Genomic DNA, 230,686 nt, shown 5'->3' on the forward strand with positions numbered 1-230,686 from the left:
GTCTGCGGTTGAACTCGAACGTCGACCGCAAGCCATCGAGCACCGCGGAGAAGGACACGGTGATCGAGCAGAACCCATCGCCGGGTTCGAAGGTCGATGTCGATTGGGAAGTGGTCGTTACCGTCGGCACAGGCCCCGAGGCGGTCCGCGTTCCCTACGTCGTCGGACAGCAAATCGATGTCGCCGAACCGAACATCGAGGGCAACGGCTTCAAAGTGCTCGTCCAAGAGGTGCAGTCGTCGAAGCCGAAGGGCGAAGTGATCGCGTCCAGCCCTTCGGGCGGCAGCACGGCGGACAAGGGATCCACGGTTACCGTGCAGGTGTCCGCGGGCGATCTGAGGATGCCTTCGTTGATCGGTCTCACGGTCTCGCAGGCGGTGGACAAGCTCCGCGCGGAGGGCTGGACCGGCAGCACGAGCCAGATCAGTCAGTCCCCACAGGGCACATTCGACGCGGGCAACGTGGGCCGAGTCCTCAGCCAGCAACCGTCCGCCGGAAGTTCGGTCCAGAAGAATGGGTCCATTGTGATCGGCGTAGGAGTTCTCGGGCCGCCGTGAGTGGTCTCGTCGTTTCCGTGGGGTCGTCGTCCCCCGCGGAAACGTCTGGTATCGAGAAAAACGAGACCACTCGGTGTGAAAATGCGGGAGAATGAGCGTGCTTCATCCCAATCAGCGCAGCTGAGCACGAGGAGGTAGCTCATGACCACCGCCAGGGACATCATGAAACCCGGCGCACAGTGGATCTCCAAGGACGAGACCGTCGAGAAGGCCGCCAGCATCATGGCCGAGCTCGGCGTCGGGTCCCTGGTCATCTCGGATGAGAACGAGCGGATGTGCGGCATCGTCACCGACCGCGACATCGTTGTGAAATGTATCGCCCAGGGTCGGTCCCCGGGCACCACTCGGGTCGCCGAGCTGTGCGAGGCGACGCCGCGCTGGGTCGACGCCAACGCCGACATCGAGGTTGTGCTCGACGAGATGGAAAGTCACCGGGTCAAGCGCATCCCGGTGATCGAGAACAAGCGACTCGTCGGCATGATCAGCGAGGCGGACCTGGCCAGACATCTGGACGACAATCAGCTCGGCGAGTTCGTGACCGCGGTCTACGGACGGCCGTAGGTTCTAGGACAGGTCCAGGTGGCGGTTCATCGACTCGCCGCCTGGGCCGGTTCGACCGGCTCGCCAGAATGAGGTAGCTCCGAGCGGGCTGTAGCTCGTCGTCACGGACAGGCATCGGCCGGGAAATACGCGACTAGTCGCGTCGCGGTGTTCGAGCACCTGAAGCGGCACTGTACGACGCACTCCGATCAACCGATCCGCCGATCGGCATTGTTAGCTTTCGGCAGGTAGCGCAGTACAGCGACATCGCCCACTCGGGTAACGTCCGCGAGCCGCATTCTGCGGTGCGGCGCGCCCGGATAGTCGGCGGCGGCGAGGAAGCGCGGGGCCGCGACGTCACCGACCAGGATCGGGGCGACGGCCAAGTGCAGCTCGTCTGCCAGATCGGCGGCGAGGAAGGTGGTGTGGACGCGGGTGCCACCCTCCACCATGAGACGGGCGATGCCACGACGACCCAGGTCGTCCAGCAACATACCGAAGTCGAGGTCGGCGCCCAGGCTCATCACCTCGGCCAGGCCGGCCAACCGATCGGTGAGCCGCGCTGCGCCCGCGTCGGTGGTATAGGCGAGTTTGCCGCCGCCGTGGTGCCAGAACCGCAAGTCGGGGTCCAGGTCGCCGCTCGCCGAGACCGTCACCTTGAGCGGATACTCCGGTTTGCCCGACGCGAGACGCGCGGCCCTGCGGTCGGCGCTGTCCACAAGCAGCCGTGGATTGTCGCTGCGCAGGGTCTGCGCGCCGACGAGGATCGCGTCGGAGTCCGCGCGCACCTGGTCCACGCGATCGAAGTCCGCCGAGTCCGAGAGCCGCAGCCGCTCAGGGCTCGCGTCGTCGATGTACCCGTCGACGCTCACCGCGACCGACAGCAGCACATGCGGACGGGTCACTGCAGCACCAGAGCGGCGACCTCCGCCTCCAGCCTCTCCACCAGCCCCTCGGTCGGACGCTCGCCGCACACGCCGAGCCAGTTGGCGAGCATGCGGTGCCCGCCCTGAGTCAGCACCGATTCGGGATGAAACTGCACGCCATGGATCGGCAGAGTGCGGTGGCGCATGGCCATCACGATCCCACTCTCGGTGCGTCCGAGCACCTCGATCTCCTCCGGCAGGGTGTCCTCGACAACCGTGAGCGAGTGATACCGAGTGGCGGTGAACGGGTCGGGTAAACCTGCCAGCACGCCGGCGCCGATGTGGAACACCGAACTCGTCTTGCCGTGCAACAGTTCCGGGGCTCTCGTGACGGTTGCGCCGAACGCCGCGCCGAACGCTTGATGGCCCAGGCACACGCCGAGCAGCGGAATGTTGTGCTCGGCGCAGGCGCGCACCAGAGCGATGCTGGCCCCAGCGCGGTCCGGGGTGCCCGGCCCCGGGCTGATCAGGATGCCGTCGAAATCGCGCACCACCGCGTCGACGTCGGACAGGTTCGGATCGTCGTTGCGCCAGACGACGGCGTCGACACCGAGCTGTCCCAGGTACTGCACCAGATTGAAGACGAAGCTGTCGTAATTGTCGACGACCAGAACACGCATGGCATCGAGATTACGTCCCCGCCCGGCACCACGTCGCATCCATTAGCAGTTGGGATAGCCTAGAGGCACACCGGAGGGCGCCGGAGCCTCGTCCCCAGCGGCGAGTGGGCTCGGCAGACCATCGAACTGAATCCGCCCTGCTGGTACCGACCTGTACGCCGATCACGAGGGACGTCATGCCCAAGTCGAAGGTCCGTAAGAAGACCGACTATACGATCAACCCCGCCAGCCGGACCCCGGTGAAGGTGAAGGTAGGGCCGTCGCCGGTCTGGTACGTCGCCATCATGCTCGGGTTCATGCTGGCCGGGCTTGTCTGGCTGCTCGTCTACTACTTGGCCGCCGAGCACATCAGCTGGATGAACGACCTCAATGCGTGGAACTTCCTGATCGGATTCGGCCTGATGGTCGTCGGGCTGATCATGACGATGCGATGGCGCTGATCCCGGATTACAGACGTGTCATTCATGCACACCTGTGGATGAGCCTGTGGACAACTCGAGGAGCGATTGAGGAGCGGCCTTGACTCCTGAGCCCGGGGGCCCTGTACCACGGGATGCCGAGACCCGCATCGCCTGGACTACCCCCACCCCGGCACTCGTCGCTGTCACGGTCGGCGGCGTCATCCTGGCTGGTGCCGCGATCCTCGGCACCGACGCCGCCAGCCGCCTGCTCGTCGGGCTCGCGGCGGTCGGCCTGCTCGCCCTTGCCGGGCTCGGATTCCGGCAAAGGCCACGACTGTCCGTGTTGCCCGGCGCGGAGCCGCGCCTGGTGGTCCGCACCCTGACCGGGCCCGACGAGTACGCCCCCGATCAGATCCTCCGCGCGAGGGTGATCAGCTACCGCCGCCTCGGACGCAAGGTGCCGATGCTGGAACTCGACGTCCAGCATGCGGACGCCGAGCGACTGCTGATCTTCGGCCGCTGGGATCTGGGCGTCAATCCCGAATTCGTGTACCGCGACTTGGTCGCGGCCCTGCGCCTGTCCGAGGACAAGACCCGCTGAATCCGCAGCCGCGGATCGACGACGAACCGCGGCGTAGTGCACATGCGGATGTTTCACGTGAAGCACGAATTCCCGGTCAGGAAGTCAGTGCCACCGCGGTCGCGCCTACCACCGATAACGCCACGATCGCCACGACAGCCACTGCCACCCAACCGATTATCCGGGCGGTTTCCTGGGATTTCGCCCGCAACCAGCTCGGCAGAAACAGGATGCCGAGCGTCGCGAAAGTGCCTGCGGCCAGACCGCCGAGGTGTCCCCAGAGCGAGATTCCGGGCAGCGAGAAACTGATGAAGACGTTGATGCCGATGATGATCAACATCTGGTTCGGATTCTGCCGCAAACGGATCAGGATGACTGTGATCGCGCCGAACAGGCCGTACACCGCACCGGACGCGCCTGCCGTCACAGTGTTCTGCGCCAACGCCATGACAGCGGCCGAGCCACCGAGCAGCGAGACCAAATACACCGAGAGATAGCGCAGCCGCCCGAGCACCAGCTCAGCGTCTCGGCCGACCACATACAGCGCAAACATGTTGAGCAGCAGATGGATCGGACCGTAGTGCAGGAATCCGGAACCGAGTACCCGCCACCACTCACCGTCCGCGACGGCAGGCGCGAAGAGCACCCAATCGAGGAACAGCGATGAGCCGCGCTGGTTGTCCATCAGGCTCTCCGACTGCGCCGCCGTGATCGCGAAGACCACTACGTTGATCGCGATCAAGGCATAGGTCACATACGGCATCGACGCCCTTGCCGTCGTCTGAGCGCCGGCGACTGTGCGCACCGGTGGCGCGCTGCGCTGGTCTTGGCGCAGGCAATCCACGCAATGCTGACCGACCGCCGCGGGACGCAGGCACTCCGCACAGGACGGCCGTCCGCACCGCGTGCAGGCCAGGCCGGTCGGGCGATTCGGGTGGCGGACACACGTCGGTGCAGGCGGCTGGGGGTTCATACTCTCATTCGATCGTGATATTGGTGATAACGACAGGGTCGAGCGGACGGTCGTTGCGATCGGTTTTGGTGGTCGCGATCGCGTCGACAACTTTGCGCGAATCCTCGTCGACCACTTCGCCGAAGATCGTGTGCTTGCGGTTCAGGTGTCGCTGTGGTCCGACCGTGATGAAGAACTGCGAGCCATTGGTGCCCGGTCCGGCGTTGGCCATCGCCAGCAGATAGCCGCGGTCGAAGCGCAGTTCCGGGTGGAATTCGTCACCGAACTCGTAGCCCGGACCGCCACGGCCGGTGCCGGTGGGATCGCCGCCCTGAATCATGAAGCCGTCCATAACCCGGTGAAACAGGGCGCCGTCGTAGAAGGGGCCGGTGCGCCCCCCGCTGGCGTTCGCGGTGGTGTACGTTGCCGAACCATCGGCGAGCCCGATGAAATTGCGAACCGTCTTGGGGGCGTGGTTACCGAAGAGCGCGATCTTGATATCGCCGTGATTCGTGTGCAGCGTTGCCACGGAAGTCTGATTCGGTGAGGTCACGCCGCCCATCGTGCCACGATCGTCGGCGAAGGCGGGAAACTGGATGGGACCGCGCTGTGAGCTGGGCCTCCTGCGCGAATCGCCGGGCTGTGCCAAAGTGGTCCAATGACCTCGGGGCGCCTACATGTCTCTGCACGTTCGCGTAATCGGCTCATCGTCACGGCAGCCGTCGCGCTGGCGGGTGCTGTGGCCTGGTTGGTACGCAACCGGCGGCCCCAGCCGCCGGAACCCGCCCCCGCGCCGCCGCGGATCGGCTATTCCCGCAATGGCTCCGCGCCGACGCCCTTGACGGGAGCCGGCGCGGAGAACGGCCGCTGATGCCAGAGCCGCAGGTCAGCGGCTAACAGTCTTTTTGTACTGACGCAGGGCGAGCGGCACGAAGGCCACCAGGATCACTACCACCCAGATCAGCGAGGTGGCCACCGGGTGCTGCATCGACCAGGCATCCGACTTGGGCGCCAGCGGGCTGGTGTTGCCGAACAGGTCCCGCGTCGCCTGGGTGAGCGCGGATACTGGGTTCCATTCCGCGACCACCCGCAACATGGTGGGCAGCTTGTCACTGGGCACGAACGTGTTGGCAATGAAGGTGAGCGGGAAGACCACCATGAAGCTCGCGTTGTTGAATACTTCCGGCGCCCGCACCAGTAGCCCGACCACGGCCATGATCCAAGACACCGCGTACGCGAACAGCAACAACAGCACGTACGCCACCACCGCGTCCAGGAACGAGCCGCGAATCCGCCAGCCGACGACCAGGCCGGTCAGCGACATCACCGTCAGGCTGACCACGTTGATCACCACGTCGCTGAGGGTGCGGCCGACCAGCACCGCCGAGGAGGCCATCGGCAGCGAGCGGAAGCGGTCGATAATGCCCTTCTGCATATCCTCGGCCAGGCCGGCACCGGTGAAGGTGGCGCCGAACACCACGGTCTGGGCGAAAATGCCGGCAATGAGGAACTCGCGATAACCGCCGGAGAGGCCGGGCACGTCGATGGCCGCGCCGAAGATGTACGCGAACAGCAGCACGAACATGATCGGCGAGAGTGTCGAGAAGATCAGTACGTCGGGTACCCGCTTGATCTTGATGACGTTGCGCTTCGCGATGGTCAGGCTGTCGCTGACCACGATCGACAGTCGTTCTCCCATCGAGAGTCGTTCCAGGACAGGGGCCGCCGCGGTCATCGGGTCGTTCCTTCCGTAGCTTCCAGCTTGTCGTTCGCGGTTCGGCCGTCACCGTTGGTCAGCGCCTCGGCCTCGTGGCCGGTGAGGGTGAGGAAGACGTCGTCGAGCGAAGGACGCCGCAGACCGACGTCGTGGATCTGCACGTTGTGCTCCGCCAGCTTGCCGACCGCCTCGACCAGCGCCTGCGATCCGTCGGAGACCGGAATGGTAATCCGGCGCAGTCCCGGCTCGAGGTGGATCTCACCGTCGGCCAGGCTCTTCAGCGCGGCCTCGGCTGTCGCGAGATTGTCGGCGTGGTCGACGGTGAGTTCGATGCGGTCACCACCGACCATGGTCTTGAGTTCGTCCGCGGTGCCCTTGGCGATCACCTTGCCGTGATCGATCACCGCGATGGAGTCGGCGAGCCGGTCAGCCTCCTCCATGTACTGCGTAGTGAGCAGCAGTGTGGTGCCGCCCGCGACCAATTCCTCGATGACATCCCAGAGATCGAGGCGTGCACGAGGATCGAGCCCGGTGGTCGGCTCGTCGAGAAACAGTACCGGCGGGTTCGCGACCAGCGCGCCCGCGAGGTCCAGGCGACGTCGCATACCGCCGGAATAGCCCTTGACCGGCCGGTCCGCGGCGTCGGTCAGCCGGAATCGCTCGAGCAGCTCGCGTGCGCGTTCTTTACTCCGCTGCACGCCCATGTGATACAAACGTCCCACCATTTCCAAATTCTCGAAACCGGTGAGGTATTCGTCGACGGCGGCGTATTGACCCGACGCGCCGATCTGTGAGCGCAGTGCCTGGGGCTCGCGCAACACATCGATTCCCGCGACAGTCGCGCGACCCGCGTCCGGCACCAGCAATGTGGTGAGCACTCGGACGGTAGTGGTCTTACCTGCACCGTTGGGTCCGAGCAGCGCGGTAACGGTCCCCTCCGGAACCGTGAGGTCTAGGCCGTCGAGGGCGACCAGCTGGCCGTATCGTTTGACCAGACCCTCGGCGACTATTGCGTCGGGCATGATTCTCCTGAGGTTTGTGAGTTTTCGATGTCGGGGACAGGCGGCGCCAGGAGCTTCCAGCGCCGACCAATTCGCTGGATCGGTTGACCGGCCGATACCCGAGTCAGTATTGCTGCGTCCACCGACAAATTCATCCGATTTGTTCGACTCGTTGGGCATGGCTCAACGCCTGAGTGGCGAGAAAGGCCGCATTCCGATCCAGGCCGTGCTCGGAGGTACCGGATCGGAATGCGACCGTTTCCATGATCCGATGTGCCCGCGTGCCGGGTCGTCGGTACTGGACTACCCGATTCGGCATCGACCGATGCTCGCGTCGGGTGCGCTCGGGCAAAACATGACAGGCCGAGCGGGTGGGCTCAGTCGATGTGGTCGATTCGGTGAACACGAACACATGTTCGCATCGGGGTACGACAGGTTTCGCCCTCGCGACATGCAGTGACTATGCGACACGCGGTGCCGATCGGCCCGATTTACCCGCAGACAGCGTATTTTCGGCCGCGCCACCCACCACACGAGGCGCCTGGTCGGCGTGTTTTCACGTTGGTCTCAGCACCGAGATCACACGAAGCAATACCGAACAGCCTGCTCGTGAATGCTTTTGGCAAACAACAAGCCACCCGATGCGAGCAGCGGGAACGGTTGGTTGGTCAGCCGTTCCTGCTACCAGTCGTTCAGAGATAGTCCGACCCGAAAAACTTGAAAAAGTGGCAAGCCCCACGCACGCGCAATCGCAGATCATCGAGTAGCATCATTCACGTCGGCCCCTCCCCCCCGGGCCGACCCTACGCGGGCCTCGGCTAACTCCCCCCCTTCGCCGAGGCCCGCTCCCCATTTCTGAACCAGGTCAAGCGTATTCCGGCCGGTTGGCCTCCGGCAGCACGGACCGCGCGTATCCATGGGCGGCGATATCGTCGAGCGGGGCGGTCGCCATGGGCTCGGTCAGCAGGCACTCGAGCAGAGAATCCACCTCAGCACGGTAGCCCGAGTGCGCGTCGCTGCTGCCGGATCGCCTACCACGGCGGGGCCTGCCGGATTCGGCTGCGCAGGTCCATGCCTCGGATAGATCCGGCATTCGGTCGCTGGTAACCCGATGGCGATCCCGGCGCTGCGCAGGCGAAATTCCCGAGCAAGCCTGTATCACTGAGTGGTCCACCACGGCGGAAGGAGCCTGACCCGTGCCGAAGCCGGACGAAAGCCGCAGAAAGGAACTCTTCGACACCGAAGCCAGGCTGGCCTGGGTACTCGCTGCGCTCGCCGGCCTCATCGGTGCGGCGGCGTTCATGCACACTGCTGGCTATTTCGTCACGTTCATGACGGGCAACACCGAACGCGCCGTGCTCGGATACTTCCACGACGAGCCCGACCTGGCGGCCGCGGCAGCGGGACTGCTGATGTCATTCCTGGCCGGTGTCGTGGTCGCGTCGTGGTGCCGCAGGCGCTACTGGTCCGGGCATCCGCATGGCCCCACCCTGCTCACCACCCTCTGTCTGGCGATCGCCTCAGCCGTGGACGCCATCCAGTACCAGGCGGGCACCGATCGGATCGACCTGGTGCCGATCATGTTCGTCGCGTTCGGTGTGGGGGCGCTCAACACCTCGTTCGTGCAGGACGGTGAGGTGTCGGTGCCATTGAGTTACGTCACCGGGGCGCTGGTCAAGATGGGCCAGGGCATCGAGCGCCACGTCAGCGGCGGCGACTACGCCGACTGGCTCGGATACTTCCTGCTCTACGCGAGCTTCGCACTCGGCGCCCTGCTCGGTGGACTGCTGAGCATGCTGGTGGCGGGCTGGGCCATGCTGATCACCGCCACCGTCGTCTGCCTGATCGTCACCGCCTACACCTATGCGCACCTGGACCGGCACGGACCACTTACCCAGTGAAGTCGTCGGGCTGCGCTTGTCGGTGTCCGCGGCTACGGTGGCCCGCGTGGAAAATATCGAGGACGAAGCCACCGCGTTCGCCGCGCTCGTCGTGCAACACCTGTCCGAGCTCGGCGAGAACGACGTCGAGTACCACCAGGACGAGTTCGCGCTACATAGCGGTGACGTAATCTTCAACTTGCACAATATTTTTCACGAGACCCGCGAGCTCGACCCGGTGGAGCGCGACGCCCGCATCGCCCGGTACGTCGATGCCATGCGGAATGCGTTCGGTCCGGATCAGGACTGGGCATCCGCGAGGTCGGCACTGCGACCTGTGTTGCGGCCCAGCAGCTTCGGCATGGACGTACCCGAACCCGATATGCGGCCGGTCGCGCGGCCCGCCTTCCCATTCGTCGACGAGATGGTCGCCGTCGACATGCCCGACGCCCGCACGATCGTCTCCTACGCAACGCTGGAGCGATGGGGGATCACCGCTGATGAAGTGTTCGCGGCCGCGCGCGAAAACCTCGGAGCCATGGCTGGTTTCACCGGAATCAAGGAGCCGGGCATCCTGCATTTCGTCGACGACGGTGACGGCTACTGTGCATCCTGGCCGCTCGTACCCGGCTGGCTCGCGGGCTCCGGCGACGGCGTCGAGCCGGCTGTCGCCTTCATGCCCGACGTCGACACCTTGATCATCGCTCCCAGCGGTACCGAACTAGAGCACATCTTCGAGATGGTCGAGGAGCAGTACCGCGACGCCGTCCGCCCGATCTCACCGCAGGGCTATACCGTCGACGTCGGCGGAGCGGTGATTCCGCTCGACCAATCACCAGCGCATCGCCACCTGCCCGCGGTACAGCGCGCTCGATGCGGTTTGGCAGTCACCGAATACGACGCCCAGGCCCAGCTGCTCAACGAGATCGTCGAGCGCGATTTCGAGTTCACCCCCTACGGCATCGAGCCCGCCTATGTCGCTTCGGTCATGTACGTCCATGGCGACAACGGCCCCTACACGATGACCGTCTGGGGCGAGGGCGTCGACTATCTGCTCCCCGAAGCCGACTACGTCGCGTTTTGCCGAAACGACGAAAACGGCGAGCTGGAGCGGCTTTTCGAGGTCCCATTTCCCGCCGTTGCCGATTTCGCGGGGCTGACACCGATCCCGGATCTGTTGCCCCGCCGGTACGAGATCCGCGAATGGCCCGACGCCGAAACGTTGGCACAGCTGCGGGCTGCAGCCGTCTCCCCCTGAGCTCCCGCGATGACAAAGGCGCAGTTCAGAGCGACTCCGCCGCAGTGGCAAAGGCCCCGTGTCAGCGAGTGGTGACCTCGTGCCACATGTCGTCGCTGCGCCGGCGCAGCTTGGAGATTCCGACAAGGACCAGAACCACGACACCGACTGTGAGGAGAAGTTTCATAGTTCCCACCCTACTGTGATGGCGCGTGTCGACCCAGGAGGATTTGGCCGTATAACATGAGTGATTGGATAGTCACTCACTGTGATGATGCGGCTATCGCCGAGTTCGCTCGGTCGGGTTTTCACGGAACGCCGATCAATACCGTGGCAATGCGGGCGGGGATCTCGCCGGCATATGTGTTCAAGCTGTTTCCCAGCAAGGTAGAGCTGTTCGTGGCCGCGCTGGATCGCTGCTATGAGCTGGTCCAGCAAGCTATGGCCGCGGGAGCCACACAGGCGGGTGATGGCGGCCCGGAGAAGATTCTCCACGAAACGGGCGGCGCTTACGCCCAGTTGATCGTCGACAAGAGCTTGCTGATGTTGCAAGTGCACGCCCAGTCGGCGGCCGACATTCCGGAGATCGCCGAGGCGGGGCGCCGGGGGCTCCGGCGGGTAACCGAGTACGCCAAAACCCGTTCGAAGGCCGAAGACGACCAGGTGCAGCGGTTCATTGCGTATGGCCAACTGTGCCATCTGATCACAACCCTCGAGTTGGACGGGCACGACGCAGAGTGGGCAGGAATCCTCACCGCAGGCATCCGCGATCTGAAAGCACCAGAGACGCCCGAGAGAACGTGAATGCGATGAGGAGGCCTCTCTCGGCCACAGACCTGGCGAGATCCTCGGCCCCGATCTGATCTCTCCGCCACACCGGTTCGGGGCCTTTCGCTGACCAAGATCGGCGGCTGGAGCAGTCATGTCGTGCTGGAGGCCGCCGAGCTGGTGGACGTCCCGGAGGGCCTCGAGGCCGCCGAAGTGGAGACCTTCGTCGTCAATGGGATCACGGCCTGGCAGATGCCGCACCGGATCGCCAAGGTAGGTACTGGACAGACGATCCTGGTGCACGGAGCGAGCGCGGGGTCGGTTCGACGCTGGTCCAACTGGCCCGTCTCCGGAATTCGGGTGATCGGCACCGCGTCGGCGCACAATGCCGCGGTCGTGGACGCGCTCGGCGCGATCCCGGTCGACTACCGCGGCGATGTGCCGCAGCAGGTTCGCGCCATCGCGCCGAAGGGAGTGGACGCAGTGTTCGATCACGTGGGCGGTCCCGGGATCGTGGATTCATTCCGGCTACTAGCACCGGGCGGCATGTTGGTCGCCTACGGCAGCGCCTCGACGAAGGACCATGCGGGTAACTCCCGGCTGCCGGTGCTTAAGCTGTACACGCGACTGCTGTGGTGGAACTTGCTGCCCACAGCCGATCCGCGCACTTCTACAACATCTGGGCCGGCAAACGCCGCCTCACCCGGTTCCGCCGACGGGTCGCGAAGGACCTGGGCTCCGTATTCGTTCTGGCTGCTCAGGGCAGATTGCATGCCCAGGTGGCCGCCCGCATCCCGCTCTCGGAGGCAGCTCGAGCCTTGGAGCTGGCCGAATCCCGCACTGTAACCGGCAAGGTCGTCATCGTCCCCGACATCGAGCGCTGACCCGAGCCCCGCATACTCACGAATTCGAGGGCAGCCATGGTAGCCGTAGCTGGATGCATCGATGCGCCACGCCGCGCAGGGACTCGTCGCCGTATGGCTCGGTTCGCGGACTACGGAAGGGTCAGGGGATGGGAACCCCAAAAGCTTGAGAAACAGCTCTGACCTGCGGTTAAGCAGGTCAGAATTGTGGAGCCTAGGGGAATCGAACCCCTAACCCCTGCCTTGCAAAGGCAGTGCTCTGCCAATTGAGCTAAGGCCCCGTACCGCGCGCAAGACGCGGAATCCAGACCATCTGAATGGTCGATGACCAGGAGTTTGGGTGTGGGCCTAGGAGGACTTGAACCTCCGACCTCTTCGTTATCAGCGAAGCGCTCTAACCGCCTGAGCTATAGGCCCGTACTGGTGTTGTGTCATGTGCACATTATTTCTTACACACAACTCATCGACCGAGAACAGAGATTACCCGACGCCCCCGAGAACGGCCAAAACGGCTGGTAGCAGCCTTCGGGGCGGTTAGCAGACTACCTGGAACGGCCGGTACCGGTCCTCTGTGCGCGGGGGCACCGGCCGTTCGGGAAGCCGAACTAGTCGGGGTCGGCCAGGGTCACCTGGATCCCACCGACGAGGTCGCAGCACTGGTTGTAGATGAATGTGCCGACGGTGCCGAGCGCAGTGAACAGCACGACGTTGATCAGACCGATCACGCCGGCGTAGCCGAACACGGTGCCCGCGTCGATCAGACCCACCGACCCGCTGTCCTGCGACACCATGTCGGTGAAAGTGTTGTTCAGCCGCTCCCACACGCCCATACCTTCGAGCACGATGTAGAGCAGTCCGACCGCCAGCATCCACACGAAGAACATCGCCACGCTGATCACCAGCGAGATCTTCAGCGTCGACCACGGGTCGATGCGACGGATCTGCACCGTGGCCCGTAGCGGCTCTCCGGAGGCAACGGCCGCGGCGACCGCGACCGGAACCGCGGGCGACAGCGGCGTAAGCGGCGACGACTGCGAACCGGCACTCTCGGTGGGCGGCAGCGGGTGTCGGATGTCGGACAGATCCGGCATGTCCTTGATCAGTTCCGGGCGGGCGATGCTGCGGGTGGGTCCGTCGATGCCGACCGACTTCACCATCGCCGCTTCCTTGCGCGCCGCCTTTGCCGCCAAATCGGCGGTGGTGCGCGCGTTGCCGGCGCCGCCGCCGAGGCCGACCGGAGCGGTCGAGTTCGGGCGCCCGGTGACCGGCGCCTGACCCGGACGGTACAGATTGGACTGGGGTTCCCGCTGTGGGAGCTGCGCCCACCCGTCCTGGTACGTCGACTGGCCACCGTTGGATGCGGACCTGTCCCCGCCCTCGGGCGCGGACTGCTCGGCCGGGTTGTTGATCCGCAACGGCTGGTCGAACTGTTCCTGGCCGTTGCCGCCGGGCGCCTGGTCCGACGTTCCCTGCTGGGGTGCGAAATCGCCCTGCTGGTTACGGATCTCGTGCGGCTGGGCGTTGGGTTGACCACCCGGCTGAGTGCCGCCTGGTTGACCGCCGCCCTGATGCCCAACCGGCTGGCCGCCACCCTGGCCGCTGCCTTGCTGGCCGCTGCCTTGCTGGCCGCCACCCTGGTGACCGCCGCCTTGCTGGCCGCCACCCTGGTGACCGCCGCCTTGCTGGCCGCCACCTTGCTGACCGCCGCCTTGCTCGCCGCCACCTTGCTGACCGCCACCTTGCTGGCCGCCACCTTGCTGACCGCCACCTTGCTGACCGCCGGGCTGACCGTTCCCGGCCGAGGCGACGGGCCGTGGGATCGGCCGCGGCGGGATCGGTGACGGTGCGATCCTCTCGGTCACACCGTTCGTCTGGTGCCGCTCGTCATTCGGCTGATTCGGAGTGGTCAATGGGAATCCTTAGATCCGTTCGTTGCCGCCGCTGTTGGGTTACTGCTCAGAAGAACCGGTGTCGCCGCTGCTCGGGACCTGATCGGGATCGGGCTCGTCGGCATTGCGTGCGATCGCAAGCAAAGTATCGCCAACCGCGAGGTTCATCAATCGCACACCCTTGGTCTGTCGTCCAGCCTTACGAACCTGCTTTGCCGCCGTCCGGATAACACCGCCTCCGGAGGTGATCGCGTACAACTCATCTTCGTCATCGACGATGAGCGCCCCGACCAGGGTGCCACGTTTCGCGTCGAACTGGATGGTCAATACGCCTTTACCGCCGCGACCCTGCGCCGTGTACTCCTCGATCGCGGTCCGTTTGGCATAGCCGCCGGACGTCGCGACCAGCAGATAGGTGCCGTCACGGACCACATTGAGCGACAACAGTTCATCACTGGTATTGAACCGCATGCCCTGCACGCCCGAGGTGGCGCGTCCCATCGGGCGCAGCGCCTCGTCGGTGGCCGAGAAGCGGATCGACTGGCCGAGCGCGGACACCAGAAGCAGGTCGTCGTCGGACGAACAGAGCACGACACCGACCAGTTCGTCCTCGTCGCGCAGGTTCACCGCGACGATCCCACCGCTGCGATTCGAGTCGAAGTCCGACAGCTTCGACTTCTTCACCAGGCCGTTCTTGGTGGCAAGCACCAAATACGGGGCATCATCATACGACTGGATCTGGATGATCTGGGCGATCTTCTCGTCCGGCTGGAAGGCCAGCAGATTCGCCACATGCTGTCCGCGCGCGGTCCGGTTGGCCTCGGGCAGCTCGTAGGCCTTGGCGCGGTAGACCCGGCCCTTGTTCGTGAAGAACAGCAGCCAGTCGTGCGTCGAAGTGACGAAGAAGTGTTTGACGATGTCGTCCTGCTTGAGGCCCGCGCCCTGCACACCCTTTCCGCCGCGCTTCTGGCTGCGGTAGAGGTCGGTCTTGGTGCGCTTGGCGTAGCCGGTCTCGGTAATGGTGACGACCACGTCCTCGCGGGCGATCAGGTCCTCGTCGGCCACATCGCCGTCGGCCGCGATGATGCGGGTCCGCCGATCATCGCCGTGCTTCTCGACGATCTCGGCCAGCTCGTCGTGGACGATGGCGCGCTGACGCTCGGGCTTCTCGAGGATGTCCTTCAAATCGGCGATCTCGGCCTCTATCTTGACCAATTCGTCGATGATCTTCTGCCGCTCCAAGGCGGAGAGGCGACGCAACTGCATGTCGAGGATCGCGGTGGCCTGGATCTCATCGATATCCAGCAGGTCCATCAGTCCGGTCCGGGCGGTGTCGGTATTAGCCGAGCGCCGGATCAATGCGATGACCTCATCGAGCGCGTCGAGCGCCTTGACCAGGCCGCGCAGGATGTGGGCCCGCTCCTCCGCCTTGCGCAACAGGTAGCGGGTCCGCCGGACGATGACGTTCAACTGGTGCTCGACGTAGAAGCGGATCATCTGATCCAGGCGCAGCGTCCGCGGTACCCCGTCGACGATCGATAGCATGTTCGCGCCGAAGCTGGTCTGCAGCTGGGTGTGCTTGTAGAGGTTGTTCAGCACCACCTTGGCGACGGCGTCGCGCTTGACCGTCACGACGATCCGCATACCAGCGCGGTCCGAGGACTCGTCGTGAATGTCGGAGATGCCGGCGATCTTGCCGTCCTTCACCTGCTCGGCGATCGAGTTGATGAAGTTATCGGTGTTGACTTGGTACGGAAGCTCGGTGATGACGATGGTCGTGCGACCCCGGTTGTCCTCTTCGATCTCGACGACGCCGCGCATCCTGATCGAGCCGCGCCCGGTGGTGTAGGCGTCGTGGATGCCCTGGTTGCCGACGATCAGGCCGTGCGTCGGGAAGTCCGGTCCCTTGACGCGCTCCATGCACGCCGCCAGCGTTGCTTCCTCGTCGGCGTCGTGGTTGTCCAGCGCCCAATAGATCGCCTCGGCGAGTTCGTTCAGGTTGTGCGGCGGGATGTTCGTCGCCATACCGACCGCGATGCCGTTGCTGCCGTTCATCAGCAGGTTCGGCACCCTGCTGGGGAGCACCGTCGGCTCCTGGGAACGACCGTCGTAGTTCGGCGTGAAATCGACGGTCTCATGGTCGATCTCGCGCAGCAGTTCCATAGCGAGCGGGGTAAGACGGCACTCTGTGTACCGCATCGCGGCAGCGCCGTCATTGCCGCGGGAACCGAAGTTGCCCTGACCGTCGACCAGCGGATACCGCAGCGACCATGGCTGGGCCATGCGGACCAAGGTGTCGTAGATCGACGCGTCACCGTGCGGGTGATAGTTACCCATGGTCTCAGCGACCGGGCGGGCAGATTTCACGTAGCCGCGGTCCGGGCGATAGCCGTTGTCGTACATTGCGTAGAGCACGCGACGGTGCACCGGCTTGAGGCCGTCGCGCACGTCCGGCAGCGCGCGGCCCACGATCACGCTCATCGCGTAATCGATGTAACTGCTCTGCATTTCGTTCTGAATATCGACCGGTTCGATACGGTCGCCTGCACCGCCGTTCGGGGGCAGCGTGGTCTCGGTCATGCGGTCTCCTTACAGGGCCTGGCGTGGAGGGGCTGTGCAGCAGCTGAACTCACGCCGGCTATACATCGAGGAAGCGAACGTCCTTGGCATTGCGGGTGATGAAACTGCGACGCGCCTCGACGTCCTCGCCCATCAGAACAGAGAACAACTCGTCGGCCGCGGCCGCGTCATCGAGCGTCACCTGCCGAAGCACCCGCACCGCGGGGTCCATGGTGGTCTCCCACAACTCTTTGGCGTTCATCTCGCCGAGACCCTTGTAGCGCTGCACACCATCGTCTTTGTTGATCTTCTTGCCCGCCGCGAGACCCGCCTCCAACAGACCGTCGCGCTCACGGTCGGAGTAAGCGAACTCCGGTTCGCTGCGCTGCCACTTGAGCTTGTACAGCGGCGGCTGCGCCAGGTATACGTGCCCGTGCTCGACCAGTGGGCGCATGAACCGGAACAGCAGCGTGAGCAGCAGCGTCGAGATGTGCTGGCCGTCGACGTCGGCATCGGCCATCAGCACGATCTTGTGGTAGCGCAGTTTGGCGATGTCGAACTCGTCATGGATGCCGGTGCCGAACGCGGTGATGATCGACTGGACCTCGTTGTTCTTGAGCACCCGGTCGATACGGGCCTTCTCGACATTGATGATCTTGCCGCGTAGCGGCAGTATCGCCTGGTACATCGAGTCGCGGCCGGACTTGGCGGAGCCACCGGCGGAGTCACCCTCGACGATGTAGATCTCGGACTTGCTCGGGTCCTTCGATCGGCAGTCGGCCAGCTTGCCGGGCAGACCACCCAGGTCGGTGGCGGACTTGCGGCGCACCAACTCGCGTGCCTTACGCGCGGCGACACGGGCCTGCGCCGAGGACACCGCCTTGTTCACGATGGTCTTCGCGTCGGCCGGGTTGGCTTCGAACCAGTGCGTGAGGTGCTCGTTGCAGGTCCGCTGCACGAACGACTTCACTTCGGTGTTGCCGAGCTTGGTCTTGGTCTGCCCCTCGAACTGCGGCTCGCCGACCTTGACGCTCACGATGGCGGCCAAGCCCTCTCGGATATCGTCACCGGTGAGGTTGCCGTCCTTCTCCTTGATGAGCCTCTTGTCTTTCGCGTACTTGTTGACCACCGTGGTCAGCGCCGCGCGGAAGCCTTCCTCGTGGGTGCCACCCTCATGGGTGTTGATCGTGTTGGCGAAGGTGTGCACCGACTCGGAGTAGCCCGAGTTCCACTGCATAGCGACCTCGAGCTCGTGGCCGGTGCCCTTGCCGGTGAAGCCGACGACCGAGTTGTGGATCGGCTGCTTGGTCCGGTTGATGTGGCGGACGAAGTCCTCCAGACCGCCCGGGTAGTGATAGGTCCGCGTCTTCACCTTGTGCTCGACGGGCGCGGCGTTCTCGTCCGCGTGCTTGGGCGCTTCGGCGGTCTCGCTGACCACTTCCTCGGTGACGTCGTTGTCGCTGACACGTTCGTCGGTGAGCTTGATGGTCAGGCCCTTGTTCAGGAAAGCCATCTCCTGGAGCCTGCGGGCCACGGTTTCGAAGTTGTACGTGGTGGTCTCGAAGATCTCCGGGTCCGCCCAGAAGCGAATGGTGGTACCGGTCTTCTTGGTCGGCTCCCCCTGGGTCAGCTTGCCCGGGGTGGAGTCCTTGTAGGTTTGGCTCCAGTGGTAGCCGTCGCGGTCGATCTCCGCCTCGAGGCGGCTCGACAGCGCATTGACCACGGAGATACCGACGCCGTGCAAACCACCGGACACCGCGTAGGAGTCCGAGTCGAACTTGCCGCCCGCGTGGAGCTGGGTCATGACGACCTCGATGGTGGGGACGCCCTGAGCGTGCATCGCCACCGGGATGCCTCGGCCGTCGTCGACCACCTCGACACCACCGTCGGCCAGCAGGGTGACCTCGACCTTCGTTGCGTACCCGGCCATCGCCTCGTCGACGGAGTTGTCGACGACCTCCCAGATCAGGTGATGCAGGCCGCGCTCACCGGTGGAGCCGATGTACATGCCCGGACGTTTGCGGACCGCCTCGAGCCCCTCGAGAACCGTGATGGAGGAGGCACCGTAGTCCTGCTTCCCGGTCGCCCTGGTCGAACCCGATGCGTTGGAGTCGTTGGCAGCCACTGGTCGGTAGCTCTCCTTACTTGCTGATCCTCGGTGTGCAACGCTTGACAGCACACGTGGGGCCCCAGTCATGTCTGCTCGAGATTCACGGGTCCACGCGGGCTGTGTCGAACGCGCCGAAGGTATCGCCGCTAGTTACGTCACCATCCTACTGGTACACCCAACTTACAACGCACCTCCGACACCCCTGACAGCTCCGTGGATGCGAGAAATCGGATTACCACGACTCGGTTCCGCCTTCCGGCGGTTTTGATCCATCAGACGTCGGCTGAGAGAGGCGTTGCGCATTGGCCACTTCGGACCGGCGGTTCAGCGGTCGGCGCTGAACCGGTCGACGAAGGCAGCGGTGCGGTGCGCCAGGTCGGCCGGATGTGAGATCGGCGACCAGTGCTGCGCCGGAATTTCGGACCTGGTCAGGTTCGTTACCCATCGGTCGGCCTCGGCGTTCACCACCGGCCGCACCGCGCGGTCGCCGGTCGAAACGATCACCTGCACAGGCACGTCGATCCGGCGCGGCCGCGGATGGCGCAAGTGGGTCCGGATGTTCGCACGATAGAGCTTCAGGTTGTTGATCATGTCGGCGCGCAGCGTAGGGGCCGTCTCCACCAGTTCGGGGTTCAGGCCGTCGAAGAAGGCGAGGAAGCGCGGCCAGCGGTTGGACAGCACTCGCAGCACCGGATTCGGCAGGCCGGGAATCTGGAAGGCGACGGTGTAAGCCGAGGCGATGGCTTGTGACAGTGCGCCGCGCAGCCGTGCCAGGGAGCAGGGGCCGCGCAGGTAGGCGCCGAGGAAGTCGAGGTTGGGACCGGACACCGAGGTGAACGACGCGATAGCGGACGCGGCGCCCGGGGCGGAGACCAACTCCCAGCCGATCACCGAACCCCAGTCGTGGCCGAGGACGTGCACCCGCTCGCCCGGCGCGACAGCGTCGATCACCGCGCGGACGTCGGCCGCGAGCTCTTCGATGCGGTAGGCGGCGACATCCGCGGGTACCGAACTATCGCCCGCGCCGCGGTTGTCGAAGGCGATCACACGATGACGGCCCGCGAGCAGCGCGGCGACACGGTTCCACAGCAAGTGGGTGTCGGGCCAGCCGTGGACGAGCAGCACCGGCGCCCCCTCGGGATCGCCGCATTCGTAGACAGCGAGCTCGACCTCGCCGCGGCGAACGGTGCGCCTCGCGGACGCGGGAAACGGACCGATGGTGCTGGTTGTCATCGAAACCCCTTCTGCCCGGATGCTTTCGATCCGACACCGGAGGCCCTGGGCGCGACATCGGGCCGAGGCGTTCCACGTGAAACGCCCGTGTCGCGTAAATGTAACACTGGGTATCAGATATTTGCCAGCGTGCTCACCCGTAGGTGTCGCGCGGCCCGCGGCCTTTGATGTGCCGGTCACCCTTACGCCAGCTCGGCGCCGCCGGACCCGAGATCTTCAGCGAAGTCACCACACCCTGACCGATGGCGACATTGATCTTCGCCAGGATCTGGCCTTGGAGCATGCGAAGCTGGGTAGCCCACGCGGTCGACTCGGCGGCGATGCTCAGCACGCCGTCCTTCAGGGTGACCGGTGTGGCGTGCGCGGCGATGTCCTCCCCGACGACGCCCGACCAGCGGCCGAACACCATGCCCTCGGCGACCTTGTTCGACCAGCCACGGCTTTTCGCGATGGATCCCGTCAGCTTGGACAACAGCTGGGGATCGCGCTCGTCCGGCCGTGCGCCGGACCACCCGGTGCGCCTGCGGGCGCCGGCACGGAGCCTGCGCTGCGGAGAGGAACGACCCTGCCCGACAGCCTTGCCGCTCGCGCGCGCCGCGGCGCGCGCTTCCTCCAGCGCGCGCCGCGCCAGATCGATGCCGCGCAACTCAGGTTCCTTGCCTTCGGATTCGGCGGCTCCGGGCTGGTCGGGCTGATCGCTCATCGCCCCTCTCCCTTCCCGGACAACTCGTTTGTCCCCAGTTTCGGCCGAGTTGTCCCCAACTGTTGCCGTATGTTGCCAGCTGAGAGAATTCGCATGTTGCCCAGTGCTGGACAAGTGGTAAAACGACCTGCTCGACGCCCACATTGAGGATTTGCGGATGAGCAGAGTCGCTCGCTCAGCCGTTGCTGAACCAGATTTCACCGGGTAAGCGGAGACGGCCGAGCTGAGTTCTCCACAGGCATTGGTTGAGCGAGCTCAGCTGTTCCCATGTGCAGGCGGTGGTCCCGACGAATGGTCACTGTAGTGGACCACCCCGGTCGCTGCAGGCCGCGGCATGGCCGCATGAGTCGCGTACGGACGAAGCGGCCCCGGGCACCACCATCGGCTCCGGTGTCGGGCAGCGTCGGCCCGAGACACTGTGGATAGCCACGGGCACCGACCTATGAATCAGGCTCGGTGCCGACCGCGGAATCCGCCGGCAGTTCCGTGCTCGGGGGCGAGTCGGTGATACGCGAGACCCGGCCGTCAGGCCCTCCGGTGGTCTCGACCCGCAGCGGCGCCGCGGCGAGTTCCACGGGCACGTCTTTCGGCACCGCAGCGGTGATCAGCACCTGCTCCGCCCCGGCGGCCACGGCGGCGAGTGCGGTGCGGCGCCGGTGGTCGAGTTCGGCGAACACGTCATCGAGCAGCAGCACCGGTTCAGCTCCTGTGGCGCGCAGTAATTCGAACGACCCGAGTCGCAGGGCCAGCGCGAATGACCATGATTCGCCGTGACTTGCGAAACCCTTCGCGGGCGAATCCCCGAGCGTCAGCTCCAGTTCGTCGCGATGTGGGCCGACCAGGCACACGCCACGCTCGAGTTCCTTGGCCCTGGCCGCGGCGAGTTGACGCACCATGATCGCCTCCAGAGCCTCGGTGTCCTCCGGCTGCGGTTCCCTGTCCGGATCAAGGAACTCCGGCGGCACCGCGGCACTGCGGTAGGCGATCGAGGCGGGACGCGAGTCAGGAGCGATCGAGGCGTAGGACTGCGCCAGATACGGAGCGAGGTCGTGCACCAAGCGCAACCGCTGTGCAAGCAGCACCGACGCGTGGACGGCCAAATGTCCATCCCACACGTCGAGCGTGCTCAAATCCGCCTTCGACCGGGCTTGCCGTCCAGCGGATTTCAACAACGCGGAGCGCTGGCGCAGCACACGGTCGTAATCGCTACGTACCGCAGCCAACCTGGGCAGCCGGGCTGTGCACAACTCGTCCATGAAGCGACGGCGCTCCCCGGGATCGCCCCGCACCAGTGCGAGGTCCTCCGGCGCGAACAGCACCATCTGGAGGATGCCGAGTATTTCGCGGGTCCGGCGGACCGGTGAGCGATTGATCTGTGCGCGATTGGCGCCGACCTGGTTCAGTTCGATATCGATTCGCAGCTCGCGACCGGTGTTGACTACCGTCGCGCCGACCCTGGCGCGTTCAGTGCCCAGCCGAATCAACGGTGCATCGGCGGACACCCGGTGCGAGCCGAGCGTGGCTAGATAGCCGACCGCCTCCAGCAGGTTGGTCTTGCCGTTGCCGTTCGATCCCAAGAAAACCGTGCGACCTGGGGATAATTCGAGTTCCACATGCTCCCATGAGCGGAAGTCACGCAGCGACAGGGACCGGATGAACATCTGCTACCGTGCCCCTACCTGGGGCGAAGCGATAATTTCTGCTTGTTTGGACACCATCGGCACCGGTGTCGACCCCATTTCCGCATGCCGACTCCCTGTGGAATACCTGTGGATAGATTCCACGTTCAGCTGCGGTGCGACCGAATTCCAGGAGGTCGCTGGGGGGATCGAAGCGGGGCGACCGATTGTCCGCACCGGATCACACGATGCGGATCCGCACGATACGCGATCACGCACAGGCGATCAGCCCGGGAGCCGGACCGGCATCAGCAGATAGATGTACGGACTGGCCAGCGCCACGAACGCGCCGGAGCCGAGCACCTCGGGCTCCTCCTCGGAGGCGGGCAGCAGTACCGCGGGCCTGCTCGGCGTGGTGAAGCCGAAGGTGACCCGGTCCGCGTGCAGCGCGGAGAGCCCGTCGATGAGATAGCCAGGATTGAACGCGATGGTCAGAGATTCGCCGCGGAAATCGGCTTCCAGCCACTCCTCTGCGCGTCCCGCGTCATCACCGCCGGCGGACAACAGCAGGCCCTCGGCGGAGAACTCCAGTCGTACTTGGGCGCCGCGCTCGGCAACCAGCGCTACCCGCTTGATGGCTTCGGTCAGCGTGGCCACCGTGAGGGTGGCGATCGAGGTGTGCTCCTTCGGAAGCAGCTGGCGGAACTTGGGGAATTCCGCGTCGAGCAAGCGGGTGGTGGTTCTGCGGCCCGCGTTCACGATGCCGAGCAGACCGTCCGATCCGGCTCCGGTGCCCAGGGACAGTTGCACAGGGGCGTCGGACGGCCCGAGGGTCTTGGCTGCCTCGGACAGCGTCTTGGCCGGGATGAGTACCGCGGTCTCGATATCTGCGCGGGCAGGCTGCCATTCGATGTGCCGGACGGCGAGGCGGAACCGGTCAGTGGCCGCGAGGACGACCTGCTGACCTTCGATCTCGACCCGGATACCCGTGAGCATCGGGAGGGTGTCGTCACGGCCCGCGGCGACGGCAACCTGGCCGACGGCCTCGGCGAAGACATCCACACTCAGTTCACCGGTCTGCTGCGGGACTTCGGGAAGCTGGGGATAATCCTCGACCGGCATCGTGGGCAGGGAGAACTTCGCGCTGCCACAGGTGATCAGCACACGAGTGCCGTCCAATGAGACGTCGACGGGCTTGTTGGACAGCGCCTTGGTGATGTCGGCCAGCAGGCGACCGGAAACGAGCACTTCGCCGGGACCCGCGACCTCGGCTGCCACCCGCATCTGCGCGGAGACCTCGTAGTCGAAGCCGGAGACGGTCAGACCCTCCTCGCTCGCGACCAGCAGCACACCACCGAGCACCGGGACGGGAGGCCGGGACGGGAGGCTGCGCGCCACCCAGGCGACGGACTCGGCGAAATCCTCTCGGGCGACCCGAAACTTCATGCTCGCAAGGTCCATCGCCCGATCTGTCCTCTCCCGGTTCCGTGATCTGTTGTCGGCTCGTCAGTGTCGGTCTCGAAAGGGTTGTGCCGATCGGCCGCCTTCGAAGTCTGGCACAGGCGACCGACATCAAACCGTACCCGCGTGTGAGACGTGCACCTAGCCCGACCCTCCGGCAGTTCCGGCTTGTCGCGTCGTCAGCACTGACACGTGTGCGGGGATGAGGGCGTTCGAGTCGCGCGCCGCGCCGGAGCGTGCGTCGGATCGGTCCGGCTTCTCTCCTCGTTCTGTCGGACCAGTCGGTCGATCGGGTCGGAGGACGAAGTGATGTGTGGAGGGATCGGTCTGCGTTCTTCTCCGTGCCGAAAACCGGAGTGGCTCCGAAGAGGCGTTGCCGGATCAACTTTCCACACACCCTGTTTTGAAGAGAGATCTCTAATGAGAAGAACTGAAGTAGTAATAGGTGCTGTGGATTCTGTGGACTGCGGCCGAATCCGCTGGTCAGCGGGCGTGGTGCCGTGGGGATGACCGTGGGGTGTCTCGAGGATGAACTCAAGGCGTCTGTGGACGCTCTCCGGTTGTCCCCCGTTCATCCTCGAGCGCTCCTCGAGTTGTTCCACCAGATTCGCCTGGTTGTTCCACGTGTGCACGAAATCGTGGACAGCTCGAGGATTCCTCGAGGACTCCACAAGGATTCCTCGAGGAATCCACAAGGCTCGATCCGGACACCGTGCTGGTCATCGGGTGTGGACAACCATCGATGTGGAAGCTGTTGAATTCGACCTGTGCGTCGCCGGTTGTGGACGCTTTTCCCGCCTGTGAGCGAATCGGTGGACAAACCAGTGGATTCCTCGAGGACTCCACAGGGATTCCTCGAGGAATCCACAACCCACAAAAAAGCACCGCCCCAGGTCAGGAGCGGTGCTCAGCTGTGCATAAGGTCAGCGCGAGCGCTGTTTGATCCGGGCTGTGAGTTCTTGCACCTGGTCGTAGACCCGGCGCCGCTCGGTCATCTCCTTGCGCACTTTCTTCTCCGCGTACATCACGGTCGTGTGGTCGCGGCCGAACGCCTGACCGATCTTCGGCAGCGACAGATCAGTCAGCTCACGACACAGGTACATGGCGATCTGCCGGGCCTGAGCCAGTGGCCGCGCCTTGCCGGGGCCGGTGAGCTCCTCCAGAGTGGTGTTGAAGTACTCGGCGGTGACGGCCATGATCGTCGCCGCATTGATCTCCAGCGCCGCGGTGTCAGGCATCAGATCGCGCAGCACCACCTCGGCCAGCGGTAGATCCAGTGGCTGACCATTCAACGAGGCGAACGCGGTCACGCGAATCAGTGCGCCCTCCAGCTCGCGGATGTTGCGCTCGACTCGGCTGGCGATCAGCTCCAGCACATCGTGCGGCACATCGAGCCGGTCCATCCGTGCTTTCTTGCGCAGGATGGCGATCCGGGTTTCCAGCTCGGGTGGCTGCACGTCGGTGATCAGTCCCCACTCGAACCGGGTCCGCAGCCGCTCCTCGAGGGTGGCCAGCTGCTTCGGTGGACGGTCCGAGGAGACGACGATCTGTTTGTTCGCGTTGTGCAAAGTGTTGAAGGTGTGGAAGAACTCCTCCTGGATACCTTCCTTGCCCTCGATGAACTGGATGTCGTCGACCAGCAGGATGTCGGTCTCCCGGTACCGGCGCTTGAATGCGACCTTGCGGTCGTCGCGCAGGCTGTTGATGAAGTCGTTGGTGAACTCTTCGGTAGAGACGTACTTCACTCGCATTCCGGGAAACAGGCGCTGGGCATAATGGCCTGCCGCGTGCAGCAGATGCGTCTTGCCCAGCCCCGACGCGCCCCAGACGAACAGAGGATTGTAGGCGCGCGCGGGGGCCTCGGCGATCGCGACGGCCGCGGCATGCGCGAAGCGGTTGGACGCACCGATGACGAAGGTCTCGAACGTGTATTTCGCATTCAAGCTGGCCGATGAGGTCGCGGGGGCCGAGGTCTCCTGTGACTTGGTGAAGTAGGTCGGCCAGGAATTGCGGACGTTCACCACGGGTTCGTCGTCACGTTCACCGCGGGGGTTGTCGCCCACCGGCTCGCGTACTGGATCGTGCGCCAGTCCCGTGCCGTCGGCCTCCGCCGCTTCACGCACCGGGGCACGGACCGGACCGCGCATCGTGCCGGGACCAGGGTCGGGATTGAACAACGACTCCTGCCCGGGCGGGATGGCCTGGTCACGGCGCGGAGGAAGTCCTGGTTCGCGCCGTGGGGCTGGGTCCTGGGCCGATGGCAGCTCGGCTGGCGCCGAGTAATCGCCACGTGGCCGGTAGTCCGCACGGGAGTACTCCGGCTGGGGGTACTCCTCTTGCGGCATGTACTCCTGCCTGTACTCGGGGCCGGGATAGTCGGAGCCATCGCTGTAGGACGCAGCGGATGCGAAGTCCGTGGGCTGTGCATAACGGGGTGCCGGGTACTCGTCGCGGCCAGAGAAGTCGGACCTCGGATATCCGGCGGGGCTGCGGCCGGTGTCACGTGCGCGTTCAGGTCTGCTCGTCATCCTGGCGTGCCGGGGATTGCTGCTCTGCTGGTCGGCGGCAGGCGCAGTCGGCGCGGCGATCCGGACACCGAGCCCCTCGACCTGGGGACCGAGCCGGCGGGCGAGAGAGCGCAGAATAGGCTCGCGCAGATCGCGTTCGATGGCCTCTTGGGCCAGCGACGAAGGGACCGAGAGCAGGGCGAACCCCTGCGCGACCGTCAGCGGCTTGACCAGCTTCAGCCAGGCCTGCTGCGCTCTTGTCACCGGCGGGACCGCACCGTCCGGTGAGCCGGTGGTCAGCTCGGTCACAACCTCGGGCCACACCGTGGCCAACACGTTCTGCTCGTCGTCCATGCAGTTTCCTCCCCGGAAGTAGGTCGATAGGAGCAGACGGCCGGGGCACGCGGGGAGGGTGTGGTGCGACCGTGCTCGAGGTCGGTCCCGTGATCCTGCGTACGTCCGTAACCGGTTCGGACACTGCCCGGGTCCCCCATCCGGGCGGCGGCGTGGCACCGTCGGCCCTACGAATATGCCACTCCGGGGGTCTTTCCACACAATTATCCACAGATGTGGAGAACCTTGGGGAATGGGAAAGCGCGCACACGCGTGCTGACCGCAACGCCACGAGCTGCGGTTCTGTAGCAATCGCCTGGCTAAGTACGGTGGTGGTCGAAGTAAGCTGTAACCAGGGGCGTGGACGAACTCACGGTTACCGCCAGGACACCGAACTCTTCGGCTCCGGATTCTGCCTGGTAGGGGGGCCCGATCCGGTCGGGTGGGGCGAGTTTGACCTGCCACGGGCCGATCAGTACCCTCGTACAGTCACCCCTTGGTGCGGTGACGGTCTTGTGCTGACCGCGTTTAGGTCGTGATCGACCGACTGCGCGCCAGGACCGACGCGCACCGATGATGACCAGACCTACGATTCATTCGCGCACTACATGTATCACCAACAAGCTTCGGGCACTAGCTGGTGCCCGCCTACCTCGAGGAGTGTTGACCGTGGCCAAGGGCAAGCGGACGTTCCAGCCGAACAACCGTCGTCGGGCGCGGGTTCACGGCTTCCGCCTCCGGATGCGCACCCGTGCGGGCCGCGCCATCGTGTCGGCGCGTCGCCGCAAGGGCCGCGCTGAACTCACAGCCTGATCCTCGCTCTCGGACGCTCGGGTGTTGCCTGAGCCGTATCGGTTGCATCATCGTGCCGACTTCTCCCGGACGGTGCGCCGCGGCCAGCGAATCGGGAGGCGGGATCTGGTCGTGCATACGTTCGTTCACGGGTATGACAGAGTCGTGGGCGTTGATGAACGACACGATCCGATCCCCGATGATGCGTTGGTCCGTGTAGGCGGGCCGCGATTCGGGTTGATCGTCAGCAAGGCGGTGGGCAACGCGGTGATTCGACACCGCGTTGCCCGCCGCCTGCGTCATATGTGCGCCCAGGTGAGCGCCGAGCTGCCTGCTGGGACGGACGTCGTAATCCGGGCACTGCCGGGCGCCGCGACGGCATCCTCGGATGAGCTTTTCCGCCAGCTTCACAGCGCACTCCGCAAGCTCGGCGTCGGCCCCACGATCTCGGGCGGTCCGGCATGAACCTGTCGGCAAAAATCGCCCGCCTGCCCGTGAACGCACTGACCTTTCTGATCGAGCTGTATCGGACCTACATCTCCCCCACTCGCATGCCGGTGTGTCGATTCACCCCGACCTGCAGCGAGTACGCGGTCACCGCACTACGCACCCGCGGGCTGTTCATCGGGCTCGGATTGACGGTCGTGCGCTTGGCCAAATGCGCGCCCTGGCACTCTGGTGGGTGGGACCCCGTTCCGGAGCGGAAGCGAAGCTCCCTTCGCACCGAGCCGACAGACGAGGCAGCTACCGACGCGGCGCCGCAGGAACCGAGCCTGCCTGCCGAGCCTCCGTCGGGGCCGAACGCTTGTAAAGGATCGCCGCGTGCGGCGATCGGCGACACGAACGACGGGAGTGCATAGAGCCGTGCTCGACTTCATTTATTACCCGGTGTCCTGGATCCTCTGGTTCTGGCATCGGGTCTTCGGGTTCGCGTTCGGCGCGGACAACGGTCTCACTTGGGCGCTGGCCGTGGTGTTCCTGGTGTTCACATTGCGCCTGGTGCTTTACAAGCCGTTTGTGAAGCAGGTGCGCACCACAAAACAGATGCAGGAGCTGCAGCCGCAGATCAAGGAGCTGCAGAAGAAGTACAAGAACGATCGCCAGAAGATGGCGGTCGAGATGCAGAAGCTGCAGAAGGACAACGGCTTCAACCCCCTGATGGGCTGCCTGCCGATCCTCGCCCAGGTGCCGGTGTTTCTCGGGCTGTTCCATGTCCTGCGCTCGTTCAACCGGACCGGTCACGCCTTCGGCCAGCTCGGCCTGACGCCTGAGCAGAACGCGAATACCGCGAACTACGTCTTCAGCGCCACTGACGTCCAGTCCTTCCTCAGCGCCCGTATCTTCGGGGCGCCGATCTCGGCGTTCATCACCACGCCGGTCAACGAACTGCAGGCGTTCGCCGACTACGGTGGTGTCCCGAGCAAGCTGAGCATCGCGCTGGTCGCCATCCCGCTGATGGTCATCGCCGGTCTGGCGACCCACTTCAACGCGCGCGCATCGGTCGCACGGCAGACCCCTGAGGCCGCGGCCAACCCCCAGGCCGCGATGATGAACAAGCTCGCACTGTGGGTGTTTCCGCTCGGCGTGCTAGTCGGTGGTCCCTTCCTGCCGATCGCGATCCTGCTGTACTGGGTCTCCAACAACATCTGGACCTATGGGCAGCAGCACCTCGTCTTCGGCCGCATGGCGAAGGAAGAGGAAGCCAAGAAGCAGGAGAAGCTGGAGCAGCGCGCGCAGAACGCTCCGAAGCCGGGCGCCAAGCCGGTCAACGTGAAAAAGAAGCCGGCGTCCGCTACGGATGCCGAGTCGTCGGAAGCGGCCGACGCCGCTCCGTCCACGAACGGTACCGCCAAGCCGGAGAAACAGGCCACGGGTCAACGCCGCTCGAGCAGTCAGAAGCGGTCGGGCAACCGGGGCAGGCCGAATCAGAAGCGCAGACGCTGACGACACGATCGGCGGGCTGGTCGGTCCGCCGCGATCGCTGAGCAAACCTTGATCGCGAATACCGCCCGGCGGCGAGTGCCCGGCGCGCGCGATGAGCAGATGAAGGAAACCAAATGAGTATTGAGACTGACGGAGGGGACGCCACAGTGGCGACGACGATGGTGAACGCCGAGTCGGACACCGGCGATGTCGTAAACGATGCAGAGGAAGCACTCATCGAAGAAGGCGAGATCGCGGGCGACTACCTCGAGCAGTTGCTCGATGTACTCGACTTCGACGGCGACATCGATCTCGACGTGGAAGGCGATCGCGCCATCGTGAGCATTGACGGCGGCCGGGACCTGGCGAAGCTCGTCGGACACAACGGCGAGGTACTCGATGCCCTGCAGGAGCTGACTCGCCTGGCCGTGCAGCAGGCGACGGGCGTGCGCAGTCGGTTGATGCTGGACGTGGCGGGGTGGCGTGCCAAGCGGCGGTCCGAGCTGAGCGCGCTCGGCGCGGCCGCAGCGCAGCGCGTGTTGGAGTCGGGTGCGCCGGAGCCGCTGGCGCCGATGACGCCGTTCGAGCGCAAGATCGTGCACGACGCGGTGGCCGCGGTAGATGGTGTCAGCAGCGAGAGCGAAGGGGTCGAGCCGAACCGTCACGTGGTGGTCGTTCCCTCCTGAACATCGGACTTTCCCGAGGGCGTCATGTTTCACGGCGGGGACGGGTAGTGGTTGGATAGGGCCTCTGGTCTTCGGACCGGGGGCCTTATCCGTGCCCGGCGCCCGACTGCTCGCTCGCTGATCGACTCGAGTTCGGAAGGATGTTTCACGTGGAACGAGATCTCGGTGGAACCACCGCGGTGCCTACAGAGTTGGAGCCACCCACGTCGGCGGCAACCGTCTTCGGCGCCCGACTCGATCTCGCGCGGCGATACTGCGCGGCGCTCGCCACCGTCGGTGTGGAGCGCGGGTTGATCGGTCCCCGTGAGGTGCCGCGTCTCTGGGATCGGCATATCCTCAACTGTGCGGTGCTCGGCGAGTTGATCGCCGAGGGCGCGTCCGTGGTTGACATCGGGAGTGGCGCCGGGCTGCCTGGCATCCCGCTCGCGATCGCACGACCGGACCTCCGGATCACCCTGGTTGAGCCGCTGCTGCGCCGCACAATCTTCCTGAGCGAGTTCATCGAGTCGGCCGGGTTGGATATGACCGTGGTGCGCGGCCGTGCTGAACAATCGGGCGTGATGAAGGAGGCAGGAGGGGCCGACGTCGTCACGTCGCGCGCGGTCGCTCCCCTTGGAAAGCTGGCCCAGTGGTCGGTCCCTCTCCTCCGCGACCACGGACACATGCTCGCGCTCAAGGGAGCCAGCGCGGCGGAGGAACTCGAACGCGACGGAGAAGCGCTAGGTCGAGCCGGTGCCGGCAACGCGATTGTGCTCCAGTGCGGAGCGGGACTGGTGACCACGCCGACGATGGTGATCAGCGCCGAGCGGCTCCCCCGAGCCGAACGGAGCTCGCGGCGGCGGGCACAGCGAACGGTCGAGCGCCGAGCGAAGGGTGCAGGTCGCAGTGGGACGGACAAGCCTGGACGAGCGGCTCGGAAGTCAAAGTAAGAGAAGTCGGTTCGACCAACGGGTGCGTGTGAGGCCCGATTTATCGGGCGCCTTATGCTGGCCTGCTCGGTGCAGTCGAACCCGCGTATCCGCCGGATGCCCCTGATGTGTGGCGTATTTCGTCACACTGACGGAAGGCGGCGTACCGCGGAATCAAAAGGGTGGTATCCGAAACAGTTCCTCATCACTGCCCGAAGCGGAAGCGTTGCGCGTCCGCCGCTATTTCGACGCTGAAAGCGATCCCAGTGGCCATCGACACCTCTGGACGCGTCCATGTTGCCCCCGCAGAATTGATTCAGCGGTCTATTCGCCGCAACAGCGTTCGCGATTGATGTGGCTGGTGATTTTCCAGTTCCTGCCCCGATCGCATGGGAAGGGGCAGTGGACGAGGTTCGGAGCTGCTTGACGAACTGTTCTGTAGTCGGCTCGTCGATGTTTCACGTGAAGCAACGTCGGGCCTCTTCGGTACCGGGCCGTCGCATTGTGTGGCAGCAGGGTTGACGAGGCCGGCTTCCAGTTGCAAACGGTGAGACGGTTTCCGGGGCGCGCCAGGCTGAAAATTCCGATCCGAGTGGCGGTGTCGGTTAGCTCACTGTCGAAGCCTTCTAGTCGCCCGAATGGATTCACGTGAAACAATTGCCCGAGGTGATCTTCTATCGGGAAAATGCCGGTCTGCGTCGCGGGCGTAACTCGTTCCCGCGATCAATCGGAATTGGGCCCGCCGAGCCGCGTTCGGTAGCATCGCGCACTGGTCTGCGCCGTATCGACTTCATATGGCGGCCTGCGATTCAAGCTTTGGACGGTAGCGGTGTTGCTGGTCGCCCGCGTGTTCCGACGGCCCGACTCGCAGCGCCGCCATGCCGAGCATGCCCCGGCCGACTCCCCTCGTATCATGCGGCGCCAACGCCACATACTCGCACCGTGATTCGATCCCACTTGTAGCACCGCTTTCGCCAGGCAAAGGCCGTTGGTTGCGGGTCTCCGATGTCCATCTGTTGTGGGCACATCGAGGTCCCGTCTAGACAGCCCCTGATCAGTCGTAGCGGCAAATCGGTGGCGCACGGATGCGCGTTGGGGCGGAAGGCCAATGGGGGTCTAAGCGCCGGACGCCTCTTGTGGCGTCAATGTTTCATGTGAAACAGCGAACATCGAGTCTCGAGTCCTGCTGTTTTGCGTGTCCCTTTGCGCGTCGCCGCGATTCAGCTTTCTTATCGCGCTCAGTGCTGGCAAGCTAGTGGGCGTTGGGCGTGAGCGTAGGTGCCACGGAGGAATCTGGTTGCCACATCGGCAAGGGCTCCGCTCGGTCGATCGGGCGGCGCGAACCCGGTTGAGCATCATGTTCGATCCGACAAAGGCTGTTGCAGACACGGCGCCGTCCCCGCCTGGCGCGTGCACGTCGTCTGAAGTTCTCGGGTAAGGAGCTGTCTATGTCGAGCGGTCCGGCGAATGTTTCACGGGAAACGACGTCGCGCGTGCCGGGGATGCTGGACTCCAGCAATTTCGACACGGAAGCATTCGGAAGTACACCGTTCGGGCACATCTCCCCCAGTGAGACCCCGATAGCTGCCGAAGCTCAGCGTGCAAGTCAGGTCCTCCATCCTGGAAAGGTGACTGTGCCGAAACCGCACGAGCAACGCATCATCACGATCGCCAATCAGAAAGGCGGCGTCGGGAAGACGACCACCGCGGTGAATCTGGCGGCGGCCCTGGCTCATCAGGGGATGACGGTGCTCGTGATCGATCTTGATCCACAGGGCAACGCAAGTACCGCCCTCGGTATCGAGCATCACTCGGGCGTTCCCTCCAGCTACGAGCTCCTGATCGGCGAGGTTTCCATCAAGGATGCGATCCAGCAGAGTCCGCACAGCGAACGACTCCTGTGCGTTCCCGCGACCATCGATCTGGCGGGCGCCGAGATCGAACTCGTGTCGATGGTGGCCAGGGAGGGACGACTGAAGGCCGCTATCCAAGAGGCGAACATCGCCGGGTACGACATCGACTACGTGATGATCGACTGCCCGCCCTCACTCGGACTGCTCACCGTCAACGCGATGGTCGCGGCTAAAGAGGTACTGATTCCGATCCAGTGCGAGTACTACGCGCTGGAAGGCGTCGGTCAGCTCCTCCGCAATATCGGTCTGGTGCAGGCACACCTCAACCCGGAACTCCATGTGTCGACCGTGATCCTGACGATGTACGACGGCCGGACCAAGTTGGCGGACCAAGTCGCCGAGGAGGTTCGTGGGCACTTCGGCGATGTGGTGCTGCGCTCGGTGATTCCGCGCAGCGTGAAGGTATCGGAGGCGCCGGGGTACGGCATGACGGTGCTCGATTATGATCCAGGCTCTCGGGGCGCGATGAGCTACCTGGATGCCGGTCGCGAGATCGCGGCCCGCGCGATAGTGCTTGGTACCGCGACGAAGTCGGTGGAGTGACTCGGTGTGCCGATCTGATGCTCGGCAAGTCCGGTTTGGTGGCGGAACGAGGAAGGGGTCGATAGACCGATGAGTCAGGCGAAGAAAGGTGGGCTAGGGCGCGGTCTGGCCGCGCTGATCCCGACGGCACCGGCGGCCACGCCGGGTCTCAGCAGCGCTGCTGCAAGCGTCATCGGCCTCGATCCGATCGGACCGCAGCCCGCGTCGACATACCTGCACCGCGTTCCCGACCCCACCGATGACAGCGCCGAACTAGCGGCTGGCGGAGCGATCTACCGAGAGATTCCGCCGGATCAGATCGAGCCGAACCCCAGGCAGCCTCGTACGGTCTTCGAAGAAGACGCGTTGTCCGAGCTGGTGCATTCGATCCGCGAGTTCGGTCTGATGCAGCCGATCGTAGTGCGCAGGGTCGCACCAGGCGCCGACCGCTATCAGCTCGTCATGGGCGAGCGACGCTGGAGGGCCTGCCAGGAGGCCGGTCTGGCGACCATCCCCGCGATCGTCCGGGAGACCGCGGACGAGTCGATGCTCCGCGACGCCCTGCTGGAGAATATTCACAGGGTCCAGTTGAATCCGCTCGAAGAGGCTGCGGCCTACCAGCAGCTGCTGGAGGAATTCGACGTTACGCACGAGGAATTGGCGACGCGGCTCGGTCGTTCCCGCCCCGTGGTGACAAATATGATCCGCCTGCTGAAGCTGCCGATCCCGGTGCAGCGCCGGGTCGCAGCGGGCGTGCTGTCCGCTGGGCACGCGCGGGCACTGCTCGGTCTCGAGGCGGGCGCGGATGCTCAAGAGGTGCTCGCCGCCCGCATCGTCGCCGAGGGCCTCTCGGTTCGAGCCACAGAGGAAGCCGTCACGCTGGCGAACCGGGACCCGGACGCCGCAGCGCCCTCCCCCGCTCCTCAGCGGAAACCGATTCACATGCCCGGTCTGCAAGACGTGGCGGAACGGTTGTCCGGTTCTTTCGACACCCGGGTCACCGTGAGCCTGGGCAAGCGGAAGGGCAAGATCGTCGTAGAATTCGGATCGGTCGAAGACCTCGAGCGCATCGTCGCCCTGATGGAGCAGAACACTCCCACCGTGTGACAGAAGTGACAAAAAACAGCTTGTGATTCCGATAGGTGCGTGCCCGTGGTCGAAACGTCACTGTGACGGCACGGGTTCGCGCGGATAAGCGGGGCGTTGCACGGTCTCCCCGGCAGAACACCACAAGTTCTCCGACCAACAGCACAGCGATATGGAATGAGGCGGGTTCTCTTTGATCGCTTATTCTTGCTGGCGAGCAACCATTGATGCGGTATGAGCGTGGATGAATCGGACAGCTGGAGGCTGAGCAGAGCGGTGTCGACCAGCGTCACAGCACTAACCCTCGGCGGACTGGATAAGCTCCCCGCGCATGCGCGGCGCTGTGTGTTTTGGGAGATAGATCCTGCCGTTGCCGAGGACTCCCGCAACTTCAGCGATCCGGTCTTCGAGAAGGAAGCCTGGCTGTCGACGGTGATGCTGGAATGGGGCTCGTGCGGGCAGGTGGCGGATGTCGATGGCAACATCGCCGGCTGTGCCTTGTACGCACCGCCGAGTGCGGTGCCGCGGGCCACCCTCTTCCCCACATCTCCGGTGAGCCCGGACGCGGTCCTGCTCACCACGCTGCGGGCCGAATTCCCCTATAAGGATGCCGACATCGCCCACCGGCTGATCCAGGCCGTAGTGGCCGATCTGGTGCGCCGCGGTGTCCGCGCGCTGGAGGCGTTCGGCATTCGCACCGACCCACCGGCGCGGGCGCTGTCAGAGCGATTCGGTTCGATGACGCTGATGGAGCGGATCATCGCGCCGATCAAGGGCGCAGGCGTGCCGGGCGCAATGACCGAATGCTCGCCTGAGGCGTGCATGGTCGACGCCGACTTCTTGGAGGACGTCGGCTTCGAGGTGATTGCCCCCCACCACAGGTTCCCGCGGCTGCGGTTGGAACTCAATTCCGATCACGGCTGGAAGGAAGACGTGGAACGGGCGTTGGACCAGCTGCTTGCCGCCGCCTCGATGGCGGCTCCGACCCGCGTCGGAGCACCCTGAACCGAGCCGACATCCGAAGCGCCCCTTACTGATTCGAATATGGCAAGGGGCGCTTCGTGATTCAGCTGGAGATTTACTACATACGATCCGCTGCGGCAAGCTCCTCGGCTAGCAGCTCCGCGAAAGTGTAAGTGCCGGTGGGCTGGTCGTCCTGACCGAGCAGGTACAGCCGCTTCACCGAAATCAGGATGGCTTCGGCGATCACGTCGCGCATACGCGGATTGGTGAGCACCGAGGCGTCGTATGGGTTTGTCAGGTAACCGATGTCGACCTGGACGGTCGGCATCTTGGTGAGTCGCAGCAGATCCCAAGTTCGCGCATGGGTTCGGCAGTCCTGCAACGAGGTTCGCGCCACCACTTCCCGCTGGATGAATCCGGCCAGCACCTGGCCGATCATCGACACCGAGCCGTGCGAGTTGCCGAAGTAGAATCCGGCAACGCCGTTGGCCAGTGGGCTCGGGTTGACGGCGCAGCGCAGCGAAATCATGAGATCGGCGTCGAAGGCATTCGAGGTGTCGGCGCGTTCCGCGTCAGTCGGGTTGGCGCCCCACGGCCGGGACAGGAAGGTCTCCATGCCAGTCGCCGCCATCCGGCCCTCCAAGCGACTTGCCAAGTCCCACAAGACTTCCGACTCGTAGACGTCGCCGTACTCGGTGGGCACCGCGAAACCCTTGTCCGCTCCACCGAGGCCCGGATCGATGACGATCCGTTTACCGGTGAGCTGCGGACCCGCGCGGTGTACCACCTCTTCCTCCGCGATCCGGTGTGGGTTGCCGCCGGTGACCCTCGCACCGAGCAGATCGAGCGAGCGCAGCGTATCGGGACCGCAGATCCCGTCGGCGGCAAGCCCGATCTCCCGTTGGAAGGCCGTGAGCGCGTCATGGGTGTGCGGACCGAAGTATCCGTCCACGCGATGGACGTAGAAGCCGAGGTCCTGCAACCTGCGCTGCAGCGTGGCCACGTCATCACCGTACAGCGGCGCGGAGAGTTGGTAGATCAGTGTCCGCGCGCCGAGCCGGTAGGACGCTTCCTTCAGTGCACGGTAGGTCGCGGGGCCGACTACGCCGTCGACCAAAAGCCCGCGGTGCTGCTGGAACGCGCGTACCGCGGAGTCGAGGTGGTGGTCGAAAATGGCGTCGGTGTCCATCCAGTACTCGCGCGCGCCTGCGCGACCGGTACCGACATGAGCGTGTAAGAACCCCAGGCTTGCCAGTGTGCTCCGAACCTCTGCTACGGCTGGACCGGTATCGCCGTGACGAAGTCGGTGCATGCGTGAGAGCCCTTTCCTTCCGTCAACCTGCGGGTACCCACTCATGCGATGGCATACACCTTCGCACGACCGGAGCGTCGGTCGATTGTCTCAAACCTGGACCGGATTTCGGCAATCCCGGATTCAGGCATCCTACGGCGCGTCGTCGGACCGTGTGGTCAGATGACGCCTTCGAGTTCCCGCAGAAGGGCGGCTTTGCCCTTCGCTCCGACGATCTGCTTGACCGGCTTACCGCCGCGGAACAGCATCATAGTCGGCAGCGAAAGGATCTGGTAATCGCGGGCGGTGCCGGGGTTGGCATCCACGTCCAGTTTCGCGATGGTCAGCTTGTCCGCATGTGTACCGGCGATCTCCTCCAGGACAGGGGCGACCATCTTGCACGGTCCGCACCAGTCGGCCCAGAAGTCGACGAGCACGGGTTTCTCGCTGAGCAGCACATCGTCGGTGAAGGACGCGTCGGTGACGGTGACCGTCTTGGCGGACTCGGCCATTGATTTTCTCTCCTTGCGGTGAAACGAGACGGAAGCTCAGTTGGCGGGGACGGAAACCGAGTCGCCCACGTTCTCGAGGCGATTCGAGGTGATGTCACCCTGTTCGGCGAGCCAGCGCTCGGCATCGATGGCCGCGCGGCAGCCGGTCCCCGCGGCCGTGATCGCCTGGCGGTAGGTGTGGTCGACGAGGTCGCCCGCGGCAAACACGCCGGGGACATCGGTGGCGGTCGACGGGTGCAGCACCTGTACGTAGCCTTCGTCGTCCAACTCGACCTGGCTCTCGACCAACTCGCTACGCGGATCGTGGCCGATCGCGACGAACAGACCGGTCGCGGCCAGTCCGGAGGTCTCGCCGGTGCGGGTGTCGCGCAGGGTCAGGTGGGAGACGCTGTTCTCGCCGTGCACCTCTATCACCTCGGCGTTCAGCACGAACTTGATCTTCTCGTTCGCCTTCGCCCGCTCCAGCATGATGCGGGAGGCGCGGAACTCCTCACGGCGGTGCACGATGGTGACCTTGGAAGCGAACTTGGTCAGGAAGATGGCCTCCTCCATCGCCGAGTCGCCGCCACCGACTACGACGATGTCCTGGCCTTTGAAGAAGAAGCCGTCGCAGGTGGCGCAAGCGCTGACACCGCGGCCGAGCAGCCGCTGCTCACCCGGCACATTCAGGTAGCGGGCGGCCGAACCCATGGCGAGGATCACGGCGTGCGCCTGGTAGGTCTGATCGCCGACGGTGATCTTCTTGATCGGGCCGTTGAGATCGATAGCATCTACGTCCTCGGTGCGGATGTCGGCACCGAATCGCTTGGCCTGCTCGCGCATCTCCTCCATAAGATCCGGACCCATGATGCCGTCGCGAAACCCTGGGAAGTTCTCCACTTCGGTGGTGGTCATCAGTGCGCCGCCGAACTGGGTTCCCTCGAACAGCAGCGGCTGGAGCTCCGCGCGGGCCGCGTACACGGCAGCCGTGTAGCCGGCGGGACCGGAGCCGACGATGATCAGGTCGGAAACTGGCGTGCTCATGGGGCCTTCCGGGGAGAATCGGTGGACGTAGCGGTCAACAACAGGGTAATGGCTGTTGTTCCCACGTTGACTGGGTCACACCACGAGCGTGGCCGATATCGCAATGTCAGCCGATATCCTGCAGCGCCCTCCGCTGAGGATCGTCTGTGCGGCAACCGGTCCCGACGACCAGAGCAGTGATCTTGGGCGGACGCGGGCCGGTGAGCAGGATGAGAACCGCGTCGCGGCCCTGGAATCTGATGTCGGTCGAGCCGAGCACCGCACGATCGAGTCCGTTCGCGTGGACGCAGCGGTCGAGCGCTCCCGGCCTCGCGAGCGAGCCGGAGATGTCATGGCGGCCCAGTGCGCCGAGCGTGGCGGTGGCGGTGAGGTCGTCGCCCAGTTCGTCATTGTTGCTTGCGATCGGTGGGGCGGTCGGCTGAGCGGTGGGCGCGACGTCGTCGCCGCGCAGCGTCGTCACGGCAACTCCCGCGCACGCCACCGTCGCGATCGCGGCCGCCGCGGCGAGCCAGCGGAGGCTGCCGCGGCGTCGCTGGTCGAGTGAGACCAGCGATGCGGGAACGGTTTGGGAAACCATGGGTTCGCCATCGGATTCGGCCTGGGGATCGGACGACAGCCGGTGGATCGCGGTCCCTGGCTCGGCAGGCGGCTCGGACAGGTCCAACTCGTCGACGACCCGCGCGAGTCGTGCGGCCACATCCGCGGGCATGACGTGGATGATGTGCTCGTCGCGGCCGAAAGCGCGCAGTTCGGCGGTCACGTCGTCGAGCGAGCGCAGGAAGCGCAGTGCCTCCGGATCGCGCGACACCACCGGCCACAACTGCTCGCGTTGCTCCGGCGTCACATTGCCGGCGTGCAGGTCGGCAAGCAGGTCGGCGGTGAATGGAGGCTGCGGCACCGACCGGGTCGCCATCGCACCTCCGTTATTTGGATCTGACATCGCGGGCATCCCTCGACGACGGGGACTACATGGACATCGTTCAGTGGTTCGTCACTATTAATGACGCATCTCAGCTACCTCCGGTTCCCCGGATCACGCAGAAATTCCAACCGCTCCTTCAAACGCTGCCGCGCCCTGGCACACCGGCTTTTGATCGTCCCCTCGGGCACACCGAGCATCGCGGCCGCCTCGGACACGCTATACCCCTCCAGATCGATCGCCACCAGCGCGGTGCGCTGATCCGGCGGCAACGAGAACAGCGCGTGATCGACGATCATGGACATCTCCAGCTCGGCCATCTCGTCCCGGTCATCGCCGGGCTCGGGCATGGTCTCGGGCGAGTGCGAGAACGCGCGCCTGGTCTTGTTGCGCCGGATCCGGTCCAGGCAGGCGTTCACCACGATCGCGTGCAGCCAGCTGCGCACCTCCGCCTCGGCGCGGAACGAGGCGGCCCTACGGTGGGCGGACAGCAGAGCGTCCTGTAGCGAGTCGGCCGCGTCCTCCCGGGTATAGGACGTGCGCAGGGCGGTCTGCCAGAGATGGTCGTTGTGCCTGCGCAACAGCTCCGCGAACGCGTGTCGCTGGCCGCGCACATGCGCCTGCAGCAGTTCGATATCAGAGTATTCGTCGGGTGCGAACGAGCGTTCGCGGCGCGCGACCGGCCGCGACGTCCCCCCGCGAAGCTCCTCGTTCAATTCGGACGACAATGCCAACCCCTTGGACAGCGCTCACGGCAGCGACGGGCACGGTAGACCATCGCCGAAATTTCGCAGCATCCAGGAACGAGACACCAGAACCCGGGAAGCTCCCCTGCTGAGAGCGCGACAAGATCATATCGTCCGTAACGATTCGGCAGCAACCAAACCGATCGGGCTGATGATGATGGAGTGCGCGACACGCGTCGCGCGAGCGAATGGCCTGCACAAACGATACGTGCGGCAAGAGTCGTGCCTGGGCCGGGCTAAAGCGCGGCGTCGAAACGAATATCGGTGATAGCGGTTTGGAACTGACCGCCGGACTTCCCCAGTCCGGTGATCCAGACGAGCACGTAGCGGGCGGCTTGGTCGGCGTGCACCGGGATGTCGGTGACGCCGTCGCCCAGTCGGGCAGAACCGATCAGCTGAGTCTGATCAAGGGTCGGTGAGCCGGTAGGCGAGGTGCGGATCTCCACCGAGGTGCCGGAGCTGGGCGAGTTGATCGAGACGTTCGTCAGTTTGGTAGGGCTGGGTAGCGTCGCCAGCAGGCCGACCCCCTTCTTGAGGGCCGGGAACTGCTGGAAGTACTGATCCGTGCGCCACTCGGTCCCCGGGTCGTTGTCCAGCACCGCCTGGACGTGGCCGACGCCATCGGGAGTGCCCTCGGGGGAGAACACAGATACGCCGGTCACCGGCACCGGGACGCCGCTCGACGCGATGTTCGGGCCCGCGGCTGCCGGTGTCGGTGAAGGCTGGCTGTTCGTCGTGAGACCGATATTGCGCTGTTCGTTCAGCGGTGCATCCGACGCACCAGGCGCGAACACGCTGACCATCCACCAGATGACGATGCCGACAACCAGTGCGGCGAGGATGCCGAGCCCGACCATGATCCACATCATGCGTTGAGACCGTTCCCGCTCCGCCGCAAGCAGTTCCGGATCGGCGAGCGAGTCGTCGGTGCGCGCGGGTGCGCGCTGGCCCAGTCGCAGCACCGGGATGAAATCGGTCTTCTGGTCGACCACCGACGCCTGCTCGAGCACATGCTGCACGGTGGCGGCGGTGCGCACCCCCTTGTTCGACTCCAGCGACCGCACCGCGACCGCGGAGATCTCGAACGGCACTTCGGGACGGATCTGCCTCGGCTCGACCGGGGTGCCGTCCGGGCCGAGATCCGCGAGGTGTAATCCGCCGATCGTCGCTGCGGTGCCGGAGACCCCGCCGAAGCGGATCGGCCAACGCGCAGTGATCAGCGCGTAGAGCATCGCGCCGAGACCGCGCACATCGGACTGGGCATCCGAGTCGGACAGCGTGCCGGGGAAGGCGAGCACCGCGTCGCCGGACGCGCTGATGCGTATCCGATCCGGGTGGTCGATGGACAGTGATCCGCCGCCTCGGTGCGCCAGCTCGGCGGCGGAGGCGAGAGCGCGGATTGCACGCGCCGCACCGATCGGCGAGGGCACCGTCTCCGCCATCTCGCGCAGCGAACGGCCCGGCGTCCACTCGGCCACCACGATGCCGCCGGAGCTGCCGCGCACGACATCGAGCACACGGGCGAGGCCGGGCGAGTTGATCCGGCCGAGGCGGAGCGTGCGTGACAGGATCGCCTGCGGACCGTCGTGGCCGGAGTTGTCGGTGGCCTTCTGGTCGGCGTCCACGAACGTCAGAGCCACCTCACGGTCGAGCTTGATGTCCAGCGCCTGCCAGAATCTCAGGCCGCGTGCGCCGCCGTGGCCGGCCAGCAACCGGTAACGGCCACCGGCAACCGAAGCGCCGGGAATCAGCTTGGGGCCGCGCGGAACTCGCCGTGCGCCCAAGTTCTCACCGCCCATCGGCGGCATTTCCGGCGACCCGATCGGGATCATCCCGGTGTCGTACATCGGATCGCGCGGCGGCATATGGCCGTCCTGGGGTCTCGCCGCATCCTGATTCGGTGGAGCCGTCCCGGACGCCTTGTTCGCGTACGCGGGATCCAACGGCTCCCCCGCGGTCGGCGGAACATCGGTATACAGTCCGCCGGCCGTGGTCGCAGAAGAATCGGCGGCTGGGACGCCGCCCACCGCGTCGTCGCTCACCCTCGGTCCTCCTTCGCCCTGATATGTCGCGGTTTCGGCGAATTCGCCACTTGTGCTTCTCTGCCGAACAGGGTACGGGAACTCGCCCACACCGGTGATGTCAACGGCGTCGGCTCTGATCACCGGCAGCACCATGGTCTGGGCGTCCATGTACGCGTCGAAGCGCGGGTACGCCAGATACGGGTCGGGCCTGCGGAGCACCTGTGTGACATAAGGATCTTCTACCGGGCTCTCCAGATCGAGATCCGGTGCGGGCGGGGTCCAGCCGAGGCGCCGCGAGATGGCCACGGTGATGGCGATGATTTCCGGAATACCGGCGAGTCGCATCAGGCCGAAGGCCACCGCCAACATGACGATCGCGGTGATCGCCACCCGAACCAGCGAACCGGGCCCACCGAAGGACGCAGTCAGCCGATCCAGGCCGAGTACCCGGTCCACTATCCACATCACCGCCCCGCCCGCGAGTGACGCGAGGACGACACGTGTCACCGTGCGGCCGACGTTGGCCATCCTGAGATCGCCGAGACTGCGGTGCAACAGATAGCCGCCGACTACGGCGCCGACCGCGAAGCCGAGGCCGTTCGCGACGCCCAGGGCGATCACCACATGATCGGCATCGGTGACGACCGGGGCAAGCGCGGAGAAGACGATCTTCGCGGCGGTGATGCCAAGGATGATCCAGGTCGGAATCCACGCCTGCTCCCTGGCATAGAACACGCGCAGATGGATGAGCACGAGCGAATACGGAATCAACGCGAACGCCGACCAACTGACCGCGAGGCCCAGACGCTCGGCATCGGAGCCGCCGAAGTTGCCGTACCCGTACAGTGCCTGGCCGACCTGCGGCCCTGCCAGCGTAAGGAACGTGACCACCGGGACCAGCGCGATCATGGTCAATCGGGTCGCGGCAGAGAGATCGTCGACCACCGCGGGCGTGTCATCGGCCGCGGCGTTGCGGCTCAGTCGCGGCATGATCGCCGTGAGTACCGTGACACCGAGCACACCGTAGGGCAGTTGCAGCAGCAGCCATGCGTTGTTGTAGATCGCCGGACCCGCCGCGTCGGCATGCGAGGAGATGCGGGTGGCGAAGATGAAACCCGACTGGCTGATCAGGACATACAGGATGATGGCAGCGCCCATGCCGCCGAACTGCTTGAGCCGCGCATCGATACCCCACAACGGGCGCAGGTCGATGCCCGCCCTGCGGACCGCCGGCACCAGGCTGACCGCCTGCACCACCACACCGACCGTGACGCCGACGCCGAGCACCAGCAGCTTCGGGTCGCTCATCCGGACCGGGTCCAGCGTGATCTCTCCGGGCATCAGCACGTACACACCGAGCACGGTCAGGACGACCAGATTGTTCAGCACCGGAGCCCACGCGCCGGGCTTGAACATCTGCCGTGTGTTGAGGATGGCCGTAAGCAGCGCCGACATTCCGTAGAACAGGATCGCGGGCAGCAGCAGGAAAGCCAGCGCCGTGGTGAGGCCGGTGTTCACCTTGCCGTCGTCGGAGAGGAAGACGTGCGTAGTCAGCAGCGGTGCCGCCGCGGTTGCCAACAGTGCTGCCGTGGCAAGGACCACAAAGGCGGCGGTCACCAGGCGCCGGACGAAGGCCGCGCCGTGATCGGGGTCCTCCTGCTCGGCCCGCACCAGGGTCGGCACGACGATCGCGGTGAGCACCGCCCCGAGCACCAACTCCGCGATCATGTTCGGGATCTGGCTGGCAACGGTGAACGCACTCGCGATGGCTGGGCCGAGCACGGTCAGCAGCAGCAGCTGCTTACCGAACCCGGTGATGCGGCTGATCAGCGTCGCGAAGGCGATCGAGCCGGAGTCGCTGAGCAGCCGGGAGCTAGAAGTCTGCTTCGGCTCGGCGGGCTTCTCCACGGTCTCGGTGGCAGCGGGCCACTCCGGGGTCCGGGGGCGGTGCGGCGAGGCGGGCTCGCGTCGGACGGGAGTGGGGGGACGCTGCGGAGGGGGGTACGGCTGCGGAGGGGCGTATCGCGGTGGTGGCACGCGGCCGGACTCCGGCGTGGCAGCCGGAATCGGACCCGACTGCGGTGGCCGTGGGGCAGCCGGAATCGGACCCGACTGCGGTGGCCGTGGGGCAGCCGGAATCGGACCCGACTGCGGTGGACGCGGCGGGGGCGCCGGGGATGGGCCTGACTGCGGCCGCGGCACGGCGGCGGGGGGCAGGCCGGATTGCGTGGGCCTAGGTCCCATGGGTAGGGCGCCAGACTGTCCCGGCCCCGGACGGGGCGGCACCGAGCGCGGCTGTGCGGGGCCCGGGTGGCCGGGCGGGTACTGCCGCTGGCCAGGGTGCGGTACGGCACCGGGACGTTGGGGCGGCATCGGTGGCCGCTGGGGTCTCGGTTGCTGCTGTGGTGGCGGCGGTGGCGGGATGCGCTGGCCGGGCCTGGGTTGCTGTGGTGGGGCGGGGGGATGACTGATCTGCGGCACCCGCGGCATCGCGCCGCTGTAGGGGCCGCCGTTCACGTCCGGCTCTTCGGCATCGGCCTGAGGCAGCGGCGGGCGGCGTTCCCATGGCGCGACGGGCGCCCGGCGGGGCGGGGGCCCGTCACGCCGATCGCCTGGTACAGGCCGATGAGCCGATATGTCATCGTCGCTCATCATGCCTCCTGTACCCGCCGGGACATCCGCATCCCCGTCGGTGTGGTGAGCCGCGTCTCGCCGACGCCGTAACCGGTGAACGCTTTGCCCATCGCCGCCCTCCGGTCCGTGTCGGCACGGGAACACTGTGATTGTCCCCCACCGTGCCATACGACACTGCGGCAGACCACATCAACGCAGGTGAAAGCGGTTTGCGAGGGCCCGTCCGTGCGGGTTCGCTCACCGTGCCTCCTGGTGCTGCTCCTGCTCTCGCAGAACCCGTCTCCGTGCGCGCCGATAGCGGTTGACCCGCCGCCGGGTATCGGGGTCGAAGCCCTCGTCTGCCGGATCGGGCTGCCCGCGGAACCGGCGCCACAAACGGCGGCCGGCCAGGAACAACAGCAGGAGTCCTGCGCATGCGGTAATTATCGCCAAAGCCTGGCCATAGGCGTTCGAACGCACCGAGACCTGCGTGGGATTACCGAGCGGGATCCCCTCGGGCGAGGTGAGCGAGATGGGAATGACCAGGTTGCGGCTGTCACTGACCTCGGTCGGAACCTGGAACGAGCGCGTCCCTTTCGCCGGGAGCTGCTGCTCGCCGGGATCCGTGATCTGCGTCTCGGAAGGGGCCTCGATCCGGAACCGGACCCGGATGGCAACCGGCAGGTCATTGCGCGCGACCAGCAGCAAAGGGCTCTGTTCGGACGCCAGCGTATACACCCCGCCCGGCGGAAGTACGGTGACCGAACGGTAGAGGCTGTTCATCGTCCGGGTGGTCTGATCCAGCCTTCGCTGGGCGAAGGTGTCCGGTTGGGCGGCATCGCCCGTGCGCCGATCCGACAAGCTCAGCACGCGGATCAGGTCGTCTCGCAGCGGGGTCAGGAAGTCGTGCGACGTGGGCTCGGCCTCCGGCACGTCGACCAGCGCACGCATCATCTCGGTGATTCGGCGGCCCTGGTCGCGCACCGGAAGCACGAACCGGCCCGGCACCGCGTCCTGCGCGGCCTGCGCAAGATAGTTCAGCTCGTAGGGCTGCGGATCCGGCGGCAGCGTCACCAGGTCGGGGAACGGTCGAGCGGTGGCGAGGTCGGCGCGCAGCAGCAGGTCGACCTGGCGCAGCAGAGCGGTCGCCTCGTCCCGGTTCGCACCCCACTGCTGCGGCGGGACGAGCAACAGGGAGCGCGGGCCGTTCGCCTCCGGGTTCAGTGCGCTCCAGGACACCGCACCCAGCGCGTCCTGCAGCCGCGCGGCACGCGAATCGTTGGTGACGTCGTAGCGGACTCCGGAGGGGGTGAATGACGGCGTCGGCGGATTCGAGCCGACCGCGGCGAGCGCCGTCGCGGACCAGATATCGAAGGTCGCGGTGTGCAGCGCAGGATCGGCCGCCGGGCTGGGCGAAGTCGTCGCAGTGTCGTTGACCGGCGGCACGGCCTCCTGGGGGGTGGACGGCTGGATCGCGGTGATCGCGGGCATCCTGACGACTTCCGGGCCCGCGGGGTCCGTGGTCTGGGGAAGTGAATTCGCGTTGCCGGTGGACTGGCTGCTTTCGCTCAACCGTGCCGAGTCCACCGTGCCCTCCGGAACGGTCGCGGTGTCGGCGAGCACAGCGGTCCCGAAACCATGGCTTCGCAACAGGAGTCCGGCGCCGTCATCGATACTGCCGGAATCCGGCAGGCTGACCCCGCGCACCGAGCGGGTGGTCAGAATCGAGTCGACGATGTCGGCAGGTTCGTTGATCGCGCGCGCGGACAGTGCCGGATCGTTCACCGCGGCCAGCGCCGCCAGATCGACCTGCGCGAACGGCAGCGCCACCGTGCACATCGACCCGGCCAGCGCGCGCAGCCGATCAAGCCAGGACTGTGCCTGCTCGGCGCCTGCGCCCGCCCTGGTCGCGCCGTCGGGGTCGGACGGACTGGCCAGCACGCGATAGCCCCTGGTCATCGCGCGTACCGTGAGGAGCAGGTCGGGGTCTACGGCGAGGCACACCGCCGAGGCCAGGTTGCGGTCCCGTCCGCCGTTGGCGCTGAGCATCCCCTCCAGCGCGGCAAGCAGCTGATCGAGGCGGCCGCCTTTGCCGAGCGAGGCGGCCAGTTCGTCGTCGGTGAGTTCGACCTTGCCGTCGACACTGCCCGGATGGCCCGCGACCTGCCTGGGGCGGTCAGCCAGCGGCCACAGCAACGTCGTCGCGACCGGGGCGCCGGTAGGCGCGGACACCGGCTCGGTGGCCGTACCCGACGAGTCGTCGCTCGCCGCGGGCGGCACGCCGAGCACCGGAAGCAGGAACCTGGCGTCGTCGAGCCTGGCCTGGGTGCCGTACGCGGGTTCGCCGTTCACATTCAGCAACAGCGGGTAGACGCCGGGGGTATTGATGTTCAGCGACGGCAAGCCGCTCTCGGAGCGCAACGGAATGCTCAGCGTGAACTGCTTGCGCTGGCCCGGATTCAGCCGCTGCTCGACATCTTCGAATTGGCCGGTTACCTCATAGTTGATCTGGTCGAGGCGCAGCGTCGCCCGTAGCCCGCTCGGCGCGGTGATCGCCGCCGCTCGTTGGATACGGATACTGATGTCGTCCACCACGCGGTCGCCGATATTCGTGACCGTGCCCGATACGGTGAGCAGCGGATCGCTGGTGGTGGTCACCGCGGTCGGCGACACCGAATCCAGGGAAAGCTTGAGGAATTTCGGGTTCGAGGAGGATCCGGACCCAGTGGGCTGCGCCTCGGCTGCCGGCGAAATCAGCAGCGGCAGCGTGGTCGGGCCGAGGATGGTCAGGACCGCCACGAAGATCCGGAACAGTCCACGCGTCATCGCTTGCCGGTCTCCATCCGGTCGATCAATTTATTCGCCATCTCGGCCAGTCGCCGTTCGTCGGCGTAGGCCAGTCGAGAATCCAACTCACTCAACGGGACCCACGCGACCTGCGTGACCTCCACGTCGGCGTCGGACAGTTCACCACCGACCGATCGCAGCAGATAATGATGCACCGTTTTGTGTACCCGCCGACCGTCGGTAACGAACCAGTAATCGATGTTGCCGAGTTCGGCGACAACGACACCGTTGATGCCGGTCTCCTCGGCGACCTCGCGGATCGCGGTTTGCTCGGCGGTCTCGCCTTCTTCGATATGTCCCTTGGGCAGCGACCACAATAACCGCCCGCGGCGGTCGGTGCGCCCGATGAGGGCCGCGCTGCGCTTTTCCCGGGGACCGTCCAAGCCGTCGACGACGAGTCCACCCGCCGAGGTCTCGCGGACTGTTCGCATCCGCGGCTTCGCGGCATTGGCGGCCGAACCGCGGCGCCGAGGCTGGCGGCGTCGACTGTTCGCACGATCGGCCGGAGACACCTGGCAATCCTACTGTGTTGTTTTGCCGCGCCTGTGGCTGTGTTGCTCTGTGGCGGGCGGTGCGCGGTGATCGGGCGCGAGTGGTGCTTGTCGCATTGCACAGGACGCGACCGCCGCTGGCTCGGTTGATGCAGATGGCCTTATATATCTGGGGCTGCTGCGCGGGCTGCGCCGCGATATTCGTCGCCGCGGCTCGGTAAGCTGCTCATTCGTGGTTTCGCCCAAGTCTGAGGACGCTGCGCTGGATAGACGTACCCGATTGCTGGCCGCGGCGGCGGTGACCCTCGGGAGGCTGTCCGATGTGCTGACGCCTCTGGGCGAGTTGTTCGCCGCGCGGGGGCACGAGCTGTATCTCGTCGGCGGCAGCGTGCGGGACGCGGTGCTCGGCAGGTTGGGGACCGATCTGGATTTCACCACCGACGCCCGTCCGGAGGTAGTGCAGGAGATGCTGCGCGGGTGGGCCGATCATCTGTGGGACACGGGTGGCCTCGCGTTCGGCACCGTCAGTGCGGCCAAGGACGACCAGCAGCTGGAGATCACCACCTTCCGCGCGGACAGCTACGACCGGGTGTCCCGCAACCCCCAGGTGACCTTCGGCGACTCTCTCGAAGATGACCTGGTGCGCAGGGATTTCACCGTGAACGCGATGGCTGTCGAGATCGGCGCGGATGGCTCTTTGTCGTTCGTCGATCCGCTCGACGGGATGAACGCGCTGCTCGAGGGCATGCTCGATACGCCTGCCGCGCCGGAGGATTCGTTCAACGACGACCCGCTGCGGATGTTGCGCGCCGCGCGATTCGTATCCCAGCTCGGATTCGAGCTGCCTGCGCGGGTGCGGGCGGCGATCAGCGCGATGGCCGATCAGATCGATCGGATCTCCGCCGAGCGGGTGCGCGTCGAACTGGACAAGCTGATCGCGGGCGCGCATCCGATCGACGGCATCAACGTGATGTGCGAGACCGGGCTGGCCCAGCGAGTGCTGCCCGAAGTGCCCGCGATGAAGCTGGAAATCGACGAACACCACCAGCACAAGGACGTCTACTGGCATTCACTGACCGTGCTGGAGCAGGCCATCGACCAGGAGGATGGCGACCCCGACCTGGTGCTGCGCTGGGCCGCGCTGCTGCACGACATCGGCAAACCCGACACCAAGCGCAACGAGCCGGGCGGTGGTGTCAGCTTCCACCACCATGAGGTGGTGGGCGCGAAGATGGTGCGCAAGCGTATGCGGGCGCTGAAGTATCCGAAGCAGTTCACCGAGGACGTTGCCCGGTTGGTTTTCCTGCATCTGCGCTTCCACGGCTACGGCAAGGGGCAATGGACCGATTCGGCGGTGCGCCGCTATGTCACCGACGCCGACGACCTGCTTCCCCGCCTGCACAAACTCGTCCGCGCCGACTGCACTACCCGCAACAAGCGCAGGGCCGCCGCGCTGCGCGCCACCTATGACGAGCTGGAGGGGCGGATCGAGCGGCTGCGCCAGCAGGAGGACCTGGCGCAGGTTCGCCCGGACCTGGACGGCAACGCGATCATGGAGCTGCTCGGCCTGACGCCGGGCCCCGAGGTCGGCCGGGCCTGGAACTATCTGAAGGAGCTGCGGCTCGATCGCGGTCCGCTCACCCGGGACGAGGCCGAATCGGCGCTGCTGGAGTGGTGGAAGACGCAGAACTGACCGGATCAGAACACGATCAGAGTGCTGCCCGCGAGGATTGCGGAGCGGATCTGGGCCAGATCGAACGAACCGGTGATCTCCGGTAGCTCGATTCGGAACCGGATCAGATCGTCCTCGCGGATGGTGGAGACGATCCGCGCGTCGTTGGGCAGCCGGTTGAGCGGCATCGTGGGAATGCCGACCATCCTGCGTGGTATCCGGATGCCGAACCAGGCTGCCTTGCGGACTTCGATGCCCAGGCGGTTGTTCGTCACGGACGCATCGACCAGGGCGGTCATTCGCTTTCGGCGGTGCCGGGCCCGGATCAATCCGGTCTCGTGCAGGTCAAGCGCCCAGCCCAGCGGTTGGGTGTTGAGCCAGCCGACCACTGCGGCGGTGGTGACGGTGCCGTCGATGTCGAGCTGTGCTGCGCGCAACTTGGTCGGTACGCCGGGGATCAAACGGACTCCGTGGGCGATGACCGTCACGGCCTCGATCCGGTGGTCGTCCCAGCGCAGCCGCGACAACACTGTCTTGGTTTGGAAGTGCGCGCCGCGCCGGCGCACCTTCAGCACCTGCAGGGTGGCATCGACGTCGTGGCCGAGTAGTGTCGCGCTGACCTCTTGCCCGCCGAACCGGCTCAGGATGCCTTCGCTGAGCATCGTCATCAGGATGTCCGGGAGCAGCGCCGTGGCGGTCCCGGCACCGAGATCGGCCACCGGGTCCATCCATGCGGTCCCGAAGGAGATCCACTGCTCCAGCCGGGAACGATCGAACAGGCGTTTCCCGAGATCGACGGCGCGCCACGGCGACCAGGACTTCGGATCGAAATACATGGCCATGATTGCTCGAGCGTACTTGGCGGCGCCGAGCGGAACTATCGCGTCGTGATCCACGTGCGCTGCCGGGCCTCCTTGCCCGACGAACACCTCCGCACCAGAATCAGAGGTCCGTCCGCAATACAATGCCGGTGGGAGGACGCACATGCCGCTGGACCTCAACAGTGATCTCGGCGAGGGTTTCGGGCCGTGGACGATGGGTGACGATGCCGCGATGCTCGATATCGTCACCAGCGCCAACATCGCCTGTGGTTTCCATGCGGGCGACCCGACGATCATGCGCAGGACTTGCCTGCTCGCAGTAGAGAAGGGGGTGCGGGTCGGCGCACATGTCGGCTATCGCGACCTGGCCGGTTTCGGCAGACGCGAGATCGCCGTCGCGCCCGCCGAAATCCGAGACGAGGTGCTGTACCAGATCGGAGGTCTCGACGCCTTCGTGAAGGCCGCGGGCGACCGGGTGCGATATGTGAAGCCGCATGGGGCGCTTTATCATTCGGCCGCGCGCGACCCGGAGCTCGCGGACTCGGTGCTGGCCGCGATCACCGAGTACGACCCGCGGCTCACGCTGCTCGGGCCTGCCGGTACCCAGCTGGAGCGGGCGGCACGCGAAGCCGCGGTGCGATTCGTCGGCGAGGGCTTCGCCGACCGCGCCTACCTGGCGAACGGCATGCTCGCCGCACGCAGTGTGCCCGGCTCGGTGCTGCAACCGAACGAGGCGGTGACCCAAGCGGTTTCGATCGCCATGTCGGGCACCGCGCGTACGGTCGACGGGTCCGGCGTGGTGTCGGTGAGCGCCGCGAGTATTTGCGTGCACGGTGATTCGCCCGCGGCGGTGGAGATGGCCCGCCTGATCCGTAGTGCGCTGGACGACGTCGGTGTGCCGGTGGAGCCGTTCGGCTGAGGCCGCGAGATGACGAAGGACACGGCGTGGCAGGCGGCCGAGCGGGCGATCCGCGCGGCTGGAGATCGGGCATTGCTGGTAACGCCGGACCGCCGCGATATGGTGGCGAACCTGGCCGCGGCGCTACGTGACCGACCCGTGGCCGGTGTGCAGGACGTGCTGCCTGCCGCGGAGACCGTTTTGCTGACCCTGCATTCACCGCGCGACGGTGCGGCCGTGCGTCGTGTGGTGACCACGTTGCTCGCCGCGCTGCGGGACGAGCACCTGGATAGTGTTTCCCGTGGAACACTGCCGGACAGCTCATCTCCTACGGATCCAGTGTTGATTCCGGTCCGCTATGACGGCGACGATCTGGACGAGGTGGCCCGGCTGCTGGAGCTCAGCGTCGCGGAGGTGATCGCCGCACACACCGGGACGGTCTGGCGGTGTGCCTTCGTCGGATTCGCCCCCGGCTTCGGCTATCTGGAATCGCCCGACGGTCGGCTGACCGTGCCACGCCGAGCCCAGGCCCGCACCGTGATTCCGGCGGGCGCCGTCGCGCTCGCCGGTGGCTACAGTGCGGTATACCCGCGCAGCACGCCCGGCGGGTGGCAGCTCATCGGAAGTACCGGCCAGAGGATGTGGGACGTCGAACGTGACCCGCCCGCGTTGATCCGGGTGGGCCACACGGTTCGATTCGTCGAGGCGGCCGGATGATCGTCGTCGAGCAGGTCGGTCCGCTGGCGACCATCCAGGATCTCGGCAGGCCGGGCTGGTTCGATTCCGGTGTCGGGCCCTCCGGTGCCGCGGACCGTTCGTCGCTGCGGCTGGCCAATCGGCTGGTCGGCAATCCGGAGGGGCACGCGGCGATCGAGGTGCTGCTCGGCGGGCTCGCGCTGCGCGCCGAAGAGCACGCCACGTTCGCCGTCACCGGTGCGCCCGCGCCCGCGGCCGTCGACGGCACGCCGGTCGGGCACGCCAGCGTGCTGGAACTCGAGGCGGGGCAGGTGCTTCGGCTCGGCTACGCGTCGGTCGGATTGCGCAGCTACGTCGCGGTGCGCGGTGGCGTCGATGTGCCGCCGGTGCTGGGTTCGCGCAGCCGTGACACCATGTCCGGGCTCGGCCCGGAGCCGTTGGCCAAGCGCGATAGGCTGCCGATCGGACCCTCGCCGCGCACTCTTCCGACCGTGGAGTTCGCTCCGGTGGCCGAACCACCGGCAGGCCTCGTCGCGGTGCACGCCCTGCTCGGGCCACGCGACGACTGGTTCACCGATGCCGCGGCGTTGTTCGACGGCGTCTGGGAAATCTCCACCGATACCGACCGGATCGGTGCCCGGTTGGAGCGCCGTACCGGTCCGCCGCTGACCCGAAAAGACAAGGCCGAGTTGCCGACCGAAGGCGTGACGCTCGGTTCGATCCAGGCGCCGCCGAGCGGGCAGCCGGTGGTGTTCCTTGCCGATCATCCGATCACGGGTGGCTACCCGGTGGTCGCGGTAATCATCGATGCGGACGTCGACGCTGTCGCGCAGGCGCGGCCCGGTCAGCCCGTCCGGTTCGTCCGCGCGGTCAGCGGCCAGGATCCAACCGGGCATGCATGAGATACACGTTGTAGCTGTCCCACGCCGAGAGTGTGAAGTACAGATCCTTGCCGGTCGACCACGGATGAATGAACCCGCCGTAGGACTTCGGGTAGTCATTCGTGGGCACCAGCGGGATCGCGTCTGTCCATGCGCCCTGCGGGCTCCCGGCGGTGCGCAGCACGATCGCGCCCCGCGCCGAATCGAGGTAGACCATCTGCCACCGCGCGGTTTCCCGGTCATAGCGCACCGACAGCTCGCTGGCCATGCCGAGCACCAGCGGAGTAGCCAGATTTTCGGCTGCGGGCGCCCAGGTGCCGCCGACCCAATACTGGTAGGCGGACTTGTTCAGCACCTCGTCCTTCCGTACCCTGGCCAGCCCGATCACGCCTATACGACCGTTGGGCGTGCCGAACATATAAACGTAGTCACCCTGCGGCACCATCGCCGCCACCTGGAACCGGCCGACACCGAAGAGGTTGTCCCACTTGGCATTCTGGTCCTTCTTCCAGGTGCGCCCTTTGTCGTCGGAGTAGGCCAGGCCGCCGTAGTTGGTCCACCACAGGCCGGGGATGCGGCTCCACCGATTCACCGACATATAGCTCAGATACTGCCGGTGTCCGATGGCGAACCCGGAGGTGGGGATGGTGGTGGTCTCCCAGTTCTTGACCTTGCGGCTGCCCAGGATCTCCGCGGCGTGGCAGCGGGTGTCCTGCGCGAAGGTGTCCAAGGTCAGACCGTCGGCAAGATCGCGGTCGGAGCTGAAGCCGATCACGTTGCTGCGCCAGTCCTGGTCGTCGTGGCCCGCGCCACCGCCGCCCCAGCCCTTGCCGAAGGTGTCGCCGAAGACCACGGCGACCTCGCCGGGCCCGGTCTCCCACATGAGACCGAGGTCGGTGCCGTCTACCTGCCAGCGCATGTCGGTCCGATTCTCCGAGCCGTGCCCGGTCACCTGCCCGATCAGTCGTACCGACTCGACGCGTGGCGCGTCGATCGGCGCCGCGAGCGGACCCGGTGCATTCGGGCGCACCACCTGCGGAGGGGCCGGTTGCGATTCCTCGCCGGGGCCGCCGGGCACCGGGATCGGAATCGGTTCGGCCTCCGGGTGAAACTCGATGCGCGGCAGTTTGATCGGCTCGCCGGAACCGCTGCCGGAGCCCGAACCAGAACCAGAACCGCTGCCGGAGCCCGAACCGGAACCGGAGCCGGAGCCGGAGCCGGAGCCGGAACCCGAACTCGAGCCGGTCCCGTTATCGATGCCGTTGTTCGGCGTCGGGCTGGGGTCGGGATTCGATTCCGGAGGCTTCGGGGTATCCCGGATGTCGGGGCAGGGATTCTCACACGGATCGGTCGGCAGCGGGGCAGGCACGATTCGCGTGTTGTCCTGCGGTGGGTCGGGCACCGGAACCGGTGTGAGCTCCGGAATCGGCACCGGGATATCGATCTGTGGCGGCAGTGGCGGCGGAGGCGGCTGTGCGGGATCGGGCTCGCGATTGAGTGGGTCGAATCCGGTCTCGCCGCAGCTGTTCACTGGTGGTGGCGCCCACGGAAACGGTGCGGCCTGCGCCGCGGGCATCGGCAGGGTGAGGACTCCGGCGAGCAGGGCGCCGAACATTGCGGGCGTACTCGAGGAGGTGATTCGGGATCCGCGCATCACGTCGGTTCGGTCGATCGACTATCCGGCATCCCGGACGGATAGGACAGATCGGGTTTTCCACGCGCCCAGCAGTTCTCGCACCGCGTCGGGATTATTCGGAGAAAAACCCATCTCGTGTTGACTCCTGTCGAATCGGGCCGCAGAAAGAGCAACTTACCCGAATAACGTCTGCAAATGTGGGACGACGGAATCGGAGAATTACTCACGAAATGGAACCGGTGCCACGGTCTGCGCGTCAAAACACATATGAACGAGATCGAGTACGTGTTCGGTACCGGTGACGGAAGGGTGCACCTCTGGACCAGCGAGGCGGATCTGGAGCTCACCGGCGCAGGCGTGGCCGACGCGGTAGGGCTGGACTTCGACGGTGACGGCTTCGCCGACGACGCGCTGTGGGACTCCCGCGGCTCCGGCATCGCGGACATCGCGGCGCTGGATCTCGACGATGACGGCGTGCTCGACCATTTCTTCACCGACCCCACCGGCCTCGGCACCTGGGATCACCAGATCACGGGACTATCGGCCGATGCCGCGAGCGAGCCGTTCGACTGGATCCTGCGCAGCGCCGCGGATGAGCCCGATCGTCCGGTGACCGATGCGCCGCAACCGGATTCGGCGTCCCCGCGTCCGGACTGCGATCAACCGGCGGCGTTGCCCGATCGTGCCCCCTACTCGGCCGATACGCTCCCCGAACACTTGGCGCGCTGGTTGAGCCGCGATGGTCGAAGCCTCGGCGACGAGCCGATCATCGCGTAAGCGTGCCGCGGCGCGTGTTCAGCGCGATTGCCGCGATTCCCGCGCAGTAGATCGCGGCGCCGGCCAGCACCACGGCGTGCGATAACCCATCCTCCGGCATCACCAGCGCCGCAAGGGCGATGGCCAGCACGAAGGCGATGTTGAAGACGGTGTCCTGCAGCGCGAATACTTGGCCGCGCCGAGCGTCATCGATGTCGATCTGCATGGTGGCGTCACCGGTCAGCTTGATCGTCTGTCCGGCCAGTCCCAGCAGGAACGCACCGACCAGCAGCAGCTGATGCGCACGCTGCACCGTGGTTGTCGAATCAGCGACCGCGATCGGCGTGACGAGTACGAGCTGCACCAGCGTCGCGACGAGGAGACTGGTGACCACGGTGCGCGGCCGCCCGAAGCGGGGTATGAGCAGCGGCGTGACGACGGCGGCGACCAGCATGCCCGCCGCGGTGGCCGCGATGGCGACGCCGAATCCGACCAGACCGCCACTGAGCCCGGAGCTGTCCAGCGGAGCCTGGCGCAATACCAGCACCATGATCAACGTGTTCACGCCGAACACGATCCGGTGTGTGCCGATGCCCAGCATCGCCGTGGTGACCTGCACCGACTCCCAGACGGCCGCGGCGCCTGTGCGCAGGCCCGTAGCGATGGCGTGCACGGTGTTCTCCCCAGGCTTCGCCTCGGTTTCGGGACCGAGAACCCGAGGGCGGAACCCGGCCGCCAGCACCGCGCCGAGCACCGACCCGGCACCGCTGAGCGCCACCGCGACCGCCGATGCGAAATCCCCCGCCCCGATCAGACCGATCACCGCCACCGAGGTAGCCGCGCCGAGCCCGGCACACCCGGAGGCCACCGTCGTGAACACCGAGTTCATCGGCACCAGCCACGCTTGCGGCAGCACTCGGGGCAGTGCCGCAGAAACACCGGCCAGCACGAACCTGCTGATTCCGACTACGGCAAGTGCCAGCAACAGCAGCGGCGTCTCCCCCATCCCCGCGAGCAGCCCCGCGCTCACCACGCCGATCAAAGCCGCACGGAACACGTTGGCCGCCAGCAGCACGGCGCGCCGGTCCCATCGATCCAGCAGCGCACCCGCGTACGGCCCGATCAGGGAATAGGGCAACAGCAGCACCGCGAAGCCTGCCGCGACGGCCAGTGGATCGGTCTGCCGTTCGGGGTTGAACAGGATCGCACCCGACAGCGCCGCTTGGAACATCCCGTCGCCGAACTGTCCAGCGAACCGGACCACGGCCAGCCGCGACACGCCCGGGCTTTCACGCAGCGCGGTGCGCAGCGGAACGGGCCGCTCCTCCTCGGGGCTCAGACCTGCGGTGCGACCAGTCGACACGTTCGCGAGGGTACTGCGTTCGCTCGATAACGCGCGAACAATGGCCGACCGGCTCAAACCCGATCGAGGAGCGTGCTCACCGTCGCTCGCATATCCGGGGCCATCGGCAGCTCGGCGAGCGCGCCCGCATCGATCCAGGCGAACGCGTCGTGCTCCTGTGGCGTGAGGGCGACATCGCCGGGTTCCGCCTCCACGACGACGTTGTATTTGCGCACGTTCGCCTTGGTCCGGGTCGCGTAGTCGAATCCGGCCAGGAAGCCGGTGATGGCGCGTAACCGCAGCCCCGTTTCCTCCAGCAATTCCCGCGCCACGCATTCGGCGAATGTCTCTCCAGATTCCACACCGCCGCCGGGGAGTTCGTACATACCGCCGTGATAGTCGTCGGGCACCCGGCGCACCACTAGAAGTCTGCGCTCGCGGAACACCGCGATACCGATCACGAAATGCGCGATGCCGTCGCGGTGTGCTTCGCTGCGGAGTTGCCGCTCTATCCGGGCGAGTTCATCGGATCCCAGCACGTCGTCACCTCCGGTTCCATTGTGGCAGTTGGCGATCGACGCCGGTCGCGCTATCCGGCGAGATGGCCCGGCGTTTCGACGTACCCGTCGGTTCTGCTCGCCTGCCGTTCACCCAGTGGTCGCTCGCGTAAAATGCCGAGTGCAGGACAATTTACTAGGATGTGGAGTACCGCGATGGACGTGCTCCAACCCTGGACAGCGATCGGTGCACGGTCCCGAGAGGAGGACCTGATGTCCACACTCACGACGCCACACATCGATGTTCATCGCGGCGGCGACCGTATGAAGACGCGGATCTCGTGGCTGGATTCGAAGCACTCGTTCTCGTTCGGCGAGCATTACGATCCCGACAACACGCATCACGGCCTGCTGCTTGTCAACAACGAAGACATCGTTTCTCCCGGTCAGGGCTTCGATACCCACCCGCATCGCGACATGGAAATCGTCACCTGGGTGCTCGGCGGCAGCCTGGTGCACCAGGATTCTCTCGGCCACCGCGGCATCATCTACCCCGGGCTTGCCCAGCGGATGAGCGCGGGCACCGGCATCCTGCACTCGGAGAAGAACGACTCCTGGCGGCTGGATGGCCGTGGCTCCGAGCACGAGGAACCGGTGCACTTTGTCCAGATGTGGGTGGTGCCCGACGAACCAGGCCTCACCCCGGGCTACGAACAGCTCGAGATCGATGACGAGCTGGCGGGCGGTGGCCTGGTAACGGTCGCCTCGGGCCTGCCGCGCTACCGCGATCGCACCGCCATCGCGATCAACAGCAGCCATTCGGCGCTGCACGCGGCGCGTATGGCAAGTGCGGAGCCGAGCGTCGAATCGGTCGTCAACCTGCCCGACGCGCCGTACCTGCATCTGTTCGTCGCGCGCGGGGAGGTGGAAATGGAGGGGGTCGGCCCGCTCTATGAGGGCGACGCGGTGCGTCTGACCAGGGCCGGAGGGCAGCGCGTAGTGGCGAGGCAGCCTTCGGAGATCCTGGTGTGGGAGATGCACGCGCGGTTGGGCGCCCAATAGTCGTTTCGATCGGCGTCCGTCCGTCGGGAACGCGATCAGTAGGCGACCGCCGCGGACCACCTCGTCCGGACCGAGCATCGCGAGGCACTGACGGAGAGGAATTCATGTCGCAATATCCCCCGCCCGGCCAGTATCCGCCGCCCCCGGGGCAGTACCCGCCGCCGAGCCAGCCCGCCTATTGGCAGGAGTCGCCCAAAGGCAGGGGCCTCGCGATCACCGCGCTGGTGCTCGGCATCCTCGGATTGCTGAGCTGCTGGACGGTCGTCGGCGGCTACTTGTTCGGCATCTTCGCTCTGATCTTCGGCGTGGTGGCGCTGGTCAAGGCCCGCTCGGGCACCGCAGGTGGTACCGGCATGGCGATCGCGGGTCTGATCCTCGGCGTGCTGGGCCTCATCGGCGCCATCGTGATCACTGTCGTGGGCTACAGCTTCTTCGTCGACTCCGGCGGCAAGGACTTCATCGACTGCATCAGTAAGGCGGGCAACGACCAGTCCGAGATCGATCAGTGCGAACGTGAGTGGAACCAGAAGCTACAGGACAAATACAGCGTCACACTGACTCCGCCGCCCGCCCCTACACCCCGCTGACCGCGGCGCACGCCCGGGTATCGGTGATCACCTCGGTGAGCTCGCGGCGGAAGTCCTCCTCGGGCGCTGCGACCCAGATCCGATAGCCGCCGCGTTCGTCGGTGGGTGAGGGCAGCACGATGTGGCTGCCCGGCAGCGCGATCGACGCGCAGACCCGGAACAGATCGGCGAACAGCGCGGTATCGAGATATGAGTTATCGGTCGGGCCGGTGAGGAAGGTCCAGCGGTCCGAGCGCGGATGCGCGATGATCGGCCCTGGCCGATGTTCGGGTCCGGAAGTGAGCCGGTCGCGCACCTGCCTGCCGAACGCGGCGGGCATCACGACCGCGCCCACGGAGCCGACTTCCAGCATGATCCGCCCCAGGGCCGGGTCCACGATGCCGTACAGCCCGTGCTCCGTGCCGTACCGGCGGCAGCGATCGAACGCGTCCTGGATCTCCGTGAAATCCAGGGGCCCGGTATGGCCGCCTGTTTCGGTGCGGGATGTAGTCATGACGAGCAACCTCGCCTCGATGCGGGTGGATCGTGCGCTGGGAGACCGACCGCTGCTACCGACCCTAGTCGGGTGCAATCGGGTTGACAATAGTCACACTTGGGCGAGTCGGAGGGCGCGTAGCATCGCCAGGCATGGCACCCGTGTCGCCGACCGTCGCCCGCTGGGAACTGGTGCTTCGGCTACGTGAGCTGCGGGAACAGCGCGGCTTCGACTCTACGGGCTTCGCCGAGCGAGTGGGGTTCACCCCGGCCAACTGGTCGCACGTGGAGAAGGGCAGGCGCGTGCTTACGACCAGCACCATCGGACCGGTGCTCGAGCTGCTCGAGGTGGAGACCGAGGAGCGCGAAGAGCTTGTTGCCCTGCTGGAGGTGAGCAAGCAGCGCGGGTGGTGGGCGAAGTCGTCGGCGCTGATCGGACCGGAGCTCCAGCGGCTGTACGGGATGGAGTTCGGTGCGCAGAGTATCCGTAGTTACGACAGCCTGGTCGTGCCTGGCCTGCTGCAGACTGAGGACTACGCCCGCGCGCTGATCAGCGCTGACGTGATGATCCGCCCAGTGTAGGTCGAGCAGCTGGTGGCGATTCGGATGCGCAGGCAGGAGCGGCTGCGCGGCCCGGACCCGGTCGAACTGACCGCGGTATTCGGCGAGGGCACCCTGCTACAGCAGACCGGCGGGCCGGATGTGCTTCGCGGGCAACTGAACTATCTGGCGGATCTGATCGACGAACTAGAGACAGTGGAGGTGCGGGTGATCCCGTTCGCCGCCACGGCGGGCGCGGTGCTCGGCGGCTCCAGCTTCCATTTCATCGACTTCGCGGGCGAGCAGCTGCCAACCTTCGGCTGGGCGGAGAGCGCGGTGTTCGGCGGGGCGGTCGACGACCCGGATCTGGTGCGCAATCTCGGCTTTGCGTACGTGCGGGCGCTCGAGCAATCACTTGAACGTACGAAGTCATCAGCCCTGATCAGACACTATTCCCGCGTGTAAAATCCTGCCCATGGCCACCACCGTAAGCCCCATGCCGGTATCCACCGGCTGGTTCACATCGACTCGATCGAACAACGGCAATCAATGCGTCGAAGTTCGATTCGATGGTGATGCGGTGCTCATCCGTGACAGCAAGTATCGCCGCAACCCGGCACATCGCACCGCCGAAGAGCCCGTCATCATTGTCACCGCCGCCGAATGGTCCGCCTTCCTCGATCTCCTGCGCACCCACGGGCGACCGGAGGGCAAACTGAGTACGCACACTGCCGCCAATGGTCACACCACACTCCGCCATGGCAAGACCACCCTCACCTACACCCCTGAGGAGTGGGAAGCCTTCCTGCTCGGCGCCCGCGACGGCGAATTCGACCACATCGACTTGCCTGCCTGATTCAGCTGCTCTCGGCCCCCGGCCGCAAGCGGCTGGGGGCCGACCCGCGCGCGTATCGGCATACTGGATGCCGTGACTTCCGAACTGACTCGTCCTTCCGGTATCGATCTGTCCCATCTCGACCAGGGCGTGCGCGTGCAGGACGACTTGTTCGCGCATGTCAACGGCAAATGGCTGGCAGAGCATGAGATACCGGCGGACCGCGCGGTGGACGGCGCGTTCCGAACGTTGTACGACCAAGCCGAGCTGGACGTTCAGGCAATCATCCAGAATGCCGCGGCCGCCGACGCCGAGCCGGGTAGCGACGCCCGCAAGATCGGCGATCTGTACTCCAGCTTCATGGACACCGATACGATCGCCGCCGCCGGTCTCGAGCCGATCTCCGCCGAGTTGGCCGCCATCCATGACGTCGCCGACAAGGGGTCGTTTGCCGCGCTGCTCGGCCGGTTGCAGCGCACCGGCGTCGGCGGTGCCGTCAGCGTCTACGTCGACACCGACGGCAAGAACTCCAACCGCTACCTCGCGCACGCTACTCAATCCGGCATCGGCCTTCCCGACGAGTCCTACTACCGACAGGACGAGTTCGCCGAGATTCGCACCAAATACATCGCGCATATCGGCCGCATGTTCGCCCTCGCCGCAGTCGACCCTCGCATCGCGGCGCTGCTGCCCGCGGACCTGGACACCGTCGGGCAGCGGGTATTCGAGCTGGAGCAGAAGCTGGCCGCCGGGCACTGGGACGTCGTGCGCCGCCGCGACGCCGAACTGCGCTACAACCTGACCACGTTTCAGGCGCTGACCGAGGAAAATCCCGAGTTCGACTGGGTCGCGTGGGCTTGCGCGCTGGCCGAGGGCGCGGACCGCACCGGACCCGAGCTGTTCGCGGAAGTGGTCGTGGGCCAGCCCGACTACCTGCGCACCTTTGCCCAGGTGTGGGCCGCCGAATCGCCGGCCGACTGGCGTGCCTGGGCAGCCTGGCGGGTGCTTCGTTCGCGCGCGCCGTACCTGACCGACGCGCTGGTCGAGGAAAACTTCGACTTCTACGGCCGCACCCTCACCGGCGCCGAAGAGAACCGGGAGCGCTGGAAGCGCGGCGTCTCGCTGGTGCAGGACCTGCTCGGTGAGGCAGTCGGCAAACTGTATGTCGCCGAACACTTCCCCCCCGCGGCCAAGGCCCGGATGGTCGAGCTGGTGGCCAACCTGCAGGAGGCCTACCGTCGCAACATCGCTCAGCTGGACTGGATGGGTCAGGACACCAGGGCCGCCGCGCTGGCCAAGCTGGAGAAGTTCACCCCGAAGATCGGCTACCCGGACAAGTGGCGCGACTACTCGGCCGTCGTGATCGACCCAGCTGACCTGGTCGGCAACTATCGTAACGGCTACGCCGCCGACCACGATCGGGACCTGAACAAGCTCGGCGGCCCGGTCGACCGCGGCGAATGGTTCATGACCCCGCAGACGGTCAACGCCTACTACAACCCGGGTATGAACGAGATCGTATTTCCCGCCGCCATCCTGCGGCCGCCGTTCTTCGATATGAACGCCGACGATGCCGCCAATTACGGCGGTATCGGAGCGGTGATCGGGCACGAGATCGGCCACGGTTTCGATGACCAGGGCGCGAAGTACGACGGCGACGGCAACTTGGTCGACTGGTGGACCGACGAGGATCGCGCCGAATTCGGCAAGCGGACAAAGACTTTGATCGACCAGTACAACGCCCTTTCGCCCAAGGCGCTCCCGGATGAGCACACCGTCAACGGCGAGTTCACCATCGGCGAGAACATCGGCGACCTCGGTGGACTGTCCATCGCGCTGCAGGCATACAAGATTTCGCTGGACGGTAACGAGGCGCCGGAGATCGACGGTCTGACCGGTCTGCAGCGGGTGTTTTTCGGCTGGGCGCAGGTATGGCGCACCAAAGCGAGGACGGAGGAGGCTATCCGCCGTCTTGCCGTCGACCCGCACTCCCCTCCCGAGTTCCGCTGCAACGCAGTGGTGCGCAACATCGACAGCTTCCATACGGCGTTCGACGTCGAACCCGGGGATGCCCTGTATCTGGACCCGTCGGAGCGTGTGAAGATCTGGTAGCCCGACGGCCGAAGCGGTACGGTCGGCCGACTCTCAGCACACGCGGTCCTCGGTTTCGGCGTCGAAGAAGAAGACGTCGTCCGCCTTGGGCCGCAGGCGAAGTCGGTCGCCCAGCGCTACCTGAAAGCGACGATCGACGCGCGCGACCACCTTCTCGGAACGGCTGGTCCACCCCTCGGCGACACCATGGCTGTAGACGAACGACTCCGCGCCGAGTTCCTCGAGCAACTCCGCGTCAACGGCCAGGCTGTTGTCGGTGTCGGTAGTGATCTCCCACGACTCCGGCCGGATGCCGAGGACCACGCGGTCGCCGATTTCAGCGCTGCGCGGCAGGGGAATTCGCAGATCGCCGAGCACGGCGGTACCGCCGTGCACTGGCGCCTCCAGCAGGTTCATGCCCGGCGAACCGATGAATCCCGCGACGAAGGTGTTCACCGGGTTGTCGTAGAGTTCGCGGGGCGCGGCGATCTGCTGCAACTTGCCCTCGCGCAGCACCGCGACACGGTCGCCCATCGTCATCGCCTCGACCTGGTCGTGGGTGACGTACACCGTGGTCGTGGCGAGCCGCTTCTGCAGCGCGGCGATCTGGGAACGGGTGCTCACCCGCAATTTCGCGTCCAAGTTGGACAGGGGCTCGTCCATGCAGAACACCTGTGGACGGCGAACGATGGCGCGTCCCATGGCAACTCGCTGCCGCTGGCCGCCGGACAGCTTCGCGGGTTTGCGATCGAGTAGCTGCTCCAGCTCCAGCATCCGCGCCGCCTCCCGCACCCGGAGCTGGGTGTCGGCTTTGTTCATGCCCGCGTTGCGCAGCGCGAAACCCATATTCTGCGCGACGGTCATATTCGGATACAACGCATAGCTCTGGAACACCATCGCCACGTCGCGAGCACGGGGAGGCAGGCCGGTGACGTCCTTGTCGCCGATCAGAATGCGGCCGGCCGCAACGGATTCCAGCCCGGCGAGCATGCGCAGGCTGGTCGACTTGCCGCAGCCGGAAGGGCCGACGAGCACGATGAACTCGCCGTCGGCGATATCGAGTTCGAGCTGGTCGACGGCGGGTGCCTGCGCACCGGGGTACCGGTGCGTTACACCCTGGAACTGCACGGTGGCCATGCTGTCGGTCTCCTCGCGTCGGACAATGGGTACTACTCGGGCAGTTTCGGGGTGATCTGCCGGTCGATGATCGCCTGAAGCTGGCTGGTCACATTCGCGAAGGTGGCTGCCACGTCGGCGTTCCGCAGGCCGATCCGCTCCAGGCCGGCGCCGATGATCTGGTCGCCGCCCGGTACGAATACCCGTGCGTAGTCCTGCGACTTGGTCAGCGACAGCTGCTCGATGGCGACCTTGGTGTTGGGGTTCTTTGTGAGGAAGTCCTGTTCGCTGGGGTCGTGCACGGCCGATTTGCGTACCGGCATGTAGCCGGTGCCCTGCGAGAAGTACGCCGTGTTCTGTGCGTTGGTGACGAACTCGATGAACGCGAGCGCGCTAGCCTTCCGCTCGTCGGAGATGCGCGCCGGGATGGCCAGCCCCGCACCGCCGGTGGTGACGCCGGGCCCGTTCGGGTGCGGAAGGAACGCGGTGCCGAAGGTCAACTTGCCCTCGGCGTTTTTCTGGATTCCCTGCATGTCGCCGGTCGAGGCGATGGTGGAGGCGATCACGCCGGTGCCGAAGTCGACCGCGATCTGCGGCTTGATGCCCGCGTACTTCTTGGTGTTGATCATGTTGCGGAGGAACGCTCCCGCCGCGAGGGTGCCGGGGTCGTTGAACTTCAACGTCCAATTGTCCGAGTACGCGCCGCCGAAGGTCCAGTTCGGTCCCTGGAAGGTCCAGGCAAGGTAGTTTTTGGCGTCACCCCAGCCATGTGCGAGCTTGCCCGCGCCGACGACCTCCTGCAGCTTCGGTCCCCACTCGTCGAATTCCTGCCAACTCTCCGGGCCGCGGTCGGGCAGACCAGCGCGGTTCCACACATCCTTGTTGTAGTAGAACAGCGGAGTCGAGCGGGCGTAGGGCAGTGCGTAATGCTTACCGTTGAACTGGTAGTCGGCGACCAGAGAGTCGACATAGTCGTCCAGTTGCACGCCCGTGTCGGCAAAGTGGCTGTCCAGCGGTTCGATGGTGCCGTTGAGCGCGTAGTTGAACCACCAAACATCAGACAGCACGACGATATCCGGCAGGTCGCCGCCGGACAGTGCCGCGTTGAACTTTTGCGACACCTCCTCGTAGTTCTTGCCCGCGTCGACCAGGTTCACCTTCCGGTCGGGATATTTCGCCTGAAACCGATTGATCAGCTCGGTCTCGAGTCCCTTCGAGGTGCCGGGGTGGTTGGACCAGAAGGTGAGGGTCTTGCCGTCGCCGGGCTGCTTTGATCCACCTCCGGTGCCCGCGCACGCTGTCAGGGCCGCGCCCGCGGCGACCGTCCCGGTCAGCCCGAGGAATCCGCGCCGGGTCAGTACTGATTCCCTTGTCGCTGCGCTCCTGCCCGCCGGCAGGGGGAACTGTGAAGTGGACACGTGGATCTCCTGTACCGGTTATCCCTTGACCGCACCGGAGGTGAGGCCCTTGATCATGTGGCGTTGCAGAATCAGGAAGACGAGGAGAATCGGCAGCATCGTCAACAGCGTGCCCGCCATCACCGGACCCCAGTTCGTGACGCTCGGATTCTCGGTGTTCTGCAGCAGGGTCAGGCCGACCGGCAGCGTGGCGACGGTCGTGTCGTCGGCCATGAGAAACGGCCAGAGGTATTCGTTCCATTCGTTCACCAGCGTGACCACTGCGAACGCGACCATGGTCGGCCCGGACATCGGTAGTACCACCCTGGTGAGCAGCCGCCACCAGTTCGCTCCGTCCATCCGCGCCGCCTCGATCACCTCCGAGGGCAGCGAAAGAAAGTGATTGCGCATCAGGAACGTTCCGAAGGCGACACCGCAGAGGGGAACGATGATGCCTTGGAAGGTATTTCGCCAGCCGAGCTGAGCGATCAGCGCGTAATTGGAGATCACAGTGATCTGGTTGGGCACCATCAACGCGGCGATAATGACCAGGAAGATGGCCGTCTTGCCGGGAAACCGCAGGAATACCAGGCCGTACGCGCTGAACACGCCGAGCACGAACTTCACAGCGGAGACGATCCCGGTGACGATCAGCGAATTGCGCAGGAATGTCCAGAACGGCAGCGTCGTGGTGGCTTCCTCGTAGTTCGCCGGATGCCAGCTGCGCGGCCAGTACACAGCGGGCTGCACGTAGATATCGGGCCGCGCCTTGAACGAGGTGATGAAGATCCAGAACAGCGGGACGCCGACGATGATCAGCACGCACACCATCGCGGCGTAGCCGAGCAGGGTCACGGCGCGCTGCCTGCGTCGGTAGGAAAGCGTTTCCACGCCAGGGTGTTTCACTGCTCGCCCCGATCCATAATGCGAACCTGCACCAGCGTGACGACCAGCAGCACCAGGAACATGATGGTGGCCACGGTCGCGCCGTATCCGGCGCGGAAGTTGCGGAAGGACTCTTGGTAGACCTGATAGACCATGGTGGTGGTGCCGGTGCCCAGCGGGCCGCCGCGGGTCATCACGTTGATGATGTCGAACACCTGCAACGAATTCAGCAGCACCGTGATGGACAGGAAGAATGTGGTCGGCCGCAACTGCGGCAACAACACTTTGGTGAAGGTGGTCCAGCTACTCGCGCCGTCGATCTCGGCGGCTTCCATCAGTTCGGCCCGAACCCCTTGCAAGGCAGCCAGATAGATGACGAAGGTGTAGCCGAGGTTCTTCCAAATGTAGGTCGCCGTCACCATGAACAGCGCCCAGTGCGGGTCCTGGTAGAAGTCCGGTACGTCGTTCACGCCCGCGCGGTGCAGCACGTCCTGGATCAGGCCGAAGCTCGGATCGAAGACGAACTGGAATGCGACGCCGATGGCGGCGCCGGAGATGACGAACGGCGCGAAGATCGCCGAGCGGACCACGTTGCGGCCGAACAGCTTCCGATCCAGTAGCAGGGCCAACGCCAGCCCGAGCACCATGCTGCCGACCACGGCTGCCAGGGTGAACACCACGGTGTTGGTGACGATATCCCAGGAGTCCGATCGGCCCCACCATTCGCGGTAGTTGTCGAACCCGGTGAAGGTGGCGATCGGATCGGAGATATTCCAGTCGAAGAACGACAGCCGGATATTGTCGATCAGCGGTCGATAGACAAACATCGCGAGCAGGGCGAGATTCGGCAGCAGCAGCACCAGGAACAGCGCGTAGTCCTGCCACGGCCGATTTTTCAAGCTACGTCCGCGTGGCGGCGGCAGTACTCGCTCCGGCCTGGTACGCACGGTGGAGACTCTACGGACCGGAGCAAACAGCCGGTGACGATCGCTCGCCGATGGGCTGAACTTCTCGCGCACCGGCCAAGTGAAGCAAACACCGGATATGCCGGTGATCGACTTCGCATTATTTGTTCGTCAGCGCCCCCGAGGGGCGCGACACGACACGACAACTGATCTCGCGAGCACATGGGTAACTCATCGGGCACGCCCAAAACTCAGCCAGGCACTTACGCAGGACCTGCGCCTGTCCTACCACGCATCAAACTGGTACGGCCTGAATACCCGGAGAGGCGGCTCAGAGAGGCGGCTCAGCTCAGTTCCAGTCGCCCAAGCCGTCGCCGGCGCTGAGCGTGCCGCCCTGAGTGTTCGCCACGATGACCGGGTCGCCCTTGCGCGAGTTCTCCATGAACCATTTGGCGTTTTCGGTGCTGACGTTCAGGCAACCGTGGCTGGCGTTGGACACACCCTGCTGAGCGACGGACCACGGCGCGGCATGCACGAAGATGCCGCTGTTGGAGATGCGGGTCGCGTACTCGACCTCGAGTTTGTAGCCCTCGGGGTCGGTGACCGGCACACCGTAGGTGGAGGAATCCATGGTCATCTTGCGCAGCTGCTCACCGACGATGTAGGTGCCGTTCGGGGTCTCGTGCTTGGGCTTGCCCATCGAGGTCGGCATCTCCTGCACCACCTCGCCGTTGCGGGTAATCGTGATGGTGTGGGTGTTGTCGTCGGCGGTCGTGACGAACGCGTCGCCGATCTTGAACGAGCTGGTTGTGCCACCGGCCTGCACCTGAACGTCGGTGTTGTCCGGCCAGAACTCGTCCGGTCGCCAGCGCACCTGCTTGTCGCCACGCCAGTAGAAGTGACCGGGGGCGGGCTTCGACGAGGTCACCTTGATGAACTGCTCGGCGGCGGCGTGATCGGTCACCGGGTCCTTGAAGGTGAGGATGATGGGCTGCGCCACGCCGACGATCTCACCGTCGGCGATGTTGATCGCCGGCGGGGCGAAGTTCGCCTGCGGATCGGTGGCCGCCGCGGCCGAGCCTGTGTCGATGCCAGGAATCGGTTCCGCCTGCGCAGGGGCGACGAGCATGACACCGGCCGCGGCGATCGCGGCGGACAACAGGGCGCCTTCGCGCATCCGGCGGGTCAGTCGGCCTCCGTGACGGCGAGCAGGCAGCGACCCGGTGTGCAAAGCGGCATGCATAGATTTCTCGTCCATTCCATTTCTCGCACGCGCGCGTTGCGAGATCTCATTCGTGAGCGGAGCCGGCAGAGCGCTCCACGGGTATTGACGGCCCGACCCCTGTCACCCTTCCTACCGTCCCGGCGCGGCCCGAAGCCAGTGGTGTTTCACAATGATTCGGTCGTTCGTTAGTTTGTGGCAGCCATCACATATGTGGTAAGTGGGCATGAATTGATTGAACATCCGGGTCACGCGGGTGAGGGCGGTGCGAGGCCGGCTGTCGATGGGCGGACGGAAGGTGGGTCAACCAAACGTGTTAGTGAGATAAATCACTCAAAACGTCGAATGGTATCGAGCGGTGCGGACCGGTCGCGATGTTGTGCGGCACCGAAACCGGCGCGGGTCCGTGCGCGTAGCGCGGCCCGAGCCGCAGGCGCACCCGGCCGAGGATGGTGGCCAGCGCGATCCGCAGTTCGTAGTCCGCGAGCGCCGCGCCGACACAGCGGCGGTGGCCGCCGCCGAACGGAGCGAACTCGAACGGCCGATACTTGCGCTCGACGAACCGGTCCGGATCGAACCGTGCCGCGTCGGACCAGACATCCGGGTCCGAATGCAGCAACGGCACCGCGACCCCCATCGTGTCTCCTGGTGCGAGCGCTACGCCACGCAGCGTGCACGGCCCGGTCAGGCGGCGCAGGATGATCGGTACCGGCGGGTGCAGACGCAGTGTCTCCTGACACACGGCGTCCAGGTATGGCAATCCGGCGAGCTCGATCGGCCTCATACCCGGGCCGGCCTCGCGCAGCTCCATCCGCAGCCGTTCCAGCGCTTCTGGCGCACGGTGCAAGTGGAACAGCCCCCACACCAGGGTGGTCGCCGTGGTCTCGTGACCGGCGACCAGCAGGGTGCGCAACTGCTCGCAGAGTTCGTCGTCGGTGGGTGCGGTGCCGTCGTCGTACCGGGTGGACAGCAGCATGCCGAGGATGTCGCTGGACGGGGCGTCGACGCCCTGCCGCCTGCGCGCGATGTCGGCGCGGATCAGGCGGTCCAGCCGGTCGCGCGCCACGATGAACCGGTCCCACGGTGCGTGCCCGAGCAGGCCATGTCGCAGCGCCGGCACCAGCATCAGCGGCCCGGAGAATGACGCGAGTAACTCCGCGACGCCGGCGGTGTACTCCACCCGCCGCTCATGGCTGTCCACTCCGAACACTGCCGCCAGGATCACCCGTAGCGTGATCGCCCGCGCGGCCGCCCGCGAATCGATGCGCGCGCCCGGCTGCCACGTCGGGCCGGTCTCGCCGGACATCTCCCGCAGAGTGGAGTCCCGGATGATCTCGCCGTATTCGCGAATCCGCGCGCCATGGAACGCGGGCGCGAGCAGCGCCCGGTCCTGTCGGTGCCGCTCGCCCGACGTAAGGATCAGCGACGCGGCACCGACCAGCGGTTCGATCGGATTCGGTCGCGGTGGCTCCAGGAACTCGACCGGTGCTTGGAACATTTCGCGTGCGCCCTCGGCTGTCCCCGTGAACAGCGCCGCGCCGAACCCCGGGAATCGGACGTAGAACGGATCGCCCTCATGCGCCCTGCGCCACCGGAAGTACCGCTCGAAATCGATGCTCGCCGCCAGTGCGTGCAGCGCGATCAGCCGCGGCACGCGCGGCTGTGCGCCTTCCTCGCTGGCGTCGGTCCGCGGCATACGCACATCCATACCGATAGATACGAACTCGGCCCCGGCTGGGTTCGGCCAGCCGGACTACCGCGCGGGGACCAGCGCTATCGTTCCGTCCCGGCAAGCTTGTGCCTTCGCACCGTGGTCTGTGCCGTCGCCGCAAGCCGCGCGAGCCTGGCGTCACCGAGCGCGGTCACCGCGCCGCCGAGCCGGTTGGTCACGAACGCGATCGACATGCCGAGCTCCGGATCGGCGTAGGCGCCGGACCCGCCCATGCCGTAATGGCCGAACGCTTTTCGCGGTTGCTGCTTGGCCATCAGCACCGGGCGGTGATAGCCGAGGGTGAAGCGAATCGGCACGCCAAGCACGTAGTCGCGGCTCTCCGTCGGCTGCACCCGCCCGATCGTCTCGATCGTCTCCGGGCGCAGGAGGCGCACGACGCGCTCCTGCCCGGCCGTGCCGATGCCGCGAACGCCTTCGGGCTGGTCGATGTAGACCACGCCGCCGTTGGCCAGCGCGCCGTACATCCGCGCCAGCGCACGAGCCGAGAACACGCCGTTCCATCCGGGCATCACCGCGTCGTGCACGCGCGGGTCGCGGACCAGTTCGTCGAAGCTCTCCGGCATGCCCGCCTCGGCGAGCCCGCGCACGGGCCGCACCCAGGACAACACCGACGAGGCAGTGTTCCAGCGGATCCCTGGAGGACTCAATGGCCGGAAGATCCGGGCGATCCGGTGTCGCTCGGATTCCGGCACCCGGAACCAGAACTCGTCGAATCCCAGCGGGTCGGCGATCTCATCGCGTACCACCTCGATGAACGCCGTGTCGGTTACCCGTTGCACGATCTCGGCGACCAGCCAGCCGAAGGTGATCGCGTGGTAGCCCGAGGTTCGGATGCGGCGCGGGTCGGGCGGGCTCTCGGCCAGCGCGCGCACCACCTTGTCGTAGTTCAGGATGCCTTCGCGCCCTGGGACGAGGCCGCGCACCCGGTGCAGGCCCGCCCGGTGCGAGAGCACGTCACGCACCGTGATGTCGTCCTTGCCGTGCGCGGCGAATTCCGGCCAGTACTCGGCGACTGGAACGTCGTAGCCGATCAGGCCGCGTTCGGCGAGTCGGTGTACGACAGTCGACGCCACGCCCTTGCCGGTGGAGAAGGTGAGTGCGATGGTCTCCCCGTTCCAGCGGCGGCCCTTGTCCGCCCAGCCGGCCCAGATGTCGACCACGGGCCTGCCGTCGAGATAGACCGTGAGTGCACCGCCGCCGCGCGCGGGTTGGGAGAACATGCCGAAGAACTGATCGGCCAGCCGGATGAATCGCGGGTCGACCAGCATTTCGCGCGGCGCGGTCGGTTTTCTGTCCGCCGAGTCGTCGGGCTCGAACTCATCCGCAGCCATTGCCGAAACCATGGGGTCACCTCCTGACCGCCGTTCGTCGGGCCGGTCCATCAGGGTAACCGGTTTTACACCCTCTGCCAGCTACTCGAGGATCTGACGAGGAACGTCGCGGTGATGTCGGACGCGTTCGCGGAGTCACTGTGCACGTCGGCAGCCGAGGTCGTCTCGGTTGTGCAGCGCGTGCGGCGCTGCGTGTCTCCGGCCCACCTATGGCTGACGTCCGAGCAGGCGAGGCTCGTTCCCGCGGCGCATGTGCTTCGCCCACTCGGCCGCGAACAGTGCTCGGAAGACTCGCACCTCGACAGGGCTGGACGTGCGTGGATCGCGGGAAGCACGAGGAAGGTGCGGACAGCTGCGGTCGAGCAGACGATGGCGCTGATCAGCTTCACGGAGAACTCCTCTCGCACCGGAATTCCACCATACCCAGATCGGTTGCCGACGGTCCGTTTCCAGCCTTCGGCTCGACGTGTGCTCGGTCCATGGTGTATTCATGGCGTGGTATTTCAAGCTCAGCCATGTCAACTTCGGATTCTTGCGGGGGTGTGAGTTCGGAGCGTTACAGCTCGGGAGGACTGTACGTGTCTCGTCAACCGACCTGGGGTCGTCTCGTGTTCGCCGGACTCGCCGTCGCGGCGGGGCTGGTGGTCGTCGGGTGCAGCTCGACCATCAACGGCACCGCCCAGCCGGCTGTGAACAACGGCACGATCGACGCCGTTTCGGTCACCAGCACGCCCAAACCGTCCTCGGGCAAACCCACTCCGAGCACCAGCAAGCCGGCGCCGACCACCAAGGGCGGCAACACCGACTTCGAAGCCAACGTCGGCGACTGTGTGACGCTCGGCGGCACTACCACCAACGCCACCATCGCCAAGTCGTCGTGTGGAAGCCGCGCGGCGAACTACAAGGTGGTCGAGAAGAAGCCGAAGAGCTCGCAGTGCGTGAGCGACGCCGACAACTACTACGCCGAGACCGTGAACGGCATCGAGCAAGGCGCGTTCTGCCTGGACATCGACTGGGTGGTCGGGGGATGCATGGACGTCGGCGGCGACGATCCCAAGCGCATCGATTGCACGGGTTCGGCCCCCGCGAAGGGCGTGAAGGTGGTCAAGATCCAGCAGAACGCCGACGACGTCAGCGTCTGCGGCAGCGGTACCGGGTACGTCTACGACAAGCGCCGCTTCGTCGTCTGCGTCCAGGAGCTCTGACCGTGTCTCCGGCCTGCCTCTAGGTTGGTTTCGATGAGTGCCACCAAGCTTCCCCGACTGCAATCGGGCACCGGGCGCTGGATTCTGCTGGCCACCATTCTCGGGTCGTCGGTGGCCTCCCTCGATGCGACAGTTGTGAACATCGCGCTGCCGCGCATCGGGGAGTCGCTGGACACCGACGTTGCCGGGTTGCAGTGGACGCTGAACGGCTACACGCTGACCCTCGCCTCGTTCATCCTGCTCGGTGGCTCGCTCGGCGATCGACTCGGGCGACGCAAGGTCTTCATCTGGGGCACCATCGGTTTCGCGATCGCCTCGGTGCTGTGTGGGGCTGCGACGAACATCGAGATGCTGGTGGCGGCCCGCATACTGCAGGGCGTGGCGGGCGCGATGCTCACGCCGGGCAGCCTCGCGCTGATCTCCTCATCGATCGATCAGCGCGACCAGGGTGCGGCGATCGGCCTGTGGTCCGGCTTCGGCGGCGTGGCAGGCGCGCTGGGTCCGTTCCTCGGCGGCTGGCTGATCGAGCTGGCGGGCTGGCGGTCGATCTTCTTTCTCAATGTGCCGCTGACGCTGGTCGTCGTGCTGGTCGCACTGAAGCATGTGCCGGAGAGTCGTGATCCGAATGCGGTGACCAGGCTCGACGTGCCGGGCGCCTGCCTCGTCGCCGGGGCGCTGGGCGCGCTGACCTTCGGGTTGATCGACTCCATGCCGCTGCTCGTTGGCGTGGGCGTCGTGCTGCTGGCCGCGTTCGTCGCGATCGAGGTGCGCAGCGACCACCCGCTGGTGCCGCCGTCGCTGTTCGGCTCGCGGGTGTTCACCACGGCCAACCTCGTGACATTCGCGGTCTACGCGGCCCTTGGCGGCGTGTTTTTCCTACTGGTGTTGGAATTGCAGCTGGTCGCGGGCTATTCGCCGTTGCTGTCCGGCGTCGCGACCGTGCCGATTACGCTGATCATGCTGGTGCTCTCGGCGCCCGCCGGACGCTGGGCGCAGCGGCATGGCCCGCGCCTCCCGATGTCCGCGGGCCCGCTGCTGGCCGCGGCAGGTTTGGTTCTACTGCTGCGCATCGGCCCCGACACCGCCTACCTGACCGACGTCTTGCCCGGCGTGCTCGTCTTCGGCCTCGGGCTCTCGGTGCTCGTGGCGCCGTTGACCGGGGCCGTGCTCGGTGCGGTGCCTTCCAGCGAGGCAGGCATCGCCTCCGGTGTGAACAACGCCGTCGCTCGCACCGCGCAGCTGCTCGCAGTCGCCGCGCTGCCCGGCCTCGCCGGTATCTCCGGTGAGTTCAGCGATCCGGCCGCGTTCGATGACGGCTTCGTCTCCGCGATGTGGATCTGTGTCGGCCTTCTGGTGGCGGGTGCGGTACTCGCCGCGGTCCTGCTCCGGCCAGCCCGGCACGCGCCCGTCCTGGACAACATCGACTGCCTGCCGCAGTGCGCGGTGGCAGGACCGGCGCTCGCACCGGCTCACAACGAAGAATGAGCGGCCCGAACGGATCGGTATCCGTTCGGGCCGCTCATCGGGGTATGTCGGGCGTCGATCAGATCGGGACGTAACCCGCGCCGACGCCGCCGCGCGCGTTGATGTCACCCATGATGGCGCTCATGTTGGTGCCTACCTCCGGGCCGAAGCAGGCGACGGCCAGGTAGGCGTTCACCATGCCGACCAGCGTCGTGCCGGCGACCACCGGCGCGCCGGAGTCGCCTTCCACGACGCACATCTGACTCCAGGTCTCGACGTTGGTTTGGAACACATCACCCCAGGCGATGCCACAGGTGTTGCCAGTGGTGCGTCCTTCTTTACAGACGATCTGCGGGAAGGTGGCCGGCGCGCCGATCCCCGTGATGGTGACGTTCCCGACCCGGTTCACCGGGATGATCTTGCCCGGATCGAACTGGATGACGGCGTAGTCCAAGTCGTGGTTGGAGTACGCGAACCGGCCGATCAGGCCAGCGCCCCGGTCGGATTCGGAGTACACCTGCGCGCCGGGATCGCCACAGTGTCCAGCGGTCAGGCCGACCAGACGCCCTGCATTGTCGTGGCCGACGGTGGTGACGGTGCACTCGAATTGGTTGTCGATGATGATCCCGGATCCACCTCCCACGACCGGCGGGCCCGGTTGGGCGTTGGCGGCCCCTGCGCCCGTACCGAGCAGCGCCGCGCCAAGGGCGACGGCGAAGGCGGCATTTGCCACCTTGGCGAGTTTGCTGAACATGTCCCTCCAGACGTCGGAAGCCGGCACGATATCAATCTTGTCCGCACCCATCGTGTCAGTAATCTGCTCCGGGCGCGTCACCTAACACGGGTTGTCCGCCAGCGACCTGCTTCAACCCTATTTTGTACATGTTAGTTCGAAAGTATCTTATGCGCTGGCAATAGCGAGTGGCTATCGAAATTGCGAAAGCGCGAGTTCGATTTGTCTCACCAGGGTAGAAGTACTCGACCTGTTCGCCCTCGGAATCGAATGCGAATTTAAATGAATATTATCCGTAGTAATTCGGTGTACCGCGTGGTGCAGTGCGGGATTCGCGCAAGTGGGCTGTAGCTTGTTCTGGAAGTCCGACCGGCGGCGTTGGGATAAATCCCAAGGTCGCCGCCCCAATCTCTTTTGCTTTTCATGAAGGGTGACAGACATCTATGACTGCGATCACTAGTCATTGGTGTGTTCTGCGCTACTCCGTAGTAAGGTGCCTCAAGCAAGCGAGTCGTCGGGGCATCCAACCGGCGTCGAGAGGGGTTTAGCCAGTGCAGTCGACCGACAGTCCGCCTACAGGGTCACGGTTCGGTGACGCGGTCGATTGGACGAAGTCGTACTGGGAAAATCATCCGAAACGCTCGCTGGAGACCTTCGGTCGGCAGATCACGATGGGCATCGCGGCCGTAGCCGAACTGTTCGTCGCGATTTTCCGCAGGCGCTTTCCCTTCGCTGAGTTCGTCCGGCAGTGTGCCTTCATGGCCAGCGTCTCCGCCGCGCCGACGCTGCTGGTCGCCATTCCGATCGGCGTGATCGTCTCCATCCAGGTCGGTTCGGTCGCCGGTCAGGTCGGCGCCACCTCGTTCATCGGCGCGGCCAACGGCCTCGGCATCATCCAGCAGGGTGCGCCGCTGGTCACCTCGCTGATGATCGCGGGTGCCGTGGGGTCCGCGGTCTGCGCCGACCTCGGCTCGCGCACCATCCGTGAGGAGATCGACGCCATGAAGGTGATGGGCGTCGACCCGCTGCGACGGCTGGTCGCGCCCCGGCTCGGCGCGGCGATGCTCGTCAGCGTGCTGCTGTGCGGCTTCGTCGTCTTCGTCGGCTTTCTGACCGGCTACATCTTCAATATTTTCGCGCAGAACGGTACACCGGGCTCGTATGTCGGCACCTTCTCGTCGTTCGCGGTGACCACCGACCTACTTGTCGCACTGGTGAAATCACTGATCTTCGGTCTGCTGGCGGCGATCATCGCCTGCGATACCGGATTGAACACCCGTGGTGGTCCGGGCGGTGTCGCGAACTCGGTGAATTCCGCGGTGGTGAGTTCCGCCATCATGCTGTTCGGGGTGAACCTCATCATCACCCAGGTTTACAACGCACTGTTCCCGTCACAGGTGGTCTGAACCAGTGTCATCAACCTATGTACCTCCGCTGCTGAGGCCCTTCCAAACGATCCGGAAATCCGCTCAGGCGCCGGTTGATCTGCTCGCCAGGCTCGGCCACCAGGTGTTCTTCCTGCTGCGCTCGATCGGCTCGATTCCCCTGGCGCTCAAGCACTATCCCAAGGAAGTGTGGCGCCTGCTCTCCGACGTCACCTGGGGCAACGGCAACCTCGTCGTCGGCGGCGGCACCATCGGCGTAGTGGTCATCCTCAGCGCCTTCGGCGGTATGACCGTCGGCATCCAGGGCTACAACTCACTGAACCTGCTCGGCCTGAGCCCGATCACCGGTGCCATTTCGGCCTTCGCGACGACCCGCGAACTCGGCCCGCTGCTCGCAACGCTCGCCTTCGCGGCGCAAGCGGGCTGCCGGTTCACCGCGCAGCTGGGCGCCATGCGCATCTCCGAGGAGATCGACGCGCTGGAGTCCATCGCCATTCGGCCGCTGCCCTACCTGATCAGCACCAGAATGTTCGCGGCGATGGTTGCCATCATCCCGCTGTACTGCCTCGGCCTGGCCATGGCCTACATCTCCTGCGCGCTCACCGTTCAGCTGATCGGTGGCACCGCCACCGGCACCTACCAGCACTACTTCTATCAGTTCCTGATCCCGACGGACGTAATCTATTCGCTGATCAAGGCGATCCTGTTCGTCGCGATCACCACCTTCATCCAGTGCTACTACGGCTTCTTCGCCTCCGGCGGTCCGGAGGGTGTCGGCGTGGCCGCCGGCCGGGCGATCAAGATGTGCATCATCGCGGTCGTCTTCGCGAATCTGTTCATGACATTGGCGATCTGGGGCATCACCCCCGGCATCCGGATCTCGGGGTAATCACCAGATGATCATCGATCCCAGTGGGCGTGGACCCACCATGCGGCAGCTGCTCATCGCGGGCGTGTGCGGTCTGGTCGTCTTCGCGCTGGTGCTGAGCTTCCTGATGCTGCGCTACAAGGGCTTCTTCCAGGAGAAGGTGAACGTCACCGCGAACCTGACCACGACCGGTGACGGCCTGCCCGAGCAGGCCGACGTCAAGTTCCGCGGCGTGCTCGTCGGCGCGGTGAAGAACGTCGACATCGCGGCCAAGGGTGAGCTGCAGAAGGTCCGGATCGAGATGAAGCCGGAATTCGCGGGCGACATCCCGGCCAACGTGACCGCCCGCGTAGTGCCGAGCAATCTGTTCGCCGTCACCTCCGTCGAGCTGGTCTTCAACGGCCCCGCCGATCAGTACCTGCACGAGGGCTCCACCATCGACGAGGACCGCAGCCAGGGCACCATCGCGTTGCAGGACACGCTCACCACGGTGCGCAACATCCTCGACGAGATCGACCCGGTGCAGTTCGGCCGGGTGCTCGGCACCCTGTCGCAGGCGCTGGACGGCAGCGGCCGGATGCCAGGTTCGACCATCGAGCGGTTCGACCGCTGGCTGCAGGCCGTCGATGACTCGATCCCCGATCTCGGCATACTGCTGGGTGATTTCTCCGCGTCGTTCCATGCGCTCAACCAGTCCGCGCCGGAACTGGTCGACGTGCTCGGCACCTCGGTGCAGACCGCGCGCACGATCGCCGATCGCCGCAGCGAGCTGGTCGCGCTGATCACCGGGGCAAGCGGCACCGTGGACACGGTGAACGATCTGTTCGCCCGCAACCCGAATGTCGGCAAGGAGGTCACCGCGGGGACCAGCGACATGTTCGGTGCGATCACCGCCGACCCGAACGCGATCACCCAGAGCCTGCTCAACCTGAGCGAGACCATGCGCCGGATGGACACCACATTCACCTGGGGTCCGCAGAAGCAGCAGGTCTGGAACGCGGGCGTCACGCTGACGCCGTATCGCCCGTACACCGTGGCCGACTGCCCACGTTACGGTGAAATGGCGGGCCCGAGCTGCTTGACGGCCCCCGCGGTCGCAGACGTCGGTGAACTCCCAGAGCAGCTGAAGCCGCGCGCGCTGGCCTCGGCCGCCGGGCTTCCTCCGGTGGTACCGATGCCGGGTCTGCCGCTGATACCGGGTGTCACCACCCCGGACCCGAACCGTGCCACCACGGCCGCTCCGACCGGCGGCGCACTCGCCCCATTCGCGGGCACTCCGCTGGAGGGTTTGTTCCCGATGCTGCCGCCGGGCCTGCTCCCGCCTGCCGCGGCGGTGCCGGCGCCCGCCGCTCCGGCCGTGGCGCCAGAGGGGACCCCGTCGGCCCGGCCGATCTCCTACCAGGGGGATTCCGCGATCATCGCGCTGCTCGGCCGCAAGCCGACCACCACCGAATATCTGCTGCTGAGCTCGATTCTGAAGGGCGGAACCATGCAGGTGTCCGACAATGGTGCCGGACGATGAGCATTCGCAAGCCGCTGATCGGATTCGGCATCTTCGCGATCGTGTCCATTCTGGTGACGGTGGTCGTGTGGAACACGTTGGCGCGCATCGTCAGCGGTGACACCAACACCTACACCGCGACGTTCTCCGACGTGCTCGGTCTGCACGAGGGCGACGACGTGCGGATGGCGGGCGTGCGGGTGGGCAAAGTCGAGAAGATCGAGCTGGGTCGCGACACCAACCTGAAGAAGTCGGTCGCGAAGGTGACCTTCGTGGTGCAGCGCGACCAGACGCTCTTCGACGACACCAAAGCGCTTGTCCGCTACCAGAATCTGATCGGTCAGCGGTATGTGGCGCTGGCTCCCGGTAAGGAGTCGAGCCCGGCGGCGCTGAAGAACAAGGGCTCGATTCCGATCGAGCGGACCGAGCCGTCGTTCGATGTATCGGGTCTGCTCAACGGATTCCAGCCGCTGTTCCAGGTGCTGCAGCCCGAGCAGGTCAACCGGCTGTCGGAGACCTTCATCCAGGCGTTGCAGGGTGATGGTGTCTCGTTGAGCGCGTTCATCGTTCAGGCTGCGCAGCTGGCGACCGACTTCCAGCGCAGGGACGCGATCCTGTCCGACGTGATCTCCAACCTGTCCGGTGTGATGTCGGGGTTGGCCAAGCGAGGTGATGAATTGGAGACCCTGGTGACCCAGACCCGGGCCTTGATCGGCGGGTTGTACGAGCAGGGGCAGTCCTTGCAGGCCTCTACGGTGCAGATCGCGAACGCGACCACGTCACTGGTCGACATGATGGGCCAGATTCAGCCGAAGCTGCAGACCGCGCAGAACTCCACCAGTGCGGCGCTGACCCTGCTGCTGGACAACGGCGCCAAGCTCGACCAGGCGGCGATCGACCTGCCGAACGTCCTCGCTGCCGCGGGTAGGCATGCCTCCGAGGGCGCCTACGCCAACGCGTATCTCTGCGGACTGGACGTCTCGCTGTACGGCGTCCTCTTCCCCCGCGGTCTGTTCTCGCAGATCGGTGGCACTTCGCACTCGGCGGTGTGCCGCCCATGATGACGAAGCTCAGGTCCAGGTTCGACAACAACCGGTACTTCTGGCTCGGCATCCTCGGTGGCGTCCTCATCGTGGTGCTGCTGCTGGTGTCCAGCGTCTACAAGCTCGTCGGGGTGGGCGAGCAGACCGTCGAGGCCGAGTTCGTGCAGGCCGCCGGCATCAAGGTCGGCGACAAGGTGAACGTCGCGGGCGTCGGCTCCGGCCGGGTCGCCGGTGCGAAGCTCGAGGGTGACCACGTGCTGCTGACGTTGAACGTGAGCGATGACGTGAAGCTCGGCCCGGACGCACGCGCCTCGATCAAGATGGCGACGCTGCTCGGAGCACGGTTCGTCGACCTCGATCCCGGCGACGGCTCCGGCTTGAAGGGCGGGCGAATCCTGGTGTCCAACACCTCGGTTCCCTACAACCTGTCCGATGTGGTCCAAGTCGGCACCCCGAAGTTCGAGGCGCTCGACACCGCGAAGCTGGCGGCGGCGCTGAACCTGATCAACAAGCAGATAGGCGACTCGCCCGAGCTGATGGTGCAGGCGCTCGACAGCGTCGGCGCACTGGCCAAGGTGATAGATGCCCGCAAGGGCGAGGTGGACGGTCTGCTCAAGGACCTGGACCGGGTCACCCAGATCCTCGGGGACAATCGCAACAGCGTGCTGCTGGTGATCACCCAGGGCGAGGCCATCGCGAACCGGGTGATGGAGCGCCAAGGCCTGCTGCGTCAGCTGCTGGACAACATCGCGGCGCTGACCAAGCAGCTGCAGGCAATCGGCGCCGAGAACAACGATCAGCTCGGCCCGACCATCCAGCAGCTGAACACCATGGCCGAGGGCCTGCAGAAAAACAAGGACAACCTGGATCGCATGCTGTCGCTGATGCCGCCGACCCTGCGTTACCTGGCGAACTCGTACGGCGGCAGCGGTCCGTACGGTGACGTCGGCCTGCCGTGGCTGTTCCCGGACAACTGGCTGTGCTTCGCCCAAGTTATCGAGGGGTGCCAGGGATGAAACTCCGCAGCGCTTTCCAGCTGAAGACAGTCGCGAAGACACTGATGATCAGCGCCGCCGCCTTGGCGGTCGGCAGTTGTTCGCTGCTGCCGAGTTCGGTGAACGACGCACTGGGTACGACGATGCGGATCACCGCGGACTTCGAGAACATCGCGGGCATCTACGAGGGCAACCCGGTCACGGTGCTCGGACTCGACGTCGGCAAGGTCGACAAGATCGTGCCGAAGGGCACCCTCATCGAGGTGCACATCTCCATCGACAAGGACGTCAAGATCCCGAAAGACGCGATGGCAGCGATCATTTCGCCATCCATCGTGACCGACCGGCACATCGAACTCACTCCGGTCTACACCGCCGGTGACACCATGTCCGACGGCGCGCATCTGCCGAAGGGCCGCACCAAGACGCCGGTCGAGCTGGACACAATGATCAAGACGATTGATCAGTTCGCGGCCGCGCTGAAGCCCGAGCCCGGTCAGGAAGGCCTCGGCCCGCTGTCCGGCCGGGTGCTCTACCCGATGATGAACGGCAATGGCGCGAAAATGCGCGACACCCTCAACGCGCTGTCCGGCGCGCTGAAGGTCGGTGTGGACAACAAGGATGCGGTGTCCAACATTATCGTCAAGCTGAACGATCTCACCACGATGCTGGCCGAGAACGACCAATCGGTGCGCGATTTCAGCAACCGGATGACCCAGATGAGCGGCCTACTCGCCGAGCAATCCCCTGGCCTGCAGGCGACATTGGATCAGCTCAACGCCTTCCTGGCGAATACCAGCACCACGTTGTCGCAGTATCGGGATCAGCTGTCGGGGTCTATGACAGGCCTGACCAACGTCACCCAGCAGCTGCGTGACAACGCCTACGGCATCACCGAGGTCGTCGACCTTACGCCGATGGTGATGCAGAACATCGATGGCATGGTGAACCGCGAGCACAGCTATGTCCGGCTGCACGGGGTGATCGGCACCGCGCTCTCAGGTGAGATCGTCAGCTTGTTCTGCGAACGGATCCAGATGAAGGCGGATGGCTGCCGTACCGGAAACATGCAGGACTTCGGACCCGACTACGGGCTCACCGCGGCGCTGCTCGGACTGACGAAATGACGTATCGCATGACGATCAAGGCACGCAGGGCGCTGGTCGCCGCCGCAGCGGTGGCCGCTGTCGGCGTCACCTCAGGCTGCGGGCTCACGGTGGAGAAATTGCCACTGCCCAAGCCGGGCATGTCCGGGGACACCTACACCGTGCACGCGGTGTTCGAGAACGCACTGAACCTGCCCGACCAGGCGAAGGTGAAGATCGGCGGCTCGGACGTCGGCGTGGTCTCCAACATCAAGACCAAGAACTTCCAGGCGGTTGTCGATCTGACCATCAGCAAGGACATCGAGCTGCCCAAGGGCAGCACGGCGGAACTGCGCCAGGCCACCCCGCTCGGTGACGTGTTCGTCGCGGTGTCCAAGCCCAAGACCGAGCCCGGCACGCAGACGCTGCACGACGGCGACACGCTCACTCTGGAGAGCACGTCCGCGGGCGCGACCGTCGAGCAGTTGCTGATCTCGGTCTCCCTACTGTTCAATGGCGGCGGCATCGCCAGCTTGTCGAAGCTGGGTGCGGAGCTGGACTCGATCGTCGGCGGGCGTGGCGGGCAGCTGTCCCACCTGATCACCGAGATGACCGGTGTGGTCGGCAGTTTGAACGACAACACCGCCCGGGTCGACAGCGTGCTCAACGAGTTCAGCACACTGGCGACGACCATCGAGTCGCGTCGTGCCGAGCTGGGCGAGGTTGCCGACACGCTTCCGCAGATGATCGGTGCCATCGCCGAGAACAACAGGGCCATCGGTGAACTGCTGACCAAGGTGTCCACCACGAGCGCCGCCCTCGGCGACTACGCCGACACCACCACCCAGCAGTTGAGCAGCCTGCTGGACAACACCCGCCAGCTGATGGACGCACTGGCCAGAACTGGCGACGGCTTCGGGGTGCTGCTCGAGCGGATGAGGGTGTTGCGGCCGAAGCTGGACGCGACGTTCCGAGGCAACAGCTTCGCGGTGTACGCGACCGCCACCAATCTCGACCTCAGCGCGCTCACCGATCCGCAGCACGGCAGGCTTCCGGACCTCAACGACCTGCAGGACTTCGCGGGCAGCCTGATCCAGGTGCTGCAACTGGTGTACGGCCGGGTGACGGGAGGGCACCGATGACCTTCTTGTCCAAGCTGTTCGGGCGCAAGCTGCTGCTGTCGAATCTCGGCCTGATTCTCGTGTTGCTGGTCGGGGCCGCGTACCTGATGGTGAATGTTATGCGGATCAATCCGCTGCGCTCGAACTACACCGTCACCGTGAACTTGGACCGTTCCGGCGGCCTGCAACCGGGTAACGACGTGACCCTGCGCGGATGGCGGATCGGAAAGGTCACCTCGATCAAGTTGACCGACCGCGGCCAGGCCATCTCCGCAACCGCGGAGATCGAGTCGAAGTACAAGATCCCGGTGGACACCGCGATCGCGGTGCAGGCGCTCTCCGGCGCCGGTGAGCAGTACATCGACTTCCGGCCGAACGCGGAACAGGGCCCGTACCTGGCCAACGGCGCGGTGATCCAATTCGATCCGGAGAAGATCCACACGCCGACGCCGGTGTGGTCGGTGCTGGACAACTCCAGTGCGCTGATCGCACAGATCGAGCCGGGCAAGTTCAAGGTCATCCTGAACGAGCTGGACATCGCGCTCAGCGGTGGACCGGATCAACTGCGCGGCATGGTCAACGGGATCAGCCTGGCCGCGGCGGGCCTGGACTCGCTGCTGCCACAGACCACGAACCTGATCACCAACCTGCGCACCATCTCCGAGACCACATCGCACGCGCAGCCGGATCTCGCCACCCTGACGCGCAACTCCGGAACGTTGTTCGAGCAGTTCAACGACGCGAACGCGGAGCTGCAGCGCGTACTCGAGCAGGCGCCAGGCCAGCTCACCAGCCTCGGTGCGGTGCTGGACAAGACGGCCGACCCGATCACCAGCCTGGCGACCAACTTTCAGGCGATCACCAAGGCGGCGCAGCTGCGGCTACCCGCGCTGCGTGCGCTGTTCCCCTCGCTCGCACTCGGCGGCGAGGCGCTCGGAATCCCGGCGCACGACGGTGAGTTCCACGCGATCGTCGACATTTGGCCGCGGCCGTTCTGCACCTACAACACTCCGAAGATCCGCAACGAGGTCGTGCAGGACGGCACGATTCCGAAGTGGAACTACTGCGAGAACCCGCCGCCGGGTCAACTGATCCGTGGCGCGGCCAACGCGCCGCGTCCCGATGTGCCGAACAACGGCGCGCACATGCCGCCGGGTGTGGATCCGAACGAGCGGACCCTTCCTCCGGTGCGGTGAGTTCGTACCCGGCCCGGTGGCCATCCCGCCGGCCGGGCATACTCGCCGGTTGAACGCCTACGGTTCGCCTCTGTTGCGGGCCGGTCAGCCAATCGGCGCGCCGACGCGCGTCGGGAAAGTGCAGGTTGTATCGATGTCTAGCGACGACGCCGAGACCGACAAGGACGCCGAGACCAAGGCCGCCGACAACGAGGAGGCCACCGACGAGGTGACCGCCGAATCGGAGGATGCCGCCGCCGCGAAGGCCGAGGAGTCCAAGGCGGAGAAGGCGGACAAGGAGAAGACGGACAAGAAGAGCGAACCCGAGGGGGGCGCTCGTCCCGCCACGCCGCAGAGATCCACTTCGCTGCCCTTGGTGGCTGCCTTCGTGGCCGGTGTGCTCGCGGTGGCGGCGATCACGGCGGTCGTCGTGTTCTTCCTGCAGGGCAAGGACCGCGGTGACAAGCTCGACGCGATCCGCGATTCGACCAGTGCCGCGTGCAAGTTCGGCAAGGACGTCTCCGTCTACGACTACTCGAAGAACCTCGACGACTACTTCACGACGGTGAAGGCCGGCGCGACCGGGGAGTTCCTGAAGGAGTTCGACGACGCGACCAAGGCGCTCAGGGATGCCATGGTCCAGGCGCAGGTCAAGTCCTGGGCCGACGACGTGCAGTGCGGCTACCAGTCCGGGGACCAGACCTCGGCCAAGGTGCTGGTGACCTTGACGCAGTACCGAACGAATTTCACCCAGCCCAACCCGGAGCGGCAGTTTGTGGTGGTGATCGCCCAGCTGCAGAAGTCGGGTGACAAGTGGCTGGTCGAGAAACTCGACTCGCCTATGTTGAAGGGGGCGGGAAACGGCCTGCCTGGTGCGCCCGCGCCGGGCAACGGCCAGCAGCCCGCGCCGTCGGGCCAGCCCGCGCCGCAGCCGGGCAACTAGCCGAGTGCCTCCGGCGGTGGGCCGAGCCACCACCGCCGGAGGCTATTCGGGCAGTCTTCGCGATCCGCGCGAGCGGATCAGAACAGCGTCAATGTCTGCGGCGCCGACGGCGCGGCCGCCTTCCCCGCGGCCTTGTCCTTCGGCGCTTCCGGCGCCGCCGACGCTTCTTCCACAGTCACCGCGGGGATCTCCACGGTGTTCACCTCGGCGACGGCCGCGGTGGCCGCAGCCCGTCGAGCCGCTTCGCCGGCCAGCGCGTCGGCCTGCTCGTTGAAGTAGTTGCCGACATGCCCACGGACCCAGCGGAACCGGACCGGACCCGGCCTGCTCGCGATGGCCCGGTCGATCTGCCGGACGAGTTCGACGTTCTTCACGGCACCCCCGGCGGATGTGCGCCAGCCGTTGACCCGCCAGCCCGACACCCACTCCGAGGCGCACTTGATCGCGTACAGCGAATCGCTTTCGATGAAAAGGGGTTCGGACCCGGAATGGGCGACAATCGCTTCCAGTACCGCACGTAATTCCGCGACCTGGTTGGTTCCGGACGCGGCTCCTCCGCTCGCCGAGGAGCCCTGATGATTGACCCAAGCCCAGCCGATGGCGCCGCCGGGATTGCGGAGGCAGGATCCGTCGGTGCTCACGATGATCATAGGTGGCACCCTACGCAATCCGACCGACAAGATCGGTACCGTGGAATTCCTCTATCTCCCTTCGCAATTGGGTTTCAGTGCGGCGGAGTGCCGACTTCACGGCGGCATCCACCGGACCGGCGCACAGGCGCCCGGTGATGAATCCGCGGGGTGGACTGTACTCCGCCTCGGACGTCAGCACCGACCGCCCATAGCCGAGCGGGTCGAAGCGCAGCGTCAACGTCCAGGTCAAACGCCCACGGAGCGTATACCCGATCACCGCGTTGCGGCGGTATTCGGTGATCTCGCATGTCACGGCCTGTCGCCAGAGCCCGAGACGGGCGGCGAAGGCTGCGCCGAGGCCGCGGTCGAGTTCGCCGGTCGGCTCGAAGTTCGCGATGCCGAACATCCAGTTCGGTACGAAGAGATGGTTGTCCGTGTAAGTGAATGCCACTTCTACCGGCGCTCCGACGTCACTCGCGTACTTGATGTGGCCCATAGGCCCTCCCTGTCCCACGACTGGCGTTAAAAGTACTACAGCTCTCCTCTTTATTCGAGAGGATGACCGGAATTTGGTACGACGTATTGCCAGATATGGACTGGACGGTTGCTCGAGAGCTCGGGTGCGAGCCGCCGCCTTCGAAGCTGGTCGACGAGGTGTCCGCGATCGGGTTACACCGCGACTGCGTGGTCGGCGCCGCCCGGGAGCGCAACCGTGGTCTCGAGGCCGGCAGGCTCGGAACTCATGCCTGTGGGGCGTGTCTTCTCCGGAGTTGCCGCGGGCTCAGGGCAACGGCTCAGACGCAGATCGTGCTCGCCGAGGGTCGGGTCGGAGAACGCCAATCGCACCTCACCGTGGTGGATGTCGAGATCGGTGCGCACCGTGGTCACGGCCGACGGCGCGGCGCCGAGCTGTTCCGGCACTGGAGTCGGCAGGTAGCCGGTGAGCAAAGCGAACGCGTTGGTGCCCACGGTGACCGAGACGGTGTCCGTCTCGGCCTCGGCGATCCGCGCTTCGACAAAGGCGTTGCCCAACCTGACCTTGCCGCCCCGACTCGTCGGCGTGCGCTGGGTCGAATCGCTATGCGGCTCCGCGTGTGTCGGTTCGGTTGCCAGCTGTCGCGTGTACGCCGCGGGCAGCGCGAAGCTGCGGCTGGTCAGCCTCGGATCGGAGCCGACCGGACCGCCGCGGTGGGTATCCTTCGCCCCGGTCGGAGCGACCGGTGCGGCGAGCTCCCTGTCGGGGCGCTGCGCATCGGCCATCTGGTGCACGATGTACCCACCCGCGACGGCGGTCAGGCTGAGACTGGTGGCCGCAGCGAGCACGATGGTGGCGTGCCGTGCGAACTGGGCAGGTCTGTGTGCTGTCACGATGCGTCCTTTGTCTGCGTTGCTGCTCCTCGACAGAACGACCCGCATCATCGGAAGTCGCACGCTTATCCAGGTTACCGGCGTGGCCGGTGGCTACAGTGCGTGAGGGAGATCGGCATCACAATGTGCCGCCAGGGCTACCGCGCCGGACGGTCGAGAACCGATGCCAGGGCCTATGAATGTTTCCGACGGCACACCAGCGGGTAAACAATCGCGTAGCTGGCGAGCGTCATTCTCGACTGCCACATTGAGACACCCGGCCAATGGCGTCCGGCCGTCGACACGAACGGCGCACCCAAGTGTGGCGCTCGCCCGCTCCCGGATCTTCGGACCGGGTCGGGTGTCAGCGGGTCAGGCGAACTGGCCCGCTGTCCTGCCTTTTCCCGTCGGGCCCGCGAAAGCCTGTGCAATGCTGAGCCATTCGGCGGCGTCCTCGCCATGTACCTCGATCGCGAGGTCGTCGAGATGGCGGCGCTGCGTCACCAGCAGGCAGAAGTCCACTGCGGGTCCGATTACTCGCTGCACGGCCTTCTCTGGACCCCAAGACCAGATCGCACCATCGGGCGCCGTCAGCTCAACCAGGAATTCTTCGGTGGGCGGGGTCTTTTCGCGCACCGTGTACGCGAAGTTCCTGGTCCGCACGCCGATGTGCGCCACGGTGCGCAGGCGCGTGGTGGGAGTCCTTGCGACTCCGAGGGTATCGGCCACGTCCTGCCCGTGCGCCCAAGTCTCCATGATGCGGGCGGTGACCATCGAAGCCGCGCTCATCGGCGGACCGAACCAGGGCAGCTTGACGCCTACGGGCACTGCGCGCAGCGCGTCGGTGAAGGTTGTGCGTCCGTGCCGCCACCGGTCGAGCAGTTCGGCGGGTGGTGCGGCCGCGGCTTCCTCGGCCGCTTCATCGACGAAGGTGAGCGCACGTGGCCCCGCATCGGCTATCAGTTTCTGGAAGCCGTCGGCGTCCGCGGCGGCGATGGTCGCGACCTCGTCGGTCCAGGCCAGGTGGCCGATCTGGTGCGCGATGGTCCAGCCGGCCGCCGGGGTCGGCTGCGCCCAGTCCGCCGGTGCCAACGGGGCGACGAGCCGTTCCAAATCCGCGCATTCGGCGGCGAAATCGCCGAGTAGCACTTCGAGGTCAGCCATCCGTTCCCCTCCCGATCGGGGCACACCGCCTCGGGTGCCTTCCGGTTCAGCTTCGCAGCGGGCCGAGAAAAATGCAAGCGTGCGTGCTTGTATTTTCCCCGTCCTTGCGGCCGCGCGGTGCGCGGACCGGCTACCAGCCGAAAATGACCAGATGCGCGGTGCCGACGACCAAACCGAGGGCCGCGCCGTGCAGGTAGAGCAGCCAGGCATCCTGTTCGACCGACGCGTAGAACATCTCCATGAACTCCCCCGGCGTCAGCCGCCGGAGCTTGCGCGTGGCGAATTCGTCAATGGTCTTCGCCTGCTCGAGCGTGAATTCCTCGTCCTCGACCAGGCTCGGCGCCAGGCCGACTGCCGCACCCGCAGCGCCAACCTTGAGATTGTCGAACTGGCGGCGGCCGAGCGCAGCCCGCACGAACGAGGTGGTGAGCCCGAGCTGGCGGTTGATCTCGTCGGCGATGAGGTGCTCCAGCAGTTGCCTGGTCTTGTCCCCGTTCGGGCCGTCCAGGAGCTCCTTCGACAGATTCGGCAGGGTCAACACCTGGTAGGCCAGGATGTGTGCGAGGTCGGTAGCCGCCTGCGGCTGCCGCTTCGCGAGAAGTGCCTGTTTCCACGGATACTTGTACCTCGGCCGTGGGTCGCCCGGCTCGAACACCATCTTCACGGCGATGACGTTCACGATCACGCCGATCGCCGCTGAGGCGAGCAGTACGATCACCCAGCCCGGCACCGAACCGATCACCGGAATGTGCTGGTGCACATGCATATAGAGGGCCAGTAGGAGACCGAACGGCGCACCGAGGAACCCGATTCGCACCATGAACCGCAGCTCTGGTGCCGCGATCGTGGTGGTCAGATCCTTCAGGATGGACGGGTTCTCCCGCAGGTAGCGGATGACGAAGCTCTTGATGTCGATCAGCTGGTCGACGTTGTCGCCGAGCGATTCGAACGCCCGGCGCGACAGTGCGGGCAATTCGCGATCCACCCGCTGGTAGATCAGCTGCTTGGCGGCGCGCGGCACGGTGCGCCACAGGTCCGGATTCTCCCGGTACATCAGCTCGTCGACCAGCGACTGCACCTGTTCGCGCGCGAGAATCGCGATGTAGTCGGCGATGCCGTCCAGGTCGAGTTCGTGGATGAAGTCCTTGGGGCTGCCGATCCGCATCAGCGCCTTGTCCACACAGATACTGGCCATCTTCTCCGCGCGGGCCGGGATGAATCCCTGGAATCCGAGGCGACGCCCGTCACCGGAGAAGGTCGGCAGCACCTGGACCCGGCGCGGGAAGTAGGGATAGAGCACGGGCAGGCCGGGAACGCGGACGCCGCGGAACCGCACCGGCCAGAACAGCATCAGCACGCCGGTCCAGTTGGTCAGCCAGCCCGCCAGCGAGCTGAAGATCGGGAACGTGATCAGGTCGACGACGAACTTCGACCGTCCGGTCAACCCTTCCCAGTCGATAAACACGCCGGCGGCGAGCGACGACATCGATGGGACTCCCTGGGGCGAGCCGACGGAACCGCCGGAATGACATATCGAGGCCCCCACACTCTCATTGCGTTGGAGGGGTGTCAACGTGGCGCGGGCACCCATGTCGGCAGTTCTCGAGCGGCACGTCCGGGGACGTGAACGCGCGAGCGGCAGGATCAACTGGGCGACTCGGCGATCCGCAGGATGGCACGGCGGCCGACGGCTCGCACGGCAGGAAAATAGCGGGCGAAACCTCGCATCAGCTCGAGCGCCCCTTCGATGGCTTGGCCGTCCGTGACCTCGTCGATCGTCCGATACAGCCGTTCTTCGATCTCCGCGACTTTCGACGACAGTTGTTCTCCCTCCGCCGTAAGTGTGAGCGTGATCCGGCGCCGATCGTCGAGCGCGGCCTCTCTCTTGATGAGGCCCGAGGTGACCAGCCGATCGACAAGCCTGCTCGGGCTACCACCGGTCTCGCAGACCAGCAGTTCACCGAGCCCGGCGAGCGTCAGTGGTTGATGATCGGTCAGCACCCTGAGAACTTCGGCCTGGGACGGGGTCAAACCCAATGGCCGCAGATCCGCGGAGAGTATTCGATTTCCCTCACGCTGAATGGCCAAGGTGAGATAGCGCAGTTCCTCAGCGGGTCGCATGCCGATCCTCCTCCTTTAAATGTTGTGTAATCAGATCACACGACATTTAGCTGCTCGACAGATCCCCGGCGCCCGCGACTCTGGCCGAGCAGGATCGTGCCAACGACCGCCTGGCGGCAGGTGCGGGGGGCTTGGCTCCTACCGGGAAAGTCGAGTGTCGCTCTGCGACAACCGGGCTCAGGAATGCAGCAACTGCCGCACCCGGGCTGCCTCGCGGGTGAGGTGATGGCACTCAGGCACATTGGTGGCTGCGCGGGCTGCCTCGGCGTACAGGGCGGCGGCCTGCTCGAGATCGCCGGCGCCTTCGAGGAGGTAGGCCCGGACTGCGGTGTGGCGGGGCAGCGCTGGGTCCAGTTCGGCCAGTTCGGCCAGTCCGGCTCGGGGTCCGTCGGCCTCACCGACCGCCACTGCGCGGTTCAGCCGCACTACCGGGCTGGCGGTGAGGAGTAGCAGTTCGTCGTACCACTCCACGATCTGTACCCAGTCCGTCTCGGAGGTGCTCGGGGCATCTGCGTGCAAGGCGGCGATCGCGGCCTGGGCCTGGTATTCGCCCAGCTGGTCGCGGGCCAACGCGGTTTGCAGAATCGCCACCCCCTCGGTGATAAGGCCGGTGTCCCAACGGGATCGGTCCTGCTCCGCGAGCGGCACCAGGCGACCGCCCGGGCCGGTGCGAGACGCACAGCGAGCATGATGCAGCAGCATCAGTGCGAGGAGCCCCGAGACCTCGGGCGCGTCGGTCGAGGTGGCGAGCTGGCGGGTGAGGCGGATGGCTTCGGCCGCCAGGTCGATGTCCCCGTTGTAGCCCTCGTTGAAGGCGAGGTAGAGCACACGCAGCACTGTCGCGAGGTCACCGGGCTGGTCGAGCGGCAGCCCTGTGATTCGCCGTTTGGCCCGGCTTATCCGTTGCGCCATAGTCGCTTCGGGGACGAGATAGGCCATGGCTATCTGCCGGGTCGTCAGGCCGCCGACAGCGCGCAAGGTCAATGCGACGGCCGACCCAGGGGACAGGGAAGGGTGCGCGCACAGGAAATACAGCCACAGCGTGTCGTCCATGGCGGGCACCGGACCGGCCGGCGGCTCGACCTCCACGGCGAGTTCTCTTCCCCGCCGGGATGTTTCGGCCCGGGAGGCATCGAGGAACTTGCGCCATGCGGCCGCGACGAGCCATCCCTTGGCATCGCGCGGTGGATTGTCCGGCCACGTTTCCAGTGCCCGGATCAGCGCCTCCTGCACCGCATCCTCGGCCGCGGCGAAGTCGGCGCCGCGGCGGACGAGGACTCCGATCACCGAGGGTACGAGTTCGCGCAGCAGCGACTCGTTCACTCGGTCACCGTGGGCAACTCGGTGAGGAACGGTCGTACCTCGAGCCACTCCTGGACCGGCTTCCCGCCCGCGCCCGGAGCCGCGGAAAGCTCGCCGGCCAGCTCGAGCGCCCGCTCGTAGGTCTCGACGTCGATGATCATCCACCCGGCGATCAGATCCTTGGTCTCCGCGAACGGGCCGTCGGTGACAGGAGGGCGTCCGTCGCCGTCGGAGCGGACGAACGTGCCCTGCGGGGACAGCGCTCGACTGTCGACGAACTCGCCGGTGGCCTCGAGTCGCGCGGCGAAATCCCCCATGTACTGCACGTGGGCCGTCACCTCCTCTGGCGTCCACCGGTCCATCGGCACGTCGTTGACCGGCGCCGGCGCGCCCCGGTAGTGCTTGAGCAGCAGATATTTGGCCATGATGGTCTCCTCGGTTCGTTACGGCCCATTCTGGCCGGGATTGATCGGTTCAGGCGCGCTGACGTTCGGCCCGCTGCTGGATCAGCTCCTCGACCGCGGTGGGAAGGATGGTTTAGGCATCTCGCTTGTTGCGTACGGCCCTATCGATCGTCGCGTCGGCCGGTGCTCGCATCTCGGTGGGGCCCTGCGCCACACCGGCGTCGGATTTCGCTCGAAGCGAACGAGCTGAACAGGGCGGAACAAACCCGGGAACGCCGGGGTTGAGTAGGCATCGCTCAACTTTTTGGAAGGTCGAACACGTGACTACACCACAGAACCTGCCGGTGCTGTTCTTGACCGATCCGATCGTGCTGCCGGGCATGGTCGTGCCCATCGAACTGGACGAATCCGCTCAGGCCGCGATCGACGCCGCACGCGCCGCCAAGACCGAGGCCGTGCTGCTCGCGCCGCGGCTGACCGAGGGCTACGCCGCCTACGGCGTGGTCGCCACCATCGAACAGGTCGGCCGGATGCGCGGTGGAGCACCGGCGGCCGTCCTGAAAGCTGAACGGCGCGCCAAGATCGGACATGGGGTCACCGGGCCCGGCGCCGCCCTGTGGGTAGAGGCCGAGCCGGTCGACACTCCCGCACCGGATGGCCGGACCAAGGAACTGGCCGCCGAGTACAAGAAGCTGGTCGTCTCGGTGCTGCAGCGCCGCGAGGCTTGGCAGATCATCGACGCGGTCAATCAGCTGACCGACCCGTCGGCAATCGCCGACACCGCCGGTTATGCGCCGTACCTGACCGCCGAGCAGAAGCGGGAACTGCTCGAAACCCCCGACGTGGCCACGCGGCTCGCCACCCTGGTCGAGTGGACCAAGGAGTACATCGCCGAGGCCGAGATCACCGAGAAAATCAGCGAAGACGTCCGCGAGGGTATGGAGAAGAGCCAGCGGGAGTTCCTGCTGCGCCAGCAGCTCAACGCCATTCGCAAGGAACTCGGCGAGGACGAGCCCGACGGTGCCGACGACTACCGCACCCGCGTGGAGCAGGCCGACCTCCCCGACGACGTCCGCGAGGCAGCGCTGCGCGAGGTGGGCAGGCTGGAGCGGGCCAGCGATCAGAGCCCGGAATCCGGCTGGATCCGGACCTGGCTGGACACCGTGCTGGAGCTGCCGTGGACGGTGAAAACCACGGACAGCACCGATGTTCCGGCCGCCCGCGCGGTCCTGGACGCCGACCACCACGGCCTGGACGAGGTCAAAGACCGCATGGTCGAATACCTGGCCGTCCGGTCCCGTCGGGCCGCCCGCGGCCTGGAAGTCGTCGGCGGACGCGGCTCCGGCGCGGTGCTGGTGCTGGTCGGCCCGCCCGGCGTCGGCAAGACCTCGCTCGGGGAGTCCGTGGCAAGGGCGCTGGGCCGCAAGTTCGTTCGCGTCGCCCTCGGCGGCGTGCGTGACGAAGCCGAGATCCGTGGTCACCGGCGGACCTACGTCGGGGCTCTGCCGGGTCGCATCGTGCGCGCCATGAAGGAGGCCGGCTCGATGAACCCCGTCGTCCTGCTCGACGAGATCGACAAGGTCGGCTCAGACTTCCGCGGCGACCCGGCCGCCGCCCTGCTCGAGGTGCTGGACCCAGCGCAGAACCACACGTTCCGCGACCACTACCTCGACCTCGACCTGGACCTGTCCGACGTGCTGTTCATCGCCACAGCGAACGTGATGGAGACCATCCCCGGCCCGCTGCTGGACCGGATGGAGCTGATCACCGTCGACGGCTACACCGAGGACGACAAGGTGGCCATCGCCCGCGACTTCCTGGTGCCCAGGCAGCTGGAGCGCAACGCGCTGACCGCCGACGAGGTGACCATCACCGAGGAGGCGCTTCGCGAGATCGCGGCGAACTACACCAGGGAAGCCGGTGTCCGGCAGATGGAGCGGCTGATCGCGAAGGCACTGCGTAAGGCGGCGACCCGGCTGTCCGAGGACGGAATCGTCCCCGCCGGATCGGGGTACGACCCCGAACTCGGCTACGACGCGCTGGTGAAGTCCGAGGACGGAACTACTCCGGGCGGTTCGGGTGACGACTCCGAACTGGGCTATGAGGCGCTGGTGAAGTCCGAGCACGGTGGCGCTTCCGCGCAATCCGTGACGATCGGTCTCGGCGACCTGAAGGACTACCTGGGTCGTCCGCGCTTCACCCCCGATTCGGTGGAACGCACCGCCGTGCCGGGTGTGGCGACCGGTCTCGCCGTGACCGGCGCGGGCGGCGACGTCCTCTACATCGAGGCCAACGCCGCCGAGGGCGAGCGCTCGCTGACCCTGACCGGCCAGCTCGGCGACGTCATGAAGGAATCCGCGCAGATCGCGCTGACCTACGTGCGCTCGCACCTGGAGGAGATCGGCATCGAGCCGTCGGTACTGGATCGCAATATCCACATCCATTTCCCGGCCGGTGCGGTGCCTAAGGACGGGCCATCCGCGGGCGTCACCATGGTCACCGCTCTGGTGTCGCTGGCGCTGGATCGTCAGGTGCGTTCGGATGTCGGCATGACCGGCGAGGTCACGCTGAATGGACGGGTGCTGCCGATCGGCGGCGTAAAGCAGAAGCTGCTCGCCGCCCAACGGGCAGGGCTGAAGACGGTGTTCATCCCGGCCCGCAATGAGCCGGACCTGGACGACGTCCCCGCGGAAGTGCTTGCCGCGGTGGAGGTCCGCCCCGTCGCCGACGTGGCCGACATCCTGGCCTACGCCATCGAGCCGGTCGCCGAACCGGCCGTGGAACGCCCGGCGTTCGCGGCCACCGCCTGACAAGCCGAACCAGGCCGGGCACGGAACGTTTCCGCGCCCGGCCCGTTCGTGTGCCGTGTGCCGCCGTGGGGAATACTGGTCGATCCCGCCGGAAATCCGACGGCTTGTCGGACCACTGCGGTAAGAACGGCATGTGGCCAGGTGGCTGTTGCACGTCGATCTCGACCAGTTCCAGGCGGCGGTGGAGTTCCGCCGCCATCCGGAACTGCGCGGCCTGCCGGTCATCGTCGGCGGGCACGGCGACCCCACCGAGCCCCGCAAGGTGGTGACATGCGCGTCCTATCCGGCGCGTGCGTTCGGCGTGCGGGCCGGGATGGCGCTGCGCAGCGCGCAGCGCAAGTGCCCGGACGGTGTGTTCCTTCCGCTGGACATGGCCGCATACGAGGAGGCATCCGACGAGGTGATGTCCCTGTTGCGGACTTTCCCGGGCCGGGTCGAGGTGTGGGGCTGGGACGAGGCGTTCCTCGCCGCCGACACCGACGATCCGGAGGCTCTCGCACACGAGATTCGCGCCGCCATCGCCCGTTTGCACCTGACCTGCTCGATCGGCATCGGCGACAACAAGCTCACCGCCAAACTCGCCACCGGCTTCGCCAAGTCGTCGGGAAAGTCGTCGGCCGAACCGGCCACCGGCGCCGGCGCCGCCGCGGGCGTCTTCCGGCTGACCGCCGGAAACTGGGGTGAGGTGATGGCCCACCGTCCGACGAACGCACTGTGGGGCATCGGCAATCGAATCGCCGCCCGCTTGGCCGACCTCGGCATCGACACCGTCGGTGATCTGATGTCAGCGGACCGGCATCGCCTCGCCGCCGAGTTCGGGCCCAATACCGGCCCGTATCTCTGGGTGCTCGGCCACGGCAAGGGCGACACCGATATCACCACTGAGCCGCGAGTTCCCGTGGGCCGCAGCAAATCCGAGACTTTCCCGCATGATCTCACCGATCCTGGCGAGATCCGTGCCCAGGTGGCGCGGCTGGCCACCGAGGTCGCCGAGGAGATGGCCGCCGCGGGCCGGGTCGCCACCCGCGTGTCTGTGACGGTGCGCACGAACACCTTCTACACCCGCAGCAAGCAGGAGAAGCTGCCCGAACCGACCATCGACGTCGCGCGAATCGCGCAGACCGCGCTGCACATCATCGATCGGTTCGAGCTCGACCGCCCGGTTCGACTGCTCGGCGTCCGGCTCGAACTCGTCCCCGAGTAGTCGTGGCGCCCCTGGCACGGGGCCCCGCACTCGTATGCTCGTCGGCATGGAGTTCTGGGCGATGGTGGCACACGAATCGGACAGCGGGATCGTCCTGACCCGGCAGCAGGTCGACGAGGAATTCCTCGGGCCGGGCGAAGTGACGATCAAAGTGCACTACTCGAGCGCGAACTACAAGGACAGCCTGGCGATCACCAAGGGTGGTGGCGTGGTCCGCGACTACCCGATCGTGCCCGGCATCGACATGACCGGCGAGGTGGTCTCGTCCTCGGACGACGACTTCGCTCCCGGCGACCTGGTGGTCGCGCACGGCTACGAGATCGGAGTCTCACACCACGGTGGTTTCGCGGAATACGCCAGAGTACCCGGGGATTGGGTGGTCAAGCTGGGGGCGCTGAGCCCGCGCGATGCCGCCGCACTCGGCACCGCGGGCTTCACCGCGGCACTGAGCGTGCAGTCCCTGCTCGACCGTGGCCTCACCCCGGACGACGGCGCGGTGCTGGTCACCGGCGCGACCGGCGGTGTAGGCAGCGTGAGCGTGGACATTCTCTCCGGCCTGGGGTTCGAGGTCATCGCCTCCACCGGCAAGTCCGATGCGGGCGATTTCCTCAGCGAGATCGGCGCCAACGAGGTGATCGGTCGCTTGCCGGAAGACCCGAACGCCAAGCTTCGGCCGCTGACCAAGGCGCGATGGGCGGCGGCGGTGGACAGTGTCGGCGGCACCTCGCTCTCCTACATCCTCAGCGCCATCGGCTACGGCGGCGCGGTCGCGGTCAGCGGGCTCACCGGCGGATCCGACCTGCCCACCACGGTGATGCCGTTCATCCTCCGTGGGGTCGCGCTGCTCGGCATAGATTCGGTCAACGTCCCGATCGAGAAGCGCCGCGCGCTGTGGACCAGGCTCGGTAACGAGCTGCGCCCGCAACATCTTTCGGCCCTGGAGCGGTATGCGCCGATCACCGATGTGGAGCGCGTGCTGCACTCGATCAAGGACGGAACCCACTCGGGCCGAACCGTTCTCGGAGTAGCGGGCGAATTCTGATCGTAAGGGCCGTCGTTCTCGCACGCTATCGGCCTGTCGCACGGCAATTTTCGGACCGAACGCATTGCGAAAGCCAGCTCGAGTGAACGAGCCGGCTTCGTGAGGGTGTCTGCTACTCGGCCAGTGCGGCCGCCTGGGCGGATTTCTCGGCCTGGTCCGCACGGGCGGGCTTGGTATTGCGCATGAGGAACAGGGCGACGATCGCGGCGGCGAGGATGCCGACGCCGCCCGCGAGGAAGCTGGTCGACATGGCGGAGGTGAAGGCATCGCGGGCGGTGGTGACGAGTTCGGTGTTGTCGGTCCGGGCGGCGAGGGCGAGCGCGTCCGTGATCGAGTGCTTGGCGAGTTCCGGCGCGGACTCGGGCATGCTGCGGGTGAAGGTGCTCGACAGGACGCTCCCCAGAGCGGCGATACCGAGCGCGGCGCCCGCCTGCTGAATGGTGTCGTTCAAAGCGGACCCGACACCGGCCTGCTCTTGCGGCACCGCACCCATCAGCGCGGCGATGGCCGCGGGCTGTGCGAGGCCGGCGCCCGCGCCGAGCACCGCCAGCGCGACAGCCGGCATTCCGAAGCCGCTGTCGGCCGACATGCCGGCCAATAGACCGAGTCCGACCGCGGAGATCAGCATGCCGGTGACGGCGAGCGTTCGGTTGCCGACCTGGCTGCCGACTCCCGCGCCCAGCCCGTTGAACACGATGGACGCGACCATCATCGGGATGAATGCCAGGCCCGTCTCGGTCGGCGAGTAGCCGAGTACGAATTGCAGATACTGGGTCAGCACCAGCAGCAGACCGCCGTTGGCCACCTGGACCAGGGTCAGCGACAGGCTGCCGCCGCTGAAATCGCGGTTGCGGAACAGGCTCAGCGGAACCATCGGGTGGGCCACCCGCTTCTCCCGGATCACGAAGGCGGTCAGTGCCACGACGGCGGTGGCGAGCGTGGTCAGGGTACTTGCGTGATCGAAACCACCCTTGGGAAATTCGATGATTGTCCACACCAGTGCGGTCATGCCGACCATGGAAAGCGCAGCGCCGGGCAGGTCGGGCTCGGTCCACGGCCCCTTGGACTCCGGCATCAACACTAGCGCGGCGACGATGGCGAGGACCGCGACCGGGATGTTGAGCAAGAATGCCGCGCCCCACCAGAAGTGGGCGATGAGCACGCCGCCGAGCACTGGTCCGCCGACCAGTCCGAGCACCGACGCGGCGCTCCAGAAGCTCATCGCCTTGCGCCGCTCCTCGTCGTCGAACACCGTGATCAGGATCGACAGTGTGCTCGGAAGCACGAGCGCACCGCCGACGCCCATCACGGTGCGGGCCACGATCATCTCGATCGGGCTCGTGGCCAGTGTCGCCCCCAGTGAGGCGAGCCCGAACAGGGCGAGCCCGATGACCATCACCCGCCGTCGGCCGAATCGGTCGGCCAGACTGCCCGCGGTGAGCAGCAGTCCCGCGAAGACCAGGATGTAGGAGTCCAGGATCCACTGGATGTCCTGCGCGGTCGCGTTGAGGTCCTCGGCAAGCGGCGGCACCGCCACAGCCAGGACGAAATTGTCGATGACCAGAACCAGCGTGCTGAGGCACAGCACGATCAGGATCCACCAGCGCTTCGGGTCGCGGGTCGGTGTCGCGTCCATCGGAAAACCTCTTCCAGCAGTATTGCGTACAATGTTCTCGTTATGCGAACACTGTACGCACGAGATTCTTACGTTCGCAAGTGCGAACATCGTGCGCTAAGCTCCACGCAACGGAAGGAATCACATGCCCGTGGAGAAACAGCAAGTGGGTTCGGTGTGGACGCGCCCGCGACGCGGCAGGGAACAGCCGGCCCTGACCAGGGAACAGATCGTGGTCGAAGCGGTCGCACTGCTCGACGCGGAGGGAATGGAGGCGCTGAGCATGCGCCAGCTCGGTGCGCGTCTGAACGCGGGCGCCACCTCGCTCTACCGACACGTGGCCAATCGCGACGAGCTCGTCGAGTTGGTGGTCGACGAGGTGTACGGCGAGATCAGCGTTCCAGAGATCGACGATCCGACGCACTGGCGCACGGCGACACAGGAGTGTGCGCGAAGCCTGCGCGCGATGATCCTGCGGCACCCGTGGATGGCCTCGACGCTAGGCCAGGTCGGCCTGTCCTACCTGGGCCCGAACGTGATGCGGCTCAACGATCGGATGGTGGGGTTGTTCCAGGCGGGCGGATTCCCCGGCGACGAGGCGAGCGGCGGCATCGGCACGGTGATCAGCTACGTGGTGGGCATGGGCATCACCGAGGCGGCATGGCTGAGCATGTTGGCGCGCAGCGGACAGTCCGAGAAAGAGCTCATCGCCGATCTCCGGCCCGCCGCAGAGCAAGCGGCGCTGGAGTTCCCGAGAGTTCAGCCGACCGATTGGGACGGAGACCCGGCGGAGATGCGCGAACGGAAGTTCCGCTATGGGTTGGACCGCGTGCTGGACGGACTCGATGCGCGTCGAAATGCTTGACTCACCCTGAGTGGGTGTGGGTTACCACAACCGAACCGCCGCATCGGCTACGGTTCACGTCGCACCAACCTGCGTGAGCGCTCATGTCGAGAGGCGAAGTCTGTTGTCGGTGAACCTGTTCTGGCGTTCGATGTCTGTAGTGGCAGTGTCGCTGCTGATGGTTGTGCCGGCGTACAGCCAGGCCGACCCGGCGGACGACTCGCACCCGATCGGGTTGGACAGGTTCTATCACCAGCGGCTCGAGTGGAAGCCTTGCGGCGTCGAGAATGTAGACAAGGCCGGTGGCGAGTGCGCGGATGTACTGGTGCCGCTCGACTACGGGAAAATCGACGATCGCACGATGACCGTGGCGATTTCGCGGGTGAAGGCCGGCGATCCGGCGCGACGGCGGGGAATTCTGCTGTCCAATCCAGGCGGTCCCGGTGCGGAGGGTCTGGACAGCATGGATCTGCTCGGCGATGTGCTGTCGCCGGAGGTCTTGGCGAGTTACGACCTGATCGGCATGGATCCACGCGGGGTCGGCGAATCCGGTCGGAGCCCGCGGTGCGGGTGGCCGGTAGGCGAGATGATCCGGTCGGCCGGTCTGGAGCTGCTCGGATTCGTGCACGACACCGTTCAGTCCGCGGGGATGGCAGCGACCTGCCTGATTCGTGATCCGAACAAGCTGCGGCAGTTCACCACTCGCAACACCGCACGCGACATCGACATTGTGCGAAGCGTCCTGGGTGAGGAGAAAGTCAACTTCTACGGCTTGTCGTACGGCACGTACCTCGGGGCTGTGTTCACGCAGATGTTCCCCGAGCGCAGTGACCGGGTAGTGCTCGACAGTGCGATCGATCCTGACCGGTATTGGGAGGGCTTGGTCCAGGATTGGGGTCCGGCGGAAGAGATCGCGCTGGACGACTGGGCAGGGTGGGTCGCCGTTCGGGATGGCGAATTTCATTTCGGTGCGACGCCGCGGCAGGTGCGGGCAAAGATCGAGGAACTCGTTCGGGTCGCCGCACGTCAACCGATTGTCGTCGATGGCTTCGCGATCGACGATCACTGGTTTCCGTTCATCCTGCACTCCCTGCTGACGAGCTTCCGGCTGAACGAAGCGTTGGCGACCACTGTGCGGGAGATCGCCGATGCCGCAGGCGGTCCGCCCACGACTTCGCGGACGCCTCGGCTTCGTGCCATCGTGCAGGCGCTGCGCGACAACGAGAACTCGGTGCTGGCGCAGATCGCCTGCGGCGATGTCGGAGCACCGGTCGACCCGACCTGGTATTGGCGCAACATCGAGGAGACTCGTGCCACGCAACCGGTCTTCGGCGCGCTGGCGGGCAACATACAGCCGTGCGCCTTCTGGCCTCGGCCGGTCGAACCTCCGACTGTGGTACGGAATTCGGTGCCCGCGCTCATCGTGCAGGCGACCGGAGATGCCCGAACTCCTTATGCCCATGGCGTCCGACTGCATCAGGACTTGTCGGAGTCGCGGATGGTGACGCTGCAGGATGTCCGTATCCACATGACATTCCGGCCCGAACTGAGCAGTTGTGTGAACAACGCGATCAACACGTACTTCGGCGTGGGAAGTCTGCCGGATACCGACATCACCTGCTACGCGGATCAGCCGGCCCTGTAGGCGGGCACCGCTGACCCAGGATGGTCGGTCTCATCCGGGCCGGTGGATCGGTCAAGCGGCGACCGTGACGGTCTCGTCGGCGAACTGGGTGCGGTACAACTCCGCATAACGCCCGTCGGCGGCCAACAGCTGAGTATGGGTACCGCGCTCCACGATTCGGCCGTCCTCCAGCACCAAGATCTGGTCGGCCGCGCGGATCGTCGACAAGCGGTGTGCGATCACCAGGGCGGTCCGGCCGTCCAGCGCTTCCGCGAGCGCCTCCTGCACGGCGGCTTCCGAAGTCGAGTCCAGCGACGCCGTCGCCTCGTCCAGGATCACCACTCGCGGCTGTTTGAGCAGCAGCCGGGCGATCGTCAGGCGCTGGCGCTCACCGCCGGAGAGCCGGTAGCCGCGCTCGCCGACCACCGTTTCCAGGCCGTCCGACAGTGACGAGACCAGATCCCGCAGCCGTGCGCGCTCCAACGCGTCCCACAGTTCGTCCTCGGTCGCCTCCGGCCGGGCGAGCAGCAGGTTGGCCCGGATGGTGTCGTGGAACAGGTGCCCGTCCTGGGTGACGAGTCCGACCGTCTCCCGGATCGACCTGGTAGTCAGTTCGCGCACATCGGTGCCGTTCAACCGCACCGCGCCGCCGTCGACGTCGTAGAGTCGGGAAACCAGCTGGGCGACAGTGGATTTTCCTGCGCCCGACGACCCGACCAGTGCGATCAGCTGGCCCGGCTCGGCACGCAGCGACACCTTGTGCAGCACCTCCACCCCGCCGCGAGTGTCCAGAGTGGCCACGTCCTCGAGCGAGGCCAGCGACACTTTGTCGGCCGACGGGTAGCCGAAGCTCACCTCGTCCAACTCCACCGCGACCGGTCCCTCCGGCACCGGCTTCGCGCCGGGCGCGTCCTCGATCAGCGGCTTCAGATCGAGCACCTCGAACACCCGCTCGAAGCTCACCAGCGCGGCCATGATCTCCATCCGCGCGCTTGCCAGCGCGGTAAGTGGGGTGTAAAGCCTGGTCAGCAGTAGCGACAGCGACACGACCGCGCCCGCGTCCAACTGTCCGCGCAGGGCGTACCAGCCGCCGAGCCCATACACCAAGGCGATCGCCAGTGCCGACACCAGTGTGAGCGAGGTGACGAACACGGTCTGCAGCATCGCGGTGCGCACGCCGATGTCTCGTACCCGGCGCGCCCGCATCGCGAACTCGTCGGATTCCTGCTCCGGACGGCCGAACAGCTTCACCAGCGTCGCGCCGGGCGCGGAGAACCGCTCGGTCATCTGGGTGCTCATCGCCGCGTTCAACCCGGCCGCCTCGCGCTGCATGCCCGCGAGGCGATTGCCCATCCTGCGCGCGGGGACCACGAACACCGGAAGCAACACCAGCGCGAGCAGTGTGATCTGCCACGAGATGCTGACCATAACGCCGAGCGTGAGCGCGAGAGTCACCAGATTGGCCACCACTCCGGAGAGGGTGTCGCTGAACGCGCGTTGCGCGCCGATCACATCGTTGTTCAAGCGGCTGACCAGCGCACCGGTCCTGGTCCGCGTAAAGAAGGCGACCGGCATCCGTTGCACGTGGTCGAATACGGCGGTGCGCAGGTCGAGGATCAGTCCCTCGCCGATCCGGGACGACAGCCAGCGGATCACCAGCCCGAGCCCGGCGTCGAACACCGCGAGCATGCCGATCACCAGCGCGAGGGTGACCACTACGCGCGGCGCCGCCCCGCCGACGATGCCGTCGACCACGTGACCCGCCAGTACCGGCGTCGCTACCGCGAGCACCGCCGACAACACACTGAACAGTAGGAACGCGCCGATTCGTCGCCGATGCGGCACGGCGAACCGGATGATCCGCTCGGCGGTGGCCAGACGGAACGGCCGCTGCTCCTGTGGCGCGTTGGCCCGCCGGTACATCTGGCTCCACGCCACGGATTCGATACTCACGTCGTTTCTCCTTCTCGCTCCCCACCCATCAAAGCCATGGCCACCGACACTAAGACCTCAACAGCGGTTGAGTTCAAGTCGATTCCGGGCGCGACCCCCATTCCGCCGACAGCGAAACCGGTCGCCGCCTCCGCTCGGGCGCAGCCGGATTCTGTCCGTCATCGGCCCGCGCCTGGCTGAGCGAAGGCGAGGCAGCCGCTTGCGTCCAAGTGTCCGCCGCGTCCGCGACGAGTCACCAGTGGCAGTCACCCCAGCTGCGAGCCATCCGAGCGTGGCACACCCCAGTGCCGCCGATACCGCCCCCACGCAACCACATCGGCTCAGCTTCCACTTCCGAGCGCAGCGAGACCGAGCATTCCCCGTTAGCCACCAGGGGGCCGCGAACACGCCGCGCCCGCGCGGCCAACAAACACAGCTTCTAGGCTGGCTAGGTGACCGAGAACCGGATGGCGGCACTGCGCGGCAGGATCGCGGGTGAGGTCGACACCTCCGCGCGCCGCCGTGCGGAGTACTCCTCGGACGCCTCGAACTACCGTGTTCTGCCAGCAGCGGTCGTTTTCCCCCGCACCGACGCGGACGTCGCGTCCACGCTCGAGTTCGCCTGCGACCACGGTCTGTCGGTAACCGCGCGTGGTGGAGGAACCTCGGTGGCGGGCAACGCGATCGGTCCCGGGCTCGTGCTCGATTTCAGCAGGCACATGAACCGGATCTTGGCGCTGGATCCTGCGGCGCGCGTCGCCACGGTGCAACCAGGTGTGGTGCTTTCGCAGTTGCAGGCCGCGGCCCGGCCGCTCGGGTTGCGCTTCGGACCGGATCCGTCGACGCAGAATCGCTGCACGTTCGGCGGCATGATCGGCAACAACGCCTGCGGGCCCCGGGCCGTCGCCTGGGGGCGCACCTCCGACACCGTACGTGAACTGCGGATTCTGGACGGCACCCACACGGAGCGCAGGCTGGCCGCCGACCTGTCGGCGGTGCCGGGGCTCGCGGAGTTCACCAAGGCGCATCTCGCGGTGCTGCGCACCGATCTCGGCCGTTTCGGCCGCCAGGCCTCCGGCTACGGTATCGAACATCTTCTGCCCGAGCGGGGCGCATCGGCGGCGAAGGCGTTCGTCGGCAGCGAAGGCACCTGTGGCCTGCTACTGGACGCGACGGTCGAGTTGGTCGCGCTGCCCGCGGCGACCGTGCTCACCGTGCTCGGATACCCCGACATCGCCACCGCGGCCGACGATGTCGCCGCCGTCATGGCTTGCGCGCCGATCGCGGTCGAAGGCATCGACGCGCGGTTGGTCGACGTGGTCCGCGCCCATCGGGGCCGGGTCCCCGAACTGCCCTCCGGCGGAGGATGGTTGTTCGTCGAGACCGCGGGTGCGACGCAGATCGAGGCGGTGGCGGTCGCACAGCGGCTGTGCCGGACCGCGGGTGCACTCGACGCCAGGATCGTCACCGATCCTGTTGCCGCCGCGGCCCTCTGGCAGATTCGGGCCGATGGCGCCGGATTCGCCGGTCGCACGCGGGACGGCCGCCCGGCCTGGCCGGGGTGGGAGGACGCGGCCGTTCCGTCCGAACGGCTCGGTGCCTACTTGCGCGATTTCGCCGCGCTGACCCGGGATCACGATGTGGACGGTCTGCTCTACGGGCATATCGGCGACGGCTGCATCCATGTTCGCCTCGACCTGCCGATCGCCGACGCGCCGCAGCGTTTTCGCGCCTTCCTCTTCGACGCGGCCGAGCTGGTCGTGCGGCATGGCGGCTCGCTCTCCGGCGAGCACGGCGACGGTCGTGCCCGCTCGGAACTGCTCTCGGTGATGTACTCCCGCGCAGTGCTCGATGTCTTCGCCGGGTACAAGGCGCTGTTCGATCCTCGTGATGTGCTGAACCCGGGTGTCCTGGTCGCGCCGCGTCCGATCGATGTCGATCTGCGGCTCGCCGGGCTGCCGGTTGTCGGGTCGTCGAACGGATACGCGTTCCCACACGACGACGGCGATCTGAGCACAGCCGTCCATCGCTGTGTCGGCGTGGGCAAGTGCCGCGCCGACGGCGGTTTCATGTGCCCGTCCTACCTGGCCACCAGGGACGAGAAGGACAGCACGCGAGGGCGGGCGAGGGTGCTGCAGGAAGTGGTGCGGGGTGCGCTGCCGTGGTCGTCGCAGGCCGTCGCCGAATCGCTCGATCTGTGCCTGTCCTGCCGGGCGTGCCGCTCGGACTGTCCGGCGGGCGTCGATCTGGCCACCTATAAATCGGAGGCGCTGCACCGCCGCTACCGCCATCGGCCGCGCCCGGCCGATCACTATTCGCTCGGTTGGCTGCCGTGGTGGCTCGCCGTCGCGAGCCGGCTGCCTCGGGTCGTCAACGCGCTGGCCGATCGTGCCGTGCTGCGCCGACTCGGACTGCGGGCGGCGGGAATCGATCCACGCCGCGCTGTGCCGCGCCTCGCCGAACGAAGTTTCCGCCGCATATGGCGTGACCTGGACGACGGCGCTCGGCTCGCCGAGTTGGGAGACCCACCCGACCTGCTCGGGGACCGCTCTGCCCCTCGGCTCGAGGACAGCACTACCCGTGGCCGATCCGACGACCGCTCGGGCGAGGTGATGTTGTGGATCGACACCTTCACCAATGCCTTCGACCCGGAGATCGGACTGGCCGCGGCCCGGTTGGTGACCGCGCTCGGCTACCGCGTCCGGATTCCCGATCACCGTGTCTGCTGTGGCCTCACCTGGATCAGTACGGGGCAGCTCGACGGCGCCCGTGCCCGGCTGCGTGACACCATGGCCGCGCTGGAGGCGCACGTGCGCGCTGGAGGCCTCGTGGTCGGACTTGAACCGTCCTGCACCGCGGTCCTGCGCGCGGACCTTCCAGAGCTGCTTCCGGACGACCCGCGGTCGGCCACTATCGCGGCGGCGGTGCGCACGCTTGCCGAGTTCCTCGCCGAGCAACCGAACTGGCGCCCGCCATTGCGGACCGGGCAGTCGGTGGTGGTTCAACCGCATTGTCACCAGCACGCGATTCTCGGCTTCGATGCCGATCGCCAGTTATTAACCAGTATGGACATCAATGTGACTGAAATCACCGGATGCTGCGGCATGGCGGGAAACTTCGGAATGCAAACCGGCCATTACGACATTTCGGTCGCGGTGGCCGAGAATGGCATGCTGCCCGTCTTGCGTACTTCGGGAGACGACGCGATCCTCCTCGCCGACGGATTCTCCTGTCGCACGCAGGCCGTTGCCCTGGCCGGGCGAAGAAGTCGGCATCTCGCCCAGTTCCTCTTGGGGCAATGAGGCTTTCGCGCACCCGCCGCAACTGGCCGCGGCGAGTGCGCCACGCCGCTCAGCTGCCGAAAGGCAGGGTCCCGGGCGAAATCTGGTAGCCCGAGCTGCCCGCGGAAACGCCGCCCCAGGCGTTGAGCAACCAGTTGAGCACATTGGTGATCATCAGAAACCTCCGTAATGGCGACTGCCAGCTGTTTGCCGATCGAAATCAGTATCGGCATGCAATTTCTTCGCGTTACAAAATACCTACGTTCAGGCACTATGCGGAATCGCTATTGAATGGTGCGGCATCGCCTGGGGAAGCGATTCTCGGCCGATTGTGGCGGACGATGTCCCGAGCCCGCACCGGGGCAGAATGATCCAGGTGCGCAACTCGATGGTCGAGCCGGGAGCGGGCCGGGCCGGTTCGTCCAGGACCCTGACAGCGGATCGGCCGATCGATCTCGCGTGCACCCTCGCCCCGCTCGGCCGTGGCAACGGCGACCCCTGCCATCGGGTCTCCAGCGACGGCGCGCACTGGCACGCTTGCCGCCTCCCCACCGGCCCGGTCACCTACCGGTTGACCCAGTCCGGGCAGTGCGCTGTCGAGGCCCGCGCCTGGGGCCCCGGCGCGGCCGAATTTTTAGACGGCCTCGAGCACATGCTGTGCCTGGACGAGGACCTCTCGACGTTCGCTCCCGATCACCCGAAGCTCGTCGACGCCCACCGCCGTTATCCAGGTCTGCGCATGCTGCGGACCGGACTGGTCTTCGAGGCGCTGGTACCTGCCGTGCTGGAACAAAAAGTGCACACCGTCTCGGCTCGCGCCTCGTGGCGAACACTGGTGCGGCGGTTCGGGGAGCCCGCGCCCGGGCCCGGGCCGGCGGAGATGCGACTGCCGCCGGACGCCGACACCTGGCGGCGGATTCCGTCCTGGACCTACCATCGCGCCAACGTCGGCCCGCAGCGCGCTCAGACCATCGTGCGCGCGGCCCGGGTGGCGAGCTCGCTGGAGCGGGCGGCACAGGCCGATCCGGCCGAGGCCGCGCGCATGCTGCGGGCCATCCCTGGCATCGGGGTGTGGACCGCCGCGGAGGTAGCACAGCGGGCGTTCGGTGACGCCGACGCGTTGTCGGTCGGCGACTACCATCTCGCCGCGACGGTCGGCTGGACCCTGCTCGGTCACCCACTCGATGATGAGGCGCTGGTCGACTACCTGGAACCGCTACGCCCGCATCGGTATCGGGCGATCCGGCTACTCGAGATCAGCGGACATTTCCACAAGCCGAAGTTCGGCCCGCGTACGCCGCTGACGGACCACACCTGGCACTGAGCGACCTGCGCCGGGGCGTGACCGGCCGAGGAGACCGCCAACTACTCAGCAGGGCAGCGCGCGCTCGTCGAGCACGCACTTGCCCGCCTCTACCAGCGTCGTGCGCGCGCGGCGGCGCACCTGGCACCGGTCCACGGTGCAGTCGATATGTAATTGCATTGCGGCATGGGCTTGCTCGATGCTCATCGCACCAGGATCGGCTCCGCAGGCGAGCAGTGCGGCGACCTGTATGTTCACCTCGGTCAGCGGCATCAGGCGACTCCCTTTCCGCGGGCGCCGACGATCCGGTGATGCCTGGTCGGGGCGGGACGGGGCCCCCGCGGCCGGCGCGCGGTCATTCCGACCTCGTCGGCCGGCTCGCCCACTGAGCCAAGCGGCGTGGGTAGGACTTCGGCCACACGCAGGGCGGCGATCGCCTGCGCGCAGGTCAGGCCCAGAGAGGGCGCCACCCAGCTCTCTTGCCCGATTCCACGTGCCCGATGCGGAGTGAGATCGCTGGTCATCAACGACGACGCTATGACGTGTGCTGCCATGACTCCTCGTTCTGTGTGCGACTCCTGTGCGTGCCCGTGCGTTTCGCAGTGGGCGACGAACGGGCCGGAGACCTTCCGGGCATACTTCCAGCACACCACCGCCTCGACTGTGGGACAACGATCATCGTGGATATCCAAAATTTTCGCGCGAATTCCCAGCACGAAATCCAGCTCGGAGGAGAGGATTCTCCATAGTGGACGAAAGAGCCCTCTGCCCAAGCGAAGCGACGGGGAACCGAGCTTGTGGGTCGACCCAGATCGCCCTCGGGCGGTAATCGGAACACAGAACGGAGCGTGCTGTGTCAGAGAGTTCGGTAAGAGCGTCAGCGAATTCCCAGGAAGCGTCCTGCGGGTCCGACAAACCAAGCGGTTCTGAAAATCCCTCCTCAACCCTACCCCGCAGGCAACTCGGCAGATACCTCCGGGATTGGCGCACTCAGGCGGGGCTCACCATCGCCGAGGCGTCGAAGCTGATGGAATGGGGCGCAAGTACTTTGCAGCGCATGGAGAAGGGGCAAGCCGACCGCATCCGCACCATCGACATCCAGGAACTTTGCCGAATCTACGGGATTCCGGACGACCTGGCCGACGGTCTCAAGGGTCTGGCCCAGCAGGCGGCGGTCAAGAGTTGGTGGCACGCCTACGGCGATCTGATACCCGAAAACTTCGATGTCTACGTCGGTCTCGAGGCATCAGCCCGCCACCTCACCTCCTACCAGTCCGAACTCGTCCTCGGGTTGTTGCAGACCGCCGACTACGCCATGGCGTTGAATCGTCTGGGCTATCCCAACGATTCGGAGGCGGAACTCCATCGGCGGGTCCAGCTGCGCTTACAGCGGCAGGCCCTGATCACGAGGAAGGCGTCGCCCGCCACCGTTGACGTGGTCTTGCACGAGTCCGTGCTGCGCAGAGTAGTTGGTGGCGTAAAAGTGATGGCGGCGCAGCTACGACATCTTGCCGATTTCAGTACTCGAAGCAATATCTCGCTGCGTATCCTGCCGTTCGCGGCTGGTGTCCCGCTCGGAGTATCCACCGGGCCGTTCACGGTTCTCGAGTTCGGAACCGATAGCAAAGGGCAGCTGGTCGAACCGTCAGTGGTGTACACGGAAGGTTTCACCGGAGATCTTTACTTGGAAAGACGTGCCGATGTGCGGCGGTACGATCGGGCCCACGAGTGCCTCCAGCGCTGTGCGCTGGATATTCAGTCGAGTAGACACCTGCTTCGGCAGGTAGCGAAGGAGTATGCGGCATGAGTTTCGATCTGGTTGGTGCGCAGTGGTTCAAGAGCACCCGCAGCGGAGCGGGCAAGGACTGTGTGGAGGTGGCTTTCCTCGACGGTAGCCACGTCGGCGTACGTGACAGCAAGAACCCCAGCGGACCAGCCCTCGTGTTCACACCGGTGGAATGGGATGCGTTCACCGCGGGTGTGACCGGTGGAGAGTTCGTCCGCTCATAAGGGCAGCAGAGAGAGCAAAGGAGTCCATGTCGTGAGCATCCAAGGCAACACGAACGTCGATCTGGCCGGCGCGACCTGGCGTAAGGCGGGCGAAGGCGCGAGCAATAGCGTGGAGGTAGCGCTGCTCGCCGATGGGCACGTAGGCCTACGCAACGGCAAGGATCCCGACGGACCCGTGCTGATCTTCACCCCGGGGGAATGGGCGGCCTTCACCGCGGGCGTCCACGACGGTGAGTTCGACCGGCCGGAATAGTGATGGCACGGCCCGGCGGCGGGTGACGAGCTGCCGGGCCGAGTTCGGGGGGAGACAATACCCCCGATAGGCGGGCACGATGTGACACACTCTGCACTTTCAGATCACGAAATGGCAGAGATTCGACAACGAAAAATGTTTGCCACCGGCTGCTGACGGGTAGACAACTTGTTGTGGACCGTGGGCTCAAGAGTTCCCATCCCCGCTACAAGAAACTGCGTCCGGGGGATTGGGTCGAATGGCTGATCGTCGCGCTGTTGTTCGCGGTGTCGGCAATCGGTGTCTTCATCCTCACCAGCTCGGTGCTGTCGGCGTTGTTCGTCGGCCTGCTGGTGTGGATCGTCGCCATCGGTGTGGTGGCGACGCTGTAAGCGTGCGCCCACCGGCCGGGTGTGCTCCCGGCCGGTTGCCACGGCGTGCTAGCGTCGGAAAAGCTTGTTGCCCAGCCAGACCAGTGGATCGTATTTCCGGTCGGCCACCCGCTCCTTGAGCGGAATCAACGCGTTGTCGGTGATCTTGATGTGCTCCGGGCAGACCTCGGTGCAGCACTTGGTGATATTGCAGAAGCCGAGTCCTTGCTCGTCCTGTGCCAGTTCCCTGCGGTCGGCCACATCCAGCGGATGCATCTCCAACTCGGCGATCCGCATCAGGTACCGCGGCCCCGCGAACGATGTCTTGTTCTCCTCATGGTCACGCACCACGTGGCAGGTGTCCTGACACAGGAAACACTCGATGCACTTGCGGAATTCCTGCGAACGCTGCACGTCGACCTGCTGCATCCGGTAGTCGCCCGGCTTCAGATCGTCAGGCGGCGTGAACGACGGGATTTCCCTGGCTTTCTCGTAGTTGAAGGAAACATCGGTCACCAGATCCTTGATCACCGGAAAGGTGCGCATCGGCGTCACCGTGATCACCTCGTCCTCGGTGAAGGTGGACATGCGCGTCATGCACAGCAGGCGCGGACGCCCGTTCACCTCGGCGGAACAGGAACCGCACTTGCCCGCCTTGCAGTTCCAGCGGACGGCCAGGTCGGGTGCCTGCGTGGCCTGCAGCCGGTGAATGATGTCGAGCACCACCTCGCCCTCGTTCACCAGCACGGTGAAGTCGTGCAGTGCACCGCCCTCGAGGTCGCCGCGCCACACGCGGAATTCGGCGTCGTAACCCATCGCTACGCCTCTCGCTCTGTGGAATTCCCGGCTGCCGCCGGATGCCCGGCGAGTTCGGCCGGGCTGTAGTACTTTTCGAGCTCGTCGAGATCGAACAGAGCAAGCAGCTCGCTCCGCATCGGAACCTGCTCCTTGGGCGTCACCGTGACGGCGGGGATCGGGTCGTCGGCCGTGTTCGGGTCCACCGCGCAGACCAGAAGCCTGTTACGCCAGTCGGGATCCATCGACGGGTGGTCGTCGCGGGTGTGCCCGCCGCGACTTTCGGTGCGCAGCAGCGCGGCCTGCGCGACGCACTCGCTCACCAGCAGCATGTTCTGCAGGTCGAGGGCGAGATGCCAGCCGGGGTTGAACTGGCGGTGTCCCTCCACGGTGACCTGTCGGAACCGGGCCCGCAGCGCGGCCAGCTTGCTGATCGCCTCGCGCACCTCGTGTTCCTTGCGGATGATGCCGACCAGGTCGTTCATCGACTGCTGCAGATCGGTGTGCAGCGTGTAGGGGTTCTCGCCGCTGTCCTCGGTAGGTGGATCGAACGGGGCCAGTGCGACTTTCGCGGCCTTTGCGATGTCGTCCTCGGAGATCGACGGGCGCTCGCCGAGTCCCTCGACATAGGCGGCAGCGCCGAGTCCGGCGCGGCGGCCGAACACCAGCAGGTCCGACAGCGAGTTCCCACCCAGCCGGTTCGACCCGTGCATGCCGCCGGAACACTCGCCCGCCGCGAACAGACCGGGCACGGTAGCCGCGCCGGTATCCGGATCGACCTCGACGCCCCCCATCACGTAGTGGCAAGTCGGGCCGACTTCCATCGGCTCCCTCGTGATGTCCACGTCCGCGAGCTCTTTGAACTGGTGATGCATCGAAGGCAGCCGCCGCACGATCTCCTCGGCGGGCATCCGGGAGGCGATATCGAGGTAGACACCGCCGTGCTCGGTGCCGCGGCCGGCCTTGACCTCCTCGTTGATCGCACGCGCGACCTCGTCACGCGGCAGGAGATCCGGGGTGCGGCGTGCGGAATCGTTGTCGCGCAACCATTGATCGGCCTCGGCCTCGGTCTCGGCGTACTGCCCCTTGAAGACCGGCGGAATATAGTCGAACATGAACCGCTTGCCCTCGGTGTTCTTCAGCACCCCACCGTCGCCGCGAACGCCCTCGGTGACCAAGATGCCTTTCACGCTGGGTGGCCAGACCATGCCGGTCGGATGAAACTGCAGGAACTCCATGTTGATCAGCGTCGCGCCCGCCCGCAGTGCGAGGGCATGCCCGTCGCCGGTGTACTCCCAGGAGTTCGAGGTCACCTTGTACGACTTGCCGATGCCGCCGGTCGCCAATACCACCGCCGGCGTCTCGAACAGGATGAAGCGGCCTGATTCGCGCCAGTACCCGAACGCGCCGGAAATCCGGTCGCCGTCCTTGAGTAGTTCGGTGATCGTACATTCGGCGAACACTTTGATCCGCGACTCGTAGTCGCCGGTCTCCGCGAAATCCTCCTGCTGCAGCGAGACGATCTTCTGCTGCATGGTGCGGATGATCTCCAGGCCGGTCCGGTCACCGACGTGCGCGAGCCGCGGATACGTGTGGCCACCGAAGTTACGCTGGCTGATGCGGCCGTCCGGGGTCCGATCGAACAGCGCCCCATAGGTTTCCAGTTCCCACACCCGATCGGGTGCCTCCTGGGCGTGCAATTCGGCCATGCGCCAGTTGTTCAGGAACTTGCCACCACGCATCGTGTCCCTGAAATGGGTTTGCCAGCTGTCCTTTTCATTGGCGTTGCCCATGGACGCGGCGCAGCCGCCTTCGGCCATCACGGTGTGTGCCTTGCCGAACAGCGATTTGCACACCACCGCGACGGACAGACCGTGTTCCCTTGCCTCGATCACCGCCCGCAATCCGGCGCCGCCCGCTCCGATCACGACGACGTCGTAGTTGTGCCGTTCCACTTCTGCCATGCAGAGAAACTCCTCAGTGAGGCGGTCAGTTGATGAACCGCAGGTCCGAAATCGTCTTACTGGCAACCAACATGACGTAGAAGTCGGTCAGCACGAGCGTGCCGAGGGTGGTCCAGGCCAGCGCCATGTGCCGGGTGTTGAGCGTGGAGACCTGGGTCCAGAACCAGTAGCGCACCGGATGAGCGGAGAAGTGCTTGAGCCGTCCGCCCGCGATATGCCTGCAGGAATGGCACGACAGCGTGTAGGCCCACAGCAGGATCACGTTGACCAACAACACGATATTGCCGAGGCCGAAACCGAAACCGCCGGTTTTGCCGTGGAACGCGACGATCGCGTCGTAGGTGTTGATCACCGAAACCACAACGGCCACATAGAAGAAGTAGCGGTGCACGTTCTGGATGATCAGCGGCAGCCTCGTCTCGCCGGTGTAGGTGGCGTGCGGCTCGGCTACGGCACAGGCGGGCGGGGAGAACCACACCGCCCGGTAGTAGGCCTTGCGGTAGTAATAGCAGGTCAGCCGGAAGCCGAGCAGGAAAGGCAGCACCACGAAGCCGAGCGGAAGGATCGCGGGCAGCTCGCCGAAAGGCGTCCCGAAATGGCTCGAACCCTCGACGCAAGAGGTGCTCAGGCACGGCGAGTAGAACGGTGTCAGGTAGTGGTATTCCGAAACCCAATATGCTGTGCGTACATACGATCTGATCGTCGCGTAAATAACAAACGCGGCTAGCCCGAGCACCGTGACAAGTGGGGGAACCCACCATCGGTCAGTGCGCAAACTACGTTCGGAGATTCGGGCCCTTGTTCTGCTGAAGACGCCGGTGCCCGTCTCCGAGGCGGCGGTCGGTGCGGCACTCACTGGGATGCCTCGCTGATCTGGTGTGCGGGTGGTCATCGTTACCTCCGCAATCGAATGTGATGCTGAGCACCATACGACACACGTGCTATCGGGAGAGCAGGGTCCCGGCAATACCCGCCCGCTCGTATGTCCGTGATTTGTGCCACATCCGGCGTCGCGTCGCCGAGCCGCCGAGGTCGGTGAACGCACCGCAAACCCTTCGAACTCGCCTGAACGGAGTTGGTCCGGCGGGCGGACGCGTCAAGGAAGCTCGAGGTCGAATATCATGCCGGCACGCGATGCCCGGGCAGCAAAAGTATCGTTACCTCTACCGGAGATGTGCCCTTTGACGTGCGCTGATGCGGCGTCGCGCGGGCTCGGCCGGAACGGGGCGGGCCGGAATCGCGCCTGAACCCCGCGATGGGTTGCGATCTGCTCGTAGAAATGCAAGTAAAAGCCCAGATTCGCCTTCGAATGTATGTTCGAATCGCTACCCCGGGCGTGAAACCCATGCTGCCGCAGGTGAATGGTTCTCAGTTGTTGTTTGCCGCCCGCCCTGGGCGGTGCCGTCGTCGGCGGTGAATCGGGGATCAGTACCGGGAGTGGCTCGGCCGCCAGTCATCGCGCCGGGGAGGACGTGGAGTCGACCAGAAGTCCCGCGCCCCGGGAAGGCAGTGGCGTGGAAGAAGCGTCTACCCCGCACGGCCCTCCGGTCGGTAGGGCGCGGACTGCCATTGCTGAGAAATGGCTGCCTGACTCGGGCAGTGGCTCACATACCAGGTATCGGCATCTGTTGTTCTGTCCCAGGCAAGCGCATCATGGGCCCGGCCGGTGACGGGGAGGGCCCGTGATGCGTCCGCGTTGCGGGGCTACTTGGTCCGCGGCCGGGAGTGGAAGCCGAGTCCCTCGTCTTGTGCGCCCATCCATGCGGCCTCGTCGGACTTGCTGTCCGGAACGTAGATCGTGTCCTGCGGTCGGCGCGGCACTTCCGGTGGTGGCGACTGCTCGAGTTCGTCGGCGTCTATGACGAGCCGTTCGAGATCGTTCTCCAGGCGGCGCACAGTATTGGCGTCGCCGTAGTGGCTGCGCAGTGCGCCGATGGATTGCCGGAGCTGGTCGACCGCGTAGCGGAGTTCCGCGAAATCGCTGCGTGTCATCGATGCCTCCTCTATTCCTTGGCGGACAGCCGAACTCGGCGGGTAATGCATGGTTTCCGTCTGTCTCGAACCAAGCTCCACCGAGTTGTGTGACCCACCACACAACGTGATCTACAACACAGTACCGAATGATTTCGATTCTTGCTCGTCGAAGTCGATCCCGCCGCTAGTGGCGTGTTTTCCGGGTGTGGGGCGATCAGCCCGCGGCCGCGAATTCGGATCCTCGGCCCGCCGCGCCGAAGGCTCTCTCGACGAGTCCGACGATGGACAGCGCGACCTCGTCGGCCCGCTCCAGCATCACGCTGTGCCCTGCCCCTTCCAGGCGCACCAGCTCCGAACTCGCCAGCTGGGAGGCCAGCACCACGGAGTGCGCGAACGGAATCACGATGTCCGCCGAGCCCGCAAGTACCAGCGCGGGGATTGTGCCGAGGCGGTGCAGCGTCGCTGACTCGTCGAAGGTGATCAACGAGTGCAGGAAGCTGGACATCGTCAGCAGTGAGGTGTCGTTGAGCATCGCGGTGGCGAGCGCGACGATGCGTGGATTCACCTTCCTGGTACCGAAGTTGGCCTCCCGGATGATCGGCTCGAACAACCGCCGCGACAGTCGTTTGGACGCCTGCATCGTCCGGGGCGCCCGGGTGACGGCGGCTTGCAGCGATATCACCGCGCGCCGGCTCAGGAAGCGGCCGAGCCCGACCTCGGTAACACCGTTGGCTGCTCCCGCGAGCAGTCCGACGCCGACGACGCGCGTGCCGATGGCCTCCGGAAACAGCCGAGAATAGGCGAGCACCACCATCGCGCCCATCGAGTGCCCGACCAGGATCAACCGACCGGTCGGCGCGACCGTCCGCAGCACGGTGTCCAAGTCGTGTCCGAGTTGGTCGATCGTGTAGGTCGACGGCTCCGCCATTCCCGACTCGCCGTGGCCTCGGTGGTCGTAGAACACCATCCTGGTGTCGCTACCCCACTGCCGGAGCAGTTGGTCACGCAGGAAGGACCAGGATTCGGTGCGTAAGCAGTAACCATGCACGAAGACGACGGTCGCGGGAGCGTCCTCGGCGCCGAAGAGACGGACCGCGAGAGGGACACCGTCATCGGCCGATACCGTGACATGCCGGCCGTCGTAATCGGTGGCGCGGCGGGCGATCGTCGTGGACATGACACTCTCCTGAGGGCGAGCACCTGACGGAGCTTCTTGCCTGGTTGTCGATCCGGATTTCCGTGCCGTTAACGACGCATACCCGCTGTTATGGACCCGTTGCCCAACGGGAGACGGCGAACGACACCTCGTCTCGCCGTCGCGCTCGCCGAGGGATCCGGGAAAGCGGGCCGGAAGTCGAATTCCGTGGCAAGTCAGGAAATTCGCGCTTGGCTCTCTATCGACCAATCGAGTGGTTCTCCTAGAGTCCATGAGATTTTGTCATCCAACGGGCCGTCGCTGATGGCCGGTAAATCTGCGCCTCTCTACAATTATTCCTATACAGCCGAATATCGTGCGAGCGTCGAACCCGCGGCGTCACGTTCGGGTGCCGCGCCCCCGAACGTGACGTTTGTCCACCCGCAGGGAGCGCCGGGCCGTGCAAAGGCTCGAGGCAGCCGCTGATGCGCCGGGCCGCGCGAGGGCTCGAGGCAGCCGCTGATGCGCCGGGCCGCGCGAGGGCTCGAGGCAGCCGCTGATGCGCCGGGCCGAGCGAAGGCGAGGCAGCCGCCTATGCGCCCGCGTGGCTGCGAGTCGAGGGCAGGAACGGGCGCAGCAGGTTCGCCTCGGTCGACGGACCCACCTGCCACTCGGCGATCCACGGCCCGGTCCCCTCGCTCGGATCGAGCACGCCCTCCTCCAGCCACTGGTAGCGACCGTCGAGTACGCCGCGGGTGAGGGTGCGATCATCGTCGTCGGTGTTGTCCCACAGCGCGTCGAACAGCGTGCGCACGCGAACCCGCGACTGCCTGCAGAAGACATCCGCCAACTCCTCGGCGGACTTGCCTTCCGGCGCGCCCGCGCTGCGCAGCGCCTGTGCACGTACGCAGGCTGCCGACATCGCGAACAACTCGGCGCCGATGTCGACGATCCGGCCGAGGAAGTTCTGCCGGTACTCGAGGCCGGCCTGCCAACGGCCCATCGCGTACATCAGCGATCTGGCCTGCTTGCGCGAACTGCGCTCGACGAACCGCAAATGACGTGCCAGCGGGCCGAATTCGGGATAGGCCGCCGGCACTGTTCCCGCTCCGACGGCCAGCTGCGGGAACCACTTGGCGTAGAACCCGGTCGCGCCGACGGCAGCCTTGGCTTTGTCCTTCAACTCGGCCTTGCGGTCGACCAGCGCGCCTGCGGCCGCCATGTGCGCGTCCGCCATCTCCCTGGCGATCAGCAGCCGCATGATCTCGCTGGAACCTTCGAAGATTCGGTTGATCCGCAGGTCGCGCACAAGTTGCTCGGCGCCGACGGCGCGCTCGCCACGTGCGGCGAGTGAGGCCGCTGTCTCGTATCCGCGACCGCCGCGGATCTGCACGAGCTCGTCGGCGATCCGGCAGCTCATCTCGCTGGCCCACAGCTTGGCCAGGGCCGCCTCGATCCGGATGTCGTTGCGCGCCTCGTCGCACATGGCCGCTGACAGGTCGAGCGTTGCCTCCAGCGCGAAGGCGGTGGCCGCGATGAACGAGATCTTCGCGCCGACGGCGGCGTGCTCGCCGACCGGCCTGCCCCACTGCACTCGCTGCGTGCTCCATTCCCGCGCGATCTTCAGCGACCACTTCGCTGCCGCGGTACACAAGGCGGGAATGGCGAGTCTGCCCGCGTTCAGGGTGGTGAGTGCGATCTTGAGGCCGTCGCCCTCGCGGCCGATCAGATTGCGCTTGGGCACCCGGACGTTGTGCATGCGGGTAAGGCCGTTCTCGATGCCGCGCAGGCCCATGAACGCGTTGCGCCGCTCCACCGTGATGCCCGGCGAATCGGCTTCGACCACGAACGCCGAGATCCCGCCGCGATGTCCCTCGCTCTTGGGTACGCGCGCCATCACGACGAGCAGTTCGGCGACTACGCCGTTCGTCGTCCACAGCTTGACGCCGTTGAGCTCGTAGAACTCGTCGTCCTCGATGGGCGTCGCGGTGCTGGCCATGCGGGCCGGGTCGGAGCCCACGTCGGGCTCGGTGAGCAGGAACGCGCTGACCGCGCCCGCCGCGCAGCGGGGCAGGAACTCGGCCTTCTGCTCGGGGGTGCCCGCCAGCTTCAGCGGTTCTGGTACTCCGATGGACTGATGCGCCGAGAGCAGCACGCCCAGGCTCGGGTGTGCGGAACCGATCAGCATCAGCGCCCTGTTGTACCCGAACTGGGAAAGACCCTGGCCGCCATAGGCTTCCGGGATTTTCAGGCCGAAGCAGCCGAGTTCGGCCAGGCCTTTCACATAGTCGTCCGGGATTCGGCCTTCGGATTCGATTACCGATCCGTCGAGTGTCTCGCAGTACTGCCGCAGCCGGGCCAGGTAGGCCTCGGTGCGTGCGGTGTCCTCCGAGCCGGGTTGCGGGTAGGGATGGATCAGATCGAGCCGAAATCGTCCCAGAAACATCTCCTTGGCGAACGATGGCTTGGCCCAGCTGGTTTCGCGGGACTCCTCGACTAGTGCGCGGGCCTGTTCTTCGGTCGCGTCGACTTTCGCGGCTGTCGCCATGATGCCCTCCTAGGACGTGATCGGGATCACACATCAGTGTAGGAGGGTTTGTTACCCGCTGGTAGGTCTTCGCGTCGAGAGAAATCTACGAATATCTACTGATTTTGCGAGAGAAGCAGATCTACGGCCGATCCACACGGTCATCGCGGTCATCGGCCGCGCCTTCGCCGTCAGACCGAGCGCAGGTAGCGGCCGAAGTGTGGCACGGTGAAACCGACCGTCCCGCGTTCGGCCGAGTAGATGAGGCCCTTCTTGATCAAGCCGTCGCGCGCCGGGGACAGCGAGGCGGGTTTGCGCCGGAGTTCGTTGGCCACCGCGGCGGTCGCCACCGGGCCGTCGTCACCGGCCAGGTCGGCCATGGCGCGCATATACTCACGCTCCGCGGGGGTTGCGCGCTCATAGCGGGAACCGAAAAAGCCGACCGCCAACTCCTCCTCCGCGGAGGGGGCGGCCACCTCGACGTCGTCGGCACCGATGGGACTTTCCGGCGCCTGGTCCCAGGCCGCTTTCCCATACGCCTGCACGAAATAGGGGTAGCCGTCGGCCTTGTCATAGAGCGCATCGAGCGCTTCGTCGGTGAACTTCACGTCTTCGCGCTGAGCGGGCGCGATCAGAGCCTGGTCCGCCGACTCTCGGTCGAGCCGGTCGATGCGGTGATAGCTGAATAGTCGCTCGGAGTAGCTCTTCGAGGCGGAGAGTACCGCGGGCAGGTGCGGGAGGCCTGCGCCGACCACGATAAGCGGCGCTGCGTCCTGGCTCAGCTCGTGGCAGGCGCCGCAGATCGCGGAGATGTCGGCGGCGCCGAGATCCTGCATCTCGTCGATGAAGAGCGCGATGCCGACGCCGATGTCACTGGCCAGCGCGGCGGCCTCGACCAGAAGTTCCACGAGATCGATCTCGATGTCGCCGGAATCGGCCCGACCGGTCACGGCGGGCACGTCGATGCCGGGTTGCCAGCGTTCCCGCATGCCCTTGTCGGCGGTGGCCCGCAACGCGAAAGCCTTGAGGATGCCGAGGAAGTCGTCGACCCGCTCCGGATCGCGGTGTGCCATGGCGATCGCACGCACGGCCATGTGCAGCGCCGAGGACAGCGGGCGGCGCAGTTCCTGGTCCGGCCGCGCTTCGATTTTGCCGGTGCCCCAGCCACGCGAGATCGCGGCGGAACGAAGTTGGTTGAGCAGCACGGTCTTACCGACACCGCGCAGGCCGGTGAGCATGACGCTCCGTTCCGGACGACTGCGCGCGACACGTTCCAGCACAATGTCGAACGCGGTGAGTTGCTTGTCGCGCCCGGCTAATTCGGGCGGGCGCTGTCCCGCCCCGGGTGCATACGGATTCCGCACGGGGTCCATGCCCCGACACCGTAGCCCGTCTTGTCCCCATAATCTGGGTCTGTCTACGGCGTGTCCTAGAGAGGCTTAGCGGACGGTATTGCACTATTGCTCGCGCCGTCGAGCTTCTAGGCTGATGGCGGTTCGGCCAGAATGGTCGCGCGCTACCGCGCGCGGGAACGGAGGGGCATGTCCGACGAACCCATCGCTGAAACCACCGCAGAGGTGGTCGAGTCGTGGAACGTGCCGGCGGGCGCCACGGTGGCGCAGCGCATCAGGTCCAACATTCTCGTCGCCATCGAACGCGGCTACGACGACCCCCAGCTCGTCGCGGACCTCGCGGTCGGCCCGCTAGTCATGGCGCTGGGCAGACTCGAGGTCGATCTGGCCGACGCGCGGCGCAGGATCGATGAGCTCGAGCGCGCGCTCAGGACGCGCCCCGAATCCTGATCGCATGACCGCGATTCACGGCAGATGTCCGTTCGGTGATCGAGCGTCGAAGGTCGAGATCGAGTCGTGACCATCGGGGTGTGCGGTTTTCGTCGGATCGTCCAGGCTTTTCGGTGTCGATGGAGAAACGCAGCTCTGTGCGCTGGACAACACCGCGTTCGCGTCGTAATCTCTTCGTGACTTAGTGGAGTCAGTCGCTTCGTAAGAGAAACGGCGCCACTAGTTACCGCCTAAACGGCTGTCGAGGCCAATCGGTCTCGGCTGTCGTGCCGGGGACCCACAGGTTCGTCTGGGGTGAATCCTTGCGGCCATTTCGGCTGCGAGGTAGGGCCGTTCTCCCGGCCCGAACCCGTCAGCTAACCCGGCCGGCGGGAGAGCAGCAAGATCGGAGAAGTAGCTCGGTGGGTAAACACAGCTTGCAGCGGGATTCTCGGGTTCCGAATTCCGTCAAGGGCGCCATTGTGATGGGTGCGGTTGCCGCGACTGGCGCGATGCCGGCGATTCCGGCGATGGCCGCGACTATCAACGTTCCCGGCCTCGGCAACTTCGACATCCCGCAGGAATACGAGCAGCCGGCCCAGCAGCTCAGCCAGCAGATCCAGCAGGCGCTCGCGGCCTCCCCCGCTGCCCCCGCCGCGCCGCAGGCGGCTCCTCAGCCGCCCGCTTTCGCGCCGCTGCTGCCGGATCTGTTCGCCCAGCCGAGCAACCCGGGTGACATCGCCCTCGACGCCGCCAAGAGCAAGGTCGGCGCCCAGTACTCCTGGGGCGCCGCGGGACCCAGGTCCTTCGACTGCTCCGGACTCGTCCAGTGGGCATTCCGCCAGGCGGGAGTCGAACTGCCCCGTACCAGCTTCGAGCAGTCGCACGTCGGCGCTCCGGTGGCGTTCCAGAACCTGGAGCCTGGCGATATCGTCGTCACCAACAACGGCAGCCATGTCGGTATCTACGCGGGCGATGGGAAGCTGCTGAACGCGGTGCAGTCGGGAACGCCTGTTTCCTACACCCCCCTGCGCCCCGACATGGTGGTCACCGCACGCCGTATCGTGTAACGAGTGGCTCGCGCCGAACACGGCACCAAGAACAACGCGACGCAGGCCCGAGTCGACTCGTGGACCTGGGCGGTGCGTCTGTTCAAGACCAGATCCGCTGCCGCGGAAGCCTGTCGTGGCGGACATGTTCGCGTGAACGGCTCGACGGCCAAGCCCGCGCAACCGGTGCGTCCCGGCGATGAGGTCCGGATCCGGATGGGCGGTTTCGAACGCATCGTCATCGTGGAACGGATCGTCACCAAGCGGGTCGGTGCTCCGATCGCGGCGCAGTGCCTGATCGACCGCAGCCCGCCCCCTCCCCCGCGGGAGATCGCGGTGATCATGCCCCGTCGAGATCGCGGGGCAGGACGGCCGACCAAGCGCGAGCGACGCGAGACCGATCGGCTCCTGGGCCGGGCCGAGCACTGAATTCGCTAGCGGCGCATTCACGTCACCGCTTGTCGATGGCACGCAGATGGCTTCCCGGCTCCGGCATGTGCGCTACGCGCTGACAACGATCGCCCCGGTCGGCATCGCGCCAGCGCCCCGGTCAGATCATCGCGATCGGCCGAAGACGGCCCGCGAGATAGTGGGCCCTGCACTCGCCGCGGCGTAGCTTTCCGCTGCTGGTCTTGGGAATCCGCCCCGGCTCGACGAGTATCACCGCGCCCGGCATCACCTCATGCGTAGCGGCGACGACGGTGCGGATGCGACGTGCGAGCACGAAGAACTCAGCGGGCTCGGTGTCGGCCGCGGTGGTGATTTCGGCGACCACCACCAGATCTTCGCGCCGACCGTCGTCATGTCCGAACACCGTCACATGGCCTGGCCGGATTGCTCGGGCGCAGGCCTCCACGGTCATCTCGATGTCGGCGGGATAGTGGTTGCGTCCGTCGACCACGATGACGTCCTTGCGGCGTCCCGCCAGATAGAGCTCGCCCTCGTGTTGGAAGCCGAGGTCGCCGGTGCGCAGCCAACGGCCGCCCTCGCAGGCGAGGGTGGCGCCGAAGGTTTCCTCGGTAGCGTCGGGCCTGCCGAAATAGCCGTCGCACACATTGCTGCCCGTCACCCAGATCTCGCCGACTCGTCCCGGCGGCAGCACCGTCCGTGCGACCGGGTCGACCACCCGCACCGCCTGCCCCGCGGGCGTGCCGCAGCCGACGAGCGGCACACCGTCCTGGATTTCGGCGGTGCCGCCGATGGGCATCGGAACAACACGCCCCTCGGCGAGTGCGCCGCGTTCGAAGTAGCGCCCCAACGGTTCGTCCCGCTGGTCGCAGAGGGTGACCGTCAGAGTGGCCTCGGCCAGGCCGAAGCCGGGGGTGTGCGCGTGATGGTGGAAGCCATACGGGCCGAAGATTCTGGTGAACTCGTTCAGCGCGTCGGCGCGGACCGGCTCGGCGCCGTTGAGCAGAATCGCCAGTCCGGACAGATCGAGGCCGGCCCGCTCCTCGGGCGTTGTGCCCGAAACCGCCAGTACCAGACCGAAATTGGGGCAACCGGTCAGTCCGGCGTGGTAGTCGCTGAGCGCACGCAGCCATCGGATGGGGCGCTTGACGAACTCCGCGGGCGCCAGGGTGACGCCGTGGACGCCGAGCGCGAGCGGCAGAGACAGGCCGAGGATCAGGCCCATGTCGTGGAAGAACGGCAGCCAGGTCACGATCGGCCGGTCCCTTGCCGTGGACAATGCCTGCCGCAGCTGTACGAGCGCCGTCGCCAGGTTCGCGTGCGTCACGCGGACCCCGACGGGGGATCTGGTCGAACCGGAGGTGTATTGCAGGTAGGCGAGGTCATCGCCTATCGGGTCGATGACCGGATAGGCCGCATCCGGCACCGAAACGGTCATATCCGGCGGCAACACCAGTACGCGCCCGGTTGCCTGCCCGAGTGTCGGCGCGCTGACCTCGTCGTGCGCCGACAGCAGCGTGAGCGCGGGCCGGGCATCGGCGAGCACCGCTTGCAACCGTTCTCGATGGCGTTCGGCCGCGGCCGGAAACAACGGGACCGCGACGCGATTGCTGTACAGACACGCCAGAAAGGCCACGGCGTAGTCGATTCCGTGCGCGCAGAGGATGGCCACCCGGTCACCGGGCACGCTTTCTTGTCGTAATCGTGCGGCGAGCACACCCGCGGCGGCATGCAGACTCGCGTAGGTCAGCGTGACCGGCAGGCGTTCCTGCATGCGGAAGCGCAGTTCGGTGAAGGCGTCTTCGTCTGGCCGGGCCGCGGCCCACTCGGCCACGCGGGTCGCAAGGATGTTGCCGAGGGGCCAGTCGGTCACGATGCCCCGCTGGTATTCGTGGCGAACCGATCCTGCAGGGCGGCGCCGAGACAGTTGATGGTGGGGTGCTTGAAGAGTTCGGCCGTGGAGATCCGAATGCGTAGCCGAGCTTCCAGGTTGCGCCGCATCTCGATCGCGAGCAGCGAGCTGAGCCCGAGGTCGTTGAAGTCCGCGGCGGGATCGATGTGCTCAGCGGGCAGATCCAGCGTGCTCGCGAGGACGCGGCGGATGGTGCTGGTCAGCGGTTCGGTGGTGTCCGGTGTTTTCCGCGGCCGATCGGAGTCGGGCCTGCCGTCCACACTCCGCGTCCGAATTGAATTCGTTTGCGGGGCAAGGAGATTCATCAGACGCAGCGCCACCGGTGACGGGTCGGCCGTCGGGGAGTAATCCAGTGCGAGCAGGTACGGGCCGTCATAGCGCAGGGCTTCGGACAGCACGGTCATCCCGCGGCGCACGTCGAACGCCGCGATGCCCGCTCGGCGCAGATAACTCGCACCGCCCGCCGCCGCGGCGAGACCGGAATCCCATACGCCCCAGCCGATGCTGAGAATCCGCCGGCCCGGAGCGGTCGGTGCCAACGAGTCCATGGCCGCGTTCGCGGCAGCGTAGGCGGCCTGACCAGGGGCGCCGAGCGCGCCGGTTGCCGAGGAGAACAGCAGAACGAAGTCGGTGGGGTCCGTCGCGGTGAGCTCGATCAGATTGCCCGCCGCGGTGGCCTTCGGCGAAAGCATCCTGGTCAGCTGTCCCGCCGTGACCGCATCGAACGCGGCATCCTCCAGCGCGCCCGCGGCGTGCACGACGCCACGGATGGTCGAGCCGCATTCGCGGATATCGTGCAGCGCGTTGGCCAGATCGCTCGGGTCGGCGGCATCGCAGCGAACGACGACGATGCGATCCTCCAGACCATCGAGCAGCGCGGGCACCGGACGAGGCGCGCGCGTCAGGACCACGACATCCCGCGCTCCCGCATCGAGCAGCCAGCGCACCGCCACCGAGCCGAGCAACCCCAGTCCGCCGATGACGACATAGGTTCCTCCGGCGTCGATGGTGGCAACGGGCAGCGCGCGAGGTCGTGCGGGCGTGAAGCGCCGAACGGCGATATCACCTGAGTACAGACGCAGTTCGTCGGGAATCGCCAAGTCTCCGGCAGTCGCCAGGCGGCACAGCAGCGGCAAATTTCTCGCGTCGGCGTCCGCCCAGACCAGGCGCACCGCCCGGCCCGTCTCGAGCTGCAGCGAACGCACAAGTCCCGCGATCGCCGCCGGTGCGACCGCTGCTCGCGAGCGGGGTTCGTCCGGCAGTGTGCGGGTGCCGCTGCGGTCCGGCAGCACGATCGTCACAGATGCTGTCCTGTCCTCGGCGTGGACGCGCTGTAGCAGCTCGAGTACCCGTCCGACCGACGTGGCGGCCCCTATCGGCTCGGCTGCTTCGGCGTCGGGCGGCCAGACCACCACCACCGCGGTGGGAGCTGTGCCGCCGCGACCGGTCAGCACGGCGGTGACGATCGCGATCGCTGTGTCGGGTTCACGTGCGATCCGCTCGGTCGGCATATCGGCGTCCAGCGCCTTGGCCAGCCGGACCGCGAGGTCGGAGGCGCCGATCACCAACGCACGCTGCGCGCACGCCTCGCGCGCTCCGCCGAGTCCGACGGACTCCGGATCGCGCGGCTCCCATGTTTCCTGCCGGAACGGCGCGGGCTGCTCGCCGCGCGGTGCCCACTGTGTGCCGACATCCTCCGTGGCACCGGGGTCTGTGTAACGGATGCGCACGCCGGAGAAGGCGAGGCAGGGAACGCCGTACTGGTCGGTGCCGATGACGTCGCCGACGAGTCCGGTTCCGGTCCGCTCCAGAATCAGCGCGTGCACCTCGAGCACGACGCGATTCGGCTCGCTCGACAGCCAGGCGGAGTCCACGCCGACCGGCAGCGGGACCGCCGCGGCGGGCAGGTCATCGAGCACCGCGGCGGCGAGCAGCTGCAGACAAGCGTCCAGGGTTGCGGTGTTGAGCAATTCGGCGGCGTCGAGCAGACCGATGGCCCGCTCGGTGCCCGCGGCGATGCCGCGCAGCGCCCGGAAACGCGGACCGTACTCCAGCTGTCTACGGCGCAGCTCTTCGTAGAAGGCGCCGGTGGCGATGACGCGCATCCGGTGTCGGGCGGCCCGATTTGCGTCCACCACCCGCATCCATGCGACGATGTCCGCGGGTGTGGGGTCACCGGCGGGCCGGGCCGAAGCCAGCGTTCCGGTGCCTGTGACCTCCGCCCGCACACTTGCGTCTGTTCCGTCGCCGCGATACGTGACTTCGGGCAGTGCGCTCGGCTCGCTCCGCTCGTGCACGATGAAGTCGACGAGCGTGGCCGCCGCGGCCGTGTCGCGGGCCAGGCGCAGCAGCCTGCGCAGCCAGAACACGGCGGGCACCGTGGCGAGGCCCTGCACCATGTGATCGGTGAGATCCTCCGCGGCGAAAACGGTTTCGGCCGTTTTCAGGTGCGGAGTCATCGAGACCAGCAAGGGAAACCGCCGCTTGCTCCACCGGCGCGGCGACGGCCCGCTGAAGGGGCCGAGCGCCGACCAATCGACCGGCCTCCCCTCCAGGTACAGCCGGCCCAGACAGGTGAGGAAACCGCCGGCCTCGTCTTCGCGGAGTGCCACGGGGTGCGCGGCGTCGCGAAAGTCCGGATACTCCCGCAGCGCGGAGATCAGCACCGGATGCGGAGCGACTTCGATCACGGTCGAGAACCCGTCCGCGGCCGCGTGTTCCATCGCGGCGGCGAGTTCCACCGTGCCCGCGACATTGTCGGCCCAGTAGTCGCGGTCCATGACCGCGCCGGTGATCTTCTCGCCACGCCGGGCGGTGGAGTACACCGGGACGCGCGGCGCCAACGGCGTGAGTTCGCTCAGTGCCGCGGTGAACGACGGGAGCACGGCGGCGACCTGCGGACTGTGTGCGGCGAAGTCGACCGCGATCGTGCGCGCGAACATATCGCGGCGTCTGGCCCGTCGCACCAGGATGTCGATATAGCGCCGCGTGCCGGAGACAACCACCGACCGGGGGCCGTTGACCGCCGCGATGCCCACTTCGGTGTGCATCGGCTCGACCAGTTTCGCCGCCTCCTCCGGGCCCACCTCCAGCACTGCCATCGCGCCGTGGCCGTCCAGGGGCGCCAGGGCCGCGCTTCGCAGCACCACGACGCGCGCCGCATCGGCGAGGGACAATGCGCCGCTGACGACCGCGCCCGCGATCTCGCCGAGACTGTGTCCGACGACCGCGTCCGGCCGAATCCCCCATGCCGCCAGCAGTTTCGCCAGCGCGACCTGGAAGGCGAAGAGAGCGGGGTGCACCAAATCGGTGGCATGTGCGCCGACAGCTCCCGAAGGCGCGAGCGCGAAGCCATACCGCGGAGTCCAGATTCGCGGTCCACCCGCCGCGACGATGGCGTCGGCAGCCTCGGCGAGTGCGCCGGCGAAAACCGGATACCTCGCCGCCAGCGACCGGCCCATTTTCGGATGCTGGCCGCCCTGCCCGGAGAACAAGAAGAGCACGCCGCCGCGGCGGTGGTTCGTCACGGGACCCAGCGCCGCATCGGCGTCGCCGCGGCCGACGGCGCGAAGCCGATCCACCGCATCGCAGCGGTCGCTCACCAGGACCGCGGCGCGGATCGTCTCTGGAAGTAATCGCGCTGTGGCCGAGACGAACTCGCGCAGTGTCGGGCCGCCGCCGTTGTCCGCGTCCAGCTCGTCGGCCAGCCGCAGAGCGCGCTCACGCAGCTCCGCGTCGTCCCGGGCGGTCAGCGGGATCAGCACCGGCGGCTGGTCGCCACGGTCGTGCCGCCCCGACTCGAACCCGCGCAGCACCACGTGCGCGTTCGTGCCGCCGAACCCGAACGAGCTGACGCCCGCGGCGCGCTCGGATGCGGGTACGTCGCTCCAGTCCACCGGTTCGGTCGGCACCCGCAGTCCACGCTCGGTCAGTTTCAGCAGCGGGTGCTCCGTCCGGAAGTGGATCGTCGGTGCGATCACCCCGTGGTAGATGGACAGCGCGGTCTTCACCATTCCGGTGACCCCGGCGGCGGCCTCGAGATGCCCTATGTTGGATTTCACCGAGCCGATCCAGACCGGATCTCCGGCATCGTCGCCGAGTACCTCGGCGAGCGCGCCGACCTCCACCGCATCACCCAAAGCCGTCCCGGTGCCGTGGCATTCGATGTAGTGGGCACTGCGCGGCGTGAGTCCGGCGCGTGACCAGGCGGCGCGCAGCGTCTCCTGCTGCGCGCGGCCGTTCGGCGCGTACAGGCCGTTCGAGCGTCCGTCCGATCCGACGGCGGTGCCGACGATCTCGGCGTAAACCCGGTTGTTCTCGCGCAGTGCGTCCACGGTGCGCTGCAGGATCACCACCGCGCAGCCGTCGCCGCGGGTGTAGCCGTCCGCAGCGGCGTCGAATGGTGCTGCTCGGCCGCCCGCCGCCAGAAAACCGCTTTCGGCCAGGTAGTTCGAGGTGTGCTCCAGCAGTATGAGATTGACGCCGCCGACGATCGCGAAGGGCACCGTGCTGTCGGCGAGCAGCCGGACCGCGAGGTCTACCGCGGCGAGCGAGGACGAGCAGGCAGTGTCGAGCACCAGGCTCGGCCCGCGTAGATCGAGCACATACGACAATCGGTTGGCGATGATGCTGAGCGCGGAACCGGTGACCGCATACGGTGCGTCGTGGCCCGGCCGGCCGAGCACAGCGATGCCGTGGTCGTAACCGGACGCCCCGAACACCACCGCTGCGCTGGAACCTCGTGCACGATAACCGATTCCGGCGTCGTCGAGCGCCTCGACCGTGACCTCCATCGCGAGCCGCTGCTGCGGATCCATGACGGCGCTCTCCCGATCGGAGATGGCGAACCAGTCATTGTCGAACGACTCGACATCATCGAGGTAGCCGCCGTGCCGGTGGCCACGCCGTCCGGCCGGCGGTGTGGCGGTGGCGTCGCGACCGTCGAGTAGCAGCCGCCAGAAGTCGGTGAGGCGCGCCGCTCCGGGTAGTCGGCAGCCGATGCCGACGATGGAGACGGGTGGATGCGGGCCGCCGGAGTCAGGGGGCGCGGTGCTCATCGCATCGCGAGATACTCGACAAGCTGTTCGATGTCCGGATGGTCGTAGATCGCGGTCAGTGGAACCTCCACTCCCATGGCGTCTTCGAGATGTGCGGTCAGCCTGGCCAACTGGGTGGAGCTCAGGCCGAGATCGGTGAAGGGCGAATCCGTCGACACCGACGTGGCGTCGACACCGAGTAGGTCGGCGACGGCCGAGACGGTGGTACAGGTCAGCGCGGTGCGTCGGCGACAGCCGAGCGAACCGTCATTTTCCTCCGCACCACTACGCCCGTCCGGCAGACTGGGTCGCATCGCGTCCTCCCTACCCGTCTCCCGGTTGCTGTTGTCCACAGAGAACGGTACCTACGCGATTATGCCGGAGAAATCCTTCGGGGCAAGGACGCATTTGCGCTGCCTGCCCGGTCCTTTCCCGAAGCGGGTGATCGCTTACGGTGGCACCGTGACCGAACCGGACAGCGGTGCCCGAGCCCGCGCCGAGCGCACCCCGACCCTGCCCACCGTATTGCGCTGCTGCGCCGCGCTGGCCGCCACGCCGGGCCGGTTGCTGCGTCCGCGCCGCCCAGATACCGCACTGCTGGCAAACCTCGAGGTGACGCCACTTCCCTCGGCGAGCGCAGCCGTACGGCTCACCGTGCTGACACAGGCCACCATGTCGGCGCCGACCACCATCGTGGCCGAGGGCGTGCGCAGCCTGCGTGAGATGCGGCTGTCGATGGCGGCGTTCCTGGTCGAGCATCCCGAGGCGCGCTTCCTGGTCGATCCGGCGTTGTGCGCGGGCGTGCACGAGCGGGTAATTCCCGAACTCCCGTTCCCGGTTCCGCTGCTCGTCGCACCGGACAAGCCGGTGCTCGGCCTGTCCGACGCGCTCGCCGCCCGCGATGTCGCGGGCTCCGACATCGACTTCGTGGTGCCGACCCATCTGCACTGGGATCATGTGTCGGGTCTACTGGAGTTGCCGCCGTCGGTCGACATTCGTTTGCCCGCAGTGGAATACGACTGGGCAATGGGTGGCTCGCACGCCCCGATCGGCGTGGCGCGCGGTCCGCTGCGGAATCGGTCCTTCGACCGCTTCGAATTGAATGGCCCGCCGGTGCTGAGTTTTCCCCGCAGCAAGGATCTGTTCGGCGACGGTTCTGTGCTGCTGGTGGATCTCGCGGGCCATACCCCGGGCAGCATCGGCGTGTTGCTCGCGGTGGACGACGGCAGCCGGGTGCTGTTGGCGGGTGACGCCGTCTGGAGCAAGTTGCAGGTCGATCTGCTGCGCGAGAAGGCGCCGATGCCCGGCCGCCTGTTCGACGCCGACCGGGATGCCGCCTTCGCCACGATCCACCGCCTGCACGCGCTGCCCGACGGCATCGAACTGATCGCTGGTCACGACTACGCGGCCGTCACCGCGCGCGCGTCCAGGTAAGCGGAGCCGTCAGCTGACGACGGTTTCCCCGAGGAGGGCGGTGATCAGCTCCTCGGCCGCGGCGACCATCCGGGTGATCAGCTCGCGATGTCGTGGATCAGGCCGACCAGATGCCCGCTTCGAGGTCGCCCTCCTCGAACACGCGGCGCCCGCGCGCACCCGAGACCGGATCCCGCACGGCGTCGAAGGTGCCTCCAGCCTTCTCGATCTCGACGACCTTGCGGCTGATCTCGTTGTCCGCGACGCGCGCTGTGTTGGTGTGGAAGACGAGTTGGGTGTCGCGCGCGGAGTTCGCGAGGATCCTTCCGCGGTATTGCGCTTCTCCTATGCCTTCGCGCCGGTCCGCGCGAAGGCCTCGATGGTGACACGCGGATCGCCGTGCACACACCTCATAAGTAAGCCCAGGTTCGCATATTTAGTGACCTGCACTGTGATTGTCTCTGCGTGAAAATAGCGCGGATACGCGATTAATACCAGGTAGAGTGCGCTATTTCTGCCGCGATTTCGGCTTGTCTGATTAACGCGGATTCATTGCTCGAACTCTTGCTGCACGATTAAGTTAGTTGTTATTCTGCTCTCGATTCAGTCTGTCACCGCCGTCGGATGTCCCGACGGCTCCGGTGGCGGTCCGAGAGGAGTCGTGGCATGACCACCGATGCGGCAGCGCTCGACGAGCCGATGAGGTCGCGACGTAACCACTGGAACAACCAGATCGCGGTGCACGCGCAGATGCGCCCGGACGCGGTCGCGGTGCGATTCCGTGGCGTGGACACCACCTGGCGGCAGCTGCGCGAGCGGTCGCTGAAATTCGCCGATGGGCTCGCACGCCGCGGCGTCGGCTTCGGCGACCGCGTCCTGATCCTCGCGCTGAACTACCCCGAATACCTGGAGGCGGTGTTCGGCATCAACGCGCTCGGTGCCATCGTGGTCCCGGTCAACTTCCGGCTCACGCCGCCCGAGGTCGCCTACATCGTGAGCGACAGTGGCGCCAAGGCGGTCGTCACCGACACCTTGCTGCAGCCGCTGGCCACCGCGATGCAGGCGCAAGCGCGCACTCTGACGACCTGCGTGGTGATCGGCGGCAAGTCCGGTGACGGCGTGATCGGCTTCGACGACCTGCTCGCCGAAGCGGGTGAACCGCACATCCCGCTGGACCTTCCCGAGGACACTCCGAGTCTGATCATGTACACCTCGGGTACCACGGGCAGCCCGAAGGGCGCGGTACTGACCTACGCGAACATGAACGCCCAGGCGCTCACCTGCGTCCGGGCCCTTGCGCTGGAACCGGATTCGGTCGTGCTGTGCAGCTCACCACTGTTCCACATCGCCGGACTCGGCAGTGTCGCACCGGCTTTCCTGCTCGGCTCGAAAACCGTGCTGCACCCGCTCGGCGCGTTCGACGCCGGTGAGTTCCTCGACGCATTGGAGTGCGAACAGGCCACCTCGGCCTTCTGCGTCCCCGCGCAGTGGCAGCTGGTCTGCGATCACCCGACCGTGAAAGACCGCAAGCTCGCGCTCGAGGTGCTCAGCTGGGGCGCGGCACCCGCGTCGGACACCGTGCTGCGTGCTATGGCGGACTGCTTTCCGAACGCGTTCAACGTCGCGGTGTTCGGCCAGACCGAGATGTCGCCGATTACCTGCGTGCTGGAGGGCAAGGACGCGATCCGTAAATTCGGTTCGGTCGGCAAACCCATCCCGACCATCCAGGCGCGCGTCGTGGACGACGAGATGAATGACGTCCCGCTGGGCGAGGTGGGCGAGATCGTCTATCGCGGACCAACTCTCATGCAGGGCTACTGGAACAAGCCGGAGGCCACCGCGGGCGCGTTCGCGGGCGGGTGGTTCCACTCCGGCGACCTTGTCCGCCAGGACGAGGAGGGCTTCGTCTATGTGGTGGACCGCAAGAAGGACATGATCATCTCCGGCGGCGAGAACATCTACTGCGCCGAGGTGGAGAACGTGCTCTTCGCGCACCCGAAGATCCGGGAGGCCGCGGTGGTGGGCCGCTCGCACGAGAAGTGGGGTGAGGTGCCGGTCGCGGTCGTCGCACTGCGCGATCCGGACGACGAGCTGACCCTGGCCGAGTTGGCGCCGTTCCTCAACGAGAACCTGGCCCGCTACAAGCATCCCAAAGACCTGGTGCTGGTGCCAGAGCTGCCCCGCAACGCCAGCGGAAAAGTCGTGAAAACGCAGCTGCGCAATGATTATTCGTCCTGATCGCTCGTTTGTTTCACGTGAATCGAACTCCAGTGAGCGACCACGGATGCGTAAAGTCGGCAGATGGCGATTCAAGGTATCCGCGCCGCCGTGCTGGCGCTGCACTGGCAGGTGAATGTCATTCGGCCGGAGGGCTTTTTCGGTCCGCTGCTCGCCGCCCCCGTGGCCGCCAGTGGCGTGGTGCCCCGTGCGGCAAACTTCCATACCGCGGCGCGCGCGCTCCAGCTGCCGGTGGTCTTCACCCGGTTCACCATCCCGATCGGTGAGGGTGAACTCGTGCGCAACACTGGCTTCATGCGTTCGGTCGGTGCGGCGCAGACCGAGTTCCGGCCGGATTCGGCTGGCACCGCGATCATTTCGGAAATGGCGGCACAGCCGACGGAAGTATTCGACAACCAGAAGCTGTCCGGTCTGGCGGGCAGCAAACTTCCGGACTGGTTGGCGGACCGGGGCATCGAGACACTCTTCATCACGGGAGTGGCGACCAATCTCACCGTCGAGCAGACCGCGAGGCACGGCACCGATCTCGGGTTCACGGTGCATCCCGTGGCCGACTGCGTGGCCGCGGCCGGCGCGGGAGTGCACGAAGCGGCGTTGACCAACCTCGAACTCGTCACAGCGGGCAGTGTGACCGCGTCACACGCGCTCGAACTCGTCGGAAGTCGGTGAGGCCCGCCGCCGACGGCTGGTCGTCTGGAACGTCGATGCGGCCGGATAGCGCGCACGGGCGGCGCGCTCGGCGGCGGGTGAGCTGTTCGTGGTTCCAAAAGAGTGCGGCATCGGCCGGTCGCCGACGACACCGCGCAGGTGCTTCCGATCGAGCGCCGCGAGACCGCGCAGTACGGAAACTAGATCAGATCCTTCGCCGCCAGCCAGCGCATGGTCGGCCAGCCGCAGAACACCGGAAGCCAGCAGGTGAGCACGCGGTACAGCAGCACGGCGGGTACCGCGATGCCCGCTGGCAGGCCGAAGGCGGCGAGACCACCGATCAGCGCGGCCTCGACCGCGCCCACACCGCCAGGGGTGGGCGCCGCCGAGGCCAGCGTGCCGCCGATCATGGTGACGATGGTGACGGTGACGAAGGTCGTGCCGCCGCCGAATGCCTGCACACTGGCCCACAGTGCGCCGGCGAAGCCGAGGGTGATCGCCGCGCAGCCGAGGATGATCACCGAGAACCGCTTGGGATCGCGCGCGAGGTCGGCGAGTTCGCCGAGCACCTCCTGCAATTGCGGACGGACCGAAGTGTTCAGCCACCGGCGCAATTTCGGCACGAACATGAAGGTGCCCACAATGCCGACGCCGACACCGGCGAGCAGATACAGCACCGTGGCGTCGGGGACGAAGTGCGAGAGATCCGTCGAGGTGCCCGCCGCGATGCTGAACACGACGAGCAGGCTGACGTGGGTGATCACCTGCACGGCTTGCTGTAGCGCCACGGCGGCGGTGGCCCGTACCGCGCCGATGCCGCCCTTCTGCAGGAAACGCACACTCAACGCGAGCCCGCCGACGCGAGCCGGGGTGGTTGTCGCGGCGAAGGTGTTGGCGATCTGCATGATCACCAGATTCCGGAAGCTCACCGCGCCGGACGCGCAGGCCCACAGCGCCGCCGCCGCACCGAGATAGGTCAGCCCCGACACCGCGAGCCCGAACAGCGCCCACCACCAGCTGGCCGTCTTCAGCTGAGTAAAGAAGGTCGGTACCGCGCTGATGAACGGATAGGCGACGTACACAAGGCCGATCAGCAGCACCAGCTGGATGATCTGGTTGCGGGAGAAACGGGTGATCTGCTCGGCCTCGATCCGGTCCTGCCCGGTCTGCTTGCGCACTTCGTCGCGGGCCCCGGATAGCGCGGCCTTCCACTCCGGGACCGCCTTGCGGATCCCGAGCGGTATGGCGGACTTGGTCAATCGGCTCGCCGCGGTGAGTACTCGCTGCTCACCGAGCGTATCGATGGCCGCGCGCACGGCGGGTTCCTTGCCGAAGACCGCGGTTGTCGCGACGAGCAACTGGGCGACGTCCGACTGCATCTGCTTGTCCGACGCGCCGAACTCGGCGCTGTCGAAGCCGCCGAACACGGTGCTGCCGTCCACGATGCGAATGTCGGTCGGTCGGAGGTCGCCATGTGAGATCTTGCCCCGGTGCAGGGTATCCAGCGCCTGCCACACGCTGGGCAGTACGTCGCCGGATACTTCGGCGATCGGCGTGCCCCGCGGTTGGGTGTGCGCGAAGAGCACCCAGCCGCGCGAGAGCGCCGCGACCGCGACCTGGGTGCAGCTGGCCAGTCCGAGGTCGCCGATGGCGATCGCCATGAGCGCGCGATGCTCCACCGCGCGATGCATGGATCCGTGCAGCGCGGCGGTTTCGCTGGTACGGAAGGTGAGCCAGCGCCACAGCTGGTGCAGCGCGCCGAAGCTACGCTGGTTCTTGCCGTACATTTCGACGATCAGCTCGCGTTCCGGGCCGTCGATGGCCGCCGCGAGCACCAGCGGTCCACGTCCCGCCGGATGCAACACGGTGAACCCGGTCACCGTGTGCCCGCGCTCGGCGAGCACCCGGACGGCGGCGTCGAGCGGGACTTCCAGCGCGGGTGTGCCGACCACGAGCACGATCACCGCGCCGACGAGCCAGCCGACCGCAAGGCCGAACATCGCCCGCGCGGGCACCACGCTGCTGACCACCAGGTGAATCGGCGCGAACGCGAGGAGCAGGAACCACAGCCAGCGCCGCGGTCGGGTGGGCAGCCACGGGCTGGAGACGGTGAGCACGGCCGCGAGCATCGCGATCCAGCGCGGGTCATCCAGGAACTGGGAGAGGAACGTGTCCAATCGGTCCGGCACCTGCCGGTGCCACTTCGGCGTGGACAGCCCGGTGCCGGTGATGGACAGCAGCAGCCCGGCGACCAGCCCGGCCGCGGCATAGCCTGCCAGCAGCTTCCACTGCCTGCTGATGACCAGCTCGATCAGGATCGCGAACGGCAGGGCCAGGATCGCCATGCCGTAGACCAGGTACACCAGGTTCGACTGGTCGGGATTGAGGAAGCCGACGATATTGGAGACCGAGCGCTCCAGGGCAAGCCATTCCGGCCGGGTGATCAGCGACGCCGCGATGACGACCGCGACCCACAGCGCCGCGATGACGACACGGACGATGTCACTTGTCCGACGGATCAGCGGCTGTAGCAGGCTGCCTGTGACCGGGATCTCCCGCCCGTCGACTCGCATGTCTTCTCCGCCTCTCCGGGTCTTCGGGCCGTACTGGTCGGGTGGCGCAGGATTTGCGTTCAGTCCTGCGTGGGGTGCCACTCGTGTTCTGGGCGTACCCGGCGAGTTACCCATGTGCGTACGAGATCAGTAGTTACGTTCGAAGGACGATACTGGCCAGCGCACTTGTCGAAGTTCGCGGAGATCCCACCGGTGTCGTGGCTCGGCGACACATTGTGCCCGATGTCACTACGTCCGAGATTGATCCTCACACTGGTGTGAGGATCAAGCATGGGGGCATGGACAACGAACTCTTCGACTACAGCCCGATCGTCGACCGCGCGCCGCTGCACTGGCCAGGCGGCGCCAGGGTGGCGTTCTATGTCGGTCTCAACGTCGAGCACTACCAAGTGGACCGCCCGTCCACGAGCATTTTTTCCGGCACCGCGGGACTCGCGCCCGATCCGCTGAACTACGGTTGGCGCGATTACGGACCGAGGGTCGGTATCTGGCGGGTGATCGAAGTGCTCGACCGGCATGGCCTCCGAGCCAGCGTATTGCTCAATTCCGAGGTCGCCGAGCGCAATCCGCAGATAATCGCGGCGGGCGTCCTGCGGAACTGGGCGTGGCTGGCGCACGGCAAGAACAACTCGATCTTCCAGGCCGACATGTCGGTGGATGAGGAGCGCGCCTATCTCGCCGACCTCGTCGCCACCATCGAACGGGCGACCGGCCGCAGGCCGCGTGGCTGGATGGGGCCCGCGCTCACCGAGACGTTCCACACCCCGCGGCTGCTCGCCGAACTCGGGTTGAACTACGTGCTCGACTGGACCAACGACGACCAGCCGTACCGGCTGAATGTGCCGGGTGTGCTCAGCGTTCCCTACTCGGTGGAGCTCAACGACAACACATTGTTCCTGGGCAAGGCCACCAGCGGCCCGGATTTCGTGCGGATCGTCGAGGACCAGCTTGACCAGCTCTACGCCGAGTCGGCCGACAGCGGCCGCGTGATGGCCCTTGCCCTGCACCCGTTCGTTATCGGGCAGGCATTCCGGATCAAATACCTCGACCAGGCGCTCGATGCCGTGGCGAACCACCCCGGCGTCTGGTTGACGACCAGCGACGAGATCGCCGAACACTACGCGGGCGCATCGGGTCTTGCCGAATCCACGCGATCCGACGACCATCAGTTCAGTTAGCCGATGCTCCCACCGCCGCGAGCTGGAGCCGCCGCGCAACAAGCAGGCTGTCGACCCGGAACTCGAGCGGCGCTGTGGACACTGTCCGAGCAGGTCACGGGTATCGGATCGACCGGATAACAGACGAATCGCTCAGTACGATTCGGCGTCGAGCCCGACTCGGCGTTTTTCGGCCGTCTCGTCCGGCTCGAGGCCGACCCCGAAAACGCCACCGGACAGGCTGCTCGCGTCCAGCTCGACGATCGCCTGTGCGACTCGCTCGGTGGGCACTATGGCGGGAAAGCTGTTGGGCGCGATGGCGTTCACCCGTACGCCGAACTCCGCGAACTCGGCGGCGACACCGCGGGTCAGGTGATCGAGCGCGGCCTTCGACGCCGAATACACCGTCTGTCCGGGGTACACCTCGGAGCCGGAGATGCTGGAGACGTTGACGATATTGCGGTTGCGCGCGCGGTTCTCGTAGTCCGTGTGTAGCCAGGAGCGTTGCGCGAGTCGTGCTGAAAACCGCAGCGGGACACCGACATTCAGTGTGAAATGCGGGTCGAACTGTTCCAGTGCCGCGTCGCCGTCGACGATGCCGCGCGGGTGCAGCCGCACCTGCGCGGCATTGTTCACCAGCAGATCGACCTGGCCGAACCGGGCCAGCGCCAAGTCCACCACGCGCTCGACCTCCCCCGCCTGGGTCAGGTCGGCGCGTACCACGAAAATGCGTGACTCGTTCTCCGGCACCGGCGTTTTCGGCGCCAGTGGATCTACGTACCACTCCCACTGCGACGGTGCGGCGGGCGTGCGCGTGCGGCACACGGCCACGATGTCGTAGTCCCGATAGTAGGCGCGGCAGAAGGCGTCACCCAGTGTGCCGCTCGCGCCGGTGAGCAGGCAGACGCGGCGTTCACCAGTGGACAATCCGATCTCCTCCCCAGCGCTGCTCGGCGTCCGCTCGTGTGCGGTGGACCCACATCACCACGCTGTTGCGGTCTTTGGCGTTGTTGCCCGCGAAGGTGTGCCAGCTGCGCGGCGTGACCTCGAACAGGACGAGCGAATTGTCCAGCGGCGGAACGAGGGTCACCGAAGGCAGCGCATTCCCGTCCGCGACGTGGTCGTAGAGGGCGGTCTCGCCGCCGTCGCCCGGTGCCCAACCCGGGTTTCCGAGATAGAACAGCACCGCGACGGCGCGCACGGTCTCCCGCGCGACCACGTCCGGGGCGTGAGCCCCGGTCTTGGTATCCACCGTGCCGTCCGGCACCCGCACCTCGTCGGGCCCGGGCGGTTCTCCGTGAAACCAGGCCGGATTCAAGTCGTTGTGCGGCCAGCCGAACGGGCTGCCCGGCGCGTGATGGTGCACCGACCCCTCGATATCACCGGTCGCCTCGACCCCGCCGAGCTGGGCGACCAGGTTGTGCCACTCCCGCGAGGTGAATACCGCGAGCGGGCCGTCGCGCAGCTCGGCCAGTCGGATCCCGTCGGCGCTGTAGCCCTCGGCGATCGGCCCGAAGATCTCGGGGCGCTCGCGGCGCACCCGGTCCAGCTGGTCGGTCAGCCGCTGATAGAACTCGGGAACGAAGACGTCGCGGGCGTACACGTGCGGGAACGGCTGAACGCGGCGAATCCAACGCCGGTGCGCGAACAATTCCGAGAACCATTGCGGAACCGACTCGGTTGTCACCACCACCGCCATCACTCCCTCCCGGTCGAACCCTTCGGATCATATTGCCCGCACCTGGGGATGTGCGGGCGGGCATCCGCGCTGGGAGAATCGCGGGGTGAGCGGTGACCTGCGTGTGTGTTTCGTCGGAGATTCGTTCGTCGCCGGTGTCGGCGACCCACGCTGCCTCGGCTGGGCAGGCCGTCTCGCGGCCATGTCCCACGCGGAGGGCATGCCGCTCACCGCCTACAACCTGGGGGTGCGCAGACAGACGTCCGCGGAGATCCTCGCCCGCTGGCATGCCGAGTGCGCTCCCCGGCTCCCCGAGGGCGTGGACGCCAGGGTGGTGCTGTCGTTCGGCGTGAACGACGCCACGCAGGAGAACGGCCGTCCACGTACGACCCCGGAGGAGTCGGTGGCCAATCTGGCGAAGCTGCTCGAGCGGGCCGCCGAACACGGCTGGCCGGTGCTGATGGTCGCGCCGCCGCCGATCGACGACGCCGAACACAATGTCCGCACCGCGGCGCTCGACGAGCGGTTCGCGCGGACCTGCGCGACGGCGCAAGTACCGTACATTCGCATCCACCAACAGCTGCGCGCGAACCCGGTGTGGGCTGGCGAGGTACGTGCAGGCGACGGCGCGCATCCGCGCGCGGCGGGCTACGAGGAGATGACGGCGCTGATCGCACCGTCGTGGCGGGAGTGGTTGGCGCGCTGATCTTTTCGACGCTCACGAGCCCAGGGTTCCAGTGCCCGTGCGCCGGTGTCGCTCCGCGGCTACCTCCGCCGGTCGTGTTCGTCGGGGTCGGCGGCGAGGTCTTCCCAGAACTCGACGTATGCCTGCTCGTGCAGGATGCCGAGCCGGAGGATGCGTGCCCTCGATGCCGCCCGGCTTCGATCGGTCCGGTCTATCTCGGCGTGCAGTGATCGATAGAGATCGAGCAGGCGGCGATGTTCCGCGGCCTGGCTTTCGGCGAGCGCCACCACATTTCGTGGGGCGCCGAGATCGGCGAAGAAGAGTTTGAGCTGCGCCGGGTCACGGGTCTCCGCGGGCGGACTCTTCGGGTCGCCGAGCCAACGCTTCAGTTCGGCCCGGCCCATGTCGGTCAGATGGAAGAGTCGCCGCCGCCGCCCTCCCTGCTCGGCCTCCTCGTTGAGCAGGCCATGCTCGGCCAGACGCACGGGAATTCGATACAGCTGCGCGTGCGGCACAGGCCAGAAGTAGTCGACGCTCTTCTCGAGTTCGGCCTTGAGCTCGTATGGGGTGAGCGGCCCGTGCCGGGCGATCAACCCGAGCACGATGTGGTCCTGCGGTCCGAGTTCCGGCATAGTGCCCCTCACTCCCGTTGACACCGTATCACTGAGACTATAGGTTAATGTCAGTGGTACCGTATCACTGAGACTATTAGGGAGTGATGATGCGCGATTTCGGCATAGACCTCTTCGACCGATGGACCGCGATGTGGAACGGTGACCTGGCGCTCGCCGACCAGATCATGGCCCCCGAGTTCACGCTGCGCTACGCCCAGCCCGGCGCCACCGTCTATGACGACATCCACCACCCGCGGGCCCTCGCCACCCAGATCGCCACCTCGCGTGAGTCGATCCCCGGCCTTCGCTTCGCCCCCCAGGGTGACGCAGTCATCGAGATGGACGACGCCCGAACAGGTTTCGTTGCCCGCCCCTATGGAGCACAATTCACCGGCGCGGGCGGCGCACCTGTAGCCGTCAGCGGAACCGACATCCTACGCACAACCAACGGTGTCATCACCGAGGTCTGGTCGGTATCCGGCGGACTCGGCGGCCGCAGCTTCTACTGACGCGCTCATCAGCGCACGGGGAAGTCGAAGTAGGTCTGTGGGAAGGGCTCTCCCTTCAGGGTGAAATGCCACCATTCCTCGGCGAGGCCGGCGAACCCATGTTCGTCCATCAGATTTGTCAGAAGCGTGCGGAGTGCTCGTTGGGTGCCGCCGACGGCCGGGGTTGCGGTGTGTGCCAAGGGGTCGAAGCAGTCGTAGCCGGTGCCGAAATCGAGGATGTTGTCGTGGAACCGCTGATCGGCGGGGAGGAAGCATTCGCGTAGCGGATCACCGTCTCGATACTGTTCGGGCGCGGCCGCGGGCAGCGCGACGATTGCGAGATCCACTGTGCTTCCGCGACTGTGACCGGACTTCTCGGCGATGTAGCCGTCCCGGAGCAGGTTCGCCTTGTCCACGCTGGGGTAGAACTCTCTCTGCATCTTCACGTCACCGAGATCTTTCGCCCACGCTACAAAGCGATCGACGGCACGTTGCGGGCGGTAACAGTCGAAGGTCTTCAGCGTGAGGTTCATCGGCCGCAGCTCCTGCTGCACCCGCGCCAGAGCCGCCGCCGCCTGCCGAGTCAACAGACAGTGGGGTGCCTCGTAGCCGGTAACCCTGGTGCCGAGGAAGTTGTGCTGCCCGAAATAGCGAGCCTCGACCATGATCGTCGGATCGACATCTGTGATCGAAACGAATGCCGCCTCACCTGTCACCGGCGTATCGGCATGACGCTCCGCCCCGCAAGCCGCGATCATCATCACCACCGAACAGGCCAGCGCCAGCGAGCCGAGGCGCTGGAACGACGGAACAAAACGCATGGTTCTCCTCGCGATTCAGGCTTGCACTCAACCGCTCTCAGAACGTGGCTTACCGACGAAGTCGAGCACGTCACGATCATTGTTGTGCGAGAACGCTACCGGTGGCAGGCGCTGTCGAGTGTGGTACCGCGGGATAGGAGATCGGCTATGCCACGCTGCTGCACCGGCAGTGTGACAGTGGTGTAGTACCGCACAGTAGGGCTTAGGCTGTCTGGGACGTTTGTTGGCAAGTAGTGAAAGGTGACTTTCGATGGGGTCCCAGACGGTGGTCGCCGACGTTGCCGATGAGCTGGCGCGCAGGGTTGCGGCCGGGGAATATCAGCCGGGGGGTCTTATCCCGTCGGTGCGTCAGGTGGCCGAGGAGTTCGAGATGAACCGGGCGACCGCGCAGCTGACCCTCGGTCGGCTGGAGTCGTACGGCTTCGTCGAGGCACGGCGCGGCAAGGGATTCACGATCCGTGACGTCCGCGAAGCGGGTGGCGTCGACGTGTACCGCCAGCTGTTCCGTTTCTCGATTCCGATGCCGGGCATCGCGGTCGAAATGTTCCGCGACATCGTCGACGTCGAGCGCAGCCTTGTGCGGGAGGCGCTGCTGGCGTACACCAGAAGCGAGCAGCAGGTCGATCCGGCCGAACTGAAGACCTCGATCGACGAACTCGAATCGTTGGCACGCCAGGCGGATCCGGACCTCCGGCAGATCTTGGCCATCGAGGTCATGTTGGTGCGCAGGCTGCTCACCGCGCTCGGGCACACCATGCAGCGGGCGATCCTGAACTCGATCGGCGAGCTGGTGCTCGGGGTTCCGGAGGCGGTCGAGGCGTTCTTCGCCGGCGCGCCGGATCTGCATGTGCTGGTCTGGCGGGCGTTCGCCGCGGTGTGGGACTCCGGCTCGGGACCGTCCGATGCGCAGATCGCCCTGTTCGAGGACCTGCTCGGCAGCTACCACGAGAAGGTGGTCCTGCGGTTCGAGGAACTCGTCGGCGGGGTCGATGAGCAGTCGCGTGTGGCGCACGCCTTCCCGGCGTAGTTGTATTTCGTACACTGCATAATCTGCTGAGTCGCGAATGAATCATGGGTTGAGCGCTACTCACCGTCATCGCACCGGCGGAAAGTTGCTACTGCCTTCTGAGGAAAATTCTGTCTCAGACAAGGCGGGTAATGCCTTTGTCGCGCTGTGGGCGTCCGCTGCGGCCATCTGAGGGTGGTCGATTCGCGCAGAATCGAAGATGACTCGGCCGCAGACGAATCACGCGCAGCCCGCCGGATCCGCTCGCGAACTTGCCTTTGTCGCATGCCGATCGGATTCGAGCTCACCAGGTGGGATACCGGGTAGCTCGTCGCCGATCCGATCGAGCGGCAGACCCGAGTCAGAGGCCGCCGTTGAGCTTGTTGAGACGATCGCAGGCCTCGACGTACTCCTCGATGAGCCGATTGATCACGTCGGCGGAGCGCTCCACCCGGTTCATCATTCCGACGATCTGGCCGACCGGATTGAAATTGACGTCCTTGGCGGCCTCGGGGTACCGGTGCCCGCGCTTGACGCCGTCCAGCGCGACCATCATCTGCAGCGGCATCGGCAGCGGGTCCGGGCTGTCGGCCTGCTCCCAGGCCTCGGTCCAATCGTTGCGCAGCATGCGAGCCGGCTTGCCGGTCCAGGCGCGCGAACGCACGGTGTCGTGGCTGCTGGCGTCGATGTAGGTCTGCATCTGCGCTGGTGGCACATTCGCCTCCTCGACGGTCAGCCACAGCGAGCCGGTCCAGGCTCCCGCCGCGCCCATCGCCATCGCGGCGGCAACTTGCCGGCCGTTGCCGATGCCGCCCGCGGCCAGCACCGGCAGGTCGCCGACGGCGTCGATCACTTGCGGCCACAGCACCAGGGAGGAGATCTCGCCGCAGTGCCCGCCGCCCTCGGTGCCCTGGCAGACGACGAAATCCAGGCCGGCGTTCTTGTGGTTGAGCGCGTGCTTGACCGAGCCGCACAGTGCGCCGATCAGCCTGCCGGAGTCCTGTACCTGCTTGATCACGTCATCAGGCGGGGTGCCGAGTGCGTTGGCGACCAGTTTCGCCTTCGGATGCCGCAGAATCACCTCCACCTGTGGGCCCGCGGTGGTCGCGGTCCAGCCGAGCAGCTGGTTGTGATGCTCGCCCTCGGGCAGCCGAGGCACGCCGTGGTCGGCGAGGATCTTCTCGGCGAATTCGCGGTGTCCCTGCGGAACCAGTTCGGCCAGCTTGGCCTCCAACTGCTCGGGGGTAAGGCCGTCGACGCCCTTGCCCTCGTACTTGGAGGGAATCACCAGGTCGACGCCGTAGACGCCGTGCACGTGCTCATCGAGCCAGGCCAGCTCGACCTCGAGCTCCTCGGCGGTGAAGCCGACCGCACCGAGCACGCCGAGACCGCCGGCGTTGCTGACCGCGGCCGCCACGTCGCGGCAATGGGTGAACGCGAAGATGGGGAATTCGATCCCGAGTCGTTCGCAGATTTCGGTACGCATGGCGTGCTGATCTCCCTAACTGCTCCGCCGCGAACGGCGCGGCGCAGATGTCCTAGAACGAGTTGCATAATTGTCGCGTGCTCTGCGGTGGCCGCGCCAGGTCGAATCAGCCGCAAGCCGCAGATATCGCCATGACGCGGCCGCGGCTTCCTCGACTGGCTCATGCACCATGCGTCGACAGTAACACGTTCTAGTTTCTGCGGGTCCAGGTTCGGCGGCAACTTCCGATCGGTCTGTTCAGGCGGCGGCCCGCTCCAGTTCGGCGAGGGAGTCCTCCAGGTGATCGAGCAGCCGGGACAGCTGCGGCACGCTGCGGCGGCAGCCGACCAGACCGAAGTCCAGATTGCCCGCGGTGGAGGTCAGCGTGATGTTCACGGCTTGACCATCGAACGGGATCGACAACGGGTAGTTGGCGTCGAGGCGCGCGCCGTTCCAGTACATGGGCTCACGCCGGCCCGGCACATTGGAGATGACGACGTTGAACGTCGGGTTGGCCCACGCGATGAGCGCGGGCACGAGATTGACGGCGAGGGGGCTGAGCAGCAGCGCGGACAGCGCCATCGCCTGGTTGCTCGATAGCGAGCGGTAGACCTCCTTGCTTTTGCGCATCGATTCGCCGACCACGCGCAGCCGGTCCAGCGGATCGGCGACATCCGTGCCGAGATTGCACAGGACAGCGCCGACCTTGACGCCGTTGGTCTCATGGTCCTCGTCGGCCCGCAGCGACATCGGCACCATCGCGATCAACGGCTTGTCCGGTAAGGCATCTCGTTCGATCAGATACCTGCGCAGCGCCCCTGCCGACATGGCGAGCGCGATGTCGTTGACCGTCGAGCGAGTCGCCTTCTGTACCTGCTGGAGCCGCTCCAGCGACCAGGACCGGACCACCGATCGGCGCGCGCCCCCGATCGGCACATTGAACATGGTGCGCGGGGCCTCGAACGGCAGGGTCAACCGCTGCTGGAGCAGAGCCGCGCGGGCGGCGCGGAGCAGCGACGTGCCGGAAGCCGCCGCCGACAACAGATTTCGCGCTGGGTCGCGCACACCCGATGGGGCTGCCGCGCGCTTGCGCGGCGTGCGGGGCAGGTCCCATGGCACCCGGGCCACGGCCGAGGACGGGTCACTGGTCAGCGTGCGCTGCAAGAGGCGCTGGGCGGAGACGCCGTCGATCAACGCATGATGCATCTTCGAATACACCGCGAACCGTCCGTCGGTCAGACCCTCGATCAGATATATCTCCCACAGCGGCCGATGCCGATCGAGCAGTGTGCTGTGCAGGCCAGAGGCCAGCTCGACCAGTTGATCGATCCCGCCGGGACCGGGAACGGCCAGCCGCCGGACGTGATAGTCGAGCTCGACGGCCTTGTCGTGCGTCCACGCCAGCTGCGGCGCCCCGAGAAATGTCGCCGGACGCTTGCGGAAGGTGGAATCGATATCCTTGTGGCCCAGTAGTTTTTCGTATGTCTGCCTGGCGAAGTCCGAGCCCGCCTCTTCCGGCGGTTCGAAGAGTTGCAGTGAACCGACATGCATCGGGTGTTCGCGGGATTCGGCGAGAAGAAAGACGGCATCGATCGGCGCGATGAATTCCATAGTGAGTCGCCCCCTGACGACAGTGGTGAAAAGCGTTGGAATTTCAGATCGACCACATTGTCGGCGGGCCCGCGCAGCCAGGGAACCAGCGCGACACCGTCAACCTACCCGGACCGGATGAACTGTGTTCGGTGAATCACAGAACCTTCGACGCCAGCAGGTAGGCCTGACCGAACCGTTCGCCGGGAACCGGCTCGCGGACCATGCGGGCGATCATGGTGAACCCGGCCTCGGTGAGCAGACGGGCGAGCCTTTTCGGCGCCCACCGGTAAGCGAGAGTCACTTTGTGGTCGAAGGCCTCCACCGCGTCGGGCAGGTCGGCCGTCTGGAATGCCAGCAGTACGTGGCCTTCAGCCGCGAGTACCCGATGAAACTCGCGCAACACCTGCGGGATGCGATCGGGCGGAATGTGGATCAGCGAGTACCAGGCGACGAGGCCGCCGAGTGTACCGTTGCCGATCGCTAACTGCTCTAGCGAACCCTGGGCGAAGGACAGGTGTGGAAATTCCGCTCGAGCGAGCGCGACCATGCGTGCCGAGAGATCGATGCCGAAGACTTCCGCACCCAGTGTCGCGAGGTGCGCGGTCACCCTGCCAGGGCCGCAACCGAGATCGGCCACGGCCCCGGAACCGTTGTCCGCCACCGACTCCGCAAACGCGGCGAGCATCGCCCGGTCGAGCGCTTGACGTTCCAGTTGGTGCTTGAAAAGGTTGGCGTAAAGGTCGGCGATGCCGTCATAGGCGGCGCGGGTCGTCGCTACGTCGGCAAGTTCGGTGGCCACGGGATCTTCGGTGGAATCAGGCACGCTGTGCAGGGTATTACGCGGTCGGATCGAAAGCTCGAGCGACGGACAGACTGTCCTCGTACACGTGGTGGCGGGTGATCAGACCCTGCTCCACCGTGAGGTGCAGTGCGAAGCGTGCACGGTAGGCGCGTCCGGTCGGCCGCGCGGTCTGCCGGATCTCCCCGAGTACCACAGCGTCGTCGCCGTCGACGAGTATCCGGTCGACGCGCGTCGCAGCCTCCTCCGGCACATGGTGCTCGGCGAGCGAGCGGAAGTGCGCGGCAGCGTCCCCCCTGGTCGAGCGGTGCCTGATCCACGGTGTCGCCGCGCGACCGTGCTCGGCCTGCGGCCAGTCCAGCTTCCAGTCCGGATCCTCGGCGTACAGCTCGGCGATGGCTTCGGGATCGCCGGAACCGATGCGGCGCAACAGCTCTTCGACCACTGCGCGGGTAGCCGACGATGTGACTGACGACAACGGCATGTCCTCTCGAAACGAGCGCCCCGATCGATCCGCAGCGCGTGCTCTTATTCTCGCCACGGCTACGCCGCGGGGCGATTACCTCTCGGGTAATCCAGCGACGGCCTTCGGTGCGTCGGGGACCGCGTCGGGTCCTGCCTCGTCGCGGCTGCGGGCGGTGCCGAAAATAGAGCCGAGGACAACCAGCGGGAAGCCGATCACCATGCCGGCGGTCAGCGGCTCGTCGAGTGCCGTGACGCCGAGCAGGATCGCCACCGCCGGATTGATGTAGGTGACAACCGTCGCGCGCGCCGGTCCGACCTCGGCGATCAGTGCGAAGAAGAACAGGAACGCCGAGGCCGTGCAGATGACGGCGAGGCCGAGCACCGACCAGGCGGAGTCGGCGGTGATGTGCGACGGCCACACCCATCCCGCGAACGGGGCATAGATCGCCGCGGCGACCAGCAGCGAGCCGGTTACCACGCCCATCGGAGGCAGGTCGGCCAGCGCGCGGTCGATGACGATCGGGCCGACCGCGTACCCGATCGTGGTCAGCCCGATCGCACCGACGGCCGCCGGATTCGACAGGTCGATGTCCAGGCCGACGAGCGCGGCGACGCCGGCGAACCCGACCATCAACCCAGCCACTCGGCGCGCGTCGAACCGCTCGTGGCCGAGTGTGGTCACGATCACCATGGCGATCAGCGGAACCGCCGCGATCAGCAGCCCGACGGTCGAGCTGTGCAGCGTGGTCTCGGCATACCCGATCAGGAACCACGGCCCGGTGATCTCCACCAGCGTGTAGAGCAGCAGCGGCCGCCAGCGGCGGAACACAGGTGCGAGCGCCTTGGTGTACAGCGCGATCGGCAACAAAAGCAGCCCGCCGATCAGGGTGCGCCCGAATGCGACGACGATCGGGTCGAGATCCTGCACCGCGATCCGGATCATCGCGTACGGCACGCCCCAGATCACACCCATCGCCAGGAACAGCGCCCACCCGCGTCGCGTCATCGCGCGACCACCGATTCGCACGGGCGACGGGGAAAGATCTCGGTGTCTGACATGCTCCGCTCGCTTTCGATCGAATGGAGCTTAGACAACTGATCCGATGATCCGACAGATCGGGTACGCCAACGGTTTTCGGCACGGAGGCCGGTGGTGGAGGTCAACGCCCAGGACATGCTGGGGCTTTTCTCGGTCGAGCTTGCCGTGAGCCCTATCCTGGCCGGGTTCAGCTCCGCGCTGGCCGACCGAGACGACCTGGTCGCATCATTTTCCCGCCCATATCGCCCGAAAGTTTCAACCGTCGGTTCAACGATAATGTGAAGTGTCATGAATGTGGCTGACGAGAATCTGATGATCGAACTCAGCATGGCTGAACTGCGCGAGATCACGGGCTATGCCGTGGCCTGTGCGGAGCCCGCCTTGGCGATCTTCGAACGTGAACGCCCTGACGATCAGCGCCCACGAGCCGCGATCGACGCTGCGCAGGCGTTCGCGGACGGAGGGAAGCGGACCAAGGCGATCCGTGACAGCGCGTGGGCGGCACACCGGGCGTATCAACAGACACGCGAGGGAGGGCAGGCTGCGGCGAGCGATGCTGCGCGCGCGGCCGTTGCCGCGGCCAGTGCGGCGTTCCTGCATCCCCTGGCGAAAGCGACTCAGGTCCTGCACATCCTCGGACCGGCCGCCCACGCGGCTCGAGCCTTCGAGCTCGATGCCGGTGACGACCGTAATGTCGGCGCCGACTACATCGAGGAGGTAAGAGGTCTAGCCAGCCCCATCGTGGTGAGTGTCCTGACGCGTTACCCCAACGCCCCGAGTGGTCGCGGCCGTGCGGGAGAGCTATTGCGGGAACTGGACGCATCGTTGCGAAGACTGGCGACCGACCGTTAACCGATCGTCGTCCCCCCGTCAGGACACCCCGCCGAGCCAGGTTCTTCAGCGTTCAGCGCCGACAGGTCAGGGCGACGAATCGATCCCGGTGCGTAGATTCGCGACTCGATGGGTGTAAGGGGTCTGGTTGCGTCGTTCGCGTTCGGAAAACGAACATCCCACTCTTCGGTGGCGGGAGCCGGCGGCATTGTCGGCCGATTCGAGGCCGCTGCCCGTACGGATCCGATCCTGCGCGCTCGCATCGAGCAGGTCGAAGACGGCAGGCATACCCGCGCGGTTCTCCGATGCCGCGCCAGATCTTCCTCGCCGACGCGGACACCGAATTCCGGCTCCGCCTGAGTGAATTCGACCAGTGCGTGTCATGCTACGACCACCGACGCCGCGATCCTTGCCGAACTCCGGAGACATCGGCGGTGGCCCACAGCGCCGACAATCGCGGGTACGTTCGCGGGCCCACGGATCCGAGACGGGTCAGTTGATGTGCTGTCCTCACCTCCCACTGGTGGTGGTCGGCGCTGCGGATTCCGTTGTCGTGGTCGTCGGCGCTGCGGCGGTCGGCTTCGTAGTCTCAGTGGTCGCCGCGACCGAAGACGGAGTCGGTGGGGTTGCCACCTTCGGTATGACTGCCGTACTTGTGCTCTGGGACGGCGGCACCGTGGTCGTCGGCACCGTGGTCGTCGGCACCGTGGTCGTCGGGTCACTGCTGATAGCGGTCTTCGTTGGGGTGGCGCCGACGGTCTTCGTGGGGGTGGCGCTGGTGGTCTTCGGTGACGCAGCCGCGTCCTTGGTCGGTTCACTCGTCGGCGCTGCCGAAGTGGCCGCCACCGCTTTGTATGCGGCGGCGAGGTCCGCCGCTTCCGGCTTGGCGGTCGTGTCGACCGGCTCCCCAGCCTGCGCCTGCTTCGCCAGGTGGGTGAGCCAGGCGGCCGCATACTCGGCGGATGTCAGTGGCTTACCGTCGGCGGAGTTGGCGTCACGCCAGTAGTCGAAGTGGTGACCGGTTCCGTTCGGCCCGAGGGTGAGCTGGTACGGGTCGCTCATGATTACGGGGATTGTGTTCTGGTTCGTCACGATGAGACCGATGATCTCGTTGAGCACCTTCTGCGGCAAATATGCCAGGGGCGACATCTCGCTGGTCGAGATCGACTCGGCCTTCGCCGTGGCCTTCGGCGTCGCACCTGGCTTGTATGCCGGGTCCGACACCCTCAGCAGCACCTGAAGGAAGGTCTCGTCGCTCTGCATCCAGTTCGGTTGCGACTGAATGTCCGCGAACGCCGCAAGCGCTATACGGCTGAGGGCAACAGCGACGTCCTGCCCTGTGGCCGGCGTGAGCCCGTCTCGTTCGAGTGCGTCGACGTTCAACTGCCGGCCCACATTGACCGCCAGCTGCAGCAGTGAAATGTTCTCCGGGGCCGCACACGTGAGATCGCCGTCGGAGCAGAACGACGCGATCTTGCCGTTCAGCGCACCGAAGTCACCGCTGGTGCCCGGCAGCGCACCCCGACCAGGCGCCGGTTTCGTCCCGTTCTGATACCGCTGGTCGAATCCGTCAGGATTGCCGAACGGGTCCTCGGCGCCAGGAAACGGCCCCTCTCCCGCCGTGCGACCCGCGTCGGCGAGGATGACGACACCGACGACATCAGCCGGATCGACGATCCCGTATCCGCCGTCACGGTCGGCATCCTGATGTCCGATGTTCATCGCGACGCGGCGGACGACATCGGCGCCCTCGCTGTATCCGACGATCGAGAACTTGGTGTCAGGGCATGCCTTCGCGATTTCCCGCATCACCTGTTCCGTATTCGCGACACCGGTCGTGACCGCGTCTTCGTAGGTGGCCATGTTCGCCGGATACGCGATGTAGACAGCAGCGTACGAGCCGGGATCGACGGCATCGGCCGGAGCGTTGACGACCGGATCGACCCAGTCGCTGCGATGGTCACCGGACAGCGCTGCGGGCAATTCTTCACCGTTGGCACCGACGAGCATCTTCGTTGTCCCCGCGACCGGAGTGTCATTGCGGCCGGCCACCGAGATGGTCACCATGTCGTGGCATTCCGTAACGGACGCCGTGAGCTGTGTATTCCTGGTTTGCGGCGTTGATGTCAGTGTCCACGAGGCAGCGACGACCGCCACCACCCCCAACACTGCCGGCGCGGCAACAGCCGAAGTGATGCGATGCCGCACAAAGAACTCGCGAAGAGCCATGCCTGATCCCTATCCATAACCGACAAGTGGACGGACAGGCCCCCCCGAAGGGCCATGCGTCACCGAGGACGTCGTGGTTGGGGGGTCGAGCGTTACTGCGCGGATTGTTTGTTGATCTTGATTTCGGGGTAAAAGGCGTTGTTCTTCCCGGTCAACGGGTACTGCCGGCTTCCCAGGCCGACGACCGGCACGGCCGAACCGCACACTGCGCCATCGGTGTCAGTGATCAATAGGGACATGAAGCGCCGCGTCGATGTCCTGGGCATTCCCTGGACACAGGAATACCGACGCGGCGCCGGCGTCCAGGAGCCTCAGCCGCGAGCCATATCCACGAACCGCGAGAGGTGCAGCTGGTGTGCGACGGTGATTGTCGCTGTCGGGCCGTTACGATGCTTGCCGAGAATCAGGTCGGCCTCGCCCCCACGCGGGTCGTCGCGCTCGAAAGCATCGGGGCGGTGCAACAGGATGACCATGTCGGCATCCTGCTCGAGCGAGCCCGACTCGCGCAAATCGGACACCATGGGGCGCTTGTCGGTTCGTTGTTCGGGACCACGGTTCAGCTGACTGATCGCGACTACCGGAACTTCGAGCTCCTTCGCCAGCAACTTCAGGTTTCGGGAGAAGTCCGAGACTTCCTGCTGGCGGGATTCGACTTTTTTGCCAGAGGTCATCAGCTGGAGGTAGTCGACCACAACGAGTTTCAGATCGTGGCGTTGCTTGAGTCGGCGCGCCTTTGCCCGGATCTCCATCATGGTGAGGTTCGGCGAATCGTCCACGAACAGTGGTGCTTCGCTGATCTCGCTCATCCGCCGCGCCAGTTTGGTCCAGTCGTCGTCGCTCATTCGCCCGGAGCGCATATCGCCCAGCTTGATTTTCGCTTCGGCGGAGAGCAGGCGCATGACGATCTCGGTGCGGCTCATTTCCAGCGAGAAGATCACACTTGCCAGGCCGTGTTTGATCGAGCAGCTGCGCATGAAATCCATGCCCAGTGTGGAGTTATGGGTCGGCACCATCGTCTGGCCCGCGAGGTACAGGTGGTCGCTGTTGTCGACCTCCACGCATCGCACGGGGACCGAGTCGATCTTGCGAACGTCCACGATGCGCCGAGACTCGGAACATGCGGTGCTGGGCACGGAATGATTCGGTTCGTCGTCCTCGGTTCGCACGGTGTGGACGATTTCGCCGGTCGTGCGCACCGCAGGCCGAGAATCCTCGGAGCGGGCGACGGTGAGCCACTGATGCTGTTCGTCGGCGATGATCACTGTCCCGTCCGAGAATTCGATCTCGTAGCACGGGCGTTCGGTCAGTACGTCGGTTGCCGCGACCACCCGGGTGGGATGGCCCTGGGCATCGAGGAGTTCGGCGCCGACTCGGACCTCGCCCATCGTTGTCCAGCCGGACGATGTGGGCAGCGGGGTGTCGAGAGCCAGGGCCTTTCCTACGCCGGGCCTGGCCGCGACGATGATCATCTGGCCGGGATGGAGGCCGTTGGTGACCTCGTCGAGTTCGGTGAAGCCGGTGGGGACGCCGAGGGAGATGCCGCCGCGGCTGGCGATGGAATCGATTTCGTCCATCGTCGGCTGCAAGAGTTCCTCCAGCGGGAGGAAGTCTTCGGTGGTGCGGCGCTCGGTGACCTCGTAGACCTCGGCCTGGGCGCGATCGACCACCTCGGCGATGTCCTGGCCGTCGGCGCCCGCGTAGCCGTACTGGACGATGCGGGTGCCCGCCTCGACCAGACGGCGCAGGATCGCCTTCTCGGCCACGATCTCGGCGTAGTAGCCGGCGTTGGCGGCGGTGGGCACGGTCTGAGTGAGCGTGACCAAATACGGTGCCCCGCCGATGCGCTTGAGCTCGCCGCGGCGGTCGAGGCCCGCGGCGACGGTCACCGGGTCGGCGGGTTCACCGCGGCCGTAGAGATCGAGGATGGTGTCATAGACAGCTTGATGAGCCGGACGATAGAAATCACCGGGGCGAATCACCTCGACGACATCGGCGATGGCGTCTTTGCTCAAGAGCATGCCGCCCAATACCGACTGCTCGGCCGCCATGTCGTGCGGGGGCTGGCGCCCGAAGTCTTCGCCGGGGGGTTCGGGCGGAAAATTCGTGTGCTCGCGGCGGTCATCGGTGGCTGTCACCAGACTCGACCGTCCTCTCTACCCCACGACCGGGTTCTGCCCTATTGATGACTCGTTCTACTCCCGGGCACCGACACTTTCGCCTCGATCGGCCAGGTCCCAGCTACCGCCGCGGCCTGCCGGTTCCCGCCGGTCGGGTGGCAGCTCGCGCGCGGCAATGCGATGAACCTAGGTGACCCAGCAGTCGTCCGCCAAACCGGGCTGTGCACACGGCTGTGGATAAGTTGGGGACTGTTTGCCCCGTGTTGTGCACCCCCTGTGTGCAACCTGGGGAAAACCCAGGTCACTGCGGACAAACATCCAGATAGACATGGATTTTCGCATCACTCGGCGTGTGGATGAATCAAGTACCGGCGTGTCGACCAAGTTGAAGAGTCGGGCGTGTTGAGTGAACAGCGCGTAAGCGGAACATGACTCGTATCACAGTGCTACCGATTTATTTCGCCGGTAATCCACAGGTCGAACGACTAGAGGTCTGGGTGGTCGGCGACCGATTGCCAAGAATTTACCGAACGAAACATTTGGCAATATGCAAACTGACAGCTAACTAATTCTGTGGGATACCACGGCGCAGCCGAAGACCACTCCTGTGCGGGACACGGGAGTGGTCTTTCGACGTAGGCCCGAATCAGCTGGCAGTGACCGTCAGGTCGAACTTGGCCACCACGTCCGGGTGCAGGTGCACGACGATGCCGTGCTTGCCGGTCGTCTTGATGTGCGCCTTCGGCAGATCGATGCTGCGCTTGTCGACGACGGGGCCGCCCGCCGACTTGATGGCCGCGGCGACGTCCGCCTGGGTCACCGAGCCGAACAGTTTGCCGGTGCCCGCGGTCTTCACGGTCAGCGAGACCGACTCGAGGCGCTCGATGGCCTGCCTCAGCTCGTTGGCGTGGTCCAGATCGCGAACCCGACGGGCGTCCTGCGCCCTGCGGATTCCTTCGACCTGCTTCTGCGCGCCGCGGCTGGCCGCGATCGCCAGGCCGCGCGGCAGGAGGTAGTTGCGGCCGTAGCCGTCCTTCACCTCCACCGTGTCGCCGGGCGCACCGAGGTTGTCCACGTCAGCAGTCAGAATCAACTTCATTTGCGTGCCTCCCTTTCTCAGCGAGCCGTCGACACGTAAGGCAGCAGAGCCACCTCACGCGAGTTCTTGACCGCGACCGCGATATCGCGCTGGTGTTGCACGCAGTTGCCGGTGACACGGCGGGCACGGATCTTGCCGCGGTCGCTGACGTACTTGCGCAGCAGCGTCGTGTCCTTGTAATCGATCGAAACGGTTCCGGTCTTGCTTTCTTTGCAGAACGCGCAAGCCTTCTTCTTGAGCACCTTTTCGCGCGCTGGCGCTTTAGGCATGGTCGTGTACTCCGTAATCCTTGATGGCCCGGATCATGCGGGCCGATGTGTCCGTTCTCAGAACGGCGGTTCGTCATCCATGCGGCTGCCGCCCCCGAAGGAGCCCGCCGCGGGCGCACTGCCCCAAGGGTCGTCCTCGGCACCGCCGGAACGCCCACCGCCACTACCGGAGGAGGCGTAGTTACCGCCACCGCCACCGCCACCGGACCCGAAGCCGCCGCCCCCGCCGCCGCGGCTGGTCTTGTTGACCTTCGCGGTGGCATAGCGCAGCGAGGGACCGACCTCGTCGACCTCGAGCTCGACGACCGTGCGCTTCTCGCCCTCGCGGGTTTCGTAGGAGCGCTGCTTGAGCCGTCCGCTCACGATGACGCGGGAACCCCTGGTCAGGCTTTCGGCAACGTTCTCCGCGGCTTCGCGCCAGATATTGCAGCGCAGGAACAGCGCTTCGCCGTCTTTCCATTCGTTCGAATTACGGTCGAAAACACGGGGTGTCGACGCGACGGTGAAATTCGCCACCGCCTGTCCCGCCGGCGTGAATCGAAGCTCAGGGTCGGCCGTCAAGTTTCCGATGACGGTGATGACCGTGTCGCCTGCCATGTGGTTGGTTCCTCCTGCTCGGTGTGCAGTCCGCGTCTCGCTGTTGCGCTAGAGCCTAGGCACAGGCTCTGACGCAAACGAGAGTTGCGGAACTACTTGTCGTGGCGCAGAACCTTGGTGCGCAGCACCGACTCGTTGAGACCGAGCTGCCGGTCGAGCTCGCTCACGGTGGCGGGCTCGGCGGTCAGATCGACCACGGCGTAGATGCCCTCGGCCTGCTTGGCGATCTCGTAGGCGAGCCTGCGGCGGCCCCAGATGTCGACCTTGTCGATCTTGCCGCCATCGGTGCGAACGACACTGAGCAGGTTGTCCAGCGACGGACCAACAGTGCGCTCGTCCAGGCTTGGATCGAGGATGACCATCACTTCGTAATGACGCACGGACCAATCACCTCCTGTGGACTAGGAAACGGCCACGGACGGTCCGTGGCAGGAGGGTCGTTGCGTCAGCAACCCGACAAGGCTACATGAACGGCCGGTGAGCAGCGAAACGCCCCACTCCCCCGCCTCGCGCCTCTGCGCGTATTCAGGCCGGACTCGGCAGTCGCGGCCGTGGCGTCGGCGGCGGGCGGTGCGGTGGCGGGCGAGTGAGTCGGTGCCCGGCGAGTTACCCATGTGCGCACGAAATCAGTCGTTGCGGAGGGGGAACATCGCCGCGCTCCGGTCGTCCCGCTTAGGGTGGTTGTTATGCCGACCGGACTCGCCGCCCGCGACCTGCTCGCAGGGCGCGTGCGACGTCGCGCGGCGCTGGCCGCGGTGGTTGTGCTGCTGTGCGGTCTGACACTCGCGCTGGCGTATGTGAACAAGGCCAGGTGTGCGGGTGCGCCGTTCGACGAGAACGGTCGCAGTACGGTCTTCGACATCGCCAAGGATTCGGACGTCTGCTATTCCGACATCCAGTTCCTCTGGCTCGGCCGCGATATCAACGAACACGTCTTTCCCTATCTGGGCGGCGGCATCACCCGCGATGGTGCGCTGGTCGGAGGCGCGGTGGAATATCCGGTGCTCAGCGGTCTGCTGATGTGGCTCGGCGCGGTCGGTGCGGACAACGATGCCGAGTTCCTGCTGCACTCCGCACTTGTGCTCGCGCCGTTCGCGCTGCTGACGGCGTGGATGCTGGCCCGGCTCGCCGGACGCGCCGCGCTGCTGTGGGCGGCGGGACCGCCGCTGGTGCTCTACGCCTTCCACAATTGGGAGCTCCCGGTGGTGTGCACGGCGGTGGCGGCAGTCTACGTGGTGGGCGCCCTGACCCGATACCCGTTGCGCACCAGGGGAATTCTGGCCGCGGTGCTGCTCGGGCTCGGCTTCTGCCTGAAGCTGTACCCGGGGATCTCCGTGTTGCCACTGATGGCGTATGTGCTCACCGGGGGAGTCGAACGCGACCGGGATCAGTCGGATCGCGATTTCGACATCCGCGGCGCGCTGCTCGTCGCCGCGGCGGCCGTCGGCACTGTCGTCGCGGTGAACCTGCCGTTCGCGGTGGCAGGCTACGAGGGGTGGCGCGCGTCGATCACCTTTCAACAGCTGCGCCAGGCCGATATCACCACGAATTCCATTTGGTACTGGGGGCTGCGGCCGATGTTCGCCCAGGACGTCCAGAGCGAGGCGGTGTTCCAGCAGGTGGTGTCGATCGCCTCCCCGATGCTGGTGATCGCCGCGTTCGCGCTGGCCATGTGGCTCGGCTGGCGGCGATACCTGATGACCGGCGTCTTCCCGTGGGTCGGGGTGAGTGGCGCGATGCTGTGTGGATTCCTGTTGTTCCACAAGGTGCATTCGCCGCAGTACACACTATGGCTGGTGCCGTTCCTCGTGCTGCTCGAGGTGCCGTGGTGGCTGATCGGCAGCTATCTCGTCGCCGACGCGGCCATCGGGATCGGCGTATTCCGGTACTTCTACTCGATGGGGTCGGGCACCTCCGTGGATCTGATGGAGAACATCGTCCAGTTCGGGGTGTGGGGCCGGGCAAGCCTGCTGGTAGTGCTGTTCTTCGTGTTCCTGTGGGCGCTGCCGCGCGGATATCGCCCGGTGCCGCCGCCGGTGCCGCGGTACGACCCCGGTGATCTGGTTCCGGTGGCTTAGGGTCCGCGACGATCCATTCGGCGAGCGCCGGGGTATCGAGCAGGTCGTCGATCGGGCCTGGACGGTACCCGCGAAATCCGGTGCGAGGTTTCCGCCACGCACGAAGGTGGACACCCAGTCATACTGACCACCTTGGGATATCACCTTGATAGCCACCCAAGGCGGTTATTCCGGGAGGGTCCGTGAAGGCTCAGTTCATGACGGTGGCCGCGCAGCCGCTGTTCGTCCTGTTGTGGAGCAGCGCCTGCATCGCCGGGATCATCGGGGTCGGCGCCGCGCCGCCGATGCTCGTGCTATTCGCGCGCTACGCCCTCGCGGGTGTTCTGCTCACGGTCTACGCCTTCGCGGTGCGGGCGACCTGGCCGTGCGGAAGCCAAGTCCCGCACGTGCTCGTCGCCGGGCTGCTGATGCAAATTGTCCAGTTCGGCGCCTTCTACATGGCGATGAGCGATCATGTCTCAGCGGCGGTGATCGCGCTGGTGCAGGGGTTGAACCCGGTGGTCATCGCGCTGTTCGCCGGGGTTCTCGGAGAAACCGTCACGGTGCGACAGTGGTTCGGCTTCGGCATCGGCGGAATTGGGGTTGCGCTGGCGGTGGTCGACCAGTCTCACTTCTCGCCGGTCGGACTGCTGCTGTGCTCGGTCGGATTGCTGGGCCTGAGCATCGGCACGGTCTACCAGAAGCGGTTCGTCCCCACGGTCGACCCGCGGGCATCCACGACGCTGCACATGGTGGTGAGCGCGCCCATCGCCGGGTTGCTGGCCTGGCTGACCGGTCAGGTTCACGTGTCGGACGTCGGCCGATTCGCTGGATCGGTCGCCTGGTTGGTGCTCGTGAACTCGATGGCGGCGGTCCTGCTGCTGAACGTGATGCTGCGCCACGGTGACGCGACCAGGGTCGGCAGGTTGTTCTTCGCGACGCCCGCGGTCACCGCGATCCTGGCCTGGCTGCTGATCGGCCAGCCGTTGCGGCCGCTCACGATCGCAGGGCTCAGTGTCGGCCTCGTCGGTTTGGTGTTCGCGTCACGCAAGCCCTCGGCGCCCTCCGCCGCGGTCGCGGCGCGGCGGCCCGCGGTCGCGGCGCGCTGACCTACTTGCGTGCGCTGTGCCATTGCATACCCCAGCGGTATGCCTGGTCGATCTCGCGCTGGGCGCCGTTGACGTACTGCATCTCCCGGTACACGGTGATCCCGGGCCCTTGGTTCTGCAGCAGCGCGATGGCGCATGAGCGGGCGCCGGCCACCGGGGAGTCCAAGCGGACCTGGATCTGCGGGCCCGCCGTGGGATACAGCGTCACCACACCGTCGGCTGCGCCCCAGTTCGGCACGCCCTCATAGATGAGGGCGAAGATCAGAATGCGGCGGAACAGCTCCGGGCGGGCGAGGTTGATACGCATATTCTCGCCGCCTTCGACGGAACCGCTGCGGTCGTCGCCGTCCAGTTCGATGTAGGGCTCGGCCTCTAATGCGCCGAAGTTGTGGCCGATCGCCTCCACGACGCCCTTCGCTCCGTTGGACAGCTCGTAGAAGCAGCCGAGGTCGAGGTCGACGGGTTTGGATCGGCGAAAGAATCCCTTGGACCCGCTCGACCAGTTCAGGTTCACCCGCATGGTCCCCTGCTGCTCACCAGGCTTGGTGAGGTTGATACTGGGTGTCGCCTTCGACAGGGTCACCTTGGACAGGTTGACGCCGCCGGGGTTGTGGTCGATCGCCATGGCGCGATCCCCCCTCAATCGAAACGAGAGCGGCAGCGGCCATCCGAGGGGATGGGGCCGCTGCCGCACAGGGTCTTCGGCTGCATGCCGGGAATCAGCCTACCGGCGTCGCCTCCCGTTCGCTGTCCAGTTCCTCGTCGTCCTCGCGCCGGTTGCGGACGATGCTGGTGATGAACGCCGCGCCGATGAACGCGACGCCGACCAGACCGGTGACGAGCTCGTTGACGTGCACGCCGATCGAGATGAGCAGGATCACCGCCAGTGCGCCGATCGCCCAGTGCGCGCCGTGCTCCAGGTAGACGTACTCCGACAGGGTGCCCTTGCGCACCAGGTACACCGTGATCGACCGTACGAACATGGCGCCGATCAGGCCGAGGCCGAGCGCGATGATGATCGGGTCGGAGGTGATGGCGAACGCGCCGATCACACCGTCGAAGGAGAACGACGCGTCGAGCACCTCCAGATACAGGAACAGGAAGAAGCCGGCCTTACCGGTGGCCTTGACCAGCTCGGATGGTCCTCCGGTGTGCTCCTCGGTGTGGAACATGGAGCCGAGCCCGTCGACCGCGATGTAGGTGATCATGCCGAGCAAGCCCGCGACCAGGACGGTCGAGCGGTGCGCTTCGTCGGAGATGTACTCGGCGGTGAGGATCAGGCCGGCACCCGCGACGACCACCGAGAGCATGTCCAGCTTGCCCGCTTTGGCCAGCGACCGCTCCAGCCAGCCGAGCCAGGTGATGTCGCGCTCTTCGAAGATGAAGTTGAGGAACAGCAGCGCGAGGAACATGCCACCGAACGCCGCGATCTCCGGGTGCGCGTCGGTGAGCAGTTTCTCGTAGCTCGGGCTGCCGTCCGGGAAGGTCAGCGCGTCGTTTGCCGGCGGGTTGAGCGCGAGGTCGAAGGCCCGCACCGGATCCAGCCCGGCCGTGATCCACACGATCGCGAGAGGGAACACCAGGCGCATGCCGAAGACGGCGATCAACACGCCGATGGTCAGGAAGATTCGCTGCCAGAAATCGCTCATCCGCTGCAGGATGGTGGCGTTGATGACGGCATTGTCGAAGGACAGCGACACCTCGAGGATACCGAGGATCGCGGCGAGCGCGAGGGCGGTCGGCCCGCCGTACAGCAGTGCCACGACTAGTGAGACCACCGTGACTAGGAAGGACATGCCGAATATGCGCAGGACCACGCTGGGACCTTTCGTGAAGTGAAAAACGAGTCGGCGACGGTTGCTACCAGCGTGGCCGCTGAACCGCCGGTTGTCCAACGTAGCTCCCAGGGCGCCGGCCTGCCTGGTCACATGACGAGGGGGCCCGTCGCCGGACCCCCTGCGAACAGCGAAGTATTCCTCAGACGTTCACGCCGTAGTCACGGGCAATGCCGGCCAGACCGGAGGCATAGCCCTGGCCGATCGCGCGGAACTTCCATTCCGCACCGTTGCGGTACAGCTCGCCGAAGACCATGGCGGTCTCGGTCGAGGCGTCCTCGGAGAGGTCGTACCGGGCGAGTTCCTCGCCGTTGCTGCGATCAACCACGCGGATGTAGGCGTTGCGGACCTGGCCGAACGACTGCGACCGGGAGTCGGCGTCGTAGATCGAGACCGGGAAGAAGATGCTCTCGATCGTGGGCGGGGTGCCGGCCAGGTCGACGTTGATGACCTCGTCGTCGCCCTCGCCCTCGCCGGTGCGGTTGTCGCCCACGTGCTCGATCGAACCCTCGGGCGACCGCAGGTTGTTGAAGAAGACGAAGTGCTGGTCCGACACGACCTTCTTGTCCCCGCCGGTGGCGATGGCGCTCGCGTCGAGGTCGAAGTCGGTGCCGGTGGTGGTCCGCACATCCCATCCGAGGCCGACAGCTACAGCGGTCAGGTTAGGCGCCGCCTTGGTCAGCGAGACATTGCCGCCCTTGGACAAACTGACACCCATGCGGGATTCCCTTTCAATAGTCCGTCATTGGTTCCCAGCATGTCCGAATCGCCGGGTACGCCTTACGACAGTAGTAGGTTTCCGCGAAGTTGCGTAAGAACCGGCGCAACCCTCGGCGAACAGGAACATCTCCTACCATCGGGGCGTGGCAGGCCGAAGGCGTCGATGGTTCCGCTCGTCCGGGGACGACGAGTGGATCGAACAAGCACGTACGGCGCTGGCATCGGCGTTTCTCGATATGGATCGACGCCAGAGCGCGGCCGACGCGGCGGTGCTTGCCTCCGACCAGGTTTTTCCCGAGCGGCGGATGGGTGCGCGCTGGGAACCGGTGCGCGACAAGTGCTATGACGCCGCGGGCATATATCTGGCGCTGATCGAGGAGCTGGAGGCAGCGCAGCGCGAGGGCACACCGGTGCAGCACGACCGGCAGCGCACCGATGCCGTGGTGCGGCAGTTGACCGACGCGGCCCGGGCCGTCGACGAGTTCTACCGCGGCAATCAGTCTCAGCTCGAACACGCGGTCGCCGTGCTCGGCACGGTGCCGCAGCTGGTGCGCCAGGTGAAGATCGCCGCGGCGACGGTGCGCGGGCAGGCCGCTGAATCGGAGTTCGCGAACTATCCCTCGGTGCGCGACCGCGCCGCCGCGGTGGACGACGCTGTGGTCACCTTGGAATCGGCAGGCTCCGGTGCGCGGGCGGGCACTCTGCGCGAGGCCGCGAACCGGGTGGAGGCGGCCGCCAAAGAACTCGCGGACGCCTTGGCGCACGCCCCCTCGCGGGCCGGTGCGGCAAACACCGCGATCTCCTCGGTGAGCACCCGCATCGCCGCTGTCCGGACCAGGGCGGGGGGGATCGCGCCCGCGTACTCGGCATTGCTTCGTGAGTTCAACGCTGCGAGTTCGGCCGATCTGGCTGACAATGAGCGGGAAAGTCAGCGAGCCATCGATGCCGCGGACGCGGCTCTCGGCAGGGCGCGCACGGCAGCGGCGGAGAACAACCCGGAGTTTGCACTTGATCTGACCACATCCGCGCGCGGGTTCCTCACCGAGGCCGAGCAGAAGGTCGATGCCGTCACCAAACGGCTCGCTGTGCTGCGCGACGTCCGGTCCAACCCGCAAGAACAGGCGAAGGCCGTACGATTTCGGCTGCGGGATGCGCAAATGCTCGCGACGAGCCGCGGGCTCGTCGCCGAATGGGGATCGGTGCTCGACGCACAGGCTGCACGGATAGACAGAATCAGCGCGACACTGTCGGGGCGTCACCCCGACTACTGGGCCTATGTGGCGGAACTCGATGCCGTCACACAATTCATAGCCGGGGTAGTGGATCGAATGAGAAAAGAAGCAGGACCACGACGAGAATGAGGATGGGGCAAGGATGACCGCAGGCATCGCCGTCCAGCAGGAGGTTTCCCTGCGGAAGCGAATGCCGCTGCGCCACTTCCGGCAGTTACACGGCCCAGAGGCGAGGCGTCTTTTCCACCGGCAGCCCGAACCGTTCGGCGACGACTACACCGACCGAGAACTGTTGGCGATCGGGCTCGGTGCGACCCTGTACGCGCCCGCGACAAGACCGGACCTCGCGCTGACGATCAGCAAACGCGCCGAGCGCGGCGTGTGCTCGATGGTGATCGACCTCGAGGACGCCGTCGCCGATGACGAGGTGGAGTACGCCAAAAGACAGACCGTCGCGGTGCTCGATCTGCTCGCGGCGAGCCAGGATGCCAATCCGCTGCTGTTCGTGCGGGTCCGTGACGCGGACACGATCACCGAGATCATCGAACAACTGGGCCCAGGCGCCACAGTGCTGACCGGGTTCGTATTGCCGAAGTTCGACAGCATTTCGGGACCGAAGTACCTGAATGCCCTGAATTCGGCCGCGCAGCGACTGGACCGTCCGTTGTACGGGATGCCGGTGCTGGAATCGGCGGGCCTGGTGCACCGGGAGACCCGCGACGGCGAGCTCGTCCGGATCGCCGCGCTGCTTGCCGCGCATCGGGAGCGGGTGCTGGCGGTGCGGGTCGGCGCGACCGACATGTGCTCGACGTTCGGTATCCGGCGTGATCGCGACCTGACGATCTACGACGTCCGGGTGGTCGCCGACGTGATCGCCGACATCGTGAACTATCTGGGGCGCGCGGACGGGACCGGGTTCGTCATCACCGGGCCGGTGTGGGAGTACTTCGCCGACCACGAGCGAATGTTCCGCCCGCAGCTGCGCACCGCGCCGTTCGAGGAATCGGACGCGGTGCCGTTCCGCCAGTACCTGGTCAGCCGGGATCTGGACGGACTGCTGCGCGAGATAACCCTGGACCGCGCCAACGGCATCCAGGGCAAGACGGTGATCCATCCGTCGCATGTGGCCGCTGTGCACACCCTGTCGGTGGTGTCGCACGAGGAGTATTCGGATGCCCTGGACATCCTGCGGGCAGACGTCGGCGGTGTCGCGGCCTCGGGCTACCGGAACAAGATGAATGAGATGCGGCCACACCGCAGCTGGGCCCGGCAGACCCTGTTGCGCGCCAGGGTGTTCGGCGTGGCGAACAAGGGAGTGTCGTTCGTGGACTTGTTGCAGGCGTTGGTCACCGTATGAGCCAGACCGCGGCCGAGCTCGGCCAGCATAGAATTCCTTGGGCCACACAAGTTTTAGGTATCGAACTTCATCACGAACAGGCGCACGGCCATCCCGGATCGGAGAGCGCGCTACCTGCCGTGTCGTCGATTTCCGCGCTGATCCAGCCCGGTTTGCGCCGCAATCCGCGGCGGGCGCATCTGTTGGTGTCGACGGTTCTCGGCAAGCATCTGCCAACCGATCCGCGTGTGGTGCTCGCCGCAGGCGATCACCTGGGTGATCTGGTCCATGCCGCACTCGGCGAACGTGGAGCGGTCGTGCTCGGATTCGCCGAAACCGCTACCGGACTCGGGCACACCGTCGCCGCACGGATCGGGGCGTACTGCTATCTGCACTCGACGCGGCGTGCGGCCGCCGCCGCGGACACGCTCACCGGATTCGAGGAGGGGCATTCGCACGCCACCTCCCACCTGCTGCAACCGGTGCCCGCCGGCATCTTCGTCAACGACCTTCCGCTGGTGCTGGTGGATGACGAGATCTCCACCGGCGCGACGGCGATAGACGCGGTGCGCGCGTTGCACGCGTTCGCTCCCCGGGCGCACTACGTGCTCGCTGCACTGGTCGATATGCGTACGGCGGACGACCGCGCCGTCTTCGACACTGTCGCCGCCGAACTCGGCGCCACGATCGACACGGTCTGCCTGGCGTCCGGGCGCACCGTCTTGCCGGAAGGTCTGCCGAAGGCGGTCGCGGCGCTACCCGAACCGGAGCTCAATCCGGTCGCCGAGCAGCCCGGTGTGTTCGTTCGTGGGATGCTTCCGTGGCCGGGATCGGTGCCGGAGGGAGGCAGGCACGGCATCCTCTCCTCGGACGCGGCGGCGTTCGAATCGGCGCTCGCCGAAGCCGCCGCCACGGTGCGCGGTTGGCTCGCGGCGGATTTCGCGGGGCGGCCCGTCATCGTGCTCGGGCACGAGGAATTGATGTACCTGCCGCTGCGGATCGCGGTGGAACTCGCCGAATCCGGGACTCCGACCCGATTCCAGACCACCACTCGATCGCCCGCGTATGTGCTGGACGAGCCGGGATATCCGCTGCGCCGCGGCTTCCGGTTCCACGCTCCTGAGCCCGACCCCGGGCAGCCGCGGTACCTGTACAACGCGCGGTGGTCCCCCGGGTTCGCGGGGGCTACCGGTGACGTTGTCGCCGAACCGCCGGCCGCCGATTTCGCATCGGTGGACATCGATGCGCGCGATGTCGAGTCCTTCCCTGGAGAGCTGGATTTCGGGTCAGGCGGGCCGGTGTTGCTCGTGGTGATCGATTCGCCCGCGGACACCCCCGAACTGGTCGCGGACGGCGGCCTGATCGATGTGCTGACCGCCTCCGGCGCGGACGTGCTGCTCGCGGTGCTACCGGATGCCGACCCGCGGCAACTGCATGCCGGGCGGTCACGCGTCGCCGACCTGTCCGAGTCCGTCGTCACGTCGAAAGCGGGGCGCGCTGTGCCGTTGTACGGTCCGGAGTTCGGGTCCTACGCGGCCGAGGAGGTCGGCTGGCTGCTGAAGGATCTGTCCGATGTCGACCTCGAAGCCGACGTGGCCGAGCGGGAGCGGAAGATCCAGGCCGGGAATGCGCATTACGCCGAGTCTCTGCCGATCGAGTACCAGCCGGACGCGTCGTATCGGATGCTGTTCGACGAGGTGCTGGCGGCCAGCGCCGAGCGGCTCGCGCTCGCTGTCGCGACGGTGTCGGAACTCGTCGTCGCCGAACGCGGCGATGACATCGTGCTGGTGTCGCTGGCCAGGGCCGGGACACCGATCGGTGTTCTGATGCGCCGCTGGCTTCGGTCGCGCCGGCCGAGTCTCGAGGTGCCGCACTACGCGGTGTCGATCGTGCGAGATCGGGGCATCGATGCGGTGGCTCTGGATTATTTGGCCGAGCACCATGATCCGGCTTCGGTCGTGTTCGTGGACGGATGGACCGGCAAGGGTGCGATCACCCGCGAGCTCACCGAAGCGCTCGACGCGTATCACGCGGCTGGTGGCGCACGGTTCGACGACGAACTGGCGGTGCTGGCCGATCCGGGACACTGTGTGCGCACCTATGGCACCCGTGACGACTTTCTCATCGCCTCGGCATGCCTGAATTCGACTGTTTCCGGTCTTATTTCGCGCACCGTACTGAACGACACGCTGATCGGTCCCGGTGATTTCCACGGCGCCAAGTATTACCGCGAGCTGGTCGACGTCGACGTGTCCGGACGGCTGCTCGACACCGTGAGCGGCGCCTTCGACGCGGTCTGTGACCAGGTCGCCGCCGAAGTCGCCGCGCTCCGCGCGAGTGACCGGACACCGACTTGGGCTGGATGGGCCTCGGTGGAGAACGTGCGCGCACAGTACGGCATCGCGAGCGTGAACTTTGTGAAACCAGGTGTCGGCGAGACCACCAGGGTGCTGCTGCGGCGGGTACCGTGGCGGGTGCTGGTCCGAGAGGCGGACGCGCCGGAGCACGCGCACATCAGGATGCTCGCCGCCGCACGGGGTGTACCGGTGGAGGTCGTTGCCGACCTGGCCTATTCATGCATGGGATTGATCAAGGACGTACAGCAGTGAACCTGGCCCGAAGACCACGAAGACGGGCACTGATCGCGACCGACCTGGACCGCACGATGATCTACTCGCGTAACGCCTTCAGCGCCGCCGGTGAGGTGCCGATGGTTTGTGTGGAGCATCTCGAGGGGGCCCCGCTGTCGTTCATGACCACCGCGGCGGCGCTGCGGATGCAGTCCCTTACCGAACCGGCCGCCGTCATTCCTACCACCACCCGCACTGTCAAACAGTTCGGGCGCATCCAATTGCCCGGTGCGCCTTGGCGTTACGCGGTAACGAGCAACGGAGGAAACATCCTCGTCGACGGCGTTCCCGACATGCGCTGGCGCATCGAGGTCGATGCCGAGGTTCGCGCGGGCGGCGCGACGCTGTCGGAGGTGAGCGCGGAGCTGCGGACGCGCATCGATGATGCGTGGGTCACCAAGTTGCGCCTCGCCGATCACCTGTTCTGCTACCTGGTGGTGAAACCCAAGGCTGTCCCGGAGGGTTTCGTCACCGAATGGGATGCCTGGTGCCGTCAACGCGGCTGGTCCGCGTCCCAGCAGGGCCGCAAGATTTACACCATGCCGCTGGCCGTCTGCAAGAGTCGCGCGGTCGCCGAAGTGCGCCGCCGGCTCTGGGAAACCGGTGAACTCGCCGGTGCGGCAAAAACTTTCGCCGCTGGTGACGGTGCCCTCGACGCCGAAATGCTGCGCTCCGCGGACTTCGCCATCCGCCCCCGGCACGGCGAACTGGAACAACTCAACTGGACCCACCCCAACCTCACCATCACCCGCGCCACCGGCATCCTCGCGGGCGAGGAGATCATCAACTGGTTCCTCGAGTCGGCCCCGGCATAGTTCCACCAGCCAGTCCGCGTCCGTGTACTGCTGGGTTGTGAGATCGCCGGCCGCGATTCCGAGCTGATGCCGCCACCGTCATACCGGCTCGGCTGCGGGTTCGAAGGTGGACTTGAAGTCCGTGCATTCGACCAGGGGGTTATGGGTGCAGGTAGCCGCATGGTGAAGGCTGTCGCGCATGCGGATCAGGCGAGCGATGTCCTCGTCGAGTTGACGGGCTTTTTCGGCCATGCGGCCGCGGAGTTCGGCGGGCTGATCCTGGTCGAGACGGGCATCGGGCTGGACGATGCCCGTGACCCGGAGGGGACCCTCGGCGCGGATCGGGTGGCGATGTCCCAGGCGGTCCTTTCCGAAGTAGAGACCGCGATCCGGCAGGTCGAGCGGCTCGGCTATGCCGCTGACGACGTCGGGCACATCATCCTCACCCACCTCGACGTGGACCACTGCGGTGGGCTGCCAGACTTTCCACACGCGCGGGTTCATGTCCTCGCCGCCGAACTCGAGGCCGCGCTGGTCGAAGCGCCGAGTTTCCGCTACCGCCCCGCGCACTGGGCCCACGACCCGTGGGAATTCCAGCGTGTCGGCTGACCTGAGGTGCCGATCGACGTCGCAGCCGGCACTGGGCGCCGTAGCGGTTCGACCAGGGGATCGACGATCTATGGGCGCCATTGTCGTCCACCCACTGTGGATCTGCGTCGTGGTGTGTGAATCCTTTGATGGTGCTCGGTCCTCTGATAGTTGTGCCGACAACCAGGTCGGCACAGATCGAGGAGGTCGTCGTGATCGTTGCCGCTATCGTCGTCGTTGCCGTGCTGGTCGGCTGGTGCAGCGTTACCCTGCTTCGCCGCCGGAGTCGCTCCCGTGACTGACCAGACCTGGCCTGATGAGCGGTTGGTCACGGCCGCTCGAGAAGGCGACAGCGCGGCGATCGCAGCACTGGTATCGGGCTCCTACCCGCATGTGCGGCGTTTCGCTCACACACTGTGCGCCTCCGCCGAAGACGCGGAAGATGCCGCACAGGAGGCGCTGATCATCCTCTATCGCAAGATCGGGACATTGCGTGCTTCCGGCGCGCTGGCGTCGTGGGTGTTCCGCATCGTCCGCAACGAGTGCCTGCGGCAGTGGCGAATGATGACACGGCAGCTCGAACCGGTGCCCGATCTCGCCGTGGCGTCGGCCGAGGACGAGGCCGTACGGCGGCTCGAAGCCGGCCGGGTGGCGGCGGTGATCGCTGCGCTGCCCACCGACCAGCGGCGGGTGCTGATCATGCGAGACGTTCAGGGATACAGCGGCCGGATGGTCGCCGACGTGCTCGGCCTCAGCGTCGCGGCGATGAAGTCGCGGCTGCACCGGGCCCGAGCAACCGTCCATCAGCAGCTACGGAACACATCACACCCAACTCAGGAAAGGAGCGGACACGATGACTGACGATCGGAGCTTCGCCAGCGCCCCGCTGCCCCGGCACTTGGCACGTGGCCTCGTGGGATTCGGCATGCTGATCGGCGCAATCGCGCTCATACCGGTATTCGGGGCATTCAGCTTGCTGCTCGCACCGGCGGGTCTGCTCGCACTGCGCGGGTGCCCGACCTGCTGGGCGATCGGTCTGATGCAGACCGTCTCGAGGGGCAGGCTGCAGAGTTCGTGTGTCGACGGTCAGTGTCAACTGACCGGTGCTGACCACGTTCGGTCTGGACACGGCGACAAGCAATCAATCAGTACTGCTGCTGTGCGCCCAACTGCTGGGCGATGATCCCTTGCAGTCGTTGCAGGCCGCCGACGGTGATGCCGCTCTGGATCTGGCCCTCGATGGTGCGCACCAGCATCGAGTCGCTGAGCACCTTCTCGCTGGACTGGATCAGCACGGTGCCCGCGCCGGTGAAGTCGAACTGGCGCTCCTCGCCGGAGTTCGCGCCGAAGGCCGCTGCGCCCGCGGCCAGGAAGTTGGAGATCCATCGCTGGTCGTAGTGGTGGCTGGGGGAAGGGCAATCTGCCCATCCGACCAGCGATTCCGGGTCGACGCGCAGCGGCGGCTCGGCGAATATGACCGGCCCGTTGGACGAGGCGAGGAACTTGCCGGTGCCGATGAGGGTGAGGAAGCCGGGCACGATGGACTGGTTCAGCGACAGGCCCGGCTCGAACGCGAGCAGGTTCGCCGCCCGAATGGTCAGGTTGCTGTTGTCCTCCAGGTCATAGGAATTGATGTCGTAGCCGCGGTCGCCGATGATCAGCTTGCCGTGCCCCTCGGCGACGACGTAGTCCCCGGTGAACAGTGGTGCGGAGAACTGCTGCGACACCATATGCAGCAGACCACCCTGCAGCCCGTGGGTGAGCATCTGGAACCGCATGTCGCCGTAGTAGGCGATCATCGCGCCCTTGCGCATGAACCACGGCTTGTTCAGGTCGATGCAGTACGCGTAGCTGTTTCCCGGGAGGTTGTCGCTCGCACCGAGATTCAGAGGATTGAGGATCTGGGTCATGATTCCGCCTCGCCGGCGCTCGGCTCCGTCATACCCATGGGCGCTGTGTTGATGATTCGCTCACTCATGATCACAACTTCTCTTCGGAGGCCTGAACGTAGACGACGCCCTGTCCGACGCAATGCAACTGCATCGCCTCGCCGGAACCGCGGCCAACCGCGTCGCGCCAGCTCATGGCCGTCTTCAGCTCGGTTTGCACATTGCCGTACGCGGCGACGAAGGCCTGCGGGTCGACTACGACCTGCCCGGGGGTCTGGGGGTGTCCCCCAGATGAGCCGAGCGGGCCGCCCACTTGCAGTTCCAGGAAGCCGCCGTGCGCCAGTAGCACCGCGGCGCCCTGCCCGGACAGCTGTGTCGTGAACATGCCCTGGCCGGTCAACGCGCCGGTCGCGGCACCGCGCAGTGCCCCCATCAGGCCGCCGCCTCCTCCGCCGCCGCCGCCCGAACTCAGCACGGAGACAACCGAACTCTGCAACCCGGCCGTGTTGGCCAACAGTCGCGAGGCCTCGGCACGCAGCGTCGCGCCCTGCTGCATATGCACCACGTGGACTTCCAGGCCCGCGAACCCGTAATGCACCTCTCCGGTGCCCTGCGCCAGCATGGTGCGCTCGTGCTCGCCCGCCAGCGCGCGGCCGGCCATCCGCATCAGCCCACCCATGCCGCCCATCCCCTGGGCACCCGGAACCTGATGTGGTGCGAAGGAAACGTCGCCGGTGTAGAAGAGCATCGCGCCATTCCGGGCGACCACGCCGCCCGCCATCCCGACGTCGACCTTGACGACCTTGCCGTTGACCTTCTCGAACATCGCTCGCCCCTACCGTTCCGCCGGCTGGATCAACACCACACCCTGACCGTCCCAGCGCAGCGAGAACGCCTCACCCGAACCCTGGCCGATCGCGGTCCGCCACGAAACGTCGGTGACGAACGACTGGTTGAGGTTGCCCCGCGCGGCTACGAACGCGTCCGGGTCCACCACCAGTGGATATTGTGGCGACACCTCCAGGTGGATGAGCGGTCCGCCCGCCGAGAGCAGCGCGACCTGCCCCTGCCCGGACACGGTGGTGGTGAACAAGCCTTGGCCACTGGACGCGCCGCGCAGACCTGCGAAGCGCACGTCGGTGCGCAGGTTCCCGACAAAGGCGAGCAGCTGCTGTGACTCCACTTGGAGTGTCTCGTTGTTCAGGTCGACCACGGTGACGTGCTGGCCGTTCACCGCGAAGAAGACCCTGCCGTGGCCGGAGCATTCCATCAGCGACAGCTTCTCGCCGGTAGCCCGCCGCTTGAGGCCGGCCAGCACGCCGTCGCCTCCGCCGAACCCGGCCGCCTTGAACTGCACATTGCCTTCGTAGGCGATCATCGCACCGGAGATCGCGCGGAGGCTGGTTCCGGCAAGGTGAGCCTCGATCACCTTCTTCGATTGTTCGAACAGTTGCGCCATGAGGGTGTATTGCCTGCTGTCTCGATCGCCGAACACGACGGATGTGATTGCCGTACTGCACCTGCGTGCCGTCACACTAACCGATCATTTCGCGGGTATCCGACTATCGCGACCGTTACCTACGAGCGGCGGGAAGCGCGTTTCTCGTAGAGTGTCAGGCGAACGCACCGACAAGCGAAGGGTCGAACTTGTCCGCAACACTCGCCAAGGGTCAGAACGGTCCGCTGGCCATGAACGATGTGGTGATCTCCATCCAGCTCACGGCGCCCGCCGATCTTTCCGCACTACTGGTCACCGAGCGCGGCAAGGTCCGTACCGACGCGGACTTCGTCTTCTTCAACCAGCCGACCGGCCCTGGCGTGAACCTGCAGCCCGCGCCCGCCGGACAGCCCGCGTCGCTTGCGGTGTCGTTGAACGCGGTGCCGGCCGAAATCGATCAGATCCGCGCGGTGATCACGCTGGACGATGCGAACAGCAACTTCGGTTCTTTCCCCGCACCGACCGCGATCGTGTCGGACTCGGCTGGTAATCGGTTGTACGAATACCACATCGACGGGCTGAACTCCGAGTCGATCGTGATCGCGCTCGAGCTGTACCGGCGCCAGGGCGCATGGAAAGTGCGTGCGGTCGGGCAGGGCTACGCGGGTGGTTTTGCCGCCCTTGTCACCGACCACGGCGTGTCCGTCGACGACTCGCCCGCCCAGGCCTCGCAGCCCGTGCAGGCCCCGCCGCCACCTCCGCAGCAGCCACCGAACTACCCGCCGCCGACCACTCCGGCCTACCCGCCGCAGCAGACTCCCCAGTACGCGCCGCCCGGTGCGTACCCGCCGCCGCCCGGCCCCGGTCACCCGCCGCAGGGCGGCCCTGGCTACCCACCACCCGGCCCCGGTCATCCGCCGCAGGGTCCTGGCTACCCGCCGCAGGGTCCTGGCTACCCGCCGCCGCCGGGTGCCGGTTACCCGCCTCCGGGTCAGCCTGTGCCGCAGCAGCCACCGGCCGAGGTCAGTTTGAGCAAGGACCGCCCGGTCAGCCTGGTCAAGGGCCAGCGGGTCACCCTCCGCAAGGAGGGCAACGCGCTGACCTTCGTCAAGATGGGCCTGGGCTGGGACCCGGTGCGCAGCCGCGGTATGTTCGGCAACCGCACGGTCGACATCGACCTCGACGCGGCAGTCATCCTGTTCGCCGACATGAACCCGGTGGACGTCGCCTACTACGGCCAGCTGATCTCCAAGGACGGCTCGATCCGCCACCAAGGCGACAACCTGACCGGTGAGGGCGAGGGCGACGACGAGGTGATCCTGGTCGACCTGACCCGCATCCCGGCGCACGTGACCACGCTGGTGTTCATCGTGACCTCCTACAAGGGTCACACCTTCGAACAAGTGCAAAATGCGTTCTGCCGTTTGGTCGACGGTGTCAACAACGGTGAACTGGCCAGGTACACGATGGCGGGCGGCATGCCGTTCACCGGGATGGCGATGGCCAAGCTGTTCCGGGTGGGCAACGACTGGAAACTGCAGGCGCTCGGCGAGGGCTTCCAGGCCAAGCATCCCGGTGAGGCGGTGCCGCAGCTCGGCCGGTTCCTTGTGAACGGTTGACCGGGAGCGGCGCGAGCAGCAAGGCAGACAACGTGATTCAACTGAAGGCCGGTCAGAACATTCCATTGACCGGTGATGTCGTCCGATTCAGTGCGAAAGCCGAGGCTGCCCTCGATGTTTCCGCGCTGGTGGTCGCGGAGAACCTGAAGGTGTTCTCCAGCGACGATTTCGTCTTCTACAACCAGCCCGTCACGGCGGGGGTCGCCCTGGCCGCCGCCGAGGTTGCGGTCACCCTCGCCGAGGTGCGTGCCGACGCCAAGGCGGTGCTGCTGGTGGTCAGCGCCGACCCTGCCGCGCCTGCGCGGGCGGAAGGGCTCGGGCCGGTGACCGCGACGCTGTTCGAGAACGGCACCGTGGCAGCCGAATTTGCGGTCACACCGTCGGCGGGGGAAACGGCGCTGATCTGCCTCGAGGTGTACCGGCGCGGCGCCGACTGGAAGCTGCGTGCCGTCGGTCAGGGTTACGCGGGCGGTCTCGCCGTGCTGCTCACGGCACACGGTGTCGATGTCGACGGTGAGTCGGCGGAGAGCCGGCCTGCGCAGCCCGGTCCGGGGACGCACACGATGACCGGCTCCATGGCGGGCGACGCGCGGACCGCAGGTGGTGCGCCGCTGGAGGTCGGACATGGGCTGGAACGGCTGTGGATGGTCTTCGAGGATGCCGCGCGATCGGCTGCCGCGTTGGTCTCCGCGCGGGAGTATGCGGCCAAGCGGCTGGATCATGAACTCTCGCTTGCTGTTTCCGACCCGGCGACCAGGAACACCCCGGCGGCCGAGGAAGCCCGTCGCGCCGCGCAGCAACGCAGTGACGAGCTGATCGCCACCGCCGAGCACAACCACCAGCGCGACACCGAGCAGCTGATGCGCGAGCTCGCCGACGCCGACCAGGTTCTCCCGCCGTCGCTGGCGTCCTGGGACGCACCCGCCTGGGACAAGCCGGTCGCACCGAGCGACGGCCTTCGGCTCGGTGAGCTCTACGCGCTCGACCGCGGGCCGCTGCGGATTCCGTATTGCGTTCCGGTACCGCTGAATCGTCCGCTGTGGATTGATACCGAGTCGACCCGCGCGGTCGCGCCGGTGGTTGGCGCGTTGCTCGCGCGGCTGCTCGCCGCGGCGCCGGATCGACGGGCGCTGGTCGACATCATCGACCTCACCGACGCGTTCAGCGGGTTCACCAACTTGCTCGCACCGGTGTTGAACGGACCCCCGATCACCGATCACAGCGACATCTCAGCGCGGTTGCAGGCATTGGTCGACGCTGCCGAACTCGCCGAATTGGCCTACAGCAGCGGCGCTTTCACCCCGCCCAGCGAGCATCGCGTGCTGCTGGCGGCGGATTTTCCGCACGGGTACCAGACCTCGGACGCCCAGCGGATCGGTGCCCTGATCGCGCGTGGTGACCTGATCGGATTGTCGACGGTGATCGTCGGGACCAACGAATCCGACTCGACCGACACGACGGTGGCGATGCTCTCGCAGTCCTGCAGGCACCTGCCCACCGTCGGCGGCGCCCCGTTGTTCGATCCCTGGACCGGCAGCGCGTGGCAGCTGGACCTGGACATGTTGCCGCAGGAGCCGGAACGGCAGGCGCGTTTCATGCGCACCCGGTGACCGCTCAGCCGCGCGTGAGCGCCACGTGCGGCCGCAGTGGCTCGGGCAGCCAGGGCAGCAGGGGATCAGGCATGCGGTCGACGATGCCGCCGACCGGGTCGTCGAGGTAGTCACGCCGCACCAGATCTTCCGCCGGACGATAGATCTGGCGGACGATCACAGCGCACAAGGCGACCACCGCGAGGTCACGCAGCGCCACGGTGCCGGTGAACCACTGCTCGGGCAGGCCTTTGCGGTCCAGACCGAGGTAGTAGAACATGCGCGGCACCCAGACCAGTGCGTCGATGGTCATCCAGGCCAGCAGGACGCGCCGGTGTGGCAGCGCGAGCACAGCCAGCGGCACCAGCCACAGCGAATACTGTGGGCTCCACACCTTGTTCGTCAGCAGGAACGCCGCGACCACCAGGAAGCACAGTTGCGCAAGGCGCGGCCGCTGCGGCGCGGTGAGGCCGATGTAGCCGATCAGCCCGCACGCCACGACGAACACCAGCAACGAGACCGCGTTCAGGATGACGGGCTGCTGCGCGGAGTCGAGCGCACCGTCGAAGCCGGGCCAGTCGGTGAACGACGCGATCACGTTGTAGATCGAGTCCGGATCGGCGTGCCGGGTGGTATTGAGCCGGAAGAACTCTCGCCAACCGCTCGGGTACAGCGCCGCGATCGGCAGGTTCACCGCCACCCAGGTGGTCAGCGCCGCGACGACCGTGACGATCGCGGCGCCGAGCGGGCGGGCGCTGAGGAACTGGACGCGGTACGGGGTCTCCCGCACCCACGCCACGGCGGTGGACCAACAGTCGATATCGCGGATGCGCAGGCCGAGGTGGGTGCGGGGCGTGCGCTGCATCGGATCGGCGCGCAGGCACAGCACCAGGATCGGTCCGAGTAGCAGTAGCGGATACAGTTTGGCGGCACCGCCGAGACCGAGCAGCATTCCGGCGAGCACAGGCTTACGCCGGGCCCAGGCAAGCAGACCGGTCGCGGCGAAAGCCGTTGCGAGGGCGTCGAAGTTGGTGAACGCGTGCGCGATCACCAGGGGCGAGCAGGCGACCAGGGCCGCGTCCCAGATCCGCCGCCCGGCCAGCAGAGCGGTCGCCCCGACGGTAACAAGCCAAGCCATCGCGAGGCCGAACGCGACGACGTTGAAGTAGACGACCACCTGCAACGCGCCAGGCAACGGCGAAGCGTCCCAGCTCTTGGCGATCCGCATGGAGAGATACTGGTACAGGCCCGAGAGCACCGGGTATTCCATGTACCGCGTTTCCAGGCCACCGTCCGGAGCCGACTCGGTCCACTGCTTCTTGTACGGGAAGGCGCCTTCGTTCAGTCGTTCCGCACCGTAGAGCGGGACGGTGTCCGAATAGCACATGGCCACGTACTGGCGGCCGTCGCTCCAGTCGAGTGTCAGGCCGCCGTCCGTGCCGGTGGTCTGCTGGATGCAGCCGGCCTTGCCGAACCAGCCGAGCGCGAGGAACACCACCGCGAACGCCATCAGCACCCGCATCGGCGTCCAGAACCGCACCCGCCCGATCAGGGCGTGATCACCGACCGGCCCCCCGATAACCGTGGACAGCTGGGCGGTCAGTGAATCGTTGCGGCTCGGCCTATCGCGCGCGTCCGCCGACCGCAGATCCGGCGCGAGCGGTCCAGGTGCGACATAGTACGGACCGTCGGAAGACGCCCTACTCGTCTGCGGCACGCTCCCGTTCATCCGCTGGTCCACCAGTTCCTGATCGGTCACGGCACCCGAGGCTACCTGGAGCGCGGCTCTTGGTTGGGAGCGCGTCGTCCCCGCTCATCCATGCGAAGGCAGGCCAGGTCGGACTACCTGCCGCGAGTGGGCGCAGTTCCCTCCTGACCCGAGTTGCCGTTAGTGCCTGGTCGGGGCGCGCCGGTGACGGTCGGCGCGGAGCCATCCGTCGGTGCGACCGGCTGACCGGGAAGTGGGCCGGGGCCGTCGTCACGCTGTTGCGACCGCTGCTGTTGTGGGGCGGGTTGGATGCCGGGGACCGGGACCATGACCCCGGGGAAGATCTCCACCTGGGTCGGTGCGACCACGACCGGGGGCAGGAATGGCGAATCGACGGCGGACGGCGGAGTGTAGGGTGCCGTCCACTCCGGGACACCGGCCTGGCCCTTGATCGGCGCAGGCTTCGGGAACGTCTCGTTGGTGGTGCCCTGCAGGGCACCGTCCATCGTGGCTTTCCAGATGTCCGAAGGCAGGCCCGAGCCATAGATCATGCCGCCGCTGTAGTTGCGCAGCGGCGAGTTGTCGATGCTGCCCACCCACACCGCGGTCGACAGCGATGGGGTGTAACCGACCATCCAGGCGTCTTTGTTCTCGCCGGTGTCGCCGAGCTGGGCGGTACCGGTCTTGGCGGCCGATTCGCGGCCGCCCGCCAGGTTGTGGTTGCGCGACCAGGCCGCGATCGGCTTCATCGCGGCGGTGACGTTATCGGCCACCGCTGCCGAGACACGCTGCTCGCCCGCCACCTCACCGCGGTCGAGCAAGACCTGACCGTCGGCGGTCACCACCTTCGTCACGAAGTGCGGCGCGTGGTAGACGCCGGAGGCCGCCAGTGTCGCGTAGGCGGAGGCCATATCGAGCACGCGCGATTGGTACTGGCCGAGCACGATGCCGTTGTTCGGGCCGGAGCCATCCGGCTCGGTGAGCGTCTTGCCCACGCCCGGGATGGTGTCCGGTATGCCCAGCTTGTGCGCCATGTCGGCGATCTTCCGCGGGCCGTTCTGCATGTCGATCTGCATACGGTAGAAGCTGGTGTTCAGCGACCGCTTCAGCGCTTCGGCGATCGTGCACATGCCGCATTGCTCACCTTCGACGTTGGTGATCTTGATGCCGTTCACGGTGATCGGTGAGCTGTCGTACATCTGCGAGAGCGGAATGCCGAGCTCCAGGTTCTCGGCGAGGCCGAAGACCTTGAACGAGGAACCGGGCTGCAGACCCGCGTTGGCGAAGTCGTAGCCCTGACCATCGTTGCCGCCGTAATACGCGCGCACCGCGCCGCTGCGCGGATCCACCGAGACGACGGCGGTGCGCAGCTGGTCCGGCTCGCCCTCCATCTTCTTGGTCGCCGCGTCGACGGCCGCCTGTTGGACCTTCGGGTCGATCGTGGTGGTGATCTCGAGACCAGCGGTGTTCATCTGCTGCTCGCTGATGCCTGCGGCCGCCAGCTCCCTGAGTACCTGCCTCTTGATCAGACCCTCCGGGCCGCTGTCCAAGCCCTTGTCCTTGGTCGAGGTGACTGGGACGACCTGCGGGAACTGCTGGCTCTGCCGCTCCGGCGCGGGCAAGTTGCCGCCGGAGACCATGCCGTCGAGCACGTAGTTCCAGCGAGTCTTCGCGCCCTCTGGATTCTTCTCCGGATCCAGACCGGACGGCTGCTGGATGGTGGCGGCGAGCACCGCGCCCTCGGCGACGGTCAGCTCCTGTACCGGTTTGCCGAAGTAGGCCTTGGCGGCGGCATCGATGCCGTACGCGCCTCGGCCGAAGTAGATGGTGTTCAGGTAGGCGGCGAGGATCTCGTCCTTGCTCCACTGCCGCGCCATCTTGGCCGAGATGACCAGCTCATGCATCTTGCGGGAGAGCGAGCGCTCGTCACCGACCAGCGCGTTCTTCACGTACTGCTGGGTGATCGTGGAGCCACCGCCGGCGCTCTCTCTGCCCAGGACGTTGTCCCTGGCGGCGCGCGCGAACCCGGAGATCGAGAAGCCGGGATTGGTGTAGAAGTCCCGGTCCTCGGCCGCGATCACCGCGTTGCGCACATGTGGCGGGATCTGGTCGATCGTGACGTCGGTCCGGTTGCCTTCCGGCGGAACGACTTTGCTGATCACGGTGGTGCCGTCGGTGGCGAGGATGTTCGCGACCTGATTTGTCTTCAAGTCACCGGGCTTGGGCACCGACACCGTCGTGTACGCGGCCAGGAAGATGCCGCTGGGCACCAGGATGGCCAGCGCGAGAAAGACGTAGAGGGTGCGGCGGACGATGCGCCACGGCGACTTCTTCTTCGCCGCGGGCCGACGCCTGCCCGGCCCGTCGGAGCCGTCGCCGCTACCGCCACCCCGGCGCGGAGGCGGGCCGGACGGCGGGCCGCCCGCGGTCTGCCTGCGTTCGCCGGTGGTGCCGTTGCCCGGGACGCGACGGGCCGTACGGTCCACGCCGGGGCGCGGGCCGGTGGTCGGACTCGGCCCGGTAGCTGGGCCGCGCCGGCTTCGGTCGGCCACCGCCTCGGTCAGCGAACCGGGGCGTTGGATCTTCTGGGTTTCCTGGCGGCCGGGGGGTGCGCCGCGATTCGGCTGCGGCGGACGGCCCTGCTGCGGAGGACCGGGACGACGCGGCGGTTGCGGCCCGCGCGGATCGCCCGGGATCGGTCCGCCGGGGCGCGGACCGGGCGGCGGGCCCGGCCGGGCTCCGGGCGGGGGCCCGGGACGAGGGTTCTGGTATGGGTTGGGACCTGGATGTGAACTCCGTTGAGTACGGCCGCCGTGCGGTTCATCGCCGTGGGGGGAAGTCTCGTAGGGCGAATTCACTGACAAGATCTCCATAACTCGTAACGGTCGAGGTGGCTAGCGGTCGTACGCACCGCAGCGGACGCGTACTGGCTCCGCGAGTCACCCGACGGGCTGATGACCAGGTACTTCATTCGGCGGCAGTGCGCCGGTTGGCTCGCGTCCCCGGGCGGCGGCGCGACGGTGCCGGCGTGGTGCCGAGCACGTAGGACTGCACCAGATGATTCCAGCTGCAGGACCGGCATACCTCGACGACATGCACCGAGAACTCCTCGCGAGTCTCGGCGAGGCGCATGAGCTCCTCGGGCGTGCGAGCCGATCCAGCCACCGATCCCAGGCCGTCACCGTAGACCCAGGATACGAGGGTCAGCTGTTCCTTCCGGCAGATGGGGCATGTGACCTCGCTCCCCCGACCGTGGAATTTCGCCGCCCGCAGCAGGTAGGGGTTGGCATCACACACCTCGGCGACATCGACACGGCCCGCATAGACGTCAGCCAGCAACGACCGGCGCCGAAGGGCGTAGTCGACCACTTGCCGCTGAATTCGCACGAGAACCAGAGTAGCGGTGTTGCAATCGCCCCGCCCCGGGCTGTGCAGATTGGTTGGTTTAGATGCGCGCTCGAACGGGCATCGGGCGCCCAGTCGACTAAGATTCGTCTGTGTCCACCGCAGCAGGGCGCATTCGAGCGCGTGATCTCGACCGCGCCAACGCGTCCGGTCTACTGGACGCCGCCTATGCCGAGGGACAGCTCGGCGCCGACGAGTACCACGATCGAACGGCGCAGGCCGCGGCCGCGAAGACGCTCGGCGAACTGCAGGGGCTCACCGCCGATCTGCAGACGCCGGCCCTCGCGCGGGACCTCGGCGCCGATCGGCCGTCGATCACGCGAAAAGCGTTGCGCCGCGCGGGATCTGCCGGAAGTTATCCTCGTCACACGAGGGCGCGCGATGCCGATCGCGCCACTACCCGCGAGCTGATCGACCTCGCCCGCGCCGAGGGCCAGCTGTCCGAGGAAGAGCACGATCCGCTCACCGAACTCGCTGGCGAGGCGCGCACGCTGGGGGACCTGGCCGACCTGGTCGCCGACCTGCAACGGCCCGCGACCGCCACGGCCGCGCCGAGGCCACCGCGCTCGCACCGCCGCCGCTGGTACCTCGCCGCGGTCACCGTGGCCGCCATCTCGGCCGCCGCGGCGGGATTCCTTGCGGTCGCACGGGAGAGGGACGAGCCACGGTCGGTGGCACGCACGGCGGCCGCAGTGGACCTGCGCTCGGTTCAGCCGTTGGTGATCGCGACGCCGAACCTGGTCACCGCCGAGGGGATCACCACGTTTCTCCGTAACTACCAGGCGAAATTCGGCGATCTCCAGGTCGATGAGCTGCGGTTGTTCCCCGACTTCGGGACAGTGACACGCGCGGTGCCCGGCCAGCCGAACCGGAAGGTCAGCTACGACTACCGCGGTGGATTCCAGCAGTCGAGCGAGATCGCCACGCGCAAGACCGACACGCCGACGGTGGATCTGGGCGGGTTGAATGTCGAGGCGATCGGGCGTGCCCTCGCCGACGCGACCGCGGCCGTCCGGGTGCCCGACGGCGTTGTTTCGCATCTCGAGATCAGCGTGAACGATGTGGCGTTCTATGCCCAATTCGGCATCGGCAAGGGGCAACCCGTCATCGAGGTCTACGTGAGCAACTCCGTCAAGGAGTCGGGTCATTTCATAATGACCCTCGCGGGCGAGGTGCGCCGCGTCTGGGCGTTCGAGGGATAAGGGAATGGCGACAACCCGATACAGCGGCATCCGGGCCCGTGACACCGACCGCGCCGATGTGTGCGGGCTGCTCGACGCCGCGGTGGCAGACGGACAGCTCACACCGGACGAGTACGCCGAACGCACCGCTACGGCCATGCGCGCCAAGTCCTTCGGTGAGCTCGACAGGCTGATCGGCGATCTGCAGATCCCGGACGAGCTCGTGGACGCCCCGGTGGTCCGGGTCGACCGGCGCCGCCCTCGGCGCTGGCTGGCGCCGGCCTCGATTATCGTCGCGGCCGCGGTGGCCGGTGCGATCGTCGGAGCGATCAGCCACTGCGGCACCGATCTGTCCGGCCCGTCGGAGAAGTTTCCTCCGCTGACCACCGGTGCGGGCCTGGCCTATTTCCTCGACGAATACCACGGCGAGTTCGGTGACCTGATCGCCGACGAGGTCACGCTGTATCCGAAGTACGTGATCGTCGACCGGCAGGCGAAGCGCAGTGCGGCCGAGACCGGCGACTATTACTACAACGGCGCTTTCCGCACCTCGACCACGTCCCGTCGTAAGTCCGACACCCGCACCTTCGATCTCGGCGCACTCGACGTGCCTGCCATCGCCCGGCTGCTGGCCGGAGCGCCGCAGACGCTGCAGTCCCCGGGCGGCACCGTCGCGCACGTCATTGTGGACTTCCAGTCACATGGCTCGGTCGACCTCGGTCCGGTGCTGAAGATCTATGTGCAGAACAAGAGCGGCGCGTTCGGGTACTTGACGGCCACCTTCACGGGCGAGCCGCTTCAGGTCTCCCTACCCTCCCGCTGACCTCTCGCGAAGTCCGCACATAGGTGACCACCCGAGCTGCCACCTCAACGCAACACATCCGCCCAACCCCGCTTCCGAGTGCAGCGAGGCCGAGCATCGCGAACACGCAGCGCCGCAGGCGCTGCCAATAGACACAGCACAGATGTATCGCTCCGATATAGTGGAAAGTCGCATCCATCGGTTAGGTCTGTACATAGTCAGGAGGTGAAGCCCGGTGCTCGAACTGGCAATTCTCGGGCTGCTCCTCGAATCGCCCATGCACGGTTACGAGCTGCGCAAGCGGCTGACGGGCCTGCTCGGCGCGTTTCGGGCCTTCTCCTACGGGTCGCTCTACCCGACGCTGCGCCGCATGCAGGCGGACGGGCTGATCGCCGAGGAGATGCCGGCGGGCGCGACGACACGCCGTGCGCGCCGCGTTTACCAACTGACTCCGACCGGCCGGGAGCGGTTCAGCGAGCTGCTCGCCGACACCGGACCGCAGAACTACACCGACGACGGCTTCGGCGTTCACCTCGCCTTCTTCAGTCGCACCCCCGCGGAAGCGCGGATGCGAATTCTGGAGGGCAGGCGACGTCAGGTCGAGGAGCGCCGAGAGGGGCTTCGGGAGGCGATCAAGAAGGCCAGCGGGTCCTTGGATCGCTACACCCGGCAGCTCCATCAACTCGGACTCGAATCAAGCGAGCGCGAAGTGCGCTGGCTCAACGAGTTGATTGCGGCGGAGCAATCGACGAAGGCGGCACCACAGAAAGAGGGAAATATCGGCCATGAGTGACGTCAATAAGGCTGACAACGCCACAGAAGTTCGCGTCGCCATCGTAGGTGTGGGCAACTGCGCCTCTTCGCTGGTCCAGGGCGTGCAGTACTACAAGGACGCGGATGAGTCCGCGACGGTTCCCGGTCTGATGCACGTGCGGTTCGGGCCGTACCACGTCCGCGACGTCACGTTCGTGGCCGCGTTCGACGTGGATGCGAAGAAGGTCGGCTTCGATCTGGCCGAGGCGATCTTCGCCAGCGAGAACAACACGATCAAGATCTCCGACGTGCCGCCGAGCGACGTCGTTGTGCAGCGTGGTCCCACCCTGGACGGCATCGGCAAGTATTACGCGGAGACCATCGAGCTGTCCGAGGCCGAACCGGTCGACGTGGTCAAGGTCCTGAAGGACAACGACGTCGACGTGCTGGTGTCCTATCTGCCGGTGGGTTCGGAGGAGGCGGACAAGTTCTACGCGCAATGCGCCATCGATGCGGGCGTCGCCTTCGTCAACGCGCTGCCGGTGTTCATCGCCTCCGACCCGGTGTGGGCGGAGAAGTTCACCAAGGCCGGCGTCCCGATCGTCGGCGACGACATCAAGAGCCAGGTCGGCGCGACCATCACCCATCGCGTGATGGCCAAGCTGTTCGAAGACCGCGGTGTGCAGCTCGATCGCACCATGCAGCTCAATGTCGGCGGCAACATGGACTTCAAGAACATGCTCGAGCGCGAGCGCCTGGAGTCGAAGAAGATCTCCAAGACCCAGGCCGTCACGAGCAACCTGAAGAAGGAACTCGGCGCCAACGACGTGCACATCGGCCCGTCCGACCACGTCGGCTGGTTGGACGACCGCAAGTGGGCCTACGTCCGCCTGGAAGGCCGCGCCTTCGGTGATGTACCGCTGAATCTGGAGTACAAGCTCGAGGTGTGGGATTCGCCGAACTCGGCGGGCATCATCATCGACGCGGTCCGCGCGGCGAAGATCGCCAAAGACCGCGGTATCGGCGGGCCCGTCATCCCGGCCTCGGCCTACCTGATGAAGTCCCCGCCCAAGCAGCTGGCCGATGACATCGCCCGGACACAGCTCGAGGCGTTCATCATCGGCGCGGACTAATTCACCGCACTATCTCACGAGGCGTCGGCCGGAGGCGAAATGCCTTCGGCCGACTTGCCGAGGAGCTATAGGCCCCGATAGACGTCCTTGCGCGAGCCGACCCTTCACCATGAGGATCTCCAGCAAGCCGTTGTCCACCCGGTACCTGCCGACCCGCAGGCGGTACAGGTCGTCGTGGCCGGACAACTTCTTCACGTCCGAGTCCGGAGCGTACGGGTCGTCGCCGAGTGCTGTGAGCGCGCTGAGAATACGTATTGTGTCAGTCCAGCGAGACGTATACCTCTACCGAGGCCGGCCCGGTGTAGCGCTCGATCTCGGCGGTGTGTGAACGGGTGATGGTTCCCGCGTTCTCCGCCTTCGCGACCTGGGCCCATGCGGTGCGCAGCAGGTCGTAGGGTTTGTCCGAGACGACGAACCGCGCATAGCGGCCCTGCGGGATGATGGTGAGCACGTCACCCGCGTCCATGTCCGACATGTCCGAGACCTCGTAGCCGAGCACGGCGACGGCATGATCGTTCTGGTCGATATAGGCGGCCACCCTCTGAACGTTCTTTTCCCGCGCCAGGTACCGATCCCAGGTGAAGTTCACCAGGTCGAGGTCGCGCGCGGTCACCTCGCGACCGGCGAGCGGAATGGTGAGTCCCGCGACCATGCTCTGGTCCAAAGTGACGATCTCGAAATCCACAGTCCGTTCCTACCCGTCGATCTGATCGTCTGCCAGTGCCACGAAGACTTCCACCGTGCGGGCGTCGGGATAATGCTCCCAGTCGCCGGTATAGCCACGCACAAGTCGGCCGGCGGCCTCGGCGTCCCAGACCGCCCGCCAGATGCTCACGATGGTGTCGCCCAAGTTGTCGCCGCTGGCGATGAATCGGGCGAACCGGCCGCCGGGCACTCGGGCGAGCACGTCACCGGGCAGCAAATCGGCAAGGCTGTGGCAGCGGTAGCCGACGATATGGGTCAGGTACGAATTGATTTCCGGCGCATGGTCGACGTACGCCGTGGTCGGCGGGCCGGGCAGCTCGCGATCCAGATTGCGCTTCCAAGCCTCTTCGACTTTCGCGCGTCGCGGCCCCTCGACCGCGAGCGCGGGGCTGCGAAGCACTGTTCCCGCCACCAGCGTCTCGGGTTGGTCAACGACATTGAAATCCACCGGCGTAGCCCCTATGTCTAGTCTTCCGTCGTCGCTCGAGCGCATATCCTCCCGCATCGTTCCCGCGGTATCTCGGCGTCGGCCTGTTTCCGACGCACTCGCTGTTCGCTCTCACTCTGGCAAACGATGCTGCCATGTCATGCGTTCCCCCGGGCCACGGAAGGTCACAGCATCATCGCTATCCCGGCACGGGGATGCTCAGGCCGGGGAAAATCTCGACTTCCTTCGGCGCCTCGGTGGTCGGCGGGACGGTGACGACGGGTTCGCGCGCTGACGTCTGCGGCGGATTCAGGATGTCGTAGGCGCCGCCGGAGGGCTTGCTCTGAAGTGGCTGCGCCGGGCTCGGCGTGCCAGGGAACTGCTCGATCGGGGTGCCGTCCAGCGCGTCGTCCATCACCTGCTTCCAGATGTCGGCGGGCAGGCCGGAGCCGTAGATGTCGCCGCCGCGCGCGGTGCGAATCGGCTCCGACTGCTCGGTGCCGATCCACACCGCGGTGGACAGCGAGGGTGTAAAGCCGATCATCCACGCGTCCTTGTTCAGGTCGCTCTCGCCGAGCTGCGTGGTTCCGGTCTTGGCGGCCGAGGGGCGGTCGGCTGCCAGCGCGTGCCCGTTGGAGTAGGCGGCGATCGGGGTCATCGCCTGGATGGTGTTCTCCGCGATCGCGCGCGGGATGCGTTGCTGTCCCGGCGGCATCTGCTTGCCGACCTGCTGGTCGGGCGCGCCGCGATCCAGCAGGACCCGGCCGTCGGCGGTCACTACCCGCTGCACGAAGTACGGCTGGTGGTAGACGCCCGACGCGCCGACCGTGGCGTAGGCCGAAGCCATGTCGATGGGACGTACCACGTACTGGCCGAGAACGATGCCGTTCAGCGGCTTTCCGCCATCCTCGGCCAGGGTCTTGCCCGCGACACCGGGGATCCGCTCGGGGATGCCCGCCGCGTGCGCCGCGTCGGCGATCGACTGCGGCCCGTCGGACATCGACATGGTCAGCCGATAGAAACTGGTGTTCAGCGAGCGCTTCAGTGCCTCGGACATGGTGCACTTGCCGCACGACTCGCCGTCCACGTTGGTGATCCTGACGCCGTGGTCGGTCAGCGGGGAGCTGTCCAGCACGCGGGTCAGCGGAATGCTCTGCTGCTGCGCGGCGATCACCGCGAAGACCTTGAACGCCGACCCGGTCTGCAGCGGCGCCTGGGCGAAGTCGTAACCGATGCCGTCGTCGCCACCGAAGTACGCGCGCACCGCGCCGGAGCGCGGGTCGACCGACACCACCGAGGCGCGGAGCTGAGGCGGCTGCGAGGCCAGCCGGTCGTGCACCGCGCGGAGCACCGCCTGCTGGGTCCTGGCGTCGATAGTGGTGGTGATCCGTAGTGCCCCGGTATTCAGCTCGCGCTCGCTGATACCGGAGGCGCGCAGCTCGCGCAGCACTTGGTTGCGGATCAGTCCCTCCGGACCGCGGGCGACGCTGTCGTCGGGTATCTCCCCGATCGAGATGATCGACGGGAACACCACCGCGTCGCGATCGCCCCGTGTGAGCACACCCATCTCGACCATTCCATCGAGTACGTAAGCCCAGCGCGCCTTCAGGTCCGCGAGATGGGTTTCCGGATCCAGGATCGACGGTGTCCTGATCAGCGCCGCGATCACGGCGCCCTCGGCGAGGGTCAGCTGGTTCACCGGCTTGTCGAAGTAGGCCCGTGCCGCCGCGGCGATTCCGTAAGAGGCGCGGCCATAGTAGATGGTGTTGAGGTAGGCGGCGAGGATGTCGTCCTTGCTCCACTGCCGCGCCATCTTCGCCGCGATGACCAGCTCGCGCATCTTGCGCGTGACCGTGCGTTCGGAGCCGAGGAAGGCGTTCTTCACGTATTGCTGGGTGATCGTGGAGCCGCCGCCCGCGTCGTCGCGCCGGAGCACATTGTCGCGGACAGCGCGCAGGAAGCCGGAGGACGAGTAGCCGGGATTGGTGTAGAAGTTGCGATCCTCGGCGGAGAGCACCGCGTCGCGCACCGGCCGGGGCACGTCCGACAGCGGGACCGGGGTGCGATTACCTTCGGGCGGAACGACCTTCGCGATCACGGTGCTGCCGTCGGCGGCCAGGATGGTGGCGGCCTGATTCGTCTGCATCGCGGCTGGATCGGGTATCTCCGCGCTCCAGTACACGAGCACCGACATCAGCGCGGGCATCACGCCGAAAAGGATGAACAAGGCCAGAAGCAGCCGACGGAAGCGTTCACCTCTGCTGGGCGGCCGCCGATTCGGATCCGGTGCCGGTCGTGCGGCGGGAGGTCGCGACTTTCGGCGAGTTGCCTTCTGCTCGCGTATCGCTCGGGTGTCCCGGTTTGTCGCGTTCGGCCGTTCGCTCCAGCCCGCGATCGAGGCATACGGTGCGGTCGGGGGAGTGCCCTTGGAGCCGCGCCTATGCTCTCGCGGTTTGCGGAACGAGCTCACGATCATCTCCTCCCGGAGCGTCGGACAACACCTGCACACACGATCGGAAACGAGCTGTGTCTATTTTGCAGCGCCCGCGGCGCCGCGTGTTCGCGGCCCCCTCTCGGCTCGCGTCCGAGCGGGCGAGACTCGCGACCGCGTCGCATGCGCTTCGCCCGCTCGGACGCGAGCCGGGCCGCGAACAGTGCTCGTAAGACTCGCACTTTCGGGGGGTTTGGCGGGGTGAAAACGGGCGGTAAGTGACGCAAGCCTGGACGGTGCGGGTGCTCATGGATCACGTCGTCGTGATCGGTCGGTGCCGTTTGTCTCGGGCAGTGCGGAATTCGTCTGGCGGCAGGTGTCCGCCGAGTGCGCTCAGCTCTTCACGCCGCCTGCGGTGAGGCCCGAGATGATTCGGCGCTGGAACAGCAGGACCATGATGACCAGCGGGATCGTGACCAAGGTGCCCGCCGCCATGATCGCGGCGTACGGCTGCACCAGCGGGTTGTTGCCGGAGAAGCGGGCGATCGCGACGGTGACGGGTTCGGTCTTGTCGCTGGAAAGCAGGCGGGCCAAAAGATATTCGTTGACTGCCGCGATGAACGCAAGGATCGCGGTGGTGAAAACGGCCGGCGCGGCCAGCGGCAGCATGACCAGACGGAACGCCTGCATCTTGGTGGCGCCGTCGATCCGCGCCGCCTCCTCGAGCTCCCACGGCAGTTCGGCGAAGAAGGACGCGAGGATGTAGACCGTCATCGGCAGCACGAAGGAGATGTTCGGGATGATCATCGCCTGGTACTCGCCGATCCAGCCGAGGCTGGTGAACAGCTGGAACAGTGGCGTCACCAGCACGACGACGGGGAACATCGATGCGCTGAGGATCAGCCCCGACACGAGGTATTTGCCGTGGAAGGTGAGCCGCGCCAGCGCGTACGCGGCGAACACACCGAGCACCAGCGCGATCACCGTGGTGACCGCGCCGATGAGCACACTGTTCACCAGTGCCTTGCCGAAGTCGTTGCCGCGGCTGGTGTCGAACGCGTTGCGGAAGTTCTCCAAGGTGATATGCGTAGGCCAGGGGGTGTTGTCGAAGGTGTATTCGGGGTCGCGGAACGCGGTGACCGCCATCCAATAGAACGGCGCGAGACCCCAGACGAGCACGATCAGAGCGCCGAGGTACAGCCGGACCGTGCCGATCCGCTTGGTCCACGCAACCGCGTGCGTGGCGGGCTTTCCCGTCGTCTGCAAAGACATCAGCGCTCCTTCCGTGCCAGGTGCGACACCCGGTCGGGCAAGATGAGTGCTGCGCGATGATGTCTCATCCTGCCCTCCGGTGTCATGCGGGACACCCGCACCCGGTCGGGCAAGATGAGTGCTGCGCGATGATGTCTCATCCTGCCCTCCGGTGTCATGCGGGACACCCGCACCCGGTCGGGCAAGATGAGTGCTGCGCGATGATGTCTCATCCTGCCCTCCGCTGCTCTTCCTGGGTCCGAACCGCATTGGCGCCCAAAATCTTCACCAGCACGAACGCCACCGCGAAGATCAAAAGAAAGGTGATCGTCGACAGCGCGGCCGCGCTGTTCGGGCCCTGCCGTACCTGCTCGACCACCAGAATCGACACCGTGCGGGTGGAAGGGTTGCCCAGCGTCATGATCGCGGGCAGGTCGAACATGCGCAACGCGTCCATGGTGCGGAACAGCACCGCGACCAGCAGCGCGGGCTTCAGCAGCGGCAGCGTGATCTGAGTGAACCGCTGCCAGGCCGACGCGCCGTCGACCCGCGCGGCCTCGTACACGTCGGTCGGGATCACCTGCAGACCGGCGAGCAGAAGCAGCGCCATGAACGGGGTGGTCTTCCACACGTCGGCCGCGATCACCGCGAACCGCGCGGGCCAGGCGTCGGAGGTCCACAGGATGTGCGTGCCGAGAACCCGGTTCACCACGCCGTCGTATTGGAACATGAACTCCCATAACCGCGCCGTGACGGCAGTCGGGATCGCCCACGGAATCAGCACCGCCGCGCGTAGCAGCGCCCTGCCGCGGAAGGTCTTGCCCATCACCATGGCCATGCCGAGTCCGAGCGTCGCCTCGAGCGTCACGGTCACGACTGTGAAGAACAGCGTGATTCCGACGGCGAGCCAGAACTGCGAGCCGAGGTTGCCGGTCGGGCAGGACACCATCTCGTCGCCGACGACCTGGCATTGCTGCAGCAGCCAGTGCGTGTAGTTCGAAATTCCGGCGCTACCGCCCTCGACGAACATGCCGGTCGCCGGATCGAGCCCGGGATCCTTCTGAAAGGACATCCACAGCGCCCGGAACACGGGATACCCGATGACGACAGCGAGTGCGAGTAGTACGGGCGTGACGAACAGCCAGGCCTTGCCGGAGCGTCGCAGCTCGAGGGCCACCGTCGCGCCGAAGCCCGGCCTGATCGGAAGGGATTCGTCTTTCGGCACGCTAGTCGCGGCTCCGGAGGGATCCGACACCGTTTCTCTCCTGCGGGTTTGTCGGGTCCGTTGCGCTCACCGCTTACGATCCGGCGGTCTCGATGCCCTTCTGCATACCGGTGATCGCGTCGTCCACGGACTTGGTTCCGTTCAACGCAGCATAGGCGTTGTCCTGGATGGCCTTCGACACCGCGGGATAGAACGGGGTCACCGGGCGCGGCACCGCGCTGGTGATGGAGTCCTTGAGCGCGGGCAGGTACGGCATCTTCGCGATCAGGGCAGGGTCGTCGTACATCGACGCGCGCACCGACGGCAGCGCGCCGGAGGCGACGATGTGCTGTGCGTCCTCGCTGATCAAGAATCGGAGGAAGTCGAGGGCGGTGGCCTTGTTCTTGGAGTAGGCGCTGATCGCCGCGTTGTAGCCGCCGAGAGTGGAGGCGCCGACGCCGTTCTCGCCGGGGAGCGGCGCGACCGCGAACTTGTCCTTCACCGCGGACGCCTCGCCGCCCACATCACCGAAGGTAGACGGCCACGAACGCAGGAACATCAGCTTGCCCTGCGCGAAGGCGTTGCTGGACTCCGGCTCCTTGAAGGTGATGGCTTCCTTCGGGATGTCGCCGTTCTTGTAGGCGTCGACCAGGACGTTCAGTCCGGCGCGCGATTGCGGGCTGTTCACCGTGGGTGTCTTGCCGTCAGCGCCGACGAAGCTTCCGCCGTAGGCGTTGATCACCTCCGCCGCGTTCACGGTCAGGCCCTCGTAAGGCGCGAACTGGCCCGCGTAGCAGCCGATGTTCTGCTCGCGCGCGATGGCGCACTGCGCGAGCATCTCGTTCCAGGTCTTGGGTGGGCTGGGCACCAGGTCCTTGCGGTAGAACAGCAGGCCGCCGTTCGTGTTGCGCGGGGCGGCGTAGAGGGTGTTGTTGTAGGTGGCGCTGGCGACCGGCGGGGAGAGCAGCGTGGAGGTATCGATCGTGAAGGAGTCCTTCAGCGGCTGGATCCAGCCCTTGGCGGCGAACTCGGCGGTCCACGGAACGTCGAGGGCGACCACGTCGTAGTCGGACTGCTTGGAGCGCATGTGCTCGACCAGGTCGTCGTACTGCTGCGAGGCGTCGTTCGACTGCTCCTTGAACGTCACCTGCTCGTCCGGGTGCGCGGCGTTCCACCGCTCGACCAGTTGCTTGACCGCACCGGTCTCGGAGGTGTCCTTACCCTCGACATAGGTGATCGGGCCGCGGCCGGTGAGGTTCTGGCTGATCGGGCTGCCGCCGTTGTCGCTGGAGCAGGCGCTGGTGAACGTCGTGGCCAGCAGCGCGACCGACGCGGCCGCCACCGCGGCGCGCGGTACGAGCGCCGAACGTAGGGTCGACACCTTTTTCACAGCCATCGCGGACACTCCAGGATCATTCGTGAGCGGCAGCACACCCTGCCGGTGCACAAGGCAAGATACATGGTGTTGATATGACATGCGGGATGCGGCGGGAACTCCTCGCTAGGCTTGCGTGTGATGACTTCGCCGAACACGGTCCCCGATCGGATGCTCACCCGCATCGGTGGACTGCTGCGTAAGGCCGAATCCACCGACAACGAACACGAGGCCGAGGCGTTCCTCGCGGCGGCTCAGCGGTTGGCCACCAGGTCCTCCATCGACCTCGCGGTGGCGCGGGCGCACATCGCGGGACGCGAGCGCAGGCCGACGCCGGTGCAGCGGATCATCCCGATCGGCGAGCCGGGGAAACGCGGGTTGCGCACCTATGTCCAGTTGTTCGTCGCGATCGCATCGGCCAACGACGTGCGCTGCGATGTCGCCAGGACCTCGACGCAGGTCTTCGCTTACGGCTTCGATTCGGACATCAATACCTGCGAGGCGCTGTACACGAGTCTGCTGGTGCAGATGGTGCGAGCGTCCGACCAGTACATCAAGTCGGGGGCCTACCGGTCGGCAACCGTGGAGAAGGTTGTCGTGGAGAAGCGGTGGGGGCGGCAGGTTCGGCGCCGGGTGCAGGCTCCGCTCGCGGGCGTGACGGCGCGGCTGAACTTCCAGATGGCGTTCGCTGCGCGAATCGGTCAGCGGTTGGCCGCGGTGAAGGCAGAGGTGGAAGCGGAGGCGTTGCCCGTGGGCAGCACGGCGACCGGTACCGCGCTGGCGTTGCGCGACAAGGAAATCCAGCTCGCGGACTTCTATTCGCGGACTTCGCAGGCGCGCGGCACCTGGCGCGGGCCGCAGGCCTCTGCCGGGCATTCCGCCGCGGCGCGACGGGCGGGTGACCGCGCGGGAAAGGCCGCACGGATCGGCACGTCGCCCGAACTTCCCGCTGCGCGTGGGCAATTGGCTTCGCCTGACTCGCCCGGTGGATCCGCGTGAGTACCGTGCATTACGGCGACAGGGACGGCTGGCGGCCGTTCGTCACGGGTGACGATCCCGAGCCGCGCTGCGACTACCCCGCGATGACGACCGCACGGTCGCCCGCGCGTGCACCTCTGGTGTTCGTCGTCGGCTCACGAGAGGCGACTCGTCCGAAGTCGGTCGCGACATGCACACGGCAGTGCCGGTGACCGTGCGAGACACCCAGCGCGCCAAGGTGTACGACGCCGAACAGCTGGTGCGCGGAGTGTTCGACCGTGCGGATGAGCACGGCATCCGCACTGTCGAGCTCTACGGCTCCCAGCTCACGCTGCCGATCGAGCGACGATTCGCCTCCGTCGAGTCGGTGCAGAGCTATGCCGACAAGGTGCTCGCTCTCAATTGGGTTCGAGCGCAATGGGCTCGTGCTGCCGTTTCGGTCCGCGTCCGTTCACGTGCTGGAACGGCCGCCGCCCATTACGAGGCGGGCGAAGCGGTCCTCGCGGTGCCGCTGCATACCGGCGGTACCGCCTGGGCCCTGCGCGAGCTGGTGGTTCTGCACGAACTGGCGCATCACCTCGAGTCCGCCCCCGCCGAGGTGGCCCCACACGGCCCCGAATTCTGCGGTCGGTACCTGGACCTGGTCGACGGCGTCGTTGGCCCCGAAGCGGCGCTGCTCTTGCGCGCCACGATGCTCGGCTGCGGCGTGCGGCTCGGGTGAGCGTGCTTAGTTGGGTCGCCCGATCCACGAGTCGGGTGGGCTGCGCGTCGGGCGGACCGGGTTTCCGGTGCGCTTCGCCGCAGCTACGGGCGTCGGGCCGAGCAGCGCCTCGAGTCGGCAGGACCGTGTTGCGCGGGGTTCGGTCGCGCGGAGCTGCGTGGCGGGATGGAGACCGTGCTGCGAATTCTCGACCTGAACGACGTCGCGCGCAATGCGGGCGAACCTGCCTGCGTCGTCCTCGCATCCGCGCTACGTACTGGGTGAACTTCACACCGTCGGGGAGTCGATATCCACTGTCGACAGGCGAATATGACGATTCTCGTCCACGACATGCTCGCTGTGGATAGTCCACTGAGTTCGGCTCACATATCGACGGTAGCAACCACCGAACAGCTGGACCTGCTGTTGGTTGCCGCGGCCGCCCCGGAATCCGGGGCGGTTTCTCGATGTTATAGGCGGAGGTGTTGGTGACCGTCATCGTCCACGGCGCATCAGTGCCGGGGGCCGACAATCCGTGCCAGCTCCGGGCGGCCAACCGTTCAACCCGGACCTGATCTGTCAGTCGGTACCTTTCTACGCTGTGCCCCTCGACGCGAAACCTGCGTACGAGGGCCGGTGGTCTTGACTGTGAGGAAGCGTGGGTTGGTCGGCCGGGCTACGCGGTCGGTGGACCGGGCTGTTGGTTTGGCCGGGTCGTGTCGTTGGGGCGCGGTGTCGTCAGCGCTATGCCGTCGGGCTCTCACGGACCAACGCGGAGACGCGGGTCAATCGCTCCTGCCACCAGGTGGTGCGGGTGGGGTCGGGGTGGCGGTAGCGCTCTACTAGTGCTGGGTCCGGTTGGGGCGGGGTGCGCGGGACGGTGAGGTAGCCGTTTACCGGACGGAAAGAATCCGGTACCAGATCGCCGGTGAACAAGCTCAAAGTGCCTAGGCCGCAGGCGAAGTCGAGGGTAGGGAGTGCGCCCGCCAGCGCGAGCTGGGCGGCCAGGCCGACGCTGGTTTCCAAGGCAGAGGAGACCACGCAGGGCAGGCCCGCGGCCTCGGCGATCTGGAGGGCGCGGCGGACACCGCCGAGCGGCGTGCATTTGAGGACGGCGATATCGGCCGCGCCCGCGACCGCGACGCGCAGCGGGTCCTCGGCGCGGCGGATGGATTCGTCGGCGGCGATGCGCACCTCGACCCGGCGACGCACCGCGGCGAGTTCCTCTATGGTCCGGCACGGCTGTTCGACGTACTCCAGACCGCCGGCGGCCTTGTCGATCCAGGTGATATTGGCGACGGCGGTGTCGACATCCCACGCCGCGTTGGCGTCGACGCGGATCGCGCCGCCCGGGCCGAGCGCGTCGCGCACGGCCTCCACCCTGGCCAGATCCTCCGCGAGTGATTCGGGATGGTCGGCGACCTTCACCTTGGCGGTGTGGCAACCTGACCCGGCGACGATGGCGTGCGCCCGATCGGGATCGACTGCCGGCACGGTGCAGTTGATCGGAATCCGATCCCGTAGCGGCTCCGGCCATCCCACCGTGACCTGTTCCAGCGCGGTGGAAAGCCAGCCGGCGGCCTCCCGGTCGTCGTATTCGGGAAAGGGGCAGAATTCGCCGCATCCGAGCGGGCCCTGGATCAGCATCCCCTCGCGCACCGTAATGCCACGGAACTTGGTGCGCATCGGAATCGCGTAGACGCTCTGTGCTGCGGAATCGCTCATCGGTGCCCAGCCTATTCGAAGGATTGCGCAGGCGGCCTCGAGTAGTTGGTCGGATTCGTGATCGCGATCATGCTCGTCTCGATCTGAGCGTGGTACCCGATCCGCGACGGGTACCACGCGAGAACTCAAAGCCGCTCGAGGATCGTGGCGTTCGCCAGTCCGCCTGCCTCGCACATGGTTTGCAGGCCATACCGGGCACCACGATCCCGCATGGCGTGGACCAGCGTGGTCATCAGGCGTGCGCCGGACGCGCCGAGGGGGTGCCCGATGGCGATAGCACCGCCGTTGACGTTGACCTTGCCGAGGTCGGCCCCGGTGTCGTGCGCCCAGGCGAGCACCACCGGCGAGAAGGCCTCGTTGATCTCGATCAGGTCGATGTCGGAGAGCTGAAGTCCGGCGCGCCGCAGCACCTTCTCGGTCGCCGGGATCACCGCGGTGAGCATCAGCAGCGGGTCGTCACCGGCCACGGCGAAGCTGTGCAGCCGGGCCAGCGGCTTCAGGCCCAACTCCTCGGCGCGCTCGCTGGTCATGATCAGCACAGCCGCGCTGCCGTCGCTGACCTGGCTCGCGGTCGCCGCGGTGATTTCCCAGTCGATCTGCGGAAAGCGGGCGGCCATGGCCGGGTCGTAGTAGGCGGGGCGTAGCTGGGCCAGGGTTTCTGGCGTGCTGCCGACCCGGATGCCCTCATCGGTGCTGAGCCCATTGATCGGTGCCAGCTCCCTGGCGAACAGCCCGTTCTTGGTGGCGAGCGCGGCCTTCTCGTGGCTGCCGAGCGCGAACTCGTCCAGCTGGGTGCGGGTCAGGCCCCACTTGGCCGCGATCAGCTCGGCGCTGATGCCCTGCGGCACCAGACCTTCCGGGTAGCGCTCGGTGAAACCGGCGCCGGCGATGTCATCGGAGCCGATCAGGTTGGCGCCCATGGGAATTCGTCCCATCGACTCCACGCCCGCCGCGACGACGACATCGTAGGCGCCCGCGATCACGCCCTGCGCGGCGAAGTGGATTGCCTGCTGGCTGCTGCCACATTGCCGGTCCACGGTGGTCGCGGGAACGGATTCGGGATACCCGGCGGCCAATGCGGCCCTCCGGGTCATGTTGGCGCCCTGCTCGCCGACCTGGGTGACGATGCCACCGATCACGTCGTCGATGAGCGCGGGATCGATGCCGCTGCGATCCACTATCTCGCGCAGGCTGTGGGCCAGGAGGTCCACCGCATTGACGTTATGCAGTGCGCCGTTCGGCTTGCCCTTGCCGATCGGGGTGCGTACCGCTTCGACAATCACCGCGTCTCTCATGGGGCTTCCTCTCGGACCGAGAGCCGGGCGGCCATGCCTGGCTCTATCAACACATAGTCAGATTACCTCTGGCAATAGTTAAGAAAAGTCAGCATCGGTATGATGTTGGTCATGGCAGCAGTGATGGAAGGACCGTTGGCCGATCTCAGCTCGTGGAAAGCCCAGGAGTGCTCGATCGCGAAGGCACTCGACATCGTCGGCACCCGCTCGGCGGTCCTCATCCTGCGCGAGGCCTATTACGGGACCCGGCGGTTCGACGGGTTCGCAAGCCGGGTAGGAATCACCGACGCGGCCGCAGCGGGCCAGCTACGCAAACTCACCGAGGCCGGGTTGCTGACGAAGCGGCCGTACCAGGAGGAAGGCAAGCGCACGCGGCACGAGTACGTGCTCACCGGAATGGGGCGAGATCTGCTTCCGGCCGTGCTCGCGCTCATGCAGTGGGGCGACGCTTATCTGCAATCGGGTCCCGCGCCGTTACTGCTGGTCGAGGAGGCCACCGGCGCTCCAGTGCGGGTGCAGGTACGCAGCGAGACCGGGCGTGAGGTCGAGCTGGAGGAGCTGGGCGTGCGGCTCAACGAGGAGTACGCCGAGGAGGTGCGCCGGCGCTCCGGCACGAAAAACTGATCCGATCGAGCCCGACCGCCCATAGGACTGGGGCGAACGGGCCCTTTCGGCGACGAACTCAGTCGAGGCGGCGGCCGGCTGTGTCGAAGAAGTAGGTGTGCTCGGCGTCGGCGGACAGCCGCAGCTTGGTGCCCTTGGCCGGCGGGTTGCGCCAATCCGCCCGCGCCACAATGGTTTCCCCCGCGCTGCTGGCCTCGGTGACGGTGCGGCCGTAGATGTAGGCGTCGGAGCCCAGCTCCTCCACCACGTCGACCTCCATCTCGATGCCGGAGCCCTCGTCGAGCTCGAAATGCTCGGGCCGGATGCCGACCGTCACGGTGTTCCCGGCCGCGTCCGCGACCGAACGCGGCACCTGGAGCACATGTCCGCCCAGCTCGACGCCACCGTCGGTGATCGGAAGCGTGAACAGGTTCATGGCGGGCGAGCCCATGAAACCCGCGACGAACACGTTGGCCGGATCACGGTACAGATCACGCGGCGTCGCGCACTGCTGCAGCACGCCGTCCTTCAGCACGGCGACCCGGTCGCCCATCGTCATCGCCTCGACCTGGTCGTGCGTGACGTACACGGTGGTGGTGCCCAGCCTCCGTTGCAGCTGCGCGATCTGGGTGCGGGTCTGCACACGTAGTTTCGCGTCGAGATTGGACAGCGGCTCGTCCATCAGGAACACCTGCGGCTGACGCACGATCGCCCGGCCCATCGCGACGCGCTGCCGCTGACCGCCGGACAGCGCCTTCGGCTTGCGGTCCAGATAGGGCTCCAGATCGAGCAGCTTGGCCGCTTCCAGGACCCGCTTCTCCTTCTCCGCCTTGGCTACCTTGGCCAGCTTGAGCGCGAAACCCATGTTCTCCGCGACGGTCATGTGCGGGTAGAGCGCGTAGTTCTGGAACACCATCGCGATGTCGCGTTCCTTGGGTTCGGCATGCGTCACGTCTTTTGCGCCGATCAGAATGCGCCCGTCGTCGACCTCCTCCAGCCCGGCGAGCATTCGCAGTGAGGTCGATTTGCCGCAGCCGGACGGACCGACCAGAACAAGGAACTCACCATCCTCGATCTCCAAATCCAATTGATCGACGGAGGGTTTGGTCGCGCCGGGGTAGAGCCGTGTCGCACGGTCGAAGGTCACAGTGGCCATGGTGACTGCACATCCCATCCCGGCAGGAACGTGCCGGACGATCCGAGTAAGGGCGGGGAGTGATATTACTGGGCGGCCGGTGTTTCGGCGAGCGCTTGTCCGGCTGCTCGGCGTTCAGCACGCCACGGGAATGCCACTCCGGCGCGCCGTGGGCCGGCGCCTTCAGCGGCCTTCGAAGAACGCGCGTGGAACGTCGATCAGCATGGTGCCGATCTGTTCCTTGCTGACGCCGCGTTCGAGCACGTAGGGGAACACGTCGTCGAATATGTGGGTGTAGTGCCACTGTGGCAGAGCGGCCATCGCGGCTGGTTCGACCCAGTCGATGTAGCAGTTCGCGTCCTGCGAAAGCACCATCCGGTCGGTGTAACCGCGGCGCACCATTTCGATCAGGGTGTCCGCGCGGGCCTCGAAGGTGGTTTCGAGGTGGATACCGAAGCGGTCCATGCCGAGGATGAAGCCCGCGTCGGCCAGTTCGGAGAGGTGATCACAGTCGGTGCTGTCGCCGCTGTGGCCGAGTACGATTCGGCCGGGGTCGACGCCTTCTTCGTCGCACAGGACGCGCTTCACGTCGAGGCCGGTGCGGGAATCCGGGTGGGTGTGCACGGTGATCGGCACGCCGGTTTCGAGGTGGGCTTTGGCGATCGCACGCATGACACGTTCGACTCCCGAGGTGAGTCCCTGCTGGTCGATGGCGCACTTCAGCATGCCTGCCTTGACCCCGGTGCCTGCGATACCGTGACGGATGTCGCCGATGAACATGTCGACCATGGGGTCGGGGACCTGCGCGCCCATCATCGCGTTCAGCGCCGGCCCCCGGTAGTGGAAGTAGAACGGGACGTCGTCATAGGTGTAGACGCCGGTCGCGACCACCAGGTTGACCGAAATCTGTTCGGCGATCCGCTGAATCCGCGGGATGTAGCGCCCGAGGCCGACCACCGTCAGGTCGACGATCGTGTGTACGCCCGCGTCGTAGGCGCCGCGCAGTCGCCGGACGGCGTCGGCGATCCGTTCGTCTTCGGAACCCCATTCGGCCGGGTAGTTCTGCTGGATATCCCCCGTGAGCACGAAGATGTGCTCGTGCATCAATGTCACGCCGAGACCGGCGGTGTCGATAGCTCCGCGAACGGTTTCGATCCGTGTCACAGCGGTTGTCTCCTTACGGGAAAGGGGTTTCTACCAGCCGCCGGCCGTGCGGCAGGGCAAAGCCCAACTCCATGAGCGCTTGCCCCTCCGCAATCGGATGGTTCGAGGAATGAAAGGTGATTCAGTTCGGCGAATCGCCTAGCCGGTAATTGGGTCTAACGCATAACTCACGGTATCGAGTGTTTCCTGAATTCTCCTTTGCGCACCCGCGTTGAGCTGCGTGTATTACACATGCTAGGGCTGTACTGGGAGTCAGACTATATCCTGTGCGAATGAAAGTTTGTACATCTTTTGTGCGGAGCGCACATAGCTAAGGAAACTCTTTCGGATGCCGCACCGAGGGGCGTCGGGTCAGCGAGATGCGGTCGGTCTCAGGACCGCGGGCCCGAGCCAGCGTGCGGCCTGGAGCGCCAGATGCAGGTGCAGTGCGCGGTCATGATCGTCGAAGACGTCCCCGATCGCGTCCAGCGCCTGCCGCACGCGGTACTGGATGGTGTTGCGGTGTACGGCCAATTCCTGCGCGGTGGCGGCGAAACTGCGGTTGTTGGTCAGAAAGACGCACAGCGTTTCCCGTAACCACACGTTGCGATGGTTGTCGACGGCCAGTTCACCCAGGCAATCGGCGACGAACTCGCGCAGCGCCTCGACATCTCCGACCATCAGTGCGACGGCCGCTACCTGGGCGTGCGAGACGACCCGGGGTGCGTGCTCGCCGGCCAAAAGCACGATCTCTCGGACCCGATCCGCTTGGCGCAGGCTACGGCAGAAACCGGCTACACCAACTCCGCACTCGCCGATCGCCACGCGGCCGGGCAGCGCCGATATCGCGCGCTCGATGGCGGTCACGTCGATCGCGAACTCGCGGGGAACCGAGAACCACAGCCGAACTTCGTGTTCGTCGGTCGGCACCAGCAACGGCCGCCGAGAATCGTCGAACAGCGGAATCAGCGCACCGCGAAAGGCATCCAGGACGCCGACCGCTGCCTGCGGTGAGATCTCGGGACCCGTCCACACATTCAGCGCGACGTGGTTGCCGCTCAGCGAATACTGCAGTACCTGCTCGGCCCGGCCGATGTCGGCGACCGAGCCGTCGAGCACGCGCGCCACCCACTCTTGACGCAGCCCGCCGCGGCTGCTCACCCACCGGTCGCGTTCCTGCTCGTAGGCGATCCCGACCTGCTCACAGACCCGGTCGATGTAGACAGCGGTGCGATTGACGAGGCGGACAATGGCCGCTGCGCCGTCGGCGCCACCCAACTCCACGGCGGACCGCATCGCGACATCGAGAAACCCGGCGTGCCCGATGCGGTAGCCCCGAATAAGCGCTGACACCGGGACATCACGTTGTGCGAGGGTTCGCGCGTAGACCAGCGCCCTGGTCGGAGCCTGCACGTCTTTCTCATCAGCGTCGTTCTGTACGAAGTCGAGGACCGCCATCAGATTGTCGGTGGTGCCTGCCTCGAACAGCTCCCGCATACGCGTGTCCAGATCCAGCGCCGCCACCTGTGCGCGAATCTGCGACGACAGATCGCTGATCAACTGGTCGCGATTCCGCAGCATCTCCTTCACGACTCCGCGCACCACATCGTCGCCACTCTCGGCCACACCCGACACCTCCGTCCGCCATCTTGGCGCATCGAGATCTCAACCTAGACGCGGCGATCCAACCGGTGTGCGGTGTTCGCCCGGGCTTCTGCGTGGATATCACCGCGCCGGTAGCCTCGATCGGGGTAGTCACCGAGCGATGAGGAGCACGTCATGAGTCGTCCAGTTCGTATCGGAGTTCAGCTGCAGCCGCAACACGCGCCCGAGTACGGGCGCATCCGCGACGCGGTTCTGCGGGCCGAAGACGTGGGTGTCGACATCGTGTTCAACTGGGATCACTTCTACCCGCTCACCGGCGACCCCGACGGGGCGCACTTCGAGTGCTGGACGATGCTGGGCGCCTGGGCTGAGCAGACCGAGCGCGTGGAGCTCGGCGCGCTGGTCACCGGCGGCGGCTACCGCAATCCGGACCTGCTCGCCGATATGGCGCGCACTGTCGACCACATCAGTGACGGCCGGCTCATTCTGGGTATCGGGGCGGGTTGGTTCCAGAAGGACTATGACGAGTACGGCTACGAGTTCGGCACGCCGGGCAGCAGGCTCGCCCTGCTGAAGGACAATCTGGTCCGGCTTACCGCCCGCCTGCGGAAGCTGAACCCCCCGCCGACCCGTGAGATTCCGATTCTGATCGGCGGCGGTGGCGAGAAGAAGACGCTTCGGCTGGTCGCCGAGTACGCCGACGTCTGGCACACCTTCGCCGACCTGGACGTGCTCGCGCACAAGAACAAGGTGCTCGCCGAGCACTGCGCCACCGTCGGCACCGACCAGGGTCGTATCGAGCGGTCCGTGCAGTGGCCGGGCGCGGCGAAGGCGCCGGAGTTCGTGGCGGCGGGGGTGACGACGTTCACCATCGGAGTGAGCGGACCGGACTACGACCTGAGCGAGGTCGAGCGCGCTGTCCGCTGGCGCGACGAGGTGAACCCGGAGCCGGTCCGGGGGCTGGCCTGAGCCGGATTGCCGGTCGGCCGACGCACGTCGGCGCGGATTTCGCATCAGGGTGATTCGAACTATCGACCGCCGTGCGCGCCGAGGGTTCTCACGCCGTCGGCCTTCGGGTAGCCGAGGATCAACTGCTTCATCCGGCTAGGGTTCCAGCATGGCTCGTCTGCCCGCTGTGCGGTCTCGTTCGTTGATCGCCCTGATATTGCTTGCTGTCGGTCTCAGCGTCACGGCCTGCGGGTCCGGCTCCGAGGATGCGTCGACGGAGCGCAACCTGTGCGCCCCGCCCGGCCTGGCGGCCGCATCGGCCGCCCCGACCAACCTGGCCTCGTCGGACGCCGCGGGCACCGACCGCTACACCACCGCGACGACCGCGTCGCCGGCATCGATCGACGTATCCAAGCTCGGGTTGATCACCCCGGGCAAGCTGAGCGTCGGGACCCTCTCGGACGCACCGCCGAGCATCTGCGTCGACAGGCAGGGAACGTTCACCGGCTTCGACAACGAGCTGTTGAAGGCGATCGCCGCCAAGCTCGGCCTGCAGGTGGAATTCTCGGGTACCGAGTTCGCCGGGCTGCTCGCCCAGGTGTCCGGCGGCCGCTTCGACGTCGGCTCGTCGAACATCACCACTACCGACGCGCGGCGCAGGTTGGTCGGCTTCACCAACGGCTACGACTTCGGCTACTTCTCCCTCGTTGTGCCGAATGGCGGTGCCGTCAAAGGTTTTTCGGACCTCAACCGCGGCACCAGGATCGCCGTCGTCCAGGGCACCGTGCAGGACGAGTTCGTAGTGAACCAGCTGCACCTGGACCCGGTGAAGTTCCCGGACTACAACACCGCCTACGCCAACCTGAAGTCCGGCCAGGTGGACGCCTGGGTCGCGCCATCCGCGCAGGCGGAGGGCGCGATCGCGCCGGGTGACGGAACCTCGGTATCGCAGAACACCTTCAGCCTGGACAACTTCGTCGGCTGGGCGGTCGCCAAGAACAACCAGCCGCTGATCGACGCGCTCAACAGCGGCCTGGACGCGGTGATCGCCGACGGCACCTATGCCAGGCTCTACAGCGACTGGGTGCCGCGCCAGCTGCCGCCGGGCTGGAAGCCGGGATCCAAGGCAGCGCCGCCGCCGCAGCTGCCGGACTTCGCCGCGCTCGCCGCCGGAAAACAGCAGGGTGACCCGGCGCAGAACGCACCGAAATCCACGATGCGTCAGTTGAAAGACACGTTCTTCGACTGGTCTTTGTACCGCAAAGCTTTTCCCGATCTGCTCCGGACCGGGCTGCCGAATACTCTCATCCTCGCGGTGGTTTCGGGCGGGCTCGGTACCGTCCTCGGCATGCTGCTCGCGGTCGCGGGTATTTCCCGGACTCGCTGGTTGCGCTGGCCCGCGCGGATGTACACCGACGTCTTCCGTGGCCTGCCCGCCGTGGTGATCATCCTGCTGATCGGCCTCGGCATCGGTCCGGTGGCGCGCAATGTCACCGGGAACAACCCGTACTGGCTCGGCGCCGTCGCCCTCGCGCTGCTCGCCTCGGCCTACATCGGCGAGATCTTCCGCTCCGGCATCCAATCGGTCGAGGCCGGTCAGCTGGAGGCGGCGCGCGCCATCGGGTTGGGCTATCGGCAGTCGATGACGCTGGTGGTGATCCCGCAGGGCGTGCGCCGGGTGCTGCCCGCGCTGATGAACCAGTTCATCGCGCTGATCAAGGATTCGTCGCTGATCTACTTCCTCGGTCTGCTCGCCACCCAGCGCGAGCTGTTCGCGGTCGGCCGAGATCTCAACGCGCAGACCGGGAATCTCTCACCGCTGGTAGCCGCGGGCCTGGTCTACCTGCTGCTGACCGTCCCGCTCACCCATCTGGTGAACTACATCGACCGCCGTATGCGCACCGGACGCCCCGACCGGCCCATCGACCCGGTCGAGGCGGCCACGATCACGGAAGGGCGCGGATAGATGAGTGCCTCCCTCACCGGTACCGGATTGCACCTGACGCTCGGGCACAACCATGTGCTGCGCGGCATCGACATCCATGTCGACGCGGGCAAAACCGTCACCGTCATCGGACCGTCCGGCTCCGGCAAGTCGACCCTGCTGCGCGTGCTGAACCGGCTGCACGAGCCGGACCAGGGCGACGTGCTGCTGGACGGCGAGTCCGTGCTCACCGAAGACCCGGACAAGCTGCGTCAGCGCATCGGCATGGTGTTCCAGCACTTCAACCTGTTTCCGCACAAGACCGTTGTGGAGAACGTCGCGCTCGGGCCCCGAAAGTTGCGCGGGCTGTCCAAAGACGCGGCGCGGGCACTCGCGGTCGAGCAGTTGGAGATCGTCGGGTTGGCCGAGAAGGCCGACACCAGACCGGCCAACCTCTCCGGTGGCCAGCAGCAGCGCGTCGCGATCGCGCGAGCACTGGCCATGAAGCCGGAGATCATGTTCTTCGACGAGGCCACCTCGGCGCTGGACCCCGAGCTGGTCAAGGGCGTGCTCGCCCTGATGGCCGACCTCGCCTCCGGCGGTATGTCGATGATCGTGGTGACGCACGAGATGGGCTTCGCCCGCACGGTCTCCGACAGCGTGGTGTTCATGGACGAGGGACAGGTCGTCGAGACCGGTTCGCCCGACGCATTGTTCGACGCCGCACGGACGCCGCGCTTACAGCGGTTCCTCTCCCAGGTGCTCTGAACCGCGTTCCTGCCGCTCGGCAGCACACCGCTGGCTATCTGCACAGATGCGCATCTGGTAATGTGTCATGAGACATATACCCAGCTGTCCGAGCAAGGAAAGAGGGGAAGTCTGATGGCCACAACACACGTAGAGCACACCGGCCACGACCACAAGCACGGCCCCGACTGCGGCCACACGGCGGTCCAGCACGGAGACCATGTCGACTATGCCCACGAAGGCCATCTGCATCGTGAACACGAGGGCCACTATGACGAGTGCGAGCCGTCCGGGCATGCCGAACACCCCGAACACCAGCACCAGCACGGGCCGAACTGCGGCCACGACGCGGTCCAGCACGGGGACCATGTCGACTACCTGCACGACGGGCACCGCCACGCCGCCCACGACGGGCACTACGACGAGCACTGACTGTCGGTATTCGGCTCTAGAGTCGGGCGGGTGATCGAACAAGTCGAGATTCACACCGCGGCGGGGACGTTCGACGCATTGGCAGCCGGATCGCCGGGCGGTCGGGAAGTGCTCCTGCTGCATGGGTTCCCTGAGGCCGCGGTCGAGTGGGAGTTCCAGCTCGAAGCGCTCGGCGGAGGAGGATGCCACGCCGTGGCGCCGGATCAGCGCGGGTATTCGCCAGGGGTGCGGCCGGAGCGGGCCGCCGAGTATCGACTCGAGGAACTGGTCGGCGATGTCGTGGCGATCGCCGACCAGCTCGGGTGGGAGCGCTTCGATCTGATCGGCCACGACTGCGGAGCCCTGGTGGGGTGGGCCGTGGCGAACCGGATGCCGGGGCGGGTCCGCACGTTCAGCGCGGTGTCGTATCCGCATCCCACCGCACTCGAGCACGCCATGGCCGAGGACGAGGACCAGGCACAGCGGGCACACCATCTGACGACGCTGCGCCAGCCTCGCACGACCGAGCGGATCCTCCTCGCGGACGACGGCGCCGGCCTGCGCAGGATCTTCGAATGGAAGGTGTCCGAGGAGCACGTCGAGGACTATGTGCGCCGGCTCGAGCAGCCTGGGGCGCTCACCGCGGCGCTCAACTGGTACCGCGCGATGCATCTCGCGGGCCCGATCGGACCGGTGAGCGTTCCCACCCTGTATGTGTGGGGCACCGAGGACGTGACCATTGGCTCCACCGCGGCGCTGGCCACGCAGAAATACGTGTCGGGCCCGTACCGTTTCGAGATGCTCGAAGATGTCTCGCACTGGGTACCCGAAGAGGCGCCCGAGGCCCTGACCCGACTGCTCATGCGACACCTGCTCGCCCATCGTGCATAGATGTGCAGGTCGCGGTGCTAATCCGGGCGTTTCCCTGACATGACGCTCGACCAGGGGGAAAGCTGGAACCGGCCCGACGGACCCGAGCGAGGTGAAGAATATGGACGTCCAGGAAATCAACCGAAGAACCATCGCTCAGTTCCGGGCGGGCGGCGACATCGATGGCATGCGCCGCGACCGCTTGATCCTGCTGACCACGACGGGCCGTCGATCCGGCGCTGCGCACACCACCCCGATGATGTTCCATCACGACGGCGACCGCCTGTTGATCGTCGCGTCCAACGTCGGCGCCTCCACTCACCCCGACTGGTACCTGAATCTGGAGCAAAACCACCACGTCTTCGTCGAGGTGGGCGAGGAGGCTCGCGACGCGCTGGCCACCCCGCTCATCGGTGAAGACCGCGCGCGCACCTGGGCCATGCTCAAGCAGACCTACCCGTTCTTCGCCGAGCACGAGATGCGCACCGCCCGCATCATCCCGGTGGTAGCCCTGACCAAGGTATGACTCGGCACCGCATCGTGTATCGCCGCAACGCTATGCGCACACGGTCGCGAACGCCGACCAGAGCACCGGTGAGTGCTCGATCCTGCCTTCGTCGCGCCACGCGGCCAGCCGCGCGCGCTGCCATTCGGCGAGGGCGGTCACCGGGTCGGGCTGTTCGTGCGCGGCGTCGATGGCGCAGATGGCCTGTTGGAGCGGGTGGGCCTCAGGTGGTGCGCCCGCGATGCGCTGAAAGGCCAGATCGGTCGGCAGCGCCCACCTGCTCGCGGTAACCAACTCGGCGCCGCCGTTGATCATGGCGGCGGTCAGGCCGAGCGCTTCGCTGAAACGCAGGTCGCCGCCACTCTCGCACGCGATCAGCGCTACCCGGCTCGGTATCGGCCACAGTGCCGGCCCCGCAACGGGTTCCGTATCGAGCGTGTGCGTGCCGAGGAGTAGGTCCTTGGCCGACAGCGGCCGGTGTGTGCGGGTAGGTGCGGCGAAGCCGACGGCATCGGCCGTGCAGGCCAGGTGAAGTTCGGCCTCCTCGCTCTGGCCGGATTCCGGGACCGCCGCGGTGACATGACCGACGTAGATCAGGCGGCTGGCGCCGTCGCTCAAGGCGGCGCCGAGCCAGGTGCGGTCGAGCTCGGTGCGCCGGAAGACCTGGACCGGGTCGTGCGCCGCGGGCCGCAGCCGACCGGCCGCGGCATAGCCGGCCATGCGTTGCGCGAGGGGGGTGTCCGCGGTCATCCTGCCCAGCACCGAGCCGAGCGTCGAGTCGGCGCGGAACCCGGGGATTCGCGGATCGAGGACCGCGACGACCGGGCCGGCGCGCGTTCGCGCCCAACTGCGCGCGACCCTGGCAGGTGCCTGCACGATGCCCGCGGGAGCGAGGAGACTGACGTCCGCGATATCGATCAGCCGGATATCGCGGTCCGGCGCGATCAGCTCCCACGGCACCTGGGCGACCCGGGGCGACGGTTGTAGCCGGATGTGCGGCCGTACACCGCGTTGAGACAGCTCGTAGAGCTGAGCGGCGAGGCCGTAGGGCAGGAGAGCTCGGGAAAGCGCCTGTGCGACAAGGTACTCGTTCTCGTAACTGGCGAAAGCACCCGTGGTCAGCGCACGTTCCAGGCCGCCGGACTCGGCGGGCCGCGGAAGCGCGGCAGCCAGCATGCTCACGGCCTGCATGGCCGCTTCTTCGGGCAGCACGCTCACGCCCCGAGGGGCGCTGTCGGCTACCCACCGCCACGACACGTACACGTCCCCTGCGTCCGCCATGCGGACGAGCACCGTCGGCCGTGTCATACCGTCAGCACCCGATCGTCCCGGATTACCCGGCCGTAGCGTTGTTCGGCGGCGGCGATGAACGGCGCCAGCGCGATCCGGCCCTCCGCGGCCAGCGCCAGGCGCGGCGGCGGCGCAACCGGCAGGCCCGCGCTCGCCGCGACACCGGCGAGGGCGGCGCCTAGCTGGAGTGCGGCGCTGCCCGGATGATCGCCGACATCCTCCGGCGGATCGAGCAATTCATAGGGAAGCCGGACCGGGTGGTCGTGTTGAGAGCGATCGATGTTCAACGTGGTTCCCGCGCACTGCGTTTCGATCAGATCGGCAAGGAGTAGGCCGTTGCCCGACAGGTGGGCGAAGCGGAACGCCAACCGCATGGCGGGATCGGCGATCCGGCGGTTCCACTGCTCGCGCTGGCTGCCGTTCGGCAGGGTATAGCGCACGGCGTCGATGGCCAGCGCGGCGGGAACGGCGAGATGCACTCCCTGCGTGAGCAGTTCGGCGGTCGGCGACTCGGTCGCGGCGATGGCATCCTCCACCAGGGTCGCGTGCCAGAAATCGAGCTGGGCGCAGTGCAGGCCGAGACCGCGCTCGGCGTAGGTCACGAACGCCGCGGCCAGCAGTTCTTCGCACTCGGCAAGACGGCCGGTCTTGAAGGCGACCGTGGACAGGCGCATGTGGAGGTCGGCGGCGTCGAGCACGGCGCCGGACTCGACGAAATACGCCAGGCTTCGACGATAGAAGTCCTGCGCCACCTCGAGCTCGCCTCGGCCCTCCGCGAGGAATCCCATGGCCTTGAGCCCGACTCCGGCCCGATAGCCGAGCCCGGCCCGCTCGAAATACTCCTGACTGGACCGCAGTGGCTGTTCCGCTTCGTCGTACCGCTCGTCGCGGACCAGCATGGTGGCGAGGTTCTGCTCGGTCTCGGCGACGGCGTTGCGGTCGCCTGCTTCTTCGAACGCGGCCAGTGCCTGCCGTGCGAAGTCGACGGCCAGGTCGCGGCGCCCGGTCTCGAAGTAGGTCGCTGCGAGGTTCATCAGCGGATGCCCGGCCAGACGCGGCGCGAAACGCAGTGCAGCGTCGAGTGATTCGGTGGCAAGCTCGGCGGCGTAGGCCCAGTTCTGACCATGCAGTGCGACCGCGGTCAGGGAAAGCAGACAGGCCACGCGTAGCACACCGAGATCGGTGTCGGTATTGTCCGCGAGCAGTGCCCGCGCCTGCTCCAGCGCCGCCCGCGCCTCGTCGAGTTCGCCGAGGTGCTGCAACGCTTGCGACATATTGACCAGTGCGTTCGGCCGCAATCGCGGTGCATTCTGTGGCATTTCGGCCAGAGCCGAGCGGTACAGGGCGAGGGAGGCGGTGTGGTCGCCGAGTTCGTCGGCCATGCTTGCCGCGTTGATGATAGCGCCGAGCCGGATGTCGCCCGTGGTCTTACCTGCGGCGTCCTCGAAGAGGCGTTTGGCGGCCGCCGCATCTCCGCGGGTGTAAGCTTCCGCGCCCGCGGCCAGCAGTTCGCGACCATCGTCTGGAGTCTCGTCGGCCACGTCAGAAATCCGAATCCGAGGCGGCGGCGGCGATTTCGGCGAGCAAGGGAGCTTCGACGGGGTTGTCGGACGCGTCGGCCGTGCGGCGCAGCCGCGCCGTGACCAGCTCGCGCACCTGCTCACGACGCGTGGCTGCGTCCGGCTCCGGCTCGTCCACGCCGACACCGGGCACGTAGATGTCCACGGTCACACCGGATTCCGCGCCTGCCAGGGCCGTTGTCGAGGCGTTCCAGACTTCGCCGTCGCGAGTCAGGGGTACCTCGGCGGCGTCGGTGGCGGTGCGGATCGCAGCGTGCGGATGCAGGTGCGGCGGCATATCCGTGGGCGAGAGCGGCGCGGCGACCGCGTGCACTCGCACGATCGTGCTGCCCGCCTCGCGCACTACCGCCCAGGACACCGCGCGCTCGGAGGCATCGAGCAGGCCGGGCGGGCATCGGCGCCAGTTCCACCCCCCGGTCCCTCTGGCCAGGACCAGTTCGCCATGCGCGGCGGTCGCGCGTCCGGCAGCCAACGCGTAGTCTTCGGCACGCGTCGCGACATCGGCGATCTCGCGCTCCTCGACCAGTTGCGCGTCCGCTCCGTCGACGATCAGCTCGCATTCCTCGCTCAACGCGGCGATCTCGTCCGCGAGCAGCTGGGCGTCGAGCGGCGCGATGCCGTCCAGGGTCGACGCGGGCCACCAGCGCGCCGCCCAGTGGGCGTAGCCGAGCCGCCATGCGCGTGCCGCGAGTTCCGGCAGTGCGGGCGCAGCGGTTAATTCCGGTTCGCCTCCGCCGAATTCGTCCAGTGCGATGGCCACCTCCGCACCGAACACGGCCCAGATCCAGTCCTGGGCGAGCGCGCGGTCGTCGATCACCGCCGCCGGCGTGATCTGTCCGCCGAGCAGGCTCCAGGTCAGATGTCCGCCCGCCACCTCGAGCACCAGCACATCGATCCCGGCCGCGCTGTCCAGCACCGTCGGCGCACCGTCCGGCGCGATGATCCACAGGCCGTCTCGATGCCGGATGCGTACGGTCGCGCTCATCAGCTCGCCCTCGATTCCGCCGCGTCCGGTTCACCAGCGCCCGCCCGCACACTGAGGGCCTGTTTGACCCGCGTTCGATGGTCCAGAATGACCGAGCGCGCCACGCCGTCGAGCAGATCCCACAGTTCGTCCGGATCGTAGATCGCGAACTCCCGGACATCCCTGCCGTGCAGACGAACCCACAGCCGCCGCAGGTATGGCCGCCATGGCGTGGTCAGCTCGGCGGCGACGGCCGCGAGCGGTCCGGTGGGCGCTCGGGCGTCGTCGTCCGCGCACACCACCAGCCGCCGCGCCCGCAGCACGTATGCCTCCCGCTGCCAGCGACTGTTGACCACCTGATGCGCCGCGGTCCGTACTATGCCGGAATCGGATTCGGCCAGGCGCAGATGCCGGTCGCTCGACGGTCGCTGCTTCCGGTGATCGATCGGCACCAGGCCGACCGCCAGCTCCGTCCCCACCGTCGCCGCGACGCGCAGCGACTCGTCGAGCAGCGCCCACGGCGCACAACTCCTGGCGATCTCGGCGGCGACCAGCTCCGGGATCGGCGGCAGCTCGGCGCGGTCGCTGGATGCTTGCAGGACGGTGAACACGCGCTCGTAGACGGTGCGGTCGAACGGCAGTCCCAACGTGGATTTCGAGGCGGAGGTTCCGATCGCGGGCTGTCGCGGCACCGGATGCGTGGTGAGGCCGAGTTTCCCTGCCGAGTACCCCGATTCGATCTGCCACAACCGAATTCCAGTGTGCGTTCCGGCATGTCTGGCGACGAGACCATCCAGCACGGGCTGCCCGTCGCCCGCGTCTCGGCCGAGCCGCGCGGCGGCGCAGGCATTCAGCAGGTCACGCAGCAGCGCCGCATGATTGCCGTTCGCCGGGCCGTGCAACGGCCGCCGCCGCCACGCGATGTCGAGCAGCTCGGTCAACTCCCGCTCCCGCGTGCGGTCGGCCAGGTATGTCTTCAGCGCCTGCGTCGTGCGGCCCGCGGCATACTCGTGGATATCGCGCAGCGTGGCCTCCGCGACGGCACGCGCCCGCGCCACCTCCGGCATGCCGGAGGTGGTCGCCAGCTCGAAGCAGCGCTGGAAGTACAGATCCTGCGGATGCCCCTCGGTGATCCGCAACGCCCGCCGGACCTGCTTGAGCACCGTGAACCAGGCCGCCGTGGCGCGCAGCACATCGGCCGCCGCCTGAACACGCGCCTCCAGCAGTACAGCACCGTCGGCCGTAAGGATGGCGCCCGCGCACAGCGGATGCTGCACGGGGCGGATCACCAGCGGGTCGAGCACGAGCTTCACGGTGCGACGCAACGGACCGCCGTGCGGGCCACTGAGCGGTTCTACGCCCTCGATCCTGCGCCACACCTCGTCGAGCACCATGGCGCGCGGTCGTCGCATTCGATTATTTTGCAGCGCCTGCGGCACTGTGTGTTCGCGGCCCCCTCTCGAGCCGGGCCGCGAACGGGCAGTGCTCGGTCTCGCTTCGTTCGGAAGCAGGGGTTGGGCTGATGTGTCGCGGGGGAGGTACCTGCGGCATCTGGATGTTCGCTGCCAATAGGCCGTGCGAAACCTGGGATCGGTAGGGAGCGAACCCTTCTTAGGTTTCTTGCATCGGCTCCACACGGGGCCGAACGAAACACAAAGGCCGGGGCGTCGCCCCCCGAACCACGAGGACACATCATGAACGCCACTTCGGTCCGCATCTCCTCCCTCGCTCTCGTCGCGTCCGCCGCCGTCGCACTGTTCGTCACCGGGTGCAGCGACGACTCCGGTAGCTCCCCCGCCGCGCCCGTGCCCTCTTCGGCCAAGGCGGGTCCGGCCGCCCCGGCAGCCAAGTCGATCGCGTCGGTGGACGGCAAGGCCTTCGATGCGAAGTTCACTACCACCTGCGCCAAGCAGGGCGGGACACTGGCGCTCGCGCTGACCGATACCGAAAACGGCTCCTACGGCAACCTTTCGGTGAGCGCGACCATCACCGACGCCGACACCGTGCAGGCGGTCGCGATCGCGGGCAGCAAGGGCGGTGACAACGGGCTGCCCTACGCGGTCGGCTTCGGTAATGGCATGCCGGGCGGCTCGGCGAAGGTCGTCAAGGACGGCAACACCTACAAGGTCACGGGCGAGGGCATCGGTGGCCCCGATCTGGCCAACCCGCTGGCCGGTCCGAAGTCGTCGAAGTTCGACATCACCTTCGCCTGCGCGACCATCGTCGGCGCCTGATCTCTTCCATGTCCCCTCTCACTCCGCGCCGTCATCCCGGTCGCTTCGCCGGGATGACGGGGCGCGATCGACCCGAACACATCGAACTACCGAGGAACGAACATGATGAAAAAGATCCGGTTACTCGCCTCGGCTCTCGCGGCCCTGATGGTCGGCTATTACGTCTACCACGCCGTGACCTACGTCCCGACGAGCGAATACGAACCCGCCGGAATGGGCTGGCTCGGCTTCGAGATGGCGTTGCCGATCCTCGCGTCGACCCTGATCGTGCTGGTCTTCGTGTTCACCGGTGAAGGCATCGTCGCCGCCTTCACCGGCCACAACAGCGCGGGATTCCGCGACGGCCTGACCGGCCTGGGCACCATCGAATCGTTCGCACAGACCGGGCTGACGCTCAACGATCAGCCGCAGATCCGCATCGAATTCCGCGTCGAGGGCGCGGACGGCAAACTCTTCCACTCCAGCGCGAAGATCATCGTGCCGATCACCCAGCTCGCGCTGCTGCGGCCCGGTGTAGTGCTTCCGGTGCGCTACCTGCCGGAGCGGACCGACAAGGTCGAGGTCGATCTGTCCGGCGACGCGTCCGCGGCGCAGCGGGCGATGAACGAGTCGCTGATCCGCAAGGGCATCACCACCCCGCACAAGCTCGACATCGCCGAGCGTGGAATCGCCACCCAGGCGGTGGTGCGGTCGCTGTCGGTCACTGGCACGATTCGCGACGGCCACTCCGAAGTCGCGCTCGGTTTGGTGGTCACCCGGCCGGACGGGTCGGCCTTCGCTACCCGGGTGACGAAATTCCTCGCGCCGGGCAGTGTCGGACAAGTGCAGGTCGGGCGCGTCCTGCGGGTGCACTACCTGCCCGAGAACGAGAGCGAGGTCGTCATCGCCCTCCCGGTCAATGCCTGATGGGCACAGCCGGACGAAATTCGTCCGCGGCCCCACGCCGGGCCATGCAGGTCGTGAGCATGCTGGCCGCCGCCAGCCGCCACAGCGAATGTCGCGTCGGTTCGAGATTGTCGAACGACGCGGCATTCGTTTTTTGCTTTTCGGTGGCCAGGCAATTCAAGGGTTGCCGAGTTGGGCGGCTGTTCACCTTGTCGTCTTTTCCGGATTGTCCGGATGGTCTACCGTGCGGGTCGTCGGTCCAACCCAGGAGTCGCCGTGAGTCTTCAGCCACTCGCCCTCTTCGTGCAGCACGACGGCAAGTCGTCGCGCGCCGCCGTGACGTGTGCATACAAGTGCGCGAACGCGTGCTTCCACGAGGTGCCGAACACGTCCGCCGGTGCGTACTTCGGTGACATCGTCGGCTCGCTGAACCGGCGCGGGTTGATCAAGGGCGGCGCGGCCGCCGTGCTCGCGGTCGGCGCGGGCAGCGCCCTCGCGGCCTGCGGCGACGACAGCGAGCCCGCCGCGGCGGTGTCCACCTCGCCTGCAGGTCCGCCGGGAACCGGGACCGACTTCACGGCCGTCGCACCGAACAAGGAAGACGCCGTGGTGATTCCGGACGGCTACGAGCAGTCCGTCGTAATCCGCTGGGGCGATCCGTTATTCGCCGACGCGCCTGCGTTCGACTTCGACAAGCAGACCGCCGCTGCGCAGGCCAAGCAGTTCGGCTACAACAACGACTTCGCCGCCCTGCTGCCGATCGAGGGTGTAGCGAACAGCTATTTGCTGGTGGTCAACCATGAGTACACCACCTCCCCGCACATGTTCCGCGGCTACAACAGGGACGCACCGACCGACGAGCAGATCGCGATCACCATGGCCGCGCACGGCCTGACCGTGGTCGAGGTGAAGGGCGAATCGGAGTCGGGCAAGCTGGTTCCAGCTTTCGGCAAGTACAACCGCAGGATCACCGCGACAACCGAGTTCGAGCTGACGGGTCCGGCCGCGGGCAGCGACTTGGTCAAGACCTCGGCCGACCCGACGGGTACCAAGGTGCTCGGCACCTTCGCCAATTGTTCCGGCGGTCTTACCCCTTGGGGCACAGTGCTTTCCGGCGAGGAAAACTTCAACGCATACTTCGCCAACGGCGACAAGGTGACCGAATCCGCCGCTACGGCGCGACTGAAACGGTACGGCGTCGCCGCGGGCAAGACCGTCAACCAGTGGGAGCGGGCGGACAAGCGTTTCGATCTGGCACAGGAACCCAATGAGGCCAACCGATTCGGCTATGTCATCGAGGTCGATCCGTGGGATCCGACTTCGACGCCGATCAAGCACACGGCGATGGGACGGCTCAAGCACGAGGGCGCCACCATCTACGTTACGAAGAACGGCGATGTCGTCTCCTACACCGGCGATGACGAAAAGTTCGACTACATGTACAAATTCGTGTCATCGCGCAAGATCCAGCCGGGCACCGGTGCCGCGAGCATGCGGCACAACCTGACCATCCTGGACGCGGGCACACTGTATGCCGCGAAGCTCGACGGCGATCACGCGGACAAGATCGACGGCACCGGAAGCAAGCCGTCGGACAAGGGTTTCACCGGGACCGGCCAGTGGATTCCGCTGCTCGAGACGGGCGCGGATGGCAAAGGCACGTCGCTGGTCGAGGGCATGAGTGCCGAAGAGGTCGCGGTGTTCACCCGGCTGGCCGCGGACAAGGTCGGTGCGACCAAGATGGACCGCCCGGAGGACTTCGAGGCCAACCCCTACACCGGCAAGGTGTACGTCGCGCTGACCAACAATGACAACCGGGGCGCGGCGGGCAAGCCGGGCCCGGATGAGGCGAACCCGCGCAATCTGAACAAGAACGGCCAGGTCCTGGAGATCGAGGACAACCACACCGGCACCACGTTCACCTGGTCGCTCCTACTGGTCTGCGGCGATCCCGTGGCCGCGGACACCTATTTCGCCGGATACGACAAGGCCGAGGTCAGCCCGATCTCCTGCCCCGACAACCTGGCCTTCGACCCATACGGCAACCTGTGGATCTCCACCGACGGCAACGCGCTGAAGTCGAATGACGGGTTGTTCTCGGTCGTCCTCGACGGCCCGAACCGCGGCGAGACCAAACAATTCCTTACCGTCCCCCGCGGCGCGGAGACCTGCGGCCCGGTGGTCACCGAGTCGCGGGTCATCGTGTGCGTGCAGCACCCAGGCGAGGCCGACGACGCGAGCCCGGAAAACCCGCTCTCGCACTGGCCGGACGGCGGAGCCGCTCAGCCGCGCCCGTCGGTCGCGGTGGTGTGGAAGAAGAACGGCGGTCGAGTGGGCGCCTGAGACCGAAGGGGCGTCCTGTGCTGTACCGGGGTCCCGGTAGTAGTCGCCGAAAAGCTTTGGGCCTCTTCACCGGTGTGGTCAGAGATCTCGTCGCACCACATGGCATTCCTTAAGGGAGGCTCAGAAGTTCAACGCAGCCTTGCGACTCGAAGGCGCGATCGGGGAAAACTTGTCTATGGCGACAGACGACGCGGGCAACCGACTCGAGGACTGGCTGCACATGAGTGGCGCCCTGGAGTCTATGGCGGGCGACCTGGTGCCCGAACTTGACGATGTCACCTTCGACATGTCGATCGACGCATTGCGCCAGCTGGATGAATACATCGTCGACTGCGGCTATCCGAGCTGGTCTGGAGAAGACGGGAGCCCCGCCCAGATCATCGCCAGACATCTCGGCGACACGCTGATCCGAGTGGCAGGCGGGTCGTGGGAATGGGATCCGGAGGCCGATCCAGTCTACTTTCCCGAGGGACTACCGTTCGTTTTGCCGGACCCCTCGCTCGACTTGGCACCGTTTTCACCGACGCAGGCGATCAGCGACGCGTACCGGGCCAACGACGGTATCCAGTTCGCCGGGCTCTATCGGCGCTGGGAGCGCGCAGCGAAACAGGCGAGCAAGAATCGGCCGCGGAAGCCGTCAACGAAACGAGCGATCAACAACCGGCCGCCGTGGTGGCATCGCAGTATGTCAGACGGCCTGGTCTCCTGGGTGCAGGGGCGCGTCGATGCTTTCCCGGGGTGGGTGGAATCCTGGTCACCGGAGCAAAAATGGGACTTCTCGCCTGATTCGCTGTCGGCATTGGAACAGCTGGTACGCCAGACCACACCGACCGAGGCGGTGCTGAACCGGGATGATTCCTACGACGATTTCAGGGAGGGCGCGGTCTGGTACTGCGGTGAAATTTTCCGTCGGGGAATCAACGGACGATGGACCGGAATTCGCAGCAAACCCTGCATCGAGCCTCTTGGGCAACAGAAACGGACCGAGTCGAGGCAAGATACCAGTTGCACGCCCGGCGACGCACTGGCCGTCGCACTCCAGGAACCGGGATACCTGACTGCGCACTACGCCAATTGCGTCGATGTCGGAGCCTGGGTGTCCAAGCAAGAATTGGAGTTTCCGGCCTGGATTGCCCGCTATGGGACCGGTGTAACTTGGGATTTTTCGGTCGTGTCACTCGATTCGCTGGCACTGGTGCTGTTTCGGAACTTCGCCGCCGCGAGAGACCTGGAAGCCCCGGAGCACAGGGAATTCAGCGAAGGCGCGGTCTGGTACCTGGGCGAGGCCGTGCGACGCTACGAGCCGCCGCACTGGAGGTGGTGCTACCGCGAAAACGAGCACCCCATCCGCCGCTTCCAACTGTGGTCGCCGTATGACACGGCTGAAAAATTCAGCCCGTATGTCCTTCTGGACGGCATGCTGAGACGTGGCAATCCCCTGGAACTACGACGGGTGCTGCCCGGTGCGAAGGTGCAAGACAAAGATCATCACCGGCCGGACCTCGATGTAGCGGGCTTCGATGGCTGGGCGTGGACCGGTCGCGACTGGGTGCAGCAGAGAAATGCCTGGGTGAACTCGATTGCAGGGTTGCTCGAAAACCTCAGGACAACCTACCTGCCTCGCGACATCGTGTTGGACTTCTCGTCCGAATCGCTGCGACGGGTGGCGGAGGTCGCGGTGGACCATCCAGGCGAACAGCCGGAGTTCCTCGAGGGAGTAGCGGCATATCTGGGGGAGATGCTGCGACGAGCCGGACGCGGTTGCTGGACCTGGACGGACAAGCCGATGCTGGACTTCGGGGCCATCGACACGGTGTCACCGATGGAGTTGGTGCGATTCGCGCGGGAAATGCGAGACGCGCACATTCTGACCCGGGTCTACGAGACCCGGCACCGGACTATCAGCACCGACTGGCCGACGAATCATTCGATACCCGACATCAGACCGCGTCCGACAACGCCGAGACTCTGCGACAGGTGGTTGGCCGAACGAGAACGGGAGTTCCCGGACTGGGTTGCCCATTTCGGCTCGGGCTACAGCTGGGGCTTCTCCCGGGACTCGCTGGATGCCTTGGCGGAAGTCGTGTTACGCGTGGTGTCGGGGCGCCAGGACCCGTTCGACGCTATCGAGTACGCGATGCTGTTGGATGGCGCGACATGGTATTTGGGCGAGACCATGCGTCGCGTCAAACCGTCGATATGGGACGACAACCTGCAGCTGAGCGACCTCCAACGGCTCCGGCACGGCGGCCCGTACTGCCCGGCCCAGAATTTGCGCAAGATGCTGCACCACGGCGATCCCACGATCTTGCGACGCGAGCACGATTGGTGGGCGTTGGACCAGATGCGTGCGCGGGTGGAGGAGGTCACCAGGTGGCGTGAGAGCCGCCGGGGTAGGCGGGAACGGCCGTACGCCATGCATCTCGCATCGTGGACAGCCACTTGCGAGCAACGTTTTCCGACCTGGGTCGAGCGCTACGGGGGTGGTTTTACCTGGGATTTCTCCCCGGAGTCGCTCGACTCGCTGGACGTGGTGATCCGCCGGACCACCCGCACGCCGGCGGATCTCCTGGTAGACGGGCAGAACGCAGCGTTCCTGAACGGGGCCGCCTGGTATCTCGGTGAGGTGCTGTGCCGAGGCAAGGATATGCACTGGCACTACAACGGTCGCTGGATGATGGATTGCTATGTCAAAAAAGAGGATTCCAATATATGGCACACACCTGCCATCGAACTGGCCCGGGTATTCGAGAACTTCGGCCAAGGCGTGCTCCGACGACTGGTGTTCGGCGGTGAGGCGACGAGTCCCACCGATGGTGCGGCGATCGTCCAGCCGGATCGCATGAGCCAGTGGCTGTCCGAACGCCTCGCCGCCTTCGCGGGCTGGACAGCCGAGTACGCGCCGGATGGTCGATGGGACTTCTCGCGGGACTCGCTGATCATGGTGGAAGAACTGGTGCACCGGGTCACGCCCACTGTGCAGCAACTGAACGCACCGGCCAACAGCCGATTCCACGACGGCGCCACCTGGTACATCGGCGAAACCTTCCGCCGTGGGCTGGGTGGTCGATGGAGCCTGCAGCGGACCGAACGCAACATTCCACACCTGGTGAATCTCGGCCCCACACGCACGAAAGCCGCGCCAGTCATTCTGCTCGAGGTCTCGCTCGAACACCAGCCCACACCCCGCACGCTCCTTCGAAATCACTTCGACAACCTCGCTCGCGGCCACGCCGCTCACTAACGGAGCCGACCACCACCCCGCCTGCACAGCTCGAACCACACGGCGAGGAACCTGCCTGCCGAGGGGCGCACTGCAGAGACAATGGCGTGATTCGGTGGTGGCTGGCGAGCCATTCCACCCACAGTGGCGTCATGTGGTCGCGGTAGTAATCGCCGAAAGGTTCGGCCAACATCCACAGCTTATCGGCGCCAATCGCGGCTAGGGCTCGACCACGGGCAAAAATCACGGCGTGTAAAGAATTACAGCCACGTCAGGCAGCTTTTCAACGCATAGCTGTTCGCATCGCTGCGATCCGGATGCGCGCGACTCGATGCCGTGGTCTCTATAGATCCAAGGATCTACTCCGATGGTGAGCTATTATGCAGCAACAGGTTCGCTTGCGCCGTGAATGGAGGCAAGGACATGGCTGTCGGTGCATTCATATACCAGAATTCCTCGGGCTACTCCGACCGTATCAACGATCCTGACGAGTATCGAACCTACAATATCTACATCGGGAACGGGTCGATTGAAAACAAAACCAACGCCACCGTACGTCTGTATACCGGGACGGATGGCCGCGGTGACTCCGATTACCTGAATCCCAACACCAGCACGTACCTCACGAGGAGCTATTTGAGTTGCGTGTTCACATCCTGACTTCGACCTTTCGCCTTCGTGGTGTGCTGGTCTATGGGCTGGGCCACGTGACGTAGCAATATCGAACTTCGCCTCAGATGTCCGAGGTGTCCTGGTCCTGCGGGGCGACGACGAAGGTGTCCTGCCCGTCCGGGTCCAGTCCGGCGTCGAGGATCTTGTCGTCCAGGAAGGCGGCGGCCTGCTGGTCCAGGAAGATGCGTGATCCTTCGGCAGTCAGGACCTGGTCTTGCTCGGCCGGTGCGGCGGCAACCGCGAGCTGCAGCGTCTCCGCGCCGTCCGCCGCGAAGATTCGCAGCCCGGCATCCTCCGGCGTCCCCTCCGAGGACGTGATATTGCGAACGACCTCGATAGCAGTGGGGGTCAGCATCAACATGTGTCTATTTCCTTCCGCTGTCGTGACAATCGATCAGAAATATGGCGGACTCGGATTGTGCGGGCCGGTCCCAACGTGATCGTCGTCGGTGCCTGCCACCAGCACCGACGTTCTCCCCACGAGTAGCCAAAAGCTGCTTCGCGAAACATATCCCCGGCGTAGCCCTCATTTTCCCTGCTCGGGGGCGAACTCTCGCCCCAAGCGAACCACTGCTGGGTCACAGCGTCGAGCTCATTTTCGGCGAGCACCCGAACATGCCGCCCACGCGGTTGTGGTGTCGCAAATTCCGGCAACTCCTGCCGCAGCCGCGGCTCGGCCAGCGCTTCCTCGAATAACATTTCTTCGAATGTCCGTCAGCTCCTGTGCCTTTCGGCAACCCAACCAAGAAGCCAGAAACAGCTGATTCCAGTGCGGCCTTGTTTCCGTAATAAATACGCAGCGAACTTGTGGTGTGCCGCAATCGACTTTGTCGCATGGGTTTCGGCCGTGCTCGATTGCGATGTCGGAAGACGCACCGCGCTACCCGCTTCCGGTGAGTCCGCCCATGTTGGCGAATCGGGCGAAATCGCCTTGGGCTCCGCTGTATACGTTGAGGTCGGTGCGACCGGCAATGCCCGGGATGGCGCCGCGGTCGGTGGTCTGCCAGAACGTCCAGGTGGGCCAGCCGCCGGGGACCTCGGGTTGGGCGTTGCCGCGGTAGTCGGCGATCCAGAGGGGGTATCTGGTGAACTCGGTGGTGTCGGCCATCGCGCTCTGCCAGAACCGGGGATAGGTGTAGATGATGGGCACGCGGCCGGTCAGTGCCTGCACGGTGGTGAGGTACCGGCGAGTCCAGTCGATCAGGGCCGCTGGATTGAGCCCGCCGGCGTCCTCCAGGTCGAGGACCGGCGGCATATCGAGCGGGCCGTTCTGCCCGAGCACCACCGCCGCGTACATCGCGGCCTGTGGTTCGGGTGGCAAATTCGGCCGGGCGTAGTGATAGGTGCCGCGAGCTATGCCGGCCGCGCGCATCAGCAGACTGTCGGGCACGAAGTAGGGGTTGATGTAGCTCAGGCCCTCGGTGGCCTTGACCATGGCGAAGTCGTGGCCGGAACGTTTGACCGCGAACCAGTCGATCAGCCGTCCGTCGACGTGCTGCCAGGACGAGACATCCGGCCCGCTCGGTGCGGCCGTGGCGACCGGGAGGGTAGCTGAAAGGCTGCCGATCAGGGCTATCAGCGATAGCGCCGCACCTTGGCGACGGATGGTCGAGGCCCACCAAGAGTTGTCCATGTCATTGGACGATAGCGACTTGCTCTAGCTGTTACCAGTGGTGCAGGTGTGGCAGTTGTGTACGGTAACCGCGCAGCCACGCACCGGATGCAGCAGCGTCGTTTTGGTGAAGGTGGTCCAGAAGTCGCAAACCGGCTCGGGCTACTGGTGTCGGTGTGGCGGCGCCCGGCCGGCACCGGGGGCCGCTACCCCGACGATGCTGCGCAGAAAGGTTGTATTGCAGGGGTTTTCCCTGTTCTTCCCATGAGCGATCGGTGCCGCTCAGTACTCCCGCGACGTGTCCGGCTTCATACGCCCGGCGGCGATCAACGCTTGCCGTGCCGCTGCCTTACGCGGGCAGTCCTGTACCCGGCACCCGCGATGGCGCTGCATGGTCCAGTGCGCTTCGGACACGCTCAGCGGCTGGTCGGGTGGCTCGTGCGGCCACCCGTGCGGCCACAGCCCGGCGTGGGCGGGCTGGGCGTCCTCGGCCCGGCTACGTCGGCGCTCGGCTCTCCACTCGGCCTGTACGCGATCCACGATCTCTTGCGCCGACGTGCCGTCCGAGTCGGCTTCTCGCCACCAGTTGAACCCCACCGCTCCACCCCTGCCGTGTTCGCTGCCATTGGTGGCACCCGACGCCGAGGGCTTTCGCCACCGGCTGGCGGCTCAGTGCTGGCCGGTGTGCCGATGAGGGCAACGGCATCGACCCGGCGCCGGGTGCCGGGTGCCGGGGTAACAATGACGGTCTGGTCGGCGGAAACTGTCCCGCTGCGGGACAACTGCCTACCCATCTAGCATTGGGTTTCGCCAGTACTCGTTGAGGATGAGCAGATGAGCGAACACCAGAGGCACGACGAAGGCCGATACGTGGGCCGCCAGGTGCGCGTGATTCGCGCCCGGCGCGGTATCTCTCAACAGGTCTTGGCCGACCGAGTCGGTATCAGCCGCGGCGCGATCGCCAAGTACGAGAACGGCGAACGGCCGGTGGATTCGCGACGGACGCTGCATGCGCTGGCGCAAGCGCTCGGTGTCTCGATCGGCGACCTGACCGGACACGAACAGGACCGGCTCGACCCGTCTTCGGCCGGGTTCCATGCCGCTGTGCCGAGTATCGAAACCGCGCTGTGGACGGCCGGGAACACCACGCGCACGAGCCCGCTGCGGAGAATCGAGGAGCTGAAGGCGACGGCGCGGCAGGCTGCCCATCTGCGACGTGCCTGTGATTACGCCGCGCTCGGGCCGATGCTGGCGCCGTTGCTCACTGACTGCTACCAGCACACCCGCGAGGCAACGGGAACGGACCGTGATACGGCATGGGATGTGCTTGCCACCGTTGCGTACATAACCGCGCAGTCGGCATCGCGTCGCGGTTATTCAGCATTGGCATGGACCGCCGCGCAGGAGATCGAGCGGGCGACCGCGAACATCGGTGGCACGGCAGGTCCGGCGACGACGGCCTTCACCCACAGTCAGATTCTTCTCTCACGCCCAGGCTCGTTGCCCGCCGCCCTGGACCGCGCGGTGAGCACGGCGCAGCGCCTCGCGCCGGATGTGCGTACGCTCGGCGAAGTCGAAACCTACGGAATGCTGCATCTGCAAGCCGCTCTCGCCACGGCGGCGCTCGGCGGCGATCCCGCAACGCACTTGGACGAGGCAAGCGAGCAGGTGGACCGGCTCGAGCGGTCGGCGACCGGAGCGTCGATACTGCGCAATCCCACCTTCGGCGCGGCCAATGTCACGCTGTGGCGCATGTCGGCCGCGATGGAACGACGCGAGCCGGATCAGGTCCTGGAGCTGGCACCCACCCTGGCCCCCGAAACGATTGCCGCCGAAGGACGCCGGGCACAGTACTTCGTGGAAATCGGCCGCGCCCATGCCCTCCGACGCGACTACCGGCAATCGCTGCACGCTCTACTGCGTGCCGAACACACTGCACCGCAACAGGTTCGAGGCATGAGCCACGTGCGCGAACTGGTCGGACACATGATGCGAACGGCTCGCCGTGAGCTGACGACCGGTGATCTGGGGCGACTGGCCAAACGAGTCGGTGCTGTTCCGGCATAAGCGCCGACACCGGACGTGTCGCGCCGCAACTGACACGATGGGGCGATGAACGACAACGGAGATCTCGTCCTGTATGCGATCGTCACCGGCTCGCCCCTGGCCCGCGATGTCGGCACGTTGGTCGATCTGGCACAGGCGGACGGCTGGGATGTGTGCGTGATCGCCTCGCCGTATGGCTACCGGTTCATCGACGCCGAAGCACTCGAAAGGAAGACCGGCCATCCGGTGCGCAGTCAGTACAAGGAACCCGGCACACCGGACATGCTTCCACCCGCCGACGCCATGATCGCCGCTCCGATCACCGCCAACTCCCTGGCGAAGTGGTCCGCGGGAATCTCCGACACGCTGCCCCTCGGCCTGCTGGTCGAAGCCGTCGGACTGGGCCTGCCCGTCGTCGTGGTCCCCTACTCGAACCGGGCCCAACTCGGATTTCCACCCATTCAGAACGCCATGCGCAACCTCGCCGACTGGGGCGTGACCGTCCTCGGCGACCACACCGGACACGAGCCCCGAACCGGCGAGAGCACGCGACACCTGTTCCCTTGGCACAGCGCCTGGCAAGCAGTCCGCACGCACCCACGACGTGAGAACAGAAGCTAGCCCAAGGCAGTCAGGGAATCCGCTGGGCAGAGCAACCTGATGGCGCGCGTCCGCACCGGAAGCGGTTCAGCCAAGCCAGTCCAATACCGACGCCGCGGTCCAGGACTGCTGCATGCTGCCGAGCGGTTCTCCGGTGAACGGCTCGTAGTACTCGGCGAAGCTGCCGTCGCTGGCCTGGCGCAATCCCTCGGCGCGCAGCATGAAGGAGCGTTCGGCCCAGCCGCGCCGGGCGAAGACCCAGGAGAACAGCCAGCTCATCACCGGCCAGACCGGGCCGCGCCAGTATTCGCGGGAGCGGAACTCCTTGGACACCGGTGAGGTGGAGGGCGGCAGCGCGTATCGCAGGTCCGGATGTCCGCAGAAGCGCGGGCCCTCGAATATCCGCAGCAGGCTGCGTTCGGTGTTGCGCGGCAGGCCGCCGCACAGCAGCGGCGCGAACATGGCGAGTGTCTCGGTGCCGATCCACCGCCCCAACCGCACGTCGAAGTCGCGCGCGGCGCCGGTGCGGGCGTCGGTCGTCGCGACGACGCCCGCGCGGAACCGGTCGGCCCACGTGTACAGGTCGCGCACGTCGGCGTTGGGCTGCTTGTACTCCTCGCCGATATTGGCCAGTACCTCGCAGGCCAGCGCGAAGATCGCGGTGACGAACACGTCCTCGACGGCGAAGCTCATGGTGGAGGCGAGCTGGTAGTCGTCGTAGCAAGCGCGGCGCATCTGCTCGACCAGCCACAGGTAGCGGTCGTACTCGCGGTCGGTGGGCCGCTGGGTCGGATCGGCGACCACGAGCAAGTCCTCGCGGTGGTAGGCAGGCAGGTCGCCGGGGACCACGTTCTCGTAGGCGCGGTCCCAGCGCGGCGAGTTGTCCATGCCGGACTCCCACCCGTGATACAGCGTGATCCGGCCGGTCTCCTTGGGGTCTCGGGCATGCGCCAGCCAACGGTGCCAGCGCACCAGGTCCGGCCAGCGGCGGTTGAGAAACCCCTCGGCCACCGACCGGGTGCTGCGGCCATGCCTGCGGGAGTGGTCCAGAATGCGCTGCACCGCGATGGCATGCACCGGTGGCTGGGTGATCCCGGAGGTGTCCGGGCCATCCGGTGCGTTTGCGGCCAGCTCGCGGCACTCCCAGCGGGACGGGCCGGGAAAGTATCCGTCGACGCCGTTGGCGAAGACGATGTGCGGGATCATGCCGTTCTTCCACTGCGCCGAGAGCAGGGTGTCGAGCTCGATCACCGCCCGCTCCACGCTCAGCGGAGCCAGCCCGACCGCGACGAACGCCGCGTCCCAGCTCCACATGTGCGGATACAGCCGCGGCGCGGCGGTGGTCATCGTGCCCAGGTCGTTGCCACGCAGCAGGTAGGCGGCGCGGGCTGCGAGCTGGGTTGGGGTGAAGCCCGCGTGTTGCATTCCCCTATTCTGCGATGCCACTCGCGGATATGCCCGCTCAGCGGCGTCCGAGTCGCCCTCGTCACTCTGCGGGTGTGCAGTGCTTTGGGTTCACGCGCACTCTCTCGGATGGTTACGGTGAGGTCCATGACCTCCGCCGTGACTCGGAAACCGACCGCGTTGATCACCGGCGCCAGCCGCGGGCTCGGCGCCGCGATCGCGCGTGCATTGGCGCCGACGCACGACCTGCTGCTCGGTGCCCGCTCGGCGGACGCGTTGCGTGACATCCTGGCGGAGCTGCCCGACGCGACCGGGTGGCCGGTCGAGCTGACCGACTATCCCGCGGTCGCCGCGGCGGTCGCGCCGATCCGACGTCTGGATGTGCTGGTGCACAACGCCGGTGTCGCTGACCTCGGCGCCATCGCGGAATCCACCGTCGATCAGTGGCGAAAGACCTTGGAAGCCAACCTGATCGCGGTCGCCGAGCTGACCAGGCTGCTGCTTCCCGCGCTGCGGTCCGGTAATGGCCATGTGGTGCTGATCAATTCGGGCGCCGGACTGCGCGCGAACGCCGGCTGGGCCTCCTACGCGGCGAGCAAATTCGGGCTGCGCGCCTTCGGTGACGCACTGCGGCTGGAAGAGCCCGCGCTGCGGGTGACCTCGATTCACCCGGGCCGCATCGACACCGACATGCAGCGCCAGATCGTCGCGGACGAGGGCCGCGAGTACGAATCGGCGGAGTTCCTCACTCCCGAAACGGTCGCGGGTGCGGTGCGTGCCGCCATCGACACTCCGCGCGACGGGCACCCCACCGAGATCGTGCTCCGTCCCTACTGATCCCGCCTGCTCGGCCCGCTGACCTGCCGCTTCGCGACACGGCTGGATCGTGACCTCGACGCCCGAGAAGGCTGGCGTCACACACTCCCCAGCGCGGTCAGGCGACGATGTTCACCAGCCGGCCGGGCACCACGATCAGCTTGCGCGGCGCGGCCCCGTTCAGCAGCGCGGCGATTTTCTCGTCGGCCAGCGCGGCAGCCTCGATAGTCGCGTTGTCGGCATCGGCGGCCACCTGAATTCGGCTGCGCACCTTGCCGTTCACCTGGATCGGGTACTCGACCGACTCATCCACCAGCAGCGCAGGATCGGCGACCGGAAACGGGCCGTGCGCCAGCGACGCGGTGTGGCCCATGCGTTCCCACAGCTCCTCGGCGATGTGCGGGGACAGCGGAGCCAGCATCAGCACCATCGGTTCGACCACGGCGCGCGGCGCGCCGTCCGGGTAGGTCTTGGTCAGGTGGTTGGTCAATTCGATCAGCTTGGCACCCGCCGTGTTGTCACGCAGCGCGGCGAAATCCTCATCCACGCCGGCGATCGTCTTGTGCAGCAACCGCAGCGTTTCGTCGGTCGGCACGGCGTCGGTGACCCGCACACCGCCGGTCTCCTCGTCCACCACAAGTCGCCAGAAGCGCTGCAGGAAGCGGTGCGCGCCCACGACGTCCTTGGTCGCCCACGGACGAGAGGTATCCAGCGGACCCATCGCCATCTCGTAGAAGCGGAAGGTGTCCGCGCCGTACAGATCGCACATCTCATCCGGAGAGATGGCGTTCTTCAGCGACTTACCGATCTTGCCGTATTCCTGGAACACCTCGATCTCGGCGCCGGTGGCGTCGGTCCAGAAGAACGTGCCGTCCCGCTCGACCACCTCTGCGGCGGGCACGTACGCGCCGCGCTCATCGGTGTAGGCGTGCGCCTGGATGTAGCCCTGGTTGAACAGCCGCCGGTACGGCTCCGAGCCGGTGACATCGCCCAGATCGAACAGCACCTTCTGCCAGAAGCGCGCGTACAGCAGGTGCAGCACCGCGTGCTCGACGCCGCCGACGTACAGGTCCACGCCGCCCGGGTCGTTCGGGCCGCCGACCGCTGTGCGTGGGCCCAGCCAGTACGCCTCGTTCTCCTTGGCGCAGAACGCCTCGGTGTTGGTCGGGTCGGCATAGCGCAGCTGGTACCAGGAGCTGCCCGCCCAGTTCGGCATCACGTTCGTGTCGCGCCGATACTGCTTCGGCCCGTCGCCCAGGTCCAGTTCGACGTGCACCCAGTCGGTGGCCTTGGCCAGCGGCGGCGACGGCTCGGAGGACGCGTCGTCCGGGTCGAAGGTCACCGGCGCGAAGTCGTCCAGCTCCGGAAGCCGCACCGGCAGCATGGATTCCGGCAGTGCGTGCGGTGCGCCCTGCTCGTCGTAGACGATCGGGAACGGCTCGCCCCAATACCGCTGGCGGGCGAACAGCCAGTCGCGCAGCTTGTACTGGATGGTGCCGGTGCCGTGACCGTCGGCATCCAGCCGGGCGATCACCGTTGCCTTGGCGTCCTCGACCGAAAGCCCGTTCAGGTAGTCGGAATTCACCAGCTCGCCATCGCCCGAGTGCGCCGAAGCGGTGATGTCGCCGCCGGAGATGACCTCCTTGATCGGCAGGCCGAGCACGGTGGCGAAATCCCAGTCGCGCTGGTCGTGGCCGGGCACCGCCATGATCGCGCCGGTGCCGTACCCGCTGAGCACGTAGTCGGCGATGAAGATCGGCACGGGGGCGCCGTCGACCGGGTTGGTGGCGTAGGTGCCGAGGAAGACGCCGGTCTTCTCCCTGCTCTCCTGGCGCTCCAGATCCGACTTGGCCGCGATCGACTTGCGGTATGCCGCGACGGCATCCGCGGGAGTGGCGGCACCCTCGTTGGTCCAGCGCGGGTCGGTGCCTTCGGGCCACGCGTCGGCGGTCAGCTTGTCGACCAGCTCATGCTCCGGTGCCAGCACGACGTACGTCGCACCGAACAGGGTGTCGGGCCGGGTGGTGAAGACCTCGATCTGCTCGCCATCGGCGTCGAACTTCACCCGCGCACCACGCGAGCGCCCTATCCAGTTGCGCTGCATGGCCTTCACGTTCTCCGGCCAGTCCAGGTCGTCGAGATCGTCGACCAGCCGGTCGGCATAGGCGGTGATGCGCATCATCCACTGCCACAGCCGCTTGCGGAACACCGGGAAATTCCCACGCTCGCTCCGCCCTTCGGCGGTGACCTCCTCGTTCGACAGCACGGTGCCGAGGCCGGGACACCAGTTGACCATCGAATCGGTTTGGTAGACCAGGCGATACGAATCCAGCAGCGCGCTGCGCTCCGCGACGGTCATGGTGGCCCAGTCCTGCCCGCCGGGGGCGGGCCGCGCGCCGGAGGCGAATTGGGCTTCCAGTTCGGCGATCGGGCGGGCGCGATCGGCTTCCTGGTCGTACCAGGCGTTGTAGATGCGCAGGAAGATCCACTGGGTCCAGCGGTAGTACTCCGGGTCGGTGGTCGCGAACGAGCGGCGCCGGTCGTGGCCGAGACCCAGCCGGTCCAGCTGACGCTGCATGGTGGCGATGTTCGACTCGGTGGTCACCCGCGGGTGCGCACCGGTCTGCACCGCGTACTGCTCGGCGGGCAGACCGAACGCGTCGTAGCCGAGGGCGTGCAGCACGTTGCGGCCGTGCATGCGGTGGTAGCGGGCGAAGACGTCGGTGGCGATATAACCCAGCGGATGCCCGACATGCAGACCGGCGCCGGAGGGGTAGGGAAACATGTCCTGCACGAACAGCTTGTCGGCCGGGGTCGTCCCGGCGAGCGGGCCCACCGGATTCGGCGCGTGGAAGGTTCCGCGCTCATCCCACGTCCGCTGCCACCGACGCTCGATGCGGCCGGCAAGCGCCGCGCTGTACCGGTGCTCTGGCCCAGCGCTTTCGGTTGCACGTGTGTCCTGCACGGTCCTGCCTTCTTGTGATCGCCGATCCTGGACAAACTTCGTCTATCAGCGTAGAACGTCCGGTCTCCAGGACCGAAAATCGGGCTGGCCTGGACATCCTTCGCGGCGCTCGGTGCACGGCCCGGCAGCGGCCGGTTGGCACGGATGCGCTAGCCTCCATGGGTGTTCGTCGTCGCTCTGATCCTGTTCGTGCCGGCTGTCGTGGCCATCACAACCGGCGCACTCGGGCTGACCGGTCGGCTGCCCCGCAACCGTTTCGTCGGGGTGCACACCGAGGCCGTGCTGTCGAACGACGAAATCTTCCGTCTGGCGAACCGCGTCGCCGCTCCCACGTCCCTTGCTGCCGGGGCGCTGCTGTTCGCCGGTGGTCTTGTCGCGCTGGCCGCAAGCGGGATCGTCGCGCTCCTGGTCGCGGCCGTTGCCGCGGCCGTCGCACTGTTCACCCTGGGTGCGGGCGCCACCGCCGCCGCGCAGGCGGCCGACGCGATTGCCCCGCCCGTCGAGGTCGGCGCCTGCGGCAGCTCCTGCGGCGCGTGCTCGCTCCGCGACGCCTGCCAGCCCGCGAGCTGACCACCCTTGGTCGGCACACGCCGGCGGCGCGACACCGCGCGACAGCCGATGGAATAGACGTAGCGCACACAGCAGTGACGGCACCGAGTTCTTTTCTCTCGCCGCCTATTTCACCGGATTATCGAGGTTGTTTGCGCTGGTCGCAAGCTCGGGTAAAAGGCGTCGCGATGGCGCTCGGCTAGGTCGAGTCAGATATAACGGCCATAGCCTAGTGGCGGCGTCAATGTTTTTTCCGGCATGTTTCCTTCAGTTGCTTTACGTCGACCGGATCGCCGGATGAACGTAGCGTCGAAGTCGTGACAATTCCAGAACACTTGCCCATGACCGCGGGCGAGCTGCGCTCGGCCGGCTACCTGCCGCGTGGGGTCAAAACCGAGATTCGCGAGAACCTGCTGGCCCTTCTCGGTTCCGGCAGCGACCCGTGGCCCGGCATCGTCGGCTTCGACCGGACCGTACTGCCGCAGCTGGAACGCGCGCTGCTCGCGGGTCACGACGTCGTGCTGCTGGGTGAGCGCGGCCAGGGCAAGACCCGGCTGCTGCGCACCGTGGTCGGCCTGCTCGACGAATGGACACCCGTGATCGCCGGCGCGGAACTGGGCGAGCACCCGCTCGCCCCGATCAGCCCGGCCGGTCGCAGGCTGGCCGCCGAGTTCGGTGACGACCTGCCCGTCGCGTGGCGGCACCGCTCGGAGCGTTATGCGGAGAAACTCGCCACGCCGGACACGTCCGTCGGCGACCTGATCGGTGACGTAGACCCGGTCAAGGTGGCAGAGGGCCGCAGCCTGGGCGATCCCGAAACCATCCACTTCGGACTGGTGCCGCGCGCCCACCGCGGCATCGTGGCGATCAACGAGCTGCCCGACCTCGCCGAACGCATCCAGGTCGCGCTGTTGAACGTGATGGAGGAACGCGATATCCAGGTTCGCGGCTACACCCTGCGCCTGCCCCTGGACGTGCTGCTCGTCGCGACCGCCAACCCTGAGGACTACACCAACCGGGGCCGGATCATCACGCCGCTGAAGGATCGGTTCGGCGCGGAGATCCGCACCCATTACCCGCTCAGCGTTCAGGCCGAGGTCGCCCTGGTCCGCCAGGAGGCCGAACTGGTGGCCGAGGTAGGGGATCCGCTGATCGAGGTGCTCGCCCGGTTTGTGCGGCAACTGCGCGAGTCGTCCGCGATCGATCAGCGGTCCGGAGTGTCCGCGCGGTTCGCGGTCGCCGCGGCCGAAACGGTGTCCGCCGCCGCGCTCCGGAGGTCCGCGCTCACCGGGGAACATCCCGCCGTCGCCCGGCCGGTCGATCTCGAATCCGTGCCCGCGGTGTTGCGCGGCAAGCTGGAGTTCGAGTCCGGCGAAGAGGGACGCGAGCAGGAACACCTCACCCACCTGCTACGGCGCTCGTTCTCCGAGACCGCGCGGGAACTGCTCGGCGGTCTGAATCTGCGGCCGTTGGCCGAGGCGGTCGGTGCCGGCCACCTGGTCACCACCGGCGAACGTGTGCCAGGTAAGCAGGTCCTGTCCGCGCTGCCCGAACTGCCCGTCCTGCACGAGGTCGCCGGTCGGCTCGGCGTCGGCGCCACCGACCCGCCCGCCCGGATCGCGGCAGCCGTCGAGTTCGCCCTGGAAGCCCTCTACCTGGCTCGCCAGGTCGCGAAGGATTCCGACGACGACATCGCGGTGTACGGCGGGTGACCGCCGCCGCGTCTGATCCCGGGAGGCACCATGACAAGCGCTGACCGCTACTCCTACGGGCCCTATCACGACGGGCCTGATCCTCTGGCGCCACCGCTCGACCTGCGGGAGGCGCTGGACCAGATCGGGAACGAGGTGATGGAAGGCAGCTCGCCCCGCACCGCACTGCAGGAGCTGTTGCGGCGTGGCACCAGCACCATGCCGGGACTGGAGGAGCTGACCCGCAGGCTGTGGCAGCGCCGCTCCGAGATATCCCGGCGGCACCGGCTGGACGGCACCCTGCAACAGGTCCGCGAAATGCTGCAACGGGCACTGGAAGCCGAGCGTGGTGCACTGTTCCCCGACCCGTCCGACGACGCCAGATTCGCCGAAGCGCAGCTGGACGCACTGCCATCGAGCACGGCGGCCGCTGTCAACGAGCTCACCGACTACAACTGGCGATCGGAAACCGGCCGCGAGACCTACGGGAAGATCCGCGACCTGCTCGGCCAGGAACTGCTGGAATCCCGTTTCCAGGGCATGAAACAGGCCCTGCAGAACACCGGGCCCGAAGATGTCGAGCAGGTCAGGCAGATGATGTCCGACCTGAATGACCTGCTCGCGACACATGCCAGCGGCGAGGACACCGAACAGCGGTTCGCCGACTTCATGGCCGAGCACGGCGAGTTCTCCCCGGAGAACCCCAGCAGCACCGAGGAGTTGATCGACGCGCTCGCCGCCCGTGCCGCCGCCGCGCAACGGATGCTGAACTCGATGTCCGCACAGCAGCGAGCGGAGCTGGCCGAACTGATCGGCCAGGCATTCGGCGATCCGAGCGTTGCCCAGCAGGTCGCCGCGCTGGACGCGAATCTGCGGGCGTTGCGTCCGGGGGAGGATTGGGACTCCGAGCAGCGGTTCCGCGGCCAGGACCCGCTCGGCCTGGGGGCCGGCGCGCAAGCCCTGCAGGACCTCGCCGAACTGGATGCGCTAGCCGAGCAACTCGGCCAGTCCTACCCGGGTGCCCGGCTGGAGGACATCGACTTGGACACACTGGCCCGCCACCTCGGCGAGGACGCGAGCGTCGACGCGGCCCGGCTGGCCGAGCTGGAGCGGGAACTGCGCAGGCAGGGCCTGTTCGAGCGGACGAAGGACGGCTCGCTTCGGTTGACTCCCAGGGCTTTGCGGCGGCTCGGTGAGGTGGCGCTGCGCCGAGTCGTCGGGCAGTTGCGGTCCCGGCGCGGTGAGCGGGACACCGCCTTGGCGGGTGCGGCCGGCGAGCCGACCGGTTCCGCGCGGAAGTGGCGGTTCGGCGACACCGAGCCGTGGGACGTGCCGAGGACTGTGCGCAACGCCGTGCTGCGGTCGGCGTCGACGAGCAGTCGCCGTGTCGCGCTGGACGTGTCCGACGTCGAAATCATGGAAACCGAGCAGCGGTCCAGGGCAGCCGTGGCACTGTGCGTCGACACGTCCTGGTCGATGGTGCAGGACGGCAGGTGGGTGCCGATGAAGCGCACGGCCCTTGCCCTGCACCACTTGATCGGCACGCGGTTCCGCTCCGATGCGCTCAGCGTGATCACCTTCGGTCGGCAGGCCACCACCGTCGATATCGGCGAGCTGACCGCGCTGGAAGCGGTGTGGGAACAGGGCACCAACCTGCACCACGCGCTGCTGCTGGCCGCACAGCATCTGCGCAGGCATCCGGACGCCGTGCCGGTTGTGCTCGTCGTGACCGATGGCGAGCCGACGGCTCACTCGGAGCC

Annotated in this window: 200 protein-coding genes, 2 tRNA genes, 2 pseudogenes and 1 riboswitch (2 of these 205 only partly in view); of the genes and pseudogenes, 97 read left to right on the forward strand and 107 right to left on the reverse strand. The window is 66.4% G+C overall.

Annotation, left to right across the window (positions count from 1 at the left end; translation table 11 throughout):
• Both pknB and AB0H00_RS00505 read left to right on the forward strand, forming a co-directional pair.
• Positions 1 to 557 carry the final stretch of a Stk1 family PASTA domain-containing Ser/Thr kinase gene (pknB, locus tag AB0H00_RS00500; protein WP_357258546.1) on the forward strand. It extends 1,345 nt beyond the left edge of the window, so the window shows 557 of its 1,902 coding nt (coding positions 1,346-1,902); its start codon lies off the left edge, out of view; its stop codon occupies positions 555 to 557.
• A 141-nt stretch (positions 558 to 698) separates the two neighbouring features.
• The gene (locus AB0H00_RS00505; protein ID WP_357258549.1) at positions 699 to 1,118 is read left to right on the forward strand and encodes a CBS domain-containing protein; all 420 of its coding nucleotides are present in this window, start codon (positions 699 to 701) and stop codon (positions 1,116 to 1,118) included.
• Positions 1,119 to 1,306: 188 nt separating this feature from the next.
• Here the strand turns inward: AB0H00_RS00505 and AB0H00_RS00510 are convergent, their stop codons facing one another.
• Both AB0H00_RS00510 and AB0H00_RS00515 read right to left on the reverse strand, forming a co-directional pair.
• Positions 1,307 to 2,002 carry a dihydrofolate reductase family protein gene (locus tag AB0H00_RS00510; RefSeq protein ID WP_357258551.1) on the reverse strand — a complete coding sequence of 232 codons (696 nt, stop codon included), beginning with the start codon at positions 2,000 to 2,002 and terminating at the stop codon, positions 1,307 to 1,309.
• Positions 1,999 to 2,643, reverse strand: coding sequence for an aminodeoxychorismate/anthranilate synthase component II (locus AB0H00_RS00515; RefSeq protein WP_357258554.1), 645 nt, complete (start codon positions 2,641 to 2,643; stop codon positions 1,999 to 2,001). The genes AB0H00_RS00510 and AB0H00_RS00515 overlap by 4 nt, the downstream gene beginning before the upstream one ends.
• A gap of 176 nt (positions 2,644 to 2,819) precedes the next feature.
• Between AB0H00_RS00515 and crgA the strand changes: the two genes are divergently transcribed.
• Both crgA and AB0H00_RS00525 read left to right on the forward strand, forming a co-directional pair.
• A complete protein-coding gene (crgA, locus tag AB0H00_RS00520; protein ID WP_357258556.1) occupies positions 2,820 to 3,083 on the forward strand; it encodes a cell division protein CrgA in 264 nt (87 codons plus the stop codon).
• A gap of 79 nt (positions 3,084 to 3,162) precedes the next feature.
• Entirely contained in the window at positions 3,163 to 3,645 is a 483-nt protein-coding gene (locus tag AB0H00_RS00525; protein WP_357258559.1) for a PH domain-containing protein, read from the forward strand.
• A gap of 76 nt (positions 3,646 to 3,721) precedes the next feature.
• Here the strand turns inward: AB0H00_RS00525 and AB0H00_RS00530 are convergent, their stop codons facing one another.
• Together AB0H00_RS00530 and AB0H00_RS00535 are read right to left on the reverse strand one after the other, a co-directional pair.
• Positions 3,722 to 4,597, reverse strand: a complete 876-nt coding sequence (locus tag AB0H00_RS00530; RefSeq protein ID WP_357258562.1) for a rhomboid family intramembrane serine protease — start codon at positions 4,595 to 4,597, stop codon at positions 3,722 to 3,724.
• Between the two features lie 4 nt (positions 4,598 to 4,601).
• Positions 4,602 to 5,129 (reverse strand): peptidylprolyl isomerase, encoded by a 528-nt coding sequence (locus AB0H00_RS00535; protein ID WP_357258565.1) that lies wholly within the window; start codon positions 5,127 to 5,129, stop codon positions 4,602 to 4,604.
• Between the two features lie 105 nt (positions 5,130 to 5,234).
• On the opposite strand from AB0H00_RS00535, the gene AB0H00_RS00540 reads away from it, so the two are divergent.
• Positions 5,235 to 5,447 carry a hypothetical protein gene (locus AB0H00_RS00540; protein WP_357258568.1) on the forward strand — a complete coding sequence of 71 codons (213 nt, stop codon included), beginning with the start codon at positions 5,235 to 5,237 and terminating at the stop codon, positions 5,445 to 5,447.
• 15 nt (positions 5,448 to 5,462) lie between these two features.
• On the opposite strand, the gene AB0H00_RS00545 is transcribed toward AB0H00_RS00540, so the two are convergent.
• From AB0H00_RS00545 to AB0H00_RS00555, 3 genes are all read right to left on the reverse strand, one after another.
• Positions 5,463 to 6,311, reverse strand: a complete 849-nt coding sequence (locus tag AB0H00_RS00545; RefSeq protein WP_357258571.1) for an ABC transporter permease — start codon at positions 6,309 to 6,311, stop codon at positions 5,463 to 5,465.
• The gene (locus tag AB0H00_RS00550; protein ID WP_357258574.1) at positions 6,308 to 7,315 is read right to left on the reverse strand and encodes an ATP-binding cassette domain-containing protein; all 1,008 of its coding nucleotides are present in this window, start codon (positions 7,313 to 7,315) and stop codon (positions 6,308 to 6,310) included. The genes AB0H00_RS00545 and AB0H00_RS00550 overlap by 4 nt, the downstream gene beginning before the upstream one ends.
• Before the next feature lie 844 nt (positions 7,316 to 8,159).
• Positions 8,160 to 8,282, reverse strand: coding sequence for a hypothetical protein (locus AB0H00_RS00555; RefSeq protein ID WP_357258576.1), 123 nt, complete (start codon positions 8,280 to 8,282; stop codon positions 8,160 to 8,162).
• A 208-nt stretch (positions 8,283 to 8,490) separates the two neighbouring features.
• Between AB0H00_RS00555 and AB0H00_RS00560 the strand changes: the two genes are divergently transcribed.
• From AB0H00_RS00560 to AB0H00_RS00580, 5 genes and pseudogenes are all read left to right on the forward strand, one after another.
• Positions 8,491 to 9,195 carry a YoaK family protein gene (locus AB0H00_RS00560; RefSeq protein WP_357258579.1) on the forward strand — a complete coding sequence of 235 codons (705 nt, stop codon included), beginning with the start codon at positions 8,491 to 8,493 and terminating at the stop codon, positions 9,193 to 9,195.
• Positions 9,158 to 10,432, forward strand: coding sequence for a hypothetical protein (locus AB0H00_RS00565; RefSeq protein ID WP_357258582.1), 1,275 nt, complete (start codon positions 9,158 to 9,160; stop codon positions 10,430 to 10,432). Before AB0H00_RS00560 ends, AB0H00_RS00565 begins: the two co-directional genes overlap by 38 nt.
• Before the next feature lie 222 nt (positions 10,433 to 10,654).
• A complete protein-coding gene (locus AB0H00_RS00570; protein WP_357258585.1) occupies positions 10,655 to 11,215 on the forward strand; it encodes a TetR/AcrR family transcriptional regulator in 561 nt (186 codons plus the stop codon).
• A 216-nt stretch (positions 11,216 to 11,431) separates the two neighbouring features.
• A pseudogene (locus AB0H00_RS00575) lies at positions 11,432 to 11,704 on the forward strand (NADPH:quinone reductase); the annotation flags it as partial.
• A 110-nt stretch (positions 11,705 to 11,814) separates the two neighbouring features.
• Positions 11,815 to 12,063 (forward strand): zinc-binding dehydrogenase, encoded by a 249-nt coding sequence (locus AB0H00_RS00580; RefSeq protein ID WP_357258586.1) that lies wholly within the window; start codon positions 11,815 to 11,817, stop codon positions 12,061 to 12,063.
• A gap of 187 nt (positions 12,064 to 12,250) precedes the next feature.
• Here the strand turns inward: AB0H00_RS00580 and AB0H00_RS00585 are convergent.
• The 10 genes from AB0H00_RS00585 to dnaA form a co-directional block, all read right to left on the reverse strand.
• A tRNA-Ala gene (locus tag AB0H00_RS00585) sits at positions 12,251 to 12,323 on the reverse strand.
• A 62-nt stretch (positions 12,324 to 12,385) separates the two neighbouring features.
• Positions 12,386 to 12,459, reverse strand: a tRNA-Ile gene (locus AB0H00_RS00590).
• A 188-nt stretch (positions 12,460 to 12,647) separates the two neighbouring features.
• Positions 12,648 to 13,952, reverse strand: a complete 1,305-nt coding sequence (locus tag AB0H00_RS00595; RefSeq protein ID WP_357258589.1) for a DUF3566 domain-containing protein — start codon at positions 13,950 to 13,952, stop codon at positions 12,648 to 12,650.
• Between the two features lie 39 nt (positions 13,953 to 13,991).
• Positions 13,992 to 16,511 (reverse strand): DNA gyrase subunit A, encoded by a 2,520-nt coding sequence (gene gyrA / locus AB0H00_RS00600; protein WP_357258592.1) that lies wholly within the window; start codon positions 16,509 to 16,511, stop codon positions 13,992 to 13,994.
• A 58-nt stretch (positions 16,512 to 16,569) separates the two neighbouring features.
• Positions 16,570 to 18,615: a DNA topoisomerase (ATP-hydrolyzing) subunit B gene (gene gyrB, locus AB0H00_RS00605; RefSeq protein WP_357258595.1), complete on the reverse strand. Its 2,046-nt coding sequence runs from the start codon at positions 18,613 to 18,615 to the stop codon at positions 16,570 to 16,572.
• A gap of 309 nt (positions 18,616 to 18,924) precedes the next feature.
• Positions 18,925 to 19,833 (reverse strand): alpha/beta fold hydrolase, encoded by a 909-nt coding sequence (locus AB0H00_RS00610; RefSeq protein WP_357258598.1) that lies wholly within the window; start codon positions 19,831 to 19,833, stop codon positions 18,925 to 18,927.
• Positions 19,834 to 19,966: 133 nt separating this feature from the next.
• The gene (locus AB0H00_RS00615) at positions 19,967 to 20,536 is read right to left on the reverse strand and encodes a DUF721 family protein (protein ID WP_357258601.1); all 570 of its coding nucleotides are present in this window, start codon (positions 20,534 to 20,536) and stop codon (positions 19,967 to 19,969) included.
• Positions 20,537 to 20,976: 440 nt separating this feature from the next.
• On the reverse strand, positions 20,977 to 22,197 hold the full coding sequence (recF, locus tag AB0H00_RS00620) for a DNA replication/repair protein RecF (RefSeq protein WP_357258604.1): 1,221 nt from the start codon (positions 22,195 to 22,197) through the stop codon (positions 20,977 to 20,979).
• A gap of 243 nt (positions 22,198 to 22,440) precedes the next feature.
• A complete protein-coding gene (dnaN, locus tag AB0H00_RS00625) occupies positions 22,441 to 23,616 on the reverse strand; it encodes a DNA polymerase III subunit beta (protein WP_357258606.1) in 1,176 nt (391 codons plus the stop codon).
• A gap of 923 nt (positions 23,617 to 24,539) precedes the next feature.
• A complete protein-coding gene (gene dnaA, locus AB0H00_RS00630; protein ID WP_357258609.1) occupies positions 24,540 to 26,477 on the reverse strand; it encodes a chromosomal replication initiator protein DnaA in 1,938 nt (645 codons plus the stop codon).
• Between the two features lie 648 nt (positions 26,478 to 27,125).
• Between dnaA and rpmH the strand changes: the two genes are divergently transcribed.
• The 9 genes from rpmH (at position 27,126) to AB0H00_RS00675 (ending at position 35,291) form a co-directional block, all read left to right on the forward strand.
• Positions 27,126 to 27,269 (forward strand): 50S ribosomal protein L34, encoded by a 144-nt coding sequence (rpmH, locus tag AB0H00_RS00635; protein ID WP_005516618.1) that lies wholly within the window; start codon positions 27,126 to 27,128, stop codon positions 27,267 to 27,269.
• Between the two features lie 21 nt (positions 27,270 to 27,290).
• Entirely contained in the window at positions 27,291 to 27,713 is a 423-nt protein-coding gene (rnpA, locus tag AB0H00_RS00640) for a ribonuclease P protein component (RefSeq protein ID WP_357258612.1), read from the forward strand.
• Entirely contained in the window at positions 27,710 to 28,108 is a 399-nt protein-coding gene (gene yidD, locus AB0H00_RS00645; protein WP_357258615.1) for a membrane protein insertion efficiency factor YidD, read from the forward strand. Before rnpA ends, yidD begins: the two co-directional genes overlap by 4 nt.
• 4 nt (positions 28,109 to 28,112) lie before the next feature.
• Positions 28,113 to 29,192 carry a membrane protein insertase YidC gene (gene yidC / locus AB0H00_RS00650; protein ID WP_357258618.1) on the forward strand — a complete coding sequence of 360 codons (1,080 nt, stop codon included), beginning with the start codon at positions 28,113 to 28,115 and terminating at the stop codon, positions 29,190 to 29,192.
• A 158-nt stretch (positions 29,193 to 29,350) separates the two neighbouring features.
• The gene (locus AB0H00_RS00655) at positions 29,351 to 29,857 is read left to right on the forward strand and encodes a protein jag (protein ID WP_357260320.1); all 507 of its coding nucleotides are present in this window, start codon (positions 29,351 to 29,353) and stop codon (positions 29,855 to 29,857) included.
• 140 nt (positions 29,858 to 29,997) lie between these two features.
• Positions 29,998 to 30,786: a 16S rRNA (guanine(527)-N(7))-methyltransferase RsmG gene (gene rsmG / locus AB0H00_RS00660; protein WP_357258621.1), complete on the forward strand. Its 789-nt coding sequence runs from the start codon at positions 29,998 to 30,000 to the stop codon at positions 30,784 to 30,786.
• Between the two features lie 1,427 nt (positions 30,787 to 32,213).
• Positions 32,214 to 33,221: a ParA family protein gene (locus AB0H00_RS00665; protein WP_357258624.1), complete on the forward strand. Its 1,008-nt coding sequence runs from the start codon at positions 32,214 to 32,216 to the stop codon at positions 33,219 to 33,221.
• 69 nt (positions 33,222 to 33,290) lie between these two features.
• Complete coding sequence (locus AB0H00_RS00670; protein WP_357258627.1) at positions 33,291 to 34,307, forward strand: ParB/RepB/Spo0J family partition protein; 1,017 nt, start codon at positions 33,291 to 33,293, stop codon at positions 34,305 to 34,307.
• A gap of 255 nt (positions 34,308 to 34,562) precedes the next feature.
• Positions 34,563 to 35,291, forward strand: coding sequence for a GNAT family N-acetyltransferase (locus AB0H00_RS00675; RefSeq protein WP_357260323.1), 729 nt, complete (start codon positions 34,563 to 34,565; stop codon positions 35,289 to 35,291).
• A 76-nt stretch (positions 35,292 to 35,367) separates the two neighbouring features.
• Here the strand turns inward: AB0H00_RS00675 and AB0H00_RS00680 are convergent, their stop codons facing one another.
• The 6 genes from AB0H00_RS00680 to AB0H00_RS00705 form a co-directional block, all read right to left on the reverse strand.
• Positions 35,368 to 36,561: an N-acetylmuramoyl-L-alanine amidase gene (locus AB0H00_RS00680; protein WP_357258630.1), complete on the reverse strand. Its 1,194-nt coding sequence runs from the start codon at positions 36,559 to 36,561 to the stop codon at positions 35,368 to 35,370.
• 158 nt (positions 36,562 to 36,719) lie between these two features.
• Complete coding sequence (trxA, locus tag AB0H00_RS00685) at positions 36,720 to 37,052, reverse strand: thioredoxin (RefSeq protein ID WP_357258633.1); 333 nt, start codon at positions 37,050 to 37,052, stop codon at positions 36,720 to 36,722.
• Between the two features lie 36 nt (positions 37,053 to 37,088).
• Complete coding sequence (gene trxB, locus AB0H00_RS00690) at positions 37,089 to 38,075, reverse strand: thioredoxin-disulfide reductase (RefSeq protein WP_357258636.1); 987 nt, start codon at positions 38,073 to 38,075, stop codon at positions 37,089 to 37,091.
• 106 nt (positions 38,076 to 38,181) lie between these two features.
• Positions 38,182 to 38,988 carry a hypothetical protein gene (locus AB0H00_RS00695; RefSeq protein ID WP_357258639.1) on the reverse strand — a complete coding sequence of 269 codons (807 nt, stop codon included), beginning with the start codon at positions 38,986 to 38,988 and terminating at the stop codon, positions 38,182 to 38,184.
• 101 nt (positions 38,989 to 39,089) lie between these two features.
• Entirely contained in the window at positions 39,090 to 39,629 is a 540-nt protein-coding gene (gene sigM / locus AB0H00_RS00700; protein ID WP_357260326.1) for an RNA polymerase sigma factor SigM, read from the reverse strand.
• 347 nt (positions 39,630 to 39,976) lie between these two features.
• The gene (locus AB0H00_RS00705; protein ID WP_357258641.1) at positions 39,977 to 43,672 is read right to left on the reverse strand and encodes a murein biosynthesis integral membrane protein MurJ; all 3,696 of its coding nucleotides are present in this window, start codon (positions 43,670 to 43,672) and stop codon (positions 39,977 to 39,979) included.
• A gap of 402 nt (positions 43,673 to 44,074) precedes the next feature.
• On the opposite strand from AB0H00_RS00705, the gene AB0H00_RS00710 reads away from it, so the two are divergent.
• Entirely contained in the window at positions 44,075 to 44,488 is a 414-nt protein-coding gene (locus tag AB0H00_RS00710; RefSeq protein WP_357258643.1) for a hypothetical protein, read from the forward strand.
• 147 nt (positions 44,489 to 44,635) lie between these two features.
• Here the strand turns inward: AB0H00_RS00710 and AB0H00_RS00715 are convergent, their stop codons facing one another.
• Entirely contained in the window at positions 44,636 to 47,203 is a 2,568-nt protein-coding gene (locus tag AB0H00_RS00715) for a DUF6049 family protein (protein WP_357258645.1), read from the reverse strand.
• A complete protein-coding gene (locus AB0H00_RS00720; protein ID WP_357258647.1) occupies positions 47,200 to 47,736 on the reverse strand; it encodes an NUDIX hydrolase in 537 nt (178 codons plus the stop codon). The genes AB0H00_RS00715 and AB0H00_RS00720 overlap by 4 nt, the downstream gene beginning before the upstream one ends.
• Positions 47,737 to 47,947: 211 nt before the next feature.
• Here AB0H00_RS00720 and AB0H00_RS00725 point away from each other — a divergent pair, with 211 nt between their 5' ends.
• Positions 47,948 to 49,408 (forward strand): CCA tRNA nucleotidyltransferase, encoded by a 1,461-nt coding sequence (locus AB0H00_RS00725; RefSeq protein WP_357258650.1) that lies wholly within the window; start codon positions 47,948 to 47,950, stop codon positions 49,406 to 49,408.
• Between the two features lie 5 nt (positions 49,409 to 49,413).
• On the opposite strand, the gene AB0H00_RS00730 is transcribed toward AB0H00_RS00725, so the two are convergent.
• Positions 49,414 to 50,283, reverse strand: coding sequence for a hypothetical protein (locus AB0H00_RS00730; RefSeq protein ID WP_357258653.1), 870 nt, complete (start codon positions 50,281 to 50,283; stop codon positions 49,414 to 49,416).
• Positions 50,284 to 50,371: 88 nt separating this feature from the next.
• On the opposite strand from AB0H00_RS00730, the gene AB0H00_RS00735 reads away from it, so the two are divergent.
• The 3 genes from AB0H00_RS00735 to AB0H00_RS00745 are packed head-to-tail and all read left to right on the forward strand — an operon-like array spanning position 50,372 to position 52,704.
• Positions 50,372 to 51,127, forward strand: coding sequence for a 5-oxoprolinase subunit PxpA (locus tag AB0H00_RS00735; RefSeq protein ID WP_357258656.1), 756 nt, complete (start codon positions 50,372 to 50,374; stop codon positions 51,125 to 51,127).
• A 9-nt stretch (positions 51,128 to 51,136) separates the two neighbouring features.
• The gene (locus AB0H00_RS00740) at positions 51,137 to 51,823 is read left to right on the forward strand and encodes an allophanate hydrolase subunit 1 (RefSeq protein ID WP_357258659.1); all 687 of its coding nucleotides are present in this window, start codon (positions 51,137 to 51,139) and stop codon (positions 51,821 to 51,823) included.
• Entirely contained in the window at positions 51,820 to 52,704 is an 885-nt protein-coding gene (locus AB0H00_RS00745) for a biotin-dependent carboxyltransferase family protein (protein ID WP_357258662.1), read from the forward strand. Before AB0H00_RS00740 ends, AB0H00_RS00745 begins: the two co-directional genes overlap by 4 nt.
• Here the strand turns inward: AB0H00_RS00745 and AB0H00_RS00750 are convergent.
• Entirely contained in the window at positions 52,673 to 54,337 is a 1,665-nt protein-coding gene (locus tag AB0H00_RS00750; RefSeq protein ID WP_357260329.1) for a DUF4185 domain-containing protein, read from the reverse strand. The two genes, AB0H00_RS00745 and AB0H00_RS00750, sit on opposite strands and share 32 nt — an antisense overlap.
• Before the next feature lie 177 nt (positions 54,338 to 54,514).
• Here AB0H00_RS00750 and AB0H00_RS00755 point away from each other — a divergent pair, with 177 nt between their 5' ends.
• Positions 54,515 to 55,096: a hypothetical protein gene (locus tag AB0H00_RS00755; RefSeq protein ID WP_357258664.1), complete on the forward strand. Its 582-nt coding sequence runs from the start codon at positions 54,515 to 54,517 to the stop codon at positions 55,094 to 55,096.
• Here AB0H00_RS00755 and AB0H00_RS00760 read toward each other — a convergent pair.
• Together AB0H00_RS00760 and AB0H00_RS00765 are read right to left on the reverse strand one after the other, a co-directional pair.
• Positions 55,086 to 56,414 (reverse strand): MFS transporter, encoded by a 1,329-nt coding sequence (locus tag AB0H00_RS00760; RefSeq protein WP_357260332.1) that lies wholly within the window; start codon positions 56,412 to 56,414, stop codon positions 55,086 to 55,088. The genes AB0H00_RS00755 and AB0H00_RS00760 overlap by 11 nt on opposite strands.
• A gap of 77 nt (positions 56,415 to 56,491) precedes the next feature.
• Positions 56,492 to 56,956: an NUDIX domain-containing protein gene (locus AB0H00_RS00765; protein ID WP_357258667.1), complete on the reverse strand. Its 465-nt coding sequence runs from the start codon at positions 56,954 to 56,956 to the stop codon at positions 56,492 to 56,494.
• A 231-nt stretch (positions 56,957 to 57,187) separates the two neighbouring features.
• Here AB0H00_RS00765 and AB0H00_RS00770 point away from each other — a divergent pair, with 231 nt between their 5' ends.
• Positions 57,188 to 57,976, forward strand: a complete 789-nt coding sequence (locus AB0H00_RS00770) for a pirin family protein (RefSeq protein ID WP_357258670.1) — start codon at positions 57,188 to 57,190, stop codon at positions 57,974 to 57,976.
• Positions 57,977 to 58,080: 104 nt separating this feature from the next.
• Positions 58,081 to 58,563: a DUF4190 domain-containing protein gene (locus AB0H00_RS00775; protein WP_357258673.1), complete on the forward strand. Its 483-nt coding sequence runs from the start codon at positions 58,081 to 58,083 to the stop codon at positions 58,561 to 58,563.
• Here AB0H00_RS00775 and AB0H00_RS00780 read toward each other — a convergent pair.
• On the reverse strand, positions 58,550 to 59,056 hold the full coding sequence (locus AB0H00_RS00780; RefSeq protein WP_357258676.1) for a hypothetical protein: 507 nt from the start codon (positions 59,054 to 59,056) through the stop codon (positions 58,550 to 58,552). The genes AB0H00_RS00775 and AB0H00_RS00780 overlap by 14 nt on opposite strands.
• 134 nt (positions 59,057 to 59,190) lie before the next feature.
• Here AB0H00_RS00780 and AB0H00_RS00785 point away from each other — a divergent pair.
• From AB0H00_RS00785 to AB0H00_RS00795, 3 genes and pseudogenes are all read left to right on the forward strand, one after another.
• Positions 59,191 to 60,042: pseudogene (locus AB0H00_RS00785) on the forward strand (Scr1 family TA system antitoxin-like transcriptional regulator).
• 10 nt (positions 60,043 to 60,052) lie between these two features.
• On the forward strand, positions 60,053 to 60,433 hold the full coding sequence (locus tag AB0H00_RS00790; protein WP_357258679.1) for a DUF397 domain-containing protein: 381 nt from the start codon (positions 60,053 to 60,055) through the stop codon (positions 60,431 to 60,433).
• 72 nt (positions 60,434 to 60,505) lie between these two features.
• Complete coding sequence (locus AB0H00_RS00795; protein WP_357258682.1) at positions 60,506 to 62,524, forward strand: M13 family metallopeptidase; 2,019 nt, start codon at positions 60,506 to 60,508, stop codon at positions 62,522 to 62,524.
• Positions 62,525 to 62,557: 33 nt separating this feature from the next.
• Here the strand turns inward: AB0H00_RS00795 and ugpC (AB0H00_RS00800) are convergent, their stop codons facing one another.
• The 7 genes from ugpC (AB0H00_RS00800) to AB0H00_RS00830 form a co-directional block, all read right to left on the reverse strand.
• Positions 62,558 to 63,640, reverse strand: a complete 1,083-nt coding sequence (gene ugpC, locus AB0H00_RS00800; protein WP_357258685.1) for a sn-glycerol-3-phosphate ABC transporter ATP-binding protein UgpC — start codon at positions 63,638 to 63,640, stop codon at positions 62,558 to 62,560.
• 32 nt (positions 63,641 to 63,672) lie between these two features.
• Positions 63,673 to 65,037: an ABC transporter substrate-binding protein gene (locus AB0H00_RS00805; protein ID WP_357258688.1), complete on the reverse strand. Its 1,365-nt coding sequence runs from the start codon at positions 65,035 to 65,037 to the stop codon at positions 63,673 to 63,675.
• 18 nt (positions 65,038 to 65,055) lie between these two features.
• Positions 65,056 to 65,847, reverse strand: coding sequence for a carbohydrate ABC transporter permease (locus AB0H00_RS00810; RefSeq protein ID WP_357260335.1), 792 nt, complete (start codon positions 65,845 to 65,847; stop codon positions 65,056 to 65,058).
• Positions 65,848 to 65,918: 71 nt separating this feature from the next.
• A complete protein-coding gene (locus AB0H00_RS00815; RefSeq protein WP_357258691.1) occupies positions 65,919 to 66,848 on the reverse strand; it encodes a sugar ABC transporter permease in 930 nt (309 codons plus the stop codon).
• Between the two features lie 307 nt (positions 66,849 to 67,155).
• Entirely contained in the window at positions 67,156 to 68,064 is a 909-nt protein-coding gene (locus AB0H00_RS00820) for a L,D-transpeptidase (RefSeq protein WP_357258694.1), read from the reverse strand.
• Between the two features lie 280 nt (positions 68,065 to 68,344).
• Positions 68,345 to 69,724 (reverse strand): cytochrome P450, encoded by a 1,380-nt coding sequence (locus AB0H00_RS00825; protein WP_357258697.1) that lies wholly within the window; start codon positions 69,722 to 69,724, stop codon positions 68,345 to 68,347.
• Between the two features lie 77 nt (positions 69,725 to 69,801).
• Positions 69,802 to 71,028: a serine hydrolase domain-containing protein gene (locus tag AB0H00_RS00830; protein ID WP_357260337.1), complete on the reverse strand. Its 1,227-nt coding sequence runs from the start codon at positions 71,026 to 71,028 to the stop codon at positions 69,802 to 69,804.
• A gap of 641 nt (positions 71,029 to 71,669) precedes the next feature.
• On the opposite strand from AB0H00_RS00830, the gene AB0H00_RS00835 reads away from it, so the two are divergent.
• On the forward strand, positions 71,670 to 72,296 hold the full coding sequence (locus tag AB0H00_RS00835) for a hypothetical protein (RefSeq protein ID WP_357258700.1): 627 nt from the start codon (positions 71,670 to 71,672) through the stop codon (positions 72,294 to 72,296).
• Positions 72,297 to 72,329: 33 nt separating this feature from the next.
• Positions 72,330 to 73,781, forward strand: coding sequence for an MFS transporter (locus tag AB0H00_RS00840; RefSeq protein ID WP_357258703.1), 1,452 nt, complete (start codon positions 72,330 to 72,332; stop codon positions 73,779 to 73,781).
• A gap of 58 nt (positions 73,782 to 73,839) precedes the next feature.
• Here the strand turns inward: AB0H00_RS00840 and AB0H00_RS00845 are convergent, their stop codons facing one another.
• Positions 73,840 to 74,514, reverse strand: a complete 675-nt coding sequence (locus tag AB0H00_RS00845) for a S1 family peptidase (RefSeq protein ID WP_357260340.1) — start codon at positions 74,512 to 74,514, stop codon at positions 73,840 to 73,842.
• A gap of 530 nt (positions 74,515 to 75,044) precedes the next feature.
• Between AB0H00_RS00845 and AB0H00_RS00850 the strand changes: the two genes are divergently transcribed.
• The 9 genes from AB0H00_RS00850 (at position 75,045) to AB0H00_RS00890 (ending at position 84,609) form a co-directional block, all read left to right on the forward strand.
• On the forward strand, positions 75,045 to 75,899 hold the full coding sequence (locus AB0H00_RS00850) for an ABC transporter permease (protein WP_357258706.1): 855 nt from the start codon (positions 75,045 to 75,047) through the stop codon (positions 75,897 to 75,899).
• 4 nt (positions 75,900 to 75,903) lie between these two features.
• Positions 75,904 to 76,767, forward strand: a complete 864-nt coding sequence (locus AB0H00_RS00855; protein ID WP_357258709.1) for an ABC transporter permease — start codon at positions 75,904 to 75,906, stop codon at positions 76,765 to 76,767.
• Positions 76,768 to 76,774: 7 nt separating this feature from the next.
• Entirely contained in the window at positions 76,775 to 78,268 is a 1,494-nt protein-coding gene (locus AB0H00_RS00860; protein WP_357258712.1) for an MCE family protein, read from the forward strand.
• On the forward strand, positions 78,265 to 79,308 hold the full coding sequence (locus AB0H00_RS00865; RefSeq protein ID WP_357258715.1) for an MlaD family protein: 1,044 nt from the start codon (positions 78,265 to 78,267) through the stop codon (positions 79,306 to 79,308). Before AB0H00_RS00860 ends, AB0H00_RS00865 begins: the two co-directional genes overlap by 4 nt.
• Positions 79,308 to 80,306: an MCE family protein gene (locus AB0H00_RS00870; protein WP_357260343.1), complete on the forward strand. Its 999-nt coding sequence runs from the start codon at positions 79,308 to 79,310 to the stop codon at positions 80,304 to 80,306. The genes AB0H00_RS00865 and AB0H00_RS00870 overlap by 1 nt, the downstream gene beginning before the upstream one ends.
• Positions 80,303 to 81,412, forward strand: a complete 1,110-nt coding sequence (locus AB0H00_RS00875) for an MlaD family protein (RefSeq protein WP_357258718.1) — start codon at positions 80,303 to 80,305, stop codon at positions 81,410 to 81,412. The genes AB0H00_RS00870 and AB0H00_RS00875 overlap by 4 nt, the downstream gene beginning before the upstream one ends.
• 8 nt (positions 81,413 to 81,420) lie before the next feature.
• Positions 81,421 to 82,512 carry an MCE family protein gene (locus tag AB0H00_RS00880; RefSeq protein WP_357258720.1) on the forward strand — a complete coding sequence of 364 codons (1,092 nt, stop codon included), beginning with the start codon at positions 81,421 to 81,423 and terminating at the stop codon, positions 82,510 to 82,512.
• Positions 82,509 to 83,687 (forward strand): MlaD family protein, encoded by a 1,179-nt coding sequence (locus tag AB0H00_RS00885; RefSeq protein ID WP_357258723.1) that lies wholly within the window; start codon positions 82,509 to 82,511, stop codon positions 83,685 to 83,687. Before AB0H00_RS00880 ends, AB0H00_RS00885 begins: the two co-directional genes overlap by 4 nt.
• Positions 83,688 to 83,820: 133 nt before the next feature.
• Entirely contained in the window at positions 83,821 to 84,609 is a 789-nt protein-coding gene (locus AB0H00_RS00890) for a hypothetical protein (protein ID WP_357258726.1), read from the forward strand.
• A 77-nt stretch (positions 84,610 to 84,686) separates the two neighbouring features.
• On the opposite strand, the gene AB0H00_RS00895 is transcribed toward AB0H00_RS00890, so the two are convergent.
• From AB0H00_RS00895 to AB0H00_RS00930, 8 genes are all read right to left on the reverse strand, one after another.
• Positions 84,687 to 85,259: a ribonuclease H gene (locus AB0H00_RS00895; RefSeq protein WP_357258729.1), complete on the reverse strand. Its 573-nt coding sequence runs from the start codon at positions 85,257 to 85,259 to the stop codon at positions 84,687 to 84,689.
• A 10-nt stretch (positions 85,260 to 85,269) separates the two neighbouring features.
• Positions 85,270 to 85,737, reverse strand: coding sequence for an SRPBCC family protein (locus tag AB0H00_RS00900; RefSeq protein ID WP_357258732.1), 468 nt, complete (start codon positions 85,735 to 85,737; stop codon positions 85,270 to 85,272).
• A 173-nt stretch (positions 85,738 to 85,910) separates the two neighbouring features.
• Entirely contained in the window at positions 85,911 to 86,609 is a 699-nt protein-coding gene (locus AB0H00_RS00905) for a hypothetical protein (RefSeq protein WP_357258735.1), read from the reverse strand.
• A 351-nt stretch (positions 86,610 to 86,960) separates the two neighbouring features.
• A complete protein-coding gene (locus AB0H00_RS00910) occupies positions 86,961 to 87,752 on the reverse strand; it encodes a TIGR03084 family metal-binding protein (protein WP_357258738.1) in 792 nt (263 codons plus the stop codon).
• Between the two features lie 130 nt (positions 87,753 to 87,882).
• Complete coding sequence (locus tag AB0H00_RS00915; RefSeq protein ID WP_357258740.1) at positions 87,883 to 89,238, reverse strand: hypothetical protein; 1,356 nt, start codon at positions 89,236 to 89,238, stop codon at positions 87,883 to 87,885.
• 158 nt (positions 89,239 to 89,396) lie between these two features.
• The gene (locus tag AB0H00_RS00920; RefSeq protein ID WP_357258743.1) at positions 89,397 to 89,873 is read right to left on the reverse strand and encodes a MarR family transcriptional regulator; all 477 of its coding nucleotides are present in this window, start codon (positions 89,871 to 89,873) and stop codon (positions 89,397 to 89,399) included.
• Between the two features lie 177 nt (positions 89,874 to 90,050).
• The gene (locus AB0H00_RS00925; RefSeq protein ID WP_357258746.1) at positions 90,051 to 91,196 is read right to left on the reverse strand and encodes a DUF6596 domain-containing protein; all 1,146 of its coding nucleotides are present in this window, start codon (positions 91,194 to 91,196) and stop codon (positions 90,051 to 90,053) included.
• Complete coding sequence (locus tag AB0H00_RS00930) at positions 91,193 to 91,600, reverse strand: YciI family protein (RefSeq protein ID WP_357258749.1); 408 nt, start codon at positions 91,598 to 91,600, stop codon at positions 91,193 to 91,195. The genes AB0H00_RS00925 and AB0H00_RS00930 overlap by 4 nt, the downstream gene beginning before the upstream one ends.
• 299 nt (positions 91,601 to 91,899) lie before the next feature.
• Between AB0H00_RS00930 and lon the strand changes: the two genes are divergently transcribed.
• The 3 genes from lon to AB0H00_RS00945 all read left to right on the forward strand — a co-directional run bounded on the left by lon (position 91,900) and on the right by AB0H00_RS00945 (position 96,635).
• Complete coding sequence (lon, locus tag AB0H00_RS00935; RefSeq protein WP_357258752.1) at positions 91,900 to 94,389, forward strand: endopeptidase La; 2,490 nt, start codon at positions 91,900 to 91,902, stop codon at positions 94,387 to 94,389.
• Positions 94,390 to 94,522: 133 nt separating this feature from the next.
• Positions 94,523 to 95,593, forward strand: coding sequence for a DNA polymerase IV (locus AB0H00_RS00940; RefSeq protein ID WP_357258755.1), 1,071 nt, complete (start codon positions 94,523 to 94,525; stop codon positions 95,591 to 95,593).
• A 46-nt stretch (positions 95,594 to 95,639) separates the two neighbouring features.
• The gene (locus AB0H00_RS00945) at positions 95,640 to 96,635 is read left to right on the forward strand and encodes an oxidoreductase (RefSeq protein ID WP_357258758.1); all 996 of its coding nucleotides are present in this window, start codon (positions 95,640 to 95,642) and stop codon (positions 96,633 to 96,635) included.
• A 112-nt stretch (positions 96,636 to 96,747) separates the two neighbouring features.
• Here the strand turns inward: AB0H00_RS00945 and AB0H00_RS00950 are convergent, their stop codons facing one another.
• Positions 96,748 to 98,271 (reverse strand): MFS transporter, encoded by a 1,524-nt coding sequence (locus AB0H00_RS00950; RefSeq protein ID WP_357258761.1) that lies wholly within the window; start codon positions 98,269 to 98,271, stop codon positions 96,748 to 96,750.
• Between the two features lie 124 nt (positions 98,272 to 98,395).
• On the opposite strand from AB0H00_RS00950, the gene AB0H00_RS00955 reads away from it, so the two are divergent.
• Complete coding sequence (locus tag AB0H00_RS00955; protein ID WP_357258764.1) at positions 98,396 to 99,115, forward strand: TetR/AcrR family transcriptional regulator; 720 nt, start codon at positions 98,396 to 98,398, stop codon at positions 99,113 to 99,115.
• Positions 99,116 to 99,245: 130 nt separating this feature from the next.
• A complete protein-coding gene (locus tag AB0H00_RS00960) occupies positions 99,246 to 100,739 on the forward strand; it encodes an alpha/beta hydrolase (RefSeq protein ID WP_357258767.1) in 1,494 nt (497 codons plus the stop codon).
• A gap of 51 nt (positions 100,740 to 100,790) precedes the next feature.
• Here the strand turns inward: AB0H00_RS00960 and AB0H00_RS00965 are convergent, their stop codons facing one another.
• On the reverse strand, positions 100,791 to 102,671 hold the full coding sequence (locus tag AB0H00_RS00965) for an ABC transporter ATP-binding protein (RefSeq protein WP_357258770.1): 1,881 nt from the start codon (positions 102,669 to 102,671) through the stop codon (positions 100,791 to 100,793).
• A gap of 431 nt (positions 102,672 to 103,102) precedes the next feature.
• Here AB0H00_RS00965 and AB0H00_RS00970 point away from each other — a divergent pair, with 431 nt between their 5' ends.
• Together AB0H00_RS00970 and AB0H00_RS00975 are read left to right on the forward strand one after the other, a co-directional pair.
• The gene (locus tag AB0H00_RS00970; RefSeq protein WP_357258773.1) at positions 103,103 to 105,952 is read left to right on the forward strand and encodes an FAD-binding and (Fe-S)-binding domain-containing protein; all 2,850 of its coding nucleotides are present in this window, start codon (positions 103,103 to 103,105) and stop codon (positions 105,950 to 105,952) included.
• Between the two features lie 346 nt (positions 105,953 to 106,298).
• A complete protein-coding gene (locus AB0H00_RS00975) occupies positions 106,299 to 107,255 on the forward strand; it encodes a DNA-3-methyladenine glycosylase 2 family protein (protein WP_357258776.1) in 957 nt (318 codons plus the stop codon).
• A gap of 45 nt (positions 107,256 to 107,300) precedes the next feature.
• On the opposite strand, the gene AB0H00_RS00980 is transcribed toward AB0H00_RS00975, so the two are convergent.
• Positions 107,301 to 107,507, reverse strand: coding sequence for a hypothetical protein (locus AB0H00_RS00980; protein ID WP_357258779.1), 207 nt, complete (start codon positions 107,505 to 107,507; stop codon positions 107,301 to 107,303).
• The gene (locus tag AB0H00_RS00985) at positions 107,507 to 107,788 is read right to left on the reverse strand and encodes a hypothetical protein (protein WP_357258781.1); all 282 of its coding nucleotides are present in this window, start codon (positions 107,786 to 107,788) and stop codon (positions 107,507 to 107,509) included. The genes AB0H00_RS00980 and AB0H00_RS00985 overlap by 1 nt, the downstream gene beginning before the upstream one ends.
• A gap of 299 nt (positions 107,789 to 108,087) precedes the next feature.
• Here AB0H00_RS00985 and AB0H00_RS00990 point away from each other — a divergent pair, with 299 nt between their 5' ends.
• The 4 genes from AB0H00_RS00990 (at position 108,088) to AB0H00_RS01005 (ending at position 109,868) form a co-directional block, all read left to right on the forward strand.
• Positions 108,088 to 109,041 (forward strand): helix-turn-helix transcriptional regulator, encoded by a 954-nt coding sequence (locus AB0H00_RS00990; protein WP_357258784.1) that lies wholly within the window; start codon positions 108,088 to 108,090, stop codon positions 109,039 to 109,041.
• On the forward strand, positions 109,038 to 109,244 hold the full coding sequence (locus AB0H00_RS00995) for a DUF397 domain-containing protein (protein ID WP_357258787.1): 207 nt from the start codon (positions 109,038 to 109,040) through the stop codon (positions 109,242 to 109,244). The genes AB0H00_RS00990 and AB0H00_RS00995 overlap by 4 nt, the downstream gene beginning before the upstream one ends.
• A 31-nt stretch (positions 109,245 to 109,275) precedes the next feature.
• Complete coding sequence (locus tag AB0H00_RS01000; RefSeq protein WP_357258790.1) at positions 109,276 to 109,497, forward strand: DUF397 domain-containing protein; 222 nt, start codon at positions 109,276 to 109,278, stop codon at positions 109,495 to 109,497.
• Between the two features lie 173 nt (positions 109,498 to 109,670).
• Positions 109,671 to 109,868 (forward strand): hypothetical protein, encoded by a 198-nt coding sequence (locus AB0H00_RS01005; RefSeq protein ID WP_357258793.1) that lies wholly within the window; start codon positions 109,671 to 109,673, stop codon positions 109,866 to 109,868.
• A gap of 48 nt (positions 109,869 to 109,916) precedes the next feature.
• Here the strand turns inward: AB0H00_RS01005 and AB0H00_RS01010 are convergent, their stop codons facing one another.
• The 7 genes from AB0H00_RS01010 to AB0H00_RS01040 all read right to left on the reverse strand — a co-directional run bounded on the left by AB0H00_RS01010 (position 109,917) and on the right by AB0H00_RS01040 (position 119,615).
• Positions 109,917 to 110,663, reverse strand: coding sequence for a succinate dehydrogenase/fumarate reductase iron-sulfur subunit (locus AB0H00_RS01010; RefSeq protein WP_357258796.1), 747 nt, complete (start codon positions 110,661 to 110,663; stop codon positions 109,917 to 109,919).
• A 2-nt stretch (positions 110,664 to 110,665) separates the two neighbouring features.
• Positions 110,666 to 112,606 carry a fumarate reductase/succinate dehydrogenase flavoprotein subunit gene (locus tag AB0H00_RS01015; RefSeq protein WP_357258799.1) on the reverse strand — a complete coding sequence of 647 codons (1,941 nt, stop codon included), beginning with the start codon at positions 112,604 to 112,606 and terminating at the stop codon, positions 110,666 to 110,668.
• A gap of 25 nt (positions 112,607 to 112,631) precedes the next feature.
• Positions 112,632 to 113,498, reverse strand: coding sequence for a hypothetical protein (locus AB0H00_RS01020; RefSeq protein WP_357258802.1), 867 nt, complete (start codon positions 113,496 to 113,498; stop codon positions 112,632 to 112,634).
• An 812-nt stretch (positions 113,499 to 114,310) separates the two neighbouring features.
• Positions 114,311 to 114,598, reverse strand: coding sequence for a hypothetical protein (locus AB0H00_RS01025; RefSeq protein ID WP_357258805.1), 288 nt, complete (start codon positions 114,596 to 114,598; stop codon positions 114,311 to 114,313).
• Positions 114,599 to 114,794: 196 nt separating this feature from the next.
• Positions 114,795 to 115,757 carry an alpha/beta hydrolase gene (locus AB0H00_RS01030; RefSeq protein ID WP_357258808.1) on the reverse strand — a complete coding sequence of 321 codons (963 nt, stop codon included), beginning with the start codon at positions 115,755 to 115,757 and terminating at the stop codon, positions 114,795 to 114,797.
• Between the two features lie 550 nt (positions 115,758 to 116,307).
• Positions 116,308 to 118,263: an acyl-CoA dehydrogenase family protein gene (locus AB0H00_RS01035; protein ID WP_357258811.1), complete on the reverse strand. Its 1,956-nt coding sequence runs from the start codon at positions 118,261 to 118,263 to the stop codon at positions 116,308 to 116,310.
• Positions 118,264 to 118,433: 170 nt separating this feature from the next.
• A complete protein-coding gene (locus tag AB0H00_RS01040; RefSeq protein ID WP_357258813.1) occupies positions 118,434 to 119,615 on the reverse strand; it encodes an ATP-binding protein in 1,182 nt (393 codons plus the stop codon).
• Positions 119,616 to 119,783: 168 nt separating this feature from the next.
• Between AB0H00_RS01040 and AB0H00_RS01045 the strand changes: the two genes are divergently transcribed.
• The 3 genes from AB0H00_RS01045 (at position 119,784) to AB0H00_RS01055 (ending at position 121,501) form a co-directional block, all read left to right on the forward strand.
• Entirely contained in the window at positions 119,784 to 120,044 is a 261-nt protein-coding gene (locus AB0H00_RS01045) for a hypothetical protein (RefSeq protein WP_357258816.1), read from the forward strand.
• Positions 120,045 to 120,261: 217 nt separating this feature from the next.
• Positions 120,262 to 120,430, forward strand: a riboswitch (cyclic di-AMP (ydaO/yuaA leader).
• A gap of 15 nt (positions 120,431 to 120,445) precedes the next feature.
• The gene (locus tag AB0H00_RS01050) at positions 120,446 to 121,093 is read left to right on the forward strand and encodes an NlpC/P60 family protein (protein WP_357258819.1); all 648 of its coding nucleotides are present in this window, start codon (positions 120,446 to 120,448) and stop codon (positions 121,091 to 121,093) included.
• Positions 121,094 to 121,096: 3 nt separating this feature from the next.
• Complete coding sequence (locus tag AB0H00_RS01055) at positions 121,097 to 121,501, forward strand: RNA-binding S4 domain-containing protein (protein ID WP_357258822.1); 405 nt, start codon at positions 121,097 to 121,099, stop codon at positions 121,499 to 121,501.
• 121 nt (positions 121,502 to 121,622) lie between these two features.
• On the opposite strand, the gene AB0H00_RS01060 is transcribed toward AB0H00_RS01055, so the two are convergent.
• Genes AB0H00_RS01060 through AB0H00_RS01070 form a run of 3 tightly spaced genes read right to left on the reverse strand, consistent with a single transcriptional unit; the run spans position 121,623 to position 128,742 of the window.
• Positions 121,623 to 123,353: a fatty acyl-AMP ligase gene (locus tag AB0H00_RS01060; RefSeq protein ID WP_357258825.1), complete on the reverse strand. Its 1,731-nt coding sequence runs from the start codon at positions 123,351 to 123,353 to the stop codon at positions 121,623 to 121,625.
• Positions 123,350 to 128,449: an SDR family NAD(P)-dependent oxidoreductase gene (locus tag AB0H00_RS01065; RefSeq protein WP_357258827.1), complete on the reverse strand. Its 5,100-nt coding sequence runs from the start codon at positions 128,447 to 128,449 to the stop codon at positions 123,350 to 123,352. Before AB0H00_RS01065 ends, AB0H00_RS01060 begins: the two co-directional genes overlap by 4 nt.
• Positions 128,446 to 128,742 (reverse strand): acyl carrier protein, encoded by a 297-nt coding sequence (locus AB0H00_RS01070; protein ID WP_357258830.1) that lies wholly within the window; start codon positions 128,740 to 128,742, stop codon positions 128,446 to 128,448. Before AB0H00_RS01070 ends, AB0H00_RS01065 begins: the two co-directional genes overlap by 4 nt.
• A gap of 148 nt (positions 128,743 to 128,890) precedes the next feature.
• Between AB0H00_RS01070 and AB0H00_RS01075 the strand changes: the two genes are divergently transcribed.
• On the forward strand, positions 128,891 to 129,862 hold the full coding sequence (locus AB0H00_RS01075) for an MBL fold metallo-hydrolase (protein ID WP_357258833.1): 972 nt from the start codon (positions 128,891 to 128,893) through the stop codon (positions 129,860 to 129,862).
• Between the two features lie 97 nt (positions 129,863 to 129,959).
• On the opposite strand, the gene AB0H00_RS01080 is transcribed toward AB0H00_RS01075, so the two are convergent.
• The gene (locus AB0H00_RS01080; protein WP_357258835.1) at positions 129,960 to 130,250 is read right to left on the reverse strand and encodes a hypothetical protein; all 291 of its coding nucleotides are present in this window, start codon (positions 130,248 to 130,250) and stop codon (positions 129,960 to 129,962) included.
• 257 nt (positions 130,251 to 130,507) lie between these two features.
• On the opposite strand from AB0H00_RS01080, the gene fadD5 reads away from it, so the two are divergent.
• Together fadD5 and AB0H00_RS01090 are read left to right on the forward strand one after the other, a co-directional pair.
• Positions 130,508 to 132,079 carry a fatty-acid--CoA ligase FadD5 gene (fadD5, locus tag AB0H00_RS01085; protein WP_357258838.1) on the forward strand — a complete coding sequence of 524 codons (1,572 nt, stop codon included), beginning with the start codon at positions 130,508 to 130,510 and terminating at the stop codon, positions 132,077 to 132,079.
• Positions 132,080 to 132,142: 63 nt separating this feature from the next.
• Complete coding sequence (locus tag AB0H00_RS01090) at positions 132,143 to 132,748, forward strand: cysteine hydrolase (protein WP_357258841.1); 606 nt, start codon at positions 132,143 to 132,145, stop codon at positions 132,746 to 132,748.
• A 179-nt stretch (positions 132,749 to 132,927) separates the two neighbouring features.
• Here AB0H00_RS01090 and AB0H00_RS01095 read toward each other — a convergent pair whose 3' ends face one another.
• Positions 132,928 to 135,300: a flippase-like domain-containing protein gene (locus tag AB0H00_RS01095; RefSeq protein ID WP_357258844.1), complete on the reverse strand. Its 2,373-nt coding sequence runs from the start codon at positions 135,298 to 135,300 to the stop codon at positions 132,928 to 132,930.
• 278 nt (positions 135,301 to 135,578) lie between these two features.
• On the opposite strand from AB0H00_RS01095, the gene AB0H00_RS01100 reads away from it, so the two are divergent.
• Positions 135,579 to 136,478: a polysaccharide deacetylase family protein gene (locus tag AB0H00_RS01100; protein ID WP_357258846.1), complete on the forward strand. Its 900-nt coding sequence runs from the start codon at positions 135,579 to 135,581 to the stop codon at positions 136,476 to 136,478.
• A gap of 132 nt (positions 136,479 to 136,610) precedes the next feature.
• Here AB0H00_RS01100 and AB0H00_RS01105 read toward each other — a convergent pair whose 3' ends face one another.
• Positions 136,611 to 137,384: an SDR family oxidoreductase gene (locus AB0H00_RS01105; RefSeq protein ID WP_357258849.1), complete on the reverse strand. Its 774-nt coding sequence runs from the start codon at positions 137,382 to 137,384 to the stop codon at positions 136,611 to 136,613.
• A complete protein-coding gene (locus AB0H00_RS01110) occupies positions 137,371 to 138,150 on the reverse strand; it encodes a 2OG-Fe(II) oxygenase family protein (RefSeq protein ID WP_357258852.1) in 780 nt (259 codons plus the stop codon). The genes AB0H00_RS01105 and AB0H00_RS01110 overlap by 14 nt, the downstream gene beginning before the upstream one ends.
• A 91-nt stretch (positions 138,151 to 138,241) precedes the next feature.
• Here AB0H00_RS01110 and AB0H00_RS01115 point away from each other — a divergent pair, with 91 nt between their 5' ends.
• Positions 138,242 to 138,841, forward strand: a complete 600-nt coding sequence (locus AB0H00_RS01115; RefSeq protein WP_357258855.1) for a GDSL-type esterase/lipase family protein — start codon at positions 138,242 to 138,244, stop codon at positions 138,839 to 138,841.
• A 59-nt stretch (positions 138,842 to 138,900) separates the two neighbouring features.
• Here AB0H00_RS01115 and AB0H00_RS01120 read toward each other — a convergent pair whose 3' ends face one another.
• Complete coding sequence (locus AB0H00_RS01120) at positions 138,901 to 139,452, reverse strand: PadR family transcriptional regulator (protein ID WP_357258858.1); 552 nt, start codon at positions 139,450 to 139,452, stop codon at positions 138,901 to 138,903.
• An 86-nt stretch (positions 139,453 to 139,538) separates the two neighbouring features.
• Between AB0H00_RS01120 and AB0H00_RS01125 the strand changes: the two genes are divergently transcribed.
• Positions 139,539 to 139,943 (forward strand): nuclear transport factor 2 family protein, encoded by a 405-nt coding sequence (locus tag AB0H00_RS01125; RefSeq protein WP_357260346.1) that lies wholly within the window; start codon positions 139,539 to 139,541, stop codon positions 139,941 to 139,943.
• A gap of 8 nt (positions 139,944 to 139,951) precedes the next feature.
• Here the strand turns inward: AB0H00_RS01125 and AB0H00_RS01130 are convergent, their stop codons facing one another.
• Positions 139,952 to 140,743 (reverse strand): M15 family metallopeptidase, encoded by a 792-nt coding sequence (locus AB0H00_RS01130; protein WP_357258861.1) that lies wholly within the window; start codon positions 140,741 to 140,743, stop codon positions 139,952 to 139,954.
• A gap of 250 nt (positions 140,744 to 140,993) precedes the next feature.
• Between AB0H00_RS01130 and AB0H00_RS01135 the strand changes: the two genes are divergently transcribed.
• Complete coding sequence (locus AB0H00_RS01135; protein WP_357258864.1) at positions 140,994 to 141,770, forward strand: GntR family transcriptional regulator; 777 nt, start codon at positions 140,994 to 140,996, stop codon at positions 141,768 to 141,770.
• 340 nt (positions 141,771 to 142,110) lie between these two features.
• On the opposite strand, the gene AB0H00_RS01140 is transcribed toward AB0H00_RS01135, so the two are convergent.
• The 5 genes from AB0H00_RS01140 to AB0H00_RS01160 all read right to left on the reverse strand — a co-directional run bounded on the left by AB0H00_RS01140 (position 142,111) and on the right by AB0H00_RS01160 (position 147,077).
• Positions 142,111 to 143,235, reverse strand: coding sequence for a nitronate monooxygenase family protein (locus tag AB0H00_RS01140; protein ID WP_357258868.1), 1,125 nt, complete (start codon positions 143,233 to 143,235; stop codon positions 142,111 to 142,113).
• Positions 143,236 to 143,472: 237 nt separating this feature from the next.
• Positions 143,473 to 144,825, reverse strand: a complete 1,353-nt coding sequence (locus AB0H00_RS01145) for a wax ester/triacylglycerol synthase family O-acyltransferase (protein WP_357258871.1) — start codon at positions 144,823 to 144,825, stop codon at positions 143,473 to 143,475.
• 136 nt (positions 144,826 to 144,961) lie between these two features.
• Entirely contained in the window at positions 144,962 to 145,630 is a 669-nt protein-coding gene (locus AB0H00_RS01150; RefSeq protein ID WP_357258874.1) for a class I SAM-dependent methyltransferase, read from the reverse strand.
• A gap of 13 nt (positions 145,631 to 145,643) precedes the next feature.
• Complete coding sequence (locus AB0H00_RS01155; protein WP_357258877.1) at positions 145,644 to 146,084, reverse strand: nuclear transport factor 2 family protein; 441 nt, start codon at positions 146,082 to 146,084, stop codon at positions 145,644 to 145,646.
• An 81-nt stretch (positions 146,085 to 146,165) separates the two neighbouring features.
• Complete coding sequence (locus AB0H00_RS01160; protein WP_357258880.1) at positions 146,166 to 147,077, reverse strand: DMT family transporter; 912 nt, start codon at positions 147,075 to 147,077, stop codon at positions 146,166 to 146,168.
• Between the two features lie 147 nt (positions 147,078 to 147,224).
• On the opposite strand from AB0H00_RS01160, the gene AB0H00_RS01165 reads away from it, so the two are divergent.
• Positions 147,225 to 147,392, forward strand: coding sequence for a hypothetical protein (locus tag AB0H00_RS01165; RefSeq protein ID WP_357258883.1), 168 nt, complete (start codon positions 147,225 to 147,227; stop codon positions 147,390 to 147,392).
• Between the two features lie 6 nt (positions 147,393 to 147,398).
• Positions 147,399 to 147,962 carry a putative immunity protein gene (locus AB0H00_RS01170; protein WP_357258886.1) on the forward strand — a complete coding sequence of 188 codons (564 nt, stop codon included), beginning with the start codon at positions 147,399 to 147,401 and terminating at the stop codon, positions 147,960 to 147,962.
• Positions 147,963 to 148,451: 489 nt separating this feature from the next.
• Here the strand turns inward: AB0H00_RS01170 and AB0H00_RS01175 are convergent, their stop codons facing one another.
• The 6 genes from AB0H00_RS01175 to rpsF form a co-directional block, all read right to left on the reverse strand.
• On the reverse strand, positions 148,452 to 150,170 hold the full coding sequence (locus tag AB0H00_RS01175; RefSeq protein WP_357258889.1) for a cutinase family protein: 1,719 nt from the start codon (positions 150,168 to 150,170) through the stop codon (positions 148,452 to 148,454).
• Between the two features lie 311 nt (positions 150,171 to 150,481).
• Complete coding sequence (gene dnaB / locus AB0H00_RS01180) at positions 150,482 to 152,305, reverse strand: replicative DNA helicase (protein WP_357258892.1); 1,824 nt, start codon at positions 152,303 to 152,305, stop codon at positions 150,482 to 150,484.
• A 628-nt stretch (positions 152,306 to 152,933) separates the two neighbouring features.
• Complete coding sequence (gene rplI / locus AB0H00_RS01185; protein ID WP_357258895.1) at positions 152,934 to 153,386, reverse strand: 50S ribosomal protein L9; 453 nt, start codon at positions 153,384 to 153,386, stop codon at positions 152,934 to 152,936.
• A 17-nt stretch (positions 153,387 to 153,403) separates the two neighbouring features.
• A complete protein-coding gene (gene rpsR, locus AB0H00_RS01190; protein ID WP_327121395.1) occupies positions 153,404 to 153,655 on the reverse strand; it encodes a 30S ribosomal protein S18 in 252 nt (83 codons plus the stop codon).
• Positions 153,656 to 153,712: 57 nt separating this feature from the next.
• A complete protein-coding gene (locus AB0H00_RS01195) occupies positions 153,713 to 154,252 on the reverse strand; it encodes a single-stranded DNA-binding protein (RefSeq protein ID WP_357258898.1) in 540 nt (179 codons plus the stop codon).
• 92 nt (positions 154,253 to 154,344) lie between these two features.
• Entirely contained in the window at positions 154,345 to 154,632 is a 288-nt protein-coding gene (gene rpsF / locus AB0H00_RS01200) for a 30S ribosomal protein S6 (RefSeq protein ID WP_327110998.1), read from the reverse strand.
• Positions 154,633 to 154,938: 306 nt separating this feature from the next.
• On the opposite strand from rpsF, the gene AB0H00_RS01205 reads away from it, so the two are divergent.
• Both AB0H00_RS01205 and AB0H00_RS01210 read left to right on the forward strand, forming a co-directional pair.
• Positions 154,939 to 156,330 carry a hypothetical protein gene (locus tag AB0H00_RS01205; protein WP_357258901.1) on the forward strand — a complete coding sequence of 464 codons (1,392 nt, stop codon included), beginning with the start codon at positions 154,939 to 154,941 and terminating at the stop codon, positions 156,328 to 156,330.
• A gap of 182 nt (positions 156,331 to 156,512) precedes the next feature.
• The gene (locus tag AB0H00_RS01210) at positions 156,513 to 157,418 is read left to right on the forward strand and encodes a DMT family transporter (protein ID WP_357258904.1); all 906 of its coding nucleotides are present in this window, start codon (positions 156,513 to 156,515) and stop codon (positions 157,416 to 157,418) included.
• Position 157,419: 1 nt separating this feature from the next.
• Here AB0H00_RS01210 and AB0H00_RS01215 read toward each other — a convergent pair whose 3' ends face one another.
• From AB0H00_RS01215 to AB0H00_RS01225, 3 genes are all read right to left on the reverse strand, one after another.
• Positions 157,420 to 158,043: a Tellurium resistance gene (locus AB0H00_RS01215; RefSeq protein ID WP_357258907.1), complete on the reverse strand. Its 624-nt coding sequence runs from the start codon at positions 158,041 to 158,043 to the stop codon at positions 157,420 to 157,422.
• Positions 158,044 to 158,137: 94 nt separating this feature from the next.
• Positions 158,138 to 159,235, reverse strand: coding sequence for a DUF475 domain-containing protein (locus AB0H00_RS01220; RefSeq protein ID WP_357258910.1), 1,098 nt, complete (start codon positions 159,233 to 159,235; stop codon positions 158,138 to 158,140).
• A 160-nt stretch (positions 159,236 to 159,395) separates the two neighbouring features.
• Positions 159,396 to 159,971: a TerD family protein gene (locus AB0H00_RS01225; protein ID WP_357258913.1), complete on the reverse strand. Its 576-nt coding sequence runs from the start codon at positions 159,969 to 159,971 to the stop codon at positions 159,396 to 159,398.
• Positions 159,972 to 160,116: 145 nt separating this feature from the next.
• Between AB0H00_RS01225 and AB0H00_RS01230 the strand changes: the two genes are divergently transcribed.
• The 6 genes from AB0H00_RS01230 to AB0H00_RS01255 all read left to right on the forward strand — a co-directional run bounded on the left by AB0H00_RS01230 (position 160,117) and on the right by AB0H00_RS01255 (position 167,414).
• A complete protein-coding gene (locus AB0H00_RS01230) occupies positions 160,117 to 161,334 on the forward strand; it encodes a hypothetical protein (protein ID WP_357258916.1) in 1,218 nt (405 codons plus the stop codon).
• Positions 161,335 to 161,347: 13 nt separating this feature from the next.
• Positions 161,348 to 162,562, forward strand: a complete 1,215-nt coding sequence (locus tag AB0H00_RS01235; protein WP_357258919.1) for an HpcH/HpaI aldolase/citrate lyase family protein — start codon at positions 161,348 to 161,350, stop codon at positions 162,560 to 162,562.
• Positions 162,559 to 165,150, forward strand: a complete 2,592-nt coding sequence (locus AB0H00_RS01240; protein ID WP_357258922.1) for a phosphoribosyltransferase — start codon at positions 162,559 to 162,561, stop codon at positions 165,148 to 165,150. Before AB0H00_RS01235 ends, AB0H00_RS01240 begins: the two co-directional genes overlap by 4 nt.
• Positions 165,151 to 165,206: 56 nt before the next feature.
• Positions 165,207 to 165,986: an HAD family hydrolase gene (locus tag AB0H00_RS01245; RefSeq protein WP_357260349.1), complete on the forward strand. Its 780-nt coding sequence runs from the start codon at positions 165,207 to 165,209 to the stop codon at positions 165,984 to 165,986.
• Positions 165,987 to 166,145: 159 nt separating this feature from the next.
• Positions 166,146 to 166,574: an MBL fold metallo-hydrolase gene (locus AB0H00_RS01250; protein ID WP_357258925.1), complete on the forward strand. Its 429-nt coding sequence runs from the start codon at positions 166,146 to 166,148 to the stop codon at positions 166,572 to 166,574.
• Between the two features lie 273 nt (positions 166,575 to 166,847).
• The gene (locus AB0H00_RS01255) at positions 166,848 to 167,414 is read left to right on the forward strand and encodes an RNA polymerase sigma factor (protein ID WP_357258928.1); all 567 of its coding nucleotides are present in this window, start codon (positions 166,848 to 166,850) and stop codon (positions 167,412 to 167,414) included.
• Between the two features lie 284 nt (positions 167,415 to 167,698).
• Here AB0H00_RS01255 and AB0H00_RS01260 read toward each other — a convergent pair whose 3' ends face one another.
• The 3 genes from AB0H00_RS01260 to AB0H00_RS01270 form a co-directional block, all read right to left on the reverse strand.
• Positions 167,699 to 168,463 (reverse strand): AIM24 family protein, encoded by a 765-nt coding sequence (locus tag AB0H00_RS01260; RefSeq protein ID WP_357258931.1) that lies wholly within the window; start codon positions 168,461 to 168,463, stop codon positions 167,699 to 167,701.
• A gap of 70 nt (positions 168,464 to 168,533) precedes the next feature.
• Positions 168,534 to 169,268, reverse strand: a complete 735-nt coding sequence (locus AB0H00_RS01265) for an AIM24 family protein (protein WP_357258934.1) — start codon at positions 169,266 to 169,268, stop codon at positions 168,534 to 168,536.
• A 9-nt stretch (positions 169,269 to 169,277) separates the two neighbouring features.
• The gene (locus AB0H00_RS01270) at positions 169,278 to 169,901 is read right to left on the reverse strand and encodes an AIM24 family protein (RefSeq protein ID WP_357260352.1); all 624 of its coding nucleotides are present in this window, start codon (positions 169,899 to 169,901) and stop codon (positions 169,278 to 169,280) included.
• A 188-nt stretch (positions 169,902 to 170,089) separates the two neighbouring features.
• Here AB0H00_RS01270 and AB0H00_RS01275 point away from each other — a divergent pair, with 188 nt between their 5' ends.
• Positions 170,090 to 171,499, forward strand: a complete 1,410-nt coding sequence (locus AB0H00_RS01275) for a TerD family protein (RefSeq protein ID WP_357258936.1) — start codon at positions 170,090 to 170,092, stop codon at positions 171,497 to 171,499.
• 32 nt (positions 171,500 to 171,531) lie between these two features.
• Positions 171,532 to 173,109, forward strand: coding sequence for a TerD family protein (locus AB0H00_RS01280; RefSeq protein ID WP_357258939.1), 1,578 nt, complete (start codon positions 171,532 to 171,534; stop codon positions 173,107 to 173,109).
• Positions 173,110 to 173,113: 4 nt separating this feature from the next.
• Here AB0H00_RS01280 and AB0H00_RS01285 read toward each other — a convergent pair whose 3' ends face one another.
• The 3 genes from AB0H00_RS01285 to AB0H00_RS01295 form a co-directional block, all read right to left on the reverse strand.
• Positions 173,114 to 174,817, reverse strand: coding sequence for a glycosyltransferase 87 family protein (locus AB0H00_RS01285; protein WP_357260355.1), 1,704 nt, complete (start codon positions 174,815 to 174,817; stop codon positions 173,114 to 173,116).
• A 113-nt stretch (positions 174,818 to 174,930) separates the two neighbouring features.
• Positions 174,931 to 177,348, reverse strand: a complete 2,418-nt coding sequence (locus tag AB0H00_RS01290; protein ID WP_357258942.1) for a transglycosylase domain-containing protein — start codon at positions 177,346 to 177,348, stop codon at positions 174,931 to 174,933.
• Between the two features lie 415 nt (positions 177,349 to 177,763).
• Entirely contained in the window at positions 177,764 to 178,183 is a 420-nt protein-coding gene (locus AB0H00_RS01295) for a DUF5318 domain-containing protein (protein WP_357258945.1), read from the reverse strand.
• A gap of 110 nt (positions 178,184 to 178,293) precedes the next feature.
• On the opposite strand from AB0H00_RS01295, the gene AB0H00_RS01300 reads away from it, so the two are divergent.
• The 4 genes from AB0H00_RS01300 to AB0H00_RS01315 all read left to right on the forward strand — a co-directional run bounded on the left by AB0H00_RS01300 (position 178,294) and on the right by AB0H00_RS01315 (position 182,070).
• On the forward strand, positions 178,294 to 179,403 hold the full coding sequence (locus AB0H00_RS01300) for a DUF1707 domain-containing protein (RefSeq protein WP_357258948.1): 1,110 nt from the start codon (positions 178,294 to 178,296) through the stop codon (positions 179,401 to 179,403).
• A gap of 4 nt (positions 179,404 to 179,407) precedes the next feature.
• Positions 179,408 to 180,205: a DUF1707 domain-containing protein gene (locus AB0H00_RS01305; RefSeq protein WP_357258951.1), complete on the forward strand. Its 798-nt coding sequence runs from the start codon at positions 179,408 to 179,410 to the stop codon at positions 180,203 to 180,205.
• A gap of 214 nt (positions 180,206 to 180,419) precedes the next feature.
• The gene (locus AB0H00_RS01310) at positions 180,420 to 180,977 is read left to right on the forward strand and encodes a PadR family transcriptional regulator (protein ID WP_357258953.1); all 558 of its coding nucleotides are present in this window, start codon (positions 180,420 to 180,422) and stop codon (positions 180,975 to 180,977) included.
• Positions 180,970 to 182,070, forward strand: a complete 1,101-nt coding sequence (locus AB0H00_RS01315; protein ID WP_357258955.1) for an inositol-3-phosphate synthase — start codon at positions 180,970 to 180,972, stop codon at positions 182,068 to 182,070. Before AB0H00_RS01310 ends, AB0H00_RS01315 begins: the two co-directional genes overlap by 8 nt.
• A gap of 259 nt (positions 182,071 to 182,329) precedes the next feature.
• On the opposite strand, the gene AB0H00_RS01320 is transcribed toward AB0H00_RS01315, so the two are convergent.
• The 7 genes from AB0H00_RS01320 to AB0H00_RS01350 form a co-directional block, all read right to left on the reverse strand.
• Positions 182,330 to 182,755 carry a GyrI-like domain-containing protein gene (locus AB0H00_RS01320; RefSeq protein ID WP_357258958.1) on the reverse strand — a complete coding sequence of 142 codons (426 nt, stop codon included), beginning with the start codon at positions 182,753 to 182,755 and terminating at the stop codon, positions 182,330 to 182,332.
• 9 nt (positions 182,756 to 182,764) lie between these two features.
• On the reverse strand, positions 182,765 to 183,223 hold the full coding sequence (locus AB0H00_RS01325) for an effector binding domain-containing protein (RefSeq protein WP_357258960.1): 459 nt from the start codon (positions 183,221 to 183,223) through the stop codon (positions 182,765 to 182,767).
• Between the two features lie 178 nt (positions 183,224 to 183,401).
• Positions 183,402 to 185,678: a transglycosylase domain-containing protein gene (locus AB0H00_RS01330; protein ID WP_357258962.1), complete on the reverse strand. Its 2,277-nt coding sequence runs from the start codon at positions 185,676 to 185,678 to the stop codon at positions 183,402 to 183,404.
• Positions 185,679 to 186,026: 348 nt separating this feature from the next.
• Entirely contained in the window at positions 186,027 to 186,905 is an 879-nt protein-coding gene (locus AB0H00_RS01335) for a carbohydrate ABC transporter permease (protein ID WP_357258965.1), read from the reverse strand.
• A complete protein-coding gene (locus tag AB0H00_RS01340) occupies positions 186,905 to 187,117 on the reverse strand; it encodes a hypothetical protein (protein WP_357258968.1) in 213 nt (70 codons plus the stop codon). Before AB0H00_RS01340 ends, AB0H00_RS01335 begins: the two co-directional genes overlap by 1 nt.
• Positions 187,114 to 188,085, reverse strand: a complete 972-nt coding sequence (locus AB0H00_RS01345) for a sugar ABC transporter permease (protein ID WP_357260358.1) — start codon at positions 188,083 to 188,085, stop codon at positions 187,114 to 187,116. Before AB0H00_RS01345 ends, AB0H00_RS01340 begins: the two co-directional genes overlap by 4 nt.
• Positions 188,086 to 188,182: 97 nt before the next feature.
• The gene (locus tag AB0H00_RS01350; RefSeq protein ID WP_357258971.1) at positions 188,183 to 189,484 is read right to left on the reverse strand and encodes an ABC transporter substrate-binding protein; all 1,302 of its coding nucleotides are present in this window, start codon (positions 189,482 to 189,484) and stop codon (positions 188,183 to 188,185) included.
• Between the two features lie 120 nt (positions 189,485 to 189,604).
• On the opposite strand from AB0H00_RS01350, the gene AB0H00_RS01355 reads away from it, so the two are divergent.
• Both AB0H00_RS01355 and AB0H00_RS01360 read left to right on the forward strand, forming a co-directional pair.
• Positions 189,605 to 190,462 (forward strand): DUF2786 domain-containing protein, encoded by an 858-nt coding sequence (locus AB0H00_RS01355; RefSeq protein ID WP_357258973.1) that lies wholly within the window; start codon positions 189,605 to 189,607, stop codon positions 190,460 to 190,462.
• A 169-nt stretch (positions 190,463 to 190,631) separates the two neighbouring features.
• Complete coding sequence (locus tag AB0H00_RS01360) at positions 190,632 to 191,162, forward strand: TIGR04338 family metallohydrolase (protein ID WP_357258976.1); 531 nt, start codon at positions 190,632 to 190,634, stop codon at positions 191,160 to 191,162.
• A 723-nt stretch (positions 191,163 to 191,885) separates the two neighbouring features.
• On the opposite strand, the gene AB0H00_RS01365 is transcribed toward AB0H00_RS01360, so the two are convergent.
• Positions 191,886 to 192,866 (reverse strand): o-succinylbenzoate synthase, encoded by a 981-nt coding sequence (locus AB0H00_RS01365; RefSeq protein ID WP_357258979.1) that lies wholly within the window; start codon positions 192,864 to 192,866, stop codon positions 191,886 to 191,888.
• A gap of 125 nt (positions 192,867 to 192,991) precedes the next feature.
• Entirely contained in the window at positions 192,992 to 194,161 is a 1,170-nt protein-coding gene (locus AB0H00_RS01370) for a thiolase family protein (protein WP_357258981.1), read from the reverse strand.
• Positions 194,162 to 194,272: 111 nt separating this feature from the next.
• On the opposite strand from AB0H00_RS01370, the gene AB0H00_RS01375 reads away from it, so the two are divergent.
• Entirely contained in the window at positions 194,273 to 194,785 is a 513-nt protein-coding gene (locus AB0H00_RS01375) for a helix-turn-helix domain-containing protein (protein WP_357258984.1), read from the forward strand.
• 58 nt (positions 194,786 to 194,843) lie between these two features.
• On the opposite strand, the gene ugpC (AB0H00_RS01380) is transcribed toward AB0H00_RS01375, so the two are convergent.
• The 3 genes from ugpC (AB0H00_RS01380) to AB0H00_RS01390 all read right to left on the reverse strand — a co-directional run bounded on the left by ugpC (AB0H00_RS01380) (position 194,844) and on the right by AB0H00_RS01390 (position 198,668).
• Positions 194,844 to 195,920 (reverse strand): sn-glycerol-3-phosphate ABC transporter ATP-binding protein UgpC, encoded by a 1,077-nt coding sequence (gene ugpC, locus AB0H00_RS01380; RefSeq protein WP_357258987.1) that lies wholly within the window; start codon positions 195,918 to 195,920, stop codon positions 194,844 to 194,846.
• 162 nt (positions 195,921 to 196,082) lie between these two features.
• Entirely contained in the window at positions 196,083 to 197,063 is a 981-nt protein-coding gene (locus tag AB0H00_RS01385) for a phosphotriesterase-related protein (RefSeq protein ID WP_357258989.1), read from the reverse strand.
• Between the two features lie 351 nt (positions 197,064 to 197,414).
• Complete coding sequence (locus AB0H00_RS01390; RefSeq protein ID WP_357258992.1) at positions 197,415 to 198,668, reverse strand: helix-turn-helix domain-containing protein; 1,254 nt, start codon at positions 198,666 to 198,668, stop codon at positions 197,415 to 197,417.
• Between the two features lie 153 nt (positions 198,669 to 198,821).
• Between AB0H00_RS01390 and AB0H00_RS01395 the strand changes: the two genes are divergently transcribed.
• The 6 genes from AB0H00_RS01395 (at position 198,822) to AB0H00_RS01420 (ending at position 204,073) form a co-directional block, all read left to right on the forward strand.
• A complete protein-coding gene (locus tag AB0H00_RS01395) occupies positions 198,822 to 199,616 on the forward strand; it encodes an LLM class F420-dependent oxidoreductase (RefSeq protein ID WP_357258994.1) in 795 nt (264 codons plus the stop codon).
• Between the two features lie 148 nt (positions 199,617 to 199,764).
• A complete protein-coding gene (locus AB0H00_RS01400) occupies positions 199,765 to 201,561 on the forward strand; it encodes an ABC transporter substrate-binding protein/permease (protein WP_357258997.1) in 1,797 nt (598 codons plus the stop codon).
• Positions 201,562 to 202,287, forward strand: a complete 726-nt coding sequence (locus AB0H00_RS01405) for an amino acid ABC transporter ATP-binding protein (RefSeq protein ID WP_357259000.1) — start codon at positions 201,562 to 201,564, stop codon at positions 202,285 to 202,287.
• Positions 202,288 to 202,401: 114 nt separating this feature from the next.
• Positions 202,402 to 202,698, forward strand: a complete 297-nt coding sequence (locus AB0H00_RS01410) for a hypothetical protein (RefSeq protein WP_357259001.1) — start codon at positions 202,402 to 202,404, stop codon at positions 202,696 to 202,698.
• 30 nt (positions 202,699 to 202,728) lie between these two features.
• Positions 202,729 to 203,568, forward strand: a complete 840-nt coding sequence (locus AB0H00_RS01415) for an alpha/beta hydrolase (protein WP_357259003.1) — start codon at positions 202,729 to 202,731, stop codon at positions 203,566 to 203,568.
• Between the two features lie 100 nt (positions 203,569 to 203,668).
• Positions 203,669 to 204,073 (forward strand): nitroreductase/quinone reductase family protein, encoded by a 405-nt coding sequence (locus AB0H00_RS01420; RefSeq protein ID WP_357259005.1) that lies wholly within the window; start codon positions 203,669 to 203,671, stop codon positions 204,071 to 204,073.
• 30 nt (positions 204,074 to 204,103) lie between these two features.
• On the opposite strand, the gene AB0H00_RS01425 is transcribed toward AB0H00_RS01420, so the two are convergent.
• The 4 genes from AB0H00_RS01425 to AB0H00_RS01440 are packed head-to-tail and all read right to left on the reverse strand — an operon-like array spanning position 204,104 to position 209,280.
• Positions 204,104 to 205,360: a CHAT domain-containing protein gene (locus tag AB0H00_RS01425; RefSeq protein WP_357259006.1), complete on the reverse strand. Its 1,257-nt coding sequence runs from the start codon at positions 205,358 to 205,360 to the stop codon at positions 204,104 to 204,106.
• Positions 205,357 to 206,883: a tetratricopeptide repeat protein gene (locus AB0H00_RS01430; RefSeq protein WP_357259008.1), complete on the reverse strand. Its 1,527-nt coding sequence runs from the start codon at positions 206,881 to 206,883 to the stop codon at positions 205,357 to 205,359. The genes AB0H00_RS01425 and AB0H00_RS01430 overlap by 4 nt, the downstream gene beginning before the upstream one ends.
• Before the next feature lies 1 nt (position 206,884).
• On the reverse strand, positions 206,885 to 207,907 hold the full coding sequence (locus AB0H00_RS01435) for a hypothetical protein (RefSeq protein WP_357259010.1): 1,023 nt from the start codon (positions 207,905 to 207,907) through the stop codon (positions 206,885 to 206,887).
• Positions 207,907 to 209,280: a hypothetical protein gene (locus tag AB0H00_RS01440; protein WP_357260361.1), complete on the reverse strand. Its 1,374-nt coding sequence runs from the start codon at positions 209,278 to 209,280 to the stop codon at positions 207,907 to 207,909. The genes AB0H00_RS01435 and AB0H00_RS01440 overlap by 1 nt, the downstream gene beginning before the upstream one ends.
• A gap of 300 nt (positions 209,281 to 209,580) precedes the next feature.
• Here AB0H00_RS01440 and AB0H00_RS01445 point away from each other — a divergent pair, with 300 nt between their 5' ends.
• The 4 genes from AB0H00_RS01445 to AB0H00_RS01460 all read left to right on the forward strand — a co-directional run bounded on the left by AB0H00_RS01445 (position 209,581) and on the right by AB0H00_RS01460 (position 216,592).
• Entirely contained in the window at positions 209,581 to 210,120 is a 540-nt protein-coding gene (locus tag AB0H00_RS01445) for a lipoprotein LpqH (RefSeq protein WP_357259012.1), read from the forward strand.
• A gap of 105 nt (positions 210,121 to 210,225) precedes the next feature.
• The gene (locus AB0H00_RS01450) at positions 210,226 to 211,026 is read left to right on the forward strand and encodes a hypothetical protein (protein ID WP_357260363.1); all 801 of its coding nucleotides are present in this window, start codon (positions 210,226 to 210,228) and stop codon (positions 211,024 to 211,026) included.
• Positions 211,027 to 211,281: 255 nt separating this feature from the next.
• Positions 211,282 to 213,348: a PhoX family phosphatase gene (locus AB0H00_RS01455; RefSeq protein WP_357259015.1), complete on the forward strand. Its 2,067-nt coding sequence runs from the start codon at positions 211,282 to 211,284 to the stop codon at positions 213,346 to 213,348.
• A 175-nt stretch (positions 213,349 to 213,523) separates the two neighbouring features.
• Positions 213,524 to 216,592, forward strand: a complete 3,069-nt coding sequence (locus AB0H00_RS01460; protein WP_357259018.1) for a hypothetical protein — start codon at positions 213,524 to 213,526, stop codon at positions 216,590 to 216,592.
• 712 nt (positions 216,593 to 217,304) lie between these two features.
• Here AB0H00_RS01460 and AB0H00_RS01465 read toward each other — a convergent pair.
• From AB0H00_RS01465 to AB0H00_RS01475, 3 genes are all read right to left on the reverse strand, one after another.
• The gene (locus tag AB0H00_RS01465; protein WP_357259021.1) at positions 217,305 to 217,604 is read right to left on the reverse strand and encodes a hypothetical protein; all 300 of its coding nucleotides are present in this window, start codon (positions 217,602 to 217,604) and stop codon (positions 217,305 to 217,307) included.
• A gap of 519 nt (positions 217,605 to 218,123) precedes the next feature.
• Positions 218,124 to 218,876, reverse strand: a complete 753-nt coding sequence (locus AB0H00_RS01470; RefSeq protein ID WP_357259023.1) for a glycoside hydrolase family 25 protein — start codon at positions 218,874 to 218,876, stop codon at positions 218,124 to 218,126.
• A 261-nt stretch (positions 218,877 to 219,137) separates the two neighbouring features.
• Positions 219,138 to 219,452 (reverse strand): hypothetical protein, encoded by a 315-nt coding sequence (locus AB0H00_RS01475; RefSeq protein ID WP_357259026.1) that lies wholly within the window; start codon positions 219,450 to 219,452, stop codon positions 219,138 to 219,140.
• Positions 219,453 to 219,689: 237 nt separating this feature from the next.
• Between AB0H00_RS01475 and AB0H00_RS01480 the strand changes: the two genes are divergently transcribed.
• Both AB0H00_RS01480 and AB0H00_RS01485 read left to right on the forward strand, forming a co-directional pair.
• Positions 219,690 to 220,922 carry a helix-turn-helix transcriptional regulator gene (locus AB0H00_RS01480; protein WP_357259029.1) on the forward strand — a complete coding sequence of 411 codons (1,233 nt, stop codon included), beginning with the start codon at positions 219,690 to 219,692 and terminating at the stop codon, positions 220,920 to 220,922.
• A 45-nt stretch (positions 220,923 to 220,967) separates the two neighbouring features.
• The gene (locus AB0H00_RS01485; protein WP_357259032.1) at positions 220,968 to 221,522 is read left to right on the forward strand and encodes a flavoprotein; all 555 of its coding nucleotides are present in this window, start codon (positions 220,968 to 220,970) and stop codon (positions 221,520 to 221,522) included.
• Between the two features lie 66 nt (positions 221,523 to 221,588).
• Here the strand turns inward: AB0H00_RS01485 and AB0H00_RS01490 are convergent, their stop codons facing one another.
• Positions 221,589 to 222,926 carry a glycogen debranching protein gene (locus tag AB0H00_RS01490; protein ID WP_357259035.1) on the reverse strand — a complete coding sequence of 446 codons (1,338 nt, stop codon included), beginning with the start codon at positions 222,924 to 222,926 and terminating at the stop codon, positions 221,589 to 221,591.
• A gap of 126 nt (positions 222,927 to 223,052) precedes the next feature.
• Between AB0H00_RS01490 and AB0H00_RS01495 the strand changes: the two genes are divergently transcribed.
• Positions 223,053 to 223,742 (forward strand): SDR family oxidoreductase, encoded by a 690-nt coding sequence (locus AB0H00_RS01495; protein WP_357259036.1) that lies wholly within the window; start codon positions 223,053 to 223,055, stop codon positions 223,740 to 223,742.
• Positions 223,743 to 223,839: 97 nt separating this feature from the next.
• Here the strand turns inward: AB0H00_RS01495 and leuS are convergent, their stop codons facing one another.
• The gene (gene leuS / locus AB0H00_RS01500; RefSeq protein WP_357259039.1) at positions 223,840 to 226,686 is read right to left on the reverse strand and encodes a leucine--tRNA ligase; all 2,847 of its coding nucleotides are present in this window, start codon (positions 226,684 to 226,686) and stop codon (positions 223,840 to 223,842) included.
• A 162-nt stretch (positions 226,687 to 226,848) separates the two neighbouring features.
• Between leuS and AB0H00_RS01505 the strand changes: the two genes are divergently transcribed.
• The 3 genes from AB0H00_RS01505 to AB0H00_RS01515 all read left to right on the forward strand — a co-directional run.
• Positions 226,849 to 227,256, forward strand: coding sequence for an SdpI family protein (locus AB0H00_RS01505; RefSeq protein ID WP_357259042.1), 408 nt, complete (start codon positions 226,849 to 226,851; stop codon positions 227,254 to 227,256).
• 320 nt (positions 227,257 to 227,576) lie between these two features.
• Positions 227,577 to 228,947: an ATP-binding protein gene (locus AB0H00_RS01510; protein ID WP_357260365.1), complete on the forward strand. Its 1,371-nt coding sequence runs from the start codon at positions 227,577 to 227,579 to the stop codon at positions 228,945 to 228,947.
• A gap of 30 nt (positions 228,948 to 228,977) precedes the next feature.
• Positions 228,978 to 230,686, forward strand: the 5' portion of a protein-coding gene (locus AB0H00_RS01515; protein ID WP_357259045.1) for a VWA domain-containing protein. Its footprint extends 244 nt past the window's final position; 1,709 of the gene's 1,953 nt are visible here — the first part of the coding sequence; the start codon lies at positions 228,978 to 228,980; the stop codon falls past the right edge of the window.

It is taken from the genome of Nocardia sp. NPDC023852, from assembly GCF_040639505.1.
GTDB lineage: Bacteria > Actinomycetota > Actinomycetes > Mycobacteriales > Mycobacteriaceae > Nocardia.

Bases quoted from the DNA above. Each gene is read 5' to 3' on its own strand.
- AB0H00_RS00750 (WP_357260329.1), bottom strand. From the start codon at position 54,337: ATGCGCGGATCCCGAATCACCTCCTCGAGTACGCCCGCAATGTTCGGC.
- AB0H00_RS01425 (WP_357259006.1), bottom strand. From the start codon at position 205,360: ATGACACGGCCGACGGTGCTCGTCCGCATGGCGGACGCAGGGGACGTG.
- AB0H00_RS01015 (WP_357258799.1), bottom strand. From the start codon at position 112,606: ATGGCAGAAGTGGAACGGCACAACTACGACGTCGTCGTGATCGGAGCG.
- AB0H00_RS00670 (WP_357258627.1), top strand. From the start codon at position 33,291: ATGAGTCAGGCGAAGAAAGGTGGGCTAGGGCGCGGTCTGGCCGCGCTG.
- AB0H00_RS01470 (WP_357259023.1), bottom strand. From the start codon at position 218,876: ATGGACAACTCTTGGTGGGCCTCGACCATCCGTCGCCAAGGTGCGGCG.
- AB0H00_RS01205 (WP_357258901.1), top strand. From the start codon at position 154,939: ATGCCGACCGGACTCGCCGCCCGCGACCTGCTCGCAGGGCGCGTGCGA.
- AB0H00_RS01240 (WP_357258922.1), top strand. From the start codon at position 162,559: ATGAGCCAGACCGCGGCCGAGCTCGGCCAGCATAGAATTCCTTGGGCC.
- AB0H00_RS01350 (WP_357258971.1), bottom strand. From the start codon at position 189,484: ATGGCTGTGAAAAAGGTGTCGACCCTACGTTCGGCGCTCGTACCGCGC.
- dnaA (WP_357258609.1), bottom strand. From the start codon at position 26,477: ATGGACGACGAGCAGAACGTGTTGGCCACGGTGTGGCCCGAGGTTGTG.
- AB0H00_RS01405 (WP_357259000.1), top strand. From the start codon at position 201,562: ATGAGTGCCTCCCTCACCGGTACCGGATTGCACCTGACGCTCGGGCAC.
- AB0H00_RS01195 (WP_357258898.1), bottom strand. From the start codon at position 154,252: ATGGCAGGCGACACGGTCATCACCGTCATCGGAAACTTGACGGCCGAC.
- AB0H00_RS00885 (WP_357258723.1), top strand. From the start codon at position 82,509: ATGACCTTCTTGTCCAAGCTGTTCGGGCGCAAGCTGCTGCTGTCGAAT.
- AB0H00_RS01130 (WP_357258861.1), bottom strand. From the start codon at position 140,743: ATGCGTTTTGTTCCGTCGTTCCAGCGCCTCGGCTCGCTGGCGCTGGCC.
- AB0H00_RS00790 (WP_357258679.1), top strand. From the start codon at position 60,053: ATGGCCACCACCGTAAGCCCCATGCCGGTATCCACCGGCTGGTTCACA.
- AB0H00_RS00915 (WP_357258740.1), bottom strand. From the start codon at position 89,238: ATGTCGTCGCTCGCCGCCGGCGTGTTTATCGACTGGGAAGGGTTGACC.
- AB0H00_RS01135 (WP_357258864.1), top strand. From the start codon at position 140,994: ATGGGGTCCCAGACGGTGGTCGCCGACGTTGCCGATGAGCTGGCGCGC.
- AB0H00_RS01375 (WP_357258984.1), top strand. From the start codon at position 194,273: ATGGCAGCAGTGATGGAAGGACCGTTGGCCGATCTCAGCTCGTGGAAA.
- AB0H00_RS00960 (WP_357258767.1), top strand. From the start codon at position 99,246: ATGTCTGTAGTGGCAGTGTCGCTGCTGATGGTTGTGCCGGCGTACAGC.
- AB0H00_RS00900 (WP_357258732.1), bottom strand. From the start codon at position 85,737: ATGGGCCACATCAAGTACGCGAGTGACGTCGGAGCGCCGGTAGAAGTG.
- AB0H00_RS00945 (WP_357258758.1), top strand. From the start codon at position 95,640: ATGGAGTTCTGGGCGATGGTGGCACACGAATCGGACAGCGGGATCGTC.
- AB0H00_RS01175 (WP_357258889.1), bottom strand. From the start codon at position 150,170: ATGGCTCTTCGCGAGTTCTTTGTGCGGCATCGCATCACTTCGGCTGTT.
- AB0H00_RS01420 (WP_357259005.1), top strand. From the start codon at position 203,669: ATGGACGTCCAGGAAATCAACCGAAGAACCATCGCTCAGTTCCGGGCG.
- AB0H00_RS00820 (WP_357258694.1), bottom strand. From the start codon at position 68,064: ATGGACGAGAAATCTATGCATGCCGCTTTGCACACCGGGTCGCTGCCT.
- AB0H00_RS00550 (WP_357258574.1), bottom strand. From the start codon at position 7,315: ATGCCCGACGCAATAGTCGCCGAGGGTCTGGTCAAACGATACGGCCAG.
- trxA (WP_357258633.1), bottom strand. From the start codon at position 37,052: ATGGCCGAGTCCGCCAAGACGGTCACCGTCACCGACGCGTCCTTCACC.
- AB0H00_RS01435 (WP_357259010.1), bottom strand. From the start codon at position 207,907: ATGAGCGCGACCGTACGCATCCGGCATCGAGACGGCCTGTGGATCATC.
- recF (WP_357258604.1), bottom strand. From the start codon at position 22,197: ATGTTCATCCGGTCCCTGTCGCTGCGTGACTTCCGCTCATGGGAGCAT.
- AB0H00_RS00860 (WP_357258712.1), top strand. From the start codon at position 76,775: ATGATCATCGATCCCAGTGGGCGTGGACCCACCATGCGGCAGCTGCTC.
- AB0H00_RS00980 (WP_357258779.1), bottom strand. From the start codon at position 107,507: ATGCCGCTGACCGAGGTGAACATACAGGTCGCCGCACTGCTCGCCTGC.
- AB0H00_RS01030 (WP_357258808.1), bottom strand. From the start codon at position 115,757: ATGTCCACGACGATCGCCCGCCGCGCCACCGATTACGACGGCCGGCAT.
- AB0H00_RS01410 (WP_357259001.1), top strand. From the start codon at position 202,402: ATGGCCACAACACACGTAGAGCACACCGGCCACGACCACAAGCACGGC.
- AB0H00_RS01125 (WP_357260346.1), top strand. From the start codon at position 139,539: ATGATGCGCGATTTCGGCATAGACCTCTTCGACCGATGGACCGCGATG.
- AB0H00_RS00840 (WP_357258703.1), top strand. From the start codon at position 72,330: ATGAGTGCCACCAAGCTTCCCCGACTGCAATCGGGCACCGGGCGCTGG.
- crgA (WP_357258556.1), top strand. From the start codon at position 2,820: ATGCCCAAGTCGAAGGTCCGTAAGAAGACCGACTATACGATCAACCCC.
- AB0H00_RS01100 (WP_357258846.1), top strand. From the start codon at position 135,579: ATGGACAACGAACTCTTCGACTACAGCCCGATCGTCGACCGCGCGCCG.
- AB0H00_RS00515 (WP_357258554.1), bottom strand. From the start codon at position 2,643: ATGCGTGTTCTGGTCGTCGACAATTACGACAGCTTCGTCTTCAATCTG.
- AB0H00_RS01010 (WP_357258796.1), bottom strand. From the start codon at position 110,663: ATGGGTTACGACGCCGAATTCCGCGTGTGGCGCGGCGACCTCGAGGGC.
- AB0H00_RS00920 (WP_357258743.1), bottom strand. From the start codon at position 89,873: ATGCGACCCGCTGAGGAACTGCGCTATCTCACCTTGGCCATTCAGCGT.
- AB0H00_RS00755 (WP_357258664.1), top strand. From the start codon at position 54,515: ATGTGGGACGACGGAATCGGAGAATTACTCACGAAATGGAACCGGTGC.
- AB0H00_RS01330 (WP_357258962.1), bottom strand. From the start codon at position 185,678: ATGATCGTGAGCTCGTTCCGCAAACCGCGAGAGCATAGGCGCGGCTCC.
- AB0H00_RS01480 (WP_357259029.1), top strand. From the start codon at position 219,690: ATGAGCGAACACCAGAGGCACGACGAAGGCCGATACGTGGGCCGCCAG.
- AB0H00_RS01360 (WP_357258976.1), top strand. From the start codon at position 190,632: ATGCACACGGCAGTGCCGGTGACCGTGCGAGACACCCAGCGCGCCAAG.
- AB0H00_RS01490 (WP_357259035.1), bottom strand. From the start codon at position 222,926: ATGCAACACGCGGGCTTCACCCCAACCCAGCTCGCAGCCCGCGCCGCC.
- AB0H00_RS00975 (WP_357258776.1), top strand. From the start codon at position 106,299: ATGATCCAGGTGCGCAACTCGATGGTCGAGCCGGGAGCGGGCCGGGCC.
- AB0H00_RS01025 (WP_357258805.1), bottom strand. From the start codon at position 114,598: ATGACACGCAGCGATTTCGCGGAACTCCGCTACGCGGTCGACCAGCTC.
- yidD (WP_357258615.1), top strand. From the start codon at position 27,710: ATGAACCTGTCGGCAAAAATCGCCCGCCTGCCCGTGAACGCACTGACC.
- AB0H00_RS00825 (WP_357258697.1), bottom strand. From the start codon at position 69,724: ATGCCGCGGACCGACGCCAGCGAGGAAGGCGCACAGCCGCGCGTGCCG.
- AB0H00_RS00715 (WP_357258645.1), bottom strand. From the start codon at position 47,203: ATGACGCGTGGACTGTTCCGGATCTTCGTGGCGGTCCTGACCATCCTC.
- AB0H00_RS01095 (WP_357258844.1), bottom strand. From the start codon at position 135,300: ATGCGAGTCGACGGGCGGGAGATCCCGGTCACAGGCAGCCTGCTACAG.
- AB0H00_RS01440 (WP_357260361.1), bottom strand. From the start codon at position 209,280: ATGGTGCTCGACGAGGTGTGGCGCAGGATCGAGGGCGTAGAACCGCTC.
- fadD5 (WP_357258838.1), top strand. From the start codon at position 130,508: ATGACCACCGATGCGGCAGCGCTCGACGAGCCGATGAGGTCGCGACGT.
- AB0H00_RS01305 (WP_357258951.1), top strand. From the start codon at position 179,408: ATGGCGACAACCCGATACAGCGGCATCCGGGCCCGTGACACCGACCGC.
- AB0H00_RS01045 (WP_357258816.1), top strand. From the start codon at position 119,784: ATGTCCGACGAACCCATCGCTGAAACCACCGCAGAGGTGGTCGAGTCG.
- AB0H00_RS00505 (WP_357258549.1), top strand. From the start codon at position 699: ATGACCACCGCCAGGGACATCATGAAACCCGGCGCACAGTGGATCTCC.
- AB0H00_RS00865 (WP_357258715.1), top strand. From the start codon at position 78,265: ATGAGCATTCGCAAGCCGCTGATCGGATTCGGCATCTTCGCGATCGTG.
- AB0H00_RS01145 (WP_357258871.1), bottom strand. From the start codon at position 144,825: ATGGAATTCATCGCGCCGATCGATGCCGTCTTTCTTCTCGCCGAATCC.
- AB0H00_RS00780 (WP_357258676.1), bottom strand. From the start codon at position 59,056: ATGACTACATCCCGCACCGAAACAGGCGGCCATACCGGGCCCCTGGAT.
- AB0H00_RS01160 (WP_357258880.1), bottom strand. From the start codon at position 147,077: ATGACGCGACGCGGGTGGGCGCTGTTCCTGGCGATGGGTGTGATCTGG.
- AB0H00_RS01250 (WP_357258925.1), top strand. From the start codon at position 166,146: ATGGTGAAGGCTGTCGCGCATGCGGATCAGGCGAGCGATGTCCTCGTC.
- AB0H00_RS00950 (WP_357258761.1), bottom strand. From the start codon at position 98,271: ATGGACGCGACACCGACCCGCGACCCGAAGCGCTGGTGGATCCTGATC.
- dnaN (WP_357258606.1), bottom strand. From the start codon at position 23,616: ATGGACCTTGCGAGCATGAAGTTTCGGGTCGCCCGAGAGGATTTCGCC.
- gyrA (WP_357258592.1), bottom strand. From the start codon at position 16,511: ATGACCGAGACCACGCTGCCCCCGAACGGCGGTGCAGGCGACCGTATC.
- AB0H00_RS00995 (WP_357258787.1), top strand. From the start codon at position 109,038: ATGAGTTTCGATCTGGTTGGTGCGCAGTGGTTCAAGAGCACCCGCAGC.
- AB0H00_RS01140 (WP_357258868.1), bottom strand. From the start codon at position 143,235: ATGCGTACCGAAATCTGCGAACGACTCGGGATCGAATTCCCCATCTTC.
- AB0H00_RS00985 (WP_357258781.1), bottom strand. From the start codon at position 107,788: ATGGCAGCACACGTCATAGCGTCGTCGTTGATGACCAGCGATCTCACT.
- AB0H00_RS01035 (WP_357258811.1), bottom strand. From the start codon at position 118,263: ATGGCGACAGCCGCGAAAGTCGACGCGACCGAAGAACAGGCCCGCGCA.
- AB0H00_RS01235 (WP_357258919.1), top strand. From the start codon at position 161,348: ATGACCGCAGGCATCGCCGTCCAGCAGGAGGTTTCCCTGCGGAAGCGA.
- ugpC (WP_357258685.1), bottom strand. From the start codon at position 63,640: ATGGCCACCGTGCAGTTCCAGGGTGTAACGCACCGGTACCCCGGTGCG.
- AB0H00_RS01340 (WP_357258968.1), bottom strand. From the start codon at position 187,117: ATGAGACATCATCGCGCAGCACTCATCTTGCCCGACCGGGTGCGGGTG.
- AB0H00_RS01215 (WP_357258907.1), bottom strand. From the start codon at position 158,043: ATGGCGATCGACCACAACCCCGGCGGCGTCAACCTGTCCAAGGTGACC.
- trxB (WP_357258636.1), bottom strand. From the start codon at position 38,075: ATGAGCACGCCAGTTTCCGACCTGATCATCGTCGGCTCCGGTCCCGCC.
- AB0H00_RS00740 (WP_357258659.1), top strand. From the start codon at position 51,137: ATGACGAAGGACACGGCGTGGCAGGCGGCCGAGCGGGCGATCCGCGCG.
- AB0H00_RS01370 (WP_357258981.1), bottom strand. From the start codon at position 194,161: ATGAGAGACGCGGTGATTGTCGAAGCGGTACGCACCCCGATCGGCAAG.
- AB0H00_RS00930 (WP_357258749.1), bottom strand. From the start codon at position 91,600: ATGGCCAAATATCTGCTGCTCAAGCACTACCGGGGCGCGCCGGCGCCG.
- AB0H00_RS00735 (WP_357258656.1), top strand. From the start codon at position 50,372: ATGCCGCTGGACCTCAACAGTGATCTCGGCGAGGGTTTCGGGCCGTGG.
- AB0H00_RS01460 (WP_357259018.1), top strand. From the start codon at position 213,524: ATGGCGACAGACGACGCGGGCAACCGACTCGAGGACTGGCTGCACATG.
- AB0H00_RS00810 (WP_357260335.1), bottom strand. From the start codon at position 65,847: ATGGTGTGCGTGCTGATCATCGTCGGCGTCCCGCTGTTCTGGATCTTC.
- AB0H00_RS00655 (WP_357260320.1), top strand. From the start codon at position 29,351: ATGGTGAACGCCGAGTCGGACACCGGCGATGTCGTAAACGATGCAGAG.
- AB0H00_RS01090 (WP_357258841.1), top strand. From the start codon at position 132,143: ATGGCGATTCAAGGTATCCGCGCCGCCGTGCTGGCGCTGCACTGGCAG.
- AB0H00_RS00615 (WP_357258601.1), bottom strand. From the start codon at position 20,536: ATGAGCGATCAGCCCGACCAGCCCGGAGCCGCCGAATCCGAAGGCAAG.
- AB0H00_RS01285 (WP_357260355.1), bottom strand. From the start codon at position 174,817: ATGAACGGGAGCGTGCCGCAGACGAGTAGGGCGTCTTCCGACGGTCCG.
- rsmG (WP_357258621.1), top strand. From the start codon at position 29,998: ATGTTTCACGTGGAACGAGATCTCGGTGGAACCACCGCGGTGCCTACA.
- AB0H00_RS00895 (WP_357258729.1), bottom strand. From the start codon at position 85,259: ATGATCATCGTGAGCACCGACGGATCCTGCCTCCGCAATCCCGGCGGC.
- AB0H00_RS00955 (WP_357258764.1), top strand. From the start codon at position 98,396: ATGCCCGTGGAGAAACAGCAAGTGGGTTCGGTGTGGACGCGCCCGCGA.
- AB0H00_RS00910 (WP_357258738.1), bottom strand. From the start codon at position 87,752: ATGGCTGACCTCGAAGTGCTACTCGGCGATTTCGCCGCCGAATGCGCG.
- AB0H00_RS00680 (WP_357258630.1), bottom strand. From the start codon at position 36,561: ATGCACCGACTTCGTCACGGCGATACCGGTCCAGCCGTAGCAGAGGTT.
- AB0H00_RS00610 (WP_357258598.1), bottom strand. From the start codon at position 19,833: ATGACAACCAGCACCATCGGTCCGTTTCCCGCGTCCGCGAGGCGCACC.
- AB0H00_RS00880 (WP_357258720.1), top strand. From the start codon at position 81,421: ATGACGATCAAGGCACGCAGGGCGCTGGTCGCCGCCGCAGCGGTGGCC.
- AB0H00_RS01495 (WP_357259036.1), top strand. From the start codon at position 223,053: ATGACCTCCGCCGTGACTCGGAAACCGACCGCGTTGATCACCGGCGCC.
- rpsR (WP_327121395.1), bottom strand. From the start codon at position 153,655: ATGCCTAAAGCGCCAGCGCGCGAAAAGGTGCTCAAGAAGAAGGCTTGC.
- AB0H00_RS01315 (WP_357258955.1), top strand. From the start codon at position 180,970: ATGAGTGACGTCAATAAGGCTGACAACGCCACAGAAGTTCGCGTCGCC.
- AB0H00_RS01445 (WP_357259012.1), top strand. From the start codon at position 209,581: ATGAACGCCACTTCGGTCCGCATCTCCTCCCTCGCTCTCGTCGCGTCC.
- AB0H00_RS00695 (WP_357258639.1), bottom strand. From the start codon at position 38,988: ATGGCGACCCGGTCGGTGCCGCAGCCTCCATTCACCGCCGACCTGCTT.
- AB0H00_RS00570 (WP_357258585.1), top strand. From the start codon at position 10,655: ATGAGTGATTGGATAGTCACTCACTGTGATGATGCGGCTATCGCCGAG.
- AB0H00_RS00830 (WP_357260337.1), bottom strand. From the start codon at position 71,028: ATGCTGGTCGACCCGCGATTCATCCGGCTGGCCGATCAGTTCTTCGGC.
- AB0H00_RS01510 (WP_357260365.1), top strand. From the start codon at position 227,577: ATGACCGCGGGCGAGCTGCGCTCGGCCGGCTACCTGCCGCGTGGGGTC.
- AB0H00_RS01465 (WP_357259021.1), bottom strand. From the start codon at position 217,604: ATGTTGATGCTGACCCCCACTGCTATCGAGGTCGTTCGCAATATCACG.
- AB0H00_RS00845 (WP_357260340.1), bottom strand. From the start codon at position 74,514: ATGTTCAGCAAACTCGCCAAGGTGGCAAATGCCGCCTTCGCCGTCGCC.
- AB0H00_RS00875 (WP_357258718.1), top strand. From the start codon at position 80,303: ATGAAACTCCGCAGCGCTTTCCAGCTGAAGACAGTCGCGAAGACACTG.
- AB0H00_RS00530 (WP_357258562.1), bottom strand. From the start codon at position 4,597: ATGAACCCCCAGCCGCCTGCACCGACGTGTGTCCGCCACCCGAATCGC.
- AB0H00_RS01225 (WP_357258913.1), bottom strand. From the start codon at position 159,971: ATGGGTGTCAGTTTGTCCAAGGGCGGCAATGTCTCGCTGACCAAGGCG.
- AB0H00_RS00665 (WP_357258624.1), top strand. From the start codon at position 32,214: ATGTCGAGCGGTCCGGCGAATGTTTCACGGGAAACGACGTCGCGCGTG.
- AB0H00_RS01040 (WP_357258813.1), bottom strand. From the start codon at position 119,615: ATGGACCCCGTGCGGAATCCGTATGCACCCGGGGCGGGACAGCGCCCG.
- AB0H00_RS01120 (WP_357258858.1), bottom strand. From the start codon at position 139,452: ATGCCGGAACTCGGACCGCAGGACCACATCGTGCTCGGGTTGATCGCC.
- AB0H00_RS01450 (WP_357260363.1), top strand. From the start codon at position 210,226: ATGAAAAAGATCCGGTTACTCGCCTCGGCTCTCGCGGCCCTGATGGTC.
- AB0H00_RS01170 (WP_357258886.1), top strand. From the start codon at position 147,399: ATGAATGTGGCTGACGAGAATCTGATGATCGAACTCAGCATGGCTGAA.
- rplI (WP_357258895.1), bottom strand. From the start codon at position 153,386: ATGAAGTTGATTCTGACTGCTGACGTGGACAACCTCGGTGCGCCCGGC.
- AB0H00_RS00870 (WP_357260343.1), top strand. From the start codon at position 79,308: ATGACGAAGCTCAGGTCCAGGTTCGACAACAACCGGTACTTCTGGCTC.
- AB0H00_RS00745 (WP_357258662.1), top strand. From the start codon at position 51,820: ATGATCGTCGTCGAGCAGGTCGGTCCGCTGGCGACCATCCAGGATCTC.
- AB0H00_RS01070 (WP_357258830.1), bottom strand. From the start codon at position 128,742: ATGCGACCCAGTCTGCCGGACGGGCGTAGTGGTGCGGAGGAAAATGAC.
- AB0H00_RS00770 (WP_357258670.1), top strand. From the start codon at position 57,188: ATGTCCACACTCACGACGCCACACATCGATGTTCATCGCGGCGGCGAC.
- ugpC (WP_357258987.1), bottom strand. From the start codon at position 195,920: ATGGCCACTGTGACCTTCGACCGTGCGACACGGCTCTACCCCGGCGCG.
- AB0H00_RS01265 (WP_357258934.1), bottom strand. From the start codon at position 169,268: ATGTTCGAGAAGGTCAACGGCAAGGTCGTCAAGGTCGACGTCGGGATG.
- AB0H00_RS01065 (WP_357258827.1), bottom strand. From the start codon at position 128,449: ATGAGCACCGCGCCCCCTGACTCCGGCGGCCCGCATCCACCCGTCTCC.
- AB0H00_RS01260 (WP_357258931.1), bottom strand. From the start codon at position 168,463: ATGACCCAGATCCTCAATCCTCTGAATCTCGGTGCGAGCGACAACCTC.
- AB0H00_RS01365 (WP_357258979.1), bottom strand. From the start codon at position 192,866: ATGAGCGATTCCGCAGCACAGAGCGTCTACGCGATTCCGATGCGCACC.
- AB0H00_RS01270 (WP_357260352.1), bottom strand. From the start codon at position 169,901: ATGGCGCAACTGTTCGAACAATCGAAGAAGGTGATCGAGGCTCACCTT.
- AB0H00_RS00540 (WP_357258568.1), top strand. From the start codon at position 5,235: ATGACCTCGGGGCGCCTACATGTCTCTGCACGTTCGCGTAATCGGCTC.
- AB0H00_RS01395 (WP_357258994.1), top strand. From the start codon at position 198,822: ATGAGTCGTCCAGTTCGTATCGGAGTTCAGCTGCAGCCGCAACACGCG.
- AB0H00_RS01335 (WP_357258965.1), bottom strand. From the start codon at position 186,905: ATGTCTTTGCAGACGACGGGAAAGCCCGCCACGCACGCGGTTGCGTGG.
- AB0H00_RS00890 (WP_357258726.1), top strand. From the start codon at position 83,821: ATGTCTAGCGACGACGCCGAGACCGACAAGGACGCCGAGACCAAGGCC.
- AB0H00_RS00775 (WP_357258673.1), top strand. From the start codon at position 58,081: ATGTCGCAATATCCCCCGCCCGGCCAGTATCCGCCGCCCCCGGGGCAG.
- AB0H00_RS00565 (WP_357258582.1), top strand. From the start codon at position 9,158: ATGCGCACCTGGACCGGCACGGACCACTTACCCAGTGAAGTCGTCGGG.
- AB0H00_RS01020 (WP_357258802.1), bottom strand. From the start codon at position 113,498: ATGACCACCCGCACACCAGATCAGCGAGGCATCCCAGTGAGTGCCGCA.
- AB0H00_RS01245 (WP_357260349.1), top strand. From the start codon at position 165,207: ATGATCTACTCGCGTAACGCCTTCAGCGCCGCCGGTGAGGTGCCGATG.
- AB0H00_RS01355 (WP_357258973.1), top strand. From the start codon at position 189,605: ATGACTTCGCCGAACACGGTCCCCGATCGGATGCTCACCCGCATCGGT.
- AB0H00_RS01400 (WP_357258997.1), top strand. From the start codon at position 199,765: ATGGCTCGTCTGCCCGCTGTGCGGTCTCGTTCGTTGATCGCCCTGATA.
- AB0H00_RS01485 (WP_357259032.1), top strand. From the start codon at position 220,968: ATGAACGACAACGGAGATCTCGTCCTGTATGCGATCGTCACCGGCTCG.
- AB0H00_RS00545 (WP_357258571.1), bottom strand. From the start codon at position 6,311: ATGACCGCGGCGGCCCCTGTCCTGGAACGACTCTCGATGGGAGAACGA.